Raw genomic sequence first — 230,686 nt, 5'->3', positions numbered from 1 at the left:
TCCGGCCCGGATCATCGGCGTAATACCGAAACCGGTTCAGGTAATCGCGGTACACGGTATTGAACAGATTCGTCACGGTGAAGCCCACATCAATCTGATGATGGGCCGACACCGGGAGCGCAAAACCGGCGGTCAAATTCCAGAGCGAATAGGCGGGGGGCGGAGGCAGAAAATCACTGTTGATAGGAACGCGGTTTTGCCGCGCGACCCACAGATTCCCGACGCCCACAAACACCTCCTGCAATTTGTTCCACTTGCCTACTTCGTAACGCAGACCGTTTTCCCAACGGTTAGGCGGTGTCATCACAATCGGTTGATCGAGCACCAAATCCTGCACATACAGCAACGACAATTTAGAGGTTCCGCTCAGTTTAGGCAACAAAATCGCCTGAACGCTGGCGTCCAGCCCGGCATAAAGCGCGTCGGTTTGGGTATATTTAAAGGATGGAAATGCGCCCCGAATGGTCAGAATCGGTTCTGCCTGCGGTTTCAGATAAATATAATTCCGAATGGTATTGTAGAAAAAACCGACCTCGGCCTGTACTTTTTTGCCGGTGTATTCCGTACTGAGATTCAGGTTGTAGGCTACCTCGGGCTGGAGTGTACGGTCGCCCAGTTCGTAAGCGGCTGCGCCGTGGTGGACCCCGTCGCTGAACAATTCGCTGACATTGGGCGCGCGCCAGGAGCTTCCGGCGTTGAAACGGGTGGTCCACTGGTCGGACAGGGAATACGTCGCCCCCAGCGTTCCCGAAAAATTCTGAAACACAAATAGCGGTTTTTCCAGCACCTGTCTTTCATACCGGAATACCTGCATGTGCCGGTAATCGTAACGCAGCCCGGCTTCGTACTCCCAGCGGTTGACTTTCAGTTTCTCAATCCAGAAAAGCCCGGCGTTGTAAGTCCGGAAGTTCGGAATCAGCGGCCGCCCGTTCATGATGTTGTACTGGTAAAAACCGCTGACACCCAGGCTCCCCGTCAGTTTATTGGCAACGGGTTTGTGTTCAAAAACGAGATCGCCGGTGTAGGTCGTGAGCCGGAACCGAAGTTCGGGGCGGTTCAAAGCCGCCAGAGAATCGTTTCTGGGGCGGTGGAGGTCATATTCCATCCGGTCGTCGAACTGCCGGGCCAGCGTCAGGCTCAGTTCACCACCAGAAGCCGGTTTCCAGGCGTTTCGCCATTTCAGTAAATCATGCGCAATCTGCTGATTCGGTCGGCGAATGGCGTAGCTGAAGCCGGATTTGATCAGCGGTTCACCATTGTCCAAAACCGTTTGCAAGTCGGTCAGGCTGCCGATGTGTGAACCGGAAAAGATACCCAGTTTGGTGGAAAACCGGCTGTAATACAGTTCGGACCGAAACCGGGTGGAGCGGTATCCCAGCGAAGCGGAGAAGTTTTGCTCCGAAATGCCGGTATTATCCAGAAAGTAATTCGGGGTACGAACGTTGCCACCCCGTTTCAGCGTCCCCTGCACCCGCCAGCCGAACCCTTTTCCAAAACCGCCCTCGGTTTGCAACGATGCGACGCCTTGCCGCCCGTTGGTAAAACCCACCAGATTCAGTTCGCCGTGAACGGTTCTGACGGTGGGCAAAGGCGCCGGTTCGACCAGAATGACACCCCCGATGGCATCGGAGCCAAACCGTACGCCCGCAGCTCCCTTGATCACGGTCAGGCGATTGGCCACAAACGGATCGATTTCCGGCGCGTGTTCCGAGCCCCATTGCTGTCCTTCCTGCCGGATGCCGTTGTTCAGGATCAAAACGCGGTTGCTGTGCATGCCGTGAATAACCGGTTTCGTGATCGACGAACCGGTTTGGAGGGTGGTCACGCCCGTCATGGTGCGGAGGGCGTCGCCCAGCGATTGCCCGCGGGTCTGGTCGAGCGCCTTGCCTTCCAGTTGCGAGATGGTCTGGCTGGTGAGGGCGTTGGCGCGTTGTGCGGTTACGTTGACATCCTGCAAGTGAATATCGTCTTCCTTCAGCAGCACATTTTGCTCCGAGGTGTGGACCAGTACAACCGATTGGGTGACTTCCTGATAACCCAGAATGCGGCTGACCAGCGTATAGGTTCCCTGGCACAAAGGTTCGATCCGGTAATGTCCGCTGGCATCGGTAACGGTTCCCTTCTGCAATTCTTTAATAAAAACGGCCGCACCGGGAATAGGCTGGCGGCTTTCGCGGTCAAGCACAACGCCTTTGATAAAACAATCGCAGGGATCCTGTGCGAAAGTGGGGCGTAAAATGCACACCCACAGAAACGTAAGTGTCAGGCGAAAGTATCTATACTGGTTTTGATTCACTTTCAGATAGTTACAAATTATTGCAAGTTACAAAATTACATTTTTTGCAACGCAGTTGCAATATGCAGCCAGGTTAATTCCACGGTTGCTGCTTCAAATGAAATGCTGAGAAAGTGGGCAAAAACCTTGTTTGTAAGTTTTGTTTAACTATTTTTGGGAAAGATTAAACAAAGTGTGGTGTGCGATTCCACACACTGTGGTATTTTTTCTACAGTTTGTTCTTTGACATCGTTTGGCATGGTTACCCGCTTGCTCGTTTCAGTATATGTAAAATACTGATAATCATCCAGTTAAACTGGAAGAGTGCTAGTCAGTCAAAAAAAAGTAAGATTTGGTTACATTGTTGTCTACTGAATATACAGAATTGATTCAACAAAAAACGACTTATAGATCATGACAGCACTTGAATTTACCTACAACATCGGCAAAGTTTCAAAGTCGCTGAAGCCATTTGCTCTGCGTTTGACGAAGGATGTTGAAGATGCAAACGACTTATTGCAGGACACTTTATTGAAGGCTTTTACGAACCGCGATAAATATACGGATGGTACAAACCTGAAAGCGTGGTTGTATACCATCATGAAAAATACTTTTATCACCAACTACCAGAGAATGGTGCGGAAAAATACGTTCATCGATACGACGGACAATCTGCACTACATCAATTCGATGGAAAGTAGTACCGACAATACCGCGTATTCGTCTTTTGCACAGGACGACATCAACCGGGCCGTCAATGCACTGGATGATACCTACCGGACACCGTTTATGATGCATTTCCGGGGTTTTAAATACCACGAAATTGCAGCCCGTCTGGATATTCCCATCGGAACCGTTAAAAACCGCATCCACATCGCTCGTAAAGAGCTGAAAGATAAATTGAAAGTTTACGCGTATCAGGCGTAAAAGAGAGGAAAGAGGATAGACAAGAGAGTAGAGACGAAAAGGATCAAGTAAACAGAACAGGTCTATACTCTCTTGTCTATCTTCTAACATCTCAAAAGAAATTTGATTGAGTAGTTTTTGGTTAAAAAAGAGGAAGGTTCCGAAAAGTTAGATGGTTTCCGTCTAACTTTTTTGGTTAGAGCGAGAGACGGATTTTTCAATCCGTCTTTTTTGCGTTTATTACCCCCGCCCGGTCTTTAGTAGATAGGTTGGGAGCTAAACTTTTAGACATGTCAAAACGCGTCATTGTGATAGGAGCCGGTTTTGCCGGTTTGTCGGCGGCTACGAGTCTGGCCGATAAGGGGTTTGAAGTTACGATTCTGGAAAAAAACAGCCAGGCGGGTGGTCGCGCCCGCATGTTTGAGCAAGACGGTTTTGTGTTCGACATGGGGCCGAGCTGGTATTGGATGCCCGACGTGTTTGAAACGTATTTTGGTCGTTTCGGTAAAAAACCGTCGGATTATTACAAGCTCGTGCGACTCGATCCGTCGTATACCGTCGTTTTCGGTACCAATGATGCCGTCGATCTGCCCGCAGGTGTCGAAAACATTCAGGCGGTTTTTGAACAGATGGAACCGGGTGCGAGTCGGCGGTTGCTCGAATTTCTGGAGCAGGCGGCTTATAAGTACGATGTCGGAATCAATCAGTTTGTCTGGAAACCGAGTCGGCGGGTGTCGGAATTCATGAGTCTGAAGTTGCTGCAGGATGTGATGCGGCTGGACGTGTTTCAATCGTTTTCGAGCCATATTCGTAAATATTTCACGAACGAGCGGCTTTTGCAGTTGATGGAATTCCCGATTTTGTTTTTGGGCGCAACGCCGGCCAACACGCCCGCGATGTATAGCCTGATGAACTATGCCGAAATTTCGATGGGAACCTGGTATCCGATGGGTGGTATGCACGAAATCGTGAAGGCGATGGTGAAACTGGCCGAGGAGAAGGGCGTAAAGATTTTATTGAACCATCCGGTTAAACAAATTGGTGTAACAAATGGTATTGCCAACAAAGTCGAAACGTATCAGGGAACTTTTGAGGCCGATGTGGTGGTGGCCGGGGCAGATTATGAGCATGTGGATAGCAAATTGCTGACGCCCGACTACCGAAATTACGATGACCGGTACTGGAAAAGCCGGGTGATGGCCCCATCGTCGTTGCTGTTTTACCTGGGCGTTGACCGGCGGGTGCCGCGTTTGCAGCACCACAACCTGTTTTTCGATGAAGATTTCGGGTTACACGCCCACGAAATTTACGAAAAACCGCAGTGGCCCACGAAACCGCTGTTTTATGTTTCGGCCCCGTCGAAAACCGACCCGGGTGTGGCACCGGCGGGCATGGAAAATCTGTTCATCCTGATTCCGGTGGCTCCGGACCTGAACGACCCCGAAGAAACGCGGGAATATTATTACAACCTGGTGATGGATCGGCTGGAAGCGTACGTGGGTGAAACCATTCGGGATCACGTCGTTTTCAAACGCAGCTACGCCCACAGCAATTTCATCGCCGACTACAATGCCTTCCGGGGCAATGCCTACGGACTGGCGAACACGCTGAGGCAAACGGCTATTTTGAAGCCGGGATTGAAGAGTAAACGCGTTAACAACCTGTTTTACACGGGCCAATTGACCGTTCCGGGGCCGGGCGTCCCGCCTTCGCTGATTTCCGGATTGGTGGTGGCGGACGAGGTCACCAAAGAATTTGGGCAGCGAGCTTGACTTAAAAAAATACGAACGACTAGCTGTTCCTGCGTCTGTCAGAAAAGGTACAGCCCACCAACGAACCCTTATGATCGAGTTATTCAACCGAACCGCGTTAGAGTGCAGCAAGCTGATCACCGAACATTACAGCACCTCATTCACGTTGGGAATTAAAACCCTGGACCGCAAATTCCATTTTCCGATTTATGCCGTCTACGGTTTTGTCCGGTATGCTGACGAAATTGTGGACACGTTTTACAACTACGACCAAAAGTATTTACTGGAAAAATTCAAGAAAGATACCTACGAAGCCATTGCCGACGGCATCAGCCTGAATCCCATTCTACATTCGTTTCAGTGGGTTGTCAGGGAATATAGCATTGACCGGGAGTTGATCGATGCGTTTCTGAAAAGCATGGAAATGGATCTGTATGTTAACAAGTACACCGACAACAGCTACCAGGAATACATTTATGGCTCGGCCGAAGTGGTGGGGTTGATGTGTTTGCGGGTGTTTTGCGAAGGTGACCTGGCGATGTTCGACCGATTGAAAGAACCCGCCCGCAAGCTGGGGGCGGCTTTTCAGAAGGTCAATTTCCTGCGCGACCTGAAAGACGATTACATCGACCGGGGACGGGTCTATTTCCCGGGCGTCAATTTCAGCGAGTTTACGAAAGATGCCAAACGGCTCATCGAAAAGGACATTCAGCAGGATTTTGACGAAGCCTATGCTGGTATTCTGAACCTCCCGCGCGGGGCCCGGATGGGCGTCCACCTGGCGTATACGTATTACCAGACCCTGTTCAACAAAATCAAGCAAATACCCGCTTCCCGGATTCAGGAGGAGCGCATCCGGGTGCCGGACATGAAGAAAATCGCGCTCCTGGCCCAGACCTACGTGCGGTTTCGGTGGAGCGGGCAGTGAAAAACGGCCCGATGCAGGGCATCGAGCCGTTTTTGTACCCTAGACACTAGTTATTCCGGGCCAAAACCACCCGTTTTGATTTGGTTTTGATATCAAACAGTTGCGTCACCCGTTTGCTGCCCGAGCGCACTTCAAAGCCATACGTCCCATCCTGTAAGGTAGAAAGATCAAATAACGTTACCCGGAGCGCGTGATGCGAATACGTATTGGCAAATAAAATTTGCCGGTCGTTGCTGAGAATAAACACGCTGACGGCGTCGTGAAGAAGCTGGAACGGCTGAGTCACTTCAATCCGGAACTTCAGATTACTCACTTCCCGAAACGCCAACTGCAAGACCGGATCCTCCTTCGCCGTCCGGGGCAGATCTTCCAGCGTTTGGGCCTGCACCGAATACAGGGAAAAACCGCCCGCCAATGCCAGCATCAATAAGGCCTTTTTCAGATTCATGCGCTTGTAAATTTTCCTTTTCATGGTTGTATTATGTTTTGATAAATGGACAAAGTACAATTCAATAATTTGGAAATTGCTTCTGTTGCATTCATAATATTTCGATAATAAATTTATAACTTATTTGTATACAATGTGTTGCCGTCAAATAGGGATTGAAAAAGTTGTTTTTATAATGATCGTTTGTATCGGAATTGTTCAACAAAAACCGGTTTTTTACAAGTAGTCCCCTGAATAGTGAAATGAGATTTTAACCGTATCTTTGCAGAGTAACGGTTTACGGTATTCGGTTTACGGTTTACGGTGGCTGATACACGATTAGGACGCGTCAGCCACCGCAAACCGTAAACTGTAAACTGAAAACCATAAATCTTACCACAACATAGCTTCATGGTTTCTGAAACGGCTGAAAAGACGGTATCCGCTGCGGTGCTGGCCAACTACGAGCTGGTAATTGGTCTGGAAGTTCACTGCCAGCTCCTGACGGCGACGAAAATCTTTGCCGCCGATTCCAATCAGTTTGGCAGCGACCCCAATACCAACATCAGCGTCATTACGCTGGGGCATCCGGGTACCCTGCCCAAACTCAACCGCAAAGCCGTCGAATTGGCGGTTCGGATGGGATTGGCCTGTCAGTCGGCGATTACGTCCTACAATCTTTTTGCCCGGAAAAACTACTTCTACCCCGACCTGCCGAAAGGCTACCAGCTATCGCAGGACAAAACGCCGATTTGCGTAGGGGGCGGAGTGCCGGTTAAATTCAAGGATGCCGACGGACAGGTGGTTGAAAAGACGGTTTTTCTGCATCATATTCATTTAGAGGAAGATGCCGGTAAATCGATTCACGACGGCGACTGGCATACCGTCCTGGATTATAACCGCGCCGGAACGCCCCTGATCGAGATGGTGACCGACCCCGTGATTCGCAGTGCGGAAGAAGCGGCTGCCTACCTGACGGAAGTCCGACGGCTCGTGCGGTATTTGGACATTTGCGACGGCAACATGGAAGAAGGCTCGCTGCGCTGCGACGTCAACGTTTCGGTGAGGTTGTGGGGCGAGGAGGAGTTCGGTACGAAAGTCGAGATCAAAAACATGAACTCCATCCGCAACGTCCAGCGGGCCATTGAGTCCGAGTTACGGCGGCAGGTGGAAACGATCGAAACCGGCGGCACCATCGTTCAGGAAACCCGCATGTTCGACGCCACAACCGGCCTGACCCACGGCATGCGGATGAAAGAAACCATGAACGATTACCGGTATTTTCCGGACCCGGATTTGAGTCCGGTGCTGGTATCGGACGAATGGCTGGCCGAAATCCGCGCCAACATGCCTGCTTTGCCGAAAGAACGTCATGATAAGTTGCTGAATCACTACGGTTTACCGGAATACGATGCGGCCCTGTTGGCCGACGTAAAAGAACTGGCGGATTATTTTGAAGCCGTAAGTCAGTTAACGACGAATTATAAGGCGGTTTCCAACTGGATTATGGGGCCGGTGAAAGCCCAGTTGTCCGAAAAATCGCTGCGGGATGGCCAGTTTCCGCTTTCGGCCGAAAAACTGGCGGAATTGATTACGTTAGTGGATTCAGGAAAAGTCAGTTTCTCGACCGCCAGTCAGCGGATTTTCCCGGTGTTGATCGAACACCCGGAGAAATCGCCGGAACAAGTGGCGCAGGAGCAGAATTTAGTGCAAAACAGCAATACCGATACGTTGCAAGCGTTGGTAGATGAGGTGCTGACAGCCTGGCCCGATAAAGTCAAAGAATACAAAAAGGGTAAGAAAGGGTTGCTGGGCTTGTTTGTGGGTGAGGTGATGAAAAAGTCGAAAGGCAGCGCGGACCCCAAACTGACCAATGAGTTGCTTCAAAAATCGTTGTCTTCTCCGTTATAACGTACAGGTAAAATGAAAAAAAATCGGATCGGATTCGTCATTTTAGTCGGTTTAGCCCTGCCACTAGCGGCTTTTGCCCAGACTGCCGGGAAAGAATTTACGGTAACGGGCACCGTTCAGAATGCCAAACCGGGCAGCAAAGCCTATTTGGAAACGAACGAAAAAGTATCGAAGCGGATTGACTCCACCCTGATCGACCCCAGCGGGAGTTTTTCGCTGAAAGGCAACGAAACGAATGGCGGGAGTTTTTACAAGCTGAACCTGGCCAATGAGCAATTCACGAGTCTGCTGGTGGAAGGAGGAGAAAACCTGACCGTAACGGCCGATCTGAAAAACAAAGACAAGCTTCTGGTGAAAGGCTCGGTCAACATGGATTTTTATCCCAAAATCGTGGCCATCGATGCCATGATGCTGAAAAAATCCAAAGAGTGGCAGAAGCAGGCTGCTGCGGCTGCTGAAAAAAACGACCTTAAAAAAGGCGAAGCGATTGATAGGGAAGTGATGGCGACCAACAAACAGGTCATCGATACCATCAAGGCGCTGATTCCGCAAATGGGAACGTCCAGTGTGGCCATGATTGCACTCAAATACCTGGACCCGAAAGAGCATTTCCCCCTGTATGAAGCGCTGGCGGACCAGATGCAAAAAGCCAATCTGACCGGCAAACAGGCCAAGGCCTTTATCAACTTCGTAACGATGGCCAAGAGCGAAATGGCCACCCAGGCCACGCAGGTTGCCGTGGTTGAGGGAGCACTGGCCCCGGACATCACTCTGGAAGATACAAAAGGTCAGGTGGTGAGCCTATCCTCGTTGCGCGGGAAGTATGTGTTGATCGATTTCTGGGCGTCGTGGTGCGGACCCTGTCGTCAGGAAAACCCGAACGTAGTCCGGATGTACAATAAATACAAGGAGAAGGGCTTCGAAATTTACAGCATTTCGCTCGACGACAACAAGAACGCCTGGTTGAAAGCCATCGAAGCCGACGGCATGGTCTGGACCAATGTTCTGGGCAAGAAAAATGGCAGTTCGGCGGTTGCTCAGCAGTATTCGATTCAGGTCATCCCGACTACTTTCTTACTGGATAAAGAAGGAAAAATCATCGCCAAAAACCTGCGGGGCGAAGCACTGGTGCAAAAGCTGGGAAGTATCCTGGATAAATAACGGACGGTTTACGGTTTACAGTTTTCGGTGGCTGACGAACGCACAGGTAAGAATGCGTCAGCCACCGAAAACTGTAAACCGTAAACCGTAAACTCATTAATTATGAAGATTGCGATCGTCGGTTGCGGCAACATGGGCATGGCTTTTGCCAAGTCGTTTTTGCAGTATGATCTGGTAAAAAAAGAAGATTTGCTGCTCGTCGAGAAAAGCGCAGAACGTTCCGAAGCCTTAAAAGCGGAGAAAGCCGGCGTGGTGGTCGATACCATCAGTTCGCGGGTTTCTGAGGTCGATCTGATTATTTTGTCCGTCAAGCCCCAGGATTTCAACAGTTTACAGGAAGCCCTCCGGGAAACCATCCGGCCCCAACAGGTCGTGCTGTCGATCATGGCGGGCATTCCCATTGCCACCATTCAGGAGAAACTGAACCACCGGCTGGTGATCCGCGCTATGCCCAACACGCCCGCGATGCTGGGCATGGGCATTACCGGTTTTACGGCGGCCAAAGAAGTAGATCTGAGCAATCTGCGGAAAGTCGAAAACCTGATCAATGCTACTGGACGGTCCATTTTTCTGGAAGATGAAGCCTTGCTGGACGCCGTTACGGCCCTGAGTGGCAGCGGCCCGGCGTATTTTTACTACCTCGTAAAAGCCATGATTGAAGCTGGCAAGCAAATGGGCTTCGATGATTCAGTGGCTTCGCTGCTGGTGAAACAAACCATGCTGGGAGCTTTCCATTTGATCAATACCGCTGACAAATCCCTGGACGAGTTGATCAAAGCCGTTGCCTCCAAAGGCGGCACGACGGAAGCGGCTCTGAAACGGTTTGAAGAAGGCGGTTTATCGGATACGCTGATTGCGGGCATCAAAGCCGCCCAGTTCCGGGCCACGGAATTGAGCAAACCCTGACAGCGGCCAGCGGCCCTGTCAGCGGTTTGTAATTGACGGGGATTTAAACCGCTGACAGGGCCGCTGGCCGCTGTCAGGGTTAAATCCCGGTATAACTATACGGCGTAATCGCCCGTAATTCTGTTTTCACATTTTCCGCCACATTCAGTCCGTCGATAAACCGGCCGATGGTATCCGCCGTGATTTTCTCATTCGTGCGGGTTAAGTCCTTCAGGGCTTCATACGGTTTGGGATAGCCCTCGCGCCGGAGAATGGTTTGGATGCCTTCGGCCACCACAGCCCAGTTCTCTTCCAGATCGGCGTGAATGGCAGCTTCGTTCAGTTGCAGTTTTCCCAGGCCTTTCAACAACGATTTCAAGGCAATCAGCGAATGCGCGAACGGAACGCCGAGATTCCGCAAAACCGTCGAGTCGGTCAGGTCGCGTTGCAGGCGGGAAATCGGCAACTTGGCCGAGAGGTGTTCAAAAACCGCATTGGCAATCCCCAGATTTCCTTCCGAATTTTCAAAATCGATTGGATTGACTTTGTGCGGCATCGCCGACGAGCCCACTTCCCCCGCTTTGATCTGCTGTTTGAAGTAGTTCATCGAAATGTACGCCCACATGTCGCGGTTCAGATCGATCAGAATCGTATTCAGTCGCTTGAAGGCGTCGAGCGTAGCCGCCAGCATGTCGTAATGCTCGATTTGGGTCGTGTGCTGACTGCGTTCCAGTCCCAGTTTTTCCACAAAATCATCGCCGAAACTTTTCCAGTCGATGTCCGGATAAGCGACACAATGCGCATTGAAATTGCCGGTAGCGCCCCCAAATTTAGCCGATACCGGAATGGTCGACAGCATGAAAAGCTGCTTCTCGATCCGTTCACAAAAAACCAGCAGTTCTTTTCCCAGCCGGGTCGGCGAGGCTGGCTGACCGTGGGTGCGAGCCAGCATCGGAATGCCTTTCCACATCTCCGCCAGCTCCTGCAATTTCATGAACACTTCCCGGTATTGCGGCTCGATTTCATTGGCCAATGCGTCGCTCAGCAGGAGGGGCGTGGCGGTATTGTTGATGTCCTGCGACGTCAGACCAAAGTGGATAAATTCCAGGTGGTCAGAAATATTCAGATCAGCGAGCTTTTCCTTGATGAAATACTCGACGGCTTTAACGTCGTGATTGGTTTCGCGTTCAATTTCTTTCACCCGCAGCGCATCCGCTTCCGAAAAATTCTCGTATAACGCCCGTAATTTTGGAAAAACCGCATGATCGATGCCTTTCAACTGGGGTAGCGGTAATTCGCAGAGTTCGATAAAGTACTCAATCTCAATCCGAATGCGGTAGCGGATCAGCCCCCATTCGGAAAAATACGGAGCCAGCGGTTCAATTTGACGGCGGTAACGGCCATCGAGGGGGGATACTGCGGTAAGCGCGGAAAGTTGCATAGGGAAAAAAGAAAACGCAAAGTTAACGGAACCACCCGAAACCACTCTCTACAATTATTAAAATTCCTGTATATTGGCGGCTTTATGACAGAACGAATATTTTATTGACTTAATAAGGCTTTTCGCCGTACCCCTAAACCCATCCTTTTTTGTATGCAGCTTTCTCCCTTCCTTGGTGAATTGGTTGGAACCATGATTTTGATTTTATTGGGCGACGGTGTGGTTGCCAACGTTGTCCTGAAAAAAACCAAGGGCGAATCATCCGGCTGGATTGTCATTACTACCGGTTGGGCTTTTGCCGTCACGATGGGCGTGTTCGTTGCCAAGGCATTCGGCAGCATCGACGGGCACCTGAATCCGGCCGTTACCGTGGCTTTCGCCGTGGCCACCGGTGATTTCAGCAAGATGGCGACCTATATCCCGGCGCAACTCATCGGCGCATTTTTAGGTGCGGTGCTGGTTTGGCTTCAGTATTTACCCCACTGGGCGGCCACGCCCGATCCGGGGGCCAAGCTGGCGGTTTTTTCCACCGATCCGGCCATCCGCCATCCTCTGGGGAATGTCATCAGTGAAACCATCGGCACGCTGGCGCTCATCATCGGCATTGCCGGGATTTCCGCCAAAGCCCTCGGCACCATCGCCATCGGTTTAGGCCCGTATTTGGTGGGCGTGCTGGTTTGGAGCATTGGCCTTTCGCTGGGCGGCACCACCGGCTACGCCATCAATCCCGCCCGCGACCTGGGACCCCGTATTGCGCACACCCTGTTACCCATTCCCGGCAAAGGGTCATCAGATTGGGGTTATGCCTGGGTGCCCATTGTGGGGCCGATTGTGGGAGCCATTCTGGGCGGTTTGCTGATTCGGTGGTACGCGTTGTAATCTGATCTCGACTTAAAGGCTAGCCCTTTTACCCTGCCGTTTGCCACTCTTTCCGTAGGGATAATTCATTTTGTAGGAAAAGTGCCCGCTCAGAGAGGAAAGTTCCATAGTGACAGTTTATTATGTATCTACAAAATGAATCATCCCTCCGGGATTGTTGGTATTCTGCGGACGCGGTTGCTACAAAATGAATATCCCTACGGGATTGTTTGATTTTCACATAGAGCCCCGGTTTTACCATCCTTCCCGTAGGGAGGGACCATTTTGTAGGAAACGTGTTTGCTAATTGGGGGATGAGTCCCGTAGGGATGGTTCATTTTGGGTGATATACTGAAGCAATTTATCGATGGCCGAATAAACCGCCGTCAACTCGTCATCGGTAATGCAATAGGGTGGCAGAATATACAGCACATTCCCCAGTGGCCGCATCAAAACGCCCTGTTCGAGCAGAAACTGATAAGCCACATCGCGGATATTGCTGAAATACGAGCTGGTTTGCCCTTCGTTATCCAGATCGAACGCCAGGATCGTTCCCCGCTGCCGGACGTTTTTGACGCCCGGTCTTTGGTTGAGTTGTTCCGCAAAAACCGCATGTCGTTGGCTGATTCGCTGAATGGATGCCTGGGTTTCGTCCGAAAGCAGGAGATCAAGACTGGCCAGAGCCGCCGTGCAGGCCAGCGGATTGGCCGTAAACGAGTGGCCGTGGAAAAGTGTTTTGTATTTATCTTCGGATTTGAAGGCTTCGTAAATTTCGTTCGTACAGGCCGTTACACCCAGTGCCATCGTTCCGCCGGTCAGCCCTTTTGATAAACTCATGAGGTCGGGTTGGTGGCTGAGGTGATGCGAAGCAAACAGTTTCCCCGTACGGCCAAAACCGGTCATCACTTCATCGGCAATAATCAGCACGCCGTGGCTGCGGGCCATTTCGATGAGCTGACTCAGAATTTCCGGTTTGTACATCACCATACCGCCCGCTCCCTGAATCAGCGGTTCAAAGATAAAAGCCGCCACATCGTCGTTCAGCAACGCTTGCAACTGATCCAAAGCCGCCTGCTCCTGTCCCGGAACGGGCGTAGGAATGTATTCAACATCGAATAAAAACGGCACGTATGGGGCCGTGAAGGCACTTCGTCCGCTAACGGCCATGGCTCCGAAGGTGTCGCCGTGGTAGGCGTCCTCCAGCGCAATGACCTTCCGACGCGGTTTTCCCACGTTGTGCCAGTATTGAAACGCCATTTTGAGCGCCACTTCCACCGCCGTCGAACCGTTATCCGAATAAAAAACCTTTTTCTGGTTCTTTGGTAAAATGGGTAACAACCGCTCGGCCAGTTCAACGGCGGGCTGGTGCGTAAAACCGGCAAAGATGACGTGTTCAAGCGTGTGAAGCTGGTTCGCTACTTTCTCCGCAATATACGGATGACTGTGTCCGTGCGTATTGACCCACCAGGACGAAACCGCATCGATGTATGTCGTTCCGTCTTCTGCGAACAACAGCGTGCCTTGGCCGCGAACAATGGGAATCGGCAACGGAGCGGTTTGCATCTGCGTAAACGGATGCCAGATAACGGCTTGGTCGCGTTCGGCTAAATTCTTTAACCCTGTCAGGTCTTCAGGACCTGACAGGGTTCTATCTTCATTCGTATAGACCTCCATCGTATTCTTTCAATTTTTGCTGCAAGTCAATCGCATACCGACTGACAAACCCATTCGTAACTTCCGTTTCCCACTCAATCCGCCCAAAACTTGTCAAGCCCGTGTAGTTCAAAATAAAATCTTCGGTTGCCGGAGTTTCGGGGCCGTTAAAGACGATTCCCAAAATGGGAATAGAGCGGTTTTGCAACGCTTCTACCGACAGGAGGGTGTGATTGATGCTGCCCAGATAATGTTTGGAAACCAGCAAAACCGGCAGATTCAATTGTTTCACCAAGTCGATTATTAAATCCTGGTCATTCAGTGGCACCATCAAACCGCCCGCCAGTTCAACCACCAGATGATTGGGTGTCTGAGGTAATTCAAAGGCTGCCAGCGAAATGTCAATTCCGTCAATAGCCGCAGCCGCGTGGGGTGATAACGGTTCCTGCAACCGGTAGGTTTCCGGATGAAACTGGCTAACGGGATTGGAAATCAGCCGCCGGACGGTTTCGCGATCCGAATCTTCGAGCGCGCCGGATTGTACCGGTTTCCAGTAATCAGCCTGCAACGCTTCCACGACAATGGCCGACACCACGGTTTTGCCAATTTCAGTGCCAATACCGGCCACGATCAGTTGTAACGGATTACGCATTCAAAGCTTTTTGTTAACAGGTTTGAGATAGGAAAACGGATTGAAAGGATGAAACCGGTAAAAAACGGATAAAATCCGCGCCAATCTGTCCCATCCGTTCAAGCCGTGTTCCTATCCACCAAAATATTTTAACGTCTGCACCAACGAATCGATTTCTGATTCCGAATTAAACGCATGGAGGCAGATCCGCAATCGTTCACGCCCCGCCGGAACCGTCGGACTCACGATGGGCCGGATGTCAAAACCGGCTTGCTGGAGTTGCGTGGCCACCGCCCGGCACGCGTCATTGCCCGGCACAATCAACCCTAAAATGGGACTTTCGACCGAAGTCCATTCCGTATGGGGCAGCCGTTCCTGAATTTGCTGCTGAAAATAAGTCCGCAAGACCTGCAATCGGTCAATCAGCGGCTGGTTTTGCGGCAAAAACCGGTAAACACTCTGAATTGCCAGCAAACTGTGCGGAGGCAAAGCCGTCGAATACACAAACGAGCGGGCAAAATTAATCAGAAAATCGCGCAATGCCGCCGATCCAACCACAGCCGCTCCATGAACGCCCAGCGCTTTGCCAAAGGTGTGAACCCGGGCAAAGACCCGGTTTTGCAAACCGAGTGCCTGCACCAACCCTGTCCCTCTTGCACCAAAAACACCCGTTGCGTGGGCTTCATCCACAATCAGTGCGGCTTCGTAGCGTTCGCACAAGTCAACGATTTCAAGTAAAGGAGCCAGATCGCCGTCCATGGAATACACCGATTCAATGGCGACGTAAACCGTGCCGGTGGCCCGTTTTAGCCGGTTTTCAAGATCCTCTAGGTCGTTGTGGCGAAATTTAAAACGATTGGCAACACTCAGTCGGGCGCCGTCGATCATGCTGGCGTGAATCAACTCGTCCGTCAGCAGGGTGTCGCCCCGTTGGGGCAAGCTGGCCAGCAGGCCAATGTTGGCATCATAACCGGAATTGAAAATCAGGGCGGCTTCGGCGTCGTGAAAGGCGGCAATTTCGGTTTCCAGCTCTTCGGCCAGGGCCGAATTTCCCGCCAGTAAGCGCGAACCGGTGGCCCCGTTCAACCCGGTCGGGTGGCTGGCAACGGCGCAGGCAATGGTGTCGCGCAAGACCACCGACCGCGCCAGCCCCAGGTAATCGTTGGAGCAAAAATCAAGTAAATTTTCGGGCTTTTTCAAACGACGGAGCAGCCCGGCCTCCCGACGTTTTTCCAGCAATTCCAGCACCGCAGTATCCGCTCTTATCACCTTATTCTCAGATTATTCACAAAGGTAATCAGGAAGCTGGTGATGAAAAACGATGTGGACAAATGGGATGAAATCAAGACTTATCCACACGGGAATGTGGATAAGTCGCTCTGTTTTAGCTTTTTTGTAGAAAAGGGGTATTGGATGGGGTCAGACTACTTGATTGTCAGAGACTTATGTTTGGGTGTACAAATGGCGGTTTTGTCTCGAAACAAGCACTCTGGAGAGCCTTGCGCTGGTGTCGATCAGCCTTCTTTTTGACCGTTTTCTACCGCCAGCAAGCTGGCCGAAGACGCATCCAGATAGAGCGAACAAGCGGGGTGGGAGCGTAGAATACTGGCCGGAAAAAGCGGACTGATGGGTTGTTCCAGCGTGTCTTTGGTCGCCTGGGCTTTTCGCGCATCCGGAACCGAGCAGATAATGTGCCGCGATTTCATGATTTGCCGAACTGACATGCTAATAGCCTGAGCAGGAACGTCTTCCAGCGACGGAAACCAGCCCTCGTTGAACTGCTGACGTCGGCAGGCCGTGTCGAGATCGACGATCAGATACGGTTCTTCCGTCTCAAAATCGGCCGGGGGATCGTTGAAGGCCAGGTGCCCGTTTTCGCCAATGCCGACCAGGGCGACGTCGATGGGATGCAAACGGATGAAGTCACCCAAATGCCGGATTTCTTCCTGCGGGTCAATTTCACCGTTGATCAGATAGCTGGCTTTTATGGGCGAAACCTTGTCCAGAAACCGTTCCTGCAAGTATTTGCGAAAACTGGCTGGGTGGGAAATCGGCAGACCGATGTACTCATCCAGGTGGAACATCACCACGCGGCTCCAGTCAATGTCTTCCCGAATCAATTGGGCGAGCGTTGCGAACTGGCTGGTTCCGGTTCCCAGAATGATATTTGCCTGCCCCCGGTCGGCAATGGCCTGGCGGATGATATCAGCTGTCTTTTTTCCCGCAAGGGTGCCAAGCTCTTCGCTGGTTTTTGAAATCAGAATGTTCATGAATACGATGGAATACGGTTTTTGGGTTTAAGAAAAGTCAGTTTGAAGGGCGTCATTACCTCCGGTCTACAGACCTTTGATGCCGGTGGTGCCGCCCGTGGTCAGGCTGATGTCGACCGGTTTATTGGTTTTCCAGGAACCGCCGGTGAAATCCGGCACGTCGATGGAGTTGGACCGATGGGCGACCGACCATTCGCTGAGCGGCCCGATGCTGCTCCACAACGCGGCATCGTAGACATCCTGATCGAGCGGCAAGCCGTTGCGCAGGCAATCGATGAGTCGCCAGTCCATCAGAAAATCCATGCCGCCGTGGCCGCCGACCTGTTTGGCCAGTTCGCCCACGCGCTTGACGATTTCCGGCTGGTATTTCTTTTCCAGCTCCTGATAGGCGGTTTCCGACAACCATTCATGGCCCGTCGAAATCCGGCCCGGCAGGGGATATTTCTGGGCAGTGGCTTTCGTTCCGCTGACGAGGTGAAGCCGGGAATACGGCCGGGGTGAACTGACGTCGTGCTGCAGCATGATGGTTCGGCCTTTTTTGGTCCGAATGGTGGTCGTGTTCATGTTACCCCGAAATGATTTGCCTTGAAATTGCTTAAAATCAGCATCCTGTGCCGCCAGTTCGTTGATCTTTTTACTGATCATAAAATCCTGACTGGACATCGCCACCAGGTAATCCATCTGATCACCCCGGTTGATGTCGAGCACCTGCGCAATGGGGCCTAAACCGTGCGTCGGATACAGATTGCCGTTGCGCTGGTTTTCTTTCAGCCGCCAGAGGTCATAGCGTTTGCTTTTGTCGAAAAAGGAGTCGAAAATGTCGTGAATATATGCGCCTTCCACGTGAACCAGTTCCCCGAAAAAGCCCTGCCGCGCCATGTTCAGCGTAAGGAGTTCGAAGAAATCGTAGCAGCAGTTTTCCAGCATCATGCAGTGCCGCTTGGTTCGTTCGGAGGTTTCCACCAGTTTCCAGCAGTCGTCGACCGTCGTGGCAATGGGAATTTCACAGGCTACGTGTTTGCCCTGTTCCATCGCGTACAACGCCATCGGCGTGTGCAGATTCCAGGGTGTGCAGATGTAAATCAGGTCAATGTCTTTCCGGTCGCAGAGGGTTTTCCAGCTATCGGCTTTCCCGCTGTAATAGGTAGGGCGGTGGGCGGTTTTTTCCAGCGACTTCCGGGCCTGCTCGACGCGTTCCGGACGAATGTCACACACCGCCTGAACGACTACGTTTTCCAGGTGAACGATGCGCTGCAACGCCCCGGCGCCCCGGTTGCCAACGCCAATGTAACCGATCCGAACCGTATCGATTTTGGGAGCGCTATAGCCACACATGTTAAACGTCTGCTTGGGTGGGCGCGGGGCCTGGGTCACGGTCGGCAAACCGTAGCTGAACGGCGCGGTGGTGAGTCCGGCGCCGGCCAATCCGGTCAGTTTTAAAAAATCCCGGCGTTTCTTGTTCATGGGTATCAGGGTCTAGCGGAATCAGTCAGGAATCGAAGTAAGTAGAATTCGTTGGCGGAATCAATTAATTTGCCGGATAAAGTAGCGAGAACGTTACCGAAAACCACTGATGCGACGCCATTACATTACCATCAAGGACATTGCCCGGGAATTAGCCATTTCGGTGTCGACGGTTTCGCGCGCTTTGCGGGATGCGTACGATGTCAATCCGAAAACGCGGGAGAAGGTTCTGGCGAAGGCGATGGAACTAAATTATAAGCCCAACTTCAACGCGATTGGGCTGGTGCAGAGCCAGTCGCACCACATTGGCGTGTTAATGCCCGCCATCACCAATTATTATTTTTCGACGGTGTTTACCGGGATCGAGCAGGTGGCCAACGCCAACGGCTACAACCTGATTGTCTTTATTACCAACGATTCGGCAGAACGCGAGCAGGCGATTCTCCAGGATCTTTCCCTGAGCAGCCTGGACGGTTTGTTGGTGTCGGTATCGTCTCAGGCCGATTCGTATGCGCATTTTGAAGAATTGATCCGAAACGGAATTCCGGTGGTGTTTTTTGACCGGGTTGCCGATGCGGTTTTGACTTCCAAAGTGATGCAGGACGATTACCACGGGGCCTACGCAGCCACACAGCATTTGATCGATCAGGGCTATCGGCGAATTGCGCACCTTGCCGGTCCCGCTGGATTGACGTTTACCCAAAAACGCCAGAAAGGCTATGAAGATGCGTTGACAAACAGCGGGTTACAGGTTCGGTCCGACTGGGTTATTCACTCCGGTTTTTCGCAGGAATGCGGTTTTGAAGATGTGGCCCGATTATGGACTTTAGCTGAAAAACCGGATGCCTTATTTGCGGTCAACGACCGGAAAGCGATTGGTGCCATGCTGGCGTTGAAAGAACGCAACGTTCAGATTGGAAAAGAGGTGGGGGTTATTGGTTTTACCAACGATCCGATGTCGCAGATTATATCCCCAACTTTGACCACCGTGGCCGAACCGGCTTTCGAGATCGGCAAACTCAGTTGTGAATTGTTGTTGAAACACATGACCCGGAAAAACGTCGAAGCTCAGGAGGTGATTTTACCGGCCCGGCTGATCGTCCGGGAATCGACCCGGCGTTGAATCTTTGCTCAGGAAACCTGTAAAACTAGCTTCCCGAACTGCTTACCCGCTTCCATTTTCCGGAGCGCCTGTTCGGCATCCGCCAAGAGAAACACCTCATCCAGCACGGGAACCAACTGATTTTCTTCGACAAACCGGGTCATGTCGGCAAATTCGGAGTCAGTACCCATTGTCGTACCGTAGATGTTCAGTTGTTTGAAGAAAACTTTGGAGGGAGCCACATCGGTGATGTTGCCGGTTGTACCGCCGTAGAAAACAATCCGTCCGCCCGGCGCTGCCACATCCACCAGCTTGGCGAACCCTGGCCCGGCGGCACTGTCGACGATGACGTCGAAATAACCGCCTTTGCCGCCCCCGGTTTTGGCCATCAGCGTTTTCGCCCAGTCCGCATCGCGGTAAAGCACTCCGCCGGTGGCACCCAAATCCAGTGCCCGTTGCAGCTTTTCTTCCGAACCGGACGTCACCCAGACTTCCGCACCAAGGGCGACCGCGAATTGCAAAGCTGTCAGGGCGACTCCTCCGCCGATGCCCGTTATGAGAACCCGCTCCGGGCGACGGGGTTGCAGGGTAGCGCGGGTCATCAAAGCGCGCCAGGCGGTCAAACCCGCCAGGGGGAGGGCGGCTGCCTGTTCGAAGGTGAGATGGGCCGGTTTCCGATGCAGGTAGTGGGCTTCAATTTTCAGATACTCGGCGTAAGTACCGTTGTCGGGCATGCCCAGAATTCTAAAATCCGGGCCGTAAAAATGAGGATTCGGCCCCCAGTTCAGGGCGGGGTTGATGATGACCTCCTGCGATTGCCAGGCCGGATCGACACCCTCGCCGGTTTCAATGACGATGCCGGCCCCATCGGAGCCCAGAATGACCGGCAATTGCATTTTGGGATACAAACCGTGTTGAATAAACACATCCCGGTGATTGATGGCCGCAGCTTTGATCTGGACGATCACCTCACCCGGTCCGGCAACGGGCGTCTCAACATCAACGTATTGCGCCGGTTGGTGAAGCGTAGTTTGAATGATGGCTTTCATAGAGATGAATTCAAAATCGCATTCCGAACACTTCCATAGTTTGCCAGCAATTCCTCGGCGCGTTCCCGCGTCACGCCCGTTTCGCTCATCACCATGTTGGCGGCCCGGATTTTCAGTTTGTGATTCGTCAGTTGCATGTCGACCATTTTGTTGCCTTTCACCCGGCCCAGTTGAATCATCACCGAGGTCGAAATCATGTTGAGCACCAGTTTCTGCGCTGTTCCCGATTTCATGCGCGTGCTGCCCGTCACAAATTCCGGCCCGACTACTACTTCGACCGGGAATTCGGCGGCCTGGGCCACCGCCGATCCGGGGTTGCAAACGACACAACCCGTCAAAATACCGGCTGCGCGGGCCTGCTGCAAACCGCCGATCACGTAAGGCGTCCGGCCTGATGCGGCAATGCCAATGAGGGTGTCGAGCGAGTCGATGTGGTAAGGTGCCAGATCTTTCCAGGCCTGTTCGGAATCGTCTTCGGCGTTTTCGACGGCACTGCGAATGGCGCGGTCGCCACCGGCAATCAGACCGACGACCAGATCGGGCGAAACCCCGTAGGTGGGTGGACACTCCGACGCGTCGACAATGCCCAGTCGGCCGCTCGTTCCGGCCCCAATATAGAACAACCGCCCGCCTTCTTTCATCCGTTTGACGATCTGTGTCACGAGGGCTTCAATTTGCGGAATGGCTTTCTCAACCGCCAACGGAACGGTTTTATCTTCGGCGTTGATGTTGGTCAGCAGTTCCTGCACTGACATTTGCTCCAGGTGATCGTAGTGGGATGCGTTTTCGGTAATCATCGTATAGTTCTATTTTATGTCTATCAAAAGTACAATCAATTCTATAGTATCTACGCATAGTGAAAAAAAATGCTAAAAAATCCGTCAAAAAGTCTTGCGTATTTCATTTCATTTTTTTTCCTTTGACTCAAATTACGCTTTCAGCGAATTTTCGCTAATTGAAATTATGACTACTATAGCCCCCGACAAAACCCAGCTAAACCGGTACAGTGCCACCCTGACGCAGGAAGTCAGTAACCCGGCTGCGCAGGCCATGCTTTACGGCATCGGTCTGACGGAAGATGACATGAAAAAACCCCAGATCGGCATTGCCAGCGCCGGTTACGACGGCAATCCGTGCAACATTCATTTGAATGGTCTGGCGGCTTATGTGAAAAAAGGCGTCAATGAAAGTGGGTTAGTCGGGTTGGTATTCAATACGATTGGTGTTTCCGACGGCATGACCAACGGCAATGACGGCATGTCTTATTCACTGCCTTCCCGCGACCTGATCGCTGATTCAATTGAAACGGTGGTTCATGCGCAATGGTATGACGGGGTGATTGCGGTGGTCGGTTGCGACAAAAATATGCCCGGTGCGCTGATGGCCGTCGGTCGGATCAACCGCCCCGCCATTCTGGTCTATGGCGGCACGATTCGGTCGGGCAGCTACAAAGGTCAAAAGCTGGACATTGTGTCGGCGTTTGAAGCCTACGGAAAAAAAGTTGCCAACAACATCAGCGAAGAAGATTACAAAGGCGTTATCCAGAATTCCATTCCCGGCGCGGGAGCCTGCGGGGGCATGTATACGGCCAATACGATGGCGTCGTCGATGGAAGCCCTGGGTTTGAGTCTGCCCAACAGTTCATCCTATCCGGCCACGCACGAAGGCAAGCAGGAAGAGTGCCGCAAAATCGGAGCGGCCATGATGAACCTGCTGGAAAAGAACATCACGCCCCGCGAAATCATGACCAAAAAGGCGTTTGAAAACGCGATGACGGTGGTGATGGCCCTTGGCGGTTCGACCAATGCGGTTTTGCATTATATCGCGATTGCCAAATCCGTCGGGGTTTCGCTGACGCTGAAAGATATTCAGGACATCAGCGACCGGACGCCGTATCTGGGTGATCTGAAACCGAGTGGTAAATACTACATGGAAGATGTGCTGGCGATCGGCGGGGTTCCGGCGGTGATGAAGTACCTCTACAACGCGGGGTATCTCCACGGTGACTGCATGACGGTGACGGGTAAAACCATCGCCGAAAACCTGGTAGACGCCCCGGATCTGAACTTCGAAACCCAGCAAATCATTCGTCCGTTCTCCAATCCAATCAAGAAAACCGGTCACATCCAGATTCTGTACGGAAACCTGGCCACGCAGGGCGCCGTTGCTAAAATTACCGGTAAAGAAGGCGAACGGTTTGAAGGCATCGCCAAAGTGTGCGACCGGGAAGAGCAGTTGCTGGAGTTTATCCAGAAACGGGAAATTGAAGAAGGTCACGTGGTGGTCATTCGCTACGAAGGCCCGAAAGGTGGGCCCGGTATGCCCGAAATGTTGAAACCAACGTCGGCCATTATGGGTCTGGGCTTGGGCGATAAAGTGGCTTTAATTACCGACGGACGGTTTTCGGGCGGAACCCACGGGTTTGTGGTGGGTCACATTACGCCCGAAGCGCAGGACGGCGGCAACATTGCCCTGGTGCAGGATGGTGACAAAATCACGATCGACGCCGTCAATAATGTCATTCACATGCACGTTTCGGACGAAGAACTGGCCGAGCGCCGGGCCAACTGGACCGTTCCGCCGATGGAAGCAGCCGCTTCACACGGTGTGCTGCGGAAATACGTGAAGTTGGTCAGTTCGGCGAGTGAAGGGTGTGTGACGGATGAATAACAACGAATAGAAATCAACAAATAGTCGTGCTAACCGACTGAATATAAACAGACAATACGATGAATACGACGGTCATTGAATTAACGGCAGAAAAACCGCAACCGGCTGTTCCGTCTGCTAAATTGCTAAAACCCCTGACGGGTGCCGAAGCACTCATGCAGGCGTTGGTGGAAGAGGGTGTAGAAACCATCTTCGGCTATCCGGGTGGTGCCATTATGCCGGTGTACGATGCGCTGTACGATTATCAGGACCGGTTGAACCACATTCTGGTGCGGCACGAACAGGGGGCTGCCCATGCCGCCGAAGGCTATGCCCGGGTGACGGGCCGGGCCGGCGTTTGTCTGGTCACTTCGGGGCCGGGTGCGACCAACCTGGTAACCGGCATCGCCGATGCGCTGATCGATTCGACGCCGATGGTTTGTCTGGTAGGGCAGGTGGCGATGAAACTGTTGGGAACGGACGCTTTTCAGGAAACCGATGTCATTGGCGTTACCATGCCGATTACGAAGTGGAATTACCAGATCACCAGTGCCGACGAAATTCCGGAAATTATTGCCAAAGCCTTTTACCTCGCCCAGTCGGGCCGTCCGGGGCCGGTGGTGATCGATATTACGAAGAATGCGCAGGTGGAACTGATGACCAAGTCTTTCCACTACAAAAAGTGTGAGCGAGTAAGCACCTACCGCCCACGGTTGATACCGAAACAGGACCAGGTCGAAAAAGCCGCCGAACTGATCAACAAGGCCAAAAAACCGTATATGCTCGTTGGGCATGGGGTGCTGATTTCCAAAGCCGAAAAAGAACTGCTCGCATTTGTTGAAAAAACCGGTATTCCGGTGGCCACCACCTTGCTGGGTCAGTCGGCGCTTTCGGACGATCATCCCTTGTATACCGGCTGGCTGGGCATGCACGGCAACTACGGTTCCAACGTGATGACCAACCAGTGCGATCTGCTGATTGGCATTGGCATGCGGTTCGATGATCGCGTAACGGGCAACGCCGAACTGTTTGCCCGGCAGGCCAAAGTGGTTCATATTGAGATTGATCCAGCCGAAATCGACAAAGTCATCAAGGCCGATGCACCGGTGATTGGCGATGTGAAGGAGGTGCTGAACCGCCTGATGCCGCTGGTGAACGAAAACGACCATACGGCCTGGCGCAACGAGTTTCGGAAGTATGATGACATTGAAGAAGAGAAGGTTACGCAGCCCGCACTGGCTCCGACGACCGAAAAAATAAAGATGGCGGAAGCCATTAACCTGCTGTCGAAAAAGACGAATGGCGAAGCCGTGATGGTGGCCGACGTGGGTCAGCACCAGATGATGACGTCTGCGTACTATGAATTCAAAAAACCGCACAGTCTGGTTACCTCCGGCGGTTTGGGAACGATGGGATTTGCACTTCCGGCGGCTTTTGGCGCTAAGGTGGGCGATCCGAGCCGCGAGGTGATTGCCATTATTGGCGACGGCTGTTTCCAGATGACGCTTCAGGAGCTGGGTACGATTGCGCAGAATAAACTTCCGGTGAAAATTATCATCCTGAATAACAATTATTTAGGAATGGTACGTCAGTGGCAGCAATTGTTTTTCGAACGCCGGTATTCATTCGTGGAATTGCAGAATCCGGATTTCATCACGATTGCGAAAGGCTTCGGCATTGTGGGGCATACGTGCGCCAAACGGGAAGATTTGTCGGCATCGCTCGATACGCTGCTGGCCTCCGAAACGCCGTATTTGCTGGAAATCATTGTCGAGCAGGAGGAAAACGTATTCCCGATGGTTCCCGCCGGGACGAGTGTCGCCGACATTCGGCTGGAATGAAGTATCGTTTGAGGTTTAAAGTTTAAGGTTTAACGTCACGCGCTTAAACCTGACGTTAAACCTTAAACCTTAAACTTTAAACGAAATATGAATACATACACCATTTGCATATTCACCGAAAACACGATTGGTCTCCTCAACCGGATCACCATCATCTTTACCCGTCGGCGGATTAACATTGAAAGTCTGACGGTTTCGGAAACGGAACGGATGGGCGTTTCGCGCTTTACCATCGTGATCAAGCACGATTCGCGGGAAGCGGTTGAAAAACTGGTCCGCCAGATTCGGAAAATCATCGAAGTGATGGCGGTTTTCGGATACCTGAACGACGAAATCGTGTCGAACGAAATCGCTCTATTCAAGATTGCCACGCCACTAGGGTCCAAACCACTGGACATCGAATACATCAACAAGAATTTCAATGCCTGGGTGGTGTATTGGCAACTGGATTACGTCGTGATTGAAAAAACCGGTTCGGAAAAGCAGATTTTTGAATTTTTCAGTTACATCAAGCCCCACGGTATTCTGGAGTTCGTGCGGTCGGGCCGGGTGGCGGTTGGTAAAACCGAAAAGGGACTGGTCGAGTATTTGCCTGAATATGAGTGGGAATATTATTTGTAGAAATGCGATATTTGCGGCCGAATTAATGCACGTTCATGCAGCAGCAACCACCCTCTTTAGCGGCACCAATTTATCAGCTTGAGCAACGGCTTTCTGTTTTTTTCGATAACCGGTTTTGGAAACTACGACTGGTAAGCCTGGCTCTTTTGATTTCGATGGGTAGTCTGTTACTGCTGAACAGCATCTTTATCGACCGCGGTTTTCGGTATTTATACGAAGAAATACGACGTCCGGGGCTATTGGATGGGTTTTTCTGGGACGACATCATCCGGCAAAGCGGGCATCTGTTCGAACCCAATACGTATGAACCGGGAACACACGAAGCGAATCAGACCTTTCGGCTGACGATTCCACTGCTGGTGCATTTTTTCCGGCTGGGCGTTGCCAAGCTGTATCTGTTGCAAGTTGTGCTGGGGTTGGTTTTTCTGTGGGCGGTAACCGGAATCGTTTATAAAATTTTGCAGGATAAAGTCCTGACGTTTTATTTCCTGACGGGCTTTACGGCGATTTATGCCGGGATCGCGTTTTTTATCAATTATTTTGGCCACGGCGACGGGTATGTGTTCTGTTTCATGGCTTTGGCCGTGTATTTCCGGAATCCGTTGCTGGTCATTTTGTTCACGCAGCTAGCGTTCTGGTGCGACGAACGGGCGTTGATCAACTCGTCGTACATCGGTTTGTGGTATGCCTTGCCAGTATTGAAAACCGTGGTTCAAACCCGGAAGTTTGACATTCGGCAGATTCCAGCGCCATTGGTGGCGCTGGTGGTTAGTGTGGTCATTTACGGTAGTATTCGCAAATGGCTGGAACTGACCTACGGCATGAAAATCGGCCACGATGCGTCCTGGTCGGCCCGCACGCTGGCCTGGAGCATGAGTTACGTGGGCGACAAGATGGCGCGGGGGCTGGAAGGCATGTGGCTCATTTTGCTGGTGGCGTTCTGGGCGTTGGCCGTTCGGCGGCAGTGGCTGGAACTGGTGTTGCTCGGAGGAGCCTGGCTGCTGACGATGGTCGTAGCGGTTTTGGTGGCCGACGGAACGCGGTCGCTGTCGTTTGGCTTCATGGCGTTCTTTTTCGCGCTGGCCATTCTGAACCGGTATCTGACCCGCAGTCAGTTGCGGGTGGTGTTGCTGAGCAGTGCCGCGATTTCGCTGATGTATTCAATTAGTTTTCCATAAAGCAGTAATCAATTTTAATTTAAAATAAACCAGTCAAGCAATGGCAAAAATTAACTTCGGCGGAGTTGAAGAAGAAGTCGTAACCCGCGAAGAATTTCCTCTTGAAAAAGCCAGAGAATTCCTCAAAGACGAAGTCATCGCCGTCATCGGTTACGGTGTTCAGGGTCCGGGTCAGTCGCTGAACATGCGCGACAATGGTTTCAATGTAATCGTTGGCCAACGGAAAGGTAAAACCTACGACAAAGCCGTGCGTGATGGCTGGGTGCCGGGCGAAACCTTGTTTGAAATCGAAGAAGCCCTCGAAAAAGGGACTATTATCTGCTTTTTGCTATCGGATGCCGCTCAGATCGAGCTTTGGCCGACTGTTAAAAAATACCTGACTGCCGGCAAAGCCCTGTATTTCTCGCACGGTTTCGGCGTTACCTACAAAGACCAGACCGGTATTGTTCCTCCCGATGATGTCGATGTATTCCTGGTGGCACCGAAAGGCTCCGGAACGTCGCTGCGCCGGATGTTCGTTGAAGGCAAGGGCTTGAACTCCAGCTTCGCCATTTATCAGGATGCCAGCGGCAAAGCCCGCCAACGGGCCATCGCCATGGGCATCGGCGTGGGTTCCGGTTACCTGTTCGAAACGAATTTCTATAAAGAAGTAACGTCTGATTTGACCGGCGAACGCGGGACACTAATGGGCGCCATTCAGGGGATTTTTGCCGCTCAGTACGACGTATTGCGCGCCAACGGTCACTCTCCATCCGAAGCGTTCAACGAAACGGTGGAAGAACTGACGCAGTCGCTGATGCCGCTTGTGGCCGAAAACGGTATGGACTGGATGTATGCCAACTGCTCGACCACGGCCCAACGCGGTGCGCTCGACTGGTGGAAACCGTTCCGGGATGCCACCAAGCCGGTTTTTGAACAACTGTACAATTCCGTGAAAGCGGGTGAGCAGGCGAACATCTCGATCACCCGCAACTCGCAGTCTGATTACCGCGAAAAGCTGGAAGAAGAACTGAAAGAATTGCGCGAGTCGGAAATGTGGCGTGCTGGTACGGCCGTTCGCAGTCTGCGTCCGGAGAGAAACTAAATTTAAGGATTTTGGGGCCGGTCTACTTTTTTGCGGTTGAAATGCAGGGGAAGTATTCTCCCTTTGTTGCGTACCTTTACGACCTGGTTTCAAACCGCAAAAAAGCGGCCCGACCCAAACTCTTAAATTACCGGAAAACCGGTCTTAACTTATGGTAACGTGGTAGAAGCGGAGAAAACAATCACCTTTCCGGACGTAGACAACATCTATCTGGCGGCTGAGCGGTTGCGGGGTGTCATCGCACACACGCCTTTGCAGGAAAATCTGAATCTGTCTGATAAATACGGGGCTACCATTTTCCTGAAACGGGAAGATTTGCAGGTCGTACGGTCTTATAAGATTCGGGGAGCGTACAACAAAATGGCCAGTTTGCCCGCCGAATCGCTGGCAAAAGGCGTGGTTTGTGCCAGTGCCGGTAATCACGCGCAGGGGCTGGCGTACGCCTGTCGTAAGATGGCCGTCAAGGGGATTATTTTCATGCCCACCACCACGCCCAATCAGAAAGTCAAACAGGTCAAGCTGTTCGGAAAAGAGTTTGTCGAGGTGGTGTTGATTGGTGACACCTACGACGATGCCTACCATGCCGCGATGGAATACGTCGATACGCACGAGAGCATTTTCGTGCATCCATTCGACGATCTGCAGGTCATGGAAGGGCAGGGAACCGTTGGTCTGGAAATTTTCAAGGATTCCAATTTCAAAATCGACTACCTGCTGATGGCCATTGGCGGGGGCGGACTGGCGTCCGGCGTATCGACGGTTTTTCGGCAGTTGAGTCCGAGAACCAAACTGATTGGCGTCGAGCCGCTGGGGGCGCCCTCCATGAAAGTATCAATCGACGCCGGGCATATTGTCGCCCTGGACGAAATTGACAAATTTGTCGATGGGGCTGCCGTCAAACGTCCGGGCAACACGACCTTTGAAATATGCCGTCAAAACCTCGACCAGGTTATTCTGATACCGGAAGGCAAGGTTTGCACCACGATTCTGCAACTTTACAACGAAGATGCCATTGTGGCCGAACCCGCCGGTGCGTTGACGATTGCGGCTCTGGATTTCCTGAAAGATGAAATCAAGGGTAAAAACGTCGTTTGCCTGGTCAGTGGTGGTAATAATGACATTACGCGTACTGAAGAAATCAAGGAGCGGTCGTTGCTGTACGAAGGCCTGAAGCATTACTTCATCATCCGGTTTCCACAGCGGGCCGGGGCAATGCGCGAGTTTCTGGATGGTGTTCTGGGCGAAACCGACGACATTACGTTGTTTGAATATTCCAAGAAAACCAACCGCGAGCGTGGTCCGGCTTTGGTCGGTATCGAGTTAAAAAGCAAAGCAGATTTTGAACCCTTGCGAAAACGCATGCAGGATGCCAAAATCCAGTTTGAGTATTTGAACGACAAACCGGATTTGTTTGAGTTTTTGATTTGAGTAGTATGGATGCAGTACAGAATAAAGAACAGGTTTTTGCTTTGATTCAGTCTCATAAGGCTGCAATCAGGCAATTTGGAGCTGCTAGACTCGGCTTGTTCGGATCGTTTGTACGTAATCAACAGCGGGAAGATAGTGACATTGATTTCGTAGTTGAATTTCTGGAAGGACGAAAGAAATACAAAAACTATGTTCATCTGGCCTACTACCTAGAAAAATTGCTGAACCGCGACGTACAGTTAGTTACTTGGGAAGCAATGGCTCCTTTTGTTAAAAAAGAAGTTGAAAATGAGATTGAATATGCCCTCAACGATTGAATTTATCCGGCATATTCAGCAGGAATTACAATATATAATTGACGAAACTTCAGGTATAAAGTTTGAAGATTTCGTTACCGATGTTCGTTTAAACAAAGCCATTGTAAGAAGTCTTGAAATTATTGGCGAAGCCAGCAAACGAGTTCCTGACGAAATACGATACCGCTATAATGAACTTGATTGGAAAGGTTTTGCAGGATTACGTGACGTGTTAATACATCAATATTGGGGAATCGACTACCAATTGGTTTGGGATGCTGCTACAGATGATGTCCCGGTTGCCAAAGTATGGATTGATCTAATTATTGAGCTTGAAAAGGACTTACTATAGCTATGAATCAGCCCACAACACTGTTTGATAAAATCTGGGACGCCCACGTCGTCAAGGCAATGAACGACGGACCGGATGCGGTTTTTATCGATCGACATTTTATTCACGAAGTCACCAGCCCGCAGGCTTTCGATGGGTTGCGGAAGCGCGGCATCGGGGTTTTCAACATTGCGCGGACGACGGCTACGGCAGACCACAACGTGCCGACGAAAGACCAGCATCTACCCATCAAAGAAGCCCTTTCGCGCCATCAGGTGGAAACGTTGCGGAAAAATTGTACCGATTTTGGCATAGAATTATACGATCTGGGACACCCGTTTCAGGGCATCGTTCATATCATCGGTCCCGAATTGGGCTTGACCCTGCCGGGTATGACCATCGTGTGTGGTGACAGTCATACCAGCACGCACGGTGCGTTGGGCAATGTCGCGTTTGGAATCGGAACCAGCGAAGTCGAGCAGGTTCTGGCCACGCAGTGCATTCTGCAATACAAGCCAAAACGGATGCGGATCAACATCAACGGAAAATTGGGCAAAGGCGTAACGTCGAAAGACATCATCCTGTACGTCATTGCGCAAATATCGGCCAGCGGTGCTACCGGTTATTTCGTTGAATACGCGGGGGATACGATTCGCGGGTTGTCGATGGAAGCCCGGATGACGATCTGCAACATGAGCATCGAAATGGGCGCGCGCGGTGGACTGATTGCCCCCGACGAAACCACCTTCGAATACATTCGCGGCCGGCGGTTTGCACCCCAGGGCGAAGCGTTCGACCAGGCCGTTGAACGCTGGCGGGAATTGAAAACCGACGACGGTGCTGAATTTGATATGGAGTTGAACTACAGAGCCGAAGACATCGGCCCGATGATTACCTACGGAACCAACCCCGGAATGGGCATTGCCGTAGACAGTCACGTTCCGAATCTGAGCGAAATACCGCAGAGCGAGCTGGCATCCTACACGAAGTCACTGGCGTATATGGGCCTGGAACCGGGCATGGAATTGATTGGAAAACCGGTCGATTACGTCTTCATCGGTTCGTGTACCAACGCCCGGATCGAGGATCTACGAACGGTGGCCGAATTTGTGAAAGGCAAGACAAAAGCCGAAGGCGTAGAAGTCTGGATTGTGCCGGGCTCCGTTCAGGTGTCGAATCAGGCCAAAGCCGAAGGATTGGATCAGGTGTTTATCGACGCCGGTTTTGAACTCCGCGAACCGGGTTGTTCGGCCTGTCTGGGGATGAATGAAGACAAGGTTCCGGCGGGTAAATACTGCATTTCGACCTCCAATCGTAACTTTGAAGGTCGTCAGGGGCAAGGCGCGCGAACGTTTTTGGCCAGCCCGATTATGGCGGCTGCCGCGGCTGTGACCGGGAAAGTGACGGATGTTAGGGAACTGGTGTAACACGATGCAAAGTCAAACGCTTTTTCGAACGATTCAGACCTATCTGTTGGGCAAGAATGTCCGCAAGGCTTCCGTCTTTGGTTCCTATGCCCGTGGAGAAGAGACGAATGAAAGTGATGTCGATCTTCTGATTGAAGCAGAAGGAATAACGTTGTTTGATATTTTGCGATTTGAAGAAGAGCTATCGAATTTAACACATAAATCAATTGACATTGTTGAGTATAAGGCTATTAAGCCTTCTATTCGCGATCGGGTATTGGCAAGGAAAGTCGATTTGATATGAATCGGGATGATACGGTTTACTTGCAGGACATAATTGAAAGTATAAACATCATTTTTGATTATATGAGGGAAGTAACGGAACTCGATTTTAATCAAAGTACATTGATACAGGATGCTGTTTACCGGCGTTTTGAAATAATTGGAGAAGCAACCATTCGTTTATCAGACTAATTAAAGGCTAAGTATCCAGAGGTCGAATAGAAATTGATGCGAGCCATGCGGAACAAGTTGGCCCACGAATACTTTGGAATATCAGCTTCAACCGTTTACAATACTGTTAAAGCATATTTGCCAGCCTTGTTGGAAAAGTTAACAGAAATTCAGAATGAGCAAAGAAACCATGCATAAACTCGTCTCGACGGCGGCTCCCCTGCCGATTGAGAACATCGATACGGATCAGATCATCCCGGCGCGGTTCCTGAAAGCCACCACGCGCGAAGGCTTTGGTGATAACCTGTTCCGCGACTGGCGGTACAACGCCGATAATACGCCTAAAGCCGATTTTGTCCTGAATAATCCAACCTACGCCGGGGCTAAAATCCTCGTTGCGGGCAAAAACTTCGGCATGGGTTCCAGCCGCGAACACGCGGCCTGGGCCATTCACGACTACGGTTTTAACGTGGTGATTTCCAGTTTTTTCGCCGATATTTTCCGGAACAATGCGCTGAATAATTTCGTGTTGCCCGCCCAGGTTTCGGACGAATTTCTGGCGGAAATCTTCAAAGCCATCGAAGCCGATTCGCAAACGCAGATTACCGTCGATCTGGTGAACCAGGAGATTATTCTGGCAAACGGTTTGAAAGAAGCATTTGCCATCAACGCCTATAAAAAACAGTGTTTGATGAACGGCTACGACGACATCGATTACCTGTTGAGTCTGAGTTCAGAAGTTAAAAAATTTGATCTAGCCCATGCTAATTTCTAATGAGTGAATGAGTGAATGAGTGAATAGCTTCGCGGGAAGCAGGTATTGGCGGAGCTATTCACTCATTCGCTCATTCACTCATTCGCTCATTGAAAGAGGAATGAAAAAACACATTGTAGTCATCGCCGGCGACGGCATTGGTCAGGAAGTAACCACCGTTGGGAAACAGGTTTTGGATCGCATTGCGGAAAAGTTCGGCCACGAATTCACGTACGATGAAGCGCTGATTGGTCACGCGGCCATTGAAGCCACGGGCAATCCGCTTCCCGAAGAAACCATCACCAAGTCGAAGCAGTCGGACGCCATTTTGTTTGGCGCGGTTGGTCACCCCAAATACGACAACGATCCATCGGCGAAAGTCCGGCCCGAACAGGGTTTGCTGGGCATCCGGAAAGCGCTCGGTCTGTACGCCAACCTGCGGCCCATCAAGCTGTTTGACGAACTGTTGCAGGCATCGAGTATCAAACCGGAGTTTCTGCAAGGAGCTGATATTCTGTTTTTTCGGGAGCTGACGGGTGATGTCTATTTCGGCGAAAAAGGACGGAAAGACGACGGTAATACTGCGTATGACCTGATGATCTACAGCCGTTACGAAGTGGAACGCATTGCGGTTAAAGCGTTCGATGCCGCCATGACGCGCCGGAAAAAACTCTGTTCGGTCGATAAAGCCAACGTGCTGGAATCGTCGCGACTGTGGCGCGAAGTGGTGCAGGAAGTGGCCAAACGGTATCCGGAAGTCGAAGTAGAACACCAGTTTATCGATGCGGCTGCGATGTTGCTCATCAAAGACCCGCGCCGGTTCGATGTGGTCGTAACGGGCAACCTCTTCGGGGATATTCTGACGGACGAAGCGTCGCAGATTGCCGGTTCGATGGGGATGCTGGCGTCGGCGTCCATCGGCGACACCACAGGTTTGTATGAACCCATTCACGGTTCAGCCCACGACATTACGGGCAAAGGCGTTGCCAATCCGCTGGCGTCGGTGTTGTCAGCGGCTCTGATGCTGGAAATTTCGTTTGGTATGAAAGCCGAAGCCGAAGCCGTTGTCGATGCCGTCGATCAGGTATTGAAAGCCGGTTTCCGAACCCGCGACATTGCGGATTCCAACACGCCAGCCGACCTGATTTTAGGTACGGAGGCCATGGGAAAGCAACTACTTTCCAAACTTTGATTCAGCGAGAACACTCTATCCCAATTTACTCTTATTAACCATGAGCCAACGGATTTATATTTTCGACACCACCCTGCGCGACGGCGAGCAAGTGCCGGGTAGCCAATTATCTACCGAAGAAAAAATCGTGGTGGCGAAAGAACTGGAGCGTCTCGGCGTCGATATTATTGAAGCGGGATTTCCGGTTTCGAGCCCGGGCGATTTTCGGTCCATTGTTGAAATCTCGAAAGCGGTGACCGAACCGGTGATCTGCGCGCTTTCGCGGGCCAAAAAAGAAGACATCGATGCCGCCGGTGAAGCGCTGAAATACGCCAAACGCAAGCGGATTCACACCGGAATCGGTTCGTCAGATATTCACATCCGGAATAAATTCAACAGCACACGCGATCAGATTGTGGAGCAGGCCATTGCGGCTGTCAAACACGCCCGGACGTATGTGGAAGATGTGGAGTTCTACGCCGAAGATGCCGGTCGCGCCGACCTTGCGTTCCTGGCCCGACTGACCGAAGCCGTCATTAACGCCGGAGCGACGGTGGTAAACATCCCGGATACGACCGGTTATTGTCTGCCGGATGAATACGGAAATAAGATCAAGTATATTTACGAACACGTTTCGAACGTCCACAAGGCCATCATTTCCATCCACTGCCACAACGACCTCGGTCTGGCCACGGCTAATACACTGGCCGGGATTCAGCAGGGTGCGCGCCAGGTGGAAGTAACGATCAACGGCATTGGCGAGCGCGCCGGAAACACCTCGCTGGAGGAAGTGGTGATGGCGTTGCAGGTGCACAAAGAACTGGGTTTTGAGACCAATATCAACGCCAAGCGGTTGTTCCCGGTGAGCCAGTTGGTATCGGAAATGATGAATATGCCCGTGCAGGCCAACAAAGCCATCGTAGGCCGGAACGCCTTCGCCCACTCGTCGGGCATTCACCAGGACGGTTTTCTGAAACACTCCGAAAACTACGAAATCATGAATCCGCACGACGTTGGCGTTCCCGAATCGTCGATCGTGCTGACGGCCCGCAGTGGTCGCCACGCCCTGAAACACCGGCTTGAACTGCTGGGTTTCCGGTATGACAAACCGACTTTAGACACCATCTATACGCGTTTTCTCGACATGGCCGATGTCCGCAAAGAGGTAAATGACAAGGATTTGATGGAACTGGTCCGCTGATAACAGAAACCTGTTAGGTCTTGAAGACCTAACAGGTTTTACAAAGGACAGGTTTTACAAAGGACAGGCCGAAAGCTTGTCCTTTTTTATTTTCTTTACCGGATGAACTACACGGAACTACAACTGACGCTTGCTGCCGACTATACCGACATTTTCATGGCCGAACTCGGAGCCCTGGGCTTCGAATCCTTCGTTGAAACCGATGAAGGTCTGAATGCCTACATTTCTGAATCCGATTTTGATGAAACTGCGGTCCAATCGGTTATCGATAAATACGCCAATCAAACCGCAATAGCCTATCAGATCAATTCGTTAGAAAAGAAGAACTGGAACGAAGAGTGGGAACGGAATTACCAGCCCATCGACGTGCAGGATCGGATTCGCGTTCGGGCGTCGTTTCATGAACCCGATGCCGGTTTTCAGTACGACATCGTCATCAATCCGAAAATGTCGTTTGGAACCGGCCACCACGAGACGACGGCCATGATGCTCGAACACCAGTTGAGCGCCGATGCGGCCGGACAAACCGTGCTGGACGTCGGTTCCGGCACTGGCATTTTGGCCATTCTGTCGGCTTTGCAGGGTGCCGAACGGGTGATCGCGTTTGACATTGAAGAGTGGGCCATTGAAAACGCCCGAGAAAATGCTGAACTGAACGGTTGCTCGCAAATCGATGTTTTTCAGGGCACGATTCATGACGTTAATCCGGCGGAACGGTTCGACCTCGTGCTGGCTAACATCAACCGGAATGTGTTGTTGGAGGATATACCGGTTTACGTCCGGCTGATGAAACCGGAGAGTACGTTGCTGGTGAGCGGTTTTTACGAACAGGACGCACTCGATATCGAGGAAAAAGGGTTGGCCGAAGGGCTGACGAAAACCGGGCAATTGTCCCAAAATAAGTGGGTTTCACTACGATTTATCAAAAGTACCCACGGACCGGCGGTCGATCCCGTTTAGGTTCCGGGTGCCGTACGGGAATGATGAGACAGGTATACAGCATTTTAGCGATATTTCTCCTGCTGGCAACGGCGGCAACGGCGCAAACGTTTAAACTGTCGGACAACCCCGAGCAGTTTCTGCCGGATTTACAGAAACTGATGAACGCGGGGGGAGCCTATTCCCAAAAGGCCGAAAAAAATCTCGAAACGCTATTCACCGAAAACCGGCTGTCGGCTCCGCAGAAAGAGCGCGTGATCGCGTTGAGCCGGAAAATGAACACCAAACGCTACCAGGCGGCCCAGCAGTTTGCACCGTTTTACGAAGCGCTGTACCAACTGATCGTTACCCAGCAGGTAAGCCCGGCCGAAGTGGATAATTACCTGACGATTGCCGAAAAGTCGTTTGAAAAATACGACGCCAAAAGCCTGACGAAAGTGCTGGAAACCGTCCGGTTATTTGCCGAGAAGCGGTTTTTATACACCAATAACTACAACAAACTTTACGCCAACGGCGGCACGTTCACGCTTCGTTTAGCCGATCCAAACGGCAGCGTACCCACATCGGCCGCCGACACCATTGCTTCAGCCAAAAAGCCGCAACCCGCCAAACCGAACGATTCTGACGGTTGGGATCTGCCGCTGGATTCAACCGGAAAGGCCAGCCCGCTCCTGTCCTGGACCGAGAGAAAGCCGATTCCGGTACTGAACGGGCCGGTACTGGAAATCAAGGGCGCGGATTTGATCGTGACGACGGCAAACGACTCTGTCGTTTTGAAGAAAACCGATGGTGCCTTGCTGTTGAAAGACGGGATTTGGGTTGGCAAAGGTGGTTCGTTTTCGTGGGAATCGGCGGGGCAGCCGGAAACGTTTGTGACGCTGGCCGATTACAGTTTTGTAGTTAACAACCCCAAAATCACGGCGGACGACGTGACGCTAACCTACAAGCCCCTCGCCAAACCGATCAAAGGGACTTTTGAGTTTGACAGCAAAAAGCGGGTAGCCCGACAGGGACCAACCTACCCCCGGTTTATGTCGTGGTCCAACGACGTCGTGCTGAATAATTTGGGGAATGGCATCACGTACAAAGGCGGTATTGCGCTGGCGGGAACGAAACTGTATGGTTCGGCGGCCAATGGGCAATCATCACTTTTGCAGGTCAGTTACAAGGGAAAACCGGCGTTCAAGGCCAGCAGCCGCCGGTTTGAGTTCGCCGACTCGTTAATTTCCAGTCCGCTGGTCTCGTTTACCGGTTACATCGACGCCGTCGATACGCTGTATCACCCCGGCGTCGCCTTCCGGTATGACCGCGAAACCGGTATTGCCCGTTTGAGCAAAGCCGAAAAATCGGGGTATTCCGACACGTATTTTAGTGATAGTTATCATAAATTCTACATCCAGCCCGAAGTGGTTCGCTGGGATTTGCCGCGTCAAAAGGTTGATTTCTACCAGCTTGGCGCCAAAAAAGAAGTGCCGGTGCGGTTTGAATCCTTCGATTTCTTCTATCCCGAGCGGTATGCCGGGATGTCGGCCGATTTCGGCTTTCATCCGCTCCAACTGGCGGCTAACTACGTGACGGTCAAGAAAACCCAGACGTTTTTTGCCGATGATCTGGCCACCTATTCCAAGATTAGCCCGCCAGTGATGCGCAACGTGCTGAATCGTATGGTGGCGCTGGGGTATATCGACATGGACCCCAAATCCGAAGAAATGCGCCTGAGCCGGAAAGGCGTTCTGTACGTTCTGGCGAATGCGCGCCGGAAAGATTACGACAATTTCCTGATTCGCTCGACCTATCCCTCCAACGACAGCACGACCAACGCCACGATCAATCTGAATGACAAGTTTTTGACAATCAGAGGAGTTGAACGGTTTAGCATCAGTGATTCATTGAAAATTACCGCAGTTCCGACGGACAAAACGCTACGGATTGGGAAAAACCGGGCGTTTACGTTAACCGGACAACTGAAATCCGGCAACATGCGGTATACGGGCAAGGAACTGGGTTTCAACTACGACCAGTTTTCGATGAACATGACCAAAATCGACTCGATTACCTTCACGCCACAAGGGAAGAATCAGGAGATTGGCGGTGATATTCAGTATGAAAAACCGGGTACGGTTTTCCTGGCCGACAAAGGCAATAAATCGGGGCGGCAGAAAGATAAAAAGACGACGCAACGGCTGTTGATGCCGGAAGGGATGACGGTTTATTTTAACCAGCCCAACCGGGGAAACCTGATTTACAACAAAAACGTCTACTTCAAAGTCCCGGCGGTTGACAACGACAGCCTGGGAAAAGGCGACATTGCGTTCGATGGGACGTTCTTTTCCGACGGGATTTTCCCGCCCATTAAAACCACGCTGAAATCGATGCCCGACAATTCGCTGGGTTTCGAACACGCGGCTCCGGCGGCCGGTTATCCGCTTTATGGTGGAAAAGGCAACCTGAAGTTTACCGGTAAACTGGTGATGGACCGGAAGGGATTACGGGCCGAAGGCGTTATTTCCCACCTGAACGCATCCTTGCCAGCCAAAGACATCCTGATGACCCCGGATTCGGTTCTGGCGTCGGGCGAGTCGGGGCAGATCAAAGAAGGACTGGTGGGGAAAGCCTATTTCCCGGCGGTTAACCTGAAAAACTACGTCATGAAGTGGTTTCCCAAAGCCGACAGCATGAAAATTTCCACCAAAGCCGACCATTTCAGCTTTTACAACGGAACGACGAATTTGCAGGGCGATTTGCTGGTTCGGTCAGCCGGTTTGTTTGGAAAAGGCACGGTGAAACGGGCGGATTCGGAAGCACAGTCTGAAAACATTAAGTTTAACAAAGAAGGCTTTACGGCGGGCAATGCCCAGTTCCGCGTCGTGGCCGATAAGCAAGGAACTACGACGAAACCCATGTTGCTGGGTACGAAGGTCGATCTGGATTTCAATCAGGTGAAAGGTGTCGTGACCATCGCCACCAATAATGCGACGACCTCGTTCAGCGATACCTTGCTGTCGAGTCTGGAGTTCCCGAACGCGGCCTATAAAACGTCGATCAGCAAGGCACATTGGAACATTGCGGCCAAAACCATTACGATGAAAGCGGCCAAAACCTCCACCTTTACCGCTACTGCGGAGGAACAGGAAGGGCTGACGTTCAATGGTGCGTCGGCGGTGTATGATGTGGAGAAAGCGACGCTGAACATCAGCGGAGTGCCGTACGTAACCTCCGCCGACGCCCGGATTTACCCGGAAAAAGGCCTGATTACCATCAAACGGAACGGGGAGATGCTGCCGCTCAAAAATGCCCGGCTGGAGTTGGACACGACCAGCCTGTTTCACAAATTGAAAGGCGGTAACATTCAGGTGCAGTCGCGGACCCGGTTTTCCGGGGAAGCCGTGTATCAGTTCGCTGCGGCCAAAGGCGACACGGCCAGCATCAAGATGGGGAGTTTTGAACTGAAAGAAGCCGCTCCCGTGGCGCTGGCATCGAATACCCGGAGCGTTGGCCGGAAAGGAAAAAACAGCAATGAACTGGCTAAAACGTATTATACCGTGGCCCGGGCCGATGTGGACGAACGGGACAACGTGACGCTGGCACCCAAAGTGGCCTTCAAAGGCAGCATTACGATGATGGCCCCCGAACAGGATCTGAAACTGGAAGGGGCGATTAAAATTGCGCTGAAAAAGCGGGCCAATCTGGTCAGTGATTGGATTCCAATGAAGGAGAAAATTGGCGAAACCTTCAGCATCAAAGTCGATCAAACGCTCAAAAATGACGGCAATCAGCCACTGACCGCCGGTTTGCATTTCCGGGGCGGAGGCACCGCCGGGCTGTATCCGACATTTTTATCGATGAAAGAAAGCGATAAGGATGATGATTTATACCGGGCAACCGGTGTCATGACCTACGATGCGAAAGACAAGGTCTTCCGGATTGTGAAGAAGGATGCCGCCGGGCTGGAAGATGTCGAAGGCGCGTTTACGTTCAACGATGCCACCGGCGTCATGAATTTTCAGGGACCGGTCAACGTCATGAATACCGGCATGACGGGCTCGGTGCCGAACAACTTTGTTTTTGCCGCCGGAACAGGCCGGGCGCAGGTCGATAGTTCGACGTTGCGTCTGAATGCGCTGGTCGGTTTTGCACTGCCCATTCCACCGCCGGTGAACGCGGCCATTGCCGAAAAGATGGTGAAAGCCAATCTGGACGAAAAGAACGACGAACCCGCTGACGACGACCTCGACCGGTTAACTGCTAAACTGGCCGCCATCATCGGTCAGAAAGCGACGGATGTGTACCGCACCAAAGCGCAAAACCAGCACGTTTCGATTACGCAGGCTGCCCCCAAATTTGTGGCTTCGCTGGTGCTTTCGAACGTCAATCTGCGCTGGTCCGACAAATACAATGCGCTCTACAGCACCGGGCCGATTGGGGTTTCCAATATTGATAACGTCGATATCAACGCGGAAATGGAGGGTTTTGTCGAAATCCGGAAGAGCGACGGGGGCGACGAAGCGACCATTTACCTGGAAGCTTCGCCGGATGTCTGGTACTACTGGGATTATAAATCGTCGGGGGGCGCAACGGCCCAACTGGCGCTGTTGACGTCGGATCAGGAACTGAACGACCGCATCATGGCGGGGGGCAAAGCGGGAAGCAAGGCCATTTCCATCATTGCTGCGGACGTGTTCGAAAAAACGCAGTTTACGGACCGCTACATGGATCAGTACAAAACCAAGGAAAAACCCAAGCCACAACCAAAAGCAGCGGCTGGCGCAAAAGAAGCGCCTAAAAAAGTGGTTGAAAAGAAAAAGGAAAAAGCTGATGAGAAAAAAGAAGGGTTCTGATCAGATTTTCTCGCCAAAGGCCAGGTCACCGGCATCGCCCAAACCGGGAATGATGTAATAATGCGCATCCAGCCGCTGATCAATGGCTCCCAACCAGAGGTGACACTGCGGCATTTTGTCCTGCACATACCGGATGCCTTCGGGGCTGGCCAACACGGCGGCAATATGCGTTTTGGCGGGTGTTCCAAACCGTAGCAGCGCGTGATACACCTTCTCCAGCGACCGACCGGTTGCCAGCATCGGGTCCATTAGAATAACGGTTTTGCCGCTCAGATCGGGGCTGGAAATGTAATCCATCGCCACTTCAAAATCCTCACTCGTTGGCAGATAACCGCGATACGCACCAATGAAGGCGTTTTCGGCCCGGTCGAAATAATTCAGAAAACCCTGGTGAAACGGCAGGCTCGCCCGCAGAATGGTGGCCAGAACCGGCGGTTTTTTGATCAGTGGTGTAGACGACACGCCCAGTGGCGTTTGTACGTTCACGACCTGAAACGACATCGACTTGGATATTTCGTAGGCCATCAGTTCTCCCAGCCGTTCCAGATTGCGCCGAAAACGCATCGGATCTTTCTGAATGGTTACATCGCGGAGTTCGGCAATAAATTGGTCGGCAAGAGAAGGATGATCGGCGAAAACAAACATAGGGGCTTTTTCAGTGTAATTTAAAGGGAATGTGTCGGATAATCCAAACCCTTTCCCTAATTTGTGCATTGAAATAAGAAGATGTTATTTAGGGTACACCGTCCACACGGTTGCCAGTGTGAAGCTTCCAATGAGGACTATTTTTACAATCGGGATAGCTTTTGTTTTACTGGCGTCGGTGTCGGCGCAAGGTCAAAGTCAAAAGATACCTTTAAACAGTGATTATTACCACCTGATCGACCGGCTTGAAATCAAACAGGGCCGGTGGACGAGCGGTTTCCATAGTTCGGTAAAACCGTATAGTCGCCAGGCAGTCGTTCAATTAACCGACAGTATTCTGGCCGATCCCTTTGTTCGGTTATCCCCGGTAGACCGGTCCACCGTCCGCTACCTGCGCGACGATAGCTGGGAATGGGTTCCCAAAGTGTATCCGGATTCTCTCCCTCTGCTACAGGAACGAACGGCTGAATTACACGCGGGTCAGAAACGAGCGGGCGACAGCAAACGGGCTTTCAGTGCGTTTTATAAGAAAAAAAATGACCTCTACAGCTACGAAAACGAGGATTATGATATTCACGTCAGTCCGGTGGTCAACTTTGGCTACGGCGTTGAAACCAATTCCGGAGCGGTAGGTTCGTCAGTCAACCCCTACGTTAATTCAAGAGGAGTTGAAATTCGCGGGAGCATTCGCAAACGCTTAAGTTTTTACACATTTCTGTCTGATAATCAAGTGCTGTTTCCCCGGTATATCTGGGAATATGGAAATCAGTATACCACCAATTTCAATGAAGGCTTTGCCCCCAATGAAGGCTTTGCCAAACTAATTGCTACCCGCCATGCGCCCTATGGCGGAGCGGATTTTTTGTCGGCCCGGGGATACATTACCTTCAATGCCTTAAAAATTATCAACATTCAGTTTGGTCACGACCGGAATATCTTTGGCAATGGGTATCGTTCCCTGTTTTTATCGGATAACAGTTCTCCATACCTTTTTCTGAAGATCAGTACACGGTTTGGGCGGTTCCAGTATACCAACCTGCTGACGGAATTTCAGAATAGTCAGAAACCGGCCGGTGCGTATGAAGAACTGAATCCGCAGAAATACACGGCGATTCACCACCTGAGTGTCAACATTGGCGAGCATCTCAACATTGGCCTCTTTGAAGCGGAGGTGTTCAGCCGGAGCCAACTGGAATTGAATTATTTTAATCCCGTTATTTTCTACCGTTTCATCGAATCGTATCGGGGCAGTGCCGACAATGCCCTGGTCGGCCTGGACTTCAAAGCCAATTTTGCCGGTCATTTCCTGGCTTATGGTCAGTTGATGTTCGATGAGTTCAAGATTAGCGAACTGCGGGCGAGAAACGGATCGTGGGTCAATAAATTCGCGTTTCAAACGGGCCTGAAGTACATCGACGCCTTCGATGTTCCGAATCTTGATTTGCAGGCCGAAATGAATCTGGCGCGGCCTTATACCTATTCCCACCGCTCCGGCCAAACCAATTATGTGCATTACAATCAACCGCTGGCGCATCCGCTCGGAGCCAATTTCATCGAAGGCCTGGCCATTGTGCGCTACCAGCCCCGCGACCGCTGGAATCTGACCGGGACGTTTGGCGTCATGAAATACGGGGCCGATCCGCCCAACTACAATTATGGCGGCAACCTACTGAAACCGTATGAAAGCCGGGTGGAGTGGCCGGGCCAGGCCGTGGGGTCAGGTCACCACATCGCTCAGGGGCGTAAAACCCTGGTCACCTACGCCGACGTACGGCTGTCGTTTATGTTGAAACACAACCTGTTTATCGATTTCCAGCAGCTCGTTCGAAAAAGCGACAGCCAGGCCGACCGCTTGAAATACAACACGTCGTCGACGTCCCTGGCCCTGCGCTGGAATCTGCCCTACCGAACCCTGGTTCTTTAAAATGAATTGGTTCATACGGTTTCCGGTCGTTATTTTACCGGAAACTGTACCAACGGATTAACCCCTATTCGGGAATGATTGACCACATCATCCGCCAGGAACTGACCGAAGCCCGCTCGGTTCTCGATGCGTTTCTTAGCGACGCCAACCAGATTACGGCCATCGGACAAGCCGCCCAATTGATGGCCGATACCCTGCAAAACGGCCATAAAATTATTTCCTGCGGCAACGGCGGCTCCCACTGCGACGCCATGCACTTTGCCGAAGAACTGTCGGGGCGGTACCGCGACGAACGCCGGGCGCTGGCGGCTATCGCCATTTCCGACTCCAGCCACCTTACCTGTGTGGGCAATGACTATGGCTACGATTCCGTATTCTCGCGTTTTATCGAAGGGCTGGGCAACGAAGGAGACGTGTTGCTGGGCATTAGCACGAGCGGTAATTCGGCTAACATCATTCGGGCCGTGGAAGCTGCCCGGCAGCGGGGCATGAAGGTGGTTTTGCTGACCGGCAAAGACGGGGGTAAACTGGCCGGAACCGCCGATGTTGAAATTCGTGTCCCCCACTTTGGCTATGCCGACCGCATCCAGGAGATTCATATCAAAGTCATTCACTTGTTCATTCTGCTCATCGAGAAACAGTTGATTGCCTAGGTCCGTCGCGGAAATTATTCAAACTTTTTCGGCTTTTGTTTGTCCTATATAAATAGAAAACAAGCAATTAGCATGAAAAAAACCGGAATCATCCTTGCATCACTGCTGGGCGTACTGCTCCTGGTCGCCTGGATTGTGCCGATGTTTTTTCGGGATAAAATCGTAACCCGCCTTCAGCAGGAACTGACCAATCGGGTGAACGCCCGGATCACGTTTCGGCCTGAAAAAGTGAGCCTGTCGCTGCTTCGCCACTTTCCCAATCTGACCTTGCAAACCGACTCCCTCAGCATTGTCGGACGAACGCCGTTTTCGGGTGATACCTTGCTTAGCACCCGCGCCTTCGAAGTAAAAGTCAACCTGCTGAGCGTACTTTCGGGCGATAAATTGAAATTGAACGGGGTGTATCTCAACCAGCCTCGCGTGCTGGTGAAAATTCTGCGCGATGGGCGGGCCAACTACGACATCTACAAAGCCACTGAAAGTGACGAACCGGAAAAGGCCGACACGAGCCAGACGGCTTTTACGCTCGACATTGACGAATGGGAAATAAAAAACGGTTTGATCCGGTATGACGACCGGAGTTTGCCGATGACGGTTCGGCTGGAAGCGGTCAACCATACCGGCAGCGGCAGTTTGTCGGCGGAAATGGCGGATTTGGTGCTGAAGACGAAAGCAGAACGCATCACGCTCACCTACGACGGAATGGAATACCTGAGCGATAAAAAGCTGGATGCCGACATGAAACTGCGGGCCGATCTTGAACAATCCGTCTATACCTTTGCCGACAACCGCATCCGCGTGAATGAGTTGCCACTGGAACTCAACGGCTCGATTGCCACCGGCACGTCGGCACCGGCGGATACGTCCATGCGGTTCGATTTGACGTATCGGTCGCCCGACAGTGATTTCAAAAACCTGCTGTCGCTGGTGCCCGGGATGTATTCCGACCGGTTTCAGGACATTGATGCCGACGGAACGGTGCGTTTCGACGGAACTGTGAAGGGCCTTTACAATGCGAAGCAAATCCCGGCGTTTCTGCTGAATCTGGTCGTCAACGACGGGCGGTTCAAATACCCGGATTTAGCGTCGGCGGTTGAGCACATTGCCCTGGATCTGACCGTCAGCAACGCAACCGATCGCCTTGCTAATACGGTGATTAACCTGAAAAAACTGGTCGCAGATCTGGGGCGAAACCCGATTCGCGGGCGGGCGCTGGTATGGGGGCTCACCCGTTCCGACGTCGATGCCGATCTGACCGCCAAACTGAACCTGGAGGAGTTGACGCAGCTGTTTCCGATTGATAGCATGACGCTGCGGGGGCTGGCAGATCTGAACCTGAAAGCGAAAGGCATCTACGACAAAACCGCCAAACTCTTTCCGATGGTCGATGGGCTAATCCGGTTGCAGAACGGATCGGTGAAGTCGATGAAGTTTCCGGAACCGGTGGAAGCGATCAATGTGCAGGCGAGCCTCACCAACCGGACGGGCAAACGGGCCGACACCCGCGTGGACATAGCCAATTTGCAACTGAAACTGGCCGGTGATCCTTTTCAGGCCAAAGGCTGGGTGCAGAATTTCGATGATTATACCTTCGATGTGATCGCCAAAGGCCGACTGAATCTGACGAGTTTAACCCGGATTTTTCCGATGGAAGGCACCCGGTTAGCCGGGCTGATCGACGCCAGCATTGAAACCAAAGGCCGGCTTTCGGACGCCAAAGCCAAACGGTATGACCAGCTTCCGACCAGCGGCACGATGGCGATTACAAACCTGAACTACCGGGGCGGAAGTCTGCCGCAGGGGTTGATACTGAATTCCGCCCGGCTGACGCTGTTGCCCGGAAAGCTGAACGTTGACCAGGCGCAGGGCTTGCTGGGAACGAGCACCTTCACGGCCGACGGTTTTTTGAGCAACTACATTCCATTTCTGCTGGACGAAAACCAGCCGCTGGAAGGAACGCTCAACGTGAGGGCCAATCGGTTGAGTATCAACGAATGGATGAGTGACGATCCGCAGCCGCAGGCAAAAACCGCCCAACCGTCGGTGGTTGAAATTCCTGATAACATCCGTTTTGTCGTCAATGCAGCCGTCGATCAGGCGGTTTACGACAAAATGCCGCTGAACAACGTCAAAGGACAACTTGAAATGGCCGACGGAACCCTGCGGATGAAGCAGGTAACGTTCAATTCGCTGGGCGGGCAGTTTGTTACCAACGGGACCTACGACCCGAAGGACCTGGCAAAACCGCGGTTTGCCTTTGATGTCAACATTGCCAACGCCGACATTTCGCAGGCTCACCGACATCTGACGCTGGCCAAAGTGGTTTTTCCGCTGGCGCAGTACATGATCGGGCGGTTTTCGAGCACGTTTGCGGTCAACGGGCGGCTGGAGCCGGATATGATGCCGGATTTGAACAGTTTGACGGGAAATGCGCTGGTGAAGATTGTACAGGCGACATTGCAAAATAACCCGATTGTGGAACGTCTCGTCGAAAAAACGAAACTGTCCGATCTCCGAAATGCGCAGTTTAAAGATCTGCTGATGAAAGTAGACGTCAAAAACGGGTTTGTAACCATCAAACCGTTCGATGTCAGGATCAAAGACAATATCGTGACGGTTTCGGGCTCCAATTCACTGGAAGGAGACCTGAAATACGTTCTGAAACTGGATGTACCAACGGGCAAGGCGGGAGTCCAGTTTGCCAAAGCGTTTTCGTCGCTGACGGGCCAGCCGCTCGAAAACGTCGATCGTGCTAAAATCGACTTTGCGTTGAACGGGAGTTATAAAAAACCGCAACTTCAGTTTCTGGCGGGTCGGACGGCCACCCAGGTGAAGGATGTCGTGGTGAAACAGGCGAAAGAAGACCTGAAAGAGCAGGGGTTAAAACTGCTGCAAAAGCTGGCCAAATCGCCGAGGGACTCGACGTAACGATTGAGTGATAAAATCAACCGTTACTTTTTGGCAACGACCATGGCCCGGCCCGGAATCGAGAGGTAGGTGATGACTTTCGACGGTTTCAGTCCGGCTGATTGTTGCCAGTCCTGAATTTCCCGAACGGAATAATTCCCGGCGGTGCTGGTCAGGCCGTAGAACAAATCCATGCTGGTGCCGACGAGATTGGTGCCGACGCCGGCCGAGTTTCCGTTGTCTTCGGGCCGGATAAATTCATTGACAATGTATACGCCCCCCGGTTTCAGGGATTTGGCTACTTTCCGGGCCACGTCGCGGTTTTGCTCTTCCGAAAAATGATGGGCCAGACTGGACATCAGCACGATGTCGTATTGGGCTTCCCCAAACTCATCCGTCAGCGCGTCGCCTGCCTGGTGCCGAACGCGGTCGCCCATGCCCAGGCGCGCCAGCAGCGGAGCCGCCTGCTCGATGGCCGGTGGTAAATCCAGAATAACCGCCTGAAGATTTGGTAGTTTTCGGCAGAGAGCCACCGAATGCTGGCCGTGCGAACCGCCAATGTCGAGCATGAGCGTGGCGTTTTTGGGCACCGGAGCTTTCCGGCCAAACTCTTTGGCTTCGGTGCCGGTGGCCGCCACCATTGCCTGTTGGTAATACGCCCATTGTTCGGTGGTCAGGTGGTCGTGATACTGAATGCCTTCGCCGTTTTTCAGGTAATCTCCCAACTGCTCCAGCCACGGCCAGACGACCCGGTTGTTGAACCGCATCATGCCAAAAACCGATTCCTGCTGGTCTTTCAGCAACCAGCGACGGCTGATGCGGGTTAACGTATACCGGTTATCGCGTTGTTTGAAATAGCCCAAAACCAGCAGCAAGCCCATCAATTCCCGCAACGCTTTTGGATTCAACTGACACTCGGCAGCAATCTCATCCACCGTCTGTTTGCCGTTGTGAACCGCTTCGAAAACGCCTTTATCGGCCGCTTCAAGCACGGCTTTGCCCACAATCGGGAAAATCTGGGCGTGTAGAAGCGGTAGCGGTACCAGATTGATTTTGAGAGCAATCCATTCGAGGAGGTTTTCGGGCGTAACGGTGAGTCGCATGGGGTTCAGGATAATTTATTCTTATTTTTTCGACGTATATTCGTTCTTAGTTAAAACCGGATTTAACCGGTAGAAAGCTGAAATCGTCAGGATTTATTTTCACGGCATGAGTAAGGTACAGGAATTTATTGACTCGGGAATAGTGGAAGAATATTGTCGTGGCCTTCTTCTGCCCGGAGAGATTCAGGAAGTAGAGCGAATGGCGGGCCTGTATCCTGCTGTTCAACAGGCCATTGATCGCATCGCCCGGACGTTAACACCCCCCGCAGCACCGGATGAACGATTAAAAACCCGCATCCTGAACGCGCTCAATCAACTCGGTGAGCCCCCGGTTTTCGATTTAAGAGATCTACCGCTCATCAACGCCTATTCCGATGCTGAGCAGTGGCAGCGAACCGTGGCTTCGATTCAGCCTACCCGCGAATTTCGGAACCTGTATGTTCACCCGCTGCGGTCCGGCAACGGTATCGAGCAGTTTATTCTGTGGGTAAAAGAAGAAGTGAAGCCCGAAGACCATCACGACGAACGCGAGAGTTTTCTGATTCTGGAAGGGGAATGTGAATGCCAGATTGGGACTGAAAAAATCCGGCTGTCGGCAGGGGATTACGTCGACATTCCGCTGGATACTGAACACACGGTTCGGGTGTTGTCACCGGAACCGGTGAAAGCGATCATTCAGCGGGTGAAGTGAGCGGATTGTCCGGTTTAGCTTCCAGGCGATACGCTTCAATTTCGTTCAAAAGTATCATGGATTTGATTAAAGGATTCCATTCCTTTCCTGCAAATAGCCGTTTGAACCAATTTTTATCTCTATTTTTCTGATTGATATTCCGGAAAAACCAGATTGCGAGGAAGGTAAAAACGAGGGTAAGTGTGATTTGAATCAGGTAGAAGATAATCCCTCCATTTTTAAACATACTTTCTGTCCAGTAAAAGGTATTCCAAACCGGGAACTGTAGAAAAAGGAGCCGGGTAATCCAAAGAGTGGATGATTGTAAATGGGCTATTTTGTGCTGCGTTGCCACAATCGGTTCATCGACATCTACCCGTTGGATCAGAATTAACTGATAGATATAGACGCCAACAGCTACTTTCGTAAGCAATACCTGGATACCTGCCGAAATCAGAAAGAATGGACTGGCAATCTCAAATAAACGGATAATCAGAAAGTCAACAAAGCCGACCCAGGCCAACCCCAGCAAAATGGTGAAGATTTTCAGGGGTTTCATGGAGGACATAAGTGATTGAACCTTCATGTGGGTAATATCCTTGGCATTTTTTCGGTTCAGGACCAGATTTTCGTCCAGCTTTTTGTCGTAGGCTTTCCAGAGGCTGATGAGTTCAGGGTCTTCCATGATCAGGCGTTTTTGAGAAGTGAGAATTTCTGTTTCAGTACGGTTTTAATCCTGCCGATTTTGGTAGCTACGTTGGTTTCGGAAAGTCCCATGATTTCCGCAATTTCTTTGTGGCTTTTTTCGTCGAGATACAGCAGCATAAGCGCTTTGTCCAGCTCTTTTAATTCGGCAATGAATTGCTGTAAAAATCCGATTCTTTCCTCCTGTTCGTCACCTGCAGGGGTATCGACAAAATGGATGATTCCGTCCGATAAAGGTTGAGCGATCTGTTGCCTGCGGCTTTCTTTCCGGTAGAATGAAATCGCGACGTTCAGCGCAATGCGGTATGTCCAGGTGGAATACTGGAACTGGTTGGTGTAGCGGTCGAATGATTTCCAGAGTTGGACGATGATTTCCTGTACCAGATCTTTCCGGTCTTCCGCATCGGCGCAATACGAATTCGCCACCTTGTAAATAATGCCTTTATTCGCCTGGAGAACAGCAAGAAAGCGGTCTGACGGGTCTGCGGAAGTCATGCGCGGGGGTTCAACGGGTTGGTTGAACTATTATTCGCAGCAAGGTCAAAAAAAGCACACGCTTTCGGGCTATTTTTTTGGAAGAACAGACGAGAGACATGCAGATGACTCGCTTTGAGCAGTCGGCGTTTTCGAATGTATAAAGAGATGGATCGTTCTCTGCGCCCCATCTTTATCAACCGTGGAAAAGGAGGAAATAAGCAAACTCCAAAACCAGTCTGATGCGGATACCGAATGAAAATGGGTTTTAAAAAGTGGCCGGTGAAGACACCGGCCACCGAGAAGGCTTATACGTTTTAGGATTGAATAAACGCCAACAAATCGGCATTGATGGTAGCGGCTTCGGTTGTCGGCATGCCGTGCGGAAAACCGGGGTATGAGATCAGCTTTCCGTTCCTTAAAAGCTTCACCGCCTTCACGGCAGTCAACTGAAAGGGAACGATCTGGTCATCTTCACCATGCAGAACCAGGACCGGTATGTCGACACTTTTCAGGTCTTCGGTAAAATCGGTTTCGGAGAAAACTTTAACGCAATCGTAATGGGCTTTAATGGCTCCCATCATGCCCTGTCGCCACCAGTTATCCCGAATTCCCTGCGAGACTTTAGCACCTTCCCGGTTAAAGCCGTAAAAAGGCATCGTAAAATCCTGAAAGTATTGAGGGCGCTGAGTGGCCGTGCCTTCCCGGATGCCGTCAAAGACCGACATTGGAATCCCGTCCGGATTTGATTCGGTTTGTGCCATGAGGGGCGTAACGGCACTGATCAAAACCGCTTTCGCAACCCGGCCCTGGCCGTGTTTGGCCACGTAGCGGATCACTTCACCACCACCGGTGGAGTGGCCGATGTGTACCGCATCTTTTAAATCCAGAAACGCCGTCAATTCTGCCACATCGGCGGCATAGGTATCCATGTCATGGCCGTTTTCGGTTTGCGACGATCGGCCGTGTCCCCGGCGGTCATGCGCAATCACGCGAAAGCCCTGGTTCAGGAAAAACATCATTTGGGCGTCCCAGTCATCGCCGGACAACGGCCAGCCGTGGTGAAATACGAGCGGTTGACCGGTGCCCCAGTCCTTGTAATAGATTTCGGTTCCGTCCTTTACGGTGATCTTTGCCATTTTTTACGTTTTGGTTGGTTATTGATAAAGTTTCGGAAAGATACTTTTTTTGACGTTTTAGGCCGTCACGGGACCGCTCTTTTTCTTTTATTACACCGCCTGGGCGCGGTTTTGCGGGTTCCATCCGGGCGAGCTGTACCGCAAATTGTCGTCCTTTTTTCAGCGAAACCAATTCCTTTGGTTTAAACCGCAAGACAACGCATTCAAATACTATCAGACGCGGTTGGCATAAAACCCATTCAGATCGGCAGGCACGGCAGGTAAGTTTGTCTGTAAATCTAAAGTTGGCTATGTCATTCGTAACCGTATTATCCCGTTTATGCCTGTTGGCAGTTTTTCTTTTCCTGCTGGATTGCAAGCCGGCATCCCGAGAAGATGACAGCCCCAAACCGCGGCTTGAGCCAGGGTTTGGCAAATCGAAAGAACGGCCCGTCGGTACGCCTTTTGTATGGCCCAAAGGCATTACATTGATCGGCAAACCCGGAACCGATTATGACTGTCAGGAAGAGGCCGGGCGAGAACGGGAATATGGAAACGGCGGAGCCGTTATGCTGTGTCTGAATTTTTATAACACTACCAACCAGCCTATTACCATTCAGCTACCACCCGGATTACTTTTTATCAGCAAATCGGGCAATGTTCAGAACGGTATTTTGCCTTCCAGAGTGTCTATCGAGGTGCCTGCGAAAGAACGCTATTTGGCGTTACTTTTTCTTTACTGTGTCAATATTGATCGTGAGACATCAACTCCTGGCGACGAATTTGAAGAGCAGCCCATCCTTACCCGCCATCCTGGCATGGAGCAACTCTACCAGTTGCTGGCGAATAAAAAGGCCAATTTTGAAGACTACCCCAAACGCCGGGCTGATCCGAACACGTTGAATGCGGCCATTTGTGTTACCAGCGCGGTTCACAGTATTGCAGAGGGTAAACCCATCCGTGAAAAAACGCTCCAGCAAATCCAGGATTTGCCCAATAAATACTGACGTCGATCAGTGCGGCTTTTCCGAAATGCGTCCGTTTGCTTTGCTCTTTTTGGCCAGCGGGTTGTAATCCAGACAACGCTGGAGCCAGCGTTCCAACTCTTTCGGGCTTCTGAATCCGTTTTCAGTTACATACACATAACCCTTCATCGTTTTTCCCGAGAAGTCCATCGGGATGCAGTCGTTTTCTTCCAGGGCGGTTTCGTAGGCATCCGTCCCGACGCGGCAAAGCAGCAGGTCTTCGTCCCGTTTTTTGTCGAAGTGCGTAGCGCAGAACAGCTTGTCGTCCACCAGAAAACACAAGCCGCTGAACATCTTCTTTTCGGTGAAGTCAACCCCTTTGTCGACTAAAATCTGGCGGATTCGGTGAGCAGTTTCTTCGGTATAGGGCATGATCGTGATTCGTTTCTTTACTGTGTGATGTAGGAGTCAGCCTTGCTCTATCAAAACTGTACTACTTATTTGCTATTTGATTTTCAGCTACTTCCGTTGGTGTTTTGCCAAATTGCTTCTTGAAGGCAAACGAAAAATGCGACAAATCTTCGAATCCTACTTCGAGATACACCTGGGTCGGTTTGAGGTGTTGGTTCGAAAGTTGAAAATGAGCTTCATCCAGCCGTTTTTTTTTGAGCCAGTGGTAGGGCGTTGTCCCGAATCGTTTCTGAAAATCCCGCTTGAACGACGACAGACTTCGGCCCGTGAGATACGCAAACCGTTCCAGGCTGATGTTGAAGCGAAAATTACGATTCATGAATGCTTCCAGATTTATTTTTTCGGGAACGCTGAAATTGAAGAAAACACCAGCCAACTGCGGATTGGCTTTCAACAAGATCAACAGCAATTCTTCCCTTTTTAAATCGGCAAAAGTGCCGTCAATCTGTAAATCGCCGGTGTAATAGGGTTCCAGAGAATGGACAAAACTGTGGATGAATTTCGTTTTTTCGGCCAACAAAAACGAGTCATCGTTGGCAAAAACCGGCACATCGACCGGATGGCGTTCCTGAAATCTTCTCAAAAAAGGCTCGTCCAGCGTAATGATTATTTTCTCGAACCGATCGTTTTCCTTGTATTTCGTATACCGCACCAAATGATTTTTCCGGGCGATTACAGCATCGCCCGGATTCATCGTATACGTGTTCCGCCCGTCAAATGCCTTCATCGACCCTTTCAATAAATATAGAAAAAAATGGTCTGATATGAATTGCTCCGGGGAAATTTCAGGGCCTAAATGGCAGGATTGAATGTTATGAACTTTCAAGCTTGGAGTCTTTTGTCTGATAATTGTATTGCACTGAAAAATGCCCCTAAATCCCCTAAAGGGGACTTGGACGCTGTTCAATCCGGATGCCTAAAGTCCCCTTTAGGGGATTTAGGGGCAAAAAGCGAAATTTCTAAATCTAAGAATTAATTCTTTTGCAAGCTATCAACACTGGCCAGTAAGGCCGCTTCTTTGCTGCGGGGTTGCCAGCCCAACACGGTTTTGGCTTTCCGGTTCGTCATGTCAATGTAAAATTCCGGGGCTGTCGGCCGCATCTCGGCGATGTGTTTTGCTAATTCAGGCCGTTCTTTTTTATAGAGTTCGGCGACATCGTAAAAGCTCATCACGCCATCCGACGTAGCAATAAACCGTTCTCCACCCGCTTCCGGATGCGTCATGGCCGTTATATGCAGAGCGGCCACATCCCGGACATCGACAACGCCCATCGTAAAATTCGGACTTTCCCTGATAACGCCATTCAGGATTCCGGAAACCGCAATATCCAGCGACGCCGAGGTGATTCCACCCAGAACCGGTCCAAAAATTCCCACCGGATTGATCACCGTCAGTTCCAGATTCCCGCCTTCGGCTTCGATGTACGCCCAGGCCGCCTTTTCGGCCACGGTTTTCGACTTGATATACGGCGGAATTGGTGCCGTGGCATCCGTCCAGTCTTCTTCGGTAAAAAGATGGTCTTTGGGACTGCGGCTGTAGCCGATGGCCGCAAACGAGGAAGTCAGCACAACCCGTTTGACACCGGCTTTTTGAGCGGCTTTCAGCACCCGCAAAGCGCCGTCCCGCGCCGGAACGATCAGGTCGTTTTCATCGGTAGGGTCCTGGGCCGGAAACGGCGACGCGACGTGCAGCACATAATCCACACCGGCCACGGCTTCCTCCCAACCGGTGTCGCTGGTCAGATCGGCTTCAAAAAACGCCAATCGTGTAAAATCGTCAATGCCGGCATCTTTCAAGGCGTTGATGATGCGGTCTTTTTTCGACAGGGAGCGAAGGGTGGTGTTTACGTTGTACCCTTTTTGCAAAAGTTGCAGAATGGTGTGGATCCCCACAAATCCGGTGCCACCGGTTATTAATACGGTTTGGTTTGCCATTTTTGGTTGGTCGTTTATGAACGGCACAAAATTCCGGATTAGAGCGACCGTCAACTTTGCTGTAACGTCCAATTTTAGTTTGTTGTGAAGGTCACTTCCCGTAATAAAAAAGGATTGCCTTGTCGTGGCAATCCTTTTTTATTACGGGTGTGCAAGGGTGGTTTAGCGCTGGTTTTCCGCTTTCGAAATCCATTCGTCATAGGTTTCACTTCCCACATACCCGGCATCATCGGGTACCAGCGTCGTAGCGGTGATGGCGGCACCTGAATAAACCGCGTTGGCGTCGGTTACCACTTCCTGCGGGTTGTTGATGCTCGCAAAATAGCGTCGGATCCAGGCATCTAGCTCAAACCGCTCGGGGCCCGCAATGTCCACAATGCGATTCGTTGGCGTTCCGGTGGCGGTTTGGGCCAGAAACGACACCACATCGGCACTGGCGATGGGCTGCACAAGCCCGCGGGGCAGCACGATTTTCCCGTCGGCCGCGCTCATGTGGGCGATGCCTGCCGCAAATTCGAAAAACTGGGTCGCCCGTACAATCGAGAACGGAATGCCGGATGCCTTGACCAGGTCTTCCTGCACCTGTTTGGCCCGGAAATAACCGCTTTCCTGGAGTTTGTGGGTTCCGACCACCGAGAGGATAACATGGTGTTGAACGCCGGCTTTTTTTTCGGCCGCCAGCAGATTTTCGGTGGAGGTTTTAAAGAAGGCCATCACGTCGTCCGTAGCGAAGGAGGGCGAGTTGGAAACGTCGATTACCACCGTGGCGTTTTGCAGAGCTTCTGCCAAACCAACCTGGGTAATCGTGTTGACGCCGGTGTTGGGCGATGCGGCCAGAACGTCGTACTGATCTTGTAGTATACGGGTTAATTGGTTGCCAATGAGGCCAGTACCGCCGATAATAACTATTTTCATCTTGCTTCGTTTTTAACGGATTAAATGTGACGCAAAGGTGAAAACCGCATCGTTTAGAAATCTTAAACTGGTTTAAGAAATGCTTTTCCGGCGAATTTCGCTCAGGTATTCGGGCGTAAAACCCAGGTAGGAAGCCAGCAAATATTGCGGAATGCGTTGCAAAAACTCGGGATGTTTTTTGCAGAAATGATGGTATAACTCTTCCCGCGAAAAACCATACATAAACTTGATCCGCATCTGAGCGGCTGCATACGCTTTTTGATAGACACACCGAAAGTATTTTTCCATCACCGGATGTTGCGCCAGCAGTTTTTCCCGGGCATCCCGATGCAGGGCGAGTACTTCCGTATGTTCAACCGCCTGAATGGTAGACTCGGTGACCGATTGGCTTTCATAGGCAAAATGGTCGGTTATCCACCAGTTTTCGATGGCCAGTTCGGTGGTTTGTTCCATGCCTTTTTCATTGACATAAAACTTCCGCAGGATTCCCCGTTCGACAAAATAATTCCATTGGCAGACCTGTCCTGCCGTGAGCAGGTTTTCTTTTTTAGTGGCCGTTCTGGTCTGAAAATACGAAAGAATCCGGACCGCTTCGTCATCCGAAACGGCTACAAATTTAGTCAGATGGGCTTTGAAGCGTTCGGGCATGGTGCCGGGTTCGTTGTGATGACTGTTTTTCAACCGGGGACTCGTTGCTACTCTGTTTTTTGCTCATTTCAATAGAGAAGTAACCTATCCTGGTTAGATCAGGTGTCGTTTATAAATATCTTCTATTTTATCTTTGAGTAATTCAATCAGTTCGTTTTGCATATACGCATAGTCATCGGGAATATACAAACACACAATTTTTTTGTTCTGGTAGATTTGAGGAAAGCGTTGCCGGATGTAGTTCCGATGCTGTTTTTCCATAACAATGATGCTGTCGGCCCAATTTAAAATTTCGTCAGAAATAACCGTGTTTGCGGTTCGGTCTGTTCCTGCTGATCGAACTGAAAATCGGCTGTCATTTTCATAAATTTTATGAGCCGTAGCACTTCTCATTCTATTGACGGTGCAAACAAAAAGGAGCTTTTGTTTTCTATTTTCTTCCCAAAGTTTTCGCATCAATGGGCTGATTTTCCAGCAGGGGTTCGAGTTTCCGTTGTCAAAGCAAGACCAATAATAAACGGTATATTCGTGAAGGATAAAGTCCTTTTCTAAAAGGGGTTTAATTTTATTCCAGCAGGTTGTGAACAGTTCATCTGTTCGCTGTTCTTCTGTCGCCTGAATGATAAATTCCATTAACACAAATTTCTTGTCAGCATCATTTATCGCTTTATAATGAGTGATAAATGTTTCAATTGAATCCGGATTTCCGGATGTGTAGGACCAGTCCTGCTCGCTTAAATTGTGAGGCAGATTTAGTTCTTCTGCTAATGCATCAATCGCTTTTTGGGTCCCACATCTGAACGTCGGTTTCAGGTATTCTTTTCTTGAGAACGCCCTAAGCTCCTTGTTTCCATTTTCCATCAAAGACACGGTTATATGGCCTTTTTTACTTGTATTTTTTTACATCAAAATCGACGTAAAGCAGGTCTTCTTTCATTCTGTCACCTTGCTTCTCCTGTCTGGAAAAGTAGAGTCTTTTTTCTTTGGTATGGACAAACGGGCAAAATTCAGCCAGGCTGGAATTGATGGGTGATCCCAGATTTTTCGGGGTGGTCCATTTGCCTTTTTTCTGAAAGGAGATGTATAAATCGACATCGCCGAAACCGGCCGGATCGGACGAAAAATAGAGCAGGTAATCTTCGTCGGGAGAAATAAAGGGGTTTGATTCCCGCTCCGTCGTATTGATCGGCAAACCTAGGTTTCGAGGAGTTTGATAGTTGCCATTTTTAAATTCTGAAACATACAGATCGGACTTGCCTTTGCCATCTTCATTTTCCTTCATGAAATAGATGTTGCCGTTTCTGGCTACAGAAGCATAGGATTCGGAGCTTTCGGTATTGATTACACTGCCCAAATGATACGGTTTACTCCATTGATTATTCGCTAACGTAACCGCCCAGATGTCAAAATCTTTCCGGTCGGCGCTTCTTCCCGTGGTTCTGTTGGATTGAAATAATACCGTTTTTCCGTCGGGACTAAACAGGGGGTCGATGTCTTTCCACTCGCCGGTTGGTGAAGAAAAGGAAGCCACAACCGGCGTCGACCAGGTACCGTTGTTTTTCCTTGACTCCATTATTTTTAACGTATCTCTCTTTCCATTTGAACGTACCCAAAGTGCAATTTTGGAATCAGGCGAAACGGTTAACCCAAAAGCGCCACCAGTCGATATGAGCGAGGGTTCAAACAGTTGTGGTGCTACTTGTGCTTTACAAAACATGGTGATGCCCAATAATGCGGCTACGAATAAATATTTCATGTTGATTGACTTGTTGATAAAGTACTATAACCGTTCCACCTACGGTTTGAATCGCAGCATTGTAACAGAAATTGGATAACGTCGATCTATAAACGTTACTTTTTGCAAGTAAAGTTTAAATCGTCATGGAGCAACTTTATGCCGCGTCAACCGTCACCACTTTCCCCAATCATTCGACCGCATTTTTAGTTTGTAAAACTTATCTGACCGGATTATTTGAACGTGAGTCGGGGCTTAAATTGCCAGATTGGTCGCGTTGTTTGTTTTAAATAACCCGCAAAATTTTCTCCATTTTCCGACCTTTCGCCAATTCATCCACTAACTTATCTAAATACCGAACCTGCTGCGTTAACGGATTCTCGATTTCTTCTACCCGATAGCCACAGATTGCACCAGTAATGTGTTCAGCGGCCGGGTTTAGTCTGGCCTTTTGAAAGAAAGCTTCAAACGTCACCTTTTCTTCGATGAGTTCTTGCTGTCTTTTTTCGTCGAAGCCGGTTAACCAGGTAATTACCTGATGCAATTCATCTTTTGTTCGGCCTTTTTTCTCCACTTTGGTGATATAGTGCGGATATACCGAAGCGAAAGTCAGTTTTGCGATCCGTTCATCGTGTTCGGGCGTTGCTTTCATTCCTTGTATTGTAGGTTTAGCTTGGTTGAGCTAAAATACCGCCAATCCGCTCGACAAAAAATCCATATTGAAATAAATTTCAGTGTTCCCTGGTCAATTGGTAGTGCAGCACGGTTACGCCACATTCGTAGGGTGTCGCACTGCGTACCGAAAGTTTCTGCCGTTTGTCGAGCAGGTCACATATCCGCATTCCTTTGTTGATCAGTAGGGGAATGACAAATTGGGATGACCTATCGGGACACCGTTTCTTTTCGTTACATATTCGGACAAATTCATTTCTTATTCAATTGTATTCATTTGATTTTTATTACTCCCGTTCTGTATAAATCCAGCCCTTTTTGTAAAATGCTTTCAATGGTTTCGATAGGCAAATCCTGGTACGGATTAACTCTGAACATTTTCATTCTTTTTCGGTCGCCTTCTTCCAATTCGGGAGCGTCAAGGTATTTGCCGTCTACTAAAAGAATGTATGGCTCATCTGTTTTCTTATCAGTCCACAAATAGCAAAATATCTTCTTTTTATAGAGAAAACAAGGCATTCCCCATTTCTGTGATTCCGTAATATCCTTGTCCTGATCAACAATTATACTTCTCAGTGCCAGCAGGCAACTCTTGTTCGGTTCTGATTGGTTCAGATAGAAGGTATGAAACGGGTCAACCATCTTGAAAACGAAAGTTATTTTTGCGAAAAAGTTTCCAATACGGTTTCCAGGTTGTTCAGGGCCATGCTGAATCCTTCTTTGAAGCCCATTTCAATCATTTTCTCCATGCGTTCGAGGGATTCATTGTAAATGGTAATACTGACTTTTGTCGTTCCGTTGTGTTCACTGAAATGTATATCCCAATCAGAACCGGGCAATTCGGGGTTTTCATCCTGGTCGGCAAAGGCATTGAGCAGTTTGAAATTGGTTTTGGGACTAATGGACGTGTATTTCTGAATGGCCCAGTGCTCTTGTCCTTCCGGGCTTACCATCGCGTAAAACCGTCGCCCGCCTACTTCAAAATTCATGACCTTGGTTTTTGAAGTCCAGGGTTTGGGGGCCCACCATTGGTCCAGAATTTCCGGTTTGGTGTACGCATCCCACACCAGTGAAAGGTCGGCCGCAAATTCTCGGGTTATAAACACCGTTTTGGCGGCTTTGTCGACGGTAAAATCGAATGGCAATTCATTTTTCATTTTGCTGTTTTTTAAGGGTTACTAATACATCGTCTAATTGGTTAAATCGATCTGTCCAGAGTTGCCGAAATGGCTCGAGCCAGGTATCGATTTCTTTCATTTTGCCGATTTCAAGCTGGTAGTAAATTTCCCGGCCCGAAAGCTCCGGTTTTACCAATTCGCATTCGGTCAATACTTTCAAATGCTTTGATACCGCCTGTCGGCTGGTGTGAAAATGCTCGGCCAGTGCATTCGGGGTCATTGCCTGCAGGGCAATAAGCACAAGAATGGCCCGTCGTGTCGGGTCGGCAATCGCCTGAAAAATGTCTCGTCTTGTTTCCATCTTTACCAATCTGCTACCATATGATTGCAAATATAAGTGCAATTATCTGGTTGCGCAACTATTTTTCAAACTCAAAATTTGGGAGTGCTGGAAGTCGCAGGGTGTTGCTTGTCTTTTGAAATGAAACAAATTTCTTTTACTTTGTGCCTCAAAGTACTTCGAGTTTAAAGTTGAGTCTGTATCGCATCAATCTGGAAGAATACTAAAAGGAACTTGAACTATGAGATTATTGACCCTGGAGTGCTCAGAATACGCATTTGCTATTAACATCACGTGCTGCTGGCACTCAAACTACGGCTAGGCAAGGGCATCATCTCATAGTTCGCGTTAAAAGGAATAAGACACAAAACGATTCATAACCATCAACTCAACTTTTATGAGTCTATCAGGCAGGCTTACCCGGGTGTATGATGAAGCAAAAGGAAACAAATGGTTTCATTATTTTGCCGTTTTCTGTCGCATCATGCTGGCATTGGGATTCATTCCATCGGGGTTTGTAAAAGTGAATGGAGAACGGTTTGCCAGTGGTTTGTCCAACAATCATCCGCTGGGACACTATCTGGAAGCACTACACCAAACCGAATACTACTACACCTTTATCGGCATTTCGCAGTTGGTCATTGCGCTCTTGTTACTCATTCCAAGAACAGCACTTCTGGGTGCACTGATGTATTTTCCCATTATCCTGAATATTTGCATTCTGGCGTATGCTACCCGCTTTGAAGGTACTCGGATTACAACACTCATGTTGTTGGCCGATATATATTTATTGTGTTGGGACTATAACCGGATCAAGTCCATTTTACCGGTTAAACAAGGCAATGAAGCTGGTTACTCAGCAAGCAAAAAACCGTTGAGCACCCATTTTCCGTTCCTGTTTTTCGGGGGTGTTCTTGCGATGATCGCTGCCGTAATCGTTATCAACCGGTTTCTGTACGACATTCGACCGGGTAGTTCCCCGATAGAATGCACCAATGGATGTCCTGGCAATAGCAATCCTAAAGCCTGTGAAGAATTTTGTGACTGCATTCATAACCGGGGCAAACCGCTTCACGAGTGTCTGGCCGTGTATAACAAAGCAAAGGGGATGAATCAATAGGCTTGCGAAACCGCCGTATTGGGGTTTTCACCGGTCGGTGATGATTCCGACCGGAAATTTGATGGTGGAATCCAGCCGCGAAAAACCGTATCCTTATCCCGTTTTTTTCTTTCTACATTTTATTAAATAAAAAGGATAATTTTCGTTTACTTCGGTCACTTCAAACAATCCATATGTTCCAAATTCTTCTTCTATGGTTTGCTTATCGAAAAAGAAAATTTTAACGCCCCCAAACATTTCAAATCGGTCCTTACCAATTAAAATCCCTTGTCCATACGTTTGAGCATCCTTGGTTATGGCTGTGAAAACCATATTTCCGTTATCGGTGAGTTGGTCGTAGCAATCTTTGATCAGCTTCCCTCTTTCAGATCGATCCAATAAATAAATTAATCCATGGCAAAATATTCCATCATATTGGTTGTTATCGAAAGGCATCTCGGTTACAGAGCCATGATGGATATTTATTGCGGTTCCGAAATGTTTTATTGCTAAATCTATTGCGGTTTTCGAAATTTCAATCCCTGTAACGGTCATTCTAGTGTCTTGAAAAACTTTCGCATTGCGTCCGTAACCAATGCCCGGAATGAGGATATTTTTAACTGCTTTTTCGACAAAAAAATCTTTAGTCAATAAGGCGGAATTTGCAGGATGGAAACCCCACATTTCCTGTTTGTCTTTAAATGCTTCTTCCCAAAATTCTGCCATTCTGTTTTCTGGTTTAATTACACACTTTATCTTCTAAAATAGCACACGTAAACCCTGAATGGATTAGTATTGATTTAATTTTATCCGAAAGTTTTTGGGTTCCTTCAATTCGTAGAACCGTATGGCCGCAAGGGTAAGGCAATTCGGTTTCACTTAAATCAAAATTGATTTTAAGTGTAGGAAATCTATTCTTAAGCTTCTTTGCCAGGTGTTCTACCTGAACGTTGTTTTTGATGTCAGTGATTAAAACTTCAATTTCTTGAGGTTTTAAGCTTTCTTCTGTTCCCATATAGCACTAAATTTCTGGCAAAGATAGGCATAAATTTCATTAATGCGACAATGTTGCAATAAAACAATGCAAAGTTGGTGCATGAATGTTTATTTGTTAAGTTTGCAATGCATTGAAAAGAAGAAACACCCTATCGAAAGAAGCAGTACTGTCTGTTTTGACAAGTGCCAAAAAGGCAATGAGTCAGGATGCTATTGTCAAGAAATTGGAACTGGATGTTGACAGAGCCACTGTTTACCGAATATTAAACCGCTTTTGTGAAGATGAGATCCTTCATAAGATTGTTGCAGATGATGGAAAACAGTACTTTGCCGTTTGTGTAAAGTGTGATGAAAATACCATTCCCGACAACCATTTTCATTTTCGTTGTACAAAATGCGAAACCATTCAATGTCTTCCAGCACTGGTGGAATTTTCAGTTCCCCCAAAATACAAGGTGCAACGAATGAATTGTGTGCTTATTGGCGTTTGTGAGGATTGTGTTTAAAGGTCTATTTTTTGTCAGTGGATAAAATGCAAAAAAGCCAATGCTTTTTTGCATTGGCGAAAAAGAATTGCGGAATTTGTTACCAGGGAATTTCGCTTGTTGTTGGATTCGTTTCTTCGCTAATAAATTTGCCTGTTACACCGTCTTTGTCTAGCAAGGCGTACTTCACAATACGTTTTCCTGCTGCTTCAACTTCGCCACCGTTATGGTAAGTAAAATCAGTTTTTGTGTAACCGGGACAGACTGCATTTACTTTGAATGCGGTGTCCCGAAGTTCGTAAGCCAAATGAACGGTAAACATATTCAATGCCGCTTTTGAAGAACCATAAACCGCATATTTTGCAAAGTCGTAACCCAACCAATTCGGGTCGCTTTGTAAGGTAAGTGAGCCAACACTTGTGCTCACATTCACAATTCTTGGCTCAGGTGATTGACGTAATAAATCAATGAATGCCTGTGTAACTCGTGCTACGCCAAATACATTGGTATCAAAGGTAGATAAAAATTGCGCTGTACTTGATTCAAGGGCGGTATAGGGTGCTCCACCATTTATACCGGCATTGTTAATCAAAACGTCCAGGACAGATGATTTCTGGCCGATTTCAATTCGGGCATTTTTCACTGAATTATCATCCGTTACATCAATCTGAACGGCTTCAACGTTCGTTAAGTTTTCGGCTTTCAGTTTTTCAACGGCCTCTACTCCCCGTTGTTTGTCACGGCTTCCAAGGTAAACGTAAAATCCTTTTTTTAATAGTTGCTTTGCTGTTTCCAGGCCAATGCCTTTGTTGGCTCCCGTAATGAATGCTCTTTTCATTTTGCTTCTGTATTAAAATTATGAAGCAAAGGTTGCGCGATTAAAAATGAGCTGTTTTACCAAATGGTAAAAAGTAATTCTAGTGAAGATTTTTTCTTATTCGGCTCAATGATTGTTGCGTAACACCTAAATAAGAGGCTATATGAGAGAGGGCAACCCGGTTAGTCAGTGTGGGATAGTTTTTTAAAAATTCCAAATAACGTGTCGTAGCATCTTGTGAAATGACAGGGTTTTTTCTGGATTTCTGGTACATACACAGTTGCACCATTTTGTTTTTGATATTGTCCCAACCAACAATGGTATGAGAAAGCTCTTCCCAGTCTTGTTTTGAAAACACAATGAGTGTGCAATCGGTGCAGGCTTGTAAGTATTCGGCAGAAGCTGTATTGGCTTCAAAATTGACGTAGTCAACCACTAAATTATTTTCGGCAATGAAGCAACGTGTAATTTCTTCGCCTTTGTTGTTGTAATAACAGCCGCGAACAACACCGTTCACAACGAAACCGACTTGCCGGGGTATTTTTCCTGCTTCTGAAAAGTACGCATCTTTGCGAAGTCTTATTTCGGTTACTTTGCTTGTAATCAGGTCAATCTGTTGCTTGTTCAAATTGCCGAATTTCAAGATATATTCTATTAATTCTTTCATTGGCGCAATCTAAGCAAAAGCTTTTGGCTGTGATTTACCATTTGTTAAATAGTGCCGGTCAGATGGTGTGTGACAACTATTGGATTTTACTTCGGATGAAGCTAAAGGAGGCTACCCGGTTTAGCATGATTACTTACCGGACAAGTACGTTGCGATTGTCATGATAGCGGTATTTTCAAACTTTTGAAGGTCAAGCAAATCCTTGTCGCCGGTGATCAAATGAGAAGCCTTCGCGTCAGTAGCTAATGCTAACAGAAAATTGTCTTTCGGGTCGCGACAAATAGTTATCTCGCTGGTGACGGTTACAAATTCTGCCCGAAGACTAATTTGTTCTACTAAAGCTTGCAGATCCGCGAGGGAAAAATACCGTTTGAACTTTGGTCGCCTTGCTACTTCGATGAATTCGTCCAGAAGCTCCTGGCTGAAAAGTAAGGTAAGCGTCTGGTCAGCAAACACGTTGTCCAGTTTGGAGAAGTTTTTGGTCAGCAAAAAGCTAATCCAAAGGTTTGTGTCAATAATAACTCTATGCTTTCTTTTTGGCATAGCGCTTGGACCTTACCGATTCGACTTCTTTGGTGATGTCTTCCAAAGACGGTGGATTATCAGCCGCTTTTGCCCGCAGACGATTGACGACTTTCTGAAAACCATCTTCTGTCGTTTGCCGAATCGCAATCAAGTCCAGGTCCGCAAGGTCCTGCAGTAGCTTGGTCGCTTTGGGGTTCAGAATGTCAATCTGATAGGTTGTCATAGTTCAAATATAGTAATTTCTGGCCGGATTGGTTTGTCGTTGCGCTTTACTTCTTCTCGGTCAGTCAGGACACCGGCCGGAAATTTGGTTTCAGAACGTGGCCCGTGAAAAACCGCATCCGGAAGCAACTTAGGATAGTTGACTTCCGCTCCGATTCCACCGCCGGGCGGTTTTTGTCTTTTCAAGATAGACAATGAAAAGAACGCCGAGGGTATACGCCAGCAAATCAATCCATTCAAACGAGGTGCCAATCACGATTCGGGCCAATTTATACTGTTGAAGACCGAGCAATTCAACCAGGTTGAAATATTGCAGCACTTCAAGCGTATAGGAAAAGACTAAAACAAAGAGGGCCGTTGGTAAAACCGCTGTGTTTAGGAAGGAGCGCAGAAAACAATAGAGTAGAATAACCACCAGAAAATCACCCACATACGGCCGAATAAATTCATCATTGAGAAAGAGGGCAATTAAAACTTCAGTGATGAAGAGGAGAATTGTAGCGATAAAATAGTGAAGTCGAAATTTTAGCAAGGGGTTGACTAAAGTGTTTTAGAAGGTGGTAGTTTCTTTTAGAGCGGTTTTCTCCGTTCTCGCTCGCGTGTCGCGAGTGAGGAATATTCGTAAGGGCTTCCAGCCCGAAGCCGGTTTTTGAATAAATTTTAGACCATTACGAGGACGGGCCGGAGGCCCTGTCAATAAAAATCACTCGCGGCACGCGAGCGAGAACGGAGGCCGATAAAGATACCTGTTTTCGTTAAAACTAATTTTGAAATTTATTTCATTTCAGTTCAATATTTTTAAAAAGTTGGCCATGTTGTTTTTTAAATATTCGTTGCATAATGAACTTAACTGGCAAAGGCGATTTAAAGTAAATTTCTTCCTCAATACATGCATAATCGTTATCTGTTTTTAAAATAAATTTCATTTCAATCTTTGTTAATTTGAAAACTGTTGCCCGAATAATAATAACTTTATCTAAAAAACTTTTTTCAAGTGTCACAGGATAAGTAAATGAAAACGGGATAAATCCAAATTTTAAGGTCTCGTGAACCAAATAGCTTTCGTTCCCTAAATTGTCAATTCGCGAAATAACAGGATGCACCGAAACAAATTTTTGCATATCGGTCAGATAGTCAAAAACAGAGTCAACGTTTTTTTTACTTTTAAAGGATAGTTTCATTGTTACGTTTTACTGTGGTGTTAGAGTTGCCGCTAATGGTTTAGGCTTGACGTTGTAGTGGGAAATCCGAGCACAAAAGCCAAAATTGTTACTAAACCATTTTCCCCTTTCAAGATACACAATGAAAATAACGCCGAGGGTATACGCCAGTAAATCAATCCATTCAAACGAGGTGCCAATCACGATTCGGGCCAGTTTATACTGTTGAAGACCCAACAGCTCAACCAGGTTGAAATATTGCAGCACTTCAAGGGCATAGGAAAATACGAAAACAAAGAGGGCCGTTGGCAAAACCGGTATGTTTAGGAAGGAGCGTAGAAAGCAATAGATCAAAATAACCACCAGGAAATCACCCACGTACGGTCGAATGATTTCATCATGAAGAAATAGGGCAATTAGGACTTCGGTGATGAAGAGGAGTAAGGTGATGATAAAGTAGGGGGGGCGGAATTTTAGCAAGGTGGTTGCAGGTTTATACCATATTTCGGCAACTAGTGTAACTTTTGTTAGCCAGTTTTCTCCTTAACAGATGATTTGATTTTGGATATTGTGCCCGGTGAAGACAACCACCGTAGTAGTAAAAATGGTGCCGGTTTTCTGTTTCCTGAAAAAAAGTTTGCGGGTCTTCAAGTCTTTCTGCCAACGTTTTGGGTATTTCCGAAGGCGGGGAATTTTAGAACTACCGCTAAATAGAATTATGATAGATCAATTGCTTCCCGCCAGTTCAATAGATATTGTTCCGTCCCGATTTTGGCATACCACGTTATAAGCCGGTTTATTTAAACAATTGCTCTAGTTCTGTTATCCTTTCTGCTTTAATTACTAACCCAAGATTATTAGGTATTCTTGAAAGTGCTATTGGTCTCTGACCTGTAGGGACGTTTACAATTTGAATATCTCCTTGAGCTGTATGTTGTGGTCCGGCATATAATGCACCCAAGAGAATAACTCTACTTGCCCCCATATACATATTACCTCTTTTATCACGATAGCCACCTTCATTATAAATAAAAACAGGAGAACCGCTAGAGCCTGGAAAACAAGCTGCATCAATCATTATCTCCTTCTTTCCACAGTAGTCAAAATTCGGATGTGTTGCAGTTATTCCTTTTCTTAGAATTGGCTTGTTATTTACATGATCCCAAATTCCATTTGGATACCCTATCATAAGAATTTCTTCCAAGGCTGATAAATCAGCCAGTTGCTCATTAGATGGTATAAGCGACTTGTCAAGAGGAATATAGAAAAGACGCTCACCTCTATCATTGGCTTCATTTATGAAAGGTGCAATAGGCATTGCACATAAGTCGACGTCACCGTCCGGATGTTTTCTCCAAAAGTTTTCAAAATTATTGAATGAAACTTGAAAATGTTGTGTATCAAGAGGCTCATTGTTAGCATTTGCCTTAGTTATAATAAGCCTCCCTTTTGTCGATCCACTAACAATATGCTTGTTAGTTATTACAACTGGCACATGTGTACCAGTTGTATCATCAAGAAGAAATTGAAAGAAGAACCCTGTACCGGTTCCACTTGTACCATCGTTATATTCACACTCGATCCTTACTGTGCTGTAAGTTAACTGTTCGGATGTAGATAAATTGTTCATAGTCGACCTTAAAATTCCCACCAACTTGTAAATAGATGAAGGTTTTGTTATTTCTAACAAAAGTATTTGAAGCGGTAATAAATACAGGTTACTATCTTAATTATTTTATATTCAAGAAATTAAGGTGGCAAATAGCTCTTCGCAATACAAAATACGAATTTCGCATTTTGTATTGCTGAAGGTAATCAACAATGCAAAATGTAATACAATTTTAAAGACGATCCAGCGGACTCTTTATACTTTTTAGCGCTTTTCACTTACCTACTTGTAGCGAGGGGTAGCTTCCATATCCTTATGGCCAGGCAGTTCCTGAATAAACTTTATATCAGTGCCACTTTCTAATATATTGTGTGGCAAAGCTATATCGTGAACCATGAATACTCACATCTTTGAATATCTACATCTTTATTGATCTTTGCTTTTTTCAATGCCAGTTTAAAAACTAGTTGTACGCTGCGTATGTAGTATTGTTCAACAAATTGCCCTTACGAATCTACCAAAATCACAACCCTCCCATAACCTTCCCGTAACATTGGGGTAATATAGCCACCCTACCTTTGGGTCGTCAAAAAACGACACCAAACCATGAAATTTCTTCTATCCGGAATCTGTTTACTTTTCCTCCAGTTCAGCGTCCTCGCCCAGAGCGGCTCCCTCAAAGGGACGATTAAAGACGCCAAAAACAACGAAGCCATCATCGGCGCCACCATTCAACTCGTCGGGGCCAACCCCGTCATCGGCTCGGTCACCGACGTGGAAGGCAATTTCGAAATCAGCAAAGTGCCCGCGGGCGTTCACCAACTGCAAATTAGCTACGTTTCCTACGCCACCAAAACCATCGACAACGTGCGGGTGGAAGCGGGAAAAACCACATTGATCAACTCGGCCCTCGCCGAAGACAACAAAACCCTCGCGGAAGTCATCGTAAAAGGCCAGCGCGGCACCAACACGGAAGTCGCCGTCATCACCGAAATCAAGCAGATCGAGCAGGTGGCCGTCGGAATTTCGGCGCAGCAGATTTCCCGCAGCCAGGACCGCGATGCGTCGCAGGTCATCCGCCGGGTGCCGGGCGTTTCCATTCAGGACGACCGCTTCATCATTGTTCGCGGGCTGAACGAACGCTACAATACCGTCATGCTGAACGACGTCATCACGCCGTCTACGGAGGTGGATACCAAGTCGTTCTCGTTCGACCTCATTCCAAGTTCGGCCATCGACCGGATGCTGATCTTCAAATCGGGAGCCGCCGAATTGCCGGGCGATTTCGGGGGCGGAATCATCAAAATCTACACCAAAACCATCCCGGACGCCAACAGCTTCTACGCCGGTATTTCGACTTCCTACCGGGGCAACACGACTTTCCAGAACCACAGTTCGTATCAGGGTGGCAAAACCGACTTCCTCGGTTTCGACGACGGCACGCGCCGGTTGCCGTCCAACTTCCCGTCGCAACGCCGGATCAATGCTTTCGGCGCTTCGTCGGAGCCGGTGATCAACAAGTTTAAATCGTTGTCGCCCTATTTTGCGCTGAACAACAAAATGGTTTCGCCGGATTTGCGGGCGCAACTGGGCTTCAGTCGCCGGTTTTACCTGGGCAGCAAGGAACTGACCACGTTTACCAACCTCAATTATACCAATACGCACACGTTTGCCAACGTTGAGCAATACCGGTATTTTTCCGCCAATCAATCCACTGGTCTGAGCGATATTCAATACGCCTACAACGATCAGTTGCTGACCGAAAACACCCGCCTGGGCGTGCTGTCCAACTGGGCGCTGATTCTGAGCCCCCGGACAAAAATCGAATTCCGGAACCTGTTCAACCAGTTGGGAACAAAAGAAACGACCCTGCGGAGTGGCTATAATGACAACAACCTGGAGCTGAACAACTACGCGTTTCGCTACGAACAGAAAAGCATTTACACCGGCCAGTTGAACGGCACGCACGAACTGAACGGCCAGAGCCGGTTGCGCTGGACGGGCGGTTTTGGGTTTACCAACCGTCAGGAGCCTGATTTTCGGCGGTTTACCTCCAGCCGTCCGCAGGGCAGCAGTGAGCCATTCCGCATCGACGTTCCGCAGCAACCCAGTCCGACGTTCCAGAATGCCGCCCGGTTTTATTCCGATCTGACGGAATACGTCACCACGGGCCGCGTCGATTACGAGTACAAAAAAGCCGCATCCGCCGATACGGACGACAAACAGGTGTTGAAACTGCGCGCCGGGGTCTATACCGAATACAAAGACCGGATGTTCAAGGCACGGTATTTCGGTATCGTGAACCCGAACAACGTGAGTGCCGAAGTGCTGTCGCAGTCGCCCTCGCAGTTCTTCCAGGCGTCCAATCTGTCGTCCAGAGGATTGTATTACAACGAAGGCACGAACACGCAGGATCATTACGACGCCCAGAACCTGATGATGTCGGGTTATGTGGGAGCCTACCTTCCGCTGTCGGCCCGGTTTAATGCCACGGTCGGTTTCCGGGGCGAATACAACCGTCAGCAATTGCAAAGCGTCGTGAACGGTGTGCAGCCGATCCGGGTCGACAACCCGATTTTCAGCCCGCTGCCGTCGGTCAATGCCTCGTATAACCTGTCTGACAAGTCGTTGTTCCGGGTCGCGTATAGCATGTCCGTCAACCGGCCGGAATTCCGCGAGCTGGCGCAGTTTGCCTATTATGACTTCAACTACGACGTGTCGCGCGTCGGGAATCCGAATCTGAAAATTGCCAAAATTCACAACGCCGACGTTCGCTACGAGTTTTATCCGGGCGAGGGCGAACTGATTTCGGTCGCCGGTTTCTACAAGTACTTCATCAACCCGATCGAAGCCAAAATCAACTATTCGGGCAGCGGGGTTTCCTACACGGTCGATAACGCCAACAATGCCTACAGCATGGGTGTCGAACTCGAAGCGCGGAAATCGCTGCGGGGCGTGAGCGGGTCCGGTTTTCTGGACAACATGACGGTTTTGCTGAATGCGGCTTTGATCAAAAGTTCGGTCATCAACTCCTTTGTCGGTCAGGAAAACAACCGGTCGTTGCAGGGGCAGTCGCCGTATCTGGTCAATACCGGGGTGTATTACACCGATCCGAAGCAGGGCTGGCAGGTCAATGTGCTCTACAACGTCATCGGCCGCCGGATTTTTGCGGTGGGCGATCGGTCGGTGCAGCCGACGATTTACGAAATGCCGCGTAACGTGATCGATTTGACGGTCACCAAAAAAGTGGGCGAACACCTTGAAATCCGGGCCGGTATTCAGGATCTGCTGAACCAGCCGTTCCGCCTGATTCAGGATTCTAATCTGGACAAGAAAATTACGGACAGCGATGATGTGTACCAGCGTTTCAAACGCGGCTCGTACTCGACGGTGGGGGTAACCTATAAGTTTTAATGCTTTGCCCCTGACCCCTAGAGGGGAACGGACGCAGCTTAATCCGGATGACGCGATGTCCGTTCCCTTTAGGGGTCAGGGGCAAAGCAAATTTTAAGACCATAACCAATCAATACACACAACCAATTTAAACTCGTATGAAAAAGTTAACAACCTGGATGCTGGCGTTGCTACTTAGCGTCGTATCGCTGGGTCTGATGGTTTCCTGTACCAATGACGACGACGATGATGATGATCTGGGTGTAGTGCCTGTGCCGGGTACACTGACCGAGGTAAGCGGCAATATCACGGCCAATACGACCTGGTCGGCCAAAAACCAGTATCTGTTGAAAAGTTTTGTCTATGTGCAGCCGGGCGTGACGCTGACCATCGAACCGGGTACGGTCATCAAAGGCGATCAGCCATCGCGAGGAACGCTGTTTATCCTGCCGGGTGCTAAAATCATTGCCGACGGAACGAAGGAGAAACCCATCGTTTTTACATCCAATCAAGCCATCGGTTCACGCCGGGCGGGCGACTGGGGTGGTGTCGTAATCATGGGAAAAGCCCCCGCCAACAAGAAGGATTTTAAAATTGAAGGGGAAGAAGTATCGGTGGTGCCGGGTGGTACGACGGGCGATGCTGCCGACAACTCCGGGATTCTGCGGTATGTTCGCATCGAGTTTGGTGGCATTGCGTTCCAAACCGACAAAGAGATCAACGGTTTGACGCTGGCCGGTATCGGTAGCGGCACGGTGATCGACTACGTACAGGTATCCTACAGTGGTGACGACGCCATCGAGTGGTTTGGCGGAACGGTCAATGCCAAACACTTAGTAGCTTACCGGACGCTGGACGATGATTTCGATACGGATTATGGCTTCAGCGGTAATGTGCAATACGGTTTGATTCTGCGCGATCCGGCGGTTGCCGATCAGTGTAATTGTTCGGACTCCAACGGTTTTGAATCGGACAATGACGGAACCGGTTCGGCCGATCTGCCACAAACGTCGGCCAAATTTGCCAACATCAGTGTCTTTATGGGTAGCGGTACGGTAAACAGCAAATACCGGTCAGCTTTCCGGATTCGCCGGAATTCGGCCATCAGCATCTACAACTCGACCGTGGTGGGTGCATTCCCGAAAGGCGGTCTGGAACTGGAAGCAGATGCTACGCAGAATAACTTCAAAACCGGCAAAAGTGATTACCGTGGTTTGGCCATTGTGAACAGCAAAGCGGTGGTTTCGGGCGATACGGTTATGCTGAAAGCCACCGATCGCAAAAACATGCTGGGTGCGAAAGAAGCCGATCTGAAATTGCCCGCCAACTTCAACGTGCTGACCGGCAAGCCGGGCATTCTGCCCCAAACCGGCTCTCCCTTGCTGACGGGCGGTGTAACGCTGCCAACGGGCTTCGAAACCAACACGGTTATGGGGGCTTTCGGAACGACAGACTGGACCGAAACCTGGACTAATTTCGATCCGCAGAATACGGACTATACCTTGAAGTAACTCTCTCAATTCTTTATATTTGGTGTCGCACGAAAAGGCCGGGGCTTTGCTCCGGCTTTTTTCTTATTTTTACCCCATACCGTACGGAGACCATTCACTACCAAATCTATTGAGGAACTTGTCTATAGACTAATAAGTTAATATCTTGTCTGATTGTACGCCAAAACCGACACCTGAAACCGTTTCATACCCGTAACGCAATGATTTCAAAGAAAGCCAAGTATGCCATCAAAGCCCTGAAAGTTCTTACCGAAGAATTTGGCAAGGGGCCGATCCTGATTTCGTATATTTCGGCGAAAGAGAACATCCCTAAAAAATTCCTGGAAGCGATTTTACTCGAGTTGCGGAACCACGGCATTTTGCAAAGCCAGAAAGGCAAAGGGGGCGGTTATCTGCTGCGCGTCGATCCCGAACGGGTCAATCTGGCCCAGGTTCTGCGTGTCATCGACGGCCCGATTGCGCCAACGCCCTGCGTTTCCCTCAATTTTTACGTTCGCTGCGACGATTGCAACGACGAAGTAACCTGCGCCATTCGCCCGATTATGCAGCGCGTCCGGGATGCGAACCTGGCGGTCTACGAACAAACCACCCTGTCGGCGTTTGCCCGCCGGGAAGCCGAACACCAGGAAGTGGTCGTTAATCTGGTCGATACGGAGAATAAATAGTTTACGGTTTTCAGTATTCAGTTTACGGTGGCTACCGCATGCTTGCCGAAGCGTGGATATAAATGCGTCAGTCCCGGCGGGGAACCGCACCGTAAACCGTATACCGAAAACCGTAAACCTATGCCGGCTGATGCTCTTTCCGCAGCAGATCATTCACGGTTTTCACCGGATTGAACGTAATCAGCGGCACTTCGACAAAAACCGTATTCCAGTCGGCCATTGCGCCATTCCACAATCCCGGTAATTCCTGCGCTTTCAGTTCCTTGCCATCCTTCGATTTCGCGGTATTGAAACCGGTTTGCGGATCGCGGTAGGCGGGCAGGTTGTACTTTTCGCCATCCCGGTTTTTCAGCGCACACACCAGATCGACCGGATTGAAGTGCGTCGCCTGATCGAAAATCTGCTTTTGTTCAGCATTTTTGAGGTCAATCTGCGCCGATTCCACGATTTGCAGCGAAACCGAACCGTCAGCGTTTTTCGCCCAGAATGGTCCTCCGCCGGGTTCGCCCACGTTCTGCACCATGCCACAGGCCCGCAGTGGTCGGTCGAGTTTCTTCCGGAAATACTCCACTTTCTCGTCCTGTAGCCAGGTGTCAAAACCGTCGGGCGGGAGAATGCAGAGCGTCGTCCGCAGGAATTCATCGAGTTCGGCCAAGTAGCCTTCGCTGATCATATCGTCGCCGAGGATTTCCTGAAACCGGAAAATCTGCTGCTGAATGTCGAGCAAAATGGCACCCAGCACTTTTTTGTAAGTAATCGTCGGCTCTTTCAGGGCATCCGGCACCACGTTGTCGATGTTTTTGATAAACACCACATCGGCGTCGATGTCGTTCAGGTTTTCGATCAGCGCACCGTGACCCGCCGGGCGGAACAACAGCGAACCATCGGCGTTGCGGAACGGCGTATTGTCGGGGTTGACCGAGATTGTGTCCGTCGATTTTTTCTGTTCCGAGAACGTAATCTCAAACGTAACGCCCAGTTTGGCTTCGTAGTCTGACTGCACGCGTTCGATCAGGTCTTCAAACCGACTGCGGTGTTCGGGCGAAACCGTGAAGTGAATCCGGACGCGGCCGTTGGAATTGGCGTATGCCGCCCCTTCGATCAGGTGCTCTTCGACGGGTGTGCGCGGCCCTTCGGGATACCGGTGAAACAACAGCAGTCCTTTGGGTAAGCTGCCGTAATCCAGGCCTTCTTCGGTGAGCAGGGCCGACAGAACGTGGTGGTTGGGCTCGCCCGAAACCCCTTTCAAGGCGTCGTAAAACGCAAAATCGGACAGACGGGCAAAGAATTCCTCTACCGATTTGTCGGTTTTTCCCTCCAGCGCGGCAAACAGCGACTTGAACATCCGCGTGGCTGCTCCCGATGCCGGCACAAATTTCAGCAGCGACAGGGCCGGGGCTTTCTGGTCGAAACCCGCCACGATGCCGGCCAGTGCCTGCTCATCGACGCGGATCAGACCGTCGCCTACCGTAGCCGCTTTAATCACGGGCAGATACGGGAAGTTATCGACAAAATGCTGGATCTGTTCTTCAACCTGCTCGAGCGTAGCGCCCTGCGCCAGAATCTGATGCTGATCTATTTCAGTAAATTGCATAGAATAATTTCGGTAAGAGATGCAGTTGTTGTACGAATGGCAAATACGGGAATTTGCTGTACTGAATCAAGCCATTAAGTACGAACTTCATAAACAACTTCATGGGCTTCCCAGCAGGCCGGAATTTCAAATCGGGAAAGCATTCGGGCCATAACGGCATTGGGTACAACATGAATGCGGTTTTGATTTTGTTGCTTTAGCTGGGTATACGGCACTTCAAGGTAGACCAGCCGAACGCGCGCTTTATAGGTTACGAACAACTCAATCAGTTGCTGCCTCACCTGTCGGGTCAAATTTGTGGCATTCCAAACAAACGATTGTTGTTGTCGTAACAGGGTTTTCGCTTTCTCTTTGGCCATTTGAACGACGTAACCCGTCCCTTCGCGGTCGGCCGGATCGATGCGGAATTGTCGCCGGAAATCATCCAGACAAACCACCGGCCAGTCGGCGAGCTGTTTGCTAATGTACGTATCTTTTCCTGCTCCGGGCAATCCGGCCAACAGCACCACTTCGAAAACCGTGGTGTCGAAGGGCTCGTAGGTTGGTGACGCGTCTTCCTTGTAAAAATACGTGAACCGGTTTAGCCCGGAGGAAAACGGATAAGGCGTTCCCCAGCACCCGTTTTCTTCGCAATAGGCCCGAAAAAAGGCTATTTTTTCCAACAATTCAGCCTGATCGGTACAGATACGGCCCCGGACATCCGCTTCGGCCAGCAGAGCCAGCCATTGCGTGTTGACTTCCAGACTGGTTTGCAATAACGATTTCAACGGGTCCGGTTTTTCAAAGATCCACAAAGGCAGGCCGTGATACCGCACCAGTTTTGCAATCTGCTCCCGAAGTTTGAAGGGGGCCGGAAAGCTGCGGTACAGCAATTCCCGCGTGGTTTGCTCACCCCGTCGGGCGTGGCCCCGTGACGTGATGCTGCCATCGGTTTCCAGCACCGTTGTCGACCGTTTTTCAACGTCATGCAGCAGGGCTGCCGTCCACAAAACCGCCTGGTCCTGCGGATTAAGTTGCTGGTAGCCGGGAAGCTGTTGCAGTTGTTCGACCACCAGGCGGGTATGAACCGCTACATCACCTTCGGCATGGTGACGCGGGTCCTGTGGCACGTCGCGCATATCCCGGACAAACCCAAACTGACGCTCAAGTTCGTCCCAATTCTTTTGTGTCGTTAACTGCCACATCATCGGATCATCGGTTGAGGTGGAACATTAGCGGGACGTTCTCGGAGCAATGAAGCCTGTTTCCAATTGCGCGTCCAGTGTTCATCCGTTTTTACATGCCCGGCCCGGACATATTTGAACACATTCTGGCCGAATGCATCGGCGGTATAGGCATCGGTGTTGCGGGTGACAATGCCTTCCATTGTGCAGGGCTGGCCCGTCAGAGCATCGTGCGAACCAAGCCGACTGTTCTGGTTGGCCCAGCCTTTCACTTGTTTTTCAATGACTCCGGGGCGAAAGGGCGCCTGAACAACCTCTAACTCGGGTACTATTGGAAAATCGAGCAACTGGGCATAAAACCGGGTTTCTTCCCACGAAAGCCAGCGGTCGCGGTCGCGAATGGCAAAGACGTAGAAATGGTATTCTAACTGGTGGTATTCGATGGAATGAATGGCGTAGAGGTTCTCGCCAAACACTTCCAGATCGCCGAGATCATGGTGAATCAACTCCCAGCGGTCACGCAGATACCGTGTCCAGGGCGATTGTGTGGGTGCTGCGTGTGAGCGGGCAAAAACGCCGTAGCGATTCAGGCAATTGTTTTCACCGTCGAGTTTTTCGGTATGAACCAGTGCCGGAATAGGAGCAATATGTTCTTCGTAGTGCTGATTGATGCGGTCGTCGCTGGTCGTGCCTGGCGAAAACGGGTAGTGATACGTGCGACCGTATTTTTGTGAAAATACCATGTTCGTTTTGATAAAAGGTAACACAGGCACCTTGCCGGGTGGCAAGGGCAAATCCATTAAAAGGAGACCTGTGAACGATTACATGGCTTCAATTGCGTATAGTGCCTAAAATTAAGCCCTCAAAAATACGGTTTTCTGCTTAAAGGTCCGATTGGCCGGAGGCAGGATTGAGCGAACGGTTATTCCAGTCTATCAAACTTTCTTCTTCCTTCTCCCGCATTCGTTTCACTTCCTCGTCGGTTTTATCGCCGTAGCCGCAGAGGTGCAGCAAACCGTGCGCCAGCACCCGCCGAAGTTCCTGCTCTTCCGGAATCGTCAGTTGCCGGGCGTTGTCGCGGACGCGGTCGATGCTGACAAAAATATCGCCTTCCAGCCGGTTTTCTTCTTCTGAATTGTCAAAGGTGATGATGTCGGTATAGTAATCGTGTTCCAGATACTCGCGGTTCACCTGGAGCAGATACTCGTCGGAGCAGAAAATGTAGTTCAACTCACCAACGCTGAACCCTTCTTTCAACGCCAGCTTGGTGAGCCATTGCCGGGTGGGTATTTTCCGGGAAAGCGTAAAGGAAATGTCTTCCGTAAAAAATCGAATCATACCGCAAAGATAACCAACCTTGTGGATGGGAACGCGGATGGAACGGATTAAACCGATTTACGCAGATAATCCGTTAAAATCCGCCTAATCCGTTCCATCCGCGTTCCTATCGCTATATTTTGACGAAAATTTTGTGTCGGTAGAGGATATACAGAAACGTCCAGACCAACGCTAGGGCGCCCAGCGCGTTCAGCGATTCGTGAAACGGTTCGGGCGTATGCCGGTAAAACCCTTCAAATAAGAGTTTAGAGGTGTGGTTAAAATCGATAAACCGGTAAGCCAGGTAAACGACCAGCGAATTCATCCCAATCACCTTGAAGAAAAAGGACCATTTCCGAAAGCCCAGCACGTCGATGAGGCCGTAAAAAAGCGCCAGAAACAGCGCGCCCATGCCCGCCGTAACCAGAATGAAAGAGCTGGTCCACAAGTGCTTGTTGATCGGGAAATGAATGCCCCAGAGCAGGCCGGCTCCAATGCTGTACAGGCCGGGCGCCACCAGATAGGTGAGTTTCGTCCGGTCTGATCGATCCGATTGCAGCAGTTCTCCGGCCACCGTTCCCAAAACCGCCAGACAAAGCGCCGGAAACTGCGTCAGCAGGGCCAGTTCGTCGTAGGTTTTCTGGAGCAACCGACCGGGCATAAACGTCCGGTCGAACCAGCCGACCAGATTGCCCTCAAACGAAAGATCCCCGCTGCCGAAGCCGGGAACCGGGATCAAAAATAAGGCGGCATAGTAAGCCAGCAGGATACCGGCCACGGCATAGAGCCGCTGTTTCCAGGAAAAGTTCAGGAACAAAACCGTGGCAACTAGCGTAGCCAGGCCGATGCGACCCAAAACCGTCCCGTACCGGATGTTCGCCGGGTCGAATACATCCAGTGGAATATTTTTGTCGAGAATGCCCAGCAGGTAAAGAATGACAAACCGGCGAAATGCTTTTCGGTATAAAACAGGCTTGTCGATGCCTTTGGCTACGGCCGTTTGTAAAGAAAAAGAAAGCGAAACACCAGAGAGAAACAGGAACAACGGGAAGATAAAGTCGTAAAACGTAAACCCGTTCCAGGCCGGATGCGTCAACTGATCGCCCATCCAGTCGACCCAACCCAGGCCGGTTTTTCCATTCAGTCGTTCGATGAACGCGCCCCCACCCGCAATCAGCAGCATATCGAACCCGCGGAGGGCATCGATGGAGAGCAATCGTTTGGCTTTAACAGCCACCACTTCCTGGGTCTGAAGGGGCACAGAACCGGCATTGACATCGGAGACCATACGGGCAGGGAATCGTTTGAGTCAAAAGGAGATAAGGAGGCTGGTATACTGATTCGCAGAAAGAGAATCAGAAGCTATTTCGCCTATTCGATCAAACAAACCACAAAGAACCCTGCAAGGTCTTTGAGACGGGGTCGCCCAGACCTTGCAGGTTTTCTATCTCATACAATCTTCAATTTGGCAAAACTCAGCAGCAAAGTCTTTTCGCCGGCGGTTTCGAATTTGATGATCGCTTTCCGGTCGTTGCCGTTCTGGTCGATTTTCTGAACCAGCCCGAAGCCGAATTTGAGGTGTTCGACGCGCATGCCTTCCGCCAGTTTCGACGTATCGCTGGGCGCAAAATCGTTGGAGGGAACGTGGGCTACTGCCGGTTGCGGAGCTTGTTGCTTAGCGGTTTTCTGGGCCAGGCTCCGCACAAAACTCATTGAACCGCCAGCCGGTGTTTCCCGCTTGGCTTCCTGGCTTTCTTCCCGTTCCGCCTTGCGGGTTTTGGCCACTTTCAGGAAAGCGGGGTCGATTTCCATCAAAAACCGGCTGGGTTCGCAGACTTTCAGCCGACCATAATGATACCGCGATTCGGCGTAAGAAACCGTTAGTTTCTTCTCGGCGCGCGTGATGGCGACGTAAAATAGCCGCCGTTCCTCTTCCAGGTCCGCCCGGCTTTCGAGCATCATTTGCGACGGAAACAGGTCTTCCTCCAAACCGACGATATACACATTCCGGAACTCCAGCCCTTTGGCTCCGTGGATGGTCATCAGGGTCACTTTGTCGTTATCGCCGTCGTCATCTTTTTCGTCGGCGCTGGTCAGGAGCGAAACCACCTGCAAAAAGGCGCTCAGGCTCTTGTCGTCGTTGTCCGGATTGTCGACAAATTCCTTGATCGAGTTCAACAACGCCTGTACGTTTTCGTAGCGTGACAGCCCTTCGACGGTTTTGTCGTCGTATAGCTCTTTCAGAATTCCGGACGTTTTGGCCACGTGAGCGGCCACGTCATAAGCGTCTTTCTTGTCGAGCAGCAGTTGGTAGCTCTTGATCAGATCGGCAAACGCTTCAATGGCAATCCCGGCCCGTCCGGCAACGTATTTATTGACGTTGCTCACCACTTCCCAAATCGGCACCTGGTTTTCGGACGCGACCACCGCAATTTTTGCCACGGTAGTGTCGCCAATCCCGCGTTTGGGCAGGTTAATGATCCGCTTGAAGGCTTCTTCGTCACTCTGGTTGACCGTAAAACGCAGGTACGCTAGCAAGTCCTTGATTTCTTTGCGCTGGTAAAACGACAGACCGCCGATGATCCGGTATTTGATGTTCAAGCGCCGGAGGGCTTCCTCAAACGCCCGCGATTGCGCGTTGGTGCGGTAGAGAATGGCAAAATCCGTGTTGTGCAGCCCGTCCTGCATCTTGGCTTCGAACAGCGACGTGGCAATCAATCGGCCTTCTTCGTTGTCGGAAGCGGCTTTAATGACGTCGATCAGTGTGCCGTCTTCGTTGTCCGTAAAAACACTTTTGCGCAACTGCGCCCGGTTTCGGGCAATGATCGAATTGGCCGCGTTGACGATGGTTTTGGTCGAGCGGTAATTCTGCTCCAGTTTGATCGTGCGAACGTCCGGGAAGTCTTTCTCGAAATTCAGAATGTTCTCAATGTTGGCACCCCGGAAGGCGTAAATGCTCTGCGCATCGTCGCCAACGACGCAGATATTCTGGTTAACCGCCGATAATTTCCGGGTAATGAGGTACTGCGACACGTTCGTATCCTGAAACTCATCGACCAGCACGTGTTTGAATTTGTGCTGGTATTTGTTCAGAATGTCGAGGTGGTCGCGGAACAGAACGTTCGTGTTGAACAGCAGATCGTCGAAATCCATGGCGTTGGCCTGAAAGCAACGCATGGTGTAAGCTTTGTAGATCCGGCCGATTTCGGGCATCCGTGCGGCTGCATCATCCGTCTGAATCAATGGATTGGCCAGGTAATCCGCCGGGCCGACGAGCCGGTTTTTGGCTCCTGAAATTCGCGAAAAGACGACATTGGCGCGATAAATTTTATCGTCCAGCCCGAATTCCTTGATGATGCTTCGCAGCAGCGATTTGGAATCGTCGGTATCGTAAATGGAAAAGTTACTGGTGAAACCCAGGGCCTTCGCTTCGATCCGCAGAATTTTGGCAAAAACGGAGTGAAAAGTCCCCATCCAGATGTTGCGGGCTTCCGTACCCACCACACTCTCGATCCGGTGACGCATTTCACCGGCGGCTTTGTTGGTAAAGGTCAGCGATAAAATCCGGAACGGATCGACGCCTTTTTCAATCAGATGCGAAATCCGGTAGGTCAGCACGCGGGTTTTTCCCGATCCCGCACCGGCTATAATAATCAGCGGGCCGTCGCCATGCAGCACGGCCTGTCGCTGAGGTTCATTTAAGGTTGAAATATAATCCGTCATCAACTACGCTCCGCTTCAGGTTTAATCGTCTTGAAAGAACAATCAAAACTACTAAAAAAGTTGCGGATGACCGGATGTACGCCCGGACTAAAGTCCGGAGGCATGTCCGTGGTACATTAAGCGGCCAGGCTCAATAACGCCGTTTGCTGCCCGTTGATGTGGTGCAGCAATTCACCGGCAGGGAAAGTTTCCGTAAAATTCCGATCGACGTAGCTGAATTGAATCTGCCGGTTGGGCGCTACCACAAACAAAGCCGGGTAGGGAACGTCCTCCGTAATCCCGGCAATCAGGTTCCAGACCGGATCTTCGGTTGAATAAACGCCAAATTTGGCCGCAATCTGGTTATCGACATCCTGCGCAATCGTGAAGGGTAAATCGTGTTGCTCAACCAGCGTTTGCAGGGATTCGAGGGAATCCGGTGACAACACCAACAAGGTCCCGCCGTTCTCCTGAATATGAGCGTAAAGCCGGGTCAGTTTTTGCAGATACCGGTTGCCATACTCACTCCAGCCGGCGCTGTAAAAAGCAATGATTAGCGGGCCGGTTTGCAGCCAGTCGTGCAAATGAACGGTTTTGGAGTAATCCGTTTGCCAGGTGATGTACTGCCCGATGGCCCGCTGGCGGTGAACGCCAAACAACGGGGCTTTTTCACCCGTTTTCAAGGGCGAAATGGGCGTTAATTTCCGGAATACTTGCGGAATGGAATACAAGTCAGAGTCTTCGGGGATAGAATCAAAAAAAGCTGCCATTTTGTAAGTAAGTTTATAGACTTTATAGATTTTGAGTCAACGAAAAGAATCGACGCGGGCAGATGGGTTGAACCGATGTGTCACCGGTTTTCAAATTGACTGATTCGTCGGGTAGAAATTGGATAACAGGGAGGGAAGAGATGTGCTAACAGCACATTCGAAATCGCTGACAACAACAGCCATTCACCCAAACGTTGTGCATTGGGAGAACCCGTTCAAACGGGCGAGTGGTGGTATTTTGTGCAGAAATAGACATTACTATACTTTGTCAATAGAATATGTGCAAATATAAACAACAGAATTCATTCCCGCCAAATTTTCCGGTTAAATTTTTAGGAAACGGTTACAGCGCTTCAACGGGTCGGTTCACATCCGGGTGCTTGGGCGCAGGATGTACAGGCTCAGGAGGCTGCGGGTTCGATGGTGCTGGTTTTTCGTCTACCGGCCGGAGTTTCCGGGCAATAAACACACTCGCGAAAATAGCTGCCATCGCCAGATAACCCACCCATGAATAGTGAATCAACTGACCGCCCGCCGTTTTGGTAACGATCAAACCGGCCCCGTAGGTAGCCAGCGCCTGCGCCAGCAGTTGCACCGACGAGTTCATGCTCATAAAACCGCCCCGCTGCTGCGGCAACACGACCGACGAAACCATCGCCTGGGTCGGGATAAACCGTCCGTTGGAAAATATGAAAAACAGCGCATTGACGGACAGAATGTAGGTCAGGCTGGACGGCTGCATGGACGTCAGCAGAAACATCGGGATCATCGACAAGAGCGCAAAGGTGACGAAAACCGGATATTTGCCGCGTCGGTCGGCCAGACGTCCGACGATGGGAGCCGTAAAAATAGTGACCAGACCGCCCACGAAATAAATCAGGTATAATTGGTCTTCGCCCAGGCCGACGTTGGCGACCAGGAACGGCGAGAGCAGCGGAATGATGCTAAAGTGGCCCAGCATGATAGTGGTCGTCAGCCACAGGGCGCGCATCTGGTTCGGATTGCGCACGATGGTGGTAAGGACTTCCAGCGGATTAAACCGGGTGCCATTCCGTTGCAAATGGCCGTCCAGCCGGGGAATAAACTTGATAATCAAGCCGATCACGATGACGCCCAAACCGCCAATGGCCAGGAACGGTGCGTGCCAGCTAATTTTCGTTGCCAGATACAACCCGATGGGCACCCCCGCCACCGAAGCCACGGAGAACGCCGTCATGATGACCGACATCGCCTGCGCCCGTCGCTCGTAGGGAACCACATCGGCGACAATCGAAAACACCTGTGCGCCCAGTACGCCCCCGAATAAACCGGCGGTGGTGCGGGCTACGATCAATAAACCGAATGTGGGGGCGAGTCCGCAGGCAATCGTGCCGATTACAAAACCGACGTAGGCCGTTAACACCACTTTTTTCCGGTCGAAGCGGTCGACGAAGAACGCGGCCAGAAAACCGGAAATACCGGCGCTGAGGCTATAGGCCGAGACAATGAAGCTGAATTCCTGCGGATTCAGGCCGAAATGCCGCATCAAATGCGGACCCATCGGCATCATGATGATGAAGTCGACAATGTGCGTGAAGTTGATGCACGCAAGAACAAAAAGCAGTAATTTTTCCTGACGGGACATGAATGTTCAAGATGTGAGACGAAAGATCAGAGAGAAAAGACATCGAAAACCGTACGGTCTCTTGTCTTTTCTCTCTGATCTTTCGTCTCTGGTGTGGATTTGTTGTTTACTAGTTATTTTGCTTTACTCAGTTACTAACTTATCAATCAATCGGTTAAAGTCTTCGACAAATTCGTCGTAGTATTTGCCGGTTCCCGGTCCGGTAAAACCGGTGTGGATCTGACGGACGGTTCCTTTTTTATCAATGACGATCATGGTCGGGAAGCCTACCACCTGATTCAGCATCGGCAGGGTTTTCGACGCTTCGGATTTGACGCTCGTTCCGGCCAAAACCACCGGATACTCAATCTTGAAGCGGTTGGTCATGCGTTTCAGCATCGGAGCCGATTCCGTCAGATCCGCCGATTTTTCGTAGGCCAGTCCCACAATCTCGACGCCCCGGTTTTTGTTCTTTTTGTACCACGGACTCAGAAAATTGGTTTCGTCCATGCAATTCGGACACCAGGAACCCAGAATCTGAACCACCACGACCTTGTTTTTAAACCGGGCGTCCGTCAGAGAAACCGGCTTGCCATTGACATCCGGAAACGTGAAGGCAATGGTTTTATAACCCGGTTTCAGGTACGTCAGGGTGGTAGCATCCGGTAGTTTGGCCTTCGGATCCAATCGCGCCGTCCAGCTTTCGTACCCGCTCTCGCCCGACCAGAAACCGCCTTCCAGCGTATTATCGGGCTTGCGCCGGGCCTTGAACAGATACAAATGCGTTCCGTCGAAGGTGGAAAGCAGCAGACTATCGCCCACCACATTGCCTTCCAGGAAGCGGTAATCGCCCGTCGTCGTCAAAAAGGTACCGGTCAGCTTGCTGCCTTTCTGGTCGAAAATACCAACCGAAACCGTCGAATCCGTCCCGGACCGGAAGGTTGTTGCCCAGGTGCCGGTCACGTTGATCTTTGGTGTCTGCGTGCTCGGGGTAAACCGGTAGGTCAAGCCATGCCGGGCGCTGAACGGCAGCGAGGTGTAATTTTGTCCCGTCCGCCGGCGACGCCAGATGCCCCGCAGCGTGTTCCCATCCACTTTCGCCCGGATTTCCGCTTCAAAAATAGCAATGGTCAACCGCACCGAATCTCCCTTCACCGTCACGTTATCGAAGGCCAGCCGTTCCGCTCCATTGAGTGCGAAGGCCGTATAGGTTGCCCCGGTTTGATTGAGTTCCAGTCCGAACGGGAGTTCTCCGCCCTTGCTCTGTAAAACCGCCCGCCAGATACCAGTTTTTAGTTTTGAATCCGATTGAGATACGCCGGAGAAAGGAATCCAGAAGAGAGTTGCCAGCAGCAACACAACGTTTTTTTTCATATAATAAAAAATAGCAGATCCAGTTCTCTTCGGGGTAGAAATAGGGGCGGTTTTGTTAAGTTTGTAACGGATGAAGATTTTGTTTTAGTTCCGAAAAGGTTTTTTGAAACGACCGGTAAGTCGGAATTCCTACAAAATGGGCCAGAAATCTTCTGCGGATTGCACGTTCATGCTGGTTTATAGGAAGTTTTACAAGGACAATGACAGCGACTAATTACCACGAACCGGTATTACTTCAGGCTTGCGTAGAGGGGTTAAATCTGAAACCCGGCGGCACGTACGTTGACGTGACGTTTGGGGGCGGGGGCCATTCCCGCGAAATTTTACGACAATTACCGTCCGGGCCGGATTCACTGGGCCGCCTGATCGTTTTTGATCAGGACCCCGACGCGCGCGCCAATGCGGACGCCATCGACGACCCGCGGCTGACCTTTGTGGCGGCCAATTTCCGGCATTTGAAGCGGTATTTACGACTCTATAAAATCGACCAGGTCGACGGTATTCTGGCCGATTTAGGGATTTCGTCGCACCAGATCGATACGCCCGAACGCGGTTTTTCCACCCGTTTCGATGCCGATCTGGACATGCGCATGAGCCAGTCGGGCGAGTTGACGGCCCGCAAAGTGATCAATGAGTACCCGGAAGATCAGTTGCATAAAATTTTTGGCATGTACGGCGAAGTGACCAACGCCAAAACCCTGGCCGGCGTTATTGCCGCCAACCGGGTGAACCGGCCACTGGAAACGATCAACGACCTGAAAGCCGTCTTGCAGCGGTATGCGCCACGCGGGCGGGAATACAAATATTTTGCCCAGGTTTTTCAGGCGCTGCGCATCGAAGTCAACCAGGAACTGGTGACGCTGGAAGAGTTTCTGATGCAGGTGCCGGAGGTGCTGGCTACCGACGGACGGCTGGTGGTGATGGCGTATCATTCGCTGGAAGACCGGCTGGTGAAAAATTTCATCAAATCGGGCAATTTCCGGGGCGACATTGAGAAGGATTTATACGGGAACGAGATCAAACCGCTCCAGTCCGTCACGCGCAAACCGATTGAAGCGTCGGCGGAGGAAGTGGCCCGGAATCCGCGGGCGAGGAGTGCAAAGTTGCGAATTGCGGAGAAACGCCCCTAAATCCCCTAAAGGCGACTTTTAGCATTCAGTTATTGATGGTCCAAGTCCCCTTTAGAGGATTTAGGGTAGTAAAGAGAAACCGGTATGATAGACACTTTGATCAACGATAATGGCACAGAATACCTACAAACATCCGCCAAAAGCACCGATCGTGAAGAAAAAACGAGAAAACCGGCTTTTAAATTACCTGAACAATACCATTGGATTTGAGCGGCTTTTCGGGGAAGACAACGCCTGGCCGATCAAGCATTTCGATCGCATCATGTGGATCTCGTTTCTGCTGATTTTGTATATTGGCTTCAACCACAACGCGGAGCGGCTGGTGCGGAATATTCAGCGGGTGAAAGCCGTGGTCGATGAAAAGCGGGCGAAATACATGACGCTGCAGGCCGACTTTAAGAAAAGCAGCAAACAATCCGAAATCAGCAAACAGGTGATTGCCACCGGTTTAACGGAACCCGTCACCCCGCCTTTAAAAATCGTTGTTAAACCGGAAGAGCCGCAGCCATGAACGTAAAGAAAGCCATTCTCCGCCGGGCTACCCTGGCTTCCGTGGCCATTTGCCTGTTTGCTATGGCAATCATTGGGCAACTGGTTTATGTTCAGTTTTTTCAAAAACTGGACGGTCGAATGTGGAAAGATCGCATTACGCAATTCCACATCAAAAAAGACACCCTGCGGGCCACGCGGGGCAATATTTATTCGCGCAACGAAGACCCGCTGGCGATCTCACTACCGTATTATTACGTTGGAATCGACCCCCGCGTTGCCAAAGCCGACTCGTTTGACAAGAAAGTCGACTCCCTCGCCATGCTGTTGTCGCAGAAATTCGGGGAGCGCTCGCGGAATGAATACGCGTACATGATCCGGAAAGCCCGCGAAAACGAACGGCAGTACCTATTGCTCAGTCGAAAAAAAATCACCTATCAGGAGCGGTTGGCCATGCAGAAATGGCCCTTTTTCCGTCGTGATCGCTCGAAAAGTGGTTTGGGTGGCGGCAAATTCGACCCGGTTTACCAGCGGTATCACCCCTACGGACGAATGGCCCTGCGAACGGTCGGTTACCTGAATCCTGAAACCGCCAGAGGATTGGTTGGGCTGGAAACCAGTTTTCAGAAAGAACTGGCGGGCAAAGACGGCGTTGGCCTGGTCGAATCTCTGTCGGGCGGGGTGCGTATGCCGATTGAAGACGGGTCGGACATCAAACCGGAACCGGGTATGGATGTGTATACGACCCTCGATGTCAATTTTCAGGACATGGCCGAAACCGCGTTGTTGCACGGACTGGAAAAATACGAGGCCGAACGGGGCTGTTTGATCGTCATGGAAGTGGAAACCGGCGAAATCCGGGCCATGGCGAACCTGACGCTGAAAGACGGCAAGTATGTCGAAAACTTTAATCATGCGCTGGCGGGTGGGGGCGATCCCGGTTCTACCTTTAAGCTCCCAACCTTCGTGGCACTGCTGGAAGAAAAACTGATCCGGCCCGAACAGATGGTTCATACGGGCGGTGGCATCGTCATGTACCGGGGCCGGCGGATTTCGGATGCCAAACGGAGCGGTCACGGGAGCATTACGGCCGCGCAGGTTTTCGAAAAGTCATCGAACGTTGGCGTTCACCTGCTGATGAGCAGCAGTAATATGTATAATCACCCGGACACCTATTGCCGGTATATGCGTCGTTTCAAACTGGACAAACCCAGTGGACTTCGGCTGATTGGCGAAACCATGCCCGTGATTCCCAACCCGCAGTCGCCGGGCTGGAGCAAACTGTCGCTGAACTCGATGGCCATTGGCTACGAACTGAAACTGACGCCGTTGCAGATGCTGACGTTTTACAACGCCATTGCCAACGACGGCAAGTGGGTACAGCCGATGCTGGTCAAGCAGGTTCGCCGGGCCAACGAAGTTGTGAAAGATTATGAACCGTATGTGGCTCAGGAACCGATTTGCTCTCAAACGACCATTCGGCAGGTGAAAAAAATGCTCGAAGGCGTTGTGGAACGCGGGACGGCCAAGAAAAGCCAGAGTCCGTATTACCGCTTTGCCGGAAAAACCGGTACGGCCCAGAAGCTCATCAACGGACGGTATCAGGTTGGGAAATACCTGACCTCATTCATCGGTTATTTCCCGGCCGAAAAACCGAAATATAGCATTGCCGTCATCATCGATACACCCCACGGAGCCAACATCGATCTGCTGTACGGAGGCAGTGTGTCGGCACCGGTTTTTCGTGAGATTGCCGACCGGATTTATGCGTATGATGTCCAGATGCACCGGCCTGTTGCCATTGCCTCCAAAACCGTTCGTCAGTCCGGAAAAGGGGTCAAAGCCGGTTTTGCCGACGACATCCGAACCATCAGTACGGAGTTGAATATGGACGCCAAACCCGATGCCGACGGCTGGGTGACCACTGAAACGCAGGGTTCAAGAACGCAGTGGGTGAGCCAGACCACCCAAAACAAAGTTCCTGATTTGCGTGGCATGACGCTGCGGGACGCCTTGCATCTGCTCGAAAACCGGGGCTTTCGGGTGCGTTTTGAAGGCTACGGCAAAGTGATCGACCAATCGGTGCCACCGGGCGATCCGCTGCCGAATCCGCGAAAAATCTCGCTAACCTTGCGGCAGAGTGCGCGACCGGACACGCTGGTGGTGGCCGTAAACAAAAAAAATCAATCCGGAAGATAACCGCCTGACGGACTGTCTCCGCCACGTTCTTATGCAGTTAACCACCCTATTATATAAAGTACCCTTGCAGTCGACGTCCGGGAATATGAACGTCGAGGTCAGTAAATTGACGATGGATTCGCGGCAGGCGGCCCCCGGCGGGTTATTTGCCGCCATTCGCGGGACGCAGACCGACGGCCACCGGTTTATCGAAAAAGCCGCTGAACAGGGCGTTTCGGTCATTCTGTGCGAAGAGATGCCCGAAAACCGGTCTGAGCAGGTAACCTACGTACAGGTTCTGGACAGCAGTTATGCGCTGGGGCTGATTGCGGCCAATTTCTACGATCATCCTTCCAAAAAGTTGAAACTCGTTGGGGTGACGGGCACCAACGGCAAAACCTCGACGGCGACGCTGTTGTTCCGGCTTTTCCAGCGACGCGGCTACCGGTCGGGCCTGCTTTCGACGGTTCAGAACCAGATCGACGAGACGGTTATTCCGGCGACGCACACCACGCCCGATACCATTGCTTTGAACGAACTGCTGGTGCAAATGACGCAACGCGGTTGTACGCATTGTTTTATGGAAGTGAGTTCGCACGCGATGGTGCAGCAGCGGGTGGCGGGTTTGCACTTTGCCGGGGGCATTTTCACGAACATTACCCACGACCACCTTGATTTCCACGAGACGTTCGATAATTACATCAAGGCCAAAAAAAGCTTTTTCGATCAATTGCCTGCGTCGGCATTTGCACTCACCAATCTGGATGATAAACGGGGGCTGGTAATGCTTCAGAATACCCGCGCCCGGAAGGAAAGTTATTCCCTGCAAACGCTGGGGTCGTTCAAAGGCCGGATTCTGTCGGAAGGTTTGTTTGGGATGCAAATGGAGGTAGACGGTCGGGAGGTATGGTTTAAACTGACGGGTCGTTTCAACGCTTATAATCTGCTGGCGGTATACGGAGCGGCTGTTTTGCTGGGCGAAGACCCTGAAGAATCGCTGACGCAGCTTTCGGATTTGCCCAGTCCGCCGGGCCGGTTTGAGATGGTTATTTCCGATACGAAAATCGTGGGTATTGTCGATTATGCCCATACACCCGATGCGTTGCAGAATGTGCTGGAAACCATTGCGGGGTTGCGGCAGGGCAACGAGCAGGTGATTACGGTGGTGGGCTGTGGGGGAAACCGCGATGCCGCCAAGCGTCCGATTATGGCCGAAATTGCCTGTAAATTCAGCGATCGGGTGATTTTGACATCCGACAATCCGCGCAACGAAGATCCGATGGACATTCTGGAACAGATGCAGGCTGGCGTACCACCGCTTCATTTTAAGAAAACCCAGACCCTGGTGGATCGGCGCGAAGCCATTTACCGGGCTGTTGAACTGGCGCAGCCCAACGATGTCATTTTAATTGCCGGCAAAGGCCACGAAACGTATCAGGAAATCAAGGGCGTGAAGCACGACTTCGACGACCGCAAGATCCTTCGTGAAGCCTTTCAACAATCATGATTGAATGGGTTTGATGGATGAATGGCTTTAATGGTTGGATGGTTAAATGGTTAACCATTAGAGCCATCCAGCCATTAAAAACCGTCTAATCATCAATCCCATTCCGCTATTCAACCATTCAGACTGTATGCTCTATTATCTCTTTACGTACCTCGATCAGCAGTTCAATTTCCCCGGTGCCGGGGTTTTTCAATATCTATCGTTTCGGGCGGGGGCGGCCATTACGCTGTCGTTGCTGATTGCCGCCGTGTATGGACGGCAAATCATCGATCGGCTCCGAAAACTGCAAATCGGCGAGGAAATCCGGGACTTGGGGCTGGAGGGACAAATGCAGAAACGCGGCACACCAACGATGGGCGGTTTTATCATTCTGGCATCGCTGGTTTTTCCGACCTTGCTGTTTGCCAAACTGACCAATGTCTACATCGTTCTGCTGCTGGTTTCTACCGTCTGGACTGGTCTGATCGGGTTTATTGACGATTACATTAAAGTATTCAAAAAAAATAAAGAAGGTTTACAGGGCAAGTTCAAAGTCGTCGGGCAGGTTGGTCTGGGCTTGATCGTTGGGTTGACGCTGTACTTTAACGAACACGTCAAAATCCGGGTCTACAAACCGGGGCTGATCAACACGTCGATTGGTCAGGTAGAATACGGGGCCTATCAGGACATCAAATCCATGTCGACTACGGTTCCCTTTTTGAAGAACAATGACTTCAATTACACCTCTTTACTGCCCGATTTTATCCCGGACGAATACACCTGGATTCTGTACGTCGCCATCGTTATTTTTATTGTGACGGCGGTTTCCAACGGGGCCAACATCACCGACGGCATCGACGGGCTGGCGGCCGGTACCTCCGTGATCATCGGCCTGACGCTGGGGGTGTTTGCGTACCTGTCGAACAACAAACCGTTTTCGCAATACCTGAGCATCATGTATATCCCGAATTCGGGGGAGATGGTTATTTTCTGCGCGGCTTTTGTGGGCGCCTGCATCGGTTTTTTGTGGTACAATTCTTATCCGGCCCAAGTGTTCATGGGCGATACGGGGAGTTTGATGCTGGGCAGTATCATCGCCGTGCTGGCGCTGGCGACCCGGAAAGAGCTGCTGATTCCGATTGTTTGCGGTATTTTTCTGGTCGAACTCGTGTCGGTGATCATGCAGGTCAGTTATTTTCGGTACACCAAGCGGAGGTATGGCGAGGGGCGACGGATCTTCCTGATGTCGCCGTTGCACCACCATTTTCAGAAAAAAGGGTATCACGAAGCCAAAATTGTCACCCGGTTCTGGATCGTTGCCATCATTTTAGCGGTTATCAGTTTGGTGACTTTGAAGCTCCGCTAACGTCAGAGTAGTAGTAACTCCTCAATCCTTTGACGAAATTGAACCATGACCGAGAAAGAACGCCTTGGTCAACTGGAACCTTTGGTCGCCGACATCGCCCTTAAGCAGGACCGTATGCTGGGCCAGATCGGCATGATCGTAAACCAGGTCTCCCTGCATACCGTGCGGCTGGACGATCTGACCCGAAGGGTCACCAGTACCGAAAAGAAAATAGACTCCCTGGCCAACGGGTTGGCTACTGTAACGATCGGTTTAAACGAAACGCGGCATGAAGTGCGTCAGCGCTTCGACAAGGTCGAGCAACGTTTTGACAAAGTCGAAACGCGGCTGGAGAAGATGGAACAAACGCAGCAGCTCATTTTAATGTTGTTGAAAGAACATCTGAAATAGCTGAAAATTTCATTCGACCTTGTATTTCAGAAATATAGACTCTATATTTGCACTCCCGTTTTTGGACGGGAGTTTTTGTGTATAGCGCAAGTATTTGTCTATCAATATATAATCTCCCATAAACAAGTGGATACGTTAAGCTACAAGACCATTTCGGCCAACAAAGCGACGGTGCAGAAAGACTGGGTGGTCATTGACGCGGAAAACCAGGTTCTCGGTCGGCTGGCTAGCCAGGCGGCAAAAATCATCCGTGGCAAGAACAAGGCCAATTTTACGCCCAACGTTGATTGCGGTGACAATGTCATCATCATCAATGCCGAAAAAATCAAACTTACCGGTAAGAAAATGACCGATAAGGTATACGTTCGTCACACGGGGTATCCCGGTGGTCAGCGTTTCCGGACACCCCGCGAAATGATGTCGAAAAATCCGGCTTTTATTCTGGAGCACGCCATCAAAGGGATGTTGCCGAAAAGCCGCCTGGGCAGCCGGTTGTTCACCAACCTGTATGTCTATGCCGGTGAAAAACACCCCCACGCGTCGCAGCAACCGAAAGAAGTTAAACTGGAATATTAATAACAGAGAATAGACCATAGACAAGAGATAAAAGAATACACGCGTTAATCTCTTCTCTCTCGTCTTCCGTCTCACATCTTAAACAATGGAACGAATCAACGCATTAGGTCGCCGGAAAACAGCCGTGTCGCGCGTATACCTGTCGATAGGTACGGGCAGCATCGTTATCAATGGCAGAGATTACAAAAACTATTTCCCTACGGAAGTTCTGCAAATCGTTCTGAAGCAGCCGCTGGCAACCATCAATGCTCCGGAAGGCTACGACGTGAAAGTAAACGTTCGCGGTGGTGGTATCTCCGGTCAGGCAGAAGCAACCCGGATGGGGATTGCCCGTGCGTTGTGTGAGATCAACCCCGAGTTTCGGCCGGCTTTGAAAAAAGAAGGCTTTCTGACTCGTGACTCGCGCATGGTAGAACGGAAAAAATACGGTCGCGCCAAGGCTCGCCGGCGGTTCCAGTTCTCGAAACGTTAATAGTTTTCGTCCAGACCACACTTGCCTGATGCCGATGGGTGGTGCTGCGTATTCACAATTTTTATTTCTCATTCTTATTTTAAAATGGCACAAGTAGAGTACAAAGATCTTCTGGATGCAGGTGTGCATTTTGGCCACCTTACCCGGAAATGGGACCCCCGTATGGCACCGTATATCTTCATGGAGAAAAACGGTATCCATATCATTGACCTGAACAAGACGCTGGCGTCGATCGACGAAGCTGCGGCTGCGATGAAAGGCATCGTTCGTTCAGGCCGCAAGGTGATGTTTGTTGCCACCAAGAAACAGGCGCAGGAAATTGTCACGGAAGAGGCTCGCCGGCTAAAAATGCCGTTCGTAACCGACCGTTGGCTGGGTGGTATGCTGACCAACTTTGCCACGATCCGGAAGTCATTGAAGAAGATGCAGGGCATCGAGAAAATGATGAAGGATGAGGCAACGTACAAAAGTCTCGCGAAACGCGAGCGGTTGACAGTATACCGTGAGAAAGAGAAACTGGAGCGTGTGTTAGGCGGTATTGCCGACCTGACGCGTTTGCCAGCCGCTTTGTTTATTGTGGATGTAAAGCGCGAGCACATTGCCGTCGCTGAAGCAAAACGCCTGGGTATCCCGGTTTTCGCCATGTGCGATACCAATTCAAACCCGAGCGATGTTGATTATCCAATCCCGGCAAACGACGATGCGTACAAATCGATTCGTTTGATTACCCTGGCGATTGGAAAGGCCATCGAAGAGGGCCTTCTGGAGCGTAAACAGGATAAAGACGATCAGCGTTTGCAGGAAGAAGAAGAAGCAAAACGTGCTGAAGACGTAAAAACAGCGAAGGCCGAAGGCGAAACGGCTGTTGATGCGGAAGATGAAATCAGCCCGGTTGTCGCTGAAGAAGCAGAAGAGCAGGAGGATTAAGACTATCTGGGAGCAACCATGTTGCCATACTAATATATTCGGATAGCCCGTAGCCTCGCTATGGGCTATTCCGTTTCAGGAGATTAGGTACAGGATGCCGCAGCCTGAAACAGTGCCTTCCAAATGACAGTAACGAACTTGATAACAGACAATTAATAAAAAAACAATGGCTATTACCGCACAAGACGTTAACAGACTCCGGCAGGAAACTGGCGCCGGTATGATGGACTGTAAAAAAGCGCTCACCGAAGCCGATGGCGATTTTGAAAAAGCAAAAGACATTCTGCGCAAGCAGGGTCAGAAAATTGCCAACAAGCGGGCCGACAATACTACTTCCGAAGGAGTCGTTCTGACGCACGTGAGCCCGGATGGCAAAACCGGTCGTGTCGTTGGCTTTGCCTGCGAAACCGAACCCGTCTCGAAAGTGGCTGACTTCCAGAACCTGGCCATGGCCCTGATGGATAACGCCGTAGCGGCTAAACCGGCTACAAAAGAAGAACTGTTGGCATTGCCCCAAGGCGACGGGCGTTCTTTGCAGGAACACATTACCGATCTGATCGGTAAACTTGGCGAAAAATTGGATGTGACAGCCTATGAGGTCGTAACGGCCGAACAGGTGGTGGCTTACAACCACTCCAATGGTAAATTGGGCGTGCTGGTGGGTCTGAATAACGCCGGTACGACGGATGTATCCGAAGTCGGAAAAGACATCGCCATGCAGATTGCAGCCATGAAACCCGTTGCCATCGACAAAGACGGTGTTGATTCGAGCATCGTTGAGCGCGAAATCGAAATCGGTAAGGATCAGGCACGGGCGGAAGGAAAACCGGAAGCCATGCTGGAAAAAATTGCGATGGGTAAACTGCAAAAATTCTACAAAGACAACACGCTGCTGAACCAGGAGTTTGTCAAAGATTCATCCGTAACGATTGCTCAGTTGCTCGAAAAAACCAGCAAGGGATTAACCATTGCGGCTTTCAAGCGCATCGCGATCGGCTAAGATTGGTGGGTCGTATCCAATTTTTTTTTAGTACAGAAAGTCCGGTCTATTCGATCGGACTTTTTTTTATGATATATACTGTTTTTTGATTTTATTTGTACATTCAAGTCATTTATGGGCTGATTCAGTAACAAGTAGGGTGCCTTTTGCCACAGAGATAACCGGGAAGCATTACTTTATCACTTTTAAGCGTCTTATAGAATGATTGCGTCGTTGGAAGTAAAGCGGATGACAGACGAAGAACTGGTTCGTTTGTATGTCGATAATCAAAGTAACCGCTACTTTGAACACCTCTACAGTCGGTACAGTGACAAGGTCTACCGAAAGTGTCTGATGTTTACGAAAGATCCCGTGAAGGCGGAAGATTTCACGCACGACATTTTTCTACGGTTAATCATGCGACTAAGCAGTTTTAAAGAGCAGTCCCGCTTCTCAACCTGGTTATTTTCGATCACCTACAATTATTGCACCGATCAGATGCGCAACAATCGGAAAAAAGCCGAAGTACCGGTGGATGACGAAATGGACTGGCTGGACGACGATGCCGATGAAGATTTGATTGAAATGGAAGCCAGCCGGCTAAAGTCGTCGCTGGCCTATCTGACGATGGAGGAACAAAGCCTGCTGTTGATGAAATACCAGGATGAAGTGAGCATCAAAGAGATTGCCGACATTCATAACCTGAGCGAGAGTGCCGTGAAAATGCGACTGAAACGGGCGAAGGAAAAACTGAAAAAGCGGTATCTGGAAACGCTGATCTTCCTGACGCTGTTGGTCGCCAAATTCGTGGCGTGGACGAAATTTGATAAGTAGGACGATAAAGGAACCCGATGGAATCGATTTACAACGTTTTCAAAGAAATAGAACTCCCGGATACCTGTCCACCCAATGTAAAAGAAGAACTCATTTCGGAGATTGATCTGATTCGTAATTCACTCTCCATTGTGGAAGTTTACGTCGATGATTTATTTAACGTAGCATCAGCCCTGGTATCCGTTATTAAGCTTCCCAGTAGAACTCCACAACCGTAACAAAGCAGACCGTGCCATGGATCGGATTCCAGCGTTCATTGATATTTTAATCAATACCTTTACCACCCTCATTACCCAGTTTATCGATTTTGTTCCCCGCATTATCGGCGCAGCTTTTATCATTGCGGTAGGATTTGGGGTGGCAAAAGCCTTGTCAATCCTGGTGTCGAAACTCCTGGCGCGCGTCGGCTTTAACCGCATTGGGGATCGGCTCACGGAAATCGATTTCATTAAACGGCTTAAAACGGAAATCAAGCTGAGCGAAATCGTTGCCAAGATTCTGTACTATTTCGTATTGCTGATTTTCCTGATGGCTGCCACCGAAACGCTCGGGGTTTCGGCCATTACGGAAATGGTCAAATCACTGGTCGACTTCATTCCCCGCCTGATTGCCGCAGCCATCATGTTACAGGTGGGTGTACTGGTGGCTGATGCACTGAAAGGGGCCGTAGTCACGCTTTGCCAATCGTTCAATATTGCGTCCGGAAAGCTGCTGGGCATGATTGTATTCTTTTTCTTCCTCATCATAACCCTCATCAGTGCCTTAGGTCAGGCCGGTATCAACACCGAACTGCTGGAATCAAGCTTCAATTTGCTCATTGGGGGCGTTATTTTTGCTTTCGCCATCGGCTACGGCATGGCCTCGCGCGACGTCATGGCCAACATCCTGTCGTCTTTCTACAGTAAGAACCGCTTCTACGAAGGGCAAATTATCCGGGTTGGCGATACGAAAGGGCAAATTATCCGCATGGATAATACGTCATTGACACTCCAAACCGGCGCCACCGTTACGGTTATTCCCCTGCAAAGCCTTCAATCACAAAACGTTGAGGTATTTGATTAATTTTAGCCGCTTGTTATCCACCAACCTGTTTGCGTAATGAAAACCGCTTTTTTTCTCCTCTTTTTACTGGGCTGGAGTGTCGGCGCTATGGCCCAAAAACCGACCCGGCTGGATTCCATCAAGGTCGTTCCGATCGATACGGTGTACTGGAAACGGTCGGCGCAAGCCGGGATCAATTTAAACCAAGGATCCTTCAGTAGCAACTGGAAGGGAGGGGGCGTCAATTCGATCGCATTAGGAGCCTTTTTCAATGCCAAATCCGACTACATGCAGCGCCGATTCAACTGGACGAGCGAAGTGCAGTTGCAGTATGGTATCGTTAAAAACCAGAACCAGGATTCCCGCAAAAATGTCGATCGCATTTTTCTGGATACCAAAGTGGGACATCGATTAAGCCCGGTTTGGCTGGCATTTGGTAACCTCAACTTCCTGTCGCAGTTTGCCACGGGATACCGCTATGAGCAACTGCCCGGTGGTGGTGAGCGGAACGTGCTGATCTCCAATTTTTTCGCTCCGGCTTACCTGACCGAATCCGTGGGGCTGGAATATAAACCCACGACCTATTTCAATCTGCAATTCGGGTTGGGAACCATCCGGCAGACCTTCGTAACCGATGATGCCATTACGATTGGAGAACCATCACGCTATGGTGTTGCTCCCGGCAAAAATGTTCGAAATGAATTTGCCTTCCAGCTCATTGCCAATTTTGACCGTAATCTGATGGAAAATCTGAACCTGAAAGCCCGGTATCAGCTTTTTGCCAATTACGCAACCCTGAACGCCATCGATCACCGGCTTGATATTTCCCTGACCGCCAAAGTCAACAAGTACGTCAATGTGAATCTGACCGGCATTGTCCTGTACGACAAAGACCAGGACAATGCCATTCAGTATAGCCAGGGGCTGGCCATCGGGTTTTTGTACTCGTTTTAGGCAGCCTCCGATCCGGTTCTGTACAAAGGCGGAATCACCAACCGGTAATATGTCCCGTTCCGGTTGCTGACCTCCAGTTGGCCACCGGCCTGTTCGCTCAGCGACGTAATCAATCGTTTGCCGAATGAGCTATTGGGGCGTTCCCACCGCCGGAGGTCCAGACCCCGGCCGTTGTCCTGCACTTCCAGCGTGAGCCGGGGTCGCACCACGTTCGGTTCGTTGGAATAGTGGGCGGCCAGCCGGATGCGGAGAAAGGGCCGTGAAACGTGCTCGTAGGCATATTTGAAGGCATTGGTCAGGATTTCGTTCAGAATGAGGCCGAGCAACACCGACAGGTCGACATCCAGTTCTTCCTGCTCGATGAGCAACTCCCGATCAAAGTTCGCTTTATCAAACCCATAGGCCAGTAACAGACCATCGAAGAGATCGGTAATGTATTCTTTGATGTTGATGGCCGACACATTGTCGGTCATGTAGAGCCGCTGGTGAATCAGTGCCATCGCTTCCACCCGCTGTTGTCCGGCCCGAACCGCCTGAACCGCTCCCTCATCTTCCAGTCGTTTCGATTGCAGCCGGAGCAGGCTGGAGACAATGGCCAGGTTATTCTTGACCCGGTGGTTCAACTCCCGCAGCAACGTTTTCAATTGCTTCGACTGTTCCGAAATTTTCTGGTGGCTTTCCGAAATTACCCGGTTACTCTCCGTGAGTCGGGCGTTGGTACGCCGGATGGTACGGTATTGCCAGAACAAGAGTGCCGTTAACCCTACCAGAATCACCAAACCGGCACTTAGCCAGCCCAATTGCTGGGCTTTCTGGGTATTTTCCTCATCGAGTTTTTGGATTTGGCTTTCTTTTTCCCGTGCCTGGTAGCGACTTTCAGCCATAATCAGTTGACGTGCTTTGTCGGCATTCAGGACGCTGTCGCGGTACATGGTTTTTTGGCGGTAATAGGCCAGTGCCTGCCGGTCCTGCCCCCGTTTTTCGTAGATGCGGGTGAGAATATCAAAAATCTCTTCCCGCAATTTTAGCCGTTCCGGGCCGTTTTCGCTCCATTTCAGGGCCAACTGAGCGTATTTTTCGGCCTCATCCGGCCGGTTGAGCAGCAAAAGGGTGTTGGGAAGGTTGACGTACACATAACCTTTCAGATATTCATCTTTCTGTTCTTCGGCGTGTTTCAGGCATTGGCGGTAAATACGCTCCGACTCGGCGTAGAGCCCGGCATTCTTGTATTCGATGGCGCGGTTAAAGAGAGCCGCCGTGTAGTCCTCACCATTGGCCTGGTAAATGGCAATGGCCTGGGCATTATAGGCGAGTGCTTTCCGGGAATTTTTCCGGGTGTCTTCCAGGTTAGCCAGTTCAGAATAGGCATCGGCCATCAAAACCGCCCGATTGTTCTGGCGGGCTAACTGCCAAGCCTGGCGGTAATAGTTTTCGGCTTGTTTCAGGTCATTGGCCAAAAAATAGGTCTGGCCGATGCGCAGCAAGATCAAAATTCGCTGGTTGAGAGCCGGAGAGTCTTTGAGATAATCCAGTGCCTTCTGAAAATGATTCAGGGCCTGAGCAAAGTTTCCCTGGTCAATTTCCAGACGGCCGAATGATTCATACACTTTGCTGATCTGGCGCTCATCCTGTTTTTTTTCGGCGATGGACAGTGCTTCTGACAGAGCGGTTTGGGAGTCGCCCACCCGACCTTTCCGGAGCATCTCTTCGGCAAAATTCTGGTAGTTGGCAATCTGAACCGTATCCGGTTTAGATGCTAGTTGGGCTTTCAGGCTGTCGTAAGCGGTAGGTAAAGTGGGCTGAGCGTAAGTCTGTTGTAGAAAAAGGAAAACCGCACAGAGAAATAGAAACCCTTTCATGGATACAGGAAATAACATCGAGCAACAAATTCAACTTCGTTACCAAATCTGGAATTGCTGGATAAATGCCTGTTTATATTGCCGACCCAGCGGGATAATGTGTTTGCCAATCGTTATTTCACGATCCGAAAATCCTTCAACTTTTTTGATATGAACCGCAAAAGACCGGTGAACGCGAGCCAATTGCATTTCGCTTAGCCGTTCCAGCAGGGTGGTAAGCGTCAATCGGATGGCATATTTCCGGTCGTTGGTAACAATGGTAGTATAGGGGCCGTCGGCTTCCAGAATCAAAATATCTTCCAGCAGGATTTTAACAAACTGGTAGTTATGTTTAATAAAGATCAGGTTGTCGATGCGAAGAATGGTTTCACGGGATGGCGAATCTTTTTCCAGAATATTGTTTAGCTCAACGGCCTCATCCGGAACCGCCAGTTCCTGTTTATGGCTAAAATTATGAAGGGCTAACTCCATCGCAATGCGAAGGCTGCTGATGATAACGGGCTTCGTCAGGTAGGCGGCCGGGAGGGTTTGTTTAGCCCGTTCCAGGGTGCTTTTATCAGACAATGCCGTTGTGTAGATGACCGGTACCGGTCGCACGGTTTGGATTTGCCCGATGGTTTCGATGCCGTCCCAGTCCCCCTTCAGTTGAATGTCGCACACCACGAGGTCGACCCGCTGCGTTTTAAACAATTCCAGTGCTTTTCGGCCATTGTTAGCAATGCCTACTACATAATAACCTTCTTCTTCCAGTGTATCGGATAAATCCATGGCCAGAACGGCCTCGTCTTCAATTACTAATATGTGGATCTGCTCCTTCTCCATGCCTCAACCGGGTAAAGGGGTAAATTACTGATTATTACTGATAGTATCAGCCAAACGGATTCTTTTTATTCCCTTACCAAAATCGACCGTTCAGGTACCAATACCAGTCGTTAGTAACCATTTACCTACATCTTATTTTTGGGGAAGTATATTTGCACAATTATTCAATAACTTCCTGTATTTGCACCCTTTACCCAGAAATTTAAAGTATGTTAATTCCCGCTTCTACTTCTTCAGCGTCAGTTGCTTCTGATTCTGTTTTACAATTGTATTTTCGGGGTTCCCGGCAACATGTTTTTCAGGCATCCGATTTGGTTTGTTTGCAGGGAGACGGTAATTATACCTGGTTGCATTGGAGAAATCGCCCGTCCATCATTATGCCCAAGACCCTGAAGCAATTGGCGGGAATGTTGCCGGCCGATGGTTTTGTTCGGGTACATCGCAATAGCATTGTCAATTGTGAGTACATTGAACGGGTAGAACGATTGAAAACCGGTTTAGGCGCCATTCATTTGCTTAATGGAACCGTGGTGCCGGTGTCACGGCGTCGGTGGGAAGTGATTTCTGAATTATTATGCAACGCATGAAGCGCATATAAATACGTATTTGATCCTGAAAAGGTCAAAGATTAGAAGTAAAATCTATTTCTCTGTCAGAATCGTAAATAGAGTACTATGCTGTCAATCAATGACCCCAACTTCAAGCGCCAGATCGACTTGTTAAACATTTTTTACCTTCACAGCGAAGGGCAACAGACCTGGATTATTTATTTTGACAATGCAGGTCAGAAGTGCGTGTCTATTGCCGATTCACTCAATGACTGGGAAAAACAATTACCCGATTTCTGGCGGATCAATGAAAGCTATCTAATCAATCCGGGCATTATATACCGGTTTTATCCGGCCGAAATGCCCCACTTTCCACTGCCGCTGGTTGAGCTAATTTCCGGGCGCGTTCTGGCAGTTAGTCGTCAGAAAACCAAGACGATTTTGCAAAAATGGAACCGGATCCAGCGATCGATAATTTCCTGATTAAAGTCCGACACACCATAGAAAAGGCGCGATACCCAACGGTATCGCGCCTTTTCTATGGTGTGTCGGACTGCTTACTTGATGGCAAATGAACCCTCGCCAATCCGGAAACCTTCCGAGTAAAACTCGATGGTGTATTTCCCGGCTTTGTAAGGCACCGTACCGCGGTTGTAGGTCAGTTCCACATTCTGGTTGTTGTTGGTGAACGGAACCGTCTGTTTTACGGTATATATCTGTTCCTGCCCATTGACCTGGAATGTTCCGGAGCCATTGGCCATATCCGAAACCACAGCACCGCTCGGATCCAGTACCCGAACAAATACCTCTTTCTCTTCCTGCTTGGTCAGTGGGTTTTCAGGCAGCATATAGACCACTTTCAGCTTGTCAACACGCTTTGATTTTACCTGGTCTTCCGTTGCGTCGCGTTGTTTGCCGCGTGAATTCAGCGCAAATACCCGAACATTCTGGGCTTTCAGTGCGGAAGCGCGGGTTACTTTCTCCGCCAGATCCTTGTTGACTGTCGCAATGTTGGTCACTGAGTCCTGTAGCGATTGCTTTTCAGTTTGCAGCGTCGTATTAGCGTCGGCCAGGGTCTGGTTGTTGGTAACCAATAACTGGTTCTCGGTTTTCAGTTGAGCAATCAGGGTATCTTTCTCGACCAGATACGCTTCGTATTGCTTGATTTTTGCTTCATACTTAGCGATCGAAATTCGCTGCCCTTTCCGAAGGCTCGCTTTGTCGCGTTCCAGATCCGCTTTTACACGCTCCAGATCCGTAATATCACCACCCAGTTTTTTTACTTCCGCAATTTTAGCGTCCAGGGCCGTCGAGATTGAATCCAGTCTCGTTCGGGTAGTCGCTAATTCCTCTACGCGGGTGGCAATCGTTGCTTCCTGATTTTTACCCACTTCTTTCTGTTCATACAACAGATAACTGGACACACCGGCCAGAATGGTCATAATAACTAAGGCTGCTACGAGCGCTCCGTTTGCTTTTGGCTTATTGTTTTCCATAACTACTTTGTGCGGTTTGAATTGAATTAGACAGAATTAAACAAAAAATTGAGTAAATTATTGTCATTCAATCATGTTAGGGTTAAAAAGAAGATCACATTGTAACCATAACGGGAGCCTCTGTAAAGTTAGTGTATTACGGAATTAAATTTTAGTAAAACACTACATCCTGACTCAGAGCACGTTCGTTATCAACCGGACTATTAGTTATAACACTCTCGAAGTGGAAAATGTTATAAGAATCAGTAAAACATTGCTAAAAGGTCAATTAGTTCCCGACTATGCCTGAGTTACCCGAGGTCGAAATATACCGGCGTTATCTTGAAACCTCTTCACTTCATCAATCCATCGAATCCATCGAGGTTGAAGACCCCAAACTGCTGACGACCGATTTCGCCACCCTGCAGGAGGCTCTGGTGGGTCGTTGGTTCTCAGGCACCCATCGGGTGGGTAAAAATCTTTTCGTGACAACCGACGGTCCCGGCCAAGCTAGCGAACCGGTGATCGTGCACATGCATTTCGGCATGACGGGCGATCTGGACTATTACCATTCTTCACTCGACCGACCGAAGTATGCCCGGATTGTATTTCACTTCCGGAACGGCTTCAATTTAGGCTTCATTTGCCCGCGAAAATTTGAGCGGATTGGCCTAATCAGCGACATAGATAGTTATTTAAAACGGAAAAAGATTGGTAAAGATGGGTTAGAAATCACTTTTTCTGAGCTAACGGGACAGGTTCGGCGTAAAAAAGCCCTGATTAAACCGCTGTTGATGGATCAAACTACCGTGGCCGGATTGGGAAACTGGATCGTGGATGAAGTACTGTTTCAGGCAAAAGTCCATCCCGAAACGCGAACTGAACGCCTGACTGATGACGAGATCCGGCAGCTTTACGACGCCATCCGGCTGGTATTGATCACCGCCATTCGCCACGAAGCCCAATACCGTGATTTTCCGGCTGGCTTTCTGATACACGTCCGGGAGTGGGACAACTCACCTTACGACGACGTGGAAGCTCACAAATTCTGCCCCCGGTGCGGCACCAAGATCGAGAAGATTGAAGTCGGCGGGCGAACGACATATTTTTGCCCGGCCGATCAGCATATTTCCTGAAATCGGCCTTTCGGAGTAATAGGGAAGTGTCAGACCGAAAAAACACAGACTGGAGTCGGTGGACGCATCAAAAAAATCCCGTTCTTGCGATTTCCTAATCCTGAACCACCTTGGCTACTGTACTTCCTGAATTTCGTGCCGGTCGACTGATGTCGATGGACGCCTATCGCGGCTTTGTGATGTTTCTGATGGCTGCCGAAATCCTCCACTACGGCCGAATCTCGGAAGCCTTGCCCGACAGCTCGTTCTGGCGTTTCATGGCGCACCACCAGGATCACGTCGACTGGTTTGGCTGTACTTTGCACGATTTGATCCAACCCTCGTTTTCGTTTCTGGTGGGTGTGGCCCTGCCGTATTCCATCGCCAGCCGACAGGCCAAAAACGAACCTTTTGGAGTGATGTTTGCCCAAACGCTGCGACGCTCTCTAATCCTGATTCTGCTCGGTATTTTTTTGCGCTCGGTTGGCCGTGAACAAACTAATTTCACGTTTGAAGACACCCTGACGCAAATCGGCTTGGGCTATCCATTCCTTTTTTTATTGGGTTTCCGGCCCACGCGCACCGTTTGGATCGCCTTGGCCGCCATTCTGGTTGGGTATTGGCTGGCGTTCGTGATGTATCCTTTGCCCGGCCCCGGTTTTTCATACGAAGCCGTGGGCGTTCCCGCCGACTGGCCGAACCATAAAGCGGGCATAGCCGCTCATTTCAACAAAAACAGCAACCTGGCCTGGGCCTTCGATACCTGGTTTCTGAACCTGTTTCCCCGCGCCAAAACCTTTCTGTTCAATGGGGGAGGCTATGCAACCCTGAGCTTTATCCCGACTCTGGGAACGATGGTGCTGGGCTTGCAGGCCGGTCGATGGCTACGCGCCGGTTTGCCCTATTCTGAAATTCTGAAGCGGTTTTTGATCGCCGGCATCATTGGTCTGGCAACGGGCTGGCTACTGACCATCACGGGCATTAGTCCATCCATCAAGCGCATCTGGACGCCTGGTTGGGTGCTGTTCAGCGGTGGTTGGTGTTTTTTGCTCCTTTCTGCTTTCTACTATATAATAGATGTCCGGCAATGGCGCGGCTGGGCGTTTCCGCTGGTCGTGATTGGCATGAACTCCATCGCCATTTACTGCCTGGTTCACCTCATCGATCATTTTATCATCGACACCTTCAAGACGCATTTGGGACAAACCGTGTTCGAGCAGTTTGGCGCTTACGAACCGCTCGCCAGTGGCGGAGCAGCCCTACTGGTTTTCTGGCTGATCTTGTACTGGATGTATAAGAAAAAACTGTTTATCCGGGTGTAGAACAGGAATGCGTATCGAAGCAATGCGACAACGGTCATCAGAAACGAGTGAATGGCAGTATTCTGGAATTCCTATGAAAAAAGTACGACTACTCGGTCTTGTATTGTTCAGCCAAATCGCAGCACTGGCGCAGCAACCGAACGCTTTAAAACTTTGGTACGACAAACCCGCAGGCAAAACCTGGACGGATGCCCTTCCTGTTGGCAACGGACGACTGGGCGCGATGGTTTATGGAAATCCGCAACAGGAAATCATCAAACTGAACGAGTCTTCCGTCTGGTCGGGTGGTCCAAACCACAACGATAATCCCGATGCGCTGGCGGCCTTGCCTACCATCCGAAAGCTGATTTTTGAAGGAAAACACGCCGAAGCGCAGAAACTGGCAGCCGAGAAAGTCGAGTCCAAAAAGGCGCAGGGCATGATGTTCCAGCCTGTCGGAAACCTGAATCTGGCGTTTGCCGGTCATGATTCGTTTGCCGATTATTACCGGGAACTGGATCTGGAACGCGCCGTCTCGACCACAATGTATACCGTCGATGGTGTGCGCTACACCCGGCAGGTAATCGCTTCCGTTCCCGGTCAGGTGATTGCCATTCGACTGACGGCCAGCCAGCCGGGCAAACTGACTTTCACGGCTTTTCTGAACAGTCCTCAAAAAACGGAACGCAAAACCGAGGGCAAAGACAAGCTGGTTTTGACCGGCATCACCAGCGACCACGAAGGCGTCAAAGGGCAGGTGCGGTTCAATGCGCACGTCAAAGTGCTGCCAGAAGGTGGACAATTGAGTCCGACGGATACATCGGTCGTCGTAACCGGTGCCAATGCGGTTACCCTGTATGTTTCGATCGGGACAAATTTCGTGGATTATAAAACCCTGACGGCCAACCCGCAAGCGAAAGCTGATCAGCCCCTGAACCGTGCGATTACCCGGCCTTTCTGTGCGGTTTTGAAAGATCATGTGGCGGCTTACCAAATGTATTTCAATCGGGTAAAACTGGATCTGGGCACCACCGATGCGGCTAAGTTGCCAACCGATGAACGCATCCGGCAGTTTGCGTCGGGCAACGATCCGCAACTCGTTTCGCTGTATTTTCAGTTCGGGCGGTATTTGCTGGTTTCCAGCTCGCAGCCTGGGCCCAACGGCGTTCCGGGCCAACCGGCTAACCTGCAAGGCATCTGGAACCAGCAAATGAGCCCGCCCTGGGACAGTAAATACACAATCAACATCAACACTGAAATGAATTACTGGCCTGCGGAGGTCACTAATCTGACCGAACTGCACGAACCGCTTATTCAGATGGTGAAGGACCTTTCGCAAACCGGTCAGCAAACCGCCCGGGAGATGTATGGCGTGGGCGGCTGGGTGGCCCACCACAACACCGATCTGTGGCGCATCACCGGGCCGGTCGATCCGATTTTCTACGCCATGTGGCCGATGAGCGGTGCCTGGCTTAGTCAGCATGCCTGGGAAAAATACCGGTATTCCGGCGACAAAACGTACCTGAAAACGGTCTATCCGGCGATTAAGGGAGCGGCTCAATTCTTCGTCGATTTTCTGATCGAAGAGCCTACGCATCACTGGCTGGTGGTTAGCCCGAGCATGTCGCCCGAAAACGCGCCGACGAGCCGCCCGAATGTGACGATTGGCGCGGGGCATACAATGGATAATCAACTGGTTTTCGATATTCTGACGGCGGCCATGCGGTCGGCGGAAGCGTTGAATACCGATGCGGAATTTGTCAAAATTTTGAAAGAAAAACGCGCGCGGCTGGCTCCGATGCAGGTCGGGCAGCACGGACAGTTGCAGGAATGGCTGGAAGATCTGGACAATCCGAAAGACAACCACCGGCACATTTCGCACCTATATGGACTGTATCCATCGGCACAATTATCAGCCTACCGCACGCCCGAACTGTTCAGTGCAGCCCGGACATCGCTCGAACACCGGGGCGATGTTTCAACGGGCTGGTCGATGGGCTGGAAAGTGAACTGGTGGGCGCGGCTGCTGGACGGAAACCGGGCCTATAAACTCATTACCGATCAGTTGTCACCAGTCAATGCACCCGGCAAAAAAGGTGGTGGCGGCACGTATACCAACCTTTTTGACGCACATCCACCGTTCCAGATCGACGGCAACTTTGGCTGTACGGCGGGTGTGGCCGAAATGCTGCTGCAAAGCCACGACGGCACCATTCATTTGTTACCGGCCTTGCCCGATGTGTGGAAATCAGGAAAAATCAGCGGTTTACGGGCGCGGGGCGGTTTTGAACTGGTGGCCATGGAATGGAAAGAAGGTAAAGTGGCGAAGGTGACGATCAGGTCGAATCTGGGTGGGAACTGCCGGATTCGTGTACCGAATGCATTGAAGTCTACCGGATTGGCCTTGAAAACCGCTCAGGGCGTAAATCCCAATTCGTTTTACCAACCGGAAGAAACTGCCAAAGCACTGATTTCGACCCGTGCCACGCTGAGTCCATTGACGTTGAAGGAAACGCTCGTTTACGATTTGCCGACGCAAAAAGGGAAAACCTACACCCTAACGTTTTAGGTACTTCGAAATTCGTATTCTAAATCCATGGAAAAATCAATTTGGACCAGCGGTATGCTGGCCGCAACGTGTCAGGTGTCCTGGAAAACTCATGGGGTACGGCGCAAATCCCGGCTGGTCAAACCATGGAAATGGTTCCGGGCAAATGGGCTATACGGCCCAAAACCGGTCAGGAAAAAGTAGGACAACCCATTATGAAAATTCGTAGAAACTGCGGCTGGCCGATTCATGGAGCGACGCATACGACGCGTCGTGGAGCTTCCGCATCATGAAACCGTGTTCCCGCAGAAAATGCAGGTTGAATTTCCGCATCAGGCGGTGGTGGGACGCTTCCGGACTTTCGACGTGCTTAATGACGTAATTCGGAAAATACCCGTAGACCTCTTCCGGGGCAATGCTGAAAGGTGCCGTGTTTAGGGCCGGTGCATATTCCAGCGTGTTCAGAAAATACTCCGTTCCCGGAGCGGTCAGTGTTTCCATTTTTTGCAGGTACTCCACCCGCAGGGGAAGCGGTAACGCCACCAACGAAGCCCGGTCGTAAACGAGGTCAATCTCACCGACTTCTTCGGGCGTTAAGGCGAACAGATCTTTGCAAAAGATGGTCAGATTGTTCGAGATATACCGCTCCCCGACTTTTTCATACGCAAGCTGGTTTTCCGCAAAAAACTGCAGGATCACCTTCTCGACCTTTTCCACACCCACGACGCGTTCCGCAAATTGACTGAAATACACCAGGTCGAGCGACCGGCCGCAGAGCGGCACAAAAATCGACTTTTCCATCAACGCAAACGGCGTCAGGTGTTTCAGTACGTACGGGTGAACGTCCGGACGGTGGAAGCGGGTGTTTGAATCTTCCCACGATTCTGCCCAGGCTTGCTTTTCCATTAGTACGTGTTGTTGTTCTTGTTGTTCAGTAGTTGTTGTTGCTGTGTCTTTCGACGCTACAAAGGTGGCGGGTGATGCGGCTTTTTTTTAGAGGGAATGTACGGATTCTTCAAAACAGGTACTTCTACGTAACGAAAGCGATGTAAAACGAAACCGCCGTCACAACAATCCTGAAAGGCTTGCCTATGAATAACCCTGGGTGTAACCCAGGGCAGACGCACGGATGAGGAGGGGATCGGTAAGCTAGGGGGCGACTTCCAGCTTCAAAATCCGGTTATTGACCGTTCCGTTCGTAATAACAGGTTCGTCGTAGTAGTGCACCCGCATGTACATCCCGTCGCGAATGGGAATCCGAATCGAATCATTGTTTTGAAAACCGGCCGCACTGCCTCCCCCCCGGATGTAATAGCCAAATTTTACGTTATTGACCATAAAGCTTTCATAATGATAATTCTGCCACTTGTTGCTGGCATCTTTATCGCGCCAGATTTTCTCCCAGTAGCCGGTTACAATGCCCTCGACTTTCAGGCAGTCTGGTGCTTCCAATTTGCTCTTCAGGTGGTTGTAATCCCAGAAAGGTATTCCGAAAGTTACCACAGAGAGGCCGCAGGTGACAAAAAGGAGTATCTTCCGGTGTTTCCAAGAACGGAAAAAAATAAAAACGATCAGCGTGGCGGCAACGAATCCGGCGGAAATATACGCCCAGAGCCACTCTTCGTAGCCTTGGGCAGCGATGTCGTAAATCGTACGGTATTGCATAGGTATTAAAGGCTGGAAGATGCTTCTTCCGATTTGGGTACCAGTACTGGATCAGCTCCCAAGGCCTTCGCCACTAAAAAGACGCTAATGAGCGTCAACACCGCACCCATGAGAAAGGGCGCTCCCGGAAAATACACCGGCGCTTCGGGCTTGGTAAAATACGCAAACAAATGCGTCATTAACAAGGGGCCAACGATGGAGGTCATGCTCGCCAGACTCGTCAGGGCACCCTGCAGTTCGCCCTGTTCGTTGGGCGGCACCTGCGACGAAATGAGCCCCTGAACAGCCGGGCCTGCCAAACCGCCCAGCGCATACGGAATCATGAACGCAAACATCATCCAGCCCTGCGTGGCAAACGCAAACAGCGTAAACCCAAGGATGGAGAAGCTCATTCCCGTAAAAACCGCCTTTCGTTGACCTAGTTTCGGAATGGCTACCCGAATCAAACCGCCCTGAACGATGGCCACCGTCAGCCCGATGAAGCCGAGGGAATAGCCCACCCACGTTTCGTTCCAGCGAAATTTTTCGATGACGTAATACGTCCAGGTCGATTGGGGTGCCTGACCGGCAATGTACAGCAACACCATCGTGCTGACCAGGCCCAGGATGGCAGGATACTGCTTCAACCGGGCCAGCGAACCAATCGGATTGGCCCGTTTCCACTCAAAAGCCCGGCGGTGTTCCTGGGGCAACGATTCCGGAAGAATGAAATACCCGTAGATAAAATTCAGAAGCGACAGCCCCGCCGAAATCATGAAGGGAACCCGGCTGCCGTATTGACTGAAAACCCCGCCGATGATGGGCCCCACAATGAACCCTAACCCAAAAGCCGCGCCGACCAAACCGAAGTTCTGCGCCCGTTTTTCCGGTGGACTGACGTCGGCAATGTAGGCCGATGCCGTCGTGAAACTGGCTCCGCAAATACCGGCAATAAACCGGGCCACAAACAGCCAGGCAATGGTGGGCGCGAAGGCACAAAAGACATAATCGAGGCCCAGGCCGAAGAGTGAAATCAGCAAAACCGGTCGTCGGCCAAAGCGGTCGCTCAAACCGCCCAGAATTGGGGAAAACACAAATTGCATGATGGCGTAAGAGAACGTAAGCCAGCCGCCGTATTGCGATGCTTCACTGAGATCTCCGCCGGTCAGTTCTTCAATCAATCGGGGAACAATCGGAGCGATCACCCCAATGCCGGTGCAGTCAATCAGAATGGTAATGAAGATGAACGTCAGCGCCCGGTTGCGTTGTGGAGCCATGCGGTAAAATTTTGCCCAAAGTTACGGCTTTCTGCCCATTTTTGTCACGAACTTGCCGAAACCATTCATTCCGACGATGACAACACTCGAAAACGACTTTATCAAAGTGAGCATCCGTTCCCAGGGTGCCGAACTGACGTCTATTTATAACAAACAAACCGGTATTGAACACCTCTGGCAGGCCGATCCGGCGGTTTGGGGTTGGCACGCGCCGAATCTGTTTCCGGTGGTGGGCGGCTGCCTTAACAACCAGATTATCGTCGATGGAAAACCGTATCCGATGGAGCGGCACGGGTTTACGCGGCAGTCCGAATTTACGGTGGTTGAAGCCACACCGACGAAGGTGTGTTTTTCACTCAAATCCAACGAAAATACGCGGGCGGTTTACCCCTATGAATTTGATTTCCAGATCGAATACCAGATCGACAACCAGGTGCTGACCCTCATTTACCGCGTGATCAATCTGGAAGACAAGCGGATGTATTTCTCCGTAGGCTCGCACCCGGCATTTGCGGTGCCGTTTTTCCCGAACGAAAAATACGAAGATTATTACCTGGAATTTCAGAACGAAGAACCGCTGGAACGCCATATGCTGTCGACCAAAGGTTATTTTACGGGTGAAACCGAGCCGGTTTTGACCGTCGACAAACAGTTGCCGCTGACGGCCGACTTATTCAATGACGACGCACTGGTATTCAAAAATCTGGCTTCCCGGAGCGTGACGATTCGGAGCCGCAACCACGATCATGCCGTAACGGTTAGCTTTCCGGCATTTCCGTATCTGGGCATCTGGGCCAAACCGGGCGGGAAGTTTGTCTGCATCGAACCCTGGCTGGGCTGTGCCGACCGCGAGGGAACGCCCGTGCCGTTCGAGGAGAAAGAAGCTATCCAGCACGTTGAACCGAATGGTTTGTTTGAAACCGGGTATACGATTGGGGTATAAAAAAAGGTGGCCGGAGATCCGTTGATCTCTGGCCACCTCACTCAAAAGAGTTTAATTTATTTCTGCTCCGTCAGCAGGTTGAAGAATTCATCCAGTTTCGGCAACAGAACGATTTCGGTCCGGCGATTGGCCTGACGACCTGCTTCCGTGGTGTTGTCTTCTTTCGGGATAAATTCCGAACGACCGCCAGCCGTTAAGCGGGACGGTGCTACGCCAAACTGGGTTTGCAGTGTCCGAACCACCGAAGTTGCCCGCATCACGCTCAAATCCCAGTTGTCTTTCAGGAATTGCGTCGAGATCGGGTAAACGTCCGTGTGGCCTTCCACCAGCACATCCAGGTTGCGGTGGTCGTTGATCACCTGCGCTACTTTACCCAATACCGATTCTGCTTGTTTGTTCAGCACATAACTGGCCGAAGGGAACAACATTTTGTCCGAGATAGAAACGTATACAACGCCTTTTTTCACTTCCACCTGAACATCGCTGTCGTTGATGTCGGACAGAGACCGTTTCAGGTTTTTCACCAACAACAGGTTGATGGAATCTCTTCTCTGGGCAGAGGAAGACACATTAGAGAGTGTTTCGAGTGACCGACGGATGCTTTCGGCACCCGCTTTGCTAACAATCGACAGATCCGCCATCCGGTCCAACAGATTCGTGTTGGTTTTTTTCAGGTAGTCCAACTGGCTCTGTAAATCGGTAATCTGACCGTTTTTGGTGAGTAGTTCCGCGTCTTTGGTTCCGATGGTGCTTTGCAGACTGGCCGTTTTTTTGGCGCAATCTTCCAATTCCATTTTTACTTTGTCATGAACGGTTTGCAATTCAGCTAATCGCTTTTTGCTTTTGCAGGAGGTTATTACGGTTAAGAGGGCAATGGCAAGCAGGAAATTTTTCATATTTTTTGTTAGGGATAATAAAATTATTTAGGGTTAACGCTAAAGCTCTGCAAGTTACGAAGCAATTGGGGAAGGTAACAAATGGATTTTTGCATTATTTCTCTTTTTAAGCTTTTTCTAATTATCCGGTCTTTTAAAACCGCGTCAGCGCTTTTTCCGAGACCGTCAGCCCGATGGATAAGGAAGAGGTTGCCGCCGGAGAAGGCGCATTGCAGACGTGGATCGCCCGGTCGGTTTCCAGAATTGCAAAGTCGTCGAGCAAGCCGCCGGTTCGGTCGCAGGCCTGAGCGCGGACGCCCGAACCGCCCTCTATGAGGTCGTTTTCCTGAATTTCCGGAATCAATTCCTGCAAGGCTTTCGTAAACGCCGACTTCGAGAAAGACCGGTACATTTCACCCAGCCCCGTTTCCCAGTATTTGGCCGCCACTTTCTGAAAACCGGGCCAGCTCAGGGTTTCGTACATTTCCTTCAAATTGATATCCGACTTCCGGTAGCCCTCCCGCTGAAACGCCAGAACCGCATTCGGTCCGGCTTCGACACCGCCGTGTACCATGCGCGTAAAATGAACGCCGAGAAAAGGGAAGTTTGGGTCCGGAACCGGGTAAATCAGGTTTCGAACGAGGTATTCTTTTTCGGGCCGGATCTTGAAATATTCGCCCCGGAAGGGAATAATCCGAACGTCAATCTCCTGTCGTTGGGTGAGTTGCGCAATTTTGTCGGAATACAGCCCGGCGCAGTTGATGACCAGCTTCGTTTCGTAGGTGGCTCGGTCGGTCACCACCACCGAGAGCGTATTGCCCGGGGTGATCTGGGTGACTTTCTCGCCCAGCCGAATTTCTCCCCCCAGTTCGCGCAGTTTTTCGGCGTATTTCTCGCACACCTGCACGTAGTCGATGATACCGGTTTGCGGCACCCACATGCCCGCGACGCCCCGAACGTGCGGTTCGATTTCGTGCATTTCGGACAGCGTCAGCTTTTTGAGTCCTTCCAGACCATTTTGCTGCCCGCGCTGGTATAAATTATCCAGAAGCGGTACTTCCTCTGGCTTCGTCGCCACCACGATTTTGCCGCAGAGTTCATACGGAACATTTTCCTGTTCGCAGAATTCGAGCAGCATCCAGTAGCCCCGAATGCAGTTGGTCGCTTTCAGACTTCCTGGTTTGTAATACAGCCCCGAATGAATAACGCCACTGTTGTGACCGGTCTGGTGGGCCGCCAGCCGGTTTTCTTTTTCGATGACGGTGACCGAAAGGCCGGGCCGCTGCCGCTTGATTTGCAGGGCCGTAGCCAGCCCGACAATACCGCCCCCAATGATGATAATGTCATTCATGTCGCTTTACTTTAGGAGGATGAAACATCATAAAAACAGAATGATGAATGTAAAATGATGAATATCAAATGTAAAAGGGCCTGATCTTCATGAAACACTTTTATATTTAATATTCATCATTTTACATTTGTTATTTTTGTAGTAAAAACAAACTGCTTACTATTTAATTCGGAAATGAAACTTTGCCCATCGACACCGTCGGAACGCCCTGCCGATTGCCGAATGACGTAAAGCCACCTGCGACGGCTTCGTTCGCCAAAACCGCAAACAAAATGGCCTCTTTGGCGTCGCCGGAAATGCCCAGTTCGTCGGTATTGGCGAAGCGGCAGCCGGGCAATAATTCCTGAATGGCACCGGTCAGAACCGGGTTGTGCATGCCGCCCCCGCTGCGGTAAACGACATACGATTCTCCGGGTTTGATCACGGTTTGAATCGCTTCGGCAATGGTTTCCGCGCTAAACCGGGTCAGGGTCGCAATCAGATCTTCGGACGTCAGGGAACCGCCGGTCTGGCTGCGTTGCAGCGCCTGTTCGACGTAATCGGGGTTAAATACTTCCGGTCCTGTAGTTTTTGGGAAGGAAGCCTTGAAAAACGAATCTTTTTTCAACATTTGTACTAAATCCTGATTCACGGTTCCGCTGGCGGCAATCCGGCCATCGGCATCATACGGTTTGTTGAAAAGCTGCCGGGTAAACGCGTCGATGAGCGTGTTGCCGGGCCCGGTATCGGTCGTAAAGACTTCGTTCGCGTCCAGGTTGCCCGGCAGATAGGTAAAATTGGCAATCCCGCCCATGTTGAGCATCAGGCGGTTTTCGTCTTTCTTTGAAAAAATAAAATAATCGCCATACACGGCCAGCGGAGCGCCTTCGCCCCCTTTGGCAATGTGTTTCTGACGAAAATCACTGAGGGTTATGATGCCCGTGGTGACGGCAACGTGGTCACCGTCACCAATTTGAAGTGTTGCGTTCGGGAATTGATCGAGTTTATGCTGGCTTTTGGGCGCGTGAAAAACCGTCTGGCCATGGCTGGCCACCAGATCGACATCGCTGGCCGTCAGATTCCAGTGGCGAAGGCAGTCGGCCACCATTTGGCCGTGCAATTGCCCAATCCAGGCGTTGAGCAGACACAGATGTTGAAAATCAATTTCTTTTTTGGCAAAAACTTTACGTATTTCCGCCTTCAGGTCGTCGGTATACGGAACGGTCTCGAAATGGGTGAGCGACACGTCGGTTTGGGGGCCAAAGCCTTTAATACGGCAAAGGGCCACGTCCAGACCGTCCATCGAAGTGCCCGACATCAGCCCGACGATCCGGCGTTCCGGGCGTTGGGCCAATTCATAAAGGTGTTGTATCTGGATATTCATAGCGCGGGGACAAGTTGGCAAAAGTACCAACTTGAAACTGTAAATCGAAACAGTGAACCACGACAACCGAAACAGTAATTAGTGATGTGGCTGGGAGAAGAACAGTTTGATTTTTTTGAGGGGGTATTTTTCCAAACTCTGGGCCGATCGGTCGAGGTGTTGGAAGCCCGGTTTTTGGTGGGTGGTAATGTCAACACGGCTGCGCAGGTTTTTTCGTCGGAAGGGCTGTTTTTCGTAAAATGGAACCCTGAAGAGAATGTCGACATGTTTGAGTGGGAAGCGCGCGGGCTGGACCTGCTCCGGTCGACGGAAGCCATCTACATTCCCGAAGTCATTGGCTACGGAAAATATCGCGACAAGACGTATCTGGTGCTCGAATACATTGATCCCGTCGTGCCTAAATCCAATTACTGGGAATCATTCGGGCAGTCGCTGGCGTTGTTACATTCACACACGCAGTCCAAATTCGGATTACACTTTGATAATTACATCGGTTCGCTGCCGCAAAGCAATACATTAACAGACAACGGAATCACGTTTTACATCGAACAGCGTCTTCAGCCGCAGGCCGGTATGGCTCTTTACAAAGGACTTATTTCGAAAGAGTTGTACACCAAATTTCAGAAATTATACCAACGGCTTCCTGATTTATTACCGGTCGAACGCCCGGCCTTGTTACACGGTGATTTGTGGTCGGGCAATGTGATGGTGAACGAACAGGGCGACGCAGCCCTCATCGACCCGGCGGTTTATTACGGTTTGCGCGAAGCCGAACTGGCGTTTACGACCTTATTCGGCGGTTTCGATGAGCGGTTTTACGATGCCTACGATGAAGCGTTTCCGATGGAAGACGGTTTTCAGGAGCGAATCCCGATTTACAATTTGTATCCGTTGCTGGTGCACCTCAACCTGTTTGGAACGGGTTACCTCAGTGGGATTGAGCGGGTGTTGAATCGGTTTTGAATCAGTCCGGTTCAAATTACGTAGTTATATGGAAATCACCTCATTCGAAGATTTTAAGCTCAATAAACAGTTGCTGACGGCGGTCGCGGAAGCGGGGTATGAGCAACCTACCCCCATCCAGCAACAGGCCATTCCGCTGGCGATGGCGGGGCACGATGTGCTGGGCATTGCGCAGACTGGCACCGGCAAAACGGCGGCTTACCTGTTGCCGCTGCTGATGAAAATCAAATATGCGCAGGGGCAGCATCCCCGAGCATTGATTCTGGCGCCCACGCGCGAGTTGGCAATGCAAATCGACGCGGCCATTACGGAACTGGCCAAATACACCGACATTCGGCACATGGCGCTTTACGGCGGCATTGGACCGAAAGCGCAGATTGAAGCCGTTCAGAAAGGCGTCGATATTCTGGTGGCCACACCGGGGCGGTTTTCGGATCTCTATTCGCGGGGCGAAATCGTGGTGAAGCAACTGGCGACGATGGTGATGGACGAAGCCGACAAAATCATGGACATGGGGTTCATGCCGCAGATTCGGAAAATTCTGGAAGTCATCCCGGTAAAACGACAGAACATGCTGTTTTCGGCCACCTTCCCACCCAAAGTAGAGGAACTGTCCTACGAATTTCTGGAATTTCCGATGCGGGTTGAGGTGACGCCCCAGGCATCGACCGCCGATATGGTGACGCAGAAAATCTACGCCGTTCCTAATTTCAGAACCAAGATTGATCTGCTGGCGTATCTGATGAGTTTCGAAGCCGCCAGCCGGGTAATTGTGTTTGCGCGCTCCAAAGAAACCGCCAATAACATCTATAAATTTCTGGCCCGAAAAGTCATTGCCGACGACCGGATTCGCGTTCTGCACGCCAACAAAGGCCAGAATACGCGGATCAATTCGATGGAAGCCTTCAAGGAAGGCAACATCCGGGTGCTGGTGACCACCGACGTGACGGCGCGGGGCATCGACGTCAATCTGGTGAGTCACGTCATCAATTTCGATGTGCCGCTGATTTACGAAGATTACGTCCACCGGATCGGGCGGACGGGCCGCGCCAACCATACCGGCGAAGCCATTACGTTTGTGACGATGGCGGAAGAGTACCACATCCGGCAGATTGAGAAAATTATCCGGATGCAGATTCCGCGCGAACCCATCCCGGAAGCCGTGCCGATCACCGAAACGCCGTTTGAAGAACAGCAGGACTTTTTGCGGGAGATCGACGACCAGCGGAAAAAGGAAGATCCGACGTTCAAAGGCGCTTTTCACGAGAAAAAAGGGATCCCCGTCAAAGGGCGCACAAGTTCAAACAAAACAGCGCCCACCCGCAGCACGTCGACGCGCGGAAAAGCCTCCAAAAGTCCGACGGCCCGCAGTGGCAAACCCAAAACCGGCCCACCCCGTCGCCGGAAGACGTAACCGTTTTTCAATATTTTGTACTAAATTGAATCCCCCTACGTTTTATAGGGGTTAGTACGTTGAACGTCACATGAATAATCGGACAAAAGGAATACGGTTTTTCGGTCTTTTGCTTTGCCTGCCTCTGGGCGTTTTTGCACAGACCGGATCACTGGTAAGTTCTGCCCGGAAGGTCGAAGCCGGTAAGAGTGATACCGTTGTTGAGGTTTCCAAAGAGCCCAGCCGCACAGTAGCTAACCCCATGGTGACGCCTTTGTTTGGAGAACAGGCAAAATCGGCCAAGCACATTGACTGGGAAGTGCGGTTTTTGAACGAATGCGACCAGAGTTTTGCCAACCGGAAGGAAGCGAGCCAGTTTTTCTCGACCCGCGCCTGGGAATACCTGACGGAAGGGCAACTGGATACCGCTACCTACCGCTTTAATCTCGCCTGGCTTCTGGACGACAAAAATTCCGATACGTATTGGGGTCTGGGCGTTATCAGCTACCAGCAAAACAAGATGCCCGAGTCGATTCGGCTCCTGAAAAAAGGGCTGGCCGTGGCCGACAGCAACGCTGTTCTGATGACCGACCTCGCCACGGTAGAACTCAAGCAGTACAAAGAAAACAAAGATGCCGAACTGCTCGAAGATGCCATTTCGGTACTCAACAAAGCGCTTCAATACGACGTAACGAACGCCAATACCTTCATGCGGTTGTCGTGGGCCAATTTTTCCAAGGGAGATTATTCCGCAGCCTGGGAGAACCTGCACAAAGGCCGCGCACTGGATCTGGGCGCTGTTGACTTCGTTTACCTCCAGGAACTCCGCGAGAAAATGCCCGATCCCAAAGGCTTTTTCAAATAAATATGCACCGACTTTAGGGCCTTTTTGGTTTCAAAAATTAACGATTTTTGGGCTTTCTATTGGTCATCCCTACGGGATTTTAGACCCATCGGATTCCTCATCCTCGGTTTTACCGGGGCTACAAGAGAATCATCCCTACGGGATTTGTCGGATTTGATAATTTTCCTTTTTTGGCGGGTTAAACCCCATTGCTACAAGATGAACCATCCCTACGGGATTCAGTTTTCTATAATGCGGACGTGGTTTCTACAAAATGGACCATCCCTACGGGATTTGTCGGATTTGATTTCCCCTTTTCGGCGGGTTAAAACCTATTGCTACATGCGGGATTATCAGATTCAATAAATCCCATAGGGATGATTCGTGTTGTAGCCCCCGGTTTTACCGGGGGGCGAGAAACCAGGTGGGTCTAAAATCCCGTAGGGATGACCGATGAAAGGCCAAAAAACGCTTCGTTATTGAAAATTAATTAGTTCGGGCGGGGGTAAGTACATTAAACTTCTGTAAGTAATACCGGATCGTCCGACCAATCAGAATGCCCCCAATAACCCCTGGCAATACCCAGGCTGCGATGTCGATCATGAAATGATGGTCGGGCAAATACCGGGTGTTGACCACTGCGAAAGCCGTCAGTGTGGCAATGTAAGAACCGCACATGCGGCTGATATGCCCGAAAAACCATTCCATTTTGCCGTACCGGGCTTTTTCCGGATTGTGGAATAGCCTGACATCGTAGAGGGCATTGGTAAACAGAAGACCGGCAAAGAAGAAATAGAGGATTCCGAAAGTGGAGAGACTTCCCGTCGAAAACCAGCCCACAACCGCCTGAACACCCAGCCCGAACATGACCAGTGACGCGCCCAAAGCCCCATACGCGGCAAGCTGATCGGTTAAAGTCAACCGGTTTTGTGATTTTTTTAGCCGGAGAATGCGTCGGCCGGAAAAGCAGAAGTAGAAACTCAGGATCGCAATAAACAGCAGAAACAGGGTGCTGGGTTTGAAGAAAACCAGATAAACGGCCGTCAGGCAGACTGCAGCCATGCACCAGTAAAACACCTGCCCGGTCAGTTTGTGCAGGCGACCCCCTTTTTTCGATACCATAGGAACAACGCCCACCAGCAAGGCCAGAAAACCCGCCATGATGTGGATAATCAACATGAGTTTTAACAAGAGATTCATGACTCCGAAAGCGTTTAGTTGTGTTCGATTCGTTGAAACAAACCTACGCGGAGCCGTCAAACCGGGCAAATCAGCGGGGTGTATAGCGGTTTTTTGGGGCGTTTGGTAACCTTCGGGGAATTTGGCAAAGCGGCTGGGACGTTTGGCAAGGGCTCAGGCCATCGATTTCAGTTGGGCCACCAGCGTATCATTGTATTTCCGGGCTACCGGTATTTGGAAATCTCCGTCGTGCAGATGGATTTTGTAACCCTGCGCATTGCCCGTCACCTTTTCCACTTTTTCCAGATTGACGATGAACGACCGGTGGCACCGCACCAGGACGGCGTTCCCGGCAAGCTGTGTTTCCAACCGGCTGAGGCTGCTGCGAAGCAAGGTTTTGACGGGCTGGTTATTTTTCAAATACACCACCGTCGAATAATTGTCACTGGATTCGATGTAGAGCAGGTCGGCGGGCGGGAAGCTGACCGTATCTTTTTCGTTTTCGGCCGTAAGCGTCATCAAAACCGGTTGGGCCGACTCCTTGCCGGGGTTGTCTGCGTGGTGTTCCCGAACCGGTATTTCCCGGGCGGCCTGCTGGTATTTTTTGAGTTTGAGAATGTAGTTGACCAGAACGGACCCCGCCGAAGGAAAAATGCCAATCAGAAACGTGACGACGATCATCCCGAACAGCTCAATCGCGTAGATGGGATTGGCAATCAGTGCATTGATGTAGAAGTAGTTGACCAGCCCGATCAGCGTGATGTGGGCGGTTATCCAGAGAATTTCGCGCCCCACCGTCCAGCGTTCGTTGGTGAAAAGCTTTGGGAGAAAAACCGGCAGCAGCAGGCTGAGACCGGCCGTCACCAGAAACGAAATCAGGCCAAACCCCAGGATTTTGACGGTCTTGTAAGGCGTTACCCAGCTATTCAGCCCAAAAGGTTGGAAAATCAGCAGAAACAATCCCACAAAAACCCCAATCCAAAACGCCTTGGCCCACCGCCGGCGAACCGGGTCTTCACACGGATACGGTTGATTCAGTAGCTGCCACATACCAGACAAGAGAAGCTAGACAAGAGAGCAAAGACAAAAAGCCGAAGTCTGTATTCTCTTGTCTATTTTCTATCAAAACACCTTCCAGTTCGAAATCTGCTGCATAAAATAGGGAACAACGGGTGGATAGAGCAGGATAACGACGAATATGCCGAAAATAGCACCGTATAAGTGGGCATCGTGGTTGATGGTGCCGCGTCCGCGCCGGGATTCGTAGAACGAATAACCCATGTAGAGCGCACCAAAAATAAAACCGGGAATGCCGATGATGCCCATGAGGTAAATCTTTTCGGTGGGCTGAAACATGATCGCGCCAAACAGCAGTGCCGAGACACCCCCCGACGCCCCCAGTGAATTGTAATTGGATTTATTGCGCTGCCGGATCAGCGTTGGAATGTCGGACACCACAATGGCGACCAGATAGAAAATTAGCAGATAAAGCGGGCCGGACGGGCCAAATAAGGAACCGAAAACCTGCTCGATCAGTGTTCCGAAAAAAAACAGCGTGAACATGTTGAACAGCAAATGGCTGAGGTCGGCATGAATGAATCCCGAAGTCAGAAGCCGGTACCATTGGCCCCGTTTGAGCACTTTTTGCGGGTTTAGAATCATACTGTCCAGAAAAGACTCGTTTCGCCAGGCGTAAAAGCTAACGAGTCCGGTAATGACGATAATGGCAAGCGTAACGGTCATAACGTGTAGTGGAGTAAGGAGTGGGTGGGTACGGGCGGTTGTGAGACTAGCTTTCTCGTTCGATAAGCTGTTTGGTAAAATCCAGCAACAGGGCCTTCCGGGCCGGATCGACCGAAAGTTGTTCGAAATTAGCAAAGCCCCGCGTGAAAAAATCATTGATTCGGGCCTCCGTCAGTTGCCGAATGCCGAGCTGATCATAGATGGCGGTGACGGCCTGAACCTTTTCCTGCTTGTCGAACTCGGTCGCACTGAGCCAGCCGATGAGTTCATTTTTCAACGCGCCACTCGACTGTTGCAGGGCTTCGATGAGTAAAAACGTTTTTTTGTTGGCAATAATATCACCCCCGACCTGCTTTCCGAATTTCGCCGGATCACCGTAAACATCCAGCAAATCGTCTTTCAACTGGAAACCCAGGCCGATATTAATACCGCCTTCACGCAGCCGCTGGCTCTCCACGTCGTTGGCTCCGGCAATGATGCTGCCCAGTTCGAGCGCAAAGCCGAGCAAAACCGACGTTTTGAGCTTGATCATCTCGATATATTCGTCTTCCGAGACATCCCAGCGGGTTTCAAAATTCATGTCGAGTTGTTGCCCTTCACAAACTTCGGCGGCTGTCCGGTTGAAGCGGGCCAGCACTTTTTTCAAGTACGGCGTTTCGACATCCAGCAGCAATTCGTAGGCATTGACCAGCATGACGTCGCCCGACAGAATGGCAATGTTGTGGTTCCATTTTTCATGCACCGTTGGCTGGCCCCGGCGCAGGGGAGCCTGATCCATGATGTCGTCGTGCATGAGCGTGAAATTGTGGAAAACTTCAACGGCCACGGCGGGTTTGAGGGCTTTCCGCCAGTCGTCGCCGAACAGGTAAGCGGCCATGAGCGTCAGCAGCGGTCGCATCCGCTTGCCGCCCAGGTTCATGATGTAACTAATCGGGTCGTATAATTCCGCGGGTTGCCGGCCGTATTTCGTTTGTTGAATCTCCTGATGAAGCGCTTCTAAAAAAACAAGCGGGTTGGTGGTTTGGGTCATGGCTCAAAAATACGGAAAACTGCCGGAATGGGAGTTAATAGTTAGGAGTTATGAGTGAAGAGTTTAGGAAATGGCCTGTGATTCAGATAGTATACGATCAACTAAGTACTCCGTTGGTTGCAGGCCTTCGAGCCAGTGAATGTGCAAACCGTCGCATTCCATTTTGCGGAAAAACGTCATCTGGCGCTTGGCAAACTGGTGGATGGCGGTTTCCAGCCGGGCGGTCATGGTCGCATACTCCAGTTCGCCGTGCAGATACTGCGTGATGAATTTATACTCCAATCCGTAAAAAATCAGTTTTTCGGCCGGAATCCCGCTTTCCAGTAAGCGTTGAACTTCGTCGATCAGGCCGTTTTGCAGCCGTTGGTGCAAGCGGTCGGTGATTCGCTGCCGCCGAACATCAACGGGTAAATCGATTCCAAAAACCACCGCGTTGGGTTGCGAAACCGGGGCCGACAGATCCGTCAACGGATTTTCGGTTAAATACGTGGCAATTTCAATCGCCCGAATCAGCCGCTTGCGGGTGGACGTATCGGCCAGATTGCTATACTCGGAAGGAACGTTCCGAAACCGTTCGAGTAAATCGTCGTCGCTTTTCGTTTCCAGCTCCGTGCGCAAGGTCTGATTGACGGGAATAGCCGTATACCGGTGCCCTTTCAAAACCGCTTCCAGGTATAAACCGGTGCCGCCACAGAGAATCGGAACGTGGCCACGCTCCAGGATTTCAGGCAGAACGCGGTTGAAATCCTGTTGATACTGAAACAGATTGTAATCACTGCCCGCAGCGACAATGTTGATGAGATGATACGGAATAGATTGATTATCAATTCGGTATTCGTCCAGATCCTTGCCGGTGCCAATGTCCATGTCCCGGTAGACCTGCCGGGAGTCCACACTGATGATTTCGCCATTCAGCCGTCGGGCAAGCTGCACGGCCAACCGGGTTTTTCCGCTCGCGGTCGGACCGAGGATGACGATGGTTTTCAAGTAGCGGATTCGTTTACGGTTTTGGGTTTACGGTATTCGGTGGACTGACGCATCCATAGCCGCTTGCGTCAGCCCACCGAATACCGTAACCCAAAACCGTAAACCGTTAAAGAATTTTCACAAACTTAACACTCCCCGCATTATAAACCGGAATATACCCGCTATCAGCCATCTCGATTTCCGTTAACCCGCCGGGCAACTGACTGGGATAATGCCGAATCCACTCACCCGGACGAACCCAGAAGTGGTTGGGTTCAGTTAACTCTAATCGGCTGAAACCCAGTTTTTCGTAACTCCGGCCGTTCGACCAGTCGCGGTCAGCGTAGGTCATAATGTCGTCGGGCCGAACGTCGGTTACGAAGGCTTTCAGGAGTTTGTCCAGTCCGCCAACAACTGTGCAGTTCAGGTGATTGGCAAACCGCACGAGTTCGACCGACCGATGCGTTATGCCGTTGCGGGTTATCGAACGCGGATGGCTAAAAGTCGCAACGGCCACCAGCAGTTCCGTCGGGTTGGCGGGTTGTAGGAGAAAATCTGGCGACAGAACTCGAAAATACCGCGCGGGCAGAAACAAACCGTATTTGTATTTGGCATTTGTTACGACCTGTAAATGATTTTCCTGCAAAAACCGCCCGGCAGTGGGCTTGTCGATGCGCCGAACCTGCGTCAGCCGGGCCGGAATCCGCTCGGAAATGCCTACCATCGCCCGAATCCGGGAAAAAACCTTTGCCGGACTTTGTCGCCAGACATCTTCCCAAAGATGAATCAACCGCCAGTTTTCGGCCGAAAACCGGGCGGAAAGCTGCTGGAAAAAATACCGTACCTCCGTTTGCTGCCGAAGTCGGGAATAGGTCTCCAAGTCGATACAGTGCAGAAGAAGAGAGGTGTCTGCAACGCGGAACAGGGAAAACGGCGTATGGGCTGTTGTTTCGAACGGCGTTAGCGTCAGTTGGGCCGAAAGAAGCTCCTGAAAAGCAGCAGGAAATTTAATTGAGGTGTTTTCCAACGGATTGACGCAAAAAGTTGTCTATACGGCTACTATAACGCAGGAAGTAACCGAAAGAACCGGAAATTACAGTATAATTGCTAAGTTAATCTAGTTTAATTACACCTAAGCTCCCTGACCGACTCCCCTTACCAATGAATCATCGTGTTATCTGGGTTATTTTAATCGCCCTTCTTCTGCCCTGCACGGTTTTCGGACAGCGTGCTTCGGTAGACAGTTCATTCCGGGAACAGGCCATTCGGTACGCACACGCCCGTTATGTTCGTACAACCGCCGACCAGGCGCGGTTGTACAACGGCGCCGAATACGTCGGCCACCTTCCGACCATCAAAGGCTATCCATACCTTGACTCGCTCTGGCGCACCGGTTCCGTCACCTACGATGGCATCACTTACCAGAATATTCGCCTGCTCTACGATCTGGTGGATGACGTTGTGGTGGTGCCCCACATCGACAGCGTATACCGGATGCAGTTACAAAACATCAAAGTAAGCCGGTTTTCGATTGCCGACCACCACTTCATTCGGATTGTGCGGGATACGGCCCACAACATCGGCCTGCGAACGGGCTTTTACGACCAATTGTACGATGGGCGGTCGAAAGTGCTGGCAAGACGGGTCAAAACCATCCGAACCGAACTGGTGCAGAACGCCGTCAAGGAAGAATACATATCAGAAAATAATTTTTACATTGGCAAAAACGGCCTCTTTTATCCCGTCAAAACCAAACGATCGGTCTTGAATCTGTTTGCTGATCAAAAGAAAACCCTCCGCAAATACCTCCGCGAAAACCGCATCAAATTTGCGAAGAACCGCGAAGCCGCCATTGTAAAACTCACGCAGCAGTACGACGCAGCAACCCGATCGTTATGACGAAATTTTACCGAACCTTATTCCTGTTGTGCTGTTTTGTGGGTTCGCTCACCGCCGGTTTTGGGCAACAGGTGGCTGAGAAAAACATCCGCGGGCCGTTCACCAACCTATCCTTCGAGCAGTTTGTTCGGGAGGTGGAAACCCAGACCGATTACCGGTTTTTCTACAACCTCCGTGATGTCGACAGCATCCGGGTCAACTACGACAAAAGCGGCCAGAAACTGCCGACGGTTTTGCAGGAGGTGCTGCAAGGGACCAGCCTGTATTACGCCATCGACGCCAAAAAACAGGTTTTTATCACGCCGGAACGCGCCATTCGGACGGAGTTGCCCATCGGTTTTTTTGACCGGGGCAACAGCACAGGCGATGGCGACACGAATGTGGTCGATTACCTGGCGGAAAAAGAGAAACGCCGGATCACGCTCGAAACCCGCTTGTTCAACATCGGCCGGGCCACCAATCCCGTTCGACCCGGCAACGCCAACCTCGCGGGCCACATCCGGAATGCCGCTTCGGGCGAACCGGTGATTGGCGTTGCGGTGTACATCGAAAAACCGCGCATCGGCGTCGTCACCGATCAGTTTGGCTATTACTCGATTACGCTGCCGCGCGGTCGGCACGAACTCCGGGTACGCAGCATTGGCATGAAGGATACGAAGCGGCAAATTATGCTCTATTCGGACGGGAAGCTGGAAATTGAGATGGAGGACGACGTGATTGCGTTGAAAGAAGTGGTGATCGAAGCCGAAAAAGACGTGAACGTGTCGGGGCTGCAAATGGGCCTCGAACGCCTGGACATCCGCACGCTCCGGCAGGTGCCGACGGCCTTTGGCGAGGCCGATCTGCTGAAAGTGGTGCTGACCTTGCCGGGCGTCAAGTCGGTGGGGGAGAGCAGCGTGGGGCTGAACGTGCGGGGCGGCTCGACCGACCAGAACCTGATTTTGTACAACGATGCCACAATTTACAATCCGTCGCACCTGTTCGGATTTTTCTCGGCCTTCAATCCGGATATGATCAAAAGCGTCGAACTATACAAAAGCGGTATTCCGTCGCGGTATGGCGGGCGGCTGTCGTCGGTGCTGGAAGTGACCACGCGCGACGGCAACAAGAAAAAACTGTCGGGTTCCGGCGGAATTGGCGTTTTGACGGGCCGACTGACGCTGGAAGGGCCGATTGTCAAGGAAAAATCGTCGTTTCTGATCGGAGCGCGGTCGACGTATTCCGACTGGTTGCTCAGCAGCCTGAAAAATCCGGCATTCAAAAACAGCCGGGCGAACTTCTACGATCTGAACGCCCACATTACCCACGAATTCAACGAGAAAAATACGATTTACCTCACCGGCTACTACAGCCAGGATGAGTTCCGGCTCAACAGCGATACGGTTTACAACTACAACAACATGAACGCGACGCTGAAATGGAAACACATTTTCAACACCAAACTCTACAGCGTTTTTACGGGAACCACCAGCCGGTATAAGTATTCCGTTTCCAGCGATCAGAACCTGGTTAATGCCTACAAGCTTACGTTTCAGATCGATCAGACGACGTTTAAAACCGATTTTAACTATTATCCAACTGCCAAACACACCATTGATTTTGGCGTCAGTTCGAATCTGTACAAACTGCACCCGGGGCAATTCCAGCCGTTGGGGAACGAATCGTTGGTTCGGCCGGATGTGGTGCCGACGGAGCAGGCGCTGGAAAGTGCGCTTTATGTGGGTGACCGGTTTGATATTTCGCCCCGGTTTTCGATCAGCTTTGGGTTGCGCTATTCGCTGTTCAATTACCTCGGCCCAAAAGACATCAATGTGTATCCGAATGGCGCGCCCAAAACGGAAGCCAATATTCTGGACACGCTCTCGTACGGAGCCGGAAAAAATATCAAGACTTATCACGGCCCCGAATATCGGGTTTCGGCGCGGTATGCGTTCACGCCCGATGCGTCGATCAAGGTCAGTTTCAACCGGATGCGGCAATACCTGCACATGCTGTCGAACACCACGGCAATGGCACCCACCGACATCTGGAAGCTGAGCGATCCGAATATTCTGCCGCAGGTGGGCGATCAGTTTTCGGTCGGTCTGTACAAGAACTTCAAAAATAACACCATCGAAACCTCGGTCGAAGGGTATTACAAAACGATGGACAACGTGCTGGATTTCCGCAGTGGCGCCACGCTGATCATGAATCATCACCCCGAAACGGAGGTGGTTCGGGCGGAAGGAATGGCGTACGGAGTTGAATTTCTGGTTAAAAAAATCACCGGGCGGTTCAACGGCTGGCTGAGTTATACGTATTCCCGCACGTTTTTGCGTGTGGATCAGAGCGTGCCGCAGGAGAACATCAACCAGGGCGAGTACTACCCCAGCAATTTCGACAAACCGCACGACGTGACCTGGGTGGGCAATTACCGCATCAACCGCCGGTTTAGCGTTTCACTCAATTTTACGTACAGTACGGGTCGGCCCATTACGCTGCCGCTGGCGAAGTATGAGCTGGCGGGTTCGCCCCGGGTCTATTATTCGGAGCGGAACCAGTACCGGATTCCGGATTATTACCGCGCCGACTTATCGCTCAACATCGAGGGCAACCACAAGGTTAAAAAGCTGGCCCACAGCTCCTGGACGGTGGCCGTTTACAACCTGACGGGCCGACGAAATGCCTATTCGGTGTATTTCACTTCGCTGGGAGGAGTAGTAAGAGGGTATAAGCTCTCCATTTTTGGGCAGGCGATTCCGACGATTACGTATAATTTCAAATTCTGAGCATGAGAAAATACCTGACGATTGGGATTGCACTACTGATCGGGAGTTGCGTCGATCCGTACCGGCCGCCGGAAGTTTCGGCTCCCAACACCTACCTGGTGGTCGACGGTTTTCTGAATGCTACGGGGGTGAGCACCATCCGCCTGTCGCGGACGCAGAACCTGTCGGAGAGCAAAAAACCGGTCATCGAGACCAGGGCGACGGTGAAGGTAGAAGGCGAAAAAGGCGGTAGCCAGGCCTTTGTCGATAAAGGTGATGGGACGTATACGCTGGCTGCTGGCGGGTTGCAGTTTAATCAGAAATACCGCCTGAGCATCAAAACAGCCGCCGGGCGCAGCTATCAGTCCGACTATGTAACCGTGAAGCAGACGCCGAAAATTGACAATGTAAGCTGGCAGGCGCAGAATCAGGGCGTGCAGTTTTATGTAACCACCCACGATCCAACGAACAATACCAAATATTACCGCTGGGAATACGAAGAAACCTGGGAGTTTTACTCGGCCTATTATTCGAGCGTCGACTACCTGAACAAGCAGTTTGTGAGTCGGGCAGAAAATATCAACCATTGCTGGCGGACCGAAAAATCGACTGGCATTTTTGTGGCTTCGTCGGTAAAACTAACGGAGGATGTGATCAATCAATTTCCACTGGTCTTTGTCTCCAACTCGTCTTCCAATCGCCTGAAGACCCGTTACAGTCTGCTGGTCAGGCAGTCGGTTTTGACGGCGGAAGCGTTCGAATACTGGCAGAATCTGCGGAAAAATACCGAGAGCCTGGGGTCGATTTTCGATCCACAACCGTTTCAGGTCGTCGGTAATCTCTACAGCGTGACCGATCCGAACGAACCCGTGGTGGGCTATCTGAGCGGTTATTCGGTGGAGGAACAACGCATTTTTGTTAGCCCGACGCAACTGCCGTCTACCTGGCGAATTCCGAGTGGCTACGAGTCCTGTGTGCCAGATACGGTTTTGCTTGCGCCCCCTGCCCCCGACCTATCGGCCGCAGAGATGGCGGGAGCGGGCTGGATTCCGATCGAGGGCTACCTGTCCCCGCAGGGTATTTTAATTGCGTACCTGATGGGATCGCCCACCTGCATCGATTGCCGAACTGCGGGGGTGAACGTTAAACCCGGTTTCTGGTAAAAGGCGCAGACTGATGTATAGTGTTATCGATTGATATTCAATTAGCTCATGAATCGAATCAACTTTAGTTGGCTTAGTTTTCTCCTGATCGCAACCATCCTCATCGATAGTTGCGTCGATCCGTATCGGCCACCGGCGGTTTCGGCTCCCAATACCTACCTGGTAGTCGACGGATTTCTGAATGGATCGGGTGTCAGCAGCATCCGGCTGACGCGTACGCAGAACCTGACGGACGGCAGCAAACCCACGGTGGAAACCAAAGCGACGGTGACGGTGGAGGGCGAAAAAGGCGGGAGCCAGACCTTTGTCGACAAGGGCGATGGGACGTATACGCTGGCCGGTGGCGGGTTGCAGTTTAATCAGAAATACCGCCTGAACATCAAAACAGCCGCGGGGCGCAGCTATCAGTCCGACTACGTAACCATTAAACAGACACCAAAAATCGATAACGTAAGCTGGAAGGCGCAGGATCAGGGCGTGCAGTTTTATGTAACCACCCACGATCCAACGAACAATACCAAATATTACCGCTGGGAATACGAAGAAACCTGGGAGTTTTATTCCGCATTTTACTCCCGGGTCGAATACCTGAACAAGCAGTTCGTTTCCCGGATGGACGATGTCAATCATTGCTGGAGCAACGGCAAATCGACCGGTATTTTCATCGGCTCGTCGGAAAAACTGACGCAGGACGTAATCGATCAATTTCCGCTGGTGTTCGTTTCCAATACTTCTTCCAATCGTCTGAAGATTCGGTACAGCCTGCTGGTCAAGCAGTATGCCCAAACCGCAGAATCGTTTGAATACTGGCAAAACCTGCGGAAAAATACCGAGAGCCTGGGGTCGATTTTCGATCCGCAGCCGTTTCAGGTCATCGGCAATATCCACGGCGTAACCGACCCGAACGAACCCGTGGTAGGTTATCTGAGCGGCTATTCGGTGGAAGAAAAGCGCATTTTCGTCAATGCCTCCGAACTGCCGCCCTGGCGGATTCCGAGCATGTACGAAGCCTGTCTGCCGGATACCGCTCCCCTCTTCCGAACACCGGAAAAACCGTCGGCGGCCGATCAGGCGGAGTCGGGGGCCATTCCCATCGATGAAATTCTGTCCCCCATGGGGCAAATAATCGCTTATCGGATGAGCTCGGCCTATTGCGTCGATTGCCGGACATCGGGTACCAACGTTAAACCGACTTTCTGGTGATGATCTTAAAAACCATGAATTCACTTGAAAAAACCGCTCAGGCCGTTTTCCTCCTCCTCACGCTCGTCGGGACCGTACCGGTTTGGGGACAAACGGATAATCCGATCCGGAAGCAGCTCGATGCCTATCGAAACCAGACGTTGCAGGAAAAACTGTTTGTCCACCTCGACCGCTCGTTTTACGTAGCCGGGGAGTTGATGTGGTTCAAGATCAATTACGTCGATGGGACGTTTCACCAGCCCTTGTCGTTGAGTAAAGTGGCTTATCTGGAGGTGTTCGACAAAGAAAACCGCCCGGTTTTGCAAACCAAAGTAGCCCTGGCCGATGGTTCGGGCACTGGTTCCCTGTTTCTGCCCACCACGCTGGGTTCGGGGAATTACCTCGTCCGGGCGTATACCAACTGGATGAAAAACACCGACCCCGACTATTTCTTCGAAAAACCGGTTACGGTTGTCAACACCTTCCGGAAACTGGAATTGCCGGTTTTGAAAGATTCGCTGGCCTATGATGTTCAGTTTTTCCCGGAAGGCGGTAATCTGGTTCGGAACCTGCCCGGCAAGGTGGCCTTCAAAATGGTTGGAACAACCGGAAAAGGCGTTGATTTACAGGGTGTTGTTCTGGACCAAAGCAACGACACCATCGTCCGGTTCAAACCGCTGAAGTTCGGCATGGGGCGTTTTGCGTTGACCCCCGCCGAAGGCAAGCAATACCGGGCGGTGCTGACCGATGCCGCCGGGAAGACGTTCACGCGTCCGCTGCCCCCCGTTCAGGAGCAGGGCTACACGATGCAGGTCGAAGAGGAGGGCAAAGACCAGCTTCGGGTGACGGTGAAAACCACGGCCCCGGCGGCTTCGCTGGTGTATTTGCTGACGCACACGCGACTGGCGGCCATCCGCGCCGATGAGCAAGGCCTGCGCGACCATACGGCTTCGTTTCTGATCGATAAAAAAACGCTGGGCGAAGGCATTTCACACCTGACGGTTTTCGATGCCAGCCGGAAACCGGTGTGCGAACGGCTGTATTTCAAACGCCCGGAACGGCGGCTGACGATCGACGCCAAACTGACGAGCGGAGCGCTATCGACCCGCGAAAAAGCGGTTTTTGACCTGACAGCGCAGGATGAAACCGGCAAACCCGCGCTCACGGATCTTTCCGTGGCAGTCTATCGGCTCGATTCGCTCCAACCGGCGGAATCCGGGGATATTCTGAGTTATTTGCTCCTGACATCCGATCTGCGGGGCGGGGTCGAATCGCCGGACTATTATTTTCAGGCTACAGGAGCCGAGGTAAATGACGTGACGGATAATCTAATGTTGACCCAGGGCTGGCGCCGGTTTCGGTGGGAGACGGTTTTGCAAACCGACCGACCAGCCGAAGCGCATTTGCCGGAGGTAAACGGGCATTTCATCCGTGGAAAAGTGATTCATCCGGGAACGGGGCAACCAGGATACAACATCAGTTCGTATCTGTCGGTGCCGGGCAAACACATTCTGTTATACGGTTCCCGGTCAGACAAAGCGGGGCGGATTCACTTTGAAATGAAGGAGTTTTTTGGACCCAAAGACCTCGTCTTGCAACTTAATCCGAAAGACAGCCTGTTCCGAATCGAGTTGCAGAGCCCTTTTCACGACCGGTTTTCGGCTCCCCGCCTGCCGGTTTTCGATTTTCCGACGACCTTGAAAGAGCCGCTGCTGGCCCGCAGCATTCCGATGCAGGTGCAGAACGCCTATTACCGCGAAAACCTGAGTCGATACCGCTTGCCCCGGGTCGATAGCGTGGCGTTTTATGGTGTTCCGGACGAAAAATACCGGCTCGACGATTTCACCCGGTTTCCGGTGATGGAAGAAGTTTTTCGGGAATATGTGCCGGGTGTGATGGCGCGAAAACGCCGGGACGGTTACGTGATCAGTCTGCTCGATACGCCCCACAAGCAGTTCTTTGAAGGAAGTCCCCTGGCCTTGCTGGATGGCGTTCCGATTTTCAACATGGACAAAGTGATGGAAATCGATCCGCGAAAAGTGCAGCGGCTGGACGTCATGACCCGGCGCTACATTGTTGGGCCACTGGTTTTCGACGGTATCATCAGTTTTACGACCTATAAAGGCGATCTGGCGGGCTATCGGCCGGATGCCAAAGCCTTGCTGGCCGACTACGAAGGCTTGCAGATTCCGCGCGATTTCTACACGCCCAGCTACGATACGCCACAGCGGTCGGGGAGCCGGATGCCGGATTTGCGCAACCTGCTGCACTGGGCTCCCATGCTGAAAACCGATGGACGGGGCAAAGGAAAACTGGAGTTTTATACGTCGGATGAAGAAGGAACGTACCGGTTTATGATCAACGGTATTACGGCCGACGGCCGGGCTGGGAGTCGGCAGGGAACGTTTGAGGTTACGAAAGTGATCAAATAATCAGATCATGTCCTGGAGTTTTTCGCGCTCCGACCAGTCGATTTTTTCGGAGCCGGTATTTTCCAGCAGGTGATTGATGAACGTCGCAATCCGGGTGGGCACGTAGCCGGATGCCGTGGTGTCGATGAGCGAAATCTTGCGTTTGACAAACCGGCCCACGGTGGATTTCTCCGCCAGTTCGAACAGGAAATTGGTTTTGGTGATGCTGTTGTTGAAAAAATACGGATTGCTGCCGGTGATGTAGTTGATCAAAACCAGTCGCGACGACGACTGTTTGACGACGGCGTGCAGCCGGATTTGCTTCTTTTCGTCCAGGTAAACGCCCAGATCGATTTTCTCTTTGGGAATGACGGTTTGCAGGTATTCGTTGGCCGACCGCCGGAATTGCTCCTTGGTTTCCCGCTCCTCGCGTTCCACAAATTCGATTTCGGACGTGCTGACCATGGCCGCAATAAAATTGGCCATATCGAAAACCAGCGATGGAACCGCAATGGGCGTGATGGTTTTTTTGTAGAAATAGGTCTTCTGGCTGGGACCTTTGATCTCCTTGATGCTGAACGCGTTGAAATAGTGGTGTGCAATTTTTCGGAAGGTGTCGTCTTCCAGATTGAACGAGTTTTCGTAGAACCCGTTGTCGAGCCAGCCGCCATCGGAAACGATGTATTCCTCGTCTTTGAACGACAGGAAAACGGAAATGAATTTCTGCGTCGTCGTGGTATACGGCGTAATAATTTCCAGTGATTTCCCCCGCTCTTTGAACGTCCAGAGCTGGCCGAAGGCGGTTTTGATGTCGTTGTAAATCTCCTCGAATACCATTACAGAAATAAAACCGTTGAGTTGGGGTCTTTTTGGGTCACGTGCAGCGGCAGCGCGTTGGGCAACACCCGGATCATGGGAAATTCGTCGTCGCGCAGATTCAGCTTCGCTTCCTGACAAAAATACGCCATACGGCGAGAAATATCGTTCTCTTCCGTGGTTTGCTGTAGCGGGTAGGTCACATTGGCCCCCTGCTGGTTATACTGGCTGAAATGGGGCGTGGTGACGCGTTGCTGGGCGAGCGGAATCGACTCGTCGGCGTTCCGGTGGGTGCAACCGTCGCTGTGAAACTCAAAAAACGGTTCTTCGCTCAGTTCAAGGCACCGCAGTTCAAACCGGAAAAAGTCGTGATCATTGCATTTGACCCGAACCGTCAGCGTGATTTCCGCGTCAAGATCGCTGTGCGACACGGCGGTTTTTCCCTCCAGAAAGGTTGAATTGCCGGGTATTTTGACGACATCGACCGTATCCCGCAGCACATACTTATGCTCCCGCAGCAATTTTCGATAGAACCCGTATTTGCTTCGAATCGCCGGTACGATGGACATTCTGGATAACGATTACGCCTGTAAATTGAAAAAAAGCGGAGTGGTAAGTACGCAAAAGAAATTGAGAAAGAAGCGGGTTGGACGAAAATTAATGCGTTGGTGGGTTGTAAATGTATTTTGATTTTAAATGAATTGATGGGTAGAAATAAAGTATTTATACTTATTTTAACAAATACTTTTGATACCTACTTGCTTTTGTCTGACAACCGCTTACGTTTGCATATTCTAAAACCTTTTTACCTAATGGATTTTAAAGACCAGATTAAACAATTGGGCGATCGCATCGTTCGATTGAAAGACTCTATTCAAACCGAGGAAGCGACTAAGACAGCCCTTATTCTCCCGTTTCTCAATACGTTAGGTTATGACGTATTTGACCCGCATGAAGTATCACCTGAGTTTATCAGTGACATTGGCACAAAGAAGGGAGAAAAGGTTGACTACGCTATTTTGAAAGATGGACAGCCTATTATTCTCATGGAATGCAAGCACCATAATCAAACTTTAACCCTCCATGATAATCAATTACTTCGGTATTTTCACGTAACAAAAGCGCGGTTTGGCGTATTGACTAATGGCGTTATCTATCGGTTTTACACTGATTTGATAGAGCCAAACAAAATGGATCAAAAGCCATTTCTGGAAATTAATCTAACAGATATGAAGGAGGTTCACTTCGAGGAGTTGAAGAAATTCCACAAGTCTTACTTTGACGTGGATTCCATCCTTTCGACGGCTAGTGAACTCAAATATATGGGAGAACTCAAACCACTGATCGTTCAGGAAATGTCGGAACCATCCGATACGCTGGTTCGCTATTTAGCCAAACAGGTGTATCAGGGACAGATTAACGCGAAGTGGTTTGACTACTTTAAAGCGTTGATAAAAAAAGGGTTTCAACAGATTGTGACTGATCAGATTACCGACCGCCTGAAGTCTGCCCTCACGAAAGAAGAGCATCAGGAAATACCTAGTTCGGTAGTCTCAGCAGTAGCAGATCCTGTCATCGAAGCGAAGAAGGATCCAACTATTGTGACTACAGCTGAAGAGTTAGAAGCATTTTATATCGTACGAGCCATCCTACGGTCAACTATTAACGGCGAGCGTATCTATCACCGGGATGCACAGACGTACTTTGCAATTCTGTTGGATGATAACAATCGAAAACCGCTTTGCCGTCTGTACATGAATAGTCAGAAGAAGTACATCGCCTTTTTAGATGAATCCAGGAAAGAGATAAAACATGAGATTCAATCGCTGAATGACATCTATAATTTCACCGAACACCTGCAGAAATCCTTGGTGATGATGGACACAAAGTAACTTGTTGTTCTACCAAGTTACGCCCTGCCGGGGCAAATTATCCGTAATGAAAAAAGGCCGGGTCAGAAGTGATCCCGGCCTTTTTTCGTGTCCTATTTCTTCGTTTCGTCGTAGCTCAATCCGTACTGCTTCAGCACGTCGTCCGGAACGCCATCCCATTTGTTGGGTGTATTGCCGACGTAGCCCAAGTCTTCGATGCCCATTTTGCTGGTGTAAAAACCGCCCAGCACGAAATTGCGCATCATCGTAAAAAACGCGACACCCTGCGTCATGTCAGCCGGGACTTTTTTGGCCGGATAGGCAATCTGCTCGACCATATCGATTTGCTGTTCTTTGGTGCATTTCGCAAACGGATTCCCGTAGCGGCTAACGCATTTGGCGTTCAGCCAGCGCAGCCCACCGCGCATCGGCGTCTGGTTGCGGGGCTGATCGCGCATCATGAACTCGATGAAAGCCGGTACACCGGCCTGCGACGCGCTGCCCGATTTGGCATCGGCCGGAATGATGATGTCGCTCAGGATGGTGACGGTTTGCAACTCCGCCGGGGTGAAGAACTTCTCAGCCGCGAGGAGTTTCAGATCGCGCTCGGCCTCGAATTTCTGCCGACCCGGCAGCAGCTTGACGGCGGGTTTGGGTTCGGGCACTGCGGCTTCCACCGGGTTAACTGCCAAACCGAGTGACGTCAATGATATCGCTTTTAATGTATCTCTGCGTTTCATAGTTTTAAGGTTTACGGTACACGGTTTTCTGTTTTCGGTAGTAAATCGGCATCCTCTTCAATTTCATAGGCTATTTCATCCTCAGCAACTTTGTATTTCAAACCCCGCACGGGTGATTTTTTCAGGGATTGAATTAATCCAAAAAGCATTTTTCCGATACGGTCTGTAGTTGAATAGAACAACTCGAATTGTTCTTGCTGAATATGCTTGCGATCCAAAGCTCGATACAATTGTGATTTGACCTCTGTACCAGATCCTGTTGAGTAGCTAAGGAATACAATAAATTCCGCGCGATTCGCCCGGCCAAAGCCTTCGGCTATGTTATCCATAATCGAACCGCTTGCCCGGTTTATCTGATTCTTCAACTCAAAGTCTTTCGAAAAGCTACCTTCTTGCGTTAGCCAAAAAATGTCATTTGATAACTTCCGGGCCAATTGCCAGACTTCTAAATCCTCAAATCGATTGATCTTAGCCATTGTCGAATAATTGTAGTACGCCAAAAAACCGTATACCGAAAACTGAAAACCGTATACCGATTTAAATATTCTTCCGCTTAACCTCATCGATCAAATACTCACTCGTGCGCATGGACGCGGCCAGGATGGTCCAGGTGACGTTTTTGTCGCCCTGCGTAACAAACGGAGCGGCATCGACGACGAACAGGTTCTTGACGTCGTGGGCCTGCTGAAACTTGTTCAGGGCCGACTTGGCGGGGTCGTTCCCCATCCGCACCGTCCCAACTTCGTGGATAATCCGGCCCGGAGCCGCCAGTCCGTAGTTCTGCTCTTTGCCGGGTTTGCTGCCCATCGGCATGCCGCCCATGGCTTCGATGATCTGCTCGAACGTGTCCTGCATGTGTTTCGCCTGCTTGACCTCGTTATCCGACCATTTGTAGTGAAACCGCAGCGTCGGAATCCCGTATTTGTCAACGGTATTCGGATCAATTTCGCAGTAATTGCTCTCCAACGGAATCGGTTCGCCCCGGCCCGACATGCTGACGTAGGCACCATAAAACCGGCGAACGTCGTCTTTCAATCCGGCACCGTAGCCGCCTGCGGGTTTCATCTTGCCGTCGCGTCCGGGAATTTTGCCGTTCAGGTTTTCAATGCCGCCCCCAAAACCGTAGCCGGGCATGCCCATGCCGCCACCGTATTCAATGTGGTAGCCGCGCGGGAAATCCAGTTTTTTGTTATCGAGCCACCAAGGCGTGAAGACGTGCATACCGCCCACACCGTCTTCGTTGTAACGTTTGCGATCCATCAAAGCCGGGACAAACCCGGACCGGGAGGCTCCGGTGGAATCATTCAGGTATTTGCCGACCACACCACTCGAATTGGCGAGTCCGTTCGGGAAACGGGACGATTTGGAATTGAGCAGCAGCCGCGCCGATTCGCAGGTGCTGGCCCCGAGAATCACGGTTTTTCCGTAAACCGACACTTCCTGCATGCTGATCGTATCGACGTAGGAAACGCCCGTGGCCAGGCCGGTTTTGGCGTCGGTCAGCACTTCCCGCACCATCGCATTGTTTTGCAGCGTCAGGTTACCGGTTTTCATGGCCGGAATGCACAGCACCGACGACGACGAGAAATCGGCATAGGCCGAGCAGCCCCGGTTGCATTGGCGGCAGTAGAAACACTGCCCGCGCTCTTTATTAATCGGCTGGGTCAGAATGGATAAACGCGACGGAATGACGGGAATGCCAATGCCGGTAGCGGCCTTTTTGAGCATCAGCTCGTGCAAACGCGGTTTGGGCGGTGGCAGAAAATGGCCATCCGGTTCGTTGTGCATGTTTTCGACCGACCCAAAAACGCCGATGAGCTTGTCCACCCGGTCGTAGAACGGTTTCATGTCGTCGTAGGTGATGGGCCAGTCGTCGCCGATTCCGGTGAGGGAACCACGCCGGAAATCGTCGGGACCGAAGCGCATCGAAATCCGGCCCCAGTGGTTGGTGCGACCACCCAGCATCCGGGAGCGGAACCAGTGAAAATCGGCACCGGGTTTTGAGGAATACGGTTCGCCTTCGATTTCCCAGCCACCCCAGGCCGCATCGAAATCACCGCCCGCCCGCGTGGTGCTGGCTCCGCGCCGGGGCGATTCATACGGCCATTTGAGCTGGGTCATGTATTTCGGATCAGCCGGGTCGAAATACCCGCCGGCTTCGAGGAGCAGCACTTTGGCCCCGGCTTTGGTCAGCATGTAGGCTGCCATGCCGCCCCCGGCACCCGATCCGACGACGATGGCGTCGTAAACCGTCGGGGCTTTTTTGAGTTGAAAAAGATCCATTGAACGAGGCTATAGGATAAGGAGTTATCCCAAAAAGCAGTAAAACCGCATCACCTACTGATGCGGTTTTACTGCTTCTGCTTTTCGCGGGTAGGCCGGACTTAGAAACCTATAATTTATCGGCATGGTCCCGGTTGGCAGCGGGTTCCGTGGGGTTGATGGTTCGGGAAGGAAGGGAGCTAACTGGTTTCGTCTCCAGCATTTTCTGGTCCCAGAGCGCAATGGAATCGTGGGAAACGTTTAGTTTGGACAACTCATTGACCAACTCGTTATAAGCCCGTTGGTTGAGGCTTTTCAGGCTTTGCAAATCCGCCGGTTTCAACACCGCCAGGGTTTCGATGAGCGTCAGTCGCCCCACTTCTGCCAGATTGCAGACTTTCCGGCGCCGGACGATGGAGTAAAACGTCATTCGGGTTTGCACCCGCAACGGGATTTGTTCAAGGGTGATGGCGGGAATTTCGCTGAGGATCTGTTTTCGCCGTCGGATTTCACTTTCCAGAAACGACTGCAACCGGATCAGCTCAAGCCCGGAGATGGTCGCGATTTTCTGGCGCAACTGGTCGAGGTTATATTCCTCCTGCATGGTGTGTATGGTCTGATTCGGTGGGGCATTGTGCAGGACCAAAATTAGCGGTAGAAACCGTGGCTTTCAACGGAAACCGCCCGTTTTTTTAGAGAAATTTACGGTATTCACTCAATAGTTCTGGTGGATTTCCGTCAGAAAAGCCGCCGTCCGGTTCCGCATATCAGCCACCGATCCGGCAAAATTGTTGTGCATCATGCTGAACAACAATAACTTCCCTTTCTTCGTAATCAGATAACCGCTCAGGTTATAAACGCCCGTCATTGACCCGGATTTGGCAAACACGAACGGGCGATCCGTTTTGTAGACCCGCTGAATGGTTCCCGTCGAGCCGCCAATAGCCAGTAGTTTGAAGAGCCGTTCCTGCGGTACGGTTTTGTAAATTTTCTGCAACAACGCGATAATCGAACGCGGGGTGAACAGGTTATACCGCGACAGGCCCGACCCATCGACCCAGTTGGGTTTATCGGGCAAATCCGCCAGATGCTTTTTCAGAACGGTTTGAATACCCACCGACAGGTTGACGGTATCCTGCACCGACGAACACAGCAGCATCAGGTGTTCGGCCAGGGTGTTGTCGCTGACCTGCAACATCCGTTTGTAAAGGGAATCGGCGGGTTGGCTATACAGCGTTTTGGCCGAGCGGTCGAAAGGGATGGAAGCCGTGGCAACGTCGCGGTGCAGGGTATCTGCAAGCAATTGCGCGGCCAGTTGCGGAGACCAGCGAAAGGGAACGTCCTGATGGAACGGCCGCACGGCCGCCGGGCGGTCGAAACGGTTGCGATGCTCATCGCGCTGAACACTTCTCGAAAATTTCCGCTCCGAAACCGCCGACACGCTGTCCCGGAAAAACCGGGGTTCGACGTCCAGCCGCGCGATACGATCCGGCGAACCGAAGCGGACGAAATTACCGTATAAGGGTAGTGGGGCCAATTCCGCCGAATAGTCATCATTGAAATCATCCCAGGCCCAGCCGGGTCCGAAACGCTGGCCGCTGTAATTCGTTGTTGAAAAAACCAGCCGTTCGGGGCGGTTTCGCAAAAACCGCAACACCGTGGTGTCGGGCAGATTCTGGTTCAGCAGGGAAGGGTCGCCGGTTCCCCAGAAAATCAGGGAGTCGGAGCGCGTGACGTAGCGCAAAGCCGGAATGGAATCGCCGAGGGTGACTAAACCGGCGTAAAAACTGAACAGCTTGGTGTTGGATGCCGGGGTAAAATACAGATTGGCCTGGTGCTGCACGACCATTTTCTGCTTTTCCCAGTCATACAAGGCAAAGCCGGTAGGATGATCGGTGAGTTGGGGATTCTGGCGGAGCTGACGCTGAACCGGGCGGTAGGTCGAGCAGCCGGTCAGCACCAGCCAAAGGCAGAGGAGGTATACTGGGAATCGCATACCCCAAAATACGGTTTTTTGGATTTAGTATAGCGAACCAGGCCGAATTATAGCCCCAGAGGGGCTGAATGGTAATAGGCCATGATTTTTCAGGTCGCCAAAAGCTCCGGAGGAGCGCCCTAAGTAAAACAAGGGCGCTCCTCCGGAGCTTTTGAATTTTTAGCGACTTTTCTCTGGTAACAGTCCACCCCTCCGGGGTTAAAAACCTCCTGGACTGCTAAAAACCGGCGGTTTTCCTGAAAATTACGCGGGTTTCAGCTTCAGCGATACGGAATTCAGGCAATACCGCAGGCCTGCTGGCGGAGGACCATCATTGAAAACGTGGCCGAGGTGGGCGTCGCAAACCGCACACAGCACTTCGACCCGCGACATCCCGTAGGTATAATCGTTTTCGAGGTGAATCAATTCCGGATCCATGGGTTCGGTGAAACTGGGCCAGCCCGTGCCGGAATCAAATTTTTGTTTGGATTCGAACAGATCGGTGCCGCAGCAAACGCATTGGTAAACGCCGGGGTCGTGGCTTTCGCAGTATTCGCCCGTAAAAGCCCGTTCGGTCCCCTTCTGGCGTGCAACCCGGTATTGTTCAGGCGTCAGTTGCTGGCGCCATTCTTCATCGGTTTTAATGACTTTTGTGATCATGATTTTTATTTGGTTGTACGCCACTTTTTCAGCCGATAACTTTTAAAGTCGTTCAGCGAAAGTTCAGTTACGAACATAAACTAATTTTAGATTGATTTATCTTTACGGTCGGTTATGACCATCCACCAAATTCTTAAACAATTCTGGGGGTACGAGTCGTTCCGGCCTTTGCAGGAGGACATCATTCGCTCCGTGCTCGACCGGCGTGACACGCTCGTGCTGCTGCCCACCGGCGGGGGTAAATCCGTTTGTTTCCAGGTTCCGGCCCTGGCGCTGGGCGGTGTTTGCCTCGTCGTAACCCCACTGATTGCCTTGATGAAAGACCAGGTCGAGCAATTGCGGAAACGCGGTATTTCGGCGGTGGCGATTTATTCGGGCATGCACTGGCGGGAAATCGACCGGGCGCTCGACAACTGCATCTACGGCAACGTCCGGTTTCTCTACGTTTCGCCCGAACGACTCCAGACCGAAATTCTGATTGAACGGGTCAAGCAGATGAAAATTAGTTTGCTGGCCGTCGACGAAGCGCACTGTATTTCGGCCTGGGGCTACGATTTTCGGCCTCCTTATCTCCAGATTGCAGCTTTTCGCGACCTGCTGCCGGGCGTTCCGGTGGTGGCCCTGACGGCTTCTGCCACGCCTGATGTGCAGTCGGATATTGTTGAAAGGCTCGAAATGCGGCAGCCGCAGGTGTTCCGTCAAACGTTCGCCCGCAAGAATTTGTCATATTCTGCGTTTTACGAAGAGAACAAAGAAGCCCGCCTGCTGAAAGTGTTACAGGGCGTTCCGGGTTCGGCCATTGTTTACGTGCGCAGTCGGCGGCAAACGCAGGACGTGGCCGAGTGGCTGCACCACCAGGGCATCCGCGCCGATTATTACCATGCGGGGTTGACGGCAAAGCAACGGTCTGATAAACAGGATGCCTGGGTTCATAACCGTATACGGGTGATCGTGGCTACGAACGCCTTTGGCATGGGAATCGATAAACCGGATGTCCGGACGGTGGTTCACCTGGATGTGCCGGATAGCCTGGAAGCCTATTACCAGGAAGCCGGGCGGGCGGGTCGCGATGAGAAAAAGGCGTATGCGGTTTTACTGTACAGCCACAAGGACTTAAGTGACATCGAACAGCGGGTGATTCAGCAATACCAGCCGGTTGAAATGCTCCGGCGGGTGTATCAGGCGCTGGCCAACTACGCGAATCTGGCCATTGGCGGGGGTGAATTCTCCGACATCGATTTCGACCTGACGGCATTCTGTCAGGCGTTTCAATTGCCGGTAACGGATACGCATTATGCGCTGAAACAATTGCAGTTGGAAGGTTTTATTGAGTTGAGTGAAGCCTATTTCAGTCCGTCGAAAGTGATGATTGCGGTGGATAACCGGGCGTTGTATGAGTTTCAGGTCATGAATCCGCATTACGATTCCTTTCTGAAGCTGTTGCTGCGGATTTACGGGGGTGAGTTGTTCACCAATTTCGTCAGCATTTCGGAAAGTTCGCTGGCCAAAACCACGCGAATGCCGGAAACCGAAGTTCTTTCGTATCTGGAACAACTGTCGCAACGGTCGATTCTGGTGTATGAAAAACAGAAAGACAAACCGCAATTGACGTTCCTGACCCCGCGTTTCGATGCCCGGAATTTGCCGGTCAACGTCATGCAACTGGAACAGCGAAAGCAGCGGGATCTGGCCAAAGTGCGGGCGATGGTCGATTACGTCCAAAATCCAATTCAGTGCCGAACGCGGCTGTTACAGGCTTATTTTGGCGAAACACCCGGCGATGCCTGCGGAGTTTGCGACCACTGTTTAAGTCAAAACCAGCACCCGCCGGATACTGATGAACTTCGGCAACGCATTTTGCAATACCTCGACGCTGCGGGCGGGCAGGGGCTCGCGCCACGCCTGCTGGCCGATCAGTTGAATCTGACCACCGACCGGCTTTCCGCCGTTCTCCGACAGATGCTGGCCGACGAACAGTTGCGGATCGATGCCGCCGGTAATTTGCACAGAATGAACACAATGAATCAACGATAAGTACATGAAGAACTCTGTTTTACGCTTGCTCCTGACCGTTCTGGTGGGTTCTACTTCCTTGATGGTCCGGGCACAATACCAGCCGGGTTTGGTAAGCAGCAACTACGGTGGTATTCACCGGATGCTTCAGAATCCGTCCTCCATTGCCGGTTCGCGGTACAAATTTCAAATCATTGCCTTCACCGGCACATCTTCCGTTAATTCGTTATACACGAAATATGTTTCAAAGGGTCTATTTCAGACGATCCAATTGCCCTATAGTCAGGGACTTAGCCTGCCACTCCGAACGATTGGTTCCATTACCAATGCGCCCCGAACCACTTCGTATTCCGAAATTCTGGGGCCGTCCATTTTACTCAATGTCGACGGCAACCAGACGATCGCCCTGCACACGCGGATGAAAAGTTACCTGTATGGTTCCTCTTTGCCCGAAAACTTAACCGAAGCGTATCGCAACCGACTTTTTTACAGGAATTTACAGCCGTCGGCGGGGAGCATGGATTTCAATCTGGCGCACAACAGCTACGGTGAAATTGGCCTGACCTACGGTTTGCAGGTTTTCGACGGGCATTGGCACCGGTTGAATGTGGGAGCCACGGTTCGCCGGATTGTGGGGGCTCAGCTCAGTTACCTGAACGCCCGGGGCAATTACGCAATTCTCCAGAACAACGGCGATGTGGAGAAAACGCTGGACATTACCAATCTGCAATATGAACTCGGCCAAACGACGCCCCGCAAGGATTTCGGTCTTTCGTCCGTTTTTTCCAGTGCCTATGGCAGCGGTTGGGGGTATGATCTCGGCGCTACGTATGAGATTGGCCGCCGAACCACCGGAAGGAGCTATGAATCGTATGCGTCGACAAAAGACCCGCGCCCGGCCTACTGGCTGCGGTTATCGGCGGCTCTGATGAACGGTGGAAGTATCAAATACCCGGCGGGTCAGTCGGTAACCGGAAGCGGTCGGTTGACGTTTCAGCAGGAAGAACTGGAGAAATTCGGCAACGCGCCGACGGATTATCTGACGACGAAATCCGACAACATTCCGCAGCCTTATGATCCCGGAAAAGTCGCATTGCCCCGCATGGTTCATTTTGAAGCGGATATGCGCCTGATGCCGTCCTTTTTCGTCAACGGCTTGTTGATGAAAAACCTATCGGCGGCTTCAGCGACTCAGATGCCAAACATGCTGATTATCACGCCCCGTTTTGAAGATGAGGACGTTGAATTTGGCCTGCCAATTTCCATCATCGGTGCCGACAGCCGGGTTGCGGTTGGGATGTCGTCCCGCTTAGGCCCCATCACCCTCGGTTTCAGCGATATGGGACGGCTTTTCAGCAAGAAAGGAGATAACCGAAGTTCCATCGCCTGGATCGGTTTCTCCGTCTGGAAATGGCGGCAAAAGAATTGAGAGTTAAGAGTTAAGAGTTAAAAGTTGGCTGACGCATTTTTTTACAGCTTGCGTCAGCCAACTCTTCACTCATAACTCTTCATTCATAACTTTTAATTCTTAACTCCCTTCACGACAAGGGTGAATTCCCGGGATTTCAGGGAAGCACCGCCAATCAGACCGCCGTCGACGTCCGGCTGGGCGAAGAGTTCGGCGGCATTTTTCTCGTTGGCACTACCCCCGTAGAGAATTGAGGTGTCATCGGCTACTTCCTGGCCATATTGGCTGGCGATGTGTTGCCGCAGCATGGCGTGCATTTCCTGCGCCTGGTCCGAGGTGGCGGTTAGGCCCGTGCCGATGGCCCAGATGGGTTCATAGGCAATGACGATGTTCGCAAACTGTTCCGGGGATAGATGAAACAGGCTTTCGGTCAGTTGGGCGCGTACGAAATCCAGGTGAACTTCGGTCTGGCGTTGTTCCAGTGATTCGCCACAGCAGAAGATGGGCGTCAGGCCGTTGGCCAGCGCACTGTTTACTTTTTCAGCCAGTTGCGCGTTGGTTTCACCAAAATACTGCCGCCGTTCGCTGTGGCCCAGAATCACGTACCGAACACCGAGTGACTTCAGCATGGGGGCCGAAATTTCACCCGTATACGCTCCGGAAGCCTTTTCGTGGCAATTCTGAGCACCCAGTGCCACCCGTGTCTGGCCTTCCAAATAGGGTTTGAGGGTGGTAAGGTAAAGAGCCGGAGGGCACAGCACGACATTGACCTCTCCCGTTACCTCATCTTTGATCATATTGACCACTTCCGACACCAACGCGACAGCCTCGTCGAGCGTCTTGTTCATTTTCCAGTTTCCGGCAACAATTTTTTTACGCATTGGTTATTGGATGGTTTAAGCCCTGATTACGAATCGAATACAAAAAGCAGGGTGTCTCTAAACTTAATTTTACGGTTTCTTGTTCAGCCACTCGCAGGACGAAATTAGCGGTTTTTCAACAGCATTTGCCATTCAAATAAAAAGTATAAAAATTGTTGCGCAACGATTTTGAAAAAATTGTGTTATTAGACAAAATAGTTGTAACTTTCTTACGTATTCACAAAAAAAGCCATGAAGCTGTTTGTTATTTTCTTCGGAATATTGCTTTGCTGGCAGGGGGTTTTAGCAGGTAATGACGAGCTGAGTGAGCGATATGGGTATTTCATTGCTAATAACCGGAAGCAAACCCGGATTCCATTCCAACTACATTCCAATCTGATCATCGTTCCGATTCAGATTAACAATTCTGATACACTCCACTTTATCCTTGATACCGGCGTTAGTTCGGTAATTATAACAGATCCCGCAGCCATCCGGCGGCAGCCCCTGCGTTTCACGCGGAAAGTGAAACTAACCGGTGCCGGCGAGGGTGGTCAACTGATGGCGTCGGTAGCCATCGATAATTTGCTGATGATGGGACACATGCGGGCAACGCATCAGAATATCGTTGTGCTGGATGATGACATTCTGCGGCTGTCGGAATACGTCGGCGTTCCCATTCATGGTATTTTTGGCTACGAAGTGTTCAACAATTTTGTGGTAACCATTGATTTTCAGCGCCGGGAACTGGTGTTAAATACGCCCAAAAACTACCGCTATCGCCGGTCGCACGGGTCACGTTATCCCATTGCCATTCAGGATACAAAACCGTATACGGATGTCATGGCATTGCTCGAAGGCGGCAAAACCCTGCCAATCCGGGTGGTGATCGATACGGGTGCGGGCCACGCGCTGCTCATCAATCGCAGCAATGGCGACGACATTCGGCTGCCCGACAAAGTGATCCGGGCGCAGTTGGGGCGTGGGTTAAGTGGGGTCATCAACGGCAATCTGGGGCGGATCGAGAAAATTCGTCTGGGGAATTTCGAGATGGACAATGTCGTGGCGTCTTTTCCCGACAGCACGTCATTTGGCCTGAAAATCGCCGAACATGCCGCCGAACGGAACGGCAATCTGGGGTGTGAAATCCTGCGACGGTTCCGGGTCACGTTCAATTACCAGGACAAATACATGGTTCTGAAACCCATCAAGCGCATTTTGAAACAATCGTTCGAACACGACATGAGCGGACTCGAACTGAAAGCGCGCGGGGATAATTTCCGGAATTATTACATCGAGAAAGTGATCGACGATTCGCCGGCCAGCCGATCCGGTTTGAGAGACGGCGATGAGGTTTTATTTATCAACAACCTGCCAGCGGGTGATTTAAACGTGAGCGAGATCTACAAGATGCTGCAAAAAGGCGAAGGCAAAGAAGTCAGCATCCTCGTTCGGCGCAATGGCAATATCGTTTTTGCGCAATTTGCGCTGAAGCGAATGATTTGAACGCTGTAAATCAATAAAACGCAAAATACAGGCGAATGAATGTGAAAGAATGACCTTTCCATTTATTCGCCTGTATTTTGCGTTTTACCTAAAAAGTGACCTGATCCCGCAGGAGCTAGCCACCCGGAAAACCGCCAACTACCGTGAATTATTTAAACAGACAGCGTTCCCTTGCTGTGTGCATCTTTCAACACGGCTTCAAGACCTTTCTTGTTGATGGTACGCATGGCTGAAGTAGCTACCTTCAACGTGATCCATGCTCCCTGAGACTCAAGGAAGAAGCGTTTCTTCTGCAAGTTGGGATAAAACTTCCGTTTTGTTCTATTGTTAGCGTGTGATACGTTGTTACCAACCCGCGTCCGCTTTCCTGTAATTTGACAAACTCGTGCCATGACAATACCTGTTTCTGAATGAGCCTGCAAAATTGGGGAATATTTTATTTAAATACAACCGTAACGAGTTAAAAGTTAAGAATTAAGAGTGAAGAGTGAAGAGTTGGCTGACGCAAGCTGTAAGTGAATGCGTCAGCCAACTCTTCACTCTTAATTCTTAACTTTTAACTCTCCCCCGCCAGGGACAGTGTTTGCAGCCATTTTTGCAGCAGTAGCCGCGTTTAAGGTGATAAACCGTTGTGAAAACAACGTACCCCTGTTCGTTGTAGTAGTAATCTTCACCATCCAGCCCTTCAATTCGGGGCTTTTTGGGGTTAGTAGACGGCATTGTTTGTCTGACTGAGTAAGGAAGTGTAATTTTGAAGCCATCGACTACCCACCGGCTTTGCCCTAAAATTACGCATCCGCCAACAATTTACCCACTCACCTCCCACAGAACACTATGGAAACTCTACCAACGATATCGGCGACCCAACAGGCCATTGACCTGGAATGGAAATACGGCGCGCACAATTATAAACCGGTTCCGGTTGTGCTAAATCGCGGAGAAGGCATTTTTCTCTGGGATGTGGAAGGGCGAAAATACTTCGATTTTCTGTCGGCCTACAGTGCGGTTAGTCAGGGGCATTGCCACCCCCGCATCATCAACGCCCTGGTTGAACAGGCGCAACGGCTGACGCTGACCTCCCGGGCTTTTCATACCGATCAACTGGGCGTATGCGAAAAATACCTATGTGACTATTTTGGCTATGATAAAGTCTTAATGATGAACTCGGGCGCGGAGGGTGGCGAAACCGCCCTGAAGCTGACGCGGAAGTGGGCATACAAAGTGAAGGGCATTCCGCAGAACCAGGCAAAAACAGTGTATGCAACCGGCAACTTCTGGGGCCGGACGCTGGCGGCCATTTCGTCGTCGACCGATCCCGAAAGCACCAATGATTACGGACCGCTGTTGCCGGGGTATCTGTTAATTCCGTACAATGATCTGAATGCGCTGGAGGCTATTTTCCGGAAAGAACCCCACATCGCCGGGTTTATGGTGGAGCCGATTCAGGGCGAAGCCGGCGTGGTGGTGCCGGACGAAGGCTATTTGAAAGGCGTTCGGGAATTGTGTACAAAATATAATGTGCTGTTCATTGCCGACGAGGTGCAAACCGGCATCGGACGAACCGGCAAACGGCTGGCCTGCGATCACGAAAACGTAAAACCGGATTTGCTGGTGCTCGGAAAAGCCCTGTCCGGCGGAACCATGCCGGTTTCGGCGGTTTTGGCCAGCGACGAAGTGATGTTGACCATCAAACCGGGGGAACACGGTTCTACTTACGGCGGAAATCCCTTGGCCTGCGCCGTGACGATGGAAGCCCTGCGTGTCGTTGACGATGAGAAGCTGGCCGAGAATGCCGCTGTGATGGGTGAGGTTTTTCGCAGCCGCATGAATGCGCTGGTTGACAAAACGGAAATGGTGAAACTGGTGCGCGGGAAAGGATTGCTGAATGCCATCGTCATTGGCGAACATCCGGCTTACGGCGAAAAAACGTCCTGGGAAATTTGCCTGCGGTTGAAAGACAAGGGCTTACTGTGCAAACCGACCCACGGCGACAAAATCCGGTTTGCTCCGCCTTTGGTCATTACCGACGAACAGATGCACGAAGCGTGCGATCTGATTGAACAGACGATTCTGGAGTTAGAACCATAAAATCAGGTGAGTTGCTCAACGTTGACGCCATACATAATTTCACCACGTTAAAAGTCAGCGCCATGAGCCAACTCTATGCCCGTTTATTCGTCATTTTTGCCGTATTCTGTTTCACAACCGGAGCGGTTGCCCAACTTCCCGACTGCGATGCCCAGCGGTATTCTACGGACATTTTTCCGACCGTAACCGTCTCCACCAGCGTTACCTATGGACAGAATGTCACCGTTGGCGGGGTTACAAAAACGCTGCTGGCGGATGTGTATCAACCTGCCGGCGATGTGTCGACCCGGCGTCCACTGATTATTCTGGCCTTTGGCGGCTCCTTTCTGGGTGGCCAACGCACGGATATGGACAGTTATGCCCGCAAATTTGCCCGGAAAGGCTACGTGGTTGCCACCATTGATTACCGTTTATACGATGGAAATCTGTTTGCGTATATAAATCAGTCGGTATTTATGGATGAAGTGGTGAAAGCCGTGTCGGATATGAAAGCGGCCGTGCGGTTTTTCCGGAAGGATGCTTCTACCGTCAATACCTACGGCATCGAACCCAATTACATCATCATTGGCGGTTATTCGGCCGGCGCCATAACAGCCCTACATGCCGGATACGTCGATGCCGCCGAAATACCAGCCTACTTGGCCCCGGTTTTTGCCGCCAATGGCGGCATTAATGGCAATACCGATCACCCCGTCAGTTCGGCGGCCGGTTATTCATCCGAAGTACAGGGCGTCTGGAGCTTGTCGGGAGCCATTGATGCCCAAAACTACATCGATGCCTGTGATCCACCTTTGTTTATGACCCACGGCGACCAGGATGCGGTGGTTCCCTACGGCGCCGGTTTTCTGACCTCACCGCCCCAGGTTCCCGTGGTGGTCAATATTACACCGGTATTTGGAAGTTCTGTTCTGGCCACCCAGGCTACGGCCGCCGGTGTACCCAATCAATTGTATACCGTTGCTGGTGGAGACCACAATGCCATTTATGCCAACGCGGCTGTTCTTGCTCAAATCGACCAGGAGGGAAGTCTTTTTTTTAAACAAAATATTGTGTGTTCAAGCAATACCTGCGTGAATGTTTCACCCGCTGGCAGCCAAACCATTTGTGAAGGCAGTACGGTAGTGTTGAGTGCGTCGGTCACCTGCGGAACCAGCCCGGCCTACACCTGGAGCGGGCCGAATGCTTTCACCAGCACAATCGCCAATCCGACGATTCCGAATGCGACAACGGCCGCCAGCGGCAGTTATACGGTCATTGTCAGTGATGCCGGGAAGTGTTCCGGTACCGCGGTCGTTGAAGTACTCGTTACCCCCAAACCGCAACTCACGCTCCTGCCCGGTTCCGTGTCGCTGACGGGCTGCAATTGCAACACCTCGACGGTTGTGGCCAGGGCTACCCCAACCGGCACCATCATCAACTGGACCCGAACGCCGGGCGGGGCACCGACACCGGATAGCGGCACCGGTACGAATGAAGTCAACATCACCCAGTCGCTGCCTTCGGGCAATTTTACCTACCAGTTTACTGCCACCCTAAACGGTTGTCAAACCGCCGGTTCGATCCCGGTTTTGGTACCCTGATAACGCTCTCTGATGGGGCGGTTGCGATTGGGCAGTACTTTTTTCTTCATATGAAATTTTTCAAAAACGGTCGGCAAACGGTTTTAGTACAGTCCGTTGAAAAAAAATAATACCTTGTGCAACGTTGACCCATCATGCCGTGTCATTGAGAAGAAATTCAGCCGCATCCGATTCCTCAGGCCGCTTGGAAACAAAGTTGTATATAGACCGACATGTCGAACTCGTAGAAAGGTGTAAACAAGGTGAAAGACGTGCTCAATACGAATTGTATAAGCATTATTCGAAAGCCATGTTCAACGTCTGTATGCGCATCCTGAACCACGTGGGGGAGGCCGAGGATGTGTTGCAGGAAGCCTTTCTGGATGCTTTCAATAATCTCCATTCGTTCCGGAATCAATCGACGTTTGGAGCGTGGTTGAAGCAAATTGTCGTCAATCGGGCTATTAACCACCTGCGGAGCCGAAAAAGCCGCGCCGGTCTCCAATGGGTCGATCTCGACTCGCAGCGTCTGGGGGAAGATGATGGCCTGGATGTGGCCGACACCGAACCGTTTGACGAAGACGGTATTCAACTGGAAGTCGATCGGGTGCGCCAAACCATGCAGGGGCTGCCGGAAGGCTATCGGGTGGTTTTATCGCTGTATTTGTTCGAAGGCTATGATCATGAGGAAATCGGAGCCGTACTGGGCATCAGCGAAACCACCTCCCGGACGCAGTACATGCGGGCAAAAAAGCGGCTTTTGGAATTGTTAAAATAAATTGTGAATGATACAATGAGTGAATGATAGAATAAAACCTCCGTGGAGCGCATTCACTCATTCTATCATTCTATCATTCGCTCATTCACTCATTGAACATGATGAAAGACAAATTAGAACGATTTGTCCGGGATAACCGGGAAGATTTCGATGTATTTGAGCCCAGAGCAGATTTATGGAAAGATCTGGAGAAAGGACTCGGGCACAAAGAACGTCCGTTGTGGCAACGTCCGTTGGGGTTGGGATGGTCAGGCTTGAACGCATCCCGCCGGATGGTCTGGCAGGTTGCGGCCACCGTTCTGCTGATTCTCGGGCTGGGCGGTTTTTGGTATGTTAACCAGAAGTATGGCGTGACGGAGCAGCCGGATATGATGGCTTTCAATCCGACCTATGCCCGGACAGTCCAGCAGTATACCCGTCTGATTGAAGACAAACGGGGCGAATTGAAAACGGTCCTGGAAAGTAACCCGGCTCTCTACCAACAGTTTGCGTCTGATCTGGACCGGCTGGAGAAAACCTACCAGAACTTAAAGCAGGAGCTTCCGAAAACACCCAATCAGGAAATGATGATTCAGGCGATGGTACAAAACCTGAAAACCCAAATCGACTTGCTAAACCAGCAGTTGATGATTATTCAGCGTATTAAGCAACAAAACAATGAAACGAATAAACTTCCTGTGTAATTTTCTGCTGGTCAGCACCCTGTCTGTCGGTCTGGTTATGGCCGAAAACACGGAACTGACCGAGCGGAAAAAGACGATCGTAAAAGTATACGACGTAACGTCCAAAGATCACTTAATGGTTGAAAATCAGTTCGGTAACGTTAATATCAACTTGTGGAACCGGGATGAAATCCGGGTAGACATTACCATCAAAGCGAGTTCCAGTTCCGAAGACCGCGTTCAGAAATACCTCGATGCGGTCGACATCAGCGAAAAACGCAACGGCGACCAGATTATCCTGAAAACCACCATCGATAAAAGCGGTTTTGGCGGAAACTGGATTATGAACCGCAACAAAGACGGCGAGAAGAATTTTGTTCAGATCGATTACCAGGTGTCTATGCCGAAAACCAACGCGTTGACAGTGAAAAACTCCTTCGGTAACACGACCATTCCGACGTTCAGCGCTCCCTTGACCATCAACCAGCAGTACGGTAATTTCTCGACTACGGAACTGAATGGCAATCAGGTCGATGTGGACGTACGCTTCGGGAAAGCCGATATTCAGGAAATGGGTAACGGAAAACTGAACATTCAATATTCAAAACTGCAGTTGGAAAAAGCGAACAACATCAACCTGAACAACCAGTTTGGCGGACTTTGGATTGGTGAAGTGAGCCGGCTCGATGGCAAAATCGGCTATTCGGGTGCCAAAATCGGAACGATCAAACAGTCATGCAACATCAAACTGGATTTCTCGGGCGGGTTCAAGATTGACCAACTGAACAAATCGGTTGATAACATCGACATCCAGGCCAATTATTCGTCGGTTGTGTTGCCGATGGCGCAGAGCAGCGATTACAATTTTGACGTGACGGTGAGCTACGGCGGATTCAAGTATCCTTCCGATGGCCGGATCATGATCAACGCCCAGCCCAACGACGACGATCGGGGGGTGAAACTGAAGAAACAATACAGCGGCAAAGTCGGAAAAGGAACCGCCACCAAAGTCCGCGTGGTGTCAACCTTCGGCGACGTGAAATTTCAATAGGGCGTGAGCAACTCGATCACTTCCCGGCACTGCGGATAGTCGTTTAACAGATCAGCCCGGTTGGCCAGCTCAAAATCCGCAAAATCAAATCCCGGCGCCACGGTGCAGCCCACCAGCGAGTAAGCGGTTTCCGGTGCCGGTTTCGAGCCAAACCAGCACCCGGCCGGCACAACGGCCTGAAAGACTTCACCCCGTTCCGGATTATTCCCCAACCGAATGATTTCCAGTTCGCCCGACGGATGAATGACGTACACCAGCAGCGGGCCACCGGCGTAGAAATGCCACATTTCGTCGGCCTGAATGCGGTGCAAAGCTGATAGGTTGTGGTTTTCCAGCAAAAAGAAAATGCCGGTGCTGAAACTCCGTTCTCCGGAAAACCGGGCAGGCAGAGCTTCATGCGGTATTTTTTCGGCGGAGCGGTACGTCTCAGCAAAATAACCGCCTTCGGGATGAGCTTGCATCCGGTAGGCGTCGATCCAGTATTGCGCGGGAAAATTCATGAAATTGTTTTGTTGGCTAGTACTTCCAGAGGATTATTCCACCACGCCGGTGCCTAGTTTATTGGCACCGTTGCTGACATCCAGCCAGAATCCGTTGACAAAGACGTACCGCAACTGATTGCCCCGGCGCAACACGAAGGTCGGAATCCGGCCGGTCTGAATGGGCCTGGCGGCCGAGGTGGTGGGCTGAAGCAGGTGAACCGGCGCAAGGTGCGTGGTGGCCCGCGACGGTGCGGCCAGCCGGAACGTCGTCACGCCCTTCTGTACCAGCGAATCCAGTTTGTATTTTTTCAAATCCGCCAGCGAACGCAACGTGTCCGGGTGAATCTGCCCCGGCGAAACCGTTAAACCGGTCGCGTCGATTTCCTCAATTCCGAAAAAGGTGGACAAATCGCCGAAATCGTCGATGGAACTGCGGTAGCCGAACGTGGCTGCATTGCCGACGTTCACTTCGTACCGGTTGATGCCGATATCGACCGTAACCGGTTTTCCACCCCGCATGATCTGCGCTTTCCGAATCAGCACATCGAACAAATACCGCTCGTTTTCGGGAATGGTATTGTATTCCGAACGGGATTCGGTTTTGTACGAATCCGTCGCAATGGATTGCAAAGCCGTCAGAATGGACACGTAATTCAGTTTACGAATGAATTGCTTCTCGGGATCGTTTGGATAACCGCCCGATTCGATCAGAATCAGCGTCGTGCCCCATTTCTGGATGTTATCGCCGAAGGCACGCGGCTCAAACTCGTCGGAATACCGCCCGACACCCCCCGGAATAAATTGCTGCAAGACCCGGTTCATGCCCACAATCAACTGCATCGACCGTTCGCGAACAGGATTGATGTTCCGGGCTTCGTCGTAGGCCGTTGCCAGAAACGAAATGGTGGCTTGTTTGGGCGTGTGGCCGACGCTGTAGCGGGTGCTCTGGTCGTGGAGGTTAAAACCCACTTCCGGTTTCAGCGATTGCTGTAAGCCTTTCAAAATCACCGATTCCGGCGATTGCAGCCGCAATGCATCCCGGTTTAGATCAATATCCAGGGCGTTCCGGCGTTGATACCGTTCGGCACCGTCGGGGTTCAGCATCGGCACAAAATAGAGCGTCGTTTCGGCCAGCAGCTTGGTTTTGAACTCCTCAAATTCTCCATCGGCCCGAAGCAGGTTGAAGATGTCGAAAATCGCCATCGTTGCCGACGGTTCGTCGCCGTGCATCTGCGACCACAGCAGCACTTTCCGCGGGCCATTGCCTACTTTAATCATCTGAATCGGCCGTTTCTCGACGGATTCGCCCACTTTCGTGATGTCAAACCGGCTGTCGGTTTTCAGCTTGTCGATGAGTGGTAAAATGTCGGCCTGCTTGAACCGGCGGTGGGTGAGGGCCGTATCGCGGTACGTATCGTACGTATCGAATAAGTGCCGGGAAAAGGTCAAATCCTGACTGTATGCGGTGGTCATTATGACTAAATTAAACGCAAAGATCGAAAAGGCGGTACTAGATTTCAACATCTTTGTCATTCGTTTATGCTGTGAATCCCGTAAGAAAAACCGGTTGAAACGGATTCCTGATCGTTTCTGCCAAATCTGACGCTAAAAATAGCCGGTTTTTGGCGAAAAAGCCTATTATTGTAGCATGACACCCCCCGAAACAAACCGTCCTTCCCAACTTCTCCGCCTGTTGGGCGTAGGCTTCGGCGTTGCCGTCACCATTGGTGGCACCATCGGCACCGGTATTCTCCGCCGACCCGGTACCATTGCGCAGGAGTTGGGGCAACCGTCGCTCGCGTTGCTGGTTTGGGCGCTGGTGGGTGTTTACGCGCTGATTGGCTCGCTGCAGGTGATTGAACTGGGCACCATGATTCCCAAGGCGGGGGCGTGGTATGTGTTCGCGCGCCGGGCGTTTGGTGATTACGTCGGATTTGTGATCGGGATCAGTAGCTGGCTCGGGAGCATTGCGGCCATGGCCTTTGGCGCGGCTGTGATGGGGGAGTACATTGCGCTGCTGGTGCCGCCCCTGACGGCGTATATCAAGGTAATCGCGATTGGGATTCTGCTGGCTTTCACAGCGTTTCACCTGATCGGCGTCCGACTCGCCAGCCGGGCGCAGGAGGTCATGAGTTTCATCAAGGCGGTGGGCTTACTGGCCTTTGTTGTCATTTGCTTCACATACACGCCCGACAAACCACTGCAATTTTCCGGCGACAACACCATTCCCATCGAAGGGTCGCTGCTGGTGGGTATTCTGGCGGCTTTGCAGTCGGTTTTTTATACCTACGATGGCTGGCATACGGCGGCTTATTTCACGGAAGAAGACATCAATCCCAACAAAAACCTGCCGCGTTCGATGATGATCGGCGTTTTGTTGATCATCGGAATTTATCTGCTGGTCAATCTGGCGTTGTTTCATGTGCTGCCCATCGAGCAACTGGCCAAATCCAAACTTCCGGCTGCCGACGCGGTTCAGGTTCTGTTTGGCCCCGCCAGCGCGAAAGTGGTGACATTGTTACTGATGATTTCGATTATGGGGATCATCAACGCGCAGATCATGTTCAACCCGCGGGTATTGTTTGCCATCAGCCGTGATGGGTTGTTTGCCAAAGCCTTTACCCGCGTCAATACCGGCGGAACACCCGCTCCGGCCATGTTTCTGACCGTCGCCATGTCGGTTCTGATGATTGTCACGGGAACGTACAGCAAGTTGTCGGATGTAGCCTCGTTCTTTTTTGTGCTCTGTTACGCAGCGGCTTTTGCTTCGCTGATCCGGTTGCGAAAAACCGCCCCGGAACTCCCGCGCCCGGTTCGGGCCTGGGGCTATCCACTCACGACCTGGCTGATGTTGCTGGCATCGCTGGCGTTTCTGGTGGGCGTTATTTACAGCGATCTCTACAGCAGTGCCTACGCGGTCGGGTTCATCATCCTGAGTTATCCGCTGTTTTTGCTGGTAAAGCGACTGAATCGCCCTTGATGTTGGATTCAAACTACTGCTAGAAAATGAGTCATCCCTACGGGATTTATTTCACTCAATCTGCCCTGTCTCAGCGGGTTAAAACCCACTGCTACAGTATGAATCATCCCTACGGGATTTTAGACATTCGATCTTCATGTGATTAGGCAGGTTAAAAACTTACGCTACAATATGCTTCATCCCTCCGGGATGACCTAAGGCCCAAAATCCCGGAGGGATGAAGCATATTGTAGCCTCCGGTTTGAACCGGGGTATAGAACGCGGTTGGTCTAAAATCCCGTAGGGATGATTCATAGAGTACCAACGAACGCTTACTATTGAAAGTAAATTAATCAGAGGAATGAAATAGATACCTTAGAGAATTCCCAAATGACCATGATTCAAACCCTAAAAACCCTCTTCACCAGAGATCTTCTCCGGCTGAAACGGGAAATCGAACTCTATCAGGACGAAGCGAACTTATGGATTGCCGACCGGGGCATTACCAACCCGGCCGGCAATCTGTGTCTGCATCTCGTGGGCAATTTGAATACCTACATCGGGGCGGTTTTTGGCCATACCGGTTACATCCGGCATCGTGAACTCGAGTTTTCGCTCCGTGACATTCCCCGAAGCGAACTGTTGCAGCAAGTGGATGAGACGATTCAGGTTGTTCTCGATGCCCTCGATCAGGTGCGGGAAGAGCAGCTTCAGGAGGAGTATCCTTTGCTGGTGTTTGACGAAAAAACCAGCACCGAATACCTCCTGGTTCATCTGACAACCCATTTAACGTACCACCTGGGGCAGATCAATTACCACCGTCGGCTGCTGGATGTGAAAGCGGGCTGATCACTCGTTTTTGCGAATGACCATCATGCCTTTCGTCCAGCGTACCAGTTCAGTAAGCATGGTCTGGGCCGCTTTGTGGCTTGATTCGTTGGGCTCAAATTCTTCCTGCTCGTTGATGAACTGATCGAAAAACGGAATGTTGACGGCTTCGAACAGGGGAACTACCTTTAGCGCGATCAGGTCTGATTTGAGGTGACTGGTGGCCCGGGTTCCGGCCGAAATACCGCCGTAACTGACAATACCAGCGGCTTTATAGGCCCACTCCTGCACCAGGTATTGCAGGGCATTTTTCAAGGGTGCCGGATAACTGTGATCATATTCTGCCGTCACGAAAACAAACGCATCGGCTTCGTCGATGCTGGCACTCCATTTTTTCGTGTGTTCGTGAACGTACTGCTTCAGACGCGGATGAGCGGGTTCGTCCATGAAGGGAAGCTTGATCTCGGCCAGATCCAGCACTTCGACCTTAAAACCGCCGTGTTGCCGGGCTACTTCCGAAATCCAGGCCGTAACCAATGGGCCTTTGCGGCTGGGCCGCACGGTCGAATTGATAATTTTCAGGTTGTACATGGTGATTGGTTCAATTGGATTCGCTTCGCGCGACTACAATTCCCCAATATCCTCATTCCAAACCTCCGGTTTCTGAGCGATAAACTGGTTCATCATGTCGACGCATTCCGGCAGATCGAGGTCGATGACCTCCACACCGTGTTCTTCCATGAACTCCCGCGCTCCGGGAAACGTTCGCGATTCTGCCACAATCACTTTCGGAATCTTGAACTGCACGATGGTTCCGGCGCACATGTAACACGGCATGAGCGTCGAGTAAATCACCGTATTGCGGAAGGAACCCACCCGACCGGCGTTGTTGAGGCAATCCATTTCACCATGCAGAATGGGGTTGTTTTCCTGCACCCGTTTGTTGTGACCCGATGCGACCAGCTTGCCGTCTTTCACCAGGGCCGAGCCGATAGGAATGCCGCCTTCCGAAAGGCTCTTGCGGGCCTGACGGATGGCTTCCTGCATGAATTCGTCGTTCATAAAATTCTCAGAGATTCTCCCTGGGTTAGTGATGAAACGCCTACAGCGTTTTGGGGCTTTACAGATTTAACGCCGTCGACGGTCTTTACCGGATTTCTCGGCTTTCGGACGGCTACCCGACGACGAACCGGAACGTCGTTGCGAACGAGATTCGCCCTCCGTGTTTTCCCGGCGGGTCAGGCGGCTTTTGAGCGGGGTTTTCAAGGAGCCTTTGTCATCGATCAAAAACAGATCCAGACTCCGGCGGGCCAGATTGGCTTCTTTCACCTTTACCGTTACGGCATCGCCAAACGCGAAGATTTTCTTGTTTCGTTTGCCAATCAGCCGGTAATTGTCCTTGTCGAAATCGTAGAAATCATCGCCCAGATCAGTCATGCGCACCAGCCCTTCCGCGCTGGTTTCGGTGATTTCGACAAACAGGCCAAAATCCGTTACGCCCGTAATGATCCCCTTGAACTCCTGGTCGCGGTCCATGCGGTTCATGAATTCGACCTGCTTGTATTTGATGGAAGCCCGTTCGGCTTCAACGGCCACGCGCTCACGGTCAGACGAATGCTTGCATTTGGCTTCATATTCTTCCTTGTCGACCGATTTGCCGCCGTCGAGGTAGTGCTGCAACAGCCGGTGGGCCATCATATCGGGGTAGCGACGGATGGGCGACGTAAAGTGCGAATACCGCCGGAACGAGAGACCAAAATGGCCAATGTCCTCGGTGCTGTACCGCGCTTTCGCCATCGTCCGAATGGCAAGTTGCTGCAACGCATTCTGCTCGGGTTGTCCTTCCAGGCTCTCCATCATCGTGTTGAACGACTTGGACAGCTCTTTTTCGCTATCGATCTGGAGCTTATACCCAAACCGCCCGGCAAACGTGGCAAACGTCTTCAGTTTCTCGAAATCCGGCGAATCGTGAACCCGGTAAATCATCACGTTCGGGTGTTCTCCGCGCGTTAAACCGTGTACGAATTCCGCGACCCGCTTGTTAGCCAGCAGCATAAACTCTTCGATCAGCTTGTGGGCGTCTTTCCGTACTTTCGGATAAACCGACAGCGGAACCCCATTTTCGTCCAGCTTAAACTTGACCTCAACGGTTTCGAAGTTGATGGCACCGTGCCGAAACCGGTCGTCGCGAAACTTGAAGGCGAGGTCGTTCAACAGCCGCAGTTCTTCCAGGTAATCCCCGTGACCGTGATCGACAATGTCCTGCGCTTCTTCGTAGGCAAACCGGCGGTCGGAGTGAATTACCGTTCGCCCAAACCATTCTTTTTTGATTTTGGCGTCGGGCGTCAGTTCAAATACCGCCGAAAACGTCAGTTTATCTTCATTCGGCCGCAGCGAACACAGGTTATTCGACAGCTTTTCGGGCAACATTGGCACTACGCGGTCCACCAGATACACCGACGTTCCGCGTTTGAAGGCTTCGTCTTCCAGAGCCGTACCCGGCTGAATGTAGTGGGTTACGTCGGCGATGTGAACCCCGATTTCGTAATTGCCATTGTCCAGCATCTGAATGGAGAGCGCATCATCGAAATCTTTGGCGTCGTCGGGGTCAATCGTAAACGTCGTAATGCCGCGCATGTCGCGCCGTTTGGTGATTTCTTTCTTCGGAATTTTCTCCGAAATTCCTTTCGACTCCTTTTCTACCGCATCCGGAAAATCCACGGGCAAACCGAATTCGGCCAGAATCGCGTGCATTTCGGTGTTGTTCTGCCCGGCGGGTCCCAACACGGAGATGACTTCGCCCTCGGGCCGGTGGCGGCTGTCGGGAAAACGCGTGAGACGAACAATGACTTTGTCGCCATCTTTCGCGTCGCTCAGTTTATCTTTCGGAATATAAACTTCTTCGTAAATCTTCTTGCTGTCGGGAATCACCTGCCCGTAGTTCGGCCAGGTCGAAATCCGGCCAACCAGTTCAGAACGACCGCGTTCCACAATGCTGACGACTTTCCCTTCAATCCGGCGGCTCCGGGTTTGCGAACCGCGCGAAAAACCGCCGGAATTGGACGATCCGCTCAGTCGCACCACTTTCACTTTGTCGCCGTCGATGGCCCCGTTCAGGTCGTCGGTGCTGACGTAAATGTCATTGTCGCGGTCGCCACTGCCGGTGCTGACGAAGGCAAACCGGGGGTTCACGTGGTCGACGGTACCTTCGGTGGTTCGGTCGGTTTCGTTAAACTGGTAGGTGCCGTCGGGATGGCGGGTCAACTGGCCTTCGTCGGCGAGTTCGCCCAGCAAGCCGTGGGCGATAAATTTCGTTTTCCGGTCAACGATGTCGAAGTTGTCGAGGACATCGTTCTGGGAAAAAGAATCTTTGCTATTTATTTCAAAAAAAGCCGCAATGTCGTTCTTCATTTCGTCCAGAAATGAGTCGGCCGACGGAACCGGGCGGTTCTGCGGGCTTCTGCGGCTGTGTTGTTCTCGTGGTTTACTTCGGTTATTTCTCATGTTTTTTATAGACAAAAGAGATAAGACATGAGATAAAAGACGATGACTGGAAGTCTTTTGTCTCTATTCTATTGTCCATCTTCTAATTTACTCTAAGCGCGTGATGTGTTGGTCTTTCACCAACGGGGCGCCTAGTAAGCGCAGATACACCTGCACCAGCGTCACAATGGACGAACGGGCGTATTCGCGCACTTTGGCCATTCCCTGCTTCTGGTAATAGACTAAACTGGTTTGGTCACCGGTCAGTTCGAGCGGTTTGATAGGCAGGTTCAGAACGGCCGCCAGCAGATCGAGCGGGACGAAGTGGCGACTATCGCCAAACCGCCACATTTCCAGCACATCCTGGTGCGGAATGTCCCACGGTTTCCGCCCCGACAGCCGGAGTGTGGCCGGCAGTTGGTGCTGATGAACCAGCATCCGGCGGCACAGGTAAGGATAGTCAAATTCCTTGCCATTATGAGCGCAGAGAACCAATTCGCTGGGCGGGTATTTTTCGATGATGTTGATAAACTCGCCGAGCAAGGCCTCTTCGTCATCGTTGGCCAGCGTTTTCACTTTCAGGAATATGTTCTCTTCTTCATCCCAGTATAAACCGCCGATGCCGATGCAGACGATTTTGCCGTATTCGGCGTAATACGAAGCCCGGTTGTCGTACCATTTCGCGACCGACCAGTGTTCTTCGTTCTGGAAATAGCTGATTTTCTGGCTCCACTGCTGCCGGATTCGCTCGTCCAGTTCATCGTAGGAAGGCGCTCCGGCAACGGTTTTGATGTCGATAAACAACAGGTTTTTAAGGCGTTTTTTCCAGGATACGGGCATGGCAATGGAATAGCAAAAAAACGGAATGACCAGGTTCAGGCGTGCAGAATTCCTTCCAGTCCCAATTCACTGATCATGATCAGGTTCTGTTCGGTAATGCTGTCGGGCACGAAGATAAACTTTTTGTCAAAAATCTGGTCGCCAATGTAATAGCTAACCCAATATTGGTTGTTCAGGTGAAACACATCCGGCATGATGGTTTCAACGGCAACGTACTCATTTGGCTGAAGTTCAGCAAAATAATGCCGCAACGTAGACGTCGTTTGCTGCTCTTTTTGGGTTTCATCCAGAAAACCGTATCCTTTCGACGTCACAAAAACGTTCCGGATCATCGCGTCATTCTGATTGATCAAATACACCTGCCAGTCATACTGATCCAGTTCCGTCGGTTTCCGTGCAATGACGACTTGTACTCCTTCAACGGGTAAAAACGAAATATCTCTCTTCATTCTAACGAATTAACTCCATTTCAAATAAATCCGCCAGATGTTGGCTGACGTGTTCCATCACGTCCGAAACCGGAACCTCCCGGCCCAGTTCAGCCTGCATCGACGTAACGGCCTTGTCGGCAATGCCGCAGGGCACAATATGATTAAAATAACCCAAATCCGTATTGACATTCAACGCAAATCCGTGCATCGTTACCCAACGGCTCGCTTTGACGCCCATCGCACAGATTTTCCGGACGGTTCCATTCCGGCGGTTTTCTTCCGATTCATACCCCAGCCAAACCCCCGTCAACCCGTCGATTCGGCCCGCATTCAGGCCGTAATCCGCCAGCGTTCGGATGATGGCTTCTTCCAGCAAGCGCATGTAGCGGTGAATGTCCGTAAAGAAATTATCCAGATCCAGAATCGGGTAGCCCACCAACTGGCCCGGCCCGTGGTAGGTGATGTCACCTCCCCGGTTTATTTTATGATAGGTGGCCCCGATGCTTTCCAGAAACGCAGCGTTCGCGAGCAGATGATCTTCCTTTCCGCTTTTCCCCAGCGTATACACATGGGGGTGCTGGCAGAATAATAGATAATTGGACGTCAAACGTTGGTGGTCGGCGGGCTGGCTGCGGTTGGCGATTTTGGCCGCGACGATCTCCGCCAATAACCGCTCCTGGTAATCCCAGCCAGCCTGGTAATCAAGAAGGCCCAGATCCTGAATTCGTACCTTTTTATTGCAATGACTATTCATTTTTATGTAATCAGTATAGAAAAAACACCAAAGTGGGCCGGTTTCGTTCGTATCCATTCAATCGGTTTTCCGTCTAAGTAGTAAAAACGATCGATGGCGCAGCACAATGACACCGGCAAACAGGGCGAAGACGAGGCCGTTCGCTACCTCCAACAGAAAGGCTACCAGATTCTGGAACGCAATTACCGCCACCAACACGCCGAAATCGACCTGATTGCTCAGAAAGGCAAGATGGTCATTTTTGTGGAGGTAAAAACGCGGACCAGCACCCGTTTCGGCCACCCGGAAGAGTTTGTGAACTCTGCCAAAGCGCGGCTGGTCATGAAAGCGGCTGAGCATTATATTTTCGCGAAAGATTGGCAACACGACGTCCGTTTCGACATTGTTGCCGTTACGGTGACGCCGGAAGAGGTAAACGTAAAACACATCGAAGATGCCTTTTACTAATTTTGTTTCCCACAAAAAAAAGGGTAGTTTCGGGAACCGAATTTACTAATTTAGTCAGAAAAATAGTATGCGGTTCCTTGCGTTGCTGCTGGCACTGACCATCAGCACAGCTTATTGTTTTCCGGGCCATCCGAAAAAAGCGACGTATCGCCCCCGGATGTATACGGTCGAGCAGTTGCGGAGCGACTTTGCGGTACTGCGGAAGACGCTGGAAGAGCGCCATCCGAGCTTATACCGGTATGCCCCGCGCGAGGAGATGAACCAAAAATTCGAGGCCGTGGCCCGGCAACTCTACCGCCCGATGTCTGAAGTGGAGTTTCGCGAGTTGCTACGCCCGCTGATTGTCCAGATTCGCTGTGGCCACACCGATGTGCAGGAATCGCTTTATTCCAGCCGGAAAGGACAAAAACCGCAACCCGAATGGCTCCCTTTCGATATTATTCTGCAAAATGACCGGATGTTTATTGGCCGGAATCGAAGTACGGATTCCTCGCTGGTTTGCGGTACGGAAGTGCTCAAAATGGGTGGTCATCCGGTCAAAGAAATTATTCAGGCCGCCCGGGATCGATGGCCGTCAGACGGCTATAATCAGACTTTCAAGAATTATTTTCTGGAATTGTACCACCTGGAAGAAACCTACTGGCGGCACTTCGACGGCCATTCGCCCTGGACGCTGACCGTGCGGGACACCACGAGTTCTGAGCGCATCACCACCGTTCGTCGCCGTCCGGCCAGTACGGGTACTATTCCAACGACGCCAAGCCCGGCGACCGTCAAGCGAAGCCGGAAAAACCGCTCTAAAACGGAAGCCTCTTTTTTCGATGAAGATGCAAAATTGCAACTCATGCGCTCGCTGCATTTTCTGAACGGCGATTCAACGGCGGCTATGCTCATCATCAACAGTTTTGGCTACGATCACTACGGGTCCTATCACCGGGAGGTGTTTGAAACGCTGGAAAAACTGAAAGTGCAGGATCTGGTGATCGACTTACGGCAGAATACCGGTGGGAATGCTGAAATCGGCTCGGATCTGATGTCGTACCTGATGAAGTCGGATTTCCGGCAGGTCGACCGGGCCGAAAGCCGCGTCCGTCGGCCTAATTCCTGTTCGTATTTCGACCGGAAAGAGAAGCGGCTGTTGCGGCAGAATTTCCGCTACATGAAATCGGACGGTGGCCGCTACCAGTTTGGCAAATCCAACGTCGGTTGGAACAAACCGGCTTCCGATCATCGGTTTAGCGGAAAAGTGTATATTCTCACCAGTGGCCGGACCTTCTCTGCAGCTTCCATTTTCACCGCCAGCCTGAAAGCGCAGCGGCCCGTTACCATCATCGGGCAGGAAACCGGTGGGGGCGAAGCGGGCTGCAACGGCGGCATTATTCAAACCCTGACCTTGCCCGAAAGTCGGCTCCGAGTGCGGTTTCCGGTTTTCTGGATTGCCACCGCCAGCCGGAATCCCGACCAGGGGCGCGGTGTAATGCCCGACTATCCCATTGACTACACCGTTACGGATCGGATCAAACAGCGCGACCGGGATTTGGAAAAAGCCCTGGAACTGATTCAGGATGGAAAGCGGAAAATGACGGTGCGGTAAGGTAGGTCCCAACAATCTTTTCAGGGTTGACTAACCCCGGATTATATACACGAAAAGCGGACCGATCTTTCCAGACCGGTCCGCTTTGTATGGATAGTCGATAACCGCTTAAGCCGCAATAACCGCTTCGGCCAGTACGAGTACCTTATTATTCAGCACTTCCACCACGCCACCATCGACGGTAAACGTCTGGGTGCCGGAGCTGGTAGCCACCGTAACCGGTCCCCGCGCCAGTGTGCTGACGATGGGAGCGTGGTCGTTCAAAACCTGAAACTGACCCTCCGTACCCGGAAAAGTAACGGCTGTAGCCTCACCGGTAAAGACCTTCTTATCGGGTGTAATGATTTCGAGTTGCATTTTTTTTACTTAAGATGAAAGATTGTAGACATGAGACAAAAGACAACCGTTACAACTGTGTCTCTTGTCTCACCTCTCTTGTCTTTTGATCTACTATTATTTGCCCGCTTCCTTCAACAGACGCTCACCTTTGGCGGCTGCGTCGTCGATGGTTCCAACGAGGTTGAAGGCTGCTTCGGGCAGGTGATCCCACTTGCCGTCGATGATTTCGTTGAAGCCCCGAATGGTTTCTTCGATCGGAACCAGAACGCCTTTCAAACCGGTGAACTGCTCGGCCACGAAGAACGGCTGCGACAGGAAGCGTTGCACCCGACGGGCGCGGTTTACCGTCTGCTTATCTTCTTCCGAAAGTTCTTCCATACCGAGGATGGCGATGATATCCTGCAATTCTTTGTAGCGTTGCAGAATCTCCTTCACGCGCTGAGCGGTATTGTAATGCTCATCACCCAGGATTTCGGCGGTCAGAATCCGGGAGGTTGAATCCAGCGGATCCACCGCCGGGTAAATACCTAACTCGGAAATTTTCCGACTCAATACCGTCGTGGCATCCAAGTGGGCAAAGGTCGTGGCCGGTGCCGGGTCAGTCAAGTCATCGGCAGGTACGTAAACCGCTTGTACCGAGGTGATTGAGCCGCGTTTGGTCGACGTAATCCGCTCTTGCATGGTTCCCATTTCGGTCGCCAGCGTGGGTTGGTACCCTACCGCCGAAGGCATCCGACCCAAGAGAGCCGATACTTCCGAACCGGCCTGCGTAAACCGGAAAATGTTATCGATAAAGAACAGAATGTCACGGCCTTGTCCGGTTCCGTCACCATCGCGGAAGTGTTCCGCAATGGTCAGACCTGACAGGGCAACACGGGCGCGGGCTCCGGGAGGTTCGTTCATCTGACCGAAAATGAAGGTAGCCTGGCTTTCCTTCAATTCTTCCGGATCAACTTTCGACAAATCCCAGCCGCCTTCTTCCATGGAGTGCTTGAAGTTGTCGCCGTATTTGATAATACCGGCTTCGATCATTTCGCGCAGCAGGTCATTCCCTTCACGGGTCCGTTCTCCCACACCGGCAAATACCGAAAGACCAGCGTATGCTTTGGCAATGTTGTTGATCAATTCCTGAATCAATACGGTTTTTCCTACCCCGGCACCACCGAACAGACCGATTTTACCACCTTTGGCGTAGGGTTCGAGCAGGTCGATAACCTTGATCCCGGTGAAAAGTACTTCGGTCGACGTGGCGAGGTCCTCAAACTTCGGAGCGTTCCGGTGAATGGGCAAACCGCCGGTGCTTTTCGGCTGGGGAATCCCATCAATGGCCGTACCCACGACGTTGAACAACCGTCCGCGAATTCCGTCGCCAGTCGGCATGGTAATCTGAGTGCCCAGGTGGACCACGGTCATCCCGCGCTCCAGTCCTTCGGTGGCATCCATCGAAATCGTCCGGACGCGGTCTTCACCGAGGTGCTGCTGGGTCTCCAATATAACTTTTTGGCCATTGGCTTTTGTGACTTCCAGAGCATCCAGAATCGACGGTAGCCGCGACCCTTCGCCCTCAAAACTCACGTCAACAACCGGGCCGATCACCTGCGTGATTTTACCCGTATTCGTTGCTGTTGCAGTTGTCATGCTATGAAGTTGAGAAATTTTAATAGGAAAAGCGTACTCAATGCGACCGCAAAATTAGATGATAATTTGCTTAAACCCAAGTTGCCTTTTAATCTATTTTTAAGATTTACAAGACGAAATCGTTTTTGTTCCAGTTAGTTCGCTGATAATAACCCGAATCCTGCGGTTTGCACAAAACAAAGATTTCAGCCGGAATCCGTCTTATTTGTATGTAAACAGGTTAAGCGGCTCGTCTTCGGACCGTTGAAGAGGAATTGATCCGCCTGGCTACGGCGTGCTAAAAATAAATGGATTTGTCGGATCAAACCCGGAAACACGCACTAACTCATCCGCCCCAGCGTTGCTATGGATAGTTTAACCGGCAAAGTTTTTGAAACTTGCCGGTTCGTTTTTGATCCTATGCTTTTTTTCTGGAAAAACTGGAATACCGCCCATCGAATCGCCTACTGGGCGGGTTTATTGCTATTCGTTACGGCCATCACGGGCATGATCTGGGCCTGGATGAAAGGTTTGCAAAACGTCGTTCGCTGGGATGTGCTGAGCGAGCTGACGGAATTGCCGACGTCCATCGGCACCTTTACCGATGGTTTGTTTGATTACTCCGTTGCGGGTAAAGCCTATGTCGTTACGGAACAGTTCGTTGCGTCGGCCATGCAGGTGAATGTGGTGGCCGCCAAGCTGGTTACGCTGGGCATTTGCCTGGGGCTGGCATTCATTCTGTCGGCGGTCACGCGGCTGCAACGCTGGCCGTATCTGATCGCCATGGGCGTGTTGATTGTGCTTGTGGCTACGTTCCGGCTCGAAGTGCTGCAACTGCCCGGTTTTTTAGGAACGGCTTTCGGAGGGCGGTTGCCGTTTGTGCTCGTGGTGCTGGCGCTCGGTCTGGTCAGCTATTATTTCCATGCGTTCAAATCTTACGTTTCGCTGCCCGTACGTCTCGCGGTTTTCGCGGGCATGTTCGTGCCGGGCTGGCTGGTGGTCGACCGGCTGGCCGGGCAACCCTTACCAGCATCGGCTTTTGTGGGCTATGCGCTGCCGGGTTTGCTGGTGATCTCGCTGGGATTCATTTTCTGGATTTCGACGGAGAGTATTGCGGCTCTGGTCTACCTGACCTCGGTGACCCGAAACAACCGCAACGACCGATCGGGACGTCCGCTGGGTATGAACAATTTCCTGTTGATCAGTTTGTTGTATCTCGTCAACCTGCTGTTGATCTGGCTGAGTAACACCAAAGTGATTGCCTGGAATCCGGTGGTCATCAGTCCGTTTGTTTTGTTTGTGGTTTCGCTGGTGCTGGGCATCTGGGGATTTCGGCAGCAATTGCGCCAGAATGAAGCCTTCCTGTCGTTTCGCGATGGCGGGGCGTTTTTGTACCTCGGTCTGGCCCTCATCACGGTTATGACCATCACCTACGCCTTTGCCTCGGCCAACGATCCGCTGGTGGAGGCTCTGGAAGACATGATTGTGTATACCCACCTGGCTGGCGGATTGTTATTTGTCGTTTACGTGTTTTTTAATTTTCTGCCGATCTACCGCCAAGGCCTGCCGGTTTACAAGGTGTTGTACAAACCGACTCAGCTTTCGTTGCAGCAAACCCGCTTGATTGCCGCTGTGCTGACGGTTCTGATTGGGGCCTACCAAAGTTTCTTCACCTTCAAGCAGGCCACCGCCGGGTATTTCAATACCGTGGGTGATTTTCATGCCGCTACGGGCGAACTGCGCGTGGCGGAGCAATATTATACCCTCGCGTTAGCCAGTGAATTCCAAAACCATAAATCCAATTACGCCCTGGCATCGCTGGCCCTGACGCAGGGCGACAAGGTCACGGCGGCTTATTATTTCAATCAGGCGTTGTTGAAACAGCCCTCACCCCAGGCCTATGTGGGGCTGACGTCGGTGTTGCTGGGTGATAATCTGTTGTTTGAAGCAATCAAAATGCTGCAACGGGGCATTCGTGCTTTCCCCAAAAACGGCGAATTGCAAAATAACCTCGGCTACCTCTACGCCCGGACCAGCGTGGCCGATTCGGCCTACTATTATCTGGCGGCTTCGACCGGCAACACCGCTCGCGAAGAGGTTCCGCAAACCAATCTGCTGGCGTTCTGGGCGCGTAATCCACGGCTGGTTTCGCTCGATTCGCTGGCGTATGCTGCCGAACCAAGCACGTATGAATCGTATGAAGCCAACCGGGCCGCGTTGTCTTTTTTCCGGAATACCGCCGACAGCGTGGGCGTTCCGCGTCCGGCCTGGCTCAACGAACCGCACACGGAAGAAGGACTGAATGTGTCCCGGTTTGCCCGTTTGTATAATTATGCCGTTCAAAACCGGCGTGCCGACACGACTTTGCTCACGGTTCTGAGACGGACGGGCGAGAATCCGACGAATCAGGATTTTACGGACGATTTGCTCTTCGCCCAATCGGCGGCCCAGTATTATACCGGCAACAAACGCATCGCTTTTGAAATTACCGAGCAACTGGCCCGCGATAACCAGCAAAACGGGGCATTTTATAACTTCATCTCGGGGCTTTGGATGATGGAACAGGGCCTGAACCGGAAGGCTGCCGATATCCTGGCGCAAAATGCCGACACGCTTTCGATGTATTATCAAGCCCTGGCGCTGACCAAATCCGGCGATCCGCTCATGGCCCGGCCGCTTTGGGAAATTGCCGGGCAGAACGATTCTGGTGTGCGGAGTCTGGCGGAGGTTTTATACGGCAAAAAACAACCGTCGTCCGATCTGGAAAAAGCCTTTGTGCTGTTGTATGACCCGCTGATTGATCAAATGGGGCCGCAACTGGCGTTGTACCGATCCATGCGGGATGATAACCTGAAAACGATTGTTGCGTCGACGCTGGTTACCCGGTATTTGGGCTTGAAACAGGTACCGGTTGCCCAAAGCTGGTACGAACAAATCCCGCAGGAAGCGAAACTGAATGCGTATACCGGCTCCGCGATGACCATCGCCTACCTGCGGCTGCGGAACGCGAAAGGGCAGTATGAGCAGACCATTACGGATGCCCGGCAATCCGTTGTAGCGGCTTTTCAGGCGGAGAAGGATTTAGTATTGGCACAGGCTTATCAGGCTAAAAAACAGCCTAAAGAAGCACGCCGGTTGTATGAAGACGCGCTTTGGCGGGCACCGTTTCATGCCGAACTGGTGGCGGCTGCAGCCGGTTTTGAGCGGGACAATGGCCAATCCGAAAAAGCCTATAATCGCGTACTCGAAGCCTTGCCCCTGAACGAGCGGAATCCGGCCCTGCTGAAACTTTATGCCCTGCTTTGCCTCGATCTGGGCCTGGCCGATTATGCCGAAGAGAGTCTGGCGCGGTTGCGGGCGGCCACGTCGCCTGCCGATTATCAGGCATTTCTGGTAAGCTATCAGGCGAAACGCGCGTTGATTGAAAAACAGCGGGAGGCATTTCAATAAATTGAGTAAGTTTAAGAGGTGGTTTCTACTCCCCTCTCTTATGGAAAAGCAACTTCACTGGGTTAAAGCAGCGTTCAGCCGGAGCGTGGTGATCATGAAAGGTGATGAAGTCGTTGGGGGCATGCACCGCGACCTGTTGGTGCGGGATGTCGATGCACACCTGAACGGCGTTCACATCTTTTTCGACGTTGCAGGGTTTCTGGTTCACTCGGTCAATATCCACGATAAAACTGCCGGTGATCAAATCATTGGCCGGATTGATTTTGAAGGCTTCAATGGCGCGGTTGTTCAGTTGGAAACTGGTGAAAAATACACTTGGCAGCGTGAAAATTTCATGATGCACGAATGGAGTCTCGTCGCCGATAAGCCGGAATCAAAAACCGCTCAGGAGATCATTCATTACGACCGCACCCGGATGTTTCTGGCCGATGAAGGCACCATCGAGTTGGTGACCGACTTGCCGAACGCCGAAATGCTGATCCTGACGGGCTTGTTTGTCCGAAATTTTTTTCTGCGTAAACGCAAAATTGCCGCCACCTAGTCACCGTAGTCATGCGGTTTTCGTATGGCGTTGACGCTTCTAACTGATCATGAGCAAAAATATTATTGAAACCAACGAGATCTCAAAACGGTACGTGATGGGCAGCGAAGTCATCGAAGCGTTGAAATCGGTGACCATTACGATCAAAAAAGGCGAATACGTGGCGTTTATGGGGCCGTCGGGTTCGGGAAAATCGACGCTGATGAACATCGTCGGTTGCCTGGATACGCCCACATCCGGTACCTATATCCTGAATGGCCTGGACGTCAGCAATATGAGTGAAAACGCGCTGGCCGAAGTCCGGAACAAGGAAATTGGGTTCGTGTTTCAAACCTTCAACCTGCTGCCACGCCAAACTTCGCTGGAAAACGTAGCCTTGCCCCTGATTTACGCAGGTTTTAACAAAGCCGACCGCACGGAAAAAGCCATGCAGGCCCTAAAGAACGTCGGGCTGGAACACCGGGCGGGGCACCGTCCCAACGAGCTTTCCGGTGGGCAGCGGCAACGCGTAGCCGTGGCACGGGCATTGGTGAACGATCCCAGTATTCTGCTGGCGGATGAGCCGACGGGTAACCTCGACAGCAAGACGTCGTACGAAATCATGGATCTGTTCGATCAGATTCACAGTAAGGGCAACACGGTTATTATGGTGACACACGAAGAAGACATTGCCGAATACGCCCACCGGATTGTCCGGCTCCGGGATGGCCTGATCGAAACTGACCTCATGAACGCTAACATCCGCAAAGCCAGAGCGTTCATTCAGACGGCCGAAGAAGAACATTGACCGGGCAGCTCATCTCTGATTCGGCGTTTCGTGGAAGCCTAAAAAATGTTAAAATCCATTCAATCTATCTTAAAAACGGTTAGTTTGCGTTCGGATGATAGCAAAGGTTTCCACAGGGTATGAAAAACTCACTACTTTTCTTTCTGTTTTCGGTATTAACAGCAGCGGTCGGCAGCGCTCAGGACATCCGAAGCGGTTCGGTAGTCGATAAGAATAGCCAGAAACCGATCGTGTCGGCCACCGTACAAAACACGTCGCTTCGTCGGGCCACCCTCAGCAACGAAGCCGGTCATTTTCGGATCACGGCTTCCCCCAACGACACCCTACTGATTTCCTGCATTGGTTATAAAACCGTCCAGCTCGCCGTTCCGCCCACGGAGCAGGAATTGGTGATTGAGATGGTTCAGGATGTGAAAATGCTGAACGAAGTCGTCATCAAAGGCTGGACCGAAAGCCGATTCAAGCAGGAATTCATGAAGCTGAACATTGCCGAAAAACCGCTCATCGAAATCAAAACACCGCCGGAACTCGTCGGCATCTCCATGGGGAATATCGGTCGAATGGGCTACGACTACGCGACTCTGGCCCCCAAAATGACGCTGAAAGGACCGGTTTCTGCGCTATACGGCAAGTTCAGCAAAGAAGCCAAAAACGAGCGAAAATTACAGCAGTTTACACAGGCCGAGCAAAACAAGAAACGCTACCAGTCGCGGCTGGACCCCATCTGGATTTCGCGCATCACGGAGCTGAAAGAGGAGCGGCTAACGGCTTTTATGCAATTCTGCAAACTTCCTGAAAAATTCGTTCTGGAATCGACCGAATATGACCTGATCGTCGCGATTCGCGGTTGCCTAAAGGATTTTCTGGTGCAGGAAAAAGGATAGGTGTCTCTACCGCCGACCGACTGCGGGTACTTCTTGTCAACAAATTGCTTTTTTACGGGTTGTAAGTTTTAGAGCTTTCGCCCCTAAATCCCCTAAAGGGGACTTGGACGCGAAACCCTCCAGATGCTAAAAGTCCCCTTTAGGGGATTTAGGGGCGAAAGCTCCAAGTTTATTTACCTGTGAATCAACAGCAAGACGATGAAAGCCCGGCTGGTTATTGAGGTAAACCGAAAACCGCATACGGTGGAGGTCGATCCAAATACGCCCCTGTTGTACGTATTGCGGAATAATCTCGAACTGAACGGCCCCAAATACGGCTGCGGTCTGGAACAGTGTGGTGCCTGTATGGTGCTGCTCGACGGAAAAGCGACGCCCAGTTGCCTGTTACCGGTCGGAACAATCAATAAACAATCCATCGTCACTTTAGAAGGACTAACCCAACCGAACGGATCCTTAAGTCCGGTACAACGGGCATTTGTGGAGCAGCAAGCCGCGCAGTGTGGCTATTGCCTCAATGGCATGGTGATCTCGGCCACGGCGTTGCTGGCTGAAAATAAACAGCCCGACGATACCGCCATTCGCCAGGGTATGGAGCGGGTTTTGTGCCGGTGTGGAACGCAGTCGCGGATTATCCGGGCCATTCGGCAAGCGGCCAAAGAAGCCAATCCGTAACGTTTAAATTCTCCCGGAATGAAAGAAACTGCGGACTCGATCACCCAATCCCGACGAAATTTCCTGAAAACCGCCGGATGCCTGACCATCGGGTTTTCCTTTTCCTGTCAGCCGTTGTCGGCTTCCGAAAAACCGCCCTGGCAGGATTCGCTGCCGGGGAGCCTGCGACAACAGCCCCAGATCAACGCCTGGCTGGAGGTGCTGGACGACGGCCGGATTCGGATTTTTACCGGCAAACTGGAACTGGGACAGGGCATTCGTACCGCCATTGCGCAGGTGGCCGCTGAGGAACTGGACATGGATTTGAACAAGGTTGAGGTTCATCTGGCCGAAACCGGGCGAACACCCCACGAAGGCTACACCGCCGGGAGTGGTTCGATTGAAAACAGTGCGATGGCCGTGCGGTACGCAGCCGCAGCCGCCCGGCAGAAACTGCTGGAACTGGCTGCCAAACGGTGGAACAAACCGGTCGATCAACTCCGCATCACCAACGGGAACGTGCAGCAAAAAAACGGCACGGAGCAACTCATGTTTGCCCAATTGCTGGACGGAAAGCAACTGGAAGACGACGTTCGGTTGCCGGTTGCGCTCAAACCCAAATCCGACTACCGCTGGGTGGGCAAACCCATTCCCCGAACCGATATTGAACGGATGGCGCGCGGAGAGTCGGTTTATGTCCAGGATCTGCGGTTTCCGGGCATGGTACACGCGCGGGTGGTCCGACCACTGGCGCAGGGTGCCAAACTTCGCTCTTTTGATGTAGCCGCTTTGAAGAAAACCGTACCGGGTGTCCTGAAAACCGTCATCAACGGCAACTTTGTGGGCATCCTGGCAGCCGAGGAATACGAAGCGATTCAGGCCCAGTTGTTTGCTCGCGAACAGGCCCGGTGGGAAACCGCCAAACCGTTGCCGGATGAAAAGACGCTGGCGCAATACATTAGAAAACTACCGGCTAAAACCCGAACCGTCAAGGAATCCGGTGATCTGAAAGCGCCGGAACAGACGGAAGGTATTTCGTTGAAAGCGCGTTATTTCAAACCGTATCACATGCACGGGTCGATTGGCCCGTCCTGCGCGGTGGCGCTCTATCAGAAAAACAAGCTGCACGTCTGGACGCACAGCCAGGGTGTTTATCCGCTTCGGGAAGCACTGGCAAAAATGCTGCGTTTGCCTGCTGACACCATCCATGTTGTGGGCGTTCCCGGTTCGGGCTGCTACGGGCACAACGGCGCGGACGATGTCGCGGCTGATGCGGCTTTGCTGGCGATGGCGTATCCGGGCAAACACGTTCGGCTGCAATGGTCGCGCGACGACGAACACGGCTGGGAACCCTACGGCAGTGCCATGCAGATGGAAGCTGAAGCCCGGCTGGATCGTTCCGGGAAAATAACCCACTGGCGGTATGACCTTTGGACCGACTCGCACAGCACCCGACCGGGCGGTGAGCCGGGCAACTTGCTGGCGGCCCGGTCGATTGAAAAACCGTTTCCCGCGCCGTCCGGCGGCTACAGCGGGGGCGGTTATCGCAATTCGGAGCCGTATTACACCATCCCAAATCTGAAAGTCGACGCCCATTTTTTTGAAGGACCGCTGCGGGTTTCGGCCTTGCGCAGTCTGGGAGCGTATGCCAACGTGTTCGCGATTGAGTCGTTTATGGACGAACTGGCCGAAAAAGCCGGGAAAGATCCGCTGGAATTCCGGCTGGCGCATCTGGACGACGAGCGGGCGGTGGCCGTTGTCAAAAAACTTCAGGAATTGACGCGCTCCGAAAAAGTGGCCGCCAACGAGGGAATCGGTTTTGCGTTTTCCCGGTATAAAAATGTGGCGACCTACTGTGCTGTTGCCGCCCGGGTTTTCGTTGATACAAAAACCGGTACCGTTCAGGTTCGGAAAATGTGGTCGGTGATCGACGCCGGTGAAGTGATCAACCCCGACGGCCTGAAAAACCAGACCGAAGGCGGTATGATTCAGTCGGCCAGTTGGACGCTGAAAGAGCAGGTTACCTTTGGTCGTGAGCACGTCAGCAGCCGCGACTGGCGGTCGTATCCGATCTTCCGGTTTAGTGACATTCCGGAAGTCGAAGTCGTGGTGATTGCCCGGCCAACCGAAAAACCGCTGGGTGCTGGCGAAGCCGCCCAGGGTCCGACGGCGGCCGCCCTGACCAACGCCATTTACCGGGCCTGCGGCAAGCGGATTCGGGATTTGCCGGTTAACTTAGAAGTAAGAGGTGAGACAAGAGAGTAAAGACGCAACAAACGCGCGTTTTGCCCTGTTGTCTCACTTCTCTTGTCTTTACTCTTTTATCTATATTCCAACATAACCCCAAACTCCCATGACCTTACTGAAAAATTGCTCGTTTGCGTTGCTACTGTTTCTGGGAACCGCCTTTGCGCCCCTCCACCACGGCTGGGGTGATTATGACCAGACCAAAGTGCTGGATTATACCGGCACCATCGAGGAATCGAAGTACGAAAATCCACATGCCACGGCCAAAGTGAAAGACAAGGACAAAACCTGGCTGGTCTATCTGGCCCCCACGAGCCGGATGAATGAACGGGGCGTAAGCGCGGCCATGCTGAAAAAAGGCGGGTCGTTGCGGGTGGTGGGTTATCCGCACAAAACCGTCAAAAACGAAATGCGGGCGGAGCGGATCTTCATCGACGGGAAGAAATACGAATTGCGTAAATGAGGCTGGGCATTCCCGTCGAGTGGCTGCAAGGCATTGAAAATAGTACGCTGGCCGTTGCTATTCGTCAGTCGCTGTGGCTGTATCCGGCGCTGGAAATTGTGCACATCGTCGGGATCATCCTGGTGGTCGGCGGAGCCTTTCTGTTTGATTTCCGGCTGTTGGGTTTTTCGAAAAAAATACCGGTTGCCGATCTGGCCACGCACGTACTGCCCTGGTCGCGGAGGGGGCTGATTCTGGTGATTCCGTCCGGTTTACTGCTGTTTAGCACCAATGCCGAAGCGCTGGGGAAAGACCCGACCTTCTGGTTGAAAATGGCGTTGTTGGTGGTCGCCGGCATCAACGTGGCGGTTTTTCACCGGATTACCTTTCGATCCCCAGCGGACTGGCAGACTGGTCAAACGCCGGTAGCGGCCAAAGCTGCGGCCGTTTGTTCCATTCTGCTCTGGCTGGGCACCATTGCCTGTGGCCGTTTACTGGCCTATTGAACGAAAAAGGAAGACTGAAAATGCGAATAGCCAACGATCAGCGTCGTTGGCTATTCGTTTGTGTGGAATGTGACTTACCGGATTGGACAAAGATGCCAGTCCTGATCGGGGTCACAACGTTGCTGCGTTGTTTGCGTTTTCATGATGGTTGTTAATTTATAGTTCCTAATTTATTTAGGCAGGTTAGCACTGATTCCTTGGATCGTTCGGAAAGTTGCTAAGGGTTCATTGAGCCTGTCTCTCCCCCTTTCTGTATAAATCTCGAACCGGCGCACCGGCAACTACTAGTTACCAGAAGTAGTCATTGAGATAACAGTGCAAAAGTAAAACACGGTTTTTTATATTCCAAACTAAATCTATATTTTTTGTAGGGTAATAGTGGTGAGACTTTCGCTTTCTGCCCCTAAATCCCCTAAAGGGGACTTGGACGCAGAGCCCTCCGGATGCTAAAAGTCCCCTTTAGGGGATTTAGGGGCAAAAGTGGAAGGCTTAAATTTATTTTAACTGGGGTGTGAAAAGATTTTTCGAAACCGGATTAACCGAAACCCCCTGATCGACCCGAATGATGTAGGCCTTACCGCCTGCCCGCTCGATGGCTTCGGCGACCGCTTCCGGTTTTTCGGGTGCGTAGGCAAACATGCAGCCCCCACCCCCGGAACCGTTGATTTTTCCGCCGTAGGCACCGGCTCTGAGGGCTTCGTCGATCATGTGATCGATTTTCGAAGTCGAAACGCGCTTGGCATCCCGGAGACTGGTCTGGTGGATGGTGAGCAATGCTCCCAGCCGCTGGTGATCGACGGTTCCGCTTTTGAACATGGCCAGAGCCTCCCGCAAGACGTCGCGGTCGGAGAGATTGCCTTTCAGCAATGCCATTTCATCGGGCGTCAGGATCGACCGGTATTCGTCGGCGGCATCCAGCGGGTAGGTCGTGAGCAAAAAGGCCGGGTCGTACTGTTTTATTTTTTCCATCGCCCGCAGCATCCCGAATTTGACGTGTTTCAGAACGCCGATGGTGTCTTTCGGCTGGCGCGAATCGCCCAGCACCAACGCACCGAGTTGCGGCTGAAACGATTCGAGGTGAATGTTCGGAACGGATTCTAGGTAAATCACGCCCCCAACCGCCGTGGCGTAGTGGTCCATCATGCCACCCGGTTCGCCAAATTCCAGCACTTCGGCGGCATAAGCGAGTTCCGCCAGCTTTTCGGGGGCCAGCGTTTTCGGGTTGTCGGCGAATTGAGCGAGAATGGCCAACCAGGTGATCAGCAGGGCTGACGAACTGGATGTACCCGCATTGATGGGAATCTCTCCCCGGATTTCTCCCTGAATTCCCGTCGAAAAACGGAAACCTTCCCGCAACAGGATGTTGACCGCGCTGCGGAAATAATCCCGGTCTTGCCGGTACGTCAGCGGCAGTATTGCCAACGAAAACCGCTCCTCGGCGTCGATGTCGGGCAGAAACAGCCGAATCTCCGGCTTCGTGGTGGGTTCGGCGGTAATCCGGATGCGTTGGGAAATGGCAGCGGCAATAACGGGCAAGCCCAGATAATCCTGGTGTTCTCCGAATAAACAGATGCGGCCCGGTGTGGATATAGACAGCGGAAAGGACATAATCAAACAATCACAAATTAGGGTAATCGGGAAAAATCAATTGCTGGTGCTTTTTTGAGCGGTTTCCGGGTGAAATCGGTATTGAGTGGGACATTGTCGTCAAAAAAACCGCAGTTTTTCAGGAAAAATTGCTTCTCACCGGCTTGTAAACCGCCCGCATAGTCCTGCCGAAAACCGGCCCGGGCGGTGGCGTCACCGGTAAATTTGGCCCGTACCAGTTCCTGCCAGACGCCGTCCTTGCTCCGAACCCACTGGTTTCCAAAAGCAACTTGCCGCGACGTATTACCCGTATTCGGCATGAAATTCTCCAGAAACGAGTGGGGTGATTTGAGGTACGTCGTCGTTTTCGGGCGTTTGAAACTGGCGATCAACTGCCAGTCTTTGTCTTTAGCATCGGAGAAATAGGCCGTGTAGGTGGTGTACCCGTTTTCCGTTGGTCGGCCCCGGAGCAAAAACCGGTAGGTTCGGCCCGCTTTCCAGTTGTAGCGCAGATAACTCTGGCCACCGGACCCTTCGTTGCCGAAATCATTGGTCGTTACGCCCTCACCTTTTTTCTCCAGCAGGATTTTCTGATCGTCGGGAATGTCTTTCGGATTGTCGGTTTTGAACGGACTCCAGACCGAGAACAAAATCCGCCGTTCGGTCGGCGAATTGACCTGCATCCCGAAATAGCCCTCCGCAAAACCGTTGGCCATGAAGTAGGAACCCAGCACATCACTGCCTTCAGGAACCGTCATTTCGTTGTAAAACCACTCCGAATCGGCATTTTCCGGAGCGGTATATTTCAGGTGCACCGACGGGCCGCGCCGACCCCAATGAAAATAATTGCCCTGGTTGTTGCGGACAAAAACCGTCCTGTCATCGACTAAATCGCCACTGATACCGAGTTCACGAAGCTGCCCGAACGCCGGGCCGGATTTGGTCAGGCCCTGTAGGTCAATCTTGACGTAGCCCGGTTTTTGAACGGCCCATTCGCCCAGATAATATTCCTTATCCGCGCTGCCGCTGGCCGAAAACTCGACGGATTTCTCCAATACACTCACCCGGATCTTGCTTTCGCCTTCCGGAACGCTCATCGTGGCCGATAGTTTCAGCGTTCCGGCGCGGTCGAACCGGATGTAGGTGGAAACGACACTTTCCGGATGGGTCCAGCCGGTCAGGCCGTCGTTGGTGATTTTTTCGGGAGAATGAGACGGTTTTGTTACCCAGGCGTTGCCGCCGATGGGAACCGACCGGCGATTCGCATCGTGCGAATCGCCGGTCAGCGTAAATAACCAGGTACTAACAAAAAAAAGGATTGGATTTAGGATAGTCATTCGAAAGTCACTACAAGGGGTTCTGTTTCAGGTTGGAATTTAGGATAATTTCCGCTTCCGGAATCAGGTGAACCACTTGTTTGTCGGTCGCCGGAACGGTTTGCTGGCCGGTTGTGGTGTTGTGATAACCGGGATAATTCCGAACCAAGCTCCGGCCATTGCGGTAGAGGTCATACGCCCGGTGGCCCTCAAACGCCAGTTCCAGCCGACGTTCCTGCAAGACCACGTCCAGAACCGTTGGCAATCCTTTAAGATCGGTCGCTGAATACAGTTCGGTGCCGGTCAGCCCCGCCCGTTGCCGAATCAGGTTCACATCCGCGATGGCTTTGTCCGTGGCCCCGGTTTTGGCGTAGGCTTCGGCCCGGTTCAGGTATACTTCCGAAAGCCGCAGCAAGATCGGTGAGCTGAGCGTCGCAATACCGCCCTGGTTGGAAAACTTCGTGACGTACACTTTGTCGATGCCGTTCCGCTTTTCCTGCGCTCCCTGCGCCGTCAGTTTCCGAACCAGAAACGTCCGCCGTTTGTCGTTCGCATTTTTATTCACCAGATCCTGATAGTCCTGCGACGCGTAAACCTCGCCCCAGCCGACGCCACCCGGTGAGGTGTAGAGCATCGAACCCAGTGAACTCCAGGCGCGGTCGTCTTTCAGCGTGTGTTTAATGGCCAGAATAACTTCCTTGTTCTGCTCATTTTCCACCGTGTAAAAATCGGGAACCTGCGTCGGTGTCGCCAGCGAAAACCGGTTTTCCGCAATCACCAGATCGGCGTGTTTAATGGCGTTGGCGTTGTCATTCATGTAGAGATACACCCGCGAAAGCAGCGCGTTGGCGGCCGCAGCCGTGGCATAACTGCTGGTGCGCGTTACCGTCATCAGTTTGGCGGCTTTCTGCAACTCGCTGACCACAAACGCATAGACCTCTTTCACCGTCGCCCGGGCGGCATTATCGTCGGCTTTTGTGTCGGTTTTGATGATCACGCCCAGATTCGTTTCCGGACTTTGGGCATACGGCCGTCCGAAAAGCCGGACCAGCTCGAAATGGACCATGGCGCGCAGAAAGATGTTCTCGCCCAGAATCTGATCCATTTCCTTCGATGTTCCTTCCTGAACGGCCGCAATCACTTTGTTCGCGCCGACAATAACCTGATAGGCTTTGCGGTAGATCTGGAGCGCGTTGGCCTGATCGGAGGTGTGCCGGTAGGTATACGTTAGAAAAAGCGCGTCGGTGGTGGTGCCGCTGAGGGTCAGGTTATCACCCGGATATTCGTTCATAATGAACAGGTTACGGGTGTAGTCGGACTCTTTCAGGAAGGTGTAATTTCCGTCGGTAGCCGCCCGCAGGCCCTGCGCCCCTTGCAGAATCGCCGACTCGGATAAACCGTTATACGGGGTTGTATCAATTTCACAGGAGGTGGTTACCACCACACAGCCCAGCAACAAAAAGCGCGAAAGAGAGAAGTTCATGGGTGCTGATGATTAAAAGTTAAACTGGAGACCAAAAACCAATTTCCGGCTGAACGGGTATTTCGTACCCACTTCGCCCGTCTCGGTTACGTCCGGGTCGATGCCCGAAAACTTCGTGATCGTGAACACGTTATCCGCCGAAACCGACAGCCGGACGCCGTCCAGTTTGGCTTTGGTGACCAACGCCGTTGGCAAATCGTAGGTCAGGCTGATGTTCCGCAGACGGAGGTAATTGCCATTTTCCAGAAACCGGGACGACGGGCGCTGGGCGTTGTTGTTCCCGCCGATGACGTACTTCGGATGCGTGGCAATGTCGCCGGGCTGCTCCCAGCGGCTCCAGCCCTCCTGCAAAGCCATGAGGTTGTAGCGGTCGTAGGCACCGTCGTTGTCGAACAGGTTCCGGTCGCCGTTGTAGAGAATGGAACCGGTGCTGTAGGTAAAAAAAGCGTTCAGTTCCAGCCCTTTCCAGCTCAGCACCTGCCGAAAACCGCCGAATAGTTTGGGGTTAGCGTTGTTGCCGATAAACTGGATCGTTGCGTCGTTGTAGTTGTTGGTCGTGGTGCTGGTGCCGTCGGTGCCCACTTTTTCCCAGAGCGGTCCACCGGTTTGCGGATCGACGCCCATCCACCGGCGCAGATACCAACTGTTGAGCGGCCGATCGAGCGCGTAAGGGCGTTGGCCGTTGGCAACCAGCACGCGGTCGCCGTAAAGCGCCGTTACGGCGTTTCGGTTCATACCGGCATTGATGTCCATGCGCCATTTCAGAGCGGTTTTCTGCAAAATGTCGGCCGATAGCACCACTTCAAGACCTTTGTTGCGAACGGCGCCCACGTTTTCCGTAATGAACGTGTAACCGCTGGTGGCCTGGAGCGGGCGGTTGAACAAGAGGTTATTGGTCAGGCGGTTGTAGAGATCAACGGTGAGCGAAAGCCGGTTCCACAAACTGGCGTCGATCCCGAAGTTGGTATTGTTCGACACTTCCCACGACAGGTTCGGGTTTTCGATGCGGGTTGGGTAGGCGGATGGAATACCGGCGTATTGGCCCGTCAGGTTGTATAAACCCTGCGACGCATAATCGTTGATGCCGTCGGCGTTGCCGGTGGTTCCGTAGCTCAACCGGAATTTGAGGTTGGTCAGCAGCGGATTGCTGCGTAGAAACGCTTCGTTGGAAGCATTCCAGGTTAGGCCGACCGCGTAGAAGTTGCCGTATTTCTTATCCCGACCGAATTTGGACGAACCGTCCCGGCGGAACGAGGTTGTAACGAGGTATTTATCCTGATAGCCGTAGTTGGCCTGAAACAGATACGACGAGAATGCATTGTCGGTTTTGGTTCCGCCGATGGTTTCGGGTTGCGAGGTTGCATCCAGAATGCTCAGGCCGGAGAAAATGCCTTTTCCGGTGGCCGCCAGCGATTCGTAGTAGTAGGTCTGGTATTCGTAACCCGCCAAACCGTCCAGTGTATGCCCACCGTTGAAGCTATGCCGGAAACGCAACAGGTTCGACGTCAGCAGCGTATAGTCGCGGGTGTTGGTTCTGGCCAGCCGTCCCTGCACATCCAGGGCGCTGGGTCCGCGCATGTCCTGACTGCTCTGGCTGCCGTAATAACTGGTTTGGGCGCGGTTGGTGGTCGTCAGCGTCAGCCAGGGCAATACGTCGTATTCGGCTTTGAACAACAAGTCGCCCGACAGCGTATTTTCCTTGAACGTGTTGAACTGGCGGTTGTAAATGAAGTTGGCGTTATCGCGGCCATACCATTTTTTGGCACCGGTTACGGGGTTGTAGGGCTGCCCGTTGTAGTACGGATCGTCATACGGCAAATAGGTATAAGCCGCGTAAAGACCGCCGTTGCTGTTGTCGTAGCCGCGCGTCGATAACCCGGCCCCGTTGACATTCACCCGGAATTTGTCGCTGATGTTGTGGCTGAAGTTCAGCCGTGCGCCAAACCGGTCGAGGCCGGTTCCCTGCAAAATGCCCTGTTCCTTGTAGTAGTTCCCGCTTAGGAAGAACTTGGTTTTGTCGCTACCACCCGACGCACTCAGTTCCGCGAGCGTGTTGCTGGCCGTCCGGAAAGCCTGGTCGAACCAGTTGGTATTGGCGTTGGCTTCCGGCGTGGGCAGATAATCGTTCAGAACACCCGTTGGCCGGTCGCGCTGAAACACCCTTTTCTGCAAGTCATACAATTGCGGACCATCCAGCAACCGGAAATTGCCCAGGCTCAGCGTACCGACGCCCTGGTTCAGTCGGGCGGTCAGCCGGGTTTTGCCGGAAGCACCCCGGCGGGTGGTGATGACGATAACGCCGTTGGACGCCCGCGCGCCGTATAAGGCCGTTGCGGAAGCATCTTTCAACACGGTGATCGATTCGATGTCGCTGGGGTTGGGAATACCGCCAATCACGCCGTCGACCACGTAGAGCGGATTGGAACTGGCCGTGAGCGTTCCAACGCCCCGAACGAGTACTTTGGGTGTACTGCGCGGATCGCCGGAACTGTTGCCGACGAAGACGCCGGCCGCTTTGCCTTGCAGCATCTGGCCGACGCTGTTGGCCGTCACGTCTTTCAATTCTTTGGCCGTCACCACCTGCGCCGAACCCGTCAGGTTGCGCTGGTTGGTAGTGGTATAGCCCATTACGACCACCTCATCGAGCATGGTGTCGGCTTTTTTGAGGGCAATCTCGACCGTCGTGCGGTTTCCGACCGTCACGGTGGTTCCCTGGTAGCCAATCGAGCTGATTTCCAGCACGTCCGTTGGCGTCGTTCGAACGGTGAAGGTGCCTTTGTCGTCGGTGGTGGTGCCCTGCGTGGTGCCGCGGACGATGATGGTCACGCCCGGCAGTGGTTGCCCGGCATCGTCGCGGATGGTGCCTCGCAGGCTTGACTGCGCATAACCGCAAACGGTTACCGATAGCCACAGGAGTAAACTTACGGAAAGCTGTTTCATGGGTTGGAAGATTGATAAAGTGGAGCGTAAAAAATCAGAAGGTCAAGGGCTTAGGGCATTCGGTAAAGGCAAGCGAAGGGTAGCCTGGTCAAAACCGGACGGTTTTGACCAGGTGGAATAGTTGAGCAAATCAGATCAGTAAATTTCGTTCAGGCCGAAAATGGGGCGGTTCGTCTTCCATTTTCCCCGGGTGAAATCCGGGATTTCGATGGGTTTGCTGCCCTGCGCAATGGATTGCTCCGATAACGGACTGATGGCACTCCAGACGGCGGCATCGTAGACGTCGATCGGTGGGGCGGTTTGGGCTTTGATGGATTCGATGAAGGCCCGCATCACGAAAAAGTCGATCCCGCCGTGGCCGCCACTCTGGGCCGTTTGGCCGTGTTGTTTCCAGAGCGGATGGTCGTATTTATCCTGATAGGCCGCGAACGGTTCCCACTGGTGCGGTTTCGGGCTGGTTCCTTCCAGGTAAATCGTTTTGCCGTCGTCCATCCAGATGCCCTGCGTTCCCTGCGCCCGGAAACCGAGTGAATAGGGGCGGGGTGAGTTCGTGTCGTGCATGATGACGATGTTCTCGCCATTCGCGCAATTGACCACGGTAGTAACCACATCGCCCAGCTTGAAATTGACTTTGGCGTTGGGATGATCGGGACCACCTTTATCGACCACATATTTGTGCAGGCTCCGGGCTTTGGTGGCGGTTGAGGTCAGGGACAAAAACCGGTTGCCCCGGTTGATATCGAGCCAGTGAGCGACCGGCCCCAGACCATGCGTTGGGTACAGATCACCGTTGCGATCGACGGAGTGCTGCGTTCGCCAGCGGGCTTCAGAATAGCCTTTGTCTCCAAATTCGACGCCTTCTTTACCCATGCCGCCATTGAACTTGACGTTTCGCAGGTCGTGCTGGTACCCGCAGTGGGCGTACAGCATTTCGCCGAACATCCCTTGGCGGATCATGTTCAAAACCGCCAGCACATCGCGCCGGTAGCAGACGTTTTCCAGAATCATGCAATGCGACCCGGTTTTTTCGAACGTATTGACCAGATCCCAGGATTCCTTGAGCGTGACTGTCGCCGATACTTCCACCCCGGCATATTTCCCGGCTTTCATGGTGGCAACGGCCATCGGAACGTGCCATTCCCAGGGGGTGGCAATCACCACGCCGTCGATGTCGTCGCGCTTGAGCATGTTCACAAAATCCTCACCGCCTTTCGTGAAAGCAACCGGCACTTTCTTGCCGCTTTTTTCGATCATGGCGTTGGTGCGGCTGATGGCTTCCGGATCGGGATCGCAGATGGCCGTAATCACCACATCATCGCGAAATAGGGCCTGGCGGACGTGGCTGCGACCCCGCGAACCGACGCCGATAAAAGCGAGACGAACCTGTGACAAAGCCGCCGGTTTCGATGCGGCTGCGGCCGGTTCGAACAGCGAAGGAATAAAGGGCGCAGCAGCGGTGCTGAGGGCGGCCGTACGCAGAAAATTTCGGCGGGAAGAAACAGGCATAGGAGGAGTTAGCTGAGTTGGAATACGCGTTAGATTGACGGTTTGGGGTTCAATTCCATGCTGAAATTGGAGAAAAACAGACAACCAATCAATCAAAACCGGGGCGTCAGGGTTCTGATTCTGACGGTTTTGGCCTGCGCAAACGTTTGTTCAGACCTGCGCAAACGTTTGTACAAAACCGAAGGAAATTTTGCGTTTTTTAGGAATAAGAGTAAATTGTAAGGCTGAACAGGACGCGCGATGAAGGATGTTATTACGATTAAGGAGATTGCCCGGCAATTGCACGTGTCGCCATCCACCGTGTCCAGGGCTTTGCAAAACCACCCCCGCATCAGCGCACACACCCGCGATGCCGTTCATGCGCTGGCCGATCAGTTGAAATACCTGCCCAGCACGACGGCCCGCAATCTCCAGCGGGGCCGAACGGGCGTGATCGGGATGGTGTTGCCGGAAATTCGGGAGAATTTTTTCTCGGAAGTGATCAATGGCGTGGAAGAACTGGCGTTTGAACACCAGGTGACGGTGGCGCTCTATCAATCGCACGACCGGTTCGACCGCGAGAAGCAGATTCTGACCGTGCTGGCTTCCAATCGGGTGGATGGCGTGTTGCTGTCGGTTGCCAAAGAAACCCAGCAGACCCACCACATTCAGGAATTACTGGATCGCCAGATTCCGCTGGTGTTGTTCGACCGCATTCCGCCCCACATTGCGGCTCACCGGGTCGAGTGTAATATGGAGAAAGGGGCCTATGAAGCCACCAAATGGCTGGCCCGGCGCGGTCATCGACGCATTGCGCTGCTGAACGGCCCCCACGCCCTGATCGCCAGCGAGGAGCGGTATCGGGGGTATATCACGGCCTTGGTGGAAGAAGGATTGCCCGTCGAAAACGCCCTGATCAAGCGCAGTGACCTCACAACGCCGGAAACCGTCCTGAAAATGAATCAGCTTTTGTCATCGCCCACCCGGCCGGATGCGGTCTTGACGTTCAACGATTACGTGGCGCTGGATGCCATGCAGGTGTGCCGCAGTTACGGGCTGGTCGTCAATCAGGATATTTCGTTTGTCAGTTTTGCCAATCTCCCGCTCAATACCTACCTCGAACACCCACCCCTGGCGTCGGTCGAACAACATCCTTACCAAATTGGGTTTATGGCGGCTGAAATTCTGCTCAACGTGATCAACGGGAAGATTGCCCCGACGGATTTGCAAAATGTAATCCTGGAGCCCGAGTTAGTGGTTCGGGAGCCGAATGAGGTTTTCTGATCGTAGCTTTTCTGACTAGGCTAATGTCAATAGTCGGCGACGTTTTTACATATAGGCATTTCACCTACCCCGGAGGGGTGTTCTGTTAATAGGAAAACGGTATCATCGATGGTTTTAAGCCCCGGCAGGGGCGACCTAAATCCTGGCGTTGTCAGGGCGCTCCTGCCGGAGCTTGAATGACTATTTATAGCGTTTTTCTATTAACAGAACACCCCTCCGGGGTAATTAAAAAAACACCGCGGACTATTGACATTGAACCCCTCCGGGGTAATTATAGACAGATCATTATCAGTCTGCGAGCACATTCCGCCATTTCTCGTAGGCATCGCGGTAGGCTTCCTGCGCCCGCATATCGGGTTCGATGGTGCGGATTATTTTCAAACCGGTAAAGGCTTCCTGGCGGTTTTTGTAAATACCGAGTCCCAATCCGGCCCCCCGGGCCGCACCTTGTGCGCCGTCGGTATTGAAAAGCTGGATTTCGGCCCCGGTCAGGTTGGCTAGCGTGTCGCGGAACAGCGGACTGAGGAACATGTTGGCTTCCCCGGCGCGAATGGTTTTCAGACCAACGCCCACTTGCTCCATGACCTGAATGCCGTAGTAAAACGAGAAGACAATGCCTTCCTGAGCAGCCCGAATCCAGTGGGGGAGGCTGTGGCGCGTCAGTTGCAAACCGTGGAATGAAGCGCCTAAATCGCGGTTTTCCAGCACGCGCTCGGCGCCGTTGCCAAAGGGCAAACACAGCAAACCGTCGGAACCGACGGGCGCGTGGGCCGCCAGATCGTTCATTTCGGCGTAACCAACCGAACCGCGAAGCAGGTGATTCCGTAGCCAGCTATTCAGAATGCCGGTGCCGTTGATGCAGAGCAGAACGCCGTAGCGCGGGGCTTCCGGCGTGTGGCTGACGTGCAGGAACGTGTTGACGCGGGATTGCGGGTCGTATTTGGCCTGATCACTGACGCCGTAGACGACGCCCGACGTACCCGCTGTGGCGGCAATTTCGTTGGGTTCCAGTACGTTGAGCGAAAACGCGTTGTTGGGCTGGTCGCCCGCGCGGTAGGTCACCGGCGTTCCAGTGGCCAGGCCCAGCTCGCTGGCGGCTTTCGACGTCAGTTCGCCCTGAACGGAAAATGTCGGTTTGATGTCGGCAACGAGCGAGGGGTCGAATCCAAAATAATCCAGCAGAAAATCCGCCGGTTTTTCGTTCTGAAAATCCCACAGAATGCCTTCCGACAACCCGGAGGGCGTCGTGACGATTTCGCCGGTCATACGGGCGGCTAAGTAGTCGCCCGGTAGCATGAATTTATGAATTTTGCTGTAAATCGCGGGCTCGTTTTCCTTCACCCACGCCAGTTTGGCGGCCGTAAAGTTGCCCGGCGAGTTAAGCAGGTGTTGCAGACTTTTGGTCCGACCTACGGTTTCGAAGGCTTTTTCACCGTAGGAAACCGCCCGGCTGTCGCACCAGATGATGGACGGACGCAGCACGTTTAACTCCTTATCCACGATCACCAGACCGTGCATCTGGTAGGAAATGCCGATGGCTTTCACGTCTTCCGATTTCACGCCGGTTTTCGACAACACGGTTTTGGACGCCAGACAGGCATTTTTCCACCACGCATCCGGGTTTTGCTCAGCATAGCCCGGGAGGGGCGCGTCGATGGGCATTTCCGATTCGGGGAAAAACGCGGATGCCACCACCGCACCGGTTTCAACTTCCAGCAAACAGGCTTTTACGGACGAACTGCCGACATCAAATCCAAGGAGATACATGGGGTACGCAAGGTTCAGATATAAAACGAAGTGCAAAGTACGCAGAGCGGAGAAGTTAGGCAAACGGTAAATACGGGGGTCGGGGCTACTGATCGATTGATTTTGTTGTCAAAAGCAGTGAAATTAGACCAATTAGCCAGTTGATTCGTTCTTTCCACGGTACCTGGAAGTGGTCTTACATGAAAAAAAATACCCCAATTGTTGTTCTGCTTATTCTTTTATCGACGGCCGGTTTTGGGCAATTGATCATCAAAGGCACGGTTTTAAACCGGGTGACCCGGCAGCCGGTTCCCTATGCCAACATCGGGATTGTCCAGTCGAATATCGGAACGCTGTCCAATCCGGATGGTAGTTTTTCGATCCTGGTTCCTCAGAAATTTCGGGCGGATTTGCTGCTTTTTTCCGCGCTCGGTTTTGGAAAAAAAGCAGTGCCGGTGCGGTTTTTTCAACCTGAAAAACCGGTCACCATTTTCCTTCCCGAGCGTGCTATCCCGTTAAATACAATTACGGTAACGGTGAAAAAAGAACGAAATCAGACGTTTGAGCTGGGAAACCGCACGTTTCGGGGTGGTGTGCTCGAAACCGATACGACGTATGCCGGGCGTTCCATAGCGCTGTTGATTGAACCCAAAGAATCGCATTTGAAGAAAGGATTTACTTTTCCGGTTTATCTCGAAAAGGCGAACCTTCGCATTTTTAGGAATAACCTGAAGACCTTCAAATTCCGAATTCGATTAAATGACGTTAATGCGTTAACCGGTCAACCCGGCGAGGATTTATGGCAGCAAAGTCTGGTTGTAGAATCGGCGATGAAGAACGGCTGGCTGGAGTTTGATCTGTCGGCGCTGAACTACCCGGTTTCCAAACCGTTCTACGTTACGTTCGAACAAATCGTGGATTTACAGGACCGCACCGACATTGCGGATGGGTACCGGAAATACATTCAGGAGCATCCTGAAAAACTAAAAATTGATACCGTCGAATTTGAAGGGAAAAAGGAAGTTCGACAGATGCTGCGGGGCGGTATTGATTTGCCCGGAACGTTTATCGGCATCGTCAATACACCGGCAGCCGCCGAACGGTATACCAGCTACGAGAGAGAAACCAGCTTTGGCGAATGGAAAAAGGTACGGGGCATTGTTGCCGCCACGGTCACTGTTAGCCAGTATGCGAACGGAACTACAACGCAAACGCCGGAAGCACCCTGTCAGGGAAACCGGCCTGAATGCCTCGCCGAGCAGCTTTGCCGGGATTTTATGGACAACACGGGGGTAAACGGCATGCAGATTTGTGTCAGTGTGAATAACCAACTTAAATGGTCCGCGGCTCTGGGATATGCTGATTGGGAAAATAAGAGTGCGGTAAGCGATTCCACGCTTTTTCGGATCAATAGCGTGTCGAAATCGATGACGTCCCTGGCGTTACTTAAACTTGTTTCAGAGGGGAAACTCGATCTTGATGCGCCCGTTCAAAACTATGTCCCGTCTTTTCCGGTCAAGAAACACCCGATCACGACCCGTCAGGTAGCCGGTCATCTGGCCGGATTTCGGGATTATAATGAGACGGATTGGAGCGATTTTATCCGAACGGAACATTTCGATTCGGCGACGCAGGCACTACGGATTTTTGAAAAAGATACGCTGTTGTTCAAACCCGGTTCAAAATTCGGGTATTCGACCTTCGGATGGAATCTTCTGGGAGCCGTCATCGAAGGCATCAGTGGCGAAAACTATCTCGATTATATGGCTAAAATTCTGTGGAAACCGCTGGGTTTATTCCATACCTGTGGTGATGATATTCATAAAACAAGGCCCAATCGTAGTAAATTTTATGATGGTACGGGAGAAGAAAATGAACTGGGAGACTGGAGTTATAAATACGCGGGAGGTGGACTTCTTTCAACGGCCAGCGATCTGGTAAAACTGGGAAATAAGTTGTTGTATGGAAAAGAACCGTATTTAAATCATAAAGCGGTTCTTTTTACGTCTCAGGTTACGGCAGACGGGAAAGAAACCGGATATGGTCTGGGTTGGTATGTTGGCAAAGACAAAAATGGTCACCGGGTCTGGCACCACGCCGGTGATTCGTTCAGCAGCAGTTCCCACCTCCTTATTTACCCCGACGACAACCTGGTCATTGCTTTTTTAGCGAATTCGCAGGATGGTGTGACGTTTGACTGGCAGCGCATCGGTGCGTTATTTTACGAGAAATGAGCGCCAGCGTGACTGTATTCTTTTGAAGCATAAAGCCCCCGATTGTCACAGCAACCGGGGGCTTTATTGATAAAATCGCTATAGCTATTGCCTGATTCCGACCAGATTCAGTATGAACGCGTATTCCAGCGCAATCTCTTTCAAGGCTTCAAACCGCCCCGACGCCCCACCGTGGCCAGCTTCCAGATTGGTGTGCAGCAGGAGCTGATTGGTGTCGGTTTTCATGGTGCGGAGTTTGGCAACCCATTTGGCCGGTTCCCAGTATTGTACCTGCGAATCGTGTAAACCGGTCATCACCAGCATGTTTGGATAGGCCTGCTCCTTCACATTGTCGTAGGGCGAATACGACAGCATGTAATCGTAGTATTTCTTGATCTTCGGATTGCCCCATTCTTCAAACTCGCCGGTCGTCAGCGGAATGCTTTCGTCGAGCATGGTCGTGACCACATCGACAAACGGCACCGACGCCACGACGCCCCGGTACAGTTGCGGTTTTTGGTTTACCACCGCACCCATGAGCAAACCGCCCGCACTGCCGCCCATCGCAAACAGCTTGTCGGCGCTCGTATAGTTGTGCTGAATCAGATAATCCGAAACGTCCACAAAGTCGTTGAAGGTGTTTTTCTTCTTGAGCATTTTGCCGTTGTCGTACCACTTCCGGCCCATTTCCTGACCACCCCGAATGTGGGCGATGGCGAACAGAAAACCGCGGTCGAGCAGACTCAGGCGGGTAGAGCTAAAACCGGGGTCGGTCGAATAACCATAGGAACCGTAGGAATATTGCAGCAGCGGAGCGGAACCGTCTGTGGGGGTGTCTTTTCGACGGACAATCGAAACCGGAATTCGGGCACCATCGCGGGATTTGACGAAAAACCGCTCCGACGTGTAGTTCGCCGGATCAAAACCGCCCAGCACTTCCTGCTGTTTCATGAGCGTTTTTTCCTTCGTTTCCATGTTGTAATCGAAGGTCGAACTGGGCGTCGTCAGCGACGAATAACCAAAACGCAGGGTGGTGGTGTTGAAATCCGGGTTGTAGCCAATCCCGGCCACGTAAGCCGGTTCGCCAAAATCGAGGTAATGTTCTTCCTTGTTCCGGCGATCGATCACCCGCAGATGAATCAATCCCTCTCTGCGTTCGCCCAGAACCAGGTGGTTTTTGAAGACATCCAGTTGCTGTAAATAAACGTGGTGGCGGTGCGGAATGACTTCTTTCCAGGCCGACCGGTCGTTGGTTTTGGTTTCCTTCGCTTCCATCAGCCGGAAGTTTTCGGCCTTCCAGTTTGTCCGGACGTAGAAGCTCGTTTCCAGGTGCTGAATGTCGTATTCGTGGCCTTTTTCGCGGGGCAGAAAAACGACAAACTCGCCCGTCGGATTGCTCGCTTCCAAAAGCCGGTATTCCGTCGCCACGCCGTTGTGGTCAGACACCACGGCGATGTATTTTTTCGACTTCATGCGGCCCAGGCCCATGTAAAACTGGTTGTCCGTTTCTTCATAAAGCAGCATGTCCTGCGCCGGATCGGTGCCCAGCACGTGACGGTATACCTGATAGCCCAGCAGCGTTTGCGGGTCTTTCCGGATGTAGAAAAGGGTTTGATTATCAGCCGCCCAGGCGTAGCTGCCGCCTTCGGTGTCGGGAATGGCATCCGGGTAAATCTCCCCGGTTTTCAGGTTTTTGATGCGCAGCGTATACATCCGTCGGCTAACGGTATCTTCGCCGTAGGCCACCAGTTCATCATTGTCCGACACTTCCAGACCGCCGATGTTGTAATACGAATACGGTTTTGCCATTTCGTTGACATCCAGCATCACTTCCTCTTCGGCGTCCAGCGAACCGGGTTTCCGGCAATACACGGGGTATTCGCCCCCTTCGACAAACTTGGTATAATAGTAATAATTGCCTTCCTTGTAGGGTACCGATTCGTCCTGCTGTTTGATGCGGCCTTTCATTTCCTCAAACAACTTCTCCCGAAAGTCTTTGACGGGCGCTAGTACGTCTTCCAGATGCGCATTTTCGGCTTTCAGGTAGTCGATCACCTCGGGATTTTCCCGTTCGTTGAGCCAGTAATAATTGTCGATCCGGGTGTGGCCGTGAGTGGTCAGTTCGGTCGGTTTGATGGCCGCCTGGGGCAAAACCGGTGTCGTCTGCGCGTTTGTCATAGAATTCGATGGGACTGAATACGAAACCCAATAACACCTTTTTTTCAGGATTCGTTGAGGTGTTTCGATTTGGGCAAGAAACTTAAAGTTTTTTCGCCACTTACGCGGCATTCCCTCGCTTTTTTGTTATTTTGAGGAGTTATACGGATATCCTCACTATGCGAAAAAAAGTCTACGTTTATCTGCTGCTTTCTGGCGGTATTTGTTTGCTGAGTGCCTACACACTGAAAAAAAAGGGTGACCGGATCGACGAAGGACAATCCCGCCCAACGCTGGAAAAAGTTTTTGCCAAAATCAATCAGGAAGTACTGCAAAACAGCCGGGTTTTTGAAACCCTCACCGATGCCACGCAAAAAATTGGCCACCGGCTGACGGGCAGTGCCAACGGAAGCCGCGCGGAGGAATATACCTATAACCTGCTGAAGCAATACGGCTATTCGGATACGAAATACGCCCCTTTCGAAGTGGAATCGTGGATGCGCGACACGGTAACGCTGGCGGTCGTACCCCGAAAAAGCGATAATTTCCGGGATGTCGAAGTGGTTGCGCTGGCGCATTCGCCCGTCGAAGCCCACGTTCAGGGGGAAATCATTGACATCGGCAACGGGCTGGAAGGTGATTTTGCGGCACTGAAAGACCGGATCAAAGGGAAAATTGCGCTGGTGAACATCGGTCTGGCGGCTCCCACGAAGGGCGCCCGGAACCTCCACCGCTCCGAAAAAACCGCTCTCGCCATTCAGCACGGGGCCATTGGTGTGATTATGGTGAATCTGGTGCCGGGCAATGTGCTGCTGACCGGAACGGCCTCCGTAACCGGCAAGCTCATTCCGGTTCCATCGGTGTGCATTTCGCTGGAAAGTGGCCAGGAAATCCGCCAGTGGATGCAGGATCAGAAAAACCTGATGGCGGTGATCGACATGACCAACGTGAGCCGAAAAATCCGGGCCCGGAATGTTGTCGCAACGCTGAAAGGGTCGCAGTTTCCCGACGAAAAAATCATCATCGGCGGCCACCTCGACTCCTGGGATCTGGCCACGGGCGCCATCGACAACGGCATTGGCTCGTTCTCCATTCTCGACATTGCCCGCACGTTCAAAGCCCTGAAAATAAAGCCGAAACGCACCATCGAGTTTGTGATGTTCATGGGCGAGGAGCAGGGCTTGCTGGGTTCGCGCAGTCTGGTGGACGATTTGAAAAAAAGCGGCCAGTTGGACAACGTCCGGTACATCCTGAATCTGGACATGACCAACGACCCGAGCGGTTTTAATGCTTTTGGCCGGAGCGAAATGGTGCCTTTCCTGACTGAAATTGGCGAAACGGTCAAGCTGGTCGAACCGGCTTTCCAAAATACGGTATCGAATCAGGCCGGGTTGCACAGTGATCACCAGCCGTTTATGATGGAGGGTGTGCCCGTGGTCGGCATGAGCGGCCATCTGGACCGGAACGTGCTGGATTGTTACCACGCCGATTGCGACAACATGAATCTGGTCAACAAAGACCAGTTGAAAAATACCGTCCGTTATTCGGCGATGTTGCTCTACGCGCTCGCCAATGCCGATGCGATTCCGACGCAACGCATGGACGACAACAAAACCCGCGATTTCCTGATTGCTCAGGGCCTCAGGACGCCACTGCAAATCGCGAACGAATGGCGTTGGAAGGAGTAAGTGTTCTTTCCAATAAACCGTATCAGATTGAGACACCCTCGTTAAACCGAAACCGGTTTAACGAGGGTGTTTTTTTGGTTATGCGATCAAAATTTTGACCACTATTTTGGGGTTGCACTAGCCCAATCGCGCCCTTTTGTCGTATTGATTTCAGCCTTAGCGCATTGCCATGCGTACAAGCCTGCATTTTCTCCTTTCTAAACCCTCTTTTTATGGAAGACAACCACGCTACTGCGGAAGATTCCGGTCGTCGGAATTTCCTGAAAACGTCGTCACTGGCGGCTACTTCTTTTCTGATCGTTCCCCGGCATGTCCTGGGAAAAGGCTTCATCGCCCCCAGCGATAAACTGAACATTGCCGGGATTGGCGTAGGCGGAAAAGGGAAAAGCGACCTGGCATCTTTTGCCAAAAGTCCTCATGTGAACATTGTCGCGCTCTGCGATGTGGATGACCGTCAGGCGGTTGACTCGCGCGCCAAATATCCCAAAGCGACGTATTACAAGGATTTTCGGGAAATGCTGTCGAAAGAACGCAAGAACATCGATGCCTGCTCCATTTCGACGCCCGACAACACCCACGCTGTGGCTACGCTGGCCGCGATGCAACTGGGCAAACACGTGTATACCCAAAAACCGCTGACGCACGATATCTACGAATCCCGGATTCTGGGGCAGGCGGCTAAAAAATACAAGGTAATCACCCAGATGGGCAACCAGGGCGGTTCGGGCAACGGCGTTCGACGGATGAAGGAAATCTACGATGCCGGCACGATTGGCGAGGTGCATAAAGTGCTGGCCTGGACCAACCGCCCGGTTTGGCCACAAGCCGTTCCAACCGATCAGTCGTACGAGATTCCGAAAGAACTGGACTTTGATCTGTGGCTGGGTCCTGCCAAAAAAGTGCCGTACAATCAGTCGTATCTGCCGTGGAACTGGCGGGGCTGGTGGCCGTATGGAACGGGTGCGCTGGGCGATATGGCCTGCCACATTCTGGACCCGGTTTTCCGGATTTTGCCGCTCGATTATCCCAATTCGGTGGAATGCAGCGTGGCCGGAACCTGGACCTTTACGCTCCGGGAACAGGATCACAATCCGGACTGGACGCCGTTCTCGTCGTCGATTCACCTGAATTATCCCCGGAAAGACAACAAGGGCGACATTAAACTAAGCTGGTATGATGGCGGCATTCTGCCCGAACTGCCGGAAGAACTCCAGCCGGGCGAAGCCTTCGGGAATTCTGATGGGGGCGTGTTGTTCATCGGGTCGAAAGGGAAATTGATGGCCGACTGTTACGGTGCCAATCCGCGACTGCTGCCGTTGAAAGCCAACGAAACGCTCAGCATTCCGGAATCCATTGCCCGCGTGCCGAATGAAGATCATTATCTGCAATGGGTCGATGCCTGCATCGCCGGGTATGGCAAAGGCGTAACGAGTTCGCCGTTCGAATATGCTGCGCCTTTTGCCGAAAGCATTCTGATCGGTAATCTGGCCCTGCGGAGCTGGATGCTGCGCGACAATCCGACGGCGAAACGCTCGGCGGATCGGTATAATGGCCGGAAAAAACTGCAATGGGATGCCGCCAACATGAAAATCACGAATTATGATCTGGCCAATCAGTACGTGAAGCGGGAGTATCGGGAGGGCTGGAGTTTGGTGGTGTAACGGTTTTACGAGTATTCTTTGCCGCTGACAGGGTCTTCGACCGCTGTCAGCGGTTATTGGCCAGCATACAACTCAAGCGCCGACGTCCCATCCGTAATCCGCACCGGATAGCATTTCAACGCAATGTTGAAGGCTTCCTGATAAACCGTACTCATGCGGCTAATAAACGCATCGACAGCTTCGCGTTCGACCATGTTGATGGTGCAGCCGCCAAAACCGCCCCCCATCATCCGCGCACCCAAAACCGCAGCGTCCTGCCGCGTCTGGTCAACCAGAAAATCCAGTTCCGGGCAACTGACTTCGTAGTCGTGCTGCAAACCGTCGTGGGTTTCGTACATCTTCCGGCCAAAAGCAGCCAGATCGTTTTGCAATAAAAATTCACAGGCTTCCCGGACGCGCTGAATTTCTTCGGTCACATACCGGCAGCGTTGGTAAACCTTGCCCGGCATTTCGTCGCGGTGGGCGTCCACCAGTTCCGTGGTGGCGTCGCGCAGCAGGCGAATGGCAGGTTGGTATTGTTGCAAAATAGCAACCCCAGTTTCGCATTCTTCCCGCCGGGTGTTGTATTCGCTGTCGCCGAGGGAATGTTTTACGCCCGTATCGCACAAAATCAGGGCGTAATCGGTGGTCTGAAACGGGAAATATTCGTGGTGCAGCGATTGGCAATCCAGTTGAATCACCGACTGTTCGCGCCCAAACATGGACGCAAACTGATCCATGATGCCGCAATTGACCCCAACAAACTGATTTTCGGCGCGTTGGCTGAATTTCACCATGTCGATGGTCGAAAGGCCCAGACTGAACAGTTCATTCAGGCCGAACGCCAGCCCGCATTCCAGCGCAGCCGACGACGATAAACCCGCCCCGGAGGGAATGTTTCCGCCAAAAACCAGGTCAAAACCGCCCGGCTGATACCCGGCTTTCTGCAACTGATCGACCACACCCATCAGGTAATTCGGCCAACCCAGCGGAGACTGCGTAAAATCATCGAGCGAGAAGGAAAACGATTGACTGACATTTTCGGCGAAAATGCGCCCGGTTCGGTCATCCCGCCGGGAAATGGCGAAAATAATTTCTTTGTCGATACTGGCCGGTAGCACCAGGCCCCCATTGTAATCCGTATGTTCGCCCAGCAGGTTGATCCGCCCCGGACCGCGCAGCAGTAACTCCGGTTGCCGATTAAATTCCTTCCGAAAAACAGCCTCGATCTGGTGAATGTAAGGATGCTGAGCAATCATAGTATGAGCGTTAAGGGATATTCTTACTGACTGAGCTGTCAATTTTGTTCCAAATTTTGCTGCCTTTTTACAGTTTACAAACAAGCCCGTGGGAAATCTGTCGATTCAGACAAAAAAAATGCTGCTCCTTTGAACGGTAATGGCAAAGAAAGTCCCGGTTTTCCTGTGTCCTTTCGATTGGTTGCGCGTCTAAGCAGAGTAACGATCACAATCCAAATCCTGCTTTTATGCTGGCAAAGACCTTTGGAAGCGCCGTTCACGGCGTTGGTGCCACCATCATTACCATTGAAATCACGGTGGCACAGGGATTACACTTTTTCATGGTCGGTTTGCCCGACAGTGCCGTCAAAGAAAGCGAACAACGTGTCGAATCGTCCCTGAAATATTTCGGCTACCGGATGCCCCGGCAAAAAGTCGTTGTCAATCTGGCTCCGGCCGACATCCGCAAGGAAGGCTCGTCCTACGATTTGCCGATCGGCCTCTGTGTGCTGCAGGCATCGGAACAAATTACGCTGGTGCGCAACCTGGAAGACTACGTCATCATGGGCGAACTGTCGCTCGACGGCAAGTTGCGGCCCATCAAAGGCGTGTTGCCCATTGCGATCGAAGCCCGGAAACGCGGTTTTAAAGGGTTTGTGTTGCCCGCCGAGAATGCACAGGAAGCCGCTATCGTCAATAACCTCGATGTGATCGGGGTCGAAACCATGATGGATGCGGTGGAATACTTTGAGGGTAAAAAAGAAATCACACCGTTGGTGACCGACACACGGGAACTGTTTACGAATACCCAAAACGCCTACGATGCCGATTTTGCCCACGTTCAGGGGCAGGAAAACATCAAACGGGCGATGGAAATTGCGGCCGCCGGTGGTCATAATGTGATCATGATTGGTCCGCCGGGGGCCGGGAAAACCATGCTGGCGAAGCGGTTGCCCAGTATTTTGCCGCCCCTGACGCTGCATGAAGCCCTCGAAACCACCAAGATTCATTCCGTGGCGGGCAAGTTGGGCAGCCGGGCCACGCTGATTGCCACGCGTCCGTTTCGGTCACCGCACCACACCATCAGCGATGCGGCTCTGGTGGGTGGCGGCAGTTTTCCGCAGCCCGGCGAGATCTCGTTATCGCACAACGGCGTTTTGTTTCTGGACGAATTACCGGAGTTCAAGCGGACGGCGCTGGAAGTGATGCGCCAGCCGCTCGAAGAACGAAAAGTGAGCATTTCTCGCGCCAAATGGGCGGTGGAATTTCCGGCCAATTTTATGCTGATCGCCAGCATGAATCCGTGTCCGTGTGGGTATTACAACCACCCCGAAAAAGAATGCGTTTGCGGCCCGGGCGTCGTACAGCGGTATTTAAACAAAATCAGCGGGCCCTTGCTCGACCGCATTGACCTGCACGTGGAAGTGACGCCGGTTTCGTTCGACCAGATGACTGCCAACCGCCTGTCGGAAGGCAGCGAAACCATCCGGGAGCGAGTGATCCAGGCGCGGGAAATCCAGACGAAGCGGTTTGGCGAGCAATCCGGTATTTATTCTAATGCCATGATGCCGTCGCAGATGGTGAAAGAGGTTTGCGTCATCAGCCCGGCGGGTTTGGCGTTGCTAAAAACCGCCATGGAACGGCTGGGCTTGTCGGCCCGCGCCTACGACCGGATTCTGAAAGTGTCGCGTACGATTGCGGATTTGGCGGGCACTGAACACATCGAGATCGAGCATCTGGCGGAGGCCATTCAATACCGGAGTCTGGATCGGGAGAACTGGGCGGGGTGATTGTCTACGCAGGCGAGTTCAATAAGAATTCCTCAACATTCTCGGGAGAAATAACCGATGTTCCTGACCCCGCATAGTTTTCGGTAAAGGTCTGAGGAAACCGCACTTTATCCCGTTTATTCCATTTGAATTCATAAGCTTCCAACTTATCACCATAATCCTCGATCAGATCGATCTCTTGCTGCTGGGTTGTACGCCAAAAATACTGATTTACACTTAAATCGTGATAGTGAAGGTATTTCATGCGTTCAGAGATCACGTAGTTTTCCCACAAGGCACCTACATCCGTTCGGGACTGAAGCGGTTTAAAGTTATTCAAAATGGCATTTCGTATACCGCAATCATAGAAATAGACCTTCTTACCCTTTTTAATTTCATTCCGTACATTCCGGTTGAGCGCCGGTAATCGAAAAACTACATAAGTTTTTTCTAATAAATCAATGTATTTTTCAATGGTTTTTTGATCACTACCAACAGTCTGCCCAATCTCGTGATAACTGATCTCGCTTCCTACCTGCAAGGCAAGTGCTTTGAGTAGTTTTTCAAGAAGCAACGGTTTTTTAACCTGTTCCAGCATTAACAGATCTTTATAGAGATAGCTGCTCGCCAGGAGCTTCAGCAATTCCGCTTCTTCTCCAACTTTGGTAACGATTTCCGGATAGCAGCCATAGATCAATCGGTGTTCCAAAAGCCTTTTTTCGTGGAGCAACCCATTCTGCTGAACCATCTCGGCGAAACTCAGCGGGTAAAGCATAAACTCATATTTGCGCCCCGTCAGCGGCTCGTTGACCTGACTAGATAATTCGAAGGCCGAAGAACCGGTCGCAATGACCTGAACGGTTTTTATCTGATCAGTAAATAATTTAAGCGTAAGACCGATGTTGGGAATCCGTTGGGCTTCGTCAATAAACAGGATGGGTTTGTTACCAACTACGGTTTTTAGCTTTGTAGCGGTCGTATTCGTTAGGATTTCCCGAACATCATAATCATCGCCATTGAGGTACAAATGATCTTTTTCGGCCAGCATCAATTCAACCAGTGTAGACTTGCCTGATTGACGAGGTCCAAAAAGTAGAATGGCTTTACCTTTAAAAAGTCGCTGCTCTATCTTTTTCTGTAGTATTCGCTCAATCATACTGTTTCTGGATTTAAATCCTGAAAATACATAATATTTCTGGATTCAAATCCAGAAATATTATGATAAAAATGGATTTGGAGGTATTTTACCCTTCCGTCCGAAAATACGCGACATCGGCTTTCACCGAGGTCAGCAGTTCGCGCGTGCGGTCGGGGCGGGCGTCGGTGATGAAAATCTGGCCGAAGGTATGGTGTTCCATCAAGGTGATGAGCTTGTCGATTCGGCGGTCGTCGAGTTTATCGAAGATATCGTCCAGTAGTAACATCGGTTTTACGCCTTTCTCGGCTTGTAATTGCTCGAACTGCGCGAGTTTTAAAGCAATGACAAAGGTTTTCTGCTGGCCCTGCGAACCGAATTTTTTCAAGGCCACGCCGTTGGCTTCAAACACGTAATCGTCTTTGTGAACGCCCTTGTTGGTACGCTGCAACTGAATATCCCGCTGGCGGTTTCGGCGGAAATCTTTCGGGAATTCCTCGTTGCCCACTTCCGATTCGTAAATGATATCGACCGCTTCGCGGGCGTCGCTCAGGTAGGCATAATGCTTTTGAACAATGGGCAGAAAGTCGCCGATGAACTGCTTCCGGCGTTGGTAAATGCGCCCGGCCAGTTGCAAAAGCGGTTCGTTGTAGGTTTCCAGCAGTTCTTCGTCCAGGTAATTCCGCTCGGCAAAAAGCTTCAGCGTACCGTTTCGCTGTTTCAGAATCTGTTGATAGAACAGGTAATCGCGGAGGTAGTCGGCATCCAGTTGTGACAGAACGCCGTCGAAAAAATGCCGCCGTTCCTCGCTGTGTTCGCGCACCAGATCGGTGTCGTTGGGCGCCAGCATCACCACCGGAAACCGTCCGATGTGTTCGCTGATGCGCTCATACGGTTTTTTGTCCGACAACAACACCTTTCGCTGTCCGCGTTGCAGGCTACAGGTGATCTGCGTCGGTTTATCGTCGTGGCGGAAAATGCCGTCGATGATGAAAAAATCGCTCTGGTGGTGAATGCTCAACGCATCCTGGTTATGAAACGCACTCTTGCTCAGCGACAAAAAATAAACGGCGTCGAGCAGGTTGGTTTTCCCGCTTCCATTCGGTCCAACGATGCAATTAATCTGTTCGCTCAATGTAAAACTCCCTTCCTCGTAGTTTTTGAAGTTGGTCAGGTTGAGTTTTTCCAAATACATCGGTATGGTTGTTAGCAGGAATTGCGTATTTTCGCGGCATCGTGGTGGTAACAGCCGCGTGTTTAAGCAACAAAGATACAGGTCGTTTGTTACGTTAGGACCGGTTCCCTGTATCGCACAACGATTTCCGTTTTATTCGGTTATCCTTTTTTTACGCCCAACGAACTCTATGGCAAGTGTAAAGGAAAAATCTAAGCCGGGCGACGCTTCGCCAGGCGACGCATCGCCAGCCGCTGCTAAAACCAAGCATCCGAAAGAACGCTACCTGTACTGGTATGAGTCGATGATGCTGCAACGTAAATTTGAAGAAAAAGCCGGTCAGCTCTACGGACAGCAGAAAATCCGGGGTTTCTGTCACCTTTACATTGGGCAGGAAGCCTGCTCTTCGGGGTCGTATTCAGCCCTGACCAAAGATGATAAATGGATTACGGCCTACCGCGACCATGGCATTCCGCTGGCGTTGGGTTCTGACCCGAAAGCCATTATGGCCGAGTTATTTGGCAAACAAACCGGCTCGTCGAAAGGCAAAGGCGGTTCGATGCACATTTTCGATAAGTCGGTGAATTTCATGGGCGGCCACGGCATTGTGGGTGGCCAGATTCCGATGGGAGCCGGGATCGCTTTTGCCGAGAAATACAACAAAACCACCAACCTGTGCATGTGTTTCATGGGCGACGGTGCCGTTCGGCAAGGTTCGTTCCACGAAACGCTGAACATGGCCATGACCTGGAAACTGCCGGTTATTTTTGTGGTAGAAAATAACGGTTACGCGATGGGAACGTCCGTGGCCCGGACATCGAACGTAACGGATCTGTATACGCTGGGTGAAGCCTACGACATGCCGTCGGAACCCGTCGATGCGATGGATGTGGAAGCCGTTCACGAAGCCGTGAGCCGGGCCGCCGAGCGTGCCCGCAAAGGCGACGGGCCGACGTTCCTGGAATTCCGAACCTACCGGTACCGGGGTCATTCAATGTCCGATCCGCAGAAATACCGCACGAAAGACGAGCTGGAGCAATACAAACAACGCGACCCGATCGAGAACGTCCGGGCGACGATTCTGAAAGAGAAACTGGCGACCGAAGAGGATCTGGCGGCCATCGATCAGAAAATCAAAGGCATCGTGGACGAATCGGTGAAGTTTGCCGAAGAGTCGCCCTATCCGGGACCGGAAGAGGCTTTCCGCGACGTCTACATGCAGAAAGATTATCCGTTTATCATGGAATAATCAGGAGCCTCATAAATGTGAAAGGGGAGGAGGAAGGAAAGAAACGGCTGTCAGCTTATTTCTTTCTACGCTTTCTTCCCTTTTTCATGTCGATTGTTCGGGCTTTGGTCGCAAAACTTTGTCTTTGTTCTTTCTATTATCCAGAGATTTACTAAATTTGCAGTCCGAAATTTTGGATAATTATAAATGAGTAAGACACAAACAAACTCCAAACTGGAGTTTCTGGAAGATCCCGCTGCTCTGGCGGGTTCGTTAGGGAAGGCGGAGTTGTTTTTTGAAAAAAATCAGAAGCTGATTCTGGGTCTGCTGGGCGGTATTGTCCTGGTAGTGGCCGGTTTTATCGGCTATCGCTACTGGGTGAGCAGCCAGGACCAGGAAGCACAAACGGCCGTATTCCCGTCGGTTTACGAATGGGAGGCCGATTCACTGAAAAAATCATTGAATGGTAACGGCGCTAACGAAGGTCTGGTCGCCGTTTCTGAAGAATATAGCGCCACCCCTACCGGTAACGTCGCCAGTTTCCGCGCTGGAGTCGCTTTCCTGAAATTAGGCCAGTACGACCAGGCCATTGAAAAACTGAAAAGTTTCAAATCGTCGGATTTGCTGGTGCAAGCCCGTGCCTACGCCCTGATTGGTGATGCCAACATGGAAAAGAAAGCCTACGGCGACGCCATCGACTACTACAAAAAAGCGGCTGATTATAAGCCCAATCCCTATTTTACTCCCGCGTATCTGATGAAGCTGGCCCTTGCCTACGAGCAAAACAAGCAAAATTCAGATGCCATTGATACCTATAACTCGATTATCGACAAATACCCCACCTCTTCGGAAGCCGCTAACGCCAAGAAGTATAAATCGGTGTTGGAAAGCACGGTCGGTGAGTCGTAAGCAGCGTTAATTCAACCATTGCGAAAGGACAAAGCCGACCAGGTTTTGTCCTTTTTTTTGACCAGGATTTAACAGATTAGAATGATGAACTATGATTTCTTTCTGTCAATCTTTTTACTAATCCCGGCAACCGTATTCACTTATTGTAATCATAGTTAATCCTTTTAATCAGTTAAATCCTGGTTCAGAATGGCATCCGAATTAAAGAACTTAAGTGTTTTTTCAACCGATCACCTGCCCGACATCAGTCATCGCCAGTTTGCCATCGTGGTGGCCGAGTGGAACGCTGAAGTAACCGAAGCCCTGTTTTCGGGCGCCTACCAGACATTGATCAACTACGGCGCCAAAGCCGAAAACATCGTCCGGGGTAACGTTCCGGGGAGTTTCGAGCTGAGTTTGGGCGCCCAATGGTTTGCCCAACGGGCAGAAATCGATGCGGTTATTGCATTAGGCTGTGTGATTCAGGGCGAAACCAAGCACAACGATTACATCAACCACGCCGTGGCGCAGGGATTGACGAACGTCGGGCTGCAAACCGGAAAACCGGTTATTTTCGGGGTTCTGACGCCGAACAACCAGCAGCAGGCCCTTGACCGCGCGGGCGGTGTTCACGGCAACAAAGGCGACGAAGCCGCCATGACCGCCATCAAAATGTTAGGATTACAGCAACAAGTGTACAGTTTATAATCATCTAATTTTGAATGAGTGAATGAGCGAATGAGTGAATAGCTTCGCAGGAAGCAGCTAATTGGCGAAGCTATTCACTTCATTCACTCATTCGCTCATTCACTCATTGTAATATGCAAGTCTGGAAATTTGGCGGAACGTCCGTTGGCAAGCCCGAACGGATGCACTCGATTCGCAACCTGATTACCTCCGATGATCAGCAAAAAATCATCGTCCTGTCGGCTTTGTCCGGCACTACCAACGCCCTGTTGTCCATCGGCGAATCCCTGAAATCGGATCAGCCGGGCGAAGCGGCCGAGAAAATCGAACACCTGAAGGCGCATTATGATTCGTTCGTTCGCGACTTGTACAAGACCAGCGAGGGATTGACGAAGGGACAGAAGATCATCGAAAACGAGTTCTCGTTCATTCGGTCGCTGACGCGCATCAAGCCGTTTACGCTGAAACAGGAGAAAGAACTGGTGGCCGAAGGCGAATTGCTGAGTACGCAAATCTTTCAGGCGTATCTGGAAGAACTGGAGCACGATTCCATTCTGTTGCCCGCGCTGGAGTTTATGCGGATTGACGCCGATGGCGAACCGGAACTGGATTATACGGAACGCAAACTGCGGGAATTACTGCGGGCGCACGGTGATAAAAAACTCATTGTGACGCAGGGGTTCATCTGCCGGAATCCGCGCGGTGAAGTCGACAACCTGAAACGGGGCGGTTCGGACTACACGGCTTCGCTGATTGGCGGGGCCATTCGCGCCGACGAAATCCAGATCTGGACCGACATCGACGGCATGCACAACAACGATCCGCGCATTGTCAAGAAAACCTTCCCGATCCGGGCATTGACGTTTGAAGAAGCCGCTGAATTGGCCTATTTTGGCGCAAAAATCCTGCACCCCTCCACCATCACGCCGGCCAAAATGTTCGGCGTTCCGGTTCGGTTGAAAAACACGATGGATCCGACGGCGGAAGGAACGCTGATTGCCAACAAAACGTCCGATCAGGTGTTCAAAGCTATCGCGGCCAAAGACAGCATCACGGCTTTGTACATTCATTCGCTGCGGATGCTGAATGCCTACGGTTTTCTGCGCCGGATTTTTGAGGTATTTGAAAAATACAAAACGCCGGTCGATCTGATTGCCACTTCGGAAGTATCGGTTTCGGTCACGATTGACAAAACCGACAACCTGACGGAGCTGATGGCGGAATTACGGACGTTCTGCGAACTGGAAGAACCGGATTACGACCAGGCCATTATCTGTATTGTCGGTAATTTCAGTGCCGATCAGGCGGGTATTGCCCTGCAGGTTCTGAAAGCGATGGAAGGCATCCCGATCCGGATGATTTCGTACGGCGGTACCGAACACAACATTTCATTGTTGGTTCACGGGCGTTACAAAGCCGAAGCCCTGAATGCGCTGAACGAAGGACTTTTTGAACTGAAAGAAGCCTGAAAAGAGCAAAAGACCTGTCAGGTTTTTAAAACCTGACAGGTCTGGCTAATTTTGTCCCCAAACCATTACGGCCATGAACCGCCTTACCAACAAAGCATTTCTGCAAAAGGTCAAAGAATCGGTGCATTCGATTGATCCACAGGCTGATGTCTATCTGTTCGGTTCACGGGCGCGGGGGGATCACCGCAAGGATTCGGATTGGGATTTTCTGGTGTTGACATCTGGAAAAGTGACAAGAGACTTGAAAAGTACGATCCGGGATCAGCTTTTTGAGCTAGAATTGGACGCTGAAAAAGTCATTAGCACAATTATTCGTTCCAAAGAGGAGTGGGATGACTATGAGGTGACGGATTTGTACCAGAATATAAAGGACGACGGCAGACAGTTATGAAGCAGACCAAGGAGGACATCGTTAAATACAGAGCCACAAAGTCTGCTGCAACATTAAAAGAGGCAGAAATTTTAATTACTGCTGAAAGTTGGAATGGAGCTGCGAACCGTCTGTATTATGCGGCATTTCAGATTGTAACCGCCTTAATGACTCAAGAAGGGATTCGAATAAAATCACATTCAGGAGCTAAGCATATGCTTGATCTTCATTTTGTTAAAACGGGCAGGTTGTCCGTGGAGTTGGGTAAATTCTATGGCGATTTATTTAATGCTCGTCAAGACAGCGATTATGAAGACTTTATTTACTTCACATCGGAAGATATTCTGCCTCTTCTCGACAAAACAAACCAATTCATACTAGCTATCAGAGCTTTATTGATCTAATTCATGCTTTTACTTCCATTCATCCGCGATAATAAAGAAGCCACCCTGGCGGGGCTGAAAAAGAAACGGTTTGCCAATGCGGAAACCGCCGTCGAGCAGGTGCTGGCGTTCGATCAGCAACGGCGCGATGCCCAAAAAGAACTGGAAGACGTCCTCGCCCGCTCCAACGCCAAAGCCAAGGAAATCGGGGCGTTGATGAAAGCCGGACAAAAAGCCGAAGCAGAGGCTGCCAAGGCCGAAACCGCCGAGCTCAAAACGCGCTCGAAAGAACTGGAAGAAAGCCTGAAAACCGCCGAGCAGCAGTTGCAGGAGGTGCTGGTAACGTTGCCGAACCTGCCACACAGCAGTGTTCCGGAAGGCCGTACGCCCGAGGACAATGAGGTGGTTTTACAGCACGGCGACATCCCGGTTTTGCCCGAAGGCGCGTTGCCGCACTGGGAACTGATCAAAAAGTACGAGATCATTGACTTTGAACTGGGCAACAAAATCACCGGCGCCGGTTTTCCGGTGTACCGGGGAAAAGGCGCGCGGATTCAGCGGGCGATGATCAATTTCTTTCTGGACGAAGCCCTGAAAGCCGGGTATTTCGAGATCCAACCGCCGATTCTGATCAACGAAGACTCCGGTTTTGGCACGGGGCAGTTGCCCGACAAAGAAGGCCAGATGTATTTTGCGACAGAAGACAAACTGTATCTGATTCCAACGGCGGAAGTGCCTATCACTAATTTATATCGTGACGTCATTTTAGCGGACGATCAATTGCCGGTTAAAAACGTTGGGCACACCCCCTGCTTCCGGCGCGAAGCCGGTTCCTGGGGTGCACACGTCCGGGGTCTGAACCGATTGCACCAGTTTGATAAAGTGGAGATTGTGCAAATCCGCAAACCGGAAGAATCCTATCAGGCACTGGAAGAAATGAGTCAGCACGTCCAGCTATTGTTGCAGAAACTGGAACTGCCCTACCGCGTTCTGCGGCTTTGCGGGGGCGATATGGGCTTTACGTCCGCGCTGACCTACGACATGGAAGTGTGGTCGGCGGCTCAGCAACGCTGGCTGGAAGTGAGTTCGGTATCCAACTTTGAAACCTATCAGTCCAACCGCCTGAAACTCCGCTCACGGGTTGAGGGGAAAACCCAACTGCTGCATACCCTGAACGGTTCGGCCCTGGCGTTGCCCCGGATTCTGGCGGCCATTCTGGAAAATAACCAGACGCCGGAAGGCGTTCGGATTCCGAAGGTGCTGGTGCCGTATTGCGGGTTTGAGATCATCAACTAAGTGCTTAGCTTCCGGCCAGCCGGAAGCTGCACTTGCTTTTTCTAGACAATAGCGGGTTGCTCCAGTGCTTTCCGGAGCACTTTTTCGTCGGTTAAATCAAGCCGCAAAGGCGTGATGGACACGTAGCCCTGATCGATAGCCCAGCGGTCGGTTCCTTCTTCGGCTGGTTCCAACGGGGTCACCGTAAACCAGTAATGTTTGCGCCCCAACGGGTCGATACCGGGTACAATCGTACCATCGTATAGCCGAACCGACTGCCGGGTCCACCGGATTTCGGTCGGTTGCTGGGGAAAATTGACGTTGTAGAGCGACAACTCCGTATCTTTTAGTAACAATTCCAGCGTTTTGGCCACAAACGGTTCCAGAGCCTTGAAATCCGGTTCGGTCTTGCCGACCGGCGTACTGAAAGCAATTCCCTTGATGCCGAGCAAAACCGCCTGCTTGGCAGCCGCCAGTGTTCCCGAATGCCACATGGAGTTGCCCAAGTTCGGCCCCATGTTGATCCCCGACAACACTACATCAGTATGTCCCCACAAGTGCGTTCCCAGTGCCACACAATCGGCGGGGGTACCGTTGACGCGGTAGGCGTCGATGCCTTCAAACTTGATGGGGGATGTTTTGTAGGAAAGCGGTCGGGAATGGGTGACCGCATGGCCCATCGACGATTGCTCTACGTCGGGAGCGACAACACGAACTTCCCCGAACCGGGAGGCTATTTGGGCCAGAGCGGCAATGCCCGGGCTGTATATGCCGTCATCGTTGGTGATTAAAATTCTCATGGCAGTACCATTTTTGTCTTCTTATTCCAACAGAAAAACCGTTCGGGATGTTTAATAGATCATTCGAACGGACTTTATGAAAATCGCTCAGCTCTTACATAATCCCGGTGCCGGTGATGAGGAACATTCCCGGAAAGAACTCATGGCACTCATTGAATCGGAAGGTTTTGTTTGCCGATATGCTTCTACGAAGAAAAACGACTGGAAAGAATTGAAATCCGACGTCGATTTTCTGGTCGTTGCGGGGGGAGACGGCACCGTGCGAAAGGTCGCCAAACATCTTTTGAACCGGAAGCTAATCGAAAAACCACTGCCCATTGCCCTGTTGCCCAGCGGAACGGCCAATAACATTGCGGGGACATTGAACATTCCGGCTGACGATCCACAACCAGTTGTCCAAAGCTGGCGCACGGATCAGCGGAAGAGGTTCGATGTCGGGCTGGTGCAAGGCTTACCCAAAAAGCAGTTTTTCCTGGAGGGAATCGGGTACGGCGTTTTTCCCCAGTTAATGAAAGAGATGAAGGACCATCCGGTCAATTCGTCCGATTCGCCGGAAGACAAACTTCGTATAGCGCTGGAAATCCTTTCGGAAATCGTTCAGACGTACCAGGTTCAGTCGTGCCGGATTGAAGTGGATGGCGTCGATTATTCGGGCGAATACCTGCTGGTGGAGGTGATGAACATTCGCTCCGTCGGCCCCAATCTGGTGCTGGCTCCGGCCGCCGATCCCGGCGACGGGCTGTTCGAGGTGGTGCTGGTTTCGGAAAGCCAGCGCGACGGGCTGATGACCTACGTGCAGAACCGGCTCCAGGGCGTTGAAGGCGACTATTGGGGAACGGTTTTGAAAGGAAAATCCATCCAGATGCAGTGGGAAGGCGTCGAAATGCACCTGGACGACCAGTTGATCAAATCCAAAAAGCCCCGGTCGCTGCAACTGACGCTGAGCGAAGGACTTCTTTCTTTTTTAGGGGCTGGCTGAGGGCGGCACAACCATTGGCCAAGCCCCTAGCAGAATACTGAAGTTATTGATAAGCAAAATTGATCGGCATGGTGTATTTAACTTTTACTTTTCGGCCGCGTTGAATACCCGGTGTCCATTTTCCACTGGTAGCTTTCACGACTCGAACAGCTTCTTCATCCGCACCATAACCAATCCCTTTCATAACTTTTACATCCTCAACATTCCCTTCCGTGTCGATAACAAAGCCGATAACAACTCTTCCCTGAACTCTCGCTCGGGAAGCTTCAACCGGATAACGAATAGTGCTGCCTAAAAACCTTCCCAATGCCGACATCCCACCTTTAAATTCCGGCTGTTTTTCAGGTTCATCGTACGTCATAACATCGCCTTTTTCGTTATACAGCTTGCCGGTGAGAAACTTACCATTTTCGTACGTTTCCCGGTAAGCTAACAGATCATTTCTGAATCGCCCGATCCATTCACCATCTTTTAAACTGTTTTTCAGTGCTCCGCTTTCCAGAAGCAGTTTCCCGTTGCTTCGTGAAGCATAGGTTGCTTGTCCGGTTCCTTTTATAATTGTAGGATGACCCGTCGAGTCAAACTGGCTGATCAATTGAAAATGAATGGAAGTTTCTGCACTGAGGTCGCGCAAGGCAATTTGACGAAGTTGACCATTTGGATACCAGAGCCATTCCTGGGTCTTCTTCTCATCGATCGACTCTTCCTGACGCTTTACCACTCCATTTCGGTAATAATAAAGTGATGATCGGGAGCCTAGGCCATCACTATGGGGTTCTACCGATAGCAGTGCGCCATCTGCAAAAAAAGAATACTGCGTTTCCTGAGCTATGCCTTTTTTATCGAAAGTTTGAAGACGGTAAGCCTCTACTGAATCGGGTAGAGCCGGATCATGATCGTTGTGGTAGGTAAAGGGCGCTTTCTTAAACTGATATCGGTCAAATTCTTTCCAGTTCTTTCCAGATTTCCGGTAAATAATGGGATCTCCGTTTGGATAACCGAGTGTATCGACCGGTGTCTCAAGCAAGTACGAGGCTTTGCTTTCATCCGTAATCAAGAGTGCTTTGTCATCAAAATATCGGCTGACCCTATCCGGTTTGTAGTCCAGACCCGTTGGCGCAAACCGAACCGGATACGTAAACTGCTGGCGAACCGGCTGGCCACCTTTCAACGCCGGTTTCCAGGCGTTGAACAGACTCAAAACCCGCATGGCCTCGCGGTCGCAATCGGGGCGGAGGCTGCGGAGCGTTTTTACTTCCGAAACCGTGCCGTTGGGTTCAACCACCCCCGACAGAATGACGATACCTTTGATCCGGCTCACTTCGGCCGGATACGGCATTCGCCGGTTAACGTCGATAAACTTTTCCAGCAGTGCGATACCGCCAATGGGCCGGGCCGCCGAATCGACTTCGAAATCTTTGTAAGCGGTCTGGGCGCGAACCGCCAAGGACATTGAAAGCAAAAACAGGATGTAAAAACAACGTTTCATGGGTGGATATGAAAATTTTGGCATCTAAGGTATAAAAAATACTACTAATTCCCTTTCATCAGCTATTTGCCCGTCATGGGTGGTTTTCTGGTGCCAAAATCATCGGGCAGTCGCTGGAGCCACAGATTGCGAACCCGCCCGTTCGACATCCGGATGCCCACAATCTGCTCCGCCGGGTTGCGAACCACATCGATGGTTTGCACATACCACCAGGGAACCTGCAAACGATCCCTGGACACTACGTTGATGGATACTTCCCCGTGGTGGACATGCCTTAGTTTCAGCGTATCGTCTTTCTGAATGATGGTATAGATGGTTTCCAGTTCCGGGCTGTAATACTGGCCGACGAGTTGTTTCTTCTGCTCCGCCGAAATCTCAAACGGTTTGACCCTTTTTCCCGGATGATTGCCATTCTGAATAAGCGTGATTTGGCTCACTTTTCCGGTTTGCGGGCGATGAAAAACTACTTTGGCGTCCACGACTTTTAAAAAGAACGTGGTGTCGGACGATGGAAACAGCTCGGCCTGAGGCTGCCCCGTGGCCTGCGTGAAATACCGGTTGCCGTCCCGCTTGAACGACAGGATAAAACCGGGTGCTTCGGAAAGCTCATACTCACCGGCATAGGTATCGAAGAGCGCGGGGTCGATGGCATGCACATTGTCGGGAGTCGAAGCCGTCGGGGCTTTCACGACCTTGTCCGCTTTCAACTGTGAAGCCAGGTAAATATCGGCCAGCTCGAAGGCTTTTTTGGCCGGATCAAACTCGGCCTGGTTGCTCAACACGATAAAACCGTAGTCTTCTTTCGGAAAATAGCACAGAAAGGACCGGAAACCGGCGTCGCTGCCCCCGTGATTGATGTGCGACAATCCTTTATGCTTGCCATGCAGGAGCGCAAAAGCATAGGGCAGGGTGTCGCCTTTGGTAAGCCGCCCCCGTTCCAGCATCTGTGTCATGGTGGCCTGATTGCCGACGACGGGCGACCGGAAATTGCCAATCCAGCGCGCCAGATCGTTCACCGTCGTGAATAAACTGGTGGCACCCGCGTTGGCGTAACTTAGCACGCTTTTTTTGTAGGCATTCGGGCCGTCGCCTTTCGAAAACGAATACGCCCGGCCTTTGACAATCCGTTCGTGATCGTCGTAAAACAAGGTGTTTTTCATGCCCAGCGGCTTGAAAACCCGTGCTTGCATCCACTCCCGAAACGGTTGTTTCGTTACGCGGGCGATAATTTCACCCAGTAAGGTATATCCCGTATTGCAATAGGTGTAGGCCGAACCTGGCTCAAAATTCAGTTCCTGTTGCCGTTTAACAAGGTTGAAAACTTGCTCTTTGGTAATGACATCGTCCAGTTGCCAACCTGCCATCGCCAGCAGATTCCACTGGTCGCGCAAGCCGCTGGTGTGGTGAATGAGGTGCCGGATGGTTATTTTTTTGCCAAAATCGGGCACTTCCGGCAGGTAATTGTGAATGTCATCGTCCAGCGATAGTTTGCCTTCCTGTGCCAGCAGTACAATCCCGAAGGCCGTAAACTGTTTCGACAAAGAAGCCACATGGAAAATGGTTTCCGGGCCAATCGGCGCCCCAGTTTCCACGTCGGCTTCACCAAATCCTTTGGCATAAATCAGCTTGCCCTGATGCACCACCCCGACGGCGGCTCCGGGGCTACCGGTTTTTTTCCATTCCCGGAAAAGTGAATCGGCCCGGGCCATCAATTTGGGCGATTGTGCCAGGGTGAATGAACTAGAAAGAACGAGTAGGATTAAAGAGGAGAGGAGTTGGAGGTGCGGCTTCATAGGCTGGCTATTTTTGGCAAATTAAGCATTTGGTTTGGCAAAAAACAGAAGGAACGCACTGTTTTAAACGCCGTTCGCCAGGCCTTTTTTAGTCGCTGTTAAAGTTTGTTAAGGCATTTCGCCAGGTCGTAGAATTCCGGTATTTTGCCCAAAATCAGCTTCGCATGCGCCTTCTGAAATTACAAGCCGTTTTTCTCTTTTACCGAACGTTCTGGGTATTCAGCAACCTTGTAAGCATGGGGTTGATCGGCGTTAGTCTGCTAAAAATTGTCGAATACTTCCCGCTTTTTCTGGTTTATTTTCTTTGGTTCAAGCTGCTTTCCGAGGTTGCGGTCTGGTATCTGGTGCGGAAAAATTACCAACCGCGGTTCTGGTTTTACCACAATCTGGGTTTATCAGAAACCGTCTTGTTCGCTGGGGCTTTTGTAATCGATCTGCTGATCGCCTTTCTGCTGATCGGTCTGGCGTATCAACTCATGCGCATCCTATGAACCGCCAGCCGACTGTGTTGGAAGCCGACGGAATCTGGCTGCAATTCGGCGGTCGGAAAATTCTCCAGAGTGTTTACATCAAACTGCAAACCGGGCACCTGACGGGTTTGCTGGGTCGCAACGGGAGCGGCAAATCCTGTCTCCTGAAAAGCATGATGGGCCTGATGCCGACCGAAACCCGGTCCGTAAGAGTCGATGGTCACTATCTTGACAAACCGTATCAGCGGCCTGATGTGATCCGCTATCTGCCCCAGCATTCGTTCGTTCCGCCCTCGTTGACCATCCGGGCCGCTTTCGAGTGGTACGGCGTGAATCTGGACGACATCGCCGGAGACTATCCAACCATAGCGGCCCTGAAAAACCAGCGGATGGGCCGTTTGTCGGGGGGCGAAAAGCGGCTGGCGGAGATTTTGCTGATTCTGAAATCCGATACGACTTTTGTCTTGCTGGATGAACCTTTCTCACACCTGATGCCGGTTCAGATTGAGCAGTTGCACGCGACGATCCGGCAGGAATCCCACCGCAAAGGCATTCTTCTGTCCGATCATCTCTATCGCTCCGTGCTGGATCTCAGCGATTCCGTCTACTTTCTCAATACCGGCGGGCGGACCATCCGGCTGGAGTCGCCGGAACAGGATTTGAAAGACCGGGGCTATCTGGGTTCGTGATGAAAAGTTTTTGCCGGAAAAATGTGCCTTTAGCGATTCCGCGCGTCTAAAGGGAAAGCTTTCCGCAAACTGACCGATGAGAAAAAAAAACCTGGCCGTCTTCCTGACCAGCCTGACCCTGCTAACCGCTGCCGGAATAACCGTTTCCTGCCGGAATGATCCCGATCCTGAGTCTGAAATTATTTTGACGGACGTGCCGGAGGTGTATCAAAAAATCTACGGCGCCACCAGCATCACGCGTTCCGGCGATTACGTAACGATTAAAACAACGGGCGTTCCCGACCATAAAAGCCCGTATTTTCAGAATACCCGCTGGGCTACGGCGCAGTATGAAACCTATAACGGGACCAATACCGCCTGGAAGCAGAACCCGAACAAAATTGAATCATTTAGCTACACTTTCCGGTTGCCGGTTTCGCCGAAAGAAGCGACCACCAAATCGGCGACAGCGGGTGGCCCCATTGGCGTTTCGCTCAACGGTGTTCCGTTCTTCAACCAATATGCTGCCATGCAGGCTCCGCTTACGGATGAAATCAACGGCTTCGATCAATACAACGGACACCCAGCCCAGGCCGGGGATTACCACTACCACGCCGAACCGACTTACCTGACTGCCAACAAAGGCAAAGAAGCCCTGCTGGGTTTTTTGCTCGACGGTTTTCCGGTCTACGGTCCCGTTGAAAATGGCAAAACCGTCACGAACAGCGACCTGGACAAATACCACGGCCATTCTCACGCGACAGCGGATTATCCCAAAGGCATTTACCATTACCACATCACGGCCACCGATCCCTACATCAACGGCAACGACTATTATGGAACGCCGGGGACGTATACCAAATAACCGGTTTGCACTGCTGGCTATTGCCCTCCTGGGACTGGCTTCGTGCGCGGATTTGACCACCCAAAACCGGTTGGTTATGAACCGCGATACGGCCACTGTGTCCGTGAAAAACGGACGGTATTACCTGAATGAAAAACCGTTTACCGGCCAGTTTTACCAACTGAACGAGTGGGCGGATACGGTTTTTCTTGGCACCTACCGGAACGGACTGGAACACGGTGTTCAGAAAAGCTGGTATGCAAAAGGGCGGTTGCGGGAGGTTCGGCTTTTTGACCAGGGAGAAAAAGAAGGCCGGCATATCGGCTATTGGGAAAATGGGAACAAGCGGTTTGACTACCTGTTTGAGCAGGATTTATGGAGCGGTATTCAACACGAATGGCACGCCAACGGACGGCTGTTCAAACAATCACACTATCAGGCGGGCTACGAACGGGGGCTGCAACGGGTTTGGGATACCGACGGTACCCTTCTCGCGAATTATGACGCCCGGAACGGTCGGAATTACGGGAATATTGGCCGCAAAAACTGCCAGTCGATTTGGCAGAACGATTCGGCTCGGGTGGCTGCTGAGTAGCCTGTGGCTGGCGGGTTGTTCAAAACCGGAGGGCGTTCCCTATTACCACACGGCCGATTTTACGCCCATCTGGACAACGGATCAAAACCAGATCGATACGCTGCATTCGGTTTTTCCTTTTCGACTGACCGACCAGTTTGGCGATACGATCACGGAACAAACCGTTGCGAACACGGTGTACGTCAGCAACTTTTTCTTTACGGCCTGCCCGTCCATTTGTCCGAAAATGATGGAAACCGTGCGCGTCGTCTATGATCATTACCAGGGCAATCCGGCGGTGCAATTCCTGTCGCACAGCGTGACGCCCGAGCGGGATAGCGTCTCCGTTTTGAAGCAATACGCCGACCGGAAAGGCATCGGGGGGCATCAGTGGCATTTATTAACCGGTAAACGAAAATCGATCAATACCGTAGCGCGTCTGAGTTATTTTGTAGAGAAGGAGCAGGGGTTTCTCGCCGATTCCGCCCGTTTTTTACACTCCGAGAATCTGATTCTGGTCGATCAACGGGGTCACATTCGTGGACTCTACAACGGCACGCTGTCGGTGGAAGCCGACCGCATCATTCAGGACATCGACTGGTTGCTGAAAGAAAACCGGAACCGTTAGAATTTCAGCCCCAGATCCAGCGAAACGACATGGTTTTTCGACACCAGATCGCGCGCCCGGGCCACATCCGTCAATCCGCGCTGGTAGCTGATGCCCAGCAACAACGCCTGACTCTGGTTTAGCCGGTACTGAATGCCTGTTCCGAGCAACAGGCTAAGACTGCCCCGGCTATACTGACGGCTGTAGTTACCACCATCTTCGGCATTCTGAAACAGGGCGTTATGCACTGAGTCAAGCGGTTTTTCGGCCAGTTTGATGTTGATCAAACCACCGGTCTGAATGTAGAAACGGGCGTTGGGAAACAGGTTGTTGGCGTACATTTTAACCGCCAGGGGCAATTGGATATACTGCAAATTATAGGAAGACTGCTGAAGTTTGGCCCCGGGGTCCCACACGGTCTGCCCGAATTGCCCCGGAATCCGATACCCCGACCGCTGAATCGTATACCAGATGCCGGAACTGAGTGAATACCGGTCTTTAAAAAAGAAATAATCGATGCTGGGACCGATGCTCATGCGCAGGGCGGCCCCATTGTCACGGAACCCTGCATACGAATTGAAGCCTTCGGCGGTATTGAGCGTCACGGAGGGCGCTACACGAAAACTCATTTCAATCAGCTTTTGCGGGGGCGCGTAGTCGATATCATCCTCCTGAATCCGGCGAAATACCTTTTCGGTTTCGCGACTGGGGCGGTTTTGCTCGTTTGCCCGGCGGTTATTTTTCCGGGGTGCCGGTTGCCCCCAGCCATCGTCATCCGTCGTTTTGTTCGATTTATTGGGTTCCTGCACCGTCACCCGTCCCTGACTGCGGGCGTTCCCCACCAAGCCCAAAAGCAGGACGGCCACTGCAATCATCTGCCCGGAACACCGGTATGAACCCAACTTTTTCATAAATTTGTATGTTTCCAAGAGAACGCCCATTAGGAAGGATGAAGATTTCACCCGTTGTTTTTTGCTTAGTAAGTATACTCATTTTCAATGCGTGTTCCAAAACCGAGGAGCTGGTAACGATTGAACGGCCGGAACAGACGCTTTTTGGCTCCCGAAAGCCGGAAGCCATCCGCGCGTGGCTGGACGATCACAAAGATATTGCTCAAGTCTATTTCGGAACCACCACCTTCGGCAAGGACACGGCTCTGGTGAACGAATTGCTCAAACGAGTTAACGATAAGGAGCTTGACGTATTGTATAAGCAGGTTAATGCGGAGTTTGGAACGCTCGGCGACGTGCAGGATCAACTGTCGGAAGCCTTCAACCGGATGCACGAAAACTTCCCGGATTTCAGGCCGCCGAGAGTCGTCACGATGGTCTCCGGTTTCATGGGGCCGGATCTGATCATCAGCGACTCGCTGGTGGTGATTGGATTGGATTATTTTGCGGGCCCCGAGGCCAAATACCGCCCCAAAGGATTACCGGCCTATATTCTACGTCGGTATCAGAAAGCATTCATCGTGCCAACCGTCCTCTTTGCGCTGTCTGAGCGGTTTAACAAGACCAATCAGCAGGACCAGACGTTACTGGCTGACATGATTTATTACGGGAAAAGCTACGTGTTCACGAAAACCATGTTGCCCTCCACGCCCGACAGCCTCATCATCGGCTACACCGACCAGCAACTGACGCAGACTAACAACGTTCAGGAAGATATCTGGGCCTATTTCATCGACGCCCAATTGCTGTATGAAGTGAGTCCGGCCATCAAAAACCGGTACCTCAGCGAGCGACCTTTTACGGCCGAAATCAGCTCGAAAAGTCCCGGAGCGATTGGCCGCTGGCTGGGCTGGCGGATTGTCAGGAAATATTATGACGAAAAAGAACCCGGTATTAAAGCGCTGATGGACAACGCGAACGCCCGGCAGATTTTTGAGCAATCCGGTTATAAAGGATTCAAAGACGACAAGGAGTAAAATAAAATGATCGGTTCGCCGACTTTACAGGAAAACACTTTCGCTTGTTGCCCCTAAATCCCCTAAAGGGGACTTGGACGCAGCTTAATCCGGATGCTAAAAGTCCCCTTTAGGGGATTTAGGGGCAACAAGCGAAAGTGTAACAGAATTATCAGACGTAAGTCCTAAGGAAAAAAAGAATGGCAAAGAGAGGAAGGGGTTCTGAAGAGAACGAAGAAGATAAAAAAGTGAAGGTGAACCGGGATGCGCTGAAAAAATCGTTGCGGCTGTTCCGGTTCATCAAACCATATAAGGGGTATTTCATCACGGGACTGGTATTCCTGTTGCTGTCGTCGGCTACCACGCTGGTGTTTCCGAAACTGCTGGGCGATATTCTGAAAGTAGTTGAAAACAAGCTGTCGGCGGGTTCATTGAATGAGTTGACGCTGCTTTTGTTCGGGTTGCTGGTGATTCAATCGGCGTTTTCGTTTGCGCGGGTCTACCTGTTCGCGCAGGTCAGCGAGCGGTCGATGGCCGATGTCCGGCGGGCGGTTTACAAGAAAATTGTGACTCTGCCGATTTTCTTCTTTGAACAACGGCGCGTCGGTGAACTGACCAGCCGCATTTCGTCGGACGTCACCCAGTTGCAGGACGTGCTATCGACCACGCTGGCCGAATTTCTTCGCCAGATTATTACGCTGCTGGCTGGGGTAGCCCTCATTTCCTTCACGTCGCTGAAATTGACCGGATTCATGCTGGCGACGGTGCCGGTGGTGATCGTGGCGGCTATATTCTTCGGGAAATTCATTCGCAAACTGTCGCGGAAAGCGCAGGACGAACTGGCCCAGGCCAACGTCGTGGTGGAAGAAACGCTGCAATCGGTCAGCGTGGTGAAAGCCTTCACGAACGAACCGTATGAAATCCGGCGGTATTCGACGGCGCTCGACAAAGTGGTGCAGAACTCGCTTCGGGTGGCCAACTACCGGGGCGGTTTTGTGTCTTTCATCGTTTTTGCGCTCTTTGGCGGCATTGTCGGCGTGGTCTGGTACGGTGCCCAACTGATGCTGGCGGGTGAGCTGACGTTTGCGCAACTGGTGACGTTTGTCATTTATACGATGTACATCGGCGGGGCCGTTGGCGGTTTGGGCGATCTGTACGCCCAGATTCAGCGGACGATTGGGGCTTCGGAACGGATTCTGGACATTCTGGAAGAAAAATCGGAAGTGGAACTGCCCGAAACGGAACCGATTCAACTGGCCATGCCGTTGCAGGGCGACATCCGGTTTCGCAACATTCATTTCTCGTATCCGTCGCGCCCCGACGTCGAAGTGCTGAAAGGCGTTTCACTGGAGGTTCCGGCGGGTCATAAAATTGCGTTGGTGGGCCAGAGTGGGGCCGGTAAATCGACGATCGTGCAGTTGCTGTTGCGGTATTATGCCTCGACGGGCGGTTCGATCACCATCGACGGACGACCGATCCAGGACATCGACATCCGGTATTTGCGCCAGAATATTGCCGTGGTTCCGCAGGAAGTGATTCTGTTTGGCGGGACGATTCTCGAAAATATCTCGTACGGAAAACCGGGTGCGACCGATGCCGAGGTGATGGAAGCCGCCCGGAAAGCCAACGCGTTGGACTTTATTGAATCGTTTCCTGAGAAATTTCAGACGATTGTGGGTGAGCGGGGCGTTAAATTGTCAGGTGGTCAGCGGCAGCGGATTGCCATTGCCCGGGCCATTCTGAAAGACCCGGCGATTCTGATTCTGGACGAAGCCACCAGTTCGCTCGATGCCGAGTCGGAACGGCTGGTGCAGGAAGCGCTGGACGTGCTAATGCAAAACCGCACGACCGTCATCATCGCGCACCGGCTGGCAACGATCCGGAAGGTGGACACCATCTACGTGCTCCGCGAAGGGCAGATCACCGAAACCGGTACGCACGACGAACTGAGCACGCTGGAAGACGGTTTGTACGCGAATTTGGTTAAATTACAGTTTGAAACGACGGATAGTTAATGAGCCACACCGGCTTTTTAAGCGTATGAACACTGCCATTAAACAGACTTTGAATGACTTTCACCTGCGACATACCAGTTGTCGGGAGGAAGTGCTGGATACGTTTTTTACCGCCAATTATGCCCTGGCGCATCACGATATTGAAGAAAGCCTGAAAGACGACTTCGACCGGGTGACGATTTACCGGACGCTCAAAACGTTTGTCGACAAGGGCATTCTGCACAAAGTGCTGGACGACGAAGGCGGGTTGAAATATGCTCTCTGCCGCGAAGCCTGCGCCCACGATCACCACCACCACGACCACGTTCATTTCAAGTGTGAACAGTGTGGACAAACGACCTGTCTGGAAAATACCCTGATTCCGGCGGTCAGCTTACCCTCCGGATATAGTCGCAAAGAAACCAATCTACTGATTCAGGGCGTGTGTTCGCTTTGTAATAAAAACATCGCGTTGTAATGCCCCATTCGATTTTTGCGGAACGTGAAACCCGGTTTTTACAGGAAGAACTGAAAGCCCGTGCGGGCTACAACCGCCTTTCCATCATCCGGGTAATCTGGTTTGTTGGCGTGGCTTTTCTGGTGTATTTTCTGGCCGACCGCGGACAAGATGGCTTCGCCATCGGTGTCGGTTTGCTGGGTATTATCGGTTTTCTGGTGCTGCTGAAACGCCACCAGGCCGTTCAGCGCCGACGCGATCGCGCCCGCTGGCTGGCCTTCATCAACCGCGACGAAACCGCCCGGCTGGAACGCAAATTTCTGCGCCCCGAAACCGGCCTTGAGTTTGCCGATGCCAACCATCCCTACGCCGGTGATCTCGATATTTTCGGCAATCATTCTCTTTTCAGGCTGCTCAATCGAACGTATACCTACGAAGGAAGCCGCAAACTGGCGTCTTATCTGCGGTCGCCCGTTCCCGTTGATGAGGTATTGCTTCGTCAGGATGCCGTGGCTGAGTTGCGACCTCTGCTCGACTGGCGGCAGGAACTGGCGGCTCTGTCGTACCTCAATCCGTCCGTTGGCGAATCCCCGCAGGCCCTGAAAAACTGGGCAACCAAACCGTCCGAACCTTTGCCGGTATATTTAACCATCGCCCGCTGGCTGTTTCCCGCCATCACGCTAACCTTGCTGGCGCTCTGGATGACCGGTTATTTGCCGGGTTGGGCCGTTACGGCTTCGCTGCTGGTGCATGGCGTGTTGCTGGGGCAGGCGGCTGAACGGACGAAAAACGTGAGTGAACAGACGTTTGCCATGTCGCAGGCCCTGAAAACGTACCGCGATCTGTTGAAGCACCTCGAAAGTCCGCGCTTTGAATCGGCCATTCTGCACCGGTTGCAGGCCGTAACGAATCTTGAAAACCGGTCGGCAGCGGCTGCCATTGGCAAGCTGAGCCAATTGGTGGAGAACCTCAATTTTCGCCGGAATCCGTATTTCTTTCTGCTCGTCGGTATTGTTACCCTTTGGGATATTCACTATTTGCAGGCCCTCGATCGCTGGCAGCGCACCTACGGCCCACACCTGAACGACTGGCTCGATGCGCTGGCCGAAGCCGAAGCCTTGAACAGCCTGGCGGGTCTGGCCTACGCCCATCCTGAATACGCCGTTCCGGAGTTTAGAGAGGAACCGCTGCAACTCGATGCGCAACAGGCCCGGCATCCGATGCTGATGGCCAACAAAGGTGTCGCCAACTCCCTGAAAATCGACGGAAACGGGCAAACGATGCTGATTACCGGTTCGAATATGTCGGGGAAAAGTACGTTTCTCCGGACGATTGGCACCAACGTCGTGCTGGCCCTGGCGGGTTCGGTCGTGGCGGCAGAGAAGCTGGTTTGTTCGCCGGTGCAGGTGTTTACGAGCATGCGGACGCAGGATTCGCTGGAAGAAAACACCTCTTCGTTTTACGCCGAACTGAAACGCCTGAAAACGCTCATCGATCGCACGCGGCAAACGTCCAACTGGCCGGTTTTGTATTTTCTGGACGAAATTCTGAAAGGTACCAACTCCGCCGACCGTCACCGGGGTGCGCGGGCCTTGATTCTCCAATTGCATGAAACCTCAGCCTCCGGTTTTGTGTCCACCCACGATGTCGAACTGGGCGATTTAGCCGCTATGCATCCATTTGTCCACAACTACAGTTTTCGGTCGGATGTGGTCGATGGAAAACTGCACTTCGATTACCAGTTGCAAACCGGCGTTTGCCGGAGCTTCAACGCCAGCCAGTTGATGGAATCCATTGGCATTGAAATGCACAAGTTTCAGGAGGACACCCCCAACCCCCTAAAGGGGGCTTAACCGTCTGAATTTTAAGCCCCTTTAGGGGGGTGGGGGTAATACTAATTCGTCGGTTTGTCGGGAACGGGCGCCGACGCGTGGTATTCCTGATAAATCCTTTCCATGTAGTTGTCGAGAAGTTGCAAAACCCGCTCGCGGTCAGGTGATTGGACGATGAAACCGACGTGGTGTTCCTTGTTCATACGCCACTGGATTTCGTCGTCCGTAAAACCGTCGGTGTTGGGCCACGGCTGGCGGGCGAGCGAAATAATCAGCCCGGCATAGTGGTGTTGAACGGCCGGTAATTGATACGGTTCATTGTGGGCCATTGCGCTTTCGAGTTTGGCCCATTCGGCCCAGAGGTTGATTCCCGACGAGATTTCGACCAGTTCGGCAATGTTGGCCCCACCCACGCGCGACGAGGTTTCCAGAAAATAATATTCACCATCATGATCACCCCGGATGTATTCAGAGTGCGAGGCACTGGACTGCATCCGAAATGCTTTTAAAACCGCATCATTCAGTTTGTACAGGCTTTGGGCTTCGTCGGAATCGAATGGCAGAACGGCGGTTCGGAAAACACCCCCGCCGTGGGCCACGTCCATTGGTGTGGCCAGATACTGGCTGGCGCGGGTAAAGATCGTTTTGCCATTTTGCGACAGCGAATCGACGTGAAACACGCGACCCGGTTTGAACTGCTCGATCAAAAACGTGTGGCGCAGGTCGCCCAGCGAATGAATCACCTGCCAGGCTTCGTCCAGGGAATGCACTTTTTTGATCCCGGTCGCCGACGCTTCGGCCCGCGGTTTGATGAGCCAGGGCGCTTCCGTATTTCGTAGAAAGTCGGTGATGGTTTCGTCGTGAAACAGACTGCTGAACGCCGGAACCCGGATGCCATCGGCAGCCGCCCGCATCCGCATGGCCAGTTTATCCCGAAAAAACCGGGCCGTCGTTTGGCCCATGCCGGGAATCCGGAACGTTTCGCGCACCAGAGCGGCTTTCTCAACGTCAAAATCATCCATGGCCACCACCCGATCAATTTGATGCGATCGCATGATGTGCGCCAGTCCATTAATCATCACATCCAGATTCTGCGACGAATTGTCCTGCGATGGCAAATAAAAGAATTCGTCGACGGCTTCCCTCGGCCACGGATGATCGGCCAGTTTCTCGTAGGTCAGCAGATACACGGTGTTGCCCGCTTCCTTGCAGGCTTTCAGAAAAGCTTCGCCTTTGAAATACGTTGAGATGCAGAGAAAGGACAGTTTCTGGCTCATGAAGATGGGATGGTTGTTGATGATTGAATGATTATAATGATTGTTTGGTGGTTGAATGGTTGATAATTAGCCCACGGTTTTAACCGTGGGGCTCGTGATGGAAGTGCCCGGTTTATCAACCGTTTTAACGGTTTTGGAGCGCTTAAACCGTTGAAACGGTTCATCGTCAATTTCGCGATTTCTTTTCCCCGGATTAAAATCCGGGGCTATTTTTTTTCACGATGCCCCTTACCAATCTAACCATTTTTAACAATGTAGCCATCAAAACCATTTTAACCATCAAACCATCTACATCAACCATTCCGCAAAAAATCAATCAACAACCGAATCCCAAAACCGGTTGCGTTCTTCTGCGTTCCAAATTCTGTGTCGGTGAACGCCATGCCGGCGATGTCCAGGTGCGCCCATGCGGGATGGGCTTCCGTGAAGACTTCCAGAAATTTGGCGGCACTGATGGCACCGGCCAGCGGTTTTCCACTGAAGTTTTTCAGGTCGGCCACATCCGACTGAATGTCCTCCTTGTACACATCCCAGAGTGGCAGCGGCCACAACCGTTCGCCGGTTTGGATTGCGGATTTCAGGAGCTGGCTGGTCAGATCGTCGTTATTGCTGAACAAACCGGCGGCATGATACCCCAGCGTGCCGATGACGCTGCCGGTGAGGGTGGCAAGGTCGATCAGGACGTCGGGTTGGAAATTGCGCACCATATACCCCAAACCGTCGGCCAGAATGATGCGGCCTTCCGCGTCGGTATCGATCACCTCGATGGTTTTGCCGAGGTAGGAGCCAATGACATCGCCGGGTTTGGTCGCGTGGCCGTCGACCATGTTTTCCGTTGCCGGAATAATGCCAATCAGGTGAACCGGTAACCGGAGTTTAGCGGCCACTTCCATCGTTCCCAAAACCGCTGCCGCTCCGCCCATGTCGCTCTTCATCAGGTGCATCCCGGTCGACGGTTTGATGGAAATACCGCCCGTATCGAACGTAACACCTTTGCCCACCAAGCCCACTTTTTTAGCGTCCGGTAGATTGTCGGGTTTGTATTCCGCGATGATAAAAACCGGCGGATGTTCGCTGCCTTTGTTGACGCTCAATAGAGCCAGCAATCCCTGCCGTTCGATTTCGGCCTTGTCAAAAACCGTCACGGAATAGCCGTGTTGCTGTCCCGAAGCAATGGCCCAGTCGGCCAGGACTTGCGGAATTTTGTAGTTGGACGGCGAATTCATCAGATCCAGCATCTGCCGGTGCGTGGCCGCGATGGCTTCCGCGCGATGGAGAACTTCTTCGGCGATACCTTGCTGTTGATCAGCGATATAGATTTCCAGAACTCCTTCTTCCGAATAAAACTCAGTGGTTTTGGGTTTATCCGTACTGTGCAGTTTCAGGTCATAACCACCCCAGCGAATGCCCAGCACCACGCTTTCGATGACGTCGGCATCAAAACCGCTCAGATCGACGCCGACGGTTGGGGTCAGCCGGTCTTTCTGGCGGAAAAACAGATCTCGAAACGCCCGCAGCCAGACTATGGCGGTAAGTTCTTTTCCCAAACCCAGCAGATACGTTTTTCGTCCTTCGGGCTGATAGATTGGAAGGGTTTCCCGGAAATCGGCTTTGAAATCGTGCTGCAAAGCAGCCGGTGTCAGGTTAAACCGGTCGGCCAGAGCATTCAGCACTTCCGGCAAATCATCGGTTTGCTGAATCGGTAGAATGAGCGTGTCGGCAGACAGCGGCTGGGTGGTCGTGAGTTGGATTTGCATCGGAAAGTAAGGTTACAGCAAAGGTAACGATCAAAAAAACAACCATTCTACGGCCTGCGGAAATTCCCGGCCCCAGCGGCTTTCAGTGTGTTTTCCTTTCGGATCGACGGATCGATGGATTTTCAGGTTTGAACTGCTTTTTTGCCGCAACAAGGATTCTTGCAAACGCTCCAGGGCCGGAACCATGTAGGCCGACTCCTGTTTCCCGCCGTACAGATACACTTTCGTCAGTTCGGGATGGTAAAACCGCATCGCATCGGCGTACACGTTGGGAGCCGCCCAGAGCGAAGGCGAGAAAACCAGCAGCTTTCCGAAGGTCGACGGATGCAGCAAACCGGCGTAAACGGTAATTAAACCGCCCATCGAACTGCCGCCCATACCGGTGTGAGTTCGGTCGGGCAAGGTACGATACTGGGCGTCGATGTGCGGTTTTAGCGTATGAACGATGAAGTCGAGGTAATGATGTCCTTTTCCATTGGCGAGCCGGGTGTTGTAGGGCAGAAATTCCGCAACACGTTCGCTGTCACCGTGGTCGATGGCGACGATGATGATTTGGTGGTGATGCCGGTGTGCCAGAATCGCCAGTTTCTGGTCGATAGTCCAGTTGCCAAACGATGAACCTTCGCCAAACAGATTTTGCCCGTCGTTCAAATACAAAACCGGGTAATGGGTGTTGGAAGTGTCATAATCGTGGGGCAGCAACACCCGAATCCGGCGCGTCGTATTGAGTTGTGGCGCGTCAAAGGCATCGCTGACCAGGCTAATTTTGGGCAGAAAAGCCGGATTGAACGGCAGGCCAAACCACCGCCAGTGGGGAACCACATCCCGGCGGGTGCCAATCTGGCGACGGGAAACCCGGTTCGGAACGCCTTCGCCAGCCGCGCTCAGCTCGACCGAATCCCAGCTTCCGCGTGTGTATTTGTATTCCAGCGGAGCAAAACCGGCTGGCAGTTCAATACCATACTTCCCCGGCCCGGTTTTCTGTAGCTGAAACCGCTCTACATCCGGATACCACTGGCAAAACGGCCCGGAAATAAATACGGGTCGGTCGTCGTCGGGGGTGGTGAGTTCGAAGCGGATGGAAGCCATACAGGGTCGATCGGATCAAGGTCTTTACGTCCTGCCGTTGTAAAGGTTGGGGTAAATCTCTATTATTGTTCACAAAATGAGACAATAAAAGATTCGCTTATTCCTAAGTCGTGTGCTTTTGATGGATGCTTTGCAAGTTCTCATTTTATACGAAACAAAAGACTATGAAAACCTTTTTAATCCTGACGGTATTGACGATTCAGGTAGCCGAGATGGCAAATGCGCAATTGAACAAGACGCCCCCGCAAGCCAAAACCGCCAATGGCGTGGTCGAGGGCGTTACCGAGCCTACGGGAATCCGGGCTTTTAAAGGCATTCCGTTTGCCCAGCCGCCCGTTGGTGAGCTACGCTGGAAAGAACCGCAGCCCGTTAAAAATTGGCAGGGTGTGCGGAAAACCAACCAGTTTGGACCCCGGGCCATGCAACGCGCGGTTTTTGGCGACATGGGATTCCGGTCGAATGGCATGAGTGAGGATTGCCTGTACCTGAACGTGTGGACACCCGCCAAATCGGACAAGGAGAAACTGCCGGTTCTGGTGTATTTCTACGGGGGCGGTTTTATCGCCGGTGACGGCTCGGAAGGGCGCTATGACGGCGAGAGCATGGCGACCAAGGGCATGGTGGCCCTCACGGTCAACTACCGGCTCGATGTGTTCGGTTTTATGGCGCATCCCGAGTTGACGAAGGAGTCGGCCCATCAATCGTCCGGGAATTATGCGTACCTGGACATGGCTGCGGCTTTGCGCTGGGTGCAGCAAAACATTGCGGCTTTTGGCGGTGATCCCAAACGGGTGACCATTGCCGGAGAGTCGGCGGGGTCAATTGCGGTGAGCGGCCTGATGGCATCGCCCCTGTCGAAAGGCCTGATTGCCGGAGCCATTGGCGAAAGTGGTTCGTTGCTGGGTGGGTTGCCGCCCGTTCCGCTGGCGAAAGGTGAAGAAGCCGGAGCGGCTTTTGCGAAGGGCGTAGGTGCCAGTTCCTTAGCGGATTTAAGGGCCATGCCGGCAGAAAAACTGCTTGAAGCCACGGGCAAACCCGGCACCCCCCGGTTTAGCGCGACGGTGGATGGGTATTTCTTCCCGAAACCGCCGATGGAAATTTTTGCCGCTGGCGAGCAGGCGCAGGTGCCGCTGCTGGCGGGCTGGAATTCGGAAGAAATGAACGCTCGGGCGGTGTTGGGACAGGAAAAACCGACGCCCGAGGGCTATGCCAATGCCGTAAAAAAACTCTATAACGACCGCGCCGAGGAAGTGTTGAAACTCTATCCGGGTTCGACGGAAGAGGAAGTACTGGAATCGGCGACGGCGCTGGCGGGCGACCGTTTTCTGGCGTACAGCACCTGGAAATGGGCGGATTTACAGAGCAAAACGGGCGGTGGCAAACCAGTGTACCGGTATTATTATTCGCGTCCGCGCCCGGCGATGGTGCCCGAAATGGGTAATGCCGCTCCCGGTCTGGCGGGTGGTGTGGTAAAATCAACGGATGCTAATGCTGTAAAAGTACCGCCCGCGCGCGGGGCCGTCCACTCGGCCGAGATCGAGTATGCGATGGGGAACCTGCCGAAAAACAAGGTTTACGCCTGGACACCCGATGATTATAAAGTGTCCGAAGTGATGCAGAAGTATTTCGCCAACTTCGTCAAAACCGGGAATCCGAACGGTTCCGGGTTGCCCAACTGGCCCGCCATCAACAGCGGCAACAGCGTTCAGTTTATGCAAATCGACGTGAACACCCGCCTGGAGACGGAGAAAAACCGGGCGCGGTATCTGTTTCTCGATCCGTATTACACGAAGCAGTAGGTTTCGGAATTGGTATTGGGTGAAAGCGGGGGCGGTTCTTTGGGAACTGGCCCCTGTTTTTTTGGAAATGGTTAGGGAGTTTAAAAGCCCAAAAACCTGTAGACTACAAACAGATCAATGTTGAATCACTTATTCTAAGAAGACATTCGTGCTGGCTAGGCGCAGACAGGCAGTTTAGGGTAGTCGTTAATCAAATAATCCTAGCTGTCCGTCTTTTTTTGAGACGTATTTAAAAGCATCCTCCCGGGCATAATGTAAACCTCCAAATTTGTCAATTTTTCGTTTGATAGTTTGAATAGTGTAGGGCATGTCTTCCATAAGGTGTTTCGTCGTGAATCGCAGAACGGCCCAGTTTGCAACGGCGGTAATTTCGTTGTTACGGGTTTTATCATAGATTACCTGTTCTGGTTTCATGTGATAGGCATCACCATCGCATTCAACATTGATGGTGCCGGTTTTGCAAAAGAAGGCAAAATCACAAATCCAGTTAGCCTCATTCGTTTGCAGGAAAAACTGCCGTTCGGCAGGAAGATTATTCTTTTTGAGTTCGGCCCACAGGCGGTTTTCCAAAGGGCTGTCTGCGAATATGTCGTTGATTTCGTCTGCTTCCAGCAATTTGTGGAGTGTGGTCGGAATGAAGAGCAGTTGACGTCCCCGATGACTTACAATGGGACGGGGTAAATCCTGCAAGGGGCCAAAGCTAATTTTGTAGTATTTGTTTCCGGCTTTTGGGTGGTAAGATTGATGCGGCATCAACTCGCGCCGGGTTACTTCTGTGATTGTTGTTACGGGTGTATACTGGCGAATGGAATATTTCCAGTCACCGAATATTTTCTTGAAGTAAAAGGCTATGTATTTGATCGTGCCCTTCCTTACCATATCAGGGACGCGGGTGCTGACTGGAATGCGATACCAGCCTTGCTCTTGGGCAATCGTAAAATCCGTTTTATCTTTCAATAAAGCTACAAGTGTGTCATTGGCTGGCTGAGTAGTCATGATCAACAGGTTGCAATATAGTTTATTGTTTGGCGAACGTACTAAATTCCACAGTGATAAACCAGCTAGCAGGCGAGGTAACTATGAATCAGTATTTTTCATATCAGGGGTCAATCCGTGTCGTGGCGTTGTTGTCGAGGTAAATCATAGCAAGACAATTCTATCGAAAAGCCGGAACTGTTGTGCCGCTTTTTGCGCCGTCAGGCGCTGAACAGCGCAGCGTCGGTAGCAAGCAATGTCAATTCTCGCACTCCCCGTGTGCCGTCAGGTACACAACCGGAATTGTTGCGTGCTTCACGGTACGCGGGAGTGTTGGGAGAATCGACATTGCTACCGATGCTGCGCTGTTACGTCCCTTCGGGACAAATGGTTTGGCTCGTTCCTGGTTATTACTTTGGGGTGAATTCTCATTCTAACGGCTTGAACAAATACCGTTCGTCATAGTCGACGTCGAACGCATCCAAAACCGGCGGTATTCGTCTAGAAACGTTCGGGTTCGGTGGTGTTCTTCCTGGTTTTCAATGTAGTGAATGACGGCGGGTAGCTGGCTCTTGCCGTATGAAAATGCGCCGTAGCCTTCCTGCCAGGCAAAGCGGTTGGCCGTCAGGCGGTTTTCATTGATCCATTTTGACGAGTCCTGTTTGAGTTGCTGCATCAAATTGGATAATGATTGAGTCGGACGCATTCCCATTAACAGGTGAACGTGATCGGGCATGCCGTTGATGGCGAGGAGTTTGTGCGTATGGTTGTGGATGATGCCCGTCATGTATTGGTACAGTTTGTATTTCCACGATGGCGAAATGACGGCGGTTCGGTGTTTCACCGCAAAGACCAAATGCAGGTGAATTTGGGTGTAGGTGTTTGGCATGGTGGTGTGGGTTGTTCGTTTTGAAGGACGGTTTTGTCCCTACGGGACACCGTGAGGGGTAGGGCGGTTGTTTCTACCGACGCCTTCGGCTGTTGCATCTCTACGAGATGATCAAATGATTGCGGTTGTTTCTACCGACGCCTTCGGCTGTTGCATCCCTACGGGATGGTCAAATGATTGAGCTGTTTTTTCTATAGACACTTTGGGTCTCTATGGTATACTTAATATGTTTGGGCAAACATTTAATCTATAAAAAAAAGATGGTAAGCTAACGGTTAGCTTACCATCTTTTTTCCTACAAATTCCCCTTCTTCAACTCACTCACCGCATGATTGGCTGCCCGCGCCGTGATGGCCATGAAGGTCAACGACGGGTTTTGGGTGGAGGTGGAGGTCATGCAGGCGCCGTCGGTGACGAAGACGTTCTTGCAGGTGTGAAACTGGTTCCACTTGTTGAGCAGCGACGTTTTTGGGTCTTTGCCCATCCGCACACCGCCCATTTCGTGAATGTCAAGACCCGGGGCTTTGTCGGGTTTGTCGTGGGTCTGGATGTTGGTGAAACCGGCCAGCGTCAGCATTTCGGACATTTGCTCGTGGAAATCCCGGATCATCTTTTCGTCGTTGTCGTCGTAGCCCACCGACACCCGCAGTTGCGGAATGCCCCAGGCGTCTTTCAACTCCGAATCCAGGGCCACAAAACTCTCTTCTTTGGGAATGGTCTCGCCCATCATGTGCGAGCCGACGCGCCAGTTGCCGTATTTCCGGTTAAACAAACCTGCCTTCAGTTCTTCACCGATGCCAGCGGTGTCGTTGCTGGTAATCCGGCTGCCGCTGAAACCGGCGGCATAGCCCCGCAGAAAGTCAGTTTCCTGCTTGAAGACGTTGCGGAAACGCGGAATGTAGCTGCCGTTGGGCCGGATACCGTCGGTGGTTTTGTCGAGCAAGCCTTCGTATTCGGCCGAAATGGTTGTCCGGAAATTGTGGAAAGCCATGTATTTGCCCAATAAACCGTTGTCATTTCCCAAACCGTTCGGAAACCGGCTGGATTTGGAATTCAGCAGAATCAGGTTGGAGTTCAGACAAGCCGCGTTGACGAAGATGATTTTGGCAAAATATTCCGTCTCCTGTTTGGTGTTGGCGTCAATCACGCGCACGCCCGTCGCCTTGTTTTTTTTGCCGTCAACCAGAATCGAATGCACCACGGAATCGGGACGGAGCGTCATTTTGCCGGTTTGGGCCGCCCAGGGCAGCGTCGACGAGTTGCTGCTGAAATACCCGCCGAAAGGACATCCCCGCTGGCAAAGGTTCCGGTTCTGACACTGTCCGCGTCCCTGCTTCAGGTGAATTTCCTTGGGTTGGGTCAGGTGCGCACAGCGGCCGATGATGATGGGTCGCGCGCCTTTGTAATGCGTCGCCATCTGGTCGGTGAAGTGTTTTTCCACACACGACTGCTCGTGGGGAGGCAGGAATTCACCGTCCGGCAATTGCGCCAGACCGTCTTTGTTGCCGGCCACCCCGATAAACCGCTCCACGTGGCTGTACCAGGGCGCGATGTCGGCATAGCTGATGGGCCATTCCACCGCAAAACCGTCGCGGGCGGGACCTTCGAAATCATACTGCGACCAGCGTTGGGTGCCGCGCGCCCACATCAGCGACTTCCCGCCGACCTGGTAGCCCCGAATCCAGTCGAACGGTTTTTCCTGAACGTACGGATGTTCGGCGTCTTTGACGAAAAAATGGGCCGCGTCCTCGTTGAAGGCGTAGCAG

204 protein-coding genes, 3 pseudogenes and 1 riboswitch (2 of these 208 running past the window's edge) are annotated in these 230,686 nt (G+C 51.5%); of the genes and pseudogenes, 106 read left to right on the top strand and 101 right to left on the bottom strand.

Features of this window, described 5'->3' with window-relative positions; all coding sequences use genetic code 11:
- On the bottom strand, positions 1 to 2,185 hold the 5' portion of the coding sequence (locus ACS5NO_RS18740; RefSeq protein WP_439416565.1) for a TonB-dependent receptor. It extends 32 nt beyond the left edge of the window; only the first 2,185 of its 2,217 coding nucleotides appear in the window; its start codon is at positions 2,183 to 2,185; its stop codon lies beyond the left edge, outside the window.
- 504 nt (positions 2,186 to 2,689) lie between these two features.
- Between ACS5NO_RS18740 and ACS5NO_RS18735 the strand changes: the two genes are divergently transcribed.
- The 3 genes from ACS5NO_RS18735 to ACS5NO_RS18725 all read left to right on the top strand — a co-directional run bounded on the left by ACS5NO_RS18735 (position 2,690) and on the right by ACS5NO_RS18725 (position 5,860).
- The gene (locus ACS5NO_RS18735) at positions 2,690 to 3,202 is read left to right on the top strand and encodes an RNA polymerase sigma factor (protein ID WP_114407740.1); all 513 of its coding nucleotides are present in this window, start codon (positions 2,690 to 2,692) and stop codon (positions 3,200 to 3,202) included.
- Positions 3,203 to 3,471: 269 nt separating this feature from the next.
- Positions 3,472 to 4,953 (top strand): bifunctional phytoene desaturase/3,4-desaturase, encoded by a 1,482-nt coding sequence (gene crtID / locus ACS5NO_RS18730; RefSeq protein ID WP_439416564.1) that lies wholly within the window; start codon positions 3,472 to 3,474, stop codon positions 4,951 to 4,953.
- A 70-nt stretch (positions 4,954 to 5,023) separates the two neighbouring features.
- Positions 5,024 to 5,860 carry a phytoene/squalene synthase family protein gene (locus ACS5NO_RS18725; protein WP_439416563.1) on the top strand — a complete coding sequence of 279 codons (837 nt, stop codon included), beginning with the start codon at positions 5,024 to 5,026 and terminating at the stop codon, positions 5,858 to 5,860.
- A 46-nt stretch (positions 5,861 to 5,906) separates the two neighbouring features.
- Here ACS5NO_RS18725 and ACS5NO_RS18720 read toward each other — a convergent pair whose 3' ends face one another.
- A complete protein-coding gene (locus ACS5NO_RS18720) occupies positions 5,907 to 6,332 on the bottom strand; it encodes a hypothetical protein (protein WP_439416562.1) in 426 nt (141 codons plus the stop codon).
- Positions 6,333 to 6,698: 366 nt separating this feature from the next.
- Between ACS5NO_RS18720 and gatB the strand changes: the two genes are divergently transcribed.
- The 3 genes from gatB to proC all read left to right on the top strand — a co-directional run bounded on the left by gatB (position 6,699) and on the right by proC (position 10,265).
- The gene (gatB, locus tag ACS5NO_RS18715; protein WP_439416561.1) at positions 6,699 to 8,198 is read left to right on the top strand and encodes an Asp-tRNA(Asn)/Glu-tRNA(Gln) amidotransferase subunit GatB; all 1,500 of its coding nucleotides are present in this window, start codon (positions 6,699 to 6,701) and stop codon (positions 8,196 to 8,198) included.
- A gap of 12 nt (positions 8,199 to 8,210) precedes the next feature.
- The gene (locus ACS5NO_RS18710; protein ID WP_439416560.1) at positions 8,211 to 9,359 is read left to right on the top strand and encodes a redoxin domain-containing protein; all 1,149 of its coding nucleotides are present in this window, start codon (positions 8,211 to 8,213) and stop codon (positions 9,357 to 9,359) included.
- 102 nt (positions 9,360 to 9,461) lie between these two features.
- Positions 9,462 to 10,265 (top strand): pyrroline-5-carboxylate reductase, encoded by an 804-nt coding sequence (gene proC / locus ACS5NO_RS18705; RefSeq protein ID WP_421828131.1) that lies wholly within the window; start codon positions 9,462 to 9,464, stop codon positions 10,263 to 10,265.
- Positions 10,266 to 10,344: 79 nt separating this feature from the next.
- On the opposite strand, the gene purB is transcribed toward proC, so the two are convergent.
- Positions 10,345 to 11,685 carry an adenylosuccinate lyase gene (gene purB / locus ACS5NO_RS18700; RefSeq protein ID WP_439416559.1) on the bottom strand — a complete coding sequence of 447 codons (1,341 nt, stop codon included), beginning with the start codon at positions 11,683 to 11,685 and terminating at the stop codon, positions 10,345 to 10,347.
- 153 nt (positions 11,686 to 11,838) lie between these two features.
- Between purB and ACS5NO_RS18695 the strand changes: the two genes are divergently transcribed.
- Positions 11,839 to 12,564 (top strand): MIP/aquaporin family protein, encoded by a 726-nt coding sequence (locus tag ACS5NO_RS18695; RefSeq protein ID WP_138994836.1) that lies wholly within the window; start codon positions 11,839 to 11,841, stop codon positions 12,562 to 12,564.
- 282 nt (positions 12,565 to 12,846) lie between these two features.
- Here ACS5NO_RS18695 and bioA read toward each other — a convergent pair whose 3' ends face one another.
- From bioA to ACS5NO_RS18670, 5 genes are all read right to left on the bottom strand, one after another.
- Positions 12,847 to 14,217, bottom strand: coding sequence for an adenosylmethionine--8-amino-7-oxononanoate transaminase (gene bioA, locus ACS5NO_RS18690; protein WP_439416558.1), 1,371 nt, complete (start codon positions 14,215 to 14,217; stop codon positions 12,847 to 12,849).
- Positions 14,198 to 14,848 (bottom strand): dethiobiotin synthase, encoded by a 651-nt coding sequence (gene bioD / locus ACS5NO_RS18685; protein ID WP_439416557.1) that lies wholly within the window; start codon positions 14,846 to 14,848, stop codon positions 14,198 to 14,200. The genes bioA and bioD overlap by 20 nt, the downstream gene beginning before the upstream one ends.
- A 111-nt stretch (positions 14,849 to 14,959) precedes the next feature.
- Entirely contained in the window at positions 14,960 to 16,096 is a 1,137-nt protein-coding gene (locus ACS5NO_RS18680; RefSeq protein ID WP_439416556.1) for an aminotransferase class I/II-fold pyridoxal phosphate-dependent enzyme, read from the bottom strand.
- Between the two features lie 245 nt (positions 16,097 to 16,341).
- Positions 16,342 to 17,097, bottom strand: a complete 756-nt coding sequence (locus ACS5NO_RS18675) for a glucosamine-6-phosphate deaminase (RefSeq protein WP_439416555.1) — start codon at positions 17,095 to 17,097, stop codon at positions 16,342 to 16,344.
- A 66-nt stretch (positions 17,098 to 17,163) separates the two neighbouring features.
- Positions 17,164 to 18,561 (bottom strand): Gfo/Idh/MocA family protein, encoded by a 1,398-nt coding sequence (locus ACS5NO_RS18670; protein ID WP_150877729.1) that lies wholly within the window; start codon positions 18,559 to 18,561, stop codon positions 17,164 to 17,166.
- A gap of 109 nt (positions 18,562 to 18,670) precedes the next feature.
- On the opposite strand from ACS5NO_RS18670, the gene ACS5NO_RS18665 reads away from it, so the two are divergent.
- Complete coding sequence (locus tag ACS5NO_RS18665) at positions 18,671 to 19,684, top strand: LacI family DNA-binding transcriptional regulator (RefSeq protein ID WP_439416554.1); 1,014 nt, start codon at positions 18,671 to 18,673, stop codon at positions 19,682 to 19,684.
- An 8-nt stretch (positions 19,685 to 19,692) separates the two neighbouring features.
- Here the strand turns inward: ACS5NO_RS18665 and ACS5NO_RS18660 are convergent, their stop codons facing one another.
- Entirely contained in the window at positions 19,693 to 20,712 is a 1,020-nt protein-coding gene (locus tag ACS5NO_RS18660; RefSeq protein WP_439416553.1) for a quinone oxidoreductase family protein, read from the bottom strand.
- Positions 20,709 to 21,509, bottom strand: coding sequence for an N-acetylmuramic acid 6-phosphate etherase (gene murQ / locus ACS5NO_RS18655; RefSeq protein WP_150877733.1), 801 nt, complete (start codon positions 21,507 to 21,509; stop codon positions 20,709 to 20,711). The genes ACS5NO_RS18660 and murQ overlap by 4 nt, the downstream gene beginning before the upstream one ends.
- Positions 21,510 to 21,675: 166 nt before the next feature.
- Between murQ and ilvD the strand changes: the two genes are divergently transcribed.
- The 16 genes and pseudogenes from ilvD to ACS5NO_RS18575 all read left to right on the top strand — a co-directional run bounded on the left by ilvD (position 21,676) and on the right by ACS5NO_RS18575 (position 40,902).
- Positions 21,676 to 23,382 carry a dihydroxy-acid dehydratase gene (gene ilvD / locus ACS5NO_RS18650; RefSeq protein ID WP_150877735.1) on the top strand — a complete coding sequence of 569 codons (1,707 nt, stop codon included), beginning with the start codon at positions 21,676 to 21,678 and terminating at the stop codon, positions 23,380 to 23,382.
- A 59-nt stretch (positions 23,383 to 23,441) separates the two neighbouring features.
- A complete protein-coding gene (gene ilvB / locus ACS5NO_RS18645) occupies positions 23,442 to 25,202 on the top strand; it encodes a biosynthetic-type acetolactate synthase large subunit (protein ID WP_150877737.1) in 1,761 nt (586 codons plus the stop codon).
- 87 nt (positions 25,203 to 25,289) lie between these two features.
- Positions 25,290 to 25,823 carry an acetolactate synthase small subunit gene (gene ilvN / locus ACS5NO_RS18640; protein ID WP_114407724.1) on the top strand — a complete coding sequence of 178 codons (534 nt, stop codon included), beginning with the start codon at positions 25,290 to 25,292 and terminating at the stop codon, positions 25,821 to 25,823.
- Positions 25,824 to 25,858: 35 nt separating this feature from the next.
- Positions 25,859 to 27,001: a hypothetical protein gene (locus ACS5NO_RS18635; protein WP_439416552.1), complete on the top strand. Its 1,143-nt coding sequence runs from the start codon at positions 25,859 to 25,861 to the stop codon at positions 26,999 to 27,001.
- A gap of 40 nt (positions 27,002 to 27,041) precedes the next feature.
- Complete coding sequence (ilvC, locus tag ACS5NO_RS18630) at positions 27,042 to 28,085, top strand: ketol-acid reductoisomerase (protein ID WP_138994824.1); 1,044 nt, start codon at positions 27,042 to 27,044, stop codon at positions 28,083 to 28,085.
- 159 nt (positions 28,086 to 28,244) lie between these two features.
- Positions 28,245 to 29,513: a threonine ammonia-lyase IlvA gene (ilvA, locus tag ACS5NO_RS18625; RefSeq protein ID WP_439416551.1), complete on the top strand. Its 1,269-nt coding sequence runs from the start codon at positions 28,245 to 28,247 to the stop codon at positions 29,511 to 29,513.
- 5 nt (positions 29,514 to 29,518) lie between these two features.
- Positions 29,519 to 29,830 (top strand): nucleotidyltransferase family protein, encoded by a 312-nt coding sequence (locus tag ACS5NO_RS18620; protein WP_150877743.1) that lies wholly within the window; start codon positions 29,519 to 29,521, stop codon positions 29,828 to 29,830.
- Positions 29,814 to 30,161 (top strand): HepT-like ribonuclease domain-containing protein, encoded by a 348-nt coding sequence (locus tag ACS5NO_RS18615; RefSeq protein WP_439416550.1) that lies wholly within the window; start codon positions 29,814 to 29,816, stop codon positions 30,159 to 30,161. Before ACS5NO_RS18620 ends, ACS5NO_RS18615 begins: the two co-directional genes overlap by 17 nt.
- A gap of 2 nt (positions 30,162 to 30,163) precedes the next feature.
- Entirely contained in the window at positions 30,164 to 31,567 is a 1,404-nt protein-coding gene (leuC, locus tag ACS5NO_RS18610) for a 3-isopropylmalate dehydratase large subunit (protein WP_439416549.1), read from the top strand.
- A gap of 4 nt (positions 31,568 to 31,571) precedes the next feature.
- Entirely contained in the window at positions 31,572 to 31,850 is a 279-nt protein-coding gene (locus ACS5NO_RS18605; protein WP_439416548.1) for a nucleotidyltransferase family protein, read from the top strand.
- Positions 31,847 to 32,197: pseudogene (locus ACS5NO_RS18600) on the top strand (HepT-like ribonuclease domain-containing protein). The gene ACS5NO_RS18605 and the pseudogene ACS5NO_RS18600 overlap by 4 nt, the downstream one beginning before the upstream one ends.
- The gene (leuD, locus tag ACS5NO_RS18595; protein WP_439416547.1) at positions 32,175 to 32,774 is read left to right on the top strand and encodes a 3-isopropylmalate dehydratase small subunit; all 600 of its coding nucleotides are present in this window, start codon (positions 32,175 to 32,177) and stop codon (positions 32,772 to 32,774) included. The pseudogene ACS5NO_RS18600 and the gene leuD overlap by 23 nt, the downstream one beginning before the upstream one ends.
- Positions 32,775 to 32,874: 100 nt before the next feature.
- The gene (leuB, locus tag ACS5NO_RS18590; protein WP_439416546.1) at positions 32,875 to 33,945 is read left to right on the top strand and encodes a 3-isopropylmalate dehydrogenase; all 1,071 of its coding nucleotides are present in this window, start codon (positions 32,875 to 32,877) and stop codon (positions 33,943 to 33,945) included.
- A gap of 40 nt (positions 33,946 to 33,985) precedes the next feature.
- A complete protein-coding gene (locus ACS5NO_RS18585; RefSeq protein WP_138994815.1) occupies positions 33,986 to 35,125 on the top strand; it encodes a 2-isopropylmalate synthase in 1,140 nt (379 codons plus the stop codon).
- A gap of 102 nt (positions 35,126 to 35,227) precedes the next feature.
- Positions 35,228 to 36,085 carry a 50S ribosomal protein L11 methyltransferase gene (prmA, locus tag ACS5NO_RS18580; protein WP_439416545.1) on the top strand — a complete coding sequence of 286 codons (858 nt, stop codon included), beginning with the start codon at positions 35,228 to 35,230 and terminating at the stop codon, positions 36,083 to 36,085.
- A gap of 20 nt (positions 36,086 to 36,105) precedes the next feature.
- Positions 36,106 to 40,902 (top strand): hypothetical protein, encoded by a 4,797-nt coding sequence (locus tag ACS5NO_RS18575; RefSeq protein ID WP_439416544.1) that lies wholly within the window; start codon positions 36,106 to 36,108, stop codon positions 40,900 to 40,902.
- On the opposite strand, the gene upp is transcribed toward ACS5NO_RS18575, so the two are convergent.
- A complete protein-coding gene (gene upp / locus ACS5NO_RS18570; protein WP_439416543.1) occupies positions 40,903 to 41,547 on the bottom strand; it encodes a uracil phosphoribosyltransferase in 645 nt (214 codons plus the stop codon).
- 130 nt (positions 41,548 to 41,677) lie between these two features.
- On the opposite strand from upp, the gene ACS5NO_RS18565 reads away from it, so the two are divergent.
- The 3 genes from ACS5NO_RS18565 (at position 41,678) to ACS5NO_RS18555 (ending at position 47,052) form a co-directional block, all read left to right on the top strand.
- Positions 41,678 to 43,471 (top strand): hypothetical protein, encoded by a 1,794-nt coding sequence (locus tag ACS5NO_RS18565; RefSeq protein ID WP_439416542.1) that lies wholly within the window; start codon positions 41,678 to 41,680, stop codon positions 43,469 to 43,471.
- A 74-nt stretch (positions 43,472 to 43,545) separates the two neighbouring features.
- Entirely contained in the window at positions 43,546 to 44,124 is a 579-nt protein-coding gene (lpcA, locus tag ACS5NO_RS18560; protein WP_439416541.1) for a D-sedoheptulose 7-phosphate isomerase, read from the top strand.
- A 72-nt stretch (positions 44,125 to 44,196) separates the two neighbouring features.
- Positions 44,197 to 47,052, top strand: coding sequence for an AsmA family protein (locus ACS5NO_RS18555; RefSeq protein ID WP_439416540.1), 2,856 nt, complete (start codon positions 44,197 to 44,199; stop codon positions 47,050 to 47,052).
- A gap of 23 nt (positions 47,053 to 47,075) precedes the next feature.
- Here the strand turns inward: ACS5NO_RS18555 and ACS5NO_RS18550 are convergent, their stop codons facing one another.
- A complete protein-coding gene (locus ACS5NO_RS18550) occupies positions 47,076 to 48,134 on the bottom strand; it encodes a class I SAM-dependent methyltransferase (protein ID WP_439416539.1) in 1,059 nt (352 codons plus the stop codon).
- 106 nt (positions 48,135 to 48,240) lie between these two features.
- Here ACS5NO_RS18550 and ACS5NO_RS18545 point away from each other — a divergent pair, with 106 nt between their 5' ends.
- A complete protein-coding gene (locus ACS5NO_RS18545; protein WP_439416538.1) occupies positions 48,241 to 48,825 on the top strand; it encodes a cupin domain-containing protein in 585 nt (194 codons plus the stop codon).
- On the opposite strand, the gene ACS5NO_RS18540 is transcribed toward ACS5NO_RS18545, so the two are convergent.
- From ACS5NO_RS18540 to ACS5NO_RS18530, 3 genes are all read right to left on the bottom strand, one after another.
- Complete coding sequence (locus ACS5NO_RS18540; RefSeq protein ID WP_439416537.1) at positions 48,806 to 49,489, bottom strand: hypothetical protein; 684 nt, start codon at positions 49,487 to 49,489, stop codon at positions 48,806 to 48,808. The two genes, ACS5NO_RS18545 and ACS5NO_RS18540, sit on opposite strands and share 20 nt — an antisense overlap.
- Before the next feature lie 2 nt (positions 49,490 to 49,491).
- Positions 49,492 to 50,004 (bottom strand): RNA polymerase sigma factor, encoded by a 513-nt coding sequence (locus ACS5NO_RS18535; RefSeq protein WP_439416536.1) that lies wholly within the window; start codon positions 50,002 to 50,004, stop codon positions 49,492 to 49,494.
- Positions 50,005 to 50,300: 296 nt separating this feature from the next.
- Positions 50,301 to 51,122 (bottom strand): alpha/beta fold hydrolase, encoded by an 822-nt coding sequence (locus ACS5NO_RS18530; RefSeq protein ID WP_439416535.1) that lies wholly within the window; start codon positions 51,120 to 51,122, stop codon positions 50,301 to 50,303.
- A gap of 326 nt (positions 51,123 to 51,448) precedes the next feature.
- Here ACS5NO_RS18530 and ACS5NO_RS18525 point away from each other — a divergent pair, with 326 nt between their 5' ends.
- A complete protein-coding gene (locus ACS5NO_RS18525; RefSeq protein ID WP_439416534.1) occupies positions 51,449 to 52,108 on the top strand; it encodes a hypothetical protein in 660 nt (219 codons plus the stop codon).
- 6 nt (positions 52,109 to 52,114) lie between these two features.
- Here ACS5NO_RS18525 and ACS5NO_RS18520 read toward each other — a convergent pair whose 3' ends face one another.
- From ACS5NO_RS18520 to ACS5NO_RS18470, 11 genes are all read right to left on the bottom strand, one after another.
- On the bottom strand, positions 52,115 to 52,498 hold the full coding sequence (locus ACS5NO_RS18520; RefSeq protein ID WP_439416533.1) for a TfoX/Sxy family protein: 384 nt from the start codon (positions 52,496 to 52,498) through the stop codon (positions 52,115 to 52,117).
- Between the two features lie 61 nt (positions 52,499 to 52,559).
- On the bottom strand, positions 52,560 to 53,363 hold the full coding sequence (locus ACS5NO_RS18515) for a helix-turn-helix domain-containing protein (protein WP_439416532.1): 804 nt from the start codon (positions 53,361 to 53,363) through the stop codon (positions 52,560 to 52,562).
- Between the two features lie 146 nt (positions 53,364 to 53,509).
- Positions 53,510 to 54,472 (bottom strand): SDR family oxidoreductase, encoded by a 963-nt coding sequence (locus tag ACS5NO_RS18510; RefSeq protein WP_439416531.1) that lies wholly within the window; start codon positions 54,470 to 54,472, stop codon positions 53,510 to 53,512.
- Between the two features lie 162 nt (positions 54,473 to 54,634).
- Positions 54,635 to 55,387 (bottom strand): SDR family oxidoreductase, encoded by a 753-nt coding sequence (locus tag ACS5NO_RS18505; protein ID WP_439416530.1) that lies wholly within the window; start codon positions 55,385 to 55,387, stop codon positions 54,635 to 54,637.
- 72 nt (positions 55,388 to 55,459) lie between these two features.
- Positions 55,460 to 56,068 (bottom strand): Crp/Fnr family transcriptional regulator, encoded by a 609-nt coding sequence (locus tag ACS5NO_RS18500; RefSeq protein WP_439416529.1) that lies wholly within the window; start codon positions 56,066 to 56,068, stop codon positions 55,460 to 55,462.
- 60 nt (positions 56,069 to 56,128) lie between these two features.
- Positions 56,129 to 56,896, bottom strand: a complete 768-nt coding sequence (locus ACS5NO_RS18495) for a low molecular weight protein tyrosine phosphatase family protein (RefSeq protein WP_439416528.1) — start codon at positions 56,894 to 56,896, stop codon at positions 56,129 to 56,131.
- Positions 56,897 to 56,921: 25 nt separating this feature from the next.
- Positions 56,922 to 57,608, bottom strand: a complete 687-nt coding sequence (locus ACS5NO_RS18490) for a TolB family protein (protein ID WP_439416527.1) — start codon at positions 57,606 to 57,608, stop codon at positions 56,922 to 56,924.
- Positions 57,609 to 58,056: 448 nt separating this feature from the next.
- On the bottom strand, positions 58,057 to 58,422 hold the full coding sequence (locus ACS5NO_RS18485; protein ID WP_439416526.1) for a DUF2200 domain-containing protein: 366 nt from the start codon (positions 58,420 to 58,422) through the stop codon (positions 58,057 to 58,059).
- Between the two features lie 293 nt (positions 58,423 to 58,715).
- Positions 58,716 to 59,084, bottom strand: a complete 369-nt coding sequence (locus tag ACS5NO_RS18480; RefSeq protein ID WP_439416525.1) for a DUF1801 domain-containing protein — start codon at positions 59,082 to 59,084, stop codon at positions 58,716 to 58,718.
- 14 nt (positions 59,085 to 59,098) lie between these two features.
- Positions 59,099 to 59,599 carry an SRPBCC family protein gene (locus tag ACS5NO_RS18475; RefSeq protein WP_439416524.1) on the bottom strand — a complete coding sequence of 167 codons (501 nt, stop codon included), beginning with the start codon at positions 59,597 to 59,599 and terminating at the stop codon, positions 59,099 to 59,101.
- Positions 59,589 to 59,921: an ArsR/SmtB family transcription factor gene (locus ACS5NO_RS18470; RefSeq protein ID WP_439416523.1), complete on the bottom strand. Its 333-nt coding sequence runs from the start codon at positions 59,919 to 59,921 to the stop codon at positions 59,589 to 59,591. The genes ACS5NO_RS18475 and ACS5NO_RS18470 overlap by 11 nt, the downstream gene beginning before the upstream one ends.
- A 376-nt stretch (positions 59,922 to 60,297) precedes the next feature.
- Between ACS5NO_RS18470 and ACS5NO_RS18465 the strand changes: the two genes are divergently transcribed.
- Positions 60,298 to 61,020, top strand: a complete 723-nt coding sequence (locus tag ACS5NO_RS18465; RefSeq protein WP_439416522.1) for a DoxX family protein — start codon at positions 60,298 to 60,300, stop codon at positions 61,018 to 61,020.
- Positions 61,021 to 61,113: 93 nt separating this feature from the next.
- Here ACS5NO_RS18465 and ACS5NO_RS18460 read toward each other — a convergent pair whose 3' ends face one another.
- Both ACS5NO_RS18460 and ACS5NO_RS18455 read right to left on the bottom strand, forming a co-directional pair.
- Entirely contained in the window at positions 61,114 to 61,725 is a 612-nt protein-coding gene (locus ACS5NO_RS18460; protein ID WP_439416521.1) for a class I SAM-dependent methyltransferase, read from the bottom strand.
- A gap of 13 nt (positions 61,726 to 61,738) precedes the next feature.
- Entirely contained in the window at positions 61,739 to 62,014 is a 276-nt protein-coding gene (locus ACS5NO_RS18455; protein WP_439416520.1) for a hypothetical protein, read from the bottom strand.
- A 112-nt stretch (positions 62,015 to 62,126) separates the two neighbouring features.
- Here ACS5NO_RS18455 and ACS5NO_RS18450 point away from each other — a divergent pair, with 112 nt between their 5' ends.
- The gene (locus ACS5NO_RS18450; protein WP_439416519.1) at positions 62,127 to 62,501 is read left to right on the top strand and encodes a Fur family transcriptional regulator; all 375 of its coding nucleotides are present in this window, start codon (positions 62,127 to 62,129) and stop codon (positions 62,499 to 62,501) included.
- A 79-nt stretch (positions 62,502 to 62,580) separates the two neighbouring features.
- On the opposite strand, the gene ACS5NO_RS18445 is transcribed toward ACS5NO_RS18450, so the two are convergent.
- From ACS5NO_RS18445 to ACS5NO_RS18410, 8 genes are all read right to left on the bottom strand, one after another.
- Positions 62,581 to 63,318, bottom strand: coding sequence for an SDR family oxidoreductase (locus ACS5NO_RS18445; protein WP_439416518.1), 738 nt, complete (start codon positions 63,316 to 63,318; stop codon positions 62,581 to 62,583).
- 79 nt (positions 63,319 to 63,397) lie between these two features.
- Positions 63,398 to 63,964 carry a Crp/Fnr family transcriptional regulator gene (locus tag ACS5NO_RS18440; protein ID WP_439416517.1) on the bottom strand — a complete coding sequence of 189 codons (567 nt, stop codon included), beginning with the start codon at positions 63,962 to 63,964 and terminating at the stop codon, positions 63,398 to 63,400.
- 129 nt (positions 63,965 to 64,093) lie between these two features.
- Entirely contained in the window at positions 64,094 to 64,507 is a 414-nt protein-coding gene (locus ACS5NO_RS18435; protein ID WP_439416516.1) for a putative toxin-antitoxin system toxin component, PIN family, read from the bottom strand.
- Entirely contained in the window at positions 64,488 to 64,712 is a 225-nt protein-coding gene (locus ACS5NO_RS18430) for a hypothetical protein (protein ID WP_439416515.1), read from the bottom strand. Before ACS5NO_RS18430 ends, ACS5NO_RS18435 begins: the two co-directional genes overlap by 20 nt.
- Before the next feature lie 129 nt (positions 64,713 to 64,841).
- Positions 64,842 to 65,243, bottom strand: coding sequence for a ribosomal maturation YjgA family protein (locus ACS5NO_RS18425; RefSeq protein WP_439416514.1), 402 nt, complete (start codon positions 65,241 to 65,243; stop codon positions 64,842 to 64,844).
- A gap of 247 nt (positions 65,244 to 65,490) precedes the next feature.
- On the bottom strand, positions 65,491 to 65,892 hold the full coding sequence (locus tag ACS5NO_RS18420) for a hypothetical protein (protein WP_439416513.1): 402 nt from the start codon (positions 65,890 to 65,892) through the stop codon (positions 65,491 to 65,493).
- 9 nt (positions 65,893 to 65,901) lie between these two features.
- Complete coding sequence (locus ACS5NO_RS18415; protein ID WP_439416512.1) at positions 65,902 to 66,351, bottom strand: ribosomal maturation YjgA family protein; 450 nt, start codon at positions 66,349 to 66,351, stop codon at positions 65,902 to 65,904.
- 316 nt (positions 66,352 to 66,667) lie between these two features.
- Entirely contained in the window at positions 66,668 to 67,501 is an 834-nt protein-coding gene (locus ACS5NO_RS18410) for a S1 family peptidase (protein ID WP_439416511.1), read from the bottom strand.
- 585 nt (positions 67,502 to 68,086) lie between these two features.
- On the opposite strand from ACS5NO_RS18410, the gene ACS5NO_RS18405 reads away from it, so the two are divergent.
- The 3 genes from ACS5NO_RS18405 to ACS5NO_RS18395 all read left to right on the top strand — a co-directional run bounded on the left by ACS5NO_RS18405 (position 68,087) and on the right by ACS5NO_RS18395 (position 73,049).
- Entirely contained in the window at positions 68,087 to 70,894 is a 2,808-nt protein-coding gene (locus tag ACS5NO_RS18405; RefSeq protein ID WP_439416510.1) for a TonB-dependent receptor, read from the top strand.
- 137 nt (positions 70,895 to 71,031) lie between these two features.
- Positions 71,032 to 72,384, top strand: a complete 1,353-nt coding sequence (locus ACS5NO_RS18400; RefSeq protein WP_439416509.1) for a beta-helix domain-containing protein — start codon at positions 71,032 to 71,034, stop codon at positions 72,382 to 72,384.
- Positions 72,385 to 72,584: 200 nt separating this feature from the next.
- Positions 72,585 to 73,049 (top strand): RrF2 family transcriptional regulator, encoded by a 465-nt coding sequence (locus tag ACS5NO_RS18395; protein ID WP_439416508.1) that lies wholly within the window; start codon positions 72,585 to 72,587, stop codon positions 73,047 to 73,049.
- A 118-nt stretch (positions 73,050 to 73,167) separates the two neighbouring features.
- Here ACS5NO_RS18395 and ACS5NO_RS18390 read toward each other — a convergent pair whose 3' ends face one another.
- The 9 genes from ACS5NO_RS18390 to ACS5NO_RS18350 form a co-directional block, all read right to left on the bottom strand.
- Complete coding sequence (locus ACS5NO_RS18390) at positions 73,168 to 74,643, bottom strand: DUF4301 family protein (protein ID WP_439416507.1); 1,476 nt, start codon at positions 74,641 to 74,643, stop codon at positions 73,168 to 73,170.
- Between the two features lie 74 nt (positions 74,644 to 74,717).
- Positions 74,718 to 75,830 carry an AAA family ATPase gene (locus ACS5NO_RS18385; protein ID WP_439416506.1) on the bottom strand — a complete coding sequence of 371 codons (1,113 nt, stop codon included), beginning with the start codon at positions 75,828 to 75,830 and terminating at the stop codon, positions 74,718 to 74,720.
- Positions 75,827 to 76,549, bottom strand: a complete 723-nt coding sequence (locus tag ACS5NO_RS18380; RefSeq protein WP_439416505.1) for an RNA ligase family protein — start codon at positions 76,547 to 76,549, stop codon at positions 75,827 to 75,829. The genes ACS5NO_RS18385 and ACS5NO_RS18380 overlap by 4 nt, the downstream gene beginning before the upstream one ends.
- Positions 76,550 to 76,688: 139 nt before the next feature.
- On the bottom strand, positions 76,689 to 77,144 hold the full coding sequence (gene ybeY / locus ACS5NO_RS18375) for an rRNA maturation RNase YbeY (protein ID WP_439416504.1): 456 nt from the start codon (positions 77,142 to 77,144) through the stop codon (positions 76,689 to 76,691).
- Between the two features lie 112 nt (positions 77,145 to 77,256).
- Entirely contained in the window at positions 77,257 to 78,411 is a 1,155-nt protein-coding gene (locus ACS5NO_RS18370) for an acyltransferase family protein (RefSeq protein WP_439416503.1), read from the bottom strand.
- A gap of 161 nt (positions 78,412 to 78,572) precedes the next feature.
- Entirely contained in the window at positions 78,573 to 80,846 is a 2,274-nt protein-coding gene (locus tag ACS5NO_RS18365) for an ATP-dependent helicase (protein WP_439416502.1), read from the bottom strand.
- 116 nt (positions 80,847 to 80,962) lie between these two features.
- Complete coding sequence (locus ACS5NO_RS18360; RefSeq protein WP_439416501.1) at positions 80,963 to 81,595, bottom strand: redoxin domain-containing protein; 633 nt, start codon at positions 81,593 to 81,595, stop codon at positions 80,963 to 80,965.
- Positions 81,596 to 81,938: 343 nt separating this feature from the next.
- Positions 81,939 to 83,219 (bottom strand): MFS transporter, encoded by a 1,281-nt coding sequence (locus tag ACS5NO_RS18355; protein ID WP_439416500.1) that lies wholly within the window; start codon positions 83,217 to 83,219, stop codon positions 81,939 to 81,941.
- A gap of 123 nt (positions 83,220 to 83,342) precedes the next feature.
- Positions 83,343 to 84,572, bottom strand: coding sequence for a peroxiredoxin family protein (locus tag ACS5NO_RS18350; RefSeq protein ID WP_439416499.1), 1,230 nt, complete (start codon positions 84,570 to 84,572; stop codon positions 83,343 to 83,345).
- A gap of 200 nt (positions 84,573 to 84,772) precedes the next feature.
- Here ACS5NO_RS18350 and rsmH point away from each other — a divergent pair, with 200 nt between their 5' ends.
- From rsmH to ACS5NO_RS18285, 13 genes are all read left to right on the top strand, one after another.
- Positions 84,773 to 85,702, top strand: coding sequence for a 16S rRNA (cytosine(1402)-N(4))-methyltransferase RsmH (gene rsmH, locus ACS5NO_RS18345; RefSeq protein ID WP_439416498.1), 930 nt, complete (start codon positions 84,773 to 84,775; stop codon positions 85,700 to 85,702).
- Positions 85,703 to 85,811: 109 nt separating this feature from the next.
- Complete coding sequence (locus ACS5NO_RS18340) at positions 85,812 to 86,213, top strand: FtsL-like putative cell division protein (protein ID WP_114407669.1); 402 nt, start codon at positions 85,812 to 85,814, stop codon at positions 86,211 to 86,213.
- Positions 86,210 to 88,390: a PASTA domain-containing penicillin-binding protein gene (locus tag ACS5NO_RS18335; RefSeq protein ID WP_150877843.1), complete on the top strand. Its 2,181-nt coding sequence runs from the start codon at positions 86,210 to 86,212 to the stop codon at positions 88,388 to 88,390. Before ACS5NO_RS18340 ends, ACS5NO_RS18335 begins: the two co-directional genes overlap by 4 nt.
- Before the next feature lie 31 nt (positions 88,391 to 88,421).
- Positions 88,422 to 89,876: a UDP-N-acetylmuramoyl-L-alanyl-D-glutamate--2,6-diaminopimelate ligase gene (locus ACS5NO_RS18330; protein ID WP_439416497.1), complete on the top strand. Its 1,455-nt coding sequence runs from the start codon at positions 88,422 to 88,424 to the stop codon at positions 89,874 to 89,876.
- Positions 89,877 to 90,003: 127 nt separating this feature from the next.
- Positions 90,004 to 91,221, top strand: a complete 1,218-nt coding sequence (mraY, locus tag ACS5NO_RS18325) for a phospho-N-acetylmuramoyl-pentapeptide-transferase (protein ID WP_150877847.1) — start codon at positions 90,004 to 90,006, stop codon at positions 91,219 to 91,221.
- Between the two features lie 45 nt (positions 91,222 to 91,266).
- A complete protein-coding gene (locus ACS5NO_RS18320; RefSeq protein WP_439416496.1) occupies positions 91,267 to 91,611 on the top strand; it encodes a hypothetical protein in 345 nt (114 codons plus the stop codon).
- Between the two features lie 126 nt (positions 91,612 to 91,737).
- On the top strand, positions 91,738 to 92,187 hold the full coding sequence (gene rplM, locus ACS5NO_RS18315) for a 50S ribosomal protein L13 (protein WP_114407664.1): 450 nt from the start codon (positions 91,738 to 91,740) through the stop codon (positions 92,185 to 92,187).
- Between the two features lie 85 nt (positions 92,188 to 92,272).
- Complete coding sequence (gene rpsI, locus ACS5NO_RS18310) at positions 92,273 to 92,659, top strand: 30S ribosomal protein S9 (RefSeq protein ID WP_114407663.1); 387 nt, start codon at positions 92,273 to 92,275, stop codon at positions 92,657 to 92,659.
- Positions 92,660 to 92,743: 84 nt separating this feature from the next.
- A complete protein-coding gene (gene rpsB, locus ACS5NO_RS18305; RefSeq protein WP_138992527.1) occupies positions 92,744 to 93,586 on the top strand; it encodes a 30S ribosomal protein S2 in 843 nt (280 codons plus the stop codon).
- 166 nt (positions 93,587 to 93,752) lie between these two features.
- Entirely contained in the window at positions 93,753 to 94,586 is an 834-nt protein-coding gene (gene tsf / locus ACS5NO_RS18300) for a translation elongation factor Ts (protein ID WP_439416495.1), read from the top strand.
- A gap of 201 nt (positions 94,587 to 94,787) precedes the next feature.
- Entirely contained in the window at positions 94,788 to 95,399 is a 612-nt protein-coding gene (locus ACS5NO_RS18295; protein WP_439416494.1) for an RNA polymerase sigma factor, read from the top strand.
- A 234-nt stretch (positions 95,400 to 95,633) separates the two neighbouring features.
- On the top strand, positions 95,634 to 96,461 hold the full coding sequence (locus tag ACS5NO_RS18290; protein WP_439416493.1) for a mechanosensitive ion channel family protein: 828 nt from the start codon (positions 95,634 to 95,636) through the stop codon (positions 96,459 to 96,461).
- A 36-nt stretch (positions 96,462 to 96,497) separates the two neighbouring features.
- On the top strand, positions 96,498 to 97,394 hold the full coding sequence (locus ACS5NO_RS18285; RefSeq protein WP_439416492.1) for a DUF3078 domain-containing protein: 897 nt from the start codon (positions 96,498 to 96,500) through the stop codon (positions 97,392 to 97,394).
- Here ACS5NO_RS18285 and ACS5NO_RS18280 read toward each other — a convergent pair.
- Together ACS5NO_RS18280 and ACS5NO_RS18275 are read right to left on the bottom strand one after the other, a co-directional pair.
- A complete protein-coding gene (locus ACS5NO_RS18280; protein ID WP_439416491.1) occupies positions 97,391 to 99,253 on the bottom strand; it encodes a histidine kinase dimerization/phosphoacceptor domain -containing protein in 1,863 nt (620 codons plus the stop codon). The two genes, ACS5NO_RS18285 and ACS5NO_RS18280, sit on opposite strands and share 4 nt — an antisense overlap.
- A 39-nt stretch (positions 99,254 to 99,292) precedes the next feature.
- Entirely contained in the window at positions 99,293 to 100,075 is a 783-nt protein-coding gene (locus tag ACS5NO_RS18275; RefSeq protein WP_439416490.1) for a response regulator, read from the bottom strand.
- Between the two features lie 209 nt (positions 100,076 to 100,284).
- Between ACS5NO_RS18275 and ACS5NO_RS18270 the strand changes: the two genes are divergently transcribed.
- Positions 100,285 to 100,662: a LytR/AlgR family response regulator transcription factor gene (locus tag ACS5NO_RS18270; RefSeq protein WP_439416489.1), complete on the top strand. Its 378-nt coding sequence runs from the start codon at positions 100,285 to 100,287 to the stop codon at positions 100,660 to 100,662.
- A gap of 87 nt (positions 100,663 to 100,749) precedes the next feature.
- A complete protein-coding gene (locus tag ACS5NO_RS18265; RefSeq protein ID WP_439416488.1) occupies positions 100,750 to 101,106 on the top strand; it encodes a LytTR family transcriptional regulator DNA-binding domain-containing protein in 357 nt (118 codons plus the stop codon).
- Between the two features lie 74 nt (positions 101,107 to 101,180).
- On the opposite strand, the gene ACS5NO_RS18260 is transcribed toward ACS5NO_RS18265, so the two are convergent.
- Positions 101,181 to 102,119, bottom strand: a complete 939-nt coding sequence (locus ACS5NO_RS18260) for a DUF8428 domain-containing protein (RefSeq protein ID WP_138992537.1) — start codon at positions 102,117 to 102,119, stop codon at positions 101,181 to 101,183.
- A 281-nt stretch (positions 102,120 to 102,400) separates the two neighbouring features.
- Here ACS5NO_RS18260 and ACS5NO_RS18255 point away from each other — a divergent pair, with 281 nt between their 5' ends.
- The 3 genes from ACS5NO_RS18255 to ACS5NO_RS18245 all read left to right on the top strand — a co-directional run bounded on the left by ACS5NO_RS18255 (position 102,401) and on the right by ACS5NO_RS18245 (position 107,083).
- Complete coding sequence (locus tag ACS5NO_RS18255; protein ID WP_439416487.1) at positions 102,401 to 103,234, top strand: Fpg/Nei family DNA glycosylase; 834 nt, start codon at positions 102,401 to 102,403, stop codon at positions 103,232 to 103,234.
- A gap of 110 nt (positions 103,235 to 103,344) precedes the next feature.
- On the top strand, positions 103,345 to 104,535 hold the full coding sequence (locus ACS5NO_RS18250; RefSeq protein ID WP_439416486.1) for an acyltransferase family protein: 1,191 nt from the start codon (positions 103,345 to 103,347) through the stop codon (positions 104,533 to 104,535).
- A gap of 73 nt (positions 104,536 to 104,608) precedes the next feature.
- Complete coding sequence (locus tag ACS5NO_RS18245; protein ID WP_439416485.1) at positions 104,609 to 107,083, top strand: glycoside hydrolase family 95 protein; 2,475 nt, start codon at positions 104,609 to 104,611, stop codon at positions 107,081 to 107,083.
- A 192-nt stretch (positions 107,084 to 107,275) separates the two neighbouring features.
- On the opposite strand, the gene ACS5NO_RS18240 is transcribed toward ACS5NO_RS18245, so the two are convergent.
- The 3 genes and pseudogenes from ACS5NO_RS18240 to ACS5NO_RS18230 all read right to left on the bottom strand — a co-directional run.
- A complete protein-coding gene (locus ACS5NO_RS18240; RefSeq protein WP_439416484.1) occupies positions 107,276 to 107,968 on the bottom strand; it encodes a class I SAM-dependent methyltransferase in 693 nt (230 codons plus the stop codon).
- A gap of 243 nt (positions 107,969 to 108,211) precedes the next feature.
- Entirely contained in the window at positions 108,212 to 108,727 is a 516-nt protein-coding gene (locus ACS5NO_RS18235) for a hypothetical protein (RefSeq protein WP_439416483.1), read from the bottom strand.
- Between the two features lie 5 nt (positions 108,728 to 108,732).
- Positions 108,733 to 109,989, bottom strand: a pseudogene (locus tag ACS5NO_RS18230) (TCR/Tet family MFS transporter); the annotation flags it as partial.
- A 70-nt stretch (positions 109,990 to 110,059) separates the two neighbouring features.
- Here ACS5NO_RS18230 and ACS5NO_RS18225 point away from each other — a divergent pair.
- A complete protein-coding gene (locus ACS5NO_RS18225; protein ID WP_439416482.1) occupies positions 110,060 to 110,926 on the top strand; it encodes an aldose 1-epimerase family protein in 867 nt (288 codons plus the stop codon).
- Between the two features lie 56 nt (positions 110,927 to 110,982).
- Here ACS5NO_RS18225 and ACS5NO_RS18220 read toward each other — a convergent pair whose 3' ends face one another.
- The 3 genes from ACS5NO_RS18220 to ACS5NO_RS18210 all read right to left on the bottom strand — a co-directional run bounded on the left by ACS5NO_RS18220 (position 110,983) and on the right by ACS5NO_RS18210 (position 114,515).
- Positions 110,983 to 111,822, bottom strand: coding sequence for an OmpA/MotB family protein (locus ACS5NO_RS18220; RefSeq protein WP_150877883.1), 840 nt, complete (start codon positions 111,820 to 111,822; stop codon positions 110,983 to 110,985).
- A 133-nt stretch (positions 111,823 to 111,955) separates the two neighbouring features.
- Positions 111,956 to 113,152 carry an L-2-hydroxyglutarate dehydrogenase gene (lhgD, locus tag ACS5NO_RS18215; RefSeq protein ID WP_439416481.1) on the bottom strand — a complete coding sequence of 399 codons (1,197 nt, stop codon included), beginning with the start codon at positions 113,150 to 113,152 and terminating at the stop codon, positions 111,956 to 111,958.
- Between the two features lie 163 nt (positions 113,153 to 113,315).
- Positions 113,316 to 114,515, bottom strand: coding sequence for an anhydro-N-acetylmuramic acid kinase (locus ACS5NO_RS18210; RefSeq protein WP_439416480.1), 1,200 nt, complete (start codon positions 114,513 to 114,515; stop codon positions 113,316 to 113,318).
- A gap of 84 nt (positions 114,516 to 114,599) precedes the next feature.
- Here ACS5NO_RS18210 and ACS5NO_RS18205 point away from each other — a divergent pair, with 84 nt between their 5' ends.
- From ACS5NO_RS18205 to ACS5NO_RS18195, 3 genes are all read left to right on the top strand, one after another.
- Positions 114,600 to 115,478: a fructosamine kinase family protein gene (locus ACS5NO_RS18205; RefSeq protein ID WP_439416479.1), complete on the top strand. Its 879-nt coding sequence runs from the start codon at positions 114,600 to 114,602 to the stop codon at positions 115,476 to 115,478.
- Between the two features lie 28 nt (positions 115,479 to 115,506).
- Positions 115,507 to 116,892 carry a DEAD/DEAH box helicase gene (locus ACS5NO_RS18200; protein WP_439416478.1) on the top strand — a complete coding sequence of 462 codons (1,386 nt, stop codon included), beginning with the start codon at positions 115,507 to 115,509 and terminating at the stop codon, positions 116,890 to 116,892.
- A gap of 70 nt (positions 116,893 to 116,962) precedes the next feature.
- Positions 116,963 to 117,736, top strand: a complete 774-nt coding sequence (locus ACS5NO_RS18195; protein ID WP_150877893.1) for a tetratricopeptide repeat protein — start codon at positions 116,963 to 116,965, stop codon at positions 117,734 to 117,736.
- Positions 117,737 to 118,201: 465 nt separating this feature from the next.
- On the opposite strand, the gene ACS5NO_RS18190 is transcribed toward ACS5NO_RS18195, so the two are convergent.
- From ACS5NO_RS18190 to ACS5NO_RS18165, 6 genes are all read right to left on the bottom strand, one after another.
- Entirely contained in the window at positions 118,202 to 118,915 is a 714-nt protein-coding gene (locus ACS5NO_RS18190; protein ID WP_439416477.1) for a DUF2306 domain-containing protein, read from the bottom strand.
- 153 nt (positions 118,916 to 119,068) lie between these two features.
- Positions 119,069 to 119,944, bottom strand: a complete 876-nt coding sequence (locus ACS5NO_RS18185) for a LytR/AlgR family response regulator transcription factor (RefSeq protein WP_439416476.1) — start codon at positions 119,942 to 119,944, stop codon at positions 119,069 to 119,071.
- Between the two features lie 72 nt (positions 119,945 to 120,016).
- Positions 120,017 to 120,637, bottom strand: a complete 621-nt coding sequence (locus ACS5NO_RS18180) for a rhomboid family intramembrane serine protease (RefSeq protein WP_421828233.1) — start codon at positions 120,635 to 120,637, stop codon at positions 120,017 to 120,019.
- A 46-nt stretch (positions 120,638 to 120,683) separates the two neighbouring features.
- Positions 120,684 to 121,667: a polyprenyl synthetase family protein gene (locus ACS5NO_RS18175; protein WP_439416475.1), complete on the bottom strand. Its 984-nt coding sequence runs from the start codon at positions 121,665 to 121,667 to the stop codon at positions 120,684 to 120,686.
- 63 nt (positions 121,668 to 121,730) lie between these two features.
- Complete coding sequence (gene miaA / locus ACS5NO_RS18170; RefSeq protein WP_439416474.1) at positions 121,731 to 122,654, bottom strand: tRNA (adenosine(37)-N6)-dimethylallyltransferase MiaA; 924 nt, start codon at positions 122,652 to 122,654, stop codon at positions 121,731 to 121,733.
- A 106-nt stretch (positions 122,655 to 122,760) separates the two neighbouring features.
- On the bottom strand, positions 122,761 to 123,660 hold the full coding sequence (locus ACS5NO_RS18165) for a hypothetical protein (RefSeq protein ID WP_439416473.1): 900 nt from the start codon (positions 123,658 to 123,660) through the stop codon (positions 122,761 to 122,763).
- Positions 123,661 to 123,794: 134 nt separating this feature from the next.
- Here ACS5NO_RS18165 and ACS5NO_RS18160 point away from each other — a divergent pair, with 134 nt between their 5' ends.
- Genes ACS5NO_RS18160 through ACS5NO_RS18140 form a run of 5 tightly spaced genes read left to right on the top strand, consistent with a single transcriptional unit; the run spans position 123,795 to position 132,056 of the window.
- Positions 123,795 to 124,532: a hypothetical protein gene (locus ACS5NO_RS18160; RefSeq protein ID WP_439416472.1), complete on the top strand. Its 738-nt coding sequence runs from the start codon at positions 123,795 to 123,797 to the stop codon at positions 124,530 to 124,532.
- Entirely contained in the window at positions 124,529 to 127,300 is a 2,772-nt protein-coding gene (locus ACS5NO_RS18155; RefSeq protein ID WP_439416471.1) for a TonB-dependent receptor, read from the top strand. The genes ACS5NO_RS18160 and ACS5NO_RS18155 overlap by 4 nt, the downstream gene beginning before the upstream one ends.
- 2 nt (positions 127,301 to 127,302) lie before the next feature.
- On the top strand, positions 127,303 to 128,442 hold the full coding sequence (locus ACS5NO_RS18150) for a DUF4249 domain-containing protein (protein WP_439416470.1): 1,140 nt from the start codon (positions 127,303 to 127,305) through the stop codon (positions 128,440 to 128,442).
- A 48-nt stretch (positions 128,443 to 128,490) separates the two neighbouring features.
- On the top strand, positions 128,491 to 129,645 hold the full coding sequence (locus tag ACS5NO_RS18145) for a DUF4249 domain-containing protein (RefSeq protein WP_439416469.1): 1,155 nt from the start codon (positions 128,491 to 128,493) through the stop codon (positions 129,643 to 129,645).
- A gap of 14 nt (positions 129,646 to 129,659) precedes the next feature.
- Complete coding sequence (locus ACS5NO_RS18140) at positions 129,660 to 132,056, top strand: hypothetical protein (protein WP_439416468.1); 2,397 nt, start codon at positions 129,660 to 129,662, stop codon at positions 132,054 to 132,056.
- On the opposite strand, the gene ACS5NO_RS18135 is transcribed toward ACS5NO_RS18140, so the two are convergent.
- Complete coding sequence (locus tag ACS5NO_RS18135; RefSeq protein WP_439416467.1) at positions 132,057 to 132,872, bottom strand: hypothetical protein; 816 nt, start codon at positions 132,870 to 132,872, stop codon at positions 132,057 to 132,059. It abuts the gene before it with no gap.
- A complete protein-coding gene (locus ACS5NO_RS18130; protein ID WP_439416466.1) occupies positions 132,872 to 133,420 on the bottom strand; it encodes a hypothetical protein in 549 nt (182 codons plus the stop codon). Before ACS5NO_RS18130 ends, ACS5NO_RS18135 begins: the two co-directional genes overlap by 1 nt.
- 243 nt (positions 133,421 to 133,663) lie before the next feature.
- On the opposite strand from ACS5NO_RS18130, the gene ACS5NO_RS18125 reads away from it, so the two are divergent.
- Complete coding sequence (locus ACS5NO_RS18125; protein WP_439416465.1) at positions 133,664 to 134,743, top strand: type I restriction endonuclease; 1,080 nt, start codon at positions 133,664 to 133,666, stop codon at positions 134,741 to 134,743.
- A 92-nt stretch (positions 134,744 to 134,835) separates the two neighbouring features.
- Here the strand turns inward: ACS5NO_RS18125 and ACS5NO_RS18120 are convergent, their stop codons facing one another.
- The 6 genes from ACS5NO_RS18120 to msrB form a co-directional block, all read right to left on the bottom strand.
- Positions 134,836 to 135,462 carry a gluconate 2-dehydrogenase subunit 3 family protein gene (locus ACS5NO_RS18120; protein WP_439416464.1) on the bottom strand — a complete coding sequence of 209 codons (627 nt, stop codon included), beginning with the start codon at positions 135,460 to 135,462 and terminating at the stop codon, positions 134,836 to 134,838.
- A gap of 11 nt (positions 135,463 to 135,473) precedes the next feature.
- Positions 135,474 to 135,938 (bottom strand): four helix bundle protein, encoded by a 465-nt coding sequence (locus ACS5NO_RS18115; RefSeq protein WP_439416463.1) that lies wholly within the window; start codon positions 135,936 to 135,938, stop codon positions 135,474 to 135,476.
- A 61-nt stretch (positions 135,939 to 135,999) separates the two neighbouring features.
- Positions 136,000 to 137,745, bottom strand: a complete 1,746-nt coding sequence (locus tag ACS5NO_RS18110; protein ID WP_439416462.1) for a GMC oxidoreductase — start codon at positions 137,743 to 137,745, stop codon at positions 136,000 to 136,002.
- Positions 137,746 to 137,854: 109 nt separating this feature from the next.
- Positions 137,855 to 138,328: a hypothetical protein gene (locus ACS5NO_RS18105; RefSeq protein ID WP_439416461.1), complete on the bottom strand. Its 474-nt coding sequence runs from the start codon at positions 138,326 to 138,328 to the stop codon at positions 137,855 to 137,857.
- A 111-nt stretch (positions 138,329 to 138,439) separates the two neighbouring features.
- Positions 138,440 to 139,720, bottom strand: coding sequence for a D-alanyl-D-alanine carboxypeptidase/D-alanyl-D-alanine-endopeptidase (locus tag ACS5NO_RS18100; RefSeq protein WP_439416460.1), 1,281 nt, complete (start codon positions 139,718 to 139,720; stop codon positions 138,440 to 138,442).
- 243 nt (positions 139,721 to 139,963) lie between these two features.
- A complete protein-coding gene (gene msrB / locus ACS5NO_RS18095; protein WP_150877934.1) occupies positions 139,964 to 140,359 on the bottom strand; it encodes a peptide-methionine (R)-S-oxide reductase MsrB in 396 nt (131 codons plus the stop codon).
- A 114-nt stretch (positions 140,360 to 140,473) separates the two neighbouring features.
- Here msrB and ACS5NO_RS18090 point away from each other — a divergent pair, with 114 nt between their 5' ends.
- Both ACS5NO_RS18090 and ACS5NO_RS18085 read left to right on the top strand, forming a co-directional pair.
- Positions 140,474 to 142,393: a RecQ family ATP-dependent DNA helicase gene (locus ACS5NO_RS18090; RefSeq protein ID WP_439416459.1), complete on the top strand. Its 1,920-nt coding sequence runs from the start codon at positions 140,474 to 140,476 to the stop codon at positions 142,391 to 142,393.
- A 4-nt stretch (positions 142,394 to 142,397) separates the two neighbouring features.
- Positions 142,398 to 143,801: a DUF5723 family protein gene (locus ACS5NO_RS18085; RefSeq protein WP_439416458.1), complete on the top strand. Its 1,404-nt coding sequence runs from the start codon at positions 142,398 to 142,400 to the stop codon at positions 143,799 to 143,801.
- A 92-nt stretch (positions 143,802 to 143,893) separates the two neighbouring features.
- Here ACS5NO_RS18085 and tpiA read toward each other — a convergent pair whose 3' ends face one another.
- A complete protein-coding gene (gene tpiA, locus ACS5NO_RS18080; protein ID WP_439416457.1) occupies positions 143,894 to 144,661 on the bottom strand; it encodes a triose-phosphate isomerase in 768 nt (255 codons plus the stop codon).
- A gap of 123 nt (positions 144,662 to 144,784) precedes the next feature.
- On the opposite strand from tpiA, the gene ACS5NO_RS18075 reads away from it, so the two are divergent.
- Both ACS5NO_RS18075 and ACS5NO_RS18070 read left to right on the top strand, forming a co-directional pair.
- On the top strand, positions 144,785 to 144,850 hold the full coding sequence (locus ACS5NO_RS18075) for an SEC-C metal-binding domain-containing protein (RefSeq protein WP_114408734.1): 66 nt from the start codon (positions 144,785 to 144,787) through the stop codon (positions 144,848 to 144,850).
- 42 nt (positions 144,851 to 144,892) lie between these two features.
- Positions 144,893 to 146,146, top strand: coding sequence for a pepsin/retropepsin-like aspartic protease family protein (locus ACS5NO_RS18070; RefSeq protein WP_439416456.1), 1,254 nt, complete (start codon positions 144,893 to 144,895; stop codon positions 146,144 to 146,146).
- Positions 146,147 to 146,298: 152 nt separating this feature from the next.
- Here ACS5NO_RS18070 and rpmB read toward each other — a convergent pair whose 3' ends face one another.
- Complete coding sequence (gene rpmB, locus ACS5NO_RS18065; protein WP_114408630.1) at positions 146,299 to 146,538, bottom strand: 50S ribosomal protein L28; 240 nt, start codon at positions 146,536 to 146,538, stop codon at positions 146,299 to 146,301.
- A 157-nt stretch (positions 146,539 to 146,695) separates the two neighbouring features.
- Positions 146,696 to 146,866 carry a C1orf53 family protein gene (locus ACS5NO_RS18060; protein WP_439416455.1) on the bottom strand — a complete coding sequence of 57 codons (171 nt, stop codon included), beginning with the start codon at positions 146,864 to 146,866 and terminating at the stop codon, positions 146,696 to 146,698.
- A gap of 114 nt (positions 146,867 to 146,980) precedes the next feature.
- Here ACS5NO_RS18060 and rocD point away from each other — a divergent pair, with 114 nt between their 5' ends.
- The 5 genes from rocD to ACS5NO_RS18035 all read left to right on the top strand — a co-directional run bounded on the left by rocD (position 146,981) and on the right by ACS5NO_RS18035 (position 152,284).
- Entirely contained in the window at positions 146,981 to 148,234 is a 1,254-nt protein-coding gene (gene rocD, locus ACS5NO_RS18055; RefSeq protein WP_439416454.1) for an ornithine--oxo-acid transaminase, read from the top strand.
- 62 nt (positions 148,235 to 148,296) lie between these two features.
- Entirely contained in the window at positions 148,297 to 149,814 is a 1,518-nt protein-coding gene (locus ACS5NO_RS18050) for a carboxylesterase family protein (RefSeq protein ID WP_439416453.1), read from the top strand.
- 184 nt (positions 149,815 to 149,998) lie between these two features.
- Complete coding sequence (locus ACS5NO_RS18045) at positions 149,999 to 150,571, top strand: RNA polymerase sigma factor (RefSeq protein WP_114408633.1); 573 nt, start codon at positions 149,999 to 150,001, stop codon at positions 150,569 to 150,571.
- 101 nt (positions 150,572 to 150,672) lie between these two features.
- Positions 150,673 to 151,254, top strand: coding sequence for a hypothetical protein (locus ACS5NO_RS18040; protein ID WP_225309516.1), 582 nt, complete (start codon positions 150,673 to 150,675; stop codon positions 151,252 to 151,254).
- Positions 151,229 to 152,284 carry a hypothetical protein gene (locus tag ACS5NO_RS18035; protein WP_439416452.1) on the top strand — a complete coding sequence of 352 codons (1,056 nt, stop codon included), beginning with the start codon at positions 151,229 to 151,231 and terminating at the stop codon, positions 152,282 to 152,284. Before ACS5NO_RS18040 ends, ACS5NO_RS18035 begins: the two co-directional genes overlap by 26 nt.
- Here ACS5NO_RS18035 and ACS5NO_RS18030 read toward each other — a convergent pair.
- Entirely contained in the window at positions 152,278 to 152,784 is a 507-nt protein-coding gene (locus ACS5NO_RS18030; protein ID WP_439416451.1) for a cupin domain-containing protein, read from the bottom strand. The genes ACS5NO_RS18035 and ACS5NO_RS18030 overlap by 7 nt on opposite strands.
- Before the next feature lie 33 nt (positions 152,785 to 152,817).
- A complete protein-coding gene (locus tag ACS5NO_RS18025) occupies positions 152,818 to 154,239 on the bottom strand; it encodes a M14 family metallopeptidase (RefSeq protein ID WP_439416450.1) in 1,422 nt (473 codons plus the stop codon).
- Between the two features lie 175 nt (positions 154,240 to 154,414).
- Between ACS5NO_RS18025 and ACS5NO_RS18020 the strand changes: the two genes are divergently transcribed.
- Entirely contained in the window at positions 154,415 to 155,746 is a 1,332-nt protein-coding gene (locus ACS5NO_RS18020; protein ID WP_439416449.1) for an APC family permease, read from the top strand.
- Positions 155,747 to 156,121: 375 nt separating this feature from the next.
- Positions 156,122 to 156,574, top strand: a complete 453-nt coding sequence (locus ACS5NO_RS18015; RefSeq protein ID WP_439416448.1) for a DinB family protein — start codon at positions 156,122 to 156,124, stop codon at positions 156,572 to 156,574.
- On the opposite strand, the gene ACS5NO_RS18010 is transcribed toward ACS5NO_RS18015, so the two are convergent.
- From ACS5NO_RS18010 to lipB, 6 genes are all read right to left on the bottom strand, one after another.
- Positions 156,575 to 157,144 carry an NADPH-dependent FMN reductase gene (locus ACS5NO_RS18010; protein ID WP_439416447.1) on the bottom strand — a complete coding sequence of 190 codons (570 nt, stop codon included), beginning with the start codon at positions 157,142 to 157,144 and terminating at the stop codon, positions 156,575 to 156,577. It abuts the gene before it with no gap.
- Positions 157,145 to 157,177: 33 nt separating this feature from the next.
- On the bottom strand, positions 157,178 to 157,615 hold the full coding sequence (locus ACS5NO_RS18005) for a nucleoside deaminase (RefSeq protein WP_114408640.1): 438 nt from the start codon (positions 157,613 to 157,615) through the stop codon (positions 157,178 to 157,180).
- A 66-nt stretch (positions 157,616 to 157,681) separates the two neighbouring features.
- Entirely contained in the window at positions 157,682 to 160,057 is a 2,376-nt protein-coding gene (rnr, locus tag ACS5NO_RS18000) for a ribonuclease R (protein WP_439416446.1), read from the bottom strand.
- An 87-nt stretch (positions 160,058 to 160,144) separates the two neighbouring features.
- The gene (locus ACS5NO_RS17995; RefSeq protein ID WP_439416445.1) at positions 160,145 to 160,876 is read right to left on the bottom strand and encodes a 3'-5' exonuclease; all 732 of its coding nucleotides are present in this window, start codon (positions 160,874 to 160,876) and stop codon (positions 160,145 to 160,147) included.
- Between the two features lie 35 nt (positions 160,877 to 160,911).
- On the bottom strand, positions 160,912 to 161,325 hold the full coding sequence (locus ACS5NO_RS17990; RefSeq protein WP_439416444.1) for a hypothetical protein: 414 nt from the start codon (positions 161,323 to 161,325) through the stop codon (positions 160,912 to 160,914).
- Between the two features lies 1 nt (position 161,326).
- Positions 161,327 to 162,061, bottom strand: a complete 735-nt coding sequence (gene lipB / locus ACS5NO_RS17985; protein WP_439416443.1) for a lipoyl(octanoyl) transferase LipB — start codon at positions 162,059 to 162,061, stop codon at positions 161,327 to 161,329.
- Positions 162,062 to 162,154: 93 nt separating this feature from the next.
- Here lipB and ACS5NO_RS17980 point away from each other — a divergent pair, with 93 nt between their 5' ends.
- The gene (locus ACS5NO_RS17980) at positions 162,155 to 162,508 is read left to right on the top strand and encodes a YraN family protein (protein ID WP_114408644.1); all 354 of its coding nucleotides are present in this window, start codon (positions 162,155 to 162,157) and stop codon (positions 162,506 to 162,508) included.
- 67 nt (positions 162,509 to 162,575) lie between these two features.
- Positions 162,576 to 164,102, top strand: a complete 1,527-nt coding sequence (locus ACS5NO_RS17975; protein ID WP_439416442.1) for a S41 family peptidase — start codon at positions 162,576 to 162,578, stop codon at positions 164,100 to 164,102.
- Positions 164,103 to 164,210: 108 nt separating this feature from the next.
- On the opposite strand, the gene atpC is transcribed toward ACS5NO_RS17975, so the two are convergent.
- Together atpC and atpD are read right to left on the bottom strand one after the other, a co-directional pair.
- On the bottom strand, positions 164,211 to 164,459 hold the full coding sequence (gene atpC, locus ACS5NO_RS17970) for an ATP synthase F1 subunit epsilon (protein WP_114408647.1): 249 nt from the start codon (positions 164,457 to 164,459) through the stop codon (positions 164,211 to 164,213).
- A gap of 96 nt (positions 164,460 to 164,555) precedes the next feature.
- Positions 164,556 to 166,079, bottom strand: coding sequence for a F0F1 ATP synthase subunit beta (gene atpD / locus ACS5NO_RS17965; protein WP_150877976.1), 1,524 nt, complete (start codon positions 166,077 to 166,079; stop codon positions 164,556 to 164,558).
- 399 nt (positions 166,080 to 166,478) lie between these two features.
- Here atpD and ACS5NO_RS17960 point away from each other — a divergent pair, with 399 nt between their 5' ends.
- The 8 genes from ACS5NO_RS17960 (at position 166,479) to ACS5NO_RS17925 (ending at position 175,566) form a co-directional block, all read left to right on the top strand.
- Positions 166,479 to 169,508, top strand: coding sequence for a tetratricopeptide repeat protein (locus tag ACS5NO_RS17960; protein ID WP_439416441.1), 3,030 nt, complete (start codon positions 166,479 to 166,481; stop codon positions 169,506 to 169,508).
- A gap of 40 nt (positions 169,509 to 169,548) precedes the next feature.
- Complete coding sequence (locus ACS5NO_RS17955) at positions 169,549 to 170,049, top strand: hypothetical protein (RefSeq protein ID WP_138992593.1); 501 nt, start codon at positions 169,549 to 169,551, stop codon at positions 170,047 to 170,049.
- Between the two features lie 49 nt (positions 170,050 to 170,098).
- Positions 170,099 to 170,836 (top strand): ABC transporter ATP-binding protein, encoded by a 738-nt coding sequence (locus ACS5NO_RS17950; RefSeq protein WP_114408651.1) that lies wholly within the window; start codon positions 170,099 to 170,101, stop codon positions 170,834 to 170,836.
- 119 nt (positions 170,837 to 170,955) lie between these two features.
- Positions 170,956 to 171,720, top strand: a complete 765-nt coding sequence (locus ACS5NO_RS17945) for a carboxypeptidase-like regulatory domain-containing protein (protein WP_439416440.1) — start codon at positions 170,956 to 170,958, stop codon at positions 171,718 to 171,720.
- Positions 171,721 to 171,918: 198 nt separating this feature from the next.
- Positions 171,919 to 172,392 carry a (2Fe-2S)-binding protein gene (locus ACS5NO_RS17940; protein WP_439416439.1) on the top strand — a complete coding sequence of 158 codons (474 nt, stop codon included), beginning with the start codon at positions 171,919 to 171,921 and terminating at the stop codon, positions 172,390 to 172,392.
- Positions 172,393 to 172,410: 18 nt separating this feature from the next.
- Positions 172,411 to 174,636 carry a xanthine dehydrogenase family protein molybdopterin-binding subunit gene (locus ACS5NO_RS17935; protein ID WP_439416438.1) on the top strand — a complete coding sequence of 742 codons (2,226 nt, stop codon included), beginning with the start codon at positions 172,411 to 172,413 and terminating at the stop codon, positions 174,634 to 174,636.
- Between the two features lie 88 nt (positions 174,637 to 174,724).
- Positions 174,725 to 175,081 (top strand): DUF6152 family protein, encoded by a 357-nt coding sequence (locus ACS5NO_RS17930; protein ID WP_138992597.1) that lies wholly within the window; start codon positions 174,725 to 174,727, stop codon positions 175,079 to 175,081.
- Entirely contained in the window at positions 175,078 to 175,566 is a 489-nt protein-coding gene (locus ACS5NO_RS17925) for a DUF6644 family protein (RefSeq protein ID WP_439416437.1), read from the top strand. Before ACS5NO_RS17930 ends, ACS5NO_RS17925 begins: the two co-directional genes overlap by 4 nt.
- A 153-nt stretch (positions 175,567 to 175,719) precedes the next feature.
- A riboswitch (SAM riboswitch) is annotated at positions 175,720 to 175,827 on the bottom strand.
- A gap of 234 nt (positions 175,828 to 176,061) precedes the next feature.
- On the opposite strand, the gene ACS5NO_RS17920 is transcribed toward ACS5NO_RS17925, so the two are convergent.
- From ACS5NO_RS17920 to ACS5NO_RS17900, 5 genes are all read right to left on the bottom strand, one after another.
- The gene (locus ACS5NO_RS17920; RefSeq protein WP_439416436.1) at positions 176,062 to 177,174 is read right to left on the bottom strand and encodes a GHMP family kinase ATP-binding protein; all 1,113 of its coding nucleotides are present in this window, start codon (positions 177,172 to 177,174) and stop codon (positions 176,062 to 176,064) included.
- A gap of 17 nt (positions 177,175 to 177,191) precedes the next feature.
- On the bottom strand, positions 177,192 to 178,490 hold the full coding sequence (locus ACS5NO_RS17915; RefSeq protein ID WP_439416435.1) for a DUF3472 domain-containing protein: 1,299 nt from the start codon (positions 178,488 to 178,490) through the stop codon (positions 177,192 to 177,194).
- 10 nt (positions 178,491 to 178,500) lie between these two features.
- On the bottom strand, positions 178,501 to 179,952 hold the full coding sequence (locus ACS5NO_RS17910) for a RagB/SusD family nutrient uptake outer membrane protein (protein WP_439416434.1): 1,452 nt from the start codon (positions 179,950 to 179,952) through the stop codon (positions 178,501 to 178,503).
- A gap of 12 nt (positions 179,953 to 179,964) precedes the next feature.
- A complete protein-coding gene (locus ACS5NO_RS17905) occupies positions 179,965 to 182,892 on the bottom strand; it encodes a SusC/RagA family TonB-linked outer membrane protein (protein ID WP_439416433.1) in 2,928 nt (975 codons plus the stop codon).
- A gap of 135 nt (positions 182,893 to 183,027) precedes the next feature.
- Positions 183,028 to 184,398 (bottom strand): Gfo/Idh/MocA family protein, encoded by a 1,371-nt coding sequence (locus ACS5NO_RS17900; protein ID WP_439416432.1) that lies wholly within the window; start codon positions 184,396 to 184,398, stop codon positions 183,028 to 183,030.
- Between the two features lie 240 nt (positions 184,399 to 184,638).
- On the opposite strand from ACS5NO_RS17900, the gene ACS5NO_RS17895 reads away from it, so the two are divergent.
- Positions 184,639 to 185,661: a LacI family DNA-binding transcriptional regulator gene (locus ACS5NO_RS17895; protein WP_439416431.1), complete on the top strand. Its 1,023-nt coding sequence runs from the start codon at positions 184,639 to 184,641 to the stop codon at positions 185,659 to 185,661.
- Between the two features lie 288 nt (positions 185,662 to 185,949).
- Here the strand turns inward: ACS5NO_RS17895 and ACS5NO_RS17890 are convergent, their stop codons facing one another.
- Complete coding sequence (locus ACS5NO_RS17890; RefSeq protein ID WP_439416430.1) at positions 185,950 to 187,428, bottom strand: xylulokinase; 1,479 nt, start codon at positions 187,426 to 187,428, stop codon at positions 185,950 to 185,952.
- Positions 187,429 to 187,607: 179 nt separating this feature from the next.
- Between ACS5NO_RS17890 and ACS5NO_RS17885 the strand changes: the two genes are divergently transcribed.
- Entirely contained in the window at positions 187,608 to 189,641 is a 2,034-nt protein-coding gene (locus tag ACS5NO_RS17885; RefSeq protein ID WP_439416429.1) for a serine hydrolase, read from the top strand.
- An 84-nt stretch (positions 189,642 to 189,725) separates the two neighbouring features.
- Here the strand turns inward: ACS5NO_RS17885 and ACS5NO_RS17880 are convergent, their stop codons facing one another.
- Positions 189,726 to 191,798, bottom strand: coding sequence for a S9 family peptidase (locus ACS5NO_RS17880; protein WP_439416428.1), 2,073 nt, complete (start codon positions 191,796 to 191,798; stop codon positions 189,726 to 189,728).
- Positions 191,799 to 191,956: 158 nt separating this feature from the next.
- On the opposite strand from ACS5NO_RS17880, the gene ACS5NO_RS17875 reads away from it, so the two are divergent.
- Entirely contained in the window at positions 191,957 to 193,465 is a 1,509-nt protein-coding gene (locus tag ACS5NO_RS17875; RefSeq protein ID WP_439416427.1) for a M20/M25/M40 family metallo-hydrolase, read from the top strand.
- A gap of 212 nt (positions 193,466 to 193,677) precedes the next feature.
- Positions 193,678 to 195,126, top strand: coding sequence for a Gfo/Idh/MocA family protein (locus ACS5NO_RS17870; RefSeq protein WP_439416426.1), 1,449 nt, complete (start codon positions 193,678 to 193,680; stop codon positions 195,124 to 195,126).
- Positions 195,127 to 195,179: 53 nt separating this feature from the next.
- Here the strand turns inward: ACS5NO_RS17870 and galK are convergent, their stop codons facing one another.
- On the bottom strand, positions 195,180 to 196,364 hold the full coding sequence (gene galK / locus ACS5NO_RS17865; protein ID WP_439416425.1) for a galactokinase: 1,185 nt from the start codon (positions 196,362 to 196,364) through the stop codon (positions 195,180 to 195,182).
- A gap of 227 nt (positions 196,365 to 196,591) precedes the next feature.
- Between galK and ACS5NO_RS17860 the strand changes: the two genes are divergently transcribed.
- Entirely contained in the window at positions 196,592 to 198,133 is a 1,542-nt protein-coding gene (locus ACS5NO_RS17860; RefSeq protein ID WP_439416424.1) for a YifB family Mg chelatase-like AAA ATPase, read from the top strand.
- Positions 198,134 to 198,137: 4 nt separating this feature from the next.
- Here ACS5NO_RS17860 and ACS5NO_RS17855 read toward each other — a convergent pair whose 3' ends face one another.
- Complete coding sequence (locus ACS5NO_RS17855) at positions 198,138 to 199,268, bottom strand: ATP-binding protein (RefSeq protein WP_439416423.1); 1,131 nt, start codon at positions 199,266 to 199,268, stop codon at positions 198,138 to 198,140.
- A gap of 88 nt (positions 199,269 to 199,356) precedes the next feature.
- The gene (recF, locus tag ACS5NO_RS17850) at positions 199,357 to 200,442 is read right to left on the bottom strand and encodes a DNA replication/repair protein RecF (RefSeq protein WP_439416422.1); all 1,086 of its coding nucleotides are present in this window, start codon (positions 200,440 to 200,442) and stop codon (positions 199,357 to 199,359) included.
- 169 nt (positions 200,443 to 200,611) lie between these two features.
- On the opposite strand from recF, the gene pdhA reads away from it, so the two are divergent.
- The 7 genes from pdhA to serS all read left to right on the top strand — a co-directional run bounded on the left by pdhA (position 200,612) and on the right by serS (position 206,742).
- The gene (gene pdhA, locus ACS5NO_RS17845) at positions 200,612 to 201,670 is read left to right on the top strand and encodes a pyruvate dehydrogenase (acetyl-transferring) E1 component subunit alpha (protein WP_114408677.1); all 1,059 of its coding nucleotides are present in this window, start codon (positions 200,612 to 200,614) and stop codon (positions 201,668 to 201,670) included.
- Between the two features lie 186 nt (positions 201,671 to 201,856).
- The gene (locus ACS5NO_RS17840; protein ID WP_439416421.1) at positions 201,857 to 202,558 is read left to right on the top strand and encodes a tetratricopeptide repeat protein; all 702 of its coding nucleotides are present in this window, start codon (positions 201,857 to 201,859) and stop codon (positions 202,556 to 202,558) included.
- 189 nt (positions 202,559 to 202,747) lie between these two features.
- On the top strand, positions 202,748 to 203,245 hold the full coding sequence (gene ribH / locus ACS5NO_RS17835) for a 6,7-dimethyl-8-ribityllumazine synthase (RefSeq protein WP_439416420.1): 498 nt from the start codon (positions 202,748 to 202,750) through the stop codon (positions 203,243 to 203,245).
- 113 nt (positions 203,246 to 203,358) lie between these two features.
- Positions 203,359 to 204,693, top strand: a complete 1,335-nt coding sequence (locus tag ACS5NO_RS17830; protein ID WP_138992620.1) for an aspartate kinase — start codon at positions 203,359 to 203,361, stop codon at positions 204,691 to 204,693.
- Positions 204,694 to 204,766: 73 nt separating this feature from the next.
- Entirely contained in the window at positions 204,767 to 205,084 is a 318-nt protein-coding gene (locus ACS5NO_RS17825; protein WP_439416419.1) for a nucleotidyltransferase domain-containing protein, read from the top strand.
- Positions 205,081 to 205,467 (top strand): HEPN domain-containing protein, encoded by a 387-nt coding sequence (locus ACS5NO_RS17820; RefSeq protein WP_439416418.1) that lies wholly within the window; start codon positions 205,081 to 205,083, stop codon positions 205,465 to 205,467. Before ACS5NO_RS17825 ends, ACS5NO_RS17820 begins: the two co-directional genes overlap by 4 nt.
- Before the next feature lie 3 nt (positions 205,468 to 205,470).
- A complete protein-coding gene (gene serS / locus ACS5NO_RS17815) occupies positions 205,471 to 206,742 on the top strand; it encodes a serine--tRNA ligase (RefSeq protein WP_439416417.1) in 1,272 nt (423 codons plus the stop codon).
- A gap of 41 nt (positions 206,743 to 206,783) precedes the next feature.
- Here serS and surE read toward each other — a convergent pair whose 3' ends face one another.
- Entirely contained in the window at positions 206,784 to 207,521 is a 738-nt protein-coding gene (surE, locus tag ACS5NO_RS17810) for a 5'/3'-nucleotidase SurE (RefSeq protein WP_439416416.1), read from the bottom strand.
- Positions 207,522 to 207,597: 76 nt separating this feature from the next.
- Between surE and ACS5NO_RS17805 the strand changes: the two genes are divergently transcribed.
- The gene (locus tag ACS5NO_RS17805) at positions 207,598 to 208,500 is read left to right on the top strand and encodes a diacylglycerol/lipid kinase family protein (RefSeq protein WP_439416415.1); all 903 of its coding nucleotides are present in this window, start codon (positions 207,598 to 207,600) and stop codon (positions 208,498 to 208,500) included.
- Positions 208,501 to 208,543: 43 nt separating this feature from the next.
- Here the strand turns inward: ACS5NO_RS17805 and ACS5NO_RS17800 are convergent, their stop codons facing one another.
- Positions 208,544 to 209,989, bottom strand: a complete 1,446-nt coding sequence (locus ACS5NO_RS17800) for a TonB family protein (RefSeq protein WP_439416414.1) — start codon at positions 209,987 to 209,989, stop codon at positions 208,544 to 208,546.
- A 62-nt stretch (positions 209,990 to 210,051) separates the two neighbouring features.
- Positions 210,052 to 211,782, bottom strand: coding sequence for a serine hydrolase (locus ACS5NO_RS17795; RefSeq protein ID WP_439416413.1), 1,731 nt, complete (start codon positions 211,780 to 211,782; stop codon positions 210,052 to 210,054).
- 164 nt (positions 211,783 to 211,946) lie between these two features.
- Between ACS5NO_RS17795 and ACS5NO_RS17790 the strand changes: the two genes are divergently transcribed.
- The 5 genes from ACS5NO_RS17790 to ACS5NO_RS17770 all read left to right on the top strand — a co-directional run bounded on the left by ACS5NO_RS17790 (position 211,947) and on the right by ACS5NO_RS17770 (position 214,966).
- Positions 211,947 to 212,273 carry a hypothetical protein gene (locus ACS5NO_RS17790; RefSeq protein ID WP_439416412.1) on the top strand — a complete coding sequence of 109 codons (327 nt, stop codon included), beginning with the start codon at positions 211,947 to 211,949 and terminating at the stop codon, positions 212,271 to 212,273.
- Positions 212,270 to 212,941, top strand: a complete 672-nt coding sequence (locus ACS5NO_RS17785) for an ATP-binding cassette domain-containing protein (protein WP_439416411.1) — start codon at positions 212,270 to 212,272, stop codon at positions 212,939 to 212,941. Before ACS5NO_RS17790 ends, ACS5NO_RS17785 begins: the two co-directional genes overlap by 4 nt.
- Before the next feature lie 76 nt (positions 212,942 to 213,017).
- Positions 213,018 to 213,785, top strand: a complete 768-nt coding sequence (locus tag ACS5NO_RS17780; protein ID WP_439416410.1) for a YHYH protein — start codon at positions 213,018 to 213,020, stop codon at positions 213,783 to 213,785.
- Positions 213,757 to 214,359, top strand: coding sequence for a toxin-antitoxin system YwqK family antitoxin (locus tag ACS5NO_RS17775; RefSeq protein ID WP_439416409.1), 603 nt, complete (start codon positions 213,757 to 213,759; stop codon positions 214,357 to 214,359). Before ACS5NO_RS17780 ends, ACS5NO_RS17775 begins: the two co-directional genes overlap by 29 nt.
- Positions 214,298 to 214,966 (top strand): SCO family protein, encoded by a 669-nt coding sequence (locus ACS5NO_RS17770; RefSeq protein ID WP_439416408.1) that lies wholly within the window; start codon positions 214,298 to 214,300, stop codon positions 214,964 to 214,966. Before ACS5NO_RS17775 ends, ACS5NO_RS17770 begins: the two co-directional genes overlap by 62 nt.
- On the opposite strand, the gene ACS5NO_RS17765 is transcribed toward ACS5NO_RS17770, so the two are convergent.
- Complete coding sequence (locus tag ACS5NO_RS17765; protein ID WP_439416407.1) at positions 214,963 to 215,856, bottom strand: porin family protein; 894 nt, start codon at positions 215,854 to 215,856, stop codon at positions 214,963 to 214,965. The two genes, ACS5NO_RS17770 and ACS5NO_RS17765, sit on opposite strands and share 4 nt — an antisense overlap.
- A gap of 38 nt (positions 215,857 to 215,894) precedes the next feature.
- On the opposite strand from ACS5NO_RS17765, the gene gldB reads away from it, so the two are divergent.
- The 4 genes from gldB to ACS5NO_RS17745 all read left to right on the top strand — a co-directional run bounded on the left by gldB (position 215,895) and on the right by ACS5NO_RS17745 (position 221,155).
- Positions 215,895 to 216,872, top strand: a complete 978-nt coding sequence (gene gldB / locus ACS5NO_RS17760) for a gliding motility lipoprotein GldB (RefSeq protein WP_439416406.1) — start codon at positions 215,895 to 215,897, stop codon at positions 216,870 to 216,872.
- Positions 216,873 to 217,051: 179 nt separating this feature from the next.
- Complete coding sequence (locus ACS5NO_RS17755) at positions 217,052 to 218,866, top strand: ABC transporter ATP-binding protein (protein ID WP_439416405.1); 1,815 nt, start codon at positions 217,052 to 217,054, stop codon at positions 218,864 to 218,866.
- 25 nt (positions 218,867 to 218,891) lie between these two features.
- Positions 218,892 to 219,323 carry a Fur family transcriptional regulator gene (locus ACS5NO_RS17750; RefSeq protein WP_114408695.1) on the top strand — a complete coding sequence of 144 codons (432 nt, stop codon included), beginning with the start codon at positions 218,892 to 218,894 and terminating at the stop codon, positions 219,321 to 219,323.
- Complete coding sequence (locus ACS5NO_RS17745) at positions 219,323 to 221,155, top strand: MutS-related protein (RefSeq protein WP_439416404.1); 1,833 nt, start codon at positions 219,323 to 219,325, stop codon at positions 221,153 to 221,155. The genes ACS5NO_RS17750 and ACS5NO_RS17745 overlap by 1 nt, the downstream gene beginning before the upstream one ends.
- Positions 221,156 to 221,196: 41 nt before the next feature.
- On the opposite strand, the gene ACS5NO_RS17740 is transcribed toward ACS5NO_RS17745, so the two are convergent.
- The 3 genes from ACS5NO_RS17740 to ACS5NO_RS17730 form a co-directional block, all read right to left on the bottom strand.
- The gene (locus ACS5NO_RS17740) at positions 221,197 to 222,411 is read right to left on the bottom strand and encodes an ATP-grasp domain-containing protein (protein WP_439416403.1); all 1,215 of its coding nucleotides are present in this window, start codon (positions 222,409 to 222,411) and stop codon (positions 221,197 to 221,199) included.
- A gap of 293 nt (positions 222,412 to 222,704) precedes the next feature.
- Positions 222,705 to 224,168, bottom strand: a complete 1,464-nt coding sequence (locus tag ACS5NO_RS17735) for a leucyl aminopeptidase family protein (RefSeq protein ID WP_439416402.1) — start codon at positions 224,166 to 224,168, stop codon at positions 222,705 to 222,707.
- Positions 224,169 to 224,198: 30 nt separating this feature from the next.
- Positions 224,199 to 225,257, bottom strand: coding sequence for an alpha/beta hydrolase (locus tag ACS5NO_RS17730; protein WP_439416401.1), 1,059 nt, complete (start codon positions 225,255 to 225,257; stop codon positions 224,199 to 224,201).
- A gap of 164 nt (positions 225,258 to 225,421) precedes the next feature.
- On the opposite strand from ACS5NO_RS17730, the gene ACS5NO_RS17725 reads away from it, so the two are divergent.
- A complete protein-coding gene (locus ACS5NO_RS17725) occupies positions 225,422 to 227,056 on the top strand; it encodes a carboxylesterase/lipase family protein (RefSeq protein WP_439416400.1) in 1,635 nt (544 codons plus the stop codon).
- 186 nt (positions 227,057 to 227,242) lie between these two features.
- On the opposite strand, the gene ACS5NO_RS17720 is transcribed toward ACS5NO_RS17725, so the two are convergent.
- The 3 genes and pseudogenes from ACS5NO_RS17720 to ACS5NO_RS17710 form a co-directional block, all read right to left on the bottom strand.
- Complete coding sequence (locus ACS5NO_RS17720) at positions 227,243 to 228,052, bottom strand: endonuclease domain-containing protein (protein ID WP_439416399.1); 810 nt, start codon at positions 228,050 to 228,052, stop codon at positions 227,243 to 227,245.
- A 407-nt stretch (positions 228,053 to 228,459) separates the two neighbouring features.
- Positions 228,460 to 228,920, bottom strand: a pseudogene (gene tnpA, locus ACS5NO_RS17715) (IS200/IS605 family transposase).
- A 295-nt stretch (positions 228,921 to 229,215) separates the two neighbouring features.
- A protein-coding gene (locus tag ACS5NO_RS17710; protein ID WP_439416398.1) for a GMC oxidoreductase crosses the window boundary here: on the bottom strand, positions 229,216 to 230,686 show its 3' portion. It continues 248 nt past the right edge of the window; 1,471 of the gene's 1,719 nt are visible here — the last part of the coding sequence; the start codon falls outside the window, past its right edge; it ends in the stop codon at positions 229,216 to 229,218.

The sequence above is a fragment of the Larkinella fluvii genome (genome assembly GCF_051857545.1).
GTDB lineage: Bacteria > Bacteroidota > Bacteroidia > Cytophagales > Spirosomataceae > Larkinella.
This window is presented reverse-complemented; position numbering and strand designations above follow the sequence as displayed.

Bases quoted from the DNA above. Each gene is read 5' to 3' on its own strand.
- ACS5NO_RS18735 (WP_114407740.1), top strand. From the start codon at position 2,690: ATGACAGCACTTGAATTTACCTACAACATCGGCAAAGTTTCAAAGTCG.
- crtID (WP_439416564.1), top strand. From the start codon at position 3,472: ATGTCAAAACGCGTCATTGTGATAGGAGCCGGTTTTGCCGGTTTGTCG.
- ACS5NO_RS18725 (WP_439416563.1), top strand. From the start codon at position 5,024: ATGATCGAGTTATTCAACCGAACCGCGTTAGAGTGCAGCAAGCTGATC.
- ACS5NO_RS18720 (WP_439416562.1), bottom strand. From the start codon at position 6,332: ATGAAAAGGAAAATTTACAAGCGCATGAATCTGAAAAAGGCCTTATTG.
- gatB (WP_439416561.1), top strand. From the start codon at position 6,699: ATGGTTTCTGAAACGGCTGAAAAGACGGTATCCGCTGCGGTGCTGGCC.
- ACS5NO_RS18710 (WP_439416560.1), top strand. From the start codon at position 8,211: ATGAAAAAAAATCGGATCGGATTCGTCATTTTAGTCGGTTTAGCCCTG.
- proC (WP_421828131.1), top strand. From the start codon at position 9,462: ATGAAGATTGCGATCGTCGGTTGCGGCAACATGGGCATGGCTTTTGCC.
- purB (WP_439416559.1), bottom strand. From the start codon at position 11,685: ATGCAACTTTCCGCGCTTACCGCAGTATCCCCCCTCGATGGCCGTTAC.
- ACS5NO_RS18695 (WP_138994836.1), top strand. From the start codon at position 11,839: ATGCAGCTTTCTCCCTTCCTTGGTGAATTGGTTGGAACCATGATTTTG.
- bioA (WP_439416558.1), bottom strand. From the start codon at position 14,217: ATGGAGGTCTATACGAATGAAGATAGAACCCTGTCAGGTCCTGAAGAC.
- bioD (WP_439416557.1), bottom strand. From the start codon at position 14,848: ATGCGTAATCCGTTACAACTGATCGTGGCCGGTATTGGCACTGAAATT.
- ACS5NO_RS18675 (WP_439416555.1), bottom strand. From the start codon at position 17,097: ATGAACATTCTGATTTCAAAAACCAGCGAAGAGCTTGGCACCCTTGCG.
- ACS5NO_RS18670 (WP_150877729.1), bottom strand. From the start codon at position 18,561: ATGAACAAGAAACGCCGGGATTTTTTAAAACTGACCGGATTGGCCGGC.
- ACS5NO_RS18665 (WP_439416554.1), top strand. From the start codon at position 18,671: ATGCGACGCCATTACATTACCATCAAGGACATTGCCCGGGAATTAGCC.
- ACS5NO_RS18660 (WP_439416553.1), bottom strand. From the start codon at position 20,712: ATGAAAGCCATCATTCAAACTACGCTTCACCAACCGGCGCAATACGTT.
- murQ (WP_150877733.1), bottom strand. From the start codon at position 21,509: ATGATTACCGAAAACGCATCCCACTACGATCACCTGGAGCAAATGTCA.
- ilvD (WP_150877735.1), top strand. From the start codon at position 21,676: ATGACTACTATAGCCCCCGACAAAACCCAGCTAAACCGGTACAGTGCC.
- ilvB (WP_150877737.1), top strand. From the start codon at position 23,442: ATGAATACGACGGTCATTGAATTAACGGCAGAAAAACCGCAACCGGCT.
- ilvN (WP_114407724.1), top strand. From the start codon at position 25,290: ATGAATACATACACCATTTGCATATTCACCGAAAACACGATTGGTCTC.
- ACS5NO_RS18635 (WP_439416552.1), top strand. From the start codon at position 25,859: ATGCAGCAGCAACCACCCTCTTTAGCGGCACCAATTTATCAGCTTGAG.
- ilvC (WP_138994824.1), top strand. From the start codon at position 27,042: ATGGCAAAAATTAACTTCGGCGGAGTTGAAGAAGAAGTCGTAACCCGC.
- ACS5NO_RS18620 (WP_150877743.1), top strand. From the start codon at position 29,519: ATGGATGCAGTACAGAATAAAGAACAGGTTTTTGCTTTGATTCAGTCT.
- ACS5NO_RS18615 (WP_439416550.1), top strand. From the start codon at position 29,814: ATGCCCTCAACGATTGAATTTATCCGGCATATTCAGCAGGAATTACAA.
- leuC (WP_439416549.1), top strand. From the start codon at position 30,164: ATGAATCAGCCCACAACACTGTTTGATAAAATCTGGGACGCCCACGTC.
- ACS5NO_RS18605 (WP_439416548.1), top strand. From the start codon at position 31,572: ATGCAAAGTCAAACGCTTTTTCGAACGATTCAGACCTATCTGTTGGGC.
- leuD (WP_439416547.1), top strand. From the start codon at position 32,175: ATGAGCAAAGAAACCATGCATAAACTCGTCTCGACGGCGGCTCCCCTG.
- leuB (WP_439416546.1), top strand. From the start codon at position 32,875: ATGAAAAAACACATTGTAGTCATCGCCGGCGACGGCATTGGTCAGGAA.
- ACS5NO_RS18585 (WP_138994815.1), top strand. From the start codon at position 33,986: ATGAGCCAACGGATTTATATTTTCGACACCACCCTGCGCGACGGCGAG.
- prmA (WP_439416545.1), top strand. From the start codon at position 35,228: ATGAACTACACGGAACTACAACTGACGCTTGCTGCCGACTATACCGAC.
- ACS5NO_RS18575 (WP_439416544.1), top strand. From the start codon at position 36,106: ATGATGAGACAGGTATACAGCATTTTAGCGATATTTCTCCTGCTGGCA.
- upp (WP_439416543.1), bottom strand. From the start codon at position 41,547: ATGTTTGTTTTCGCCGATCATCCTTCTCTTGCCGACCAATTTATTGCC.
- ACS5NO_RS18565 (WP_439416542.1), top strand. From the start codon at position 41,678: ATGAGGACTATTTTTACAATCGGGATAGCTTTTGTTTTACTGGCGTCG.
- lpcA (WP_439416541.1), top strand. From the start codon at position 43,546: ATGATTGACCACATCATCCGCCAGGAACTGACCGAAGCCCGCTCGGTT.
- ACS5NO_RS18555 (WP_439416540.1), top strand. From the start codon at position 44,197: ATGAAAAAAACCGGAATCATCCTTGCATCACTGCTGGGCGTACTGCTC.
- ACS5NO_RS18550 (WP_439416539.1), bottom strand. From the start codon at position 48,134: ATGCGACTCACCGTTACGCCCGAAAACCTCCTCGAATGGATTGCTCTC.
- ACS5NO_RS18545 (WP_439416538.1), top strand. From the start codon at position 48,241: ATGAGTAAGGTACAGGAATTTATTGACTCGGGAATAGTGGAAGAATAT.
- ACS5NO_RS18540 (WP_439416537.1), bottom strand. From the start codon at position 49,489: ATGGAAGACCCTGAACTCATCAGCCTCTGGAAAGCCTACGACAAAAAG.
- ACS5NO_RS18535 (WP_439416536.1), bottom strand. From the start codon at position 50,004: ATGACTTCCGCAGACCCGTCAGACCGCTTTCTTGCTGTTCTCCAGGCG.
- ACS5NO_RS18530 (WP_439416535.1), bottom strand. From the start codon at position 51,122: ATGGCAAAGATCACCGTAAAGGACGGAACCGAAATCTATTACAAGGAC.
- ACS5NO_RS18520 (WP_439416533.1), bottom strand. From the start codon at position 52,498: ATGCCCTATACCGAAGAAACTGCTCACCGAATCCGCCAGATTTTAGTC.
- ACS5NO_RS18510 (WP_439416531.1), bottom strand. From the start codon at position 54,472: ATGGCAAACCAAACCGTATTAATAACCGGTGGCACCGGATTTGTGGGG.
- ACS5NO_RS18505 (WP_439416530.1), bottom strand. From the start codon at position 55,387: ATGAAAATAGTTATTATCGGCGGTACTGGCCTCATTGGCAACCAATTA.
- ACS5NO_RS18495 (WP_439416528.1), bottom strand. From the start codon at position 56,896: ATGGAAAATGGAAACAAGGAGCTTAGGGCGTTCTCAAGAAAAGAATAC.
- ACS5NO_RS18490 (WP_439416527.1), bottom strand. From the start codon at position 57,608: ATGGAGTCAAGGAAAAACAACGGTACCTGGTCGACGCCGGTTGTGGCT.
- ACS5NO_RS18485 (WP_439416526.1), bottom strand. From the start codon at position 58,422: ATGAAAGCAACGCCCGAACACGATGAACGGATCGCAAAACTGACTTTC.
- ACS5NO_RS18480 (WP_439416525.1), bottom strand. From the start codon at position 59,084: ATGGTTGACCCGTTTCATACCTTCTATCTGAACCAATCAGAACCGAAC.
- ACS5NO_RS18475 (WP_439416524.1), bottom strand. From the start codon at position 59,599: ATGAAAAATGAATTGCCATTCGATTTTACCGTCGACAAAGCCGCCAAA.
- ACS5NO_RS18470 (WP_439416523.1), bottom strand. From the start codon at position 59,921: ATGGAAACAAGACGAGACATTTTTCAGGCGATTGCCGACCCGACACGA.
- ACS5NO_RS18465 (WP_439416522.1), top strand. From the start codon at position 60,298: ATGAGTCTATCAGGCAGGCTTACCCGGGTGTATGATGAAGCAAAAGGA.
- ACS5NO_RS18460 (WP_439416521.1), bottom strand. From the start codon at position 61,725: ATGGCAGAATTTTGGGAAGAAGCATTTAAAGACAAACAGGAAATGTGG.
- ACS5NO_RS18455 (WP_439416520.1), bottom strand. From the start codon at position 62,014: ATGGGAACAGAAGAAAGCTTAAAACCTCAAGAAATTGAAGTTTTAATC.
- ACS5NO_RS18445 (WP_439416518.1), bottom strand. From the start codon at position 63,318: ATGAAAAGAGCATTCATTACGGGAGCCAACAAAGGCATTGGCCTGGAA.
- ACS5NO_RS18440 (WP_439416517.1), bottom strand. From the start codon at position 63,964: ATGAAAGAATTAATAGAATATATCTTGAAATTCGGCAATTTGAACAAG.
- ACS5NO_RS18435 (WP_439416516.1), bottom strand. From the start codon at position 64,507: ATGCCAAAAAGAAAGCATAGAGTTATTATTGACACAAACCTTTGGATT.
- ACS5NO_RS18430 (WP_439416515.1), bottom strand. From the start codon at position 64,712: ATGACAACCTATCAGATTGACATTCTGAACCCCAAAGCGACCAAGCTA.
- ACS5NO_RS18420 (WP_439416513.1), bottom strand. From the start codon at position 65,892: ATGAAACTATCCTTTAAAAGTAAAAAAAACGTTGACTCTGTTTTTGAC.
- ACS5NO_RS18410 (WP_439416511.1), bottom strand. From the start codon at position 67,501: ATGAACAATTTATCTACATCCGAACAGTTAACTTACAGCACAGTAAGG.
- ACS5NO_RS18405 (WP_439416510.1), top strand. From the start codon at position 68,087: ATGAAATTTCTTCTATCCGGAATCTGTTTACTTTTCCTCCAGTTCAGC.
- ACS5NO_RS18400 (WP_439416509.1), top strand. From the start codon at position 71,032: ATGAAAAAGTTAACAACCTGGATGCTGGCGTTGCTACTTAGCGTCGTA.
- ACS5NO_RS18395 (WP_439416508.1), top strand. From the start codon at position 72,585: ATGATTTCAAAGAAAGCCAAGTATGCCATCAAAGCCCTGAAAGTTCTT.
- ACS5NO_RS18390 (WP_439416507.1), bottom strand. From the start codon at position 74,643: ATGCAATTTACTGAAATAGATCAGCATCAGATTCTGGCGCAGGGCGCT.
- ACS5NO_RS18385 (WP_439416506.1), bottom strand. From the start codon at position 75,830: ATGATGTGGCAGTTAACGACACAAAAGAATTGGGACGAACTTGAGCGT.
- ACS5NO_RS18380 (WP_439416505.1), bottom strand. From the start codon at position 76,549: ATGGTATTTTCACAAAAATACGGTCGCACGTATCACTACCCGTTTTCG.
- ybeY (WP_439416504.1), bottom strand. From the start codon at position 77,144: ATGATTCGATTTTTTACGGAAGACATTTCCTTTACGCTTTCCCGGAAA.
- ACS5NO_RS18370 (WP_439416503.1), bottom strand. From the start codon at position 78,411: ATGGTCTCCGATGTCAATGCCGGTTCTGTGCCCCTTCAGACCCAGGAA.
- ACS5NO_RS18365 (WP_439416502.1), bottom strand. From the start codon at position 80,846: ATGACGGATTATATTTCAACCTTAAATGAACCTCAGCGACAGGCCGTG.
- ACS5NO_RS18360 (WP_439416501.1), bottom strand. From the start codon at position 81,595: ATGGCAGCTTTTTTTGATTCTATCCCCGAAGACTCTGACTTGTATTCC.
- ACS5NO_RS18355 (WP_439416500.1), bottom strand. From the start codon at position 83,219: ATGTCCCGTCAGGAAAAATTACTGCTTTTTGTTCTTGCGTGCATCAAC.
- ACS5NO_RS18350 (WP_439416499.1), bottom strand. From the start codon at position 84,572: ATGAAAAAAAACGTTGTGTTGCTGCTGGCAACTCTCTTCTGGATTCCT.
- rsmH (WP_439416498.1), top strand. From the start codon at position 84,773: ATGACAGCGACTAATTACCACGAACCGGTATTACTTCAGGCTTGCGTA.
- ACS5NO_RS18340 (WP_114407669.1), top strand. From the start codon at position 85,812: ATGGCACAGAATACCTACAAACATCCGCCAAAAGCACCGATCGTGAAG.
- ACS5NO_RS18335 (WP_150877843.1), top strand. From the start codon at position 86,210: ATGAACGTAAAGAAAGCCATTCTCCGCCGGGCTACCCTGGCTTCCGTG.
- ACS5NO_RS18330 (WP_439416497.1), top strand. From the start codon at position 88,422: ATGCAGTTAACCACCCTATTATATAAAGTACCCTTGCAGTCGACGTCC.
- mraY (WP_150877847.1), top strand. From the start codon at position 90,004: ATGCTCTATTATCTCTTTACGTACCTCGATCAGCAGTTCAATTTCCCC.
- ACS5NO_RS18320 (WP_439416496.1), top strand. From the start codon at position 91,267: ATGACCGAGAAAGAACGCCTTGGTCAACTGGAACCTTTGGTCGCCGAC.
- rpsI (WP_114407663.1), top strand. From the start codon at position 92,273: ATGGAACGAATCAACGCATTAGGTCGCCGGAAAACAGCCGTGTCGCGC.
- rpsB (WP_138992527.1), top strand. From the start codon at position 92,744: ATGGCACAAGTAGAGTACAAAGATCTTCTGGATGCAGGTGTGCATTTT.
- tsf (WP_439416495.1), top strand. From the start codon at position 93,753: ATGGCTATTACCGCACAAGACGTTAACAGACTCCGGCAGGAAACTGGC.
- ACS5NO_RS18295 (WP_439416494.1), top strand. From the start codon at position 94,788: ATGATTGCGTCGTTGGAAGTAAAGCGGATGACAGACGAAGAACTGGTT.
- ACS5NO_RS18290 (WP_439416493.1), top strand. From the start codon at position 95,634: ATGGATCGGATTCCAGCGTTCATTGATATTTTAATCAATACCTTTACC.
- ACS5NO_RS18285 (WP_439416492.1), top strand. From the start codon at position 96,498: ATGAAAACCGCTTTTTTTCTCCTCTTTTTACTGGGCTGGAGTGTCGGC.
- ACS5NO_RS18280 (WP_439416491.1), bottom strand. From the start codon at position 99,253: ATGAAAGGGTTTCTATTTCTCTGTGCGGTTTTCCTTTTTCTACAACAG.
- ACS5NO_RS18275 (WP_439416490.1), bottom strand. From the start codon at position 100,075: ATGGAGAAGGAGCAGATCCACATATTAGTAATTGAAGACGAGGCCGTT.
- ACS5NO_RS18270 (WP_439416489.1), top strand. From the start codon at position 100,285: ATGTTAATTCCCGCTTCTACTTCTTCAGCGTCAGTTGCTTCTGATTCT.
- ACS5NO_RS18265 (WP_439416488.1), top strand. From the start codon at position 100,750: ATGCTGTCAATCAATGACCCCAACTTCAAGCGCCAGATCGACTTGTTA.
- ACS5NO_RS18260 (WP_138992537.1), bottom strand. From the start codon at position 102,119: ATGGAAAACAATAAGCCAAAAGCAAACGGAGCGCTCGTAGCAGCCTTA.
- ACS5NO_RS18255 (WP_439416487.1), top strand. From the start codon at position 102,401: ATGCCTGAGTTACCCGAGGTCGAAATATACCGGCGTTATCTTGAAACC.
- ACS5NO_RS18245 (WP_439416485.1), top strand. From the start codon at position 104,609: ATGAAAAAAGTACGACTACTCGGTCTTGTATTGTTCAGCCAAATCGCA.
- ACS5NO_RS18240 (WP_439416484.1), bottom strand. From the start codon at position 107,968: ATGGAAAAGCAAGCCTGGGCAGAATCGTGGGAAGATTCAAACACCCGC.
- ACS5NO_RS18235 (WP_439416483.1), bottom strand. From the start codon at position 108,727: ATGCAATACCGTACGATTTACGACATCGCTGCCCAAGGCTACGAAGAG.
- ACS5NO_RS18225 (WP_439416482.1), top strand. From the start codon at position 110,060: ATGACAACACTCGAAAACGACTTTATCAAAGTGAGCATCCGTTCCCAG.
- ACS5NO_RS18220 (WP_150877883.1), bottom strand. From the start codon at position 111,822: ATGAAAAATTTCCTGCTTGCCATTGCCCTCTTAACCGTAATAACCTCC.
- lhgD (WP_439416481.1), bottom strand. From the start codon at position 113,152: ATGAATGACATTATCATCATTGGGGGCGGTATTGTCGGGCTGGCTACG.
- ACS5NO_RS18210 (WP_439416480.1), bottom strand. From the start codon at position 114,515: ATGAATATCCAGATACAACACCTTTATGAATTGGCCCAACGCCCGGAA.
- ACS5NO_RS18205 (WP_439416479.1), top strand. From the start codon at position 114,600: ATGTGGCTGGGAGAAGAACAGTTTGATTTTTTTGAGGGGGTATTTTTC.
- ACS5NO_RS18200 (WP_439416478.1), top strand. From the start codon at position 115,507: ATGGAAATCACCTCATTCGAAGATTTTAAGCTCAATAAACAGTTGCTG.
- ACS5NO_RS18195 (WP_150877893.1), top strand. From the start codon at position 116,963: ATGAATAATCGGACAAAAGGAATACGGTTTTTCGGTCTTTTGCTTTGC.
- ACS5NO_RS18190 (WP_439416477.1), bottom strand. From the start codon at position 118,915: ATGAATCTCTTGTTAAAACTCATGTTGATTATCCACATCATGGCGGGT.
- ACS5NO_RS18185 (WP_439416476.1), bottom strand. From the start codon at position 119,944: ATGTGGCAGCTACTGAATCAACCGTATCCGTGTGAAGACCCGGTTCGC.
- ACS5NO_RS18180 (WP_421828233.1), bottom strand. From the start codon at position 120,637: ATGACCGTTACGCTTGCCATTATCGTCATTACCGGACTCGTTAGCTTT.
- ACS5NO_RS18175 (WP_439416475.1), bottom strand. From the start codon at position 121,667: ATGACCCAAACCACCAACCCGCTTGTTTTTTTAGAAGCGCTTCATCAG.
- ACS5NO_RS18160 (WP_439416472.1), top strand. From the start codon at position 123,795: ATGAATCATCGTGTTATCTGGGTTATTTTAATCGCCCTTCTTCTGCCC.
- ACS5NO_RS18155 (WP_439416471.1), top strand. From the start codon at position 124,529: ATGACGAAATTTTACCGAACCTTATTCCTGTTGTGCTGTTTTGTGGGT.
- ACS5NO_RS18150 (WP_439416470.1), top strand. From the start codon at position 127,303: ATGAGAAAATACCTGACGATTGGGATTGCACTACTGATCGGGAGTTGC.
- ACS5NO_RS18145 (WP_439416469.1), top strand. From the start codon at position 128,491: ATGAATCGAATCAACTTTAGTTGGCTTAGTTTTCTCCTGATCGCAACC.
- ACS5NO_RS18140 (WP_439416468.1), top strand. From the start codon at position 129,660: ATGAATTCACTTGAAAAAACCGCTCAGGCCGTTTTCCTCCTCCTCACG.
- ACS5NO_RS18135 (WP_439416467.1), bottom strand. From the start codon at position 132,872: ATGGTATTCGAGGAGATTTACAACGACATCAAAACCGCCTTCGGCCAG.
- ACS5NO_RS18130 (WP_439416466.1), bottom strand. From the start codon at position 133,420: ATGTCCATCGTACCGGCGATTCGAAGCAAATACGGGTTCTATCGAAAA.
- ACS5NO_RS18125 (WP_439416465.1), top strand. From the start codon at position 133,664: ATGGATTTTAAAGACCAGATTAAACAATTGGGCGATCGCATCGTTCGA.
- ACS5NO_RS18120 (WP_439416464.1), bottom strand. From the start codon at position 135,462: ATGAAACGCAGAGATACATTAAAAGCGATATCATTGACGTCACTCGGT.
- ACS5NO_RS18115 (WP_439416463.1), bottom strand. From the start codon at position 135,938: ATGGCTAAGATCAATCGATTTGAGGATTTAGAAGTCTGGCAATTGGCC.
- ACS5NO_RS18110 (WP_439416462.1), bottom strand. From the start codon at position 137,745: ATGGATCTTTTTCAACTCAAAAAAGCCCCGACGGTTTACGACGCCATC.
- ACS5NO_RS18105 (WP_439416461.1), bottom strand. From the start codon at position 138,328: ATGCAGGAGGAATATAACCTCGACCAGTTGCGCCAGAAAATCGCGACC.
- ACS5NO_RS18100 (WP_439416460.1), bottom strand. From the start codon at position 139,720: ATGCGATTCCCAGTATACCTCCTCTGCCTTTGGCTGGTGCTGACCGGC.
- msrB (WP_150877934.1), bottom strand. From the start codon at position 140,359: ATGATCACAAAAGTCATTAAAACCGATGAAGAATGGCGCCAGCAACTG.
- ACS5NO_RS18090 (WP_439416459.1), top strand. From the start codon at position 140,474: ATGACCATCCACCAAATTCTTAAACAATTCTGGGGGTACGAGTCGTTC.
- ACS5NO_RS18085 (WP_439416458.1), top strand. From the start codon at position 142,398: ATGAAGAACTCTGTTTTACGCTTGCTCCTGACCGTTCTGGTGGGTTCT.
- tpiA (WP_439416457.1), bottom strand. From the start codon at position 144,661: ATGCGTAAAAAAATTGTTGCCGGAAACTGGAAAATGAACAAGACGCTC.
- ACS5NO_RS18070 (WP_439416456.1), top strand. From the start codon at position 144,893: ATGAAGCTGTTTGTTATTTTCTTCGGAATATTGCTTTGCTGGCAGGGG.
- rpmB (WP_114408630.1), bottom strand. From the start codon at position 146,538: ATGGCACGAGTTTGTCAAATTACAGGAAAGCGGACGCGGGTTGGTAAC.
- ACS5NO_RS18060 (WP_439416455.1), bottom strand. From the start codon at position 146,866: ATGCCGTCTACTAACCCCAAAAAGCCCCGAATTGAAGGGCTGGATGGT.
- rocD (WP_439416454.1), top strand. From the start codon at position 146,981: ATGGAAACTCTACCAACGATATCGGCGACCCAACAGGCCATTGACCTG.
- ACS5NO_RS18050 (WP_439416453.1), top strand. From the start codon at position 148,297: ATGAGCCAACTCTATGCCCGTTTATTCGTCATTTTTGCCGTATTCTGT.
- ACS5NO_RS18040 (WP_225309516.1), top strand. From the start codon at position 150,673: ATGAAAGACAAATTAGAACGATTTGTCCGGGATAACCGGGAAGATTTC.
- ACS5NO_RS18035 (WP_439416452.1), top strand. From the start codon at position 151,229: ATGAAACGAATAAACTTCCTGTGTAATTTTCTGCTGGTCAGCACCCTG.
- ACS5NO_RS18030 (WP_439416451.1), bottom strand. From the start codon at position 152,784: ATGAATTTTCCCGCGCAATACTGGATCGACGCCTACCGGATGCAAGCT.
- ACS5NO_RS18025 (WP_439416450.1), bottom strand. From the start codon at position 154,239: ATGACCACCGCATACAGTCAGGATTTGACCTTTTCCCGGCACTTATTC.
- ACS5NO_RS18020 (WP_439416449.1), top strand. From the start codon at position 154,415: ATGACACCCCCCGAAACAAACCGTCCTTCCCAACTTCTCCGCCTGTTG.
- ACS5NO_RS18015 (WP_439416448.1), top strand. From the start codon at position 156,122: ATGATTCAAACCCTAAAAACCCTCTTCACCAGAGATCTTCTCCGGCTG.
- ACS5NO_RS18010 (WP_439416447.1), bottom strand. From the start codon at position 157,144: ATGTACAACCTGAAAATTATCAATTCGACCGTGCGGCCCAGCCGCAAA.
- ACS5NO_RS18005 (WP_114408640.1), bottom strand. From the start codon at position 157,615: ATGAACGACGAATTCATGCAGGAAGCCATCCGTCAGGCCCGCAAGAGC.
- rnr (WP_439416446.1), bottom strand. From the start codon at position 160,057: ATGAGAAATAACCGAAGTAAACCACGAGAACAACACAGCCGCAGAAGC.
- ACS5NO_RS17995 (WP_439416445.1), bottom strand. From the start codon at position 160,876: ATGCCCGTATCCTGGAAAAAACGCCTTAAAAACCTGTTGTTTATCGAC.
- ACS5NO_RS17990 (WP_439416444.1), bottom strand. From the start codon at position 161,325: ATGAAGAGAGATATTTCGTTTTTACCCGTTGAAGGAGTACAAGTCGTC.
- lipB (WP_439416443.1), bottom strand. From the start codon at position 162,061: ATGAATAGTCATTGCAATAAAAAGGTACGAATTCAGGATCTGGGCCTT.
- ACS5NO_RS17980 (WP_114408644.1), top strand. From the start codon at position 162,155: ATGGCGCAGCACAATGACACCGGCAAACAGGGCGAAGACGAGGCCGTT.
- ACS5NO_RS17975 (WP_439416442.1), top strand. From the start codon at position 162,576: ATGCGGTTCCTTGCGTTGCTGCTGGCACTGACCATCAGCACAGCTTAT.
- atpC (WP_114408647.1), bottom strand. From the start codon at position 164,459: ATGCAACTCGAAATCATTACACCCGATAAGAAGGTCTTTACCGGTGAG.
- atpD (WP_150877976.1), bottom strand. From the start codon at position 166,079: ATGACAACTGCAACAGCAACGAATACGGGTAAAATCACGCAGGTGATC.
- ACS5NO_RS17960 (WP_439416441.1), top strand. From the start codon at position 166,479: ATGCTTTTTTTCTGGAAAAACTGGAATACCGCCCATCGAATCGCCTAC.
- ACS5NO_RS17955 (WP_138992593.1), top strand. From the start codon at position 169,549: ATGGAAAAGCAACTTCACTGGGTTAAAGCAGCGTTCAGCCGGAGCGTG.
- ACS5NO_RS17950 (WP_114408651.1), top strand. From the start codon at position 170,099: ATGAGCAAAAATATTATTGAAACCAACGAGATCTCAAAACGGTACGTG.
- ACS5NO_RS17945 (WP_439416440.1), top strand. From the start codon at position 170,956: ATGAAAAACTCACTACTTTTCTTTCTGTTTTCGGTATTAACAGCAGCG.
- ACS5NO_RS17940 (WP_439416439.1), top strand. From the start codon at position 171,919: ATGAAAGCCCGGCTGGTTATTGAGGTAAACCGAAAACCGCATACGGTG.
- ACS5NO_RS17935 (WP_439416438.1), top strand. From the start codon at position 172,411: ATGAAAGAAACTGCGGACTCGATCACCCAATCCCGACGAAATTTCCTG.
- ACS5NO_RS17930 (WP_138992597.1), top strand. From the start codon at position 174,725: ATGACCTTACTGAAAAATTGCTCGTTTGCGTTGCTACTGTTTCTGGGA.
- ACS5NO_RS17925 (WP_439416437.1), top strand. From the start codon at position 175,078: ATGAGGCTGGGCATTCCCGTCGAGTGGCTGCAAGGCATTGAAAATAGT.
- ACS5NO_RS17920 (WP_439416436.1), bottom strand. From the start codon at position 177,174: ATGTCCTTTCCGCTGTCTATATCCACACCGGGCCGCATCTGTTTATTC.
- ACS5NO_RS17915 (WP_439416435.1), bottom strand. From the start codon at position 178,490: ATGACTATCCTAAATCCAATCCTTTTTTTTGTTAGTACCTGGTTATTT.
- ACS5NO_RS17910 (WP_439416434.1), bottom strand. From the start codon at position 179,952: ATGAACTTCTCTCTTTCGCGCTTTTTGTTGCTGGGCTGTGTGGTGGTA.
- ACS5NO_RS17905 (WP_439416433.1), bottom strand. From the start codon at position 182,892: ATGAAACAGCTTTCCGTAAGTTTACTCCTGTGGCTATCGGTAACCGTT.
- ACS5NO_RS17900 (WP_439416432.1), bottom strand. From the start codon at position 184,398: ATGCCTGTTTCTTCCCGCCGAAATTTTCTGCGTACGGCCGCCCTCAGC.
- ACS5NO_RS17895 (WP_439416431.1), top strand. From the start codon at position 184,639: ATGAAGGATGTTATTACGATTAAGGAGATTGCCCGGCAATTGCACGTG.
- ACS5NO_RS17890 (WP_439416430.1), bottom strand. From the start codon at position 187,428: ATGTATCTCCTTGGATTTGATGTCGGCAGTTCGTCCGTAAAAGCCTGT.
- ACS5NO_RS17885 (WP_439416429.1), top strand. From the start codon at position 187,608: ATGAAAAAAAATACCCCAATTGTTGTTCTGCTTATTCTTTTATCGACG.
- ACS5NO_RS17880 (WP_439416428.1), bottom strand. From the start codon at position 191,798: ATGACAAACGCGCAGACGACACCGGTTTTGCCCCAGGCGGCCATCAAA.
- ACS5NO_RS17875 (WP_439416427.1), top strand. From the start codon at position 191,957: ATGCGAAAAAAAGTCTACGTTTATCTGCTGCTTTCTGGCGGTATTTGT.
- ACS5NO_RS17870 (WP_439416426.1), top strand. From the start codon at position 193,678: ATGGAAGACAACCACGCTACTGCGGAAGATTCCGGTCGTCGGAATTTC.
- galK (WP_439416425.1), bottom strand. From the start codon at position 196,364: ATGATTGCTCAGCATCCTTACATTCACCAGATCGAGGCTGTTTTTCGG.
- ACS5NO_RS17860 (WP_439416424.1), top strand. From the start codon at position 196,592: ATGCTGGCAAAGACCTTTGGAAGCGCCGTTCACGGCGTTGGTGCCACC.
- ACS5NO_RS17855 (WP_439416423.1), bottom strand. From the start codon at position 199,268: ATGATTGAGCGAATACTACAGAAAAAGATAGAGCAGCGACTTTTTAAA.
- recF (WP_439416422.1), bottom strand. From the start codon at position 200,442: ATGTATTTGGAAAAACTCAACCTGACCAACTTCAAAAACTACGAGGAA.
- pdhA (WP_114408677.1), top strand. From the start codon at position 200,612: ATGGCAAGTGTAAAGGAAAAATCTAAGCCGGGCGACGCTTCGCCAGGC.
- ACS5NO_RS17840 (WP_439416421.1), top strand. From the start codon at position 201,857: ATGAGTAAGACACAAACAAACTCCAAACTGGAGTTTCTGGAAGATCCC.
- ribH (WP_439416420.1), top strand. From the start codon at position 202,748: ATGGCATCCGAATTAAAGAACTTAAGTGTTTTTTCAACCGATCACCTG.
- ACS5NO_RS17830 (WP_138992620.1), top strand. From the start codon at position 203,359: ATGCAAGTCTGGAAATTTGGCGGAACGTCCGTTGGCAAGCCCGAACGG.
- ACS5NO_RS17825 (WP_439416419.1), top strand. From the start codon at position 204,767: ATGAACCGCCTTACCAACAAAGCATTTCTGCAAAAGGTCAAAGAATCG.
- ACS5NO_RS17820 (WP_439416418.1), top strand. From the start codon at position 205,081: ATGAAGCAGACCAAGGAGGACATCGTTAAATACAGAGCCACAAAGTCT.
- serS (WP_439416417.1), top strand. From the start codon at position 205,471: ATGCTTTTACTTCCATTCATCCGCGATAATAAAGAAGCCACCCTGGCG.
- surE (WP_439416416.1), bottom strand. From the start codon at position 207,521: ATGAGAATTTTAATCACCAACGATGACGGCATATACAGCCCGGGCATT.
- ACS5NO_RS17805 (WP_439416415.1), top strand. From the start codon at position 207,598: ATGAAAATCGCTCAGCTCTTACATAATCCCGGTGCCGGTGATGAGGAA.
- ACS5NO_RS17800 (WP_439416414.1), bottom strand. From the start codon at position 209,989: ATGAAACGTTGTTTTTACATCCTGTTTTTGCTTTCAATGTCCTTGGCG.
- ACS5NO_RS17795 (WP_439416413.1), bottom strand. From the start codon at position 211,782: ATGAAGCCGCACCTCCAACTCCTCTCCTCTTTAATCCTACTCGTTCTT.
- ACS5NO_RS17790 (WP_439416412.1), top strand. From the start codon at position 211,947: ATGCGCCTTCTGAAATTACAAGCCGTTTTTCTCTTTTACCGAACGTTC.
- ACS5NO_RS17785 (WP_439416411.1), top strand. From the start codon at position 212,270: ATGAACCGCCAGCCGACTGTGTTGGAAGCCGACGGAATCTGGCTGCAA.
- ACS5NO_RS17780 (WP_439416410.1), top strand. From the start codon at position 213,018: ATGAGAAAAAAAAACCTGGCCGTCTTCCTGACCAGCCTGACCCTGCTA.
- ACS5NO_RS17775 (WP_439416409.1), top strand. From the start codon at position 213,757: ATGGAACGCCGGGGACGTATACCAAATAACCGGTTTGCACTGCTGGCT.
- ACS5NO_RS17765 (WP_439416407.1), bottom strand. From the start codon at position 215,856: ATGAAAAAGTTGGGTTCATACCGGTGTTCCGGGCAGATGATTGCAGTG.
- gldB (WP_439416406.1), top strand. From the start codon at position 215,895: ATGAAGATTTCACCCGTTGTTTTTTGCTTAGTAAGTATACTCATTTTC.
- ACS5NO_RS17755 (WP_439416405.1), top strand. From the start codon at position 217,052: ATGGCAAAGAGAGGAAGGGGTTCTGAAGAGAACGAAGAAGATAAAAAA.
- ACS5NO_RS17750 (WP_114408695.1), top strand. From the start codon at position 218,892: ATGAACACTGCCATTAAACAGACTTTGAATGACTTTCACCTGCGACAT.
- ACS5NO_RS17745 (WP_439416404.1), top strand. From the start codon at position 219,323: ATGCCCCATTCGATTTTTGCGGAACGTGAAACCCGGTTTTTACAGGAA.
- ACS5NO_RS17740 (WP_439416403.1), bottom strand. From the start codon at position 222,411: ATGAGCCAGAAACTGTCCTTTCTCTGCATCTCAACGTATTTCAAAGGC.
- ACS5NO_RS17735 (WP_439416402.1), bottom strand. From the start codon at position 224,168: ATGCAAATCCAACTCACGACCACCCAGCCGCTGTCTGCCGACACGCTC.
- ACS5NO_RS17730 (WP_439416401.1), bottom strand. From the start codon at position 225,257: ATGGCTTCCATCCGCTTCGAACTCACCACCCCCGACGACGACCGACCC.
- ACS5NO_RS17725 (WP_439416400.1), top strand. From the start codon at position 225,422: ATGAAAACCTTTTTAATCCTGACGGTATTGACGATTCAGGTAGCCGAG.
- ACS5NO_RS17720 (WP_439416399.1), bottom strand. From the start codon at position 228,052: ATGACTACTCAGCCAGCCAATGACACACTTGTAGCTTTATTGAAAGAT.